A 230,686-nucleotide genomic window follows, 5' to 3' on the forward strand; every position below is an offset into this window, starting at 1 on the left:
CCATTGCTTTGGCGTTTGTCGGTTTGCTTGAGTCTTTGCTGACTGCACAGATTATTGATGAAATGACGGATACAGACAGTGATAAAAATAAAGAGAGCCGCGGACAGGGAATCGCAAATATCGTCACTGGATTTTTTGGCGGTATGGCGGGCTGCGCTATGATCGGACAATCTGTTATTAATACAAAAGCGGGCGGTCGCGGGCGGTTATCAGCCTTTATTGCCGGTGCTTTTCTTATGTTTTTAATTGCCGTTTTGAGTCAGGTTGTTGTAAAAATTCCGATGGCTGCGTTAGTGGCTGTTATGGTTATGGTGTCTGTCGGCACATTTGATTGGTCTTCTTTAAAAGGCTTGAAAAAAGCGCCGATCACAGATTCAATTGTAATGGTTGTGACGGTGATTACGGTTGTCGTGACGGATGACTTATCGAAAGGCGTATTCGTCGGTGTTCTGTTAAGTGCCGTTTTCTTTGTAGCCAAAATCTCGAAGCTGAAAATCGTTTCTCATGCAGAGGATCAAAAGCTGAGAACGTATCAAGTCAAGGGACAGATCTTTTTTGCGTCAGTGACTGATCTTACAAATGCGTTTATCTTTGATGAGGATATCGAACGAGTTGTCATTGACTTGACCGATGCTCACGTATGGGATGATTCAGGAGCGGCTGCGCTTGATAAAATTGTCGCAAAGTTTAAAGAGCAAGGAATTGAAGCTGAGTTAAAAGGGCTGAACAATGCAAGTAAAGCCCTTATGAAACAGATGGCATAAAAGTGTGAAAGTCCAGATTGATGAGATCTGGGCTTTTTTATATAACATATGGTTGAACTGCATTGATATAATAGAGAGAAAGAAATTTTTAATAGGGGACTTGTATATGATGCTTCAGAAGCTGAACCGTGTATTGGGGAAAGTCATGCCGCTTTTGACACCGACTAGTGTTGTGCTTGGCGTCCTGCTGTCTCAGTTTTTAAATGGATATGAAAGCGCGGTGCCTTGGATATTTGCGTTTATTACGTTTGCGGGCAGCTTGAGTGCGAACTTTCAATCTTTGAGACACGCCTTGGCGCACCCTCTTCCTATGATTCTTGCATTATTTGTTCTTCATATTTTTATGCCGCTTTTCGCCTGGGGCAGCGGACATCTCATATTTCAAGGCGATCCATTAACGATCACCGGTTTGACATTAGCTGTTGTCATTCCTACAGGGATTACGAGCTTGATTTGGGCTGCTATGTACAAAGGGAATGTCGGTTTGACGCTTTCTATCATATTGATTGATACCGTGCTGTCGCCGTTAATCGTTCCGCTGAGTCTTTCTGTACTGGCCGGTGCCCAGGTTCACATGGATGTCTGGGGAATGATGAAGGGTCTGGTTGTGATGGTGGTGATTCCTTCATTCCTGGGCATGCTGTTTAATCAGATGTCATCTCCAGAAAGAACCGCAGCATTGAGCAGTACGCTATCACCCTTTTCAAAGCTGTGCCTGATGGCCGTGATTGCGATTAACAGCTCTGTGATAGCTCCTTATTTCAAAGCGATTGATTTAAGATTTTTAGGGATTGCTGTTACTGTTTTTTGTATCGCGTTAACCGGGTATGCTGCCGCGTGGCTTATCGGAAAAATGATGAAAAGGCGGCAGGAGGAAATTGTCTCTCTTATTTTTACGGGTGGCATGAGGAATATCAGTGCCGGCGCTGTTCTTGCCGTCACTTTCTTTCCGTCCCAGGTAGCCGTTCCGGTTGTGATTGGCATGCTGTTTCAGCAAATCCTGGCTGCTTTGTTCGGCTATATGCTGAACCGATTCGAATTAAAACCCGTCTTGCAGAAGGCATGAAAAAAACCGCTCATATGATAGAGCGGTTTTTTCCGTATAGCCATTCAAGGGCATTGATAAATTGTTTACAGAAATACTTGCGGTGGTGCACCGCCCCTTTCTCAATGACGAGACACAGCTGATCTTGAGTGAACCCTTTTTCTTTTAGGCTCTCGTATACATATTTTGTTTTTTGCAGCATCGTCTGCTGAATCGATTGTTTTCCAGCGCCTTCTTCACTGCCGACAGACATATAAATACGCGTTGAACCGGGCCTTACAGCGGCAGTATCTATGGTTTCTGCTGCGTTCTCGTACCAGTATGAACTTGAAAGAGATCCTATATTTCCAAATAATGATGGATGTCTCAGAAAGGCGAACATCGAGATGAGGCCGCCTAATGAGGCGCCGATTATACCTCTGGATTGTGCTCTTCTGGAGACATTCCAATTTTCTTCCACAAACGGAATGAGCCGGTTTGTTATTTCAGATAGATAGTCAGACCCCTTACCGCCGAAGTCTGGAAACTGATCACTGAGTGATGCGGCGGGCCAAGGAGTGTACTCGTCAATTCGATTTTTAGGCTCTATACCGATCAGCACGAGCTCAGGCACCCTGTTTTGATGGAACCTGCCTTCTATCAGTTCTAGTTGATCTTGAAACAAAGAACCGCCATCCTGTACGTAAACAGAAGGAAATGCCCTGCTGTCCGTACTGTAGGAAGGGGGAAGATACAGCTTGAACATCCTGTCGCCCGCCTTATGCTCTGATAAAGATCCGTTCAAACGTTCTCCCCCTTTTTTTGTTTGAAAAGCAGGTATAAGAAATACGGAACACCGAGTATCGCCAAAATAATGCCGGCTGGCACTTCTGCGGGCTGGAAAAACAGTTTCCCGGCAAAATCCGCGCTCAATACAAGCAGCATGCCGATCAAGCCGCTCAAAGGCAAAATATAGCGGTGTTCGATACCGGCCAATCTCCGGGAAATATGGGGCGCGATTAAGCCGACAAATGCCATGCTTCCCGCCACAGAGACACAGGCGCTGATGATGGCGACACAGGCGACGAGCAGAATGGTTTTTTCTTTATTTGATGATATGCCAAGGCTTCTGACCGTGTCTTCGTCAAAGCGGATGGTATCAAGCAAACGAGACTTGGCCAAAAGAATAGGAATAAACAGCAGCATCCACGGAAGAACAGCTGTGATATATGTCCAGTTTGCCGACCAGATGCTTCCGTTTTTCCATACCATGGCCATTTCATAATCTTGCGGGTCCATTTTTAAGGATAAAAACAAAGACAAGGCGCTGAAGCCTGAATTAATCGCGATTCCTACCAGAATAATTCTGCCTGAATCTAAATTGCCTCTGTTCCAAGCGAATATGTAAATCATGACTGCAGCAGCCAGTCCGCCGATCAGGCCGAAAAACGGCATTCCCATCGCCGCGACGATTGAGGTTACTTCCTTCTGGCCTTGGAACAACAGCATAAACGCCACAATGCCTGCCCCTGCTCCGGCATTGATTCCCAATATTCCCGGGTCTGCAAGGCCGTTTCGTGTGATGGCCTGAATGACAGCTCCTGCTATGCCAAGTCCGAGTCCGATAATGGCTGCCATGACAATCCGCGGAAGTCTTAAGTCAAACAGCAAAACTTCATACTGCGGATTGGGATTGATCTGAAAGAGAGTGGAGAGCAGCTCTGTCGGACGAACAGAAAATGATCCGCTGGTCATGCTGAAATAGCTGACAAGGAGAATCAATATGATTAACACTGCATATTTTTTAGCCATTTTGCTCTCCTCCTTTTCGTTTGATCAAATAAAGGAAGAAAGGAACGCCGATAATAGAAGTCACAACCTCAATCGGTGTTTCAAATGGGTAATTGATAAATCTGCTGGCGAGATCGCACAGCGTTAAAAAGATTCCGCCCAAAATGCAGGAACAAGGAATCAGTCTGTTATAATCCGAGCCGACGAGAAATCTCGTGATATGCGGAACGACTAAACCGACAAACGCAATTTTTCCGGCAAGCGCTACGGCACTTCCGGTTAAAATGATGACAGAGAGCATTGCCATGATTTTGATCGTTTTTTTCTTTTGGCCCAAACTCTTAGAAATATCGTCGCCTAGTGAAACAGCGGTCACCTTTTTGCTGAGAGAGACAGCTATGACGATACCAGCAAGAAAAAATGGAACGGCAAGCTTCAGAAATTCGGGGCTCATTTGATGAAGTCTGGCGCTGTACCAGAAACTCAAATCCTGTGAAATCTGAAAATAGATCGATATGGCAGCTGCTAAACTATTTAGCAGCATGCTTGTGACAGTGCCAATGATGGCTAGCTGTACAGGCGTAAACCCGTTAGGCAGCATTGTTGCCAGACCGAATACCAATGCAGCTCCAAATGCGGAGCCGATAAAAGAGTAAATGATCATTTCAAGCGAAGATGATTGCGGAAGCAGAACCATACAAAGCGTGATGATAAAGGCGGAACCATCTGAAACACCCATAATTGAGGGCGATGCCAAATAATTGCGTGTGATGCCTTGCATGAGCGCTCCAGATACAGCAAGGGCTGCCCCAATGAGCAGAGCGCCGGCAGCCCTTGGAATCCGGGAGTGCCATATGATTTGATGGTCTGTGTTTCCCGGATCAAAATGAAAAAGTGATGCAAAGACCATATCAGCATTAAGCTGCTTTGCGCCATAGAGGACGGAAAGCAGCAATGATAATGCAATAGCAAATGGAGAAGTAATCAAAATGATACGTGTCCACTGTTTTGAATACATACAAAAACCTACTCTAATTTAGTCTTGTGTTAATTTTTCAGATGCCGCTTTCAGGAAGCGGACTTTGCTCCAAGCCGTACCGCCTTGTGCGAGAGGATCAACTGAATTGACGTACACATGATCTTCTTTGACTGCTGTGAGGCTTTTCCAGATTGGATTTTTCTCTAAATCTTTTAATGCATCAGGTTGATCCGCATTTTCATTATCAGAAAATTGGACGAAAATGTGGTCAGGGTTCATTTCACTGAGTTTTTCTAATGAAATCAGCTCTTGCGCTTTTGCGGCTTTGACTTCATTCGGCGCTTTAAGGCCTAAGTCGCCATAAAGAGTTGAGTTGAAGTACACTTGTTCAGGATAAATGTAAATATTTCCTTGTCTGATTCTGATGACAAGCGCTTTTGAATTTTTTGCTTGTTTATCGATTTTCGTTTTTGTTTCTTTTAGATCTTGTTCATAGTCGGCAATGATTTTTTTGGCTTTTTTCTCTTTTCCGGTCAGCTGGGCAAGCAGCATCATGTTTTCCTTCCAGTTTGATGAGATGTGAGAAACCGGAATGGTCGTGCCGGCCGTGCTTATTTTTTGCAGGGTTTTCTCAGGGAACTTTGTAGATGCCAAGATCACATCTGGCTGCATCTCAAGAATTTTTTCAATGTTTGGTTCCATTTTTTCCCCTGTCGGTGTTGCTTTATCAGTGATGTCCTTAAACATTTCAGGGAATTTTCCTGAAAATGAGATTGCACCCTGCGGATGGACGTCAAGCAGTTTAGCGTCTTCCATGGATTCAACGCTACCCGTAATGGCAATCTTATCTGTCGGTACGTTTACTTCGTACGTTTTATCCAAATACTCGATTTTCTTTTTCTCGGACTTTGTGCCGCTCGCTTTGCTGGCAGAGGATTCTTCCTTGCTGCCGCAAGCTGCCGCCGTCAGGGCGAGAAGCAAGATTAATAAGGTAAGAGATAGCTTTTTCATCTATAGTGCCTCCTGTTCAATTGATAACTATTATCAATTGGAATTATAGAGAATGAACAGACATAACACCATGGACAAATTCCATATTTATCATGGACTATCGCCGGATAGCATAGATATGGTTTGCTGAACAATCCGCTCGTGCCCGCAAGCCGAGTATTCATTCCATGGGTCTGAAGAGAGCTGATACACACGTCCGTTCCGTACTGCGCTTAGGTTTTGCCATATTTCTGACTGTTGTAATTGCTGATAATAGGCAATGGTTTCTGGCTCTTTAAAAAGAAAGAGCATGATACAGTCAGCTTGGCAATTTGTGATGTCTTCTAATGAAATCGCTTGTTCTGAAGGCGTGTCAGCCGATTCAGCCGATTGGAACCCTAAATCTTCAAAGAAGACTTCGCGGACGCTGCGATTATGTGCCATATAAAAGCTCTGCTTGTGCAGACGAAGAAAGAGAAAGCGAAACTCTTGAGTGTGCAGCAATGTCTTTTTAGCGGCAGCGGTCTGCTTGTCATAGGCTGCGAGCCACTTTTCAGCTTCCGATTCTTCATTTAAAAACGAGGCGGTTTGCAGAAAGTGAGCTCTCCAGTTTTCTTCTGAAGGAAGGTAACATACTTCTGCAATGCTGTTCAGGCGCTTTTGTTCTTCTGAAGAGACAGAATCCATGCTGAAAATGATATCGGGTTTAGCTTGGGACAAGGTATGCAGGTTTTCCTCCCATTTTTCATTAAACCGGTATGCGTTGAGCTGAACTGGAATATCTGCTGAGTAATGCTGATAATAGTAAGCCGTCCATTTTGGATGGAGTGCGGCTGCAAACGGTATATGATGGAGAGGAATGAGCTGCCCCATTGTTCCCTTTCCATAGGCGGCTATTTTTTTCCGGCGTTTTTTCATATAGCTTGTTGGAGAACAGCCTGTGTGTTTTTTAAAGATTCTGCTGAAATAAAATTCATCTTGATAGCCGGTTTGATGGGCGATTTCCTTCAGTTTACAGTTGGATCTTGCCATGAGTCGCTTCGCTCGAGTGATTCGCGTTTTTGTGATAAATTCTGTTACGCTCTGACCTGTCCACTTTTTAAAGGTTTCGCTGTAATGCTTGGGGCTGATTCCCGCCATTTGTGAGAGCTGGCCTAGTGTAATTTTTCTATCGGCATGAGTTTCGATGTATTGTTTTGTTTTTTCGAGCGCTGTCTGTGTATCGCTTTGATCAGAGACATTGGCTGTGAATAGGTCATAAATCAGGCTCTGAACCTCGATCACACATTTCAATTGAGAAAGCTGTGATGAGTCTGTCCATATTTCAGCAAGTTCTTGAAGCCGGGCTGAAAGGTTTTCAATATGTGAAACATTCACAAGGTTTAGAGTGGATAAATCAGTTTCAGTGCATGGTTTTAAGAGATCTTGCTGGGTTTCCGCTGTATAGCAGTGAAGCCTGATCAGACAAACATCTATATTTCTGTCTTCTGCTGGTGTAATACCGAATGTCTCATGAGGCGGACAAACATACAGTGTCTTTTTTTGGAGAGGCGCGGTTCTCGTTCCGATAGAAATATGTCCATCTCCTTTTAAATGAAAGATCAGCACGAATGAGTCAACCAATTGCTGTTCTGAGAAGAGATCACTCGTTTTCTTCATATATTCAATTTGTACAGGATGATAAATCATTATTGAGTTTTGCAAGGAGAAGACCACCTTTTCAGAAACGCTCGCTTAATTGATAATCATTTTCAATAAGATTGTACCAAATAAATGAAAGTTTTCCTATATAAAGCGTGTTGTTTTTGTATATAAAAACCCTTGCCGCAAGAGCGGGCAAGGGAAAATGATCAAGCTTTTGTTGGGTAAGAGAATGTTACACGTGTAACATACCCTTCTTACGTCTTAATAAATGAGATATTGTTTTCTTGTTTTATTGAATTGCTTCAGCTGTTTTTGATAGGTGTCAATGATTTCATCAATTGAAGCACCGTTCACGATTTTCGTTCGAACCCAGCCGTTGCCAGCCAATTTATCAAATGAGCCAGACGCTAGGAACTTAAACTCATCAGGATAGAGGTCATGTATCATTTTAATAAGCGACAGTCCTGTTTTAACAGCTTCAAATTTCTCTCTGTCCGTAATAAAGAGCTGTACGCCGTGGCAAAGTGTTCCTTGATGTTTAGAGAACGTCGGAGTAAAGGAGGCAGCTCTAAATGTAACGCCAGGCAGACCAAGACTGTTCATTTTTTCTGCAAGCTCAGTGCTTTTGATAAAGGGAGCTCCGATCAACTCGAATGGTTTAGTCGTTCCCCGCCCTTCAGATACATTTGTTCCTTCAATTAACCCTGTTGCAGGGTACACAAATGTGCTCTCTGCGGTTGGCATGTTAGGCGACGGGAGAACGAATGGCAGTCTGGTTTCATCAAAGTCCATAGAGCGTTTCCAGTGCTTCATTTTCACGACTGACACATCAGCACCAATATTAAATTCCTTGTTGAATAGTAAAGCCAATTCTCCAATGGTCATCCCGTGCTTTAATGGAATGGGATAGAGTCCGACAAAGGATGCGTACTCGGGCTCCAGCACCGGTCCTTCAACCTTTTTTCCGCCTTGGGGATTCGGGCGGTCCAGCACGATAAAAGGAATTCCGTTTTCTTTTGCGGCTTCCATTGCATAGGCCATTGTATAAATGTACGTATAGTAACGAGTCCCGACGTCCTGGATGTCAAATATAAGAACATCGACATGTTTCAGCATATCAGGAGTGGGTTTTTTCGTTTTTCCGTAAAGACTGTATACGGGAACCCCGGTTTTTTCGTCAATGTAAGAGCCTACTTCGTCTCCTGCTTGAGCGTCGCCGCGAACGCCGTGCTCAGGCCCGAATAAAGCTGTCAGCTGAATATCGGGGTCTTCGTAAAGAATATCTACGCTGCTTTTAAGGGATGCACTCACACCTGTTGGGTTGGTGATCAGGCCGACTCTTTTTCCCTTTAGCTGCTTTTTGTGTTGGGACAAGAGGATATCAATGCCGGTCTGGACTTTAGGTTTTTTTGCTGTTTGTTTTGCCGATTCAGGTGTAGCAGTGGCAGCCGTCATTGTTCCGAACATCATAAGCCCTGCGAGAAGAACCAATACCGTTTTTTTCATATGTTCCTCCTTATTAAAGCGGTTTTCCCGTTTTGATGTTTACTCCATAGCCATATGGATAAAGGATGTCTCCTGGTTTTGTGACGGAAGGAATGTCGACTGGCAGCGTGCCCTTTGGCTTTGATTGTCCGAAGATCGCTTTAACCCCGGCCGGAATATTCGGCTGAAGATAACGGCCGTTTGCATATCCTTTAAAACCATAGACGGCAATCAAGGCTCTGGCTTCTTCGAAATTGGCGGCATCATATGGATTCCGCAGACTCATTAAGACAAATTGCTTTTTGTGCTGCAGTGCGGCATTCATGACAGCTCTCGGAAAAGCGGTGGCCCATTTGCTTGAATCTGTTACCGTGTCGTCGATGACACCGTCGTTGACGACAGGGTCATTTTTTACAACGTAAGAGCCTGTAATGATATAATCAGCTTCTTTTACTTGTTTTTCATACTCAGCATTAAATACCTTTTCTGCAAAGTTGATTTTGGTAAGAGAAACAGATTTGATTTTTTTTCGCTGCATTAAATCGTGAATGGTTTTTTCAATGGATGCTGATTGTTCCTCGTAAGGTACGGCAATTAAGATTCGGCTGCCTTTTTTGGGTTTGAACGGCAAGGTATGCTGATCATTTTTTAATACTGTCACTGCCTTTTCAGCAATTTTTTGCTCTGTCTTCGTATGGTGTTTGCTTCCCACTGTTTTGAGCGCTTTCTTCACCTTTTTATCTATACTGCTGTCATTCTGAGCGGGGTAAATACCGCGTTTTATTTTCAGGGAAATGATTCTTTCCACCGATTTGTTGATTTGCTGTAAGGGAATGTCCCCTTTCTCGACAGCTTCTTTTAAGGAGCCAATTATGCTTGCAAATTTATGTTCATTTTTCAGAGATGTAACTGAGGCAGGCATTAACGCAATATCAACACCGGCCTTTATGGCCATGACGACCGCCTCTTCCTGGCCGAAATGATCTGCTATGGCTTTCATATTGAGAGCATCAGTGACGATTACACCGCCAAACCCCATTTCCTCCCGAAGCAGCCCGGTCATTACTTTCTTTGAAAGTGTAGCGGGAACCATAATATCTGATTCGTCAAGCTTGCTTTTATATGTGGTATCGTCAAAGGCTGGAAATTGAACATGAGCTGTCATCACCATGTCTGCTCCTGCATCAATCGCTTTTTGAAAAGGATAGAGTTCAACCTCACGAAGCCGTTCCTGGCTATGAGAAACGAGCGGCAGTCCATAATGGCTGTCAACGTCAGTGTCGCCATGTCCCGGGAAATGCTTAAGAGCAGAGGCGATATGTTGCCGTTGCAAACCTTTCATAGAATATAGACCGAGTCGTGCTGTCAGTTCACGATCAGAACTGAATGATCTTACACCGATCACAGGATTATCAGGGTTATTATTAATATCTAAGACTGGGCTGAAATCTGTATTGATGCCTAAGACAGAAAGCTCTTTTCCAATCATGCTGCCGGTCTGATATGCATTGATTCTGCTTCTTGTTGCGCCAAGCGCCATATTGCCTGGGAAATGAGTGCCCTCCCCTAATCTCGTCACGATCCCGCCTTCTTGATCAATGCTGAGTAAGAGCGGAATCTTAGGGCCGGCCTTTTGATATGCGTCTGTCAGCCGTACCGTTTGCTCAGTTGTTTCTACATTTTCTGCAAATAGTATGACGCCGCCGAATTGATATTTCTTGATGAGGCCAGCGACTTCCTCATTCATTTCTGTGAAGGCTTTCGGAGAAGTCTCACCTTCCTTTTGCCAGTTTCTGAAATCCGGCATCAGCATCTGGCCAAGTTTTTCATCTAACGTCATATGATCAACGATCTGTTTGGCGTCAGCTGAGCCGCGGGGTTTCGCTTTAGCTGTCTGATTGACGCCGAGAACACATGAAAGAAAAAGGACGGTGGAAAGGATCAGCGAAATGACAGGTTTCATAACAACTTCCTCCTATCGTCAATTATTTCATTGCTTCATAAATCGCGGTGATGACGCTTCCGTACCTGCCTGTTGAAAATTGATCACCCTCAAACACGTTAGGATTTTCCGCTGGATCAGCGACTGGTGAATGCTTTTTATTTGTTAACAAAGCAATGCCTAAATTGTATGCCGGATCAATGATGGTAACCGTTCCTGTCCAGCCAGTATGTCCGTACGCATTTTCGCTTGCATAAGGGCCAAACATCCATTCCATGCTTTTACTGCCGTTTCGCCGCCATCCAAGGCCGAATGTCGGATCTGTTGCTGATGGCGCCGTAAATAGGTCAGCTGTTTTCTGATTGAATAATGAAACGTTTCGGTACGTTCCTTTGTTTAACATGACTTGAAGCAGAATCGCCATATCATCAGCGTTTGAAAACAGTCCGGCGTGGCCTGAAACGCCTTCCATCGAATAGAATGCTTTTTCGTCATGTACTTCTCCTTGCAGCGTGTCTGTGCGGATATGAGGAAAATGGATAACACCGTCTCGTGTATTGCCCATACGTTCAGTGGCTGCAAACTGTTTTGCTGTAAAGCCTTTTTGCAGCGGATTGTACAACGTATGCTTCAGCCCCAGCGGTTTGTAGAGCTCTTGTTCCGTATAGACATCAAGCGGTTTGCCGGTGAGTTTTTCGACAATACAGCCGAGAAGCATGTATCCAATGTCACTGTATATGTGTTTTGTTCCTGTTTCATAATCCAGCGGGATTTTCATCAAGTATTCAATGGTTTTCTCCCGCTCTTGCGAATAATACATGCCGGCTTTTTCCGGGTTATAAAAGTAGAAACTGGATGGCAGCCCAGATTGGTGCTGCAGGACATCAATGACACGAATGTTATCTTTTCCTTTGATGCGATCTGTAGGCTGATCCTTGAAATCAGGTAAATAAGCGGATACCTTTTTATAAACGTCGAGTTTGCCTTGGCTGACTAAGCGCTGTAAAGCAAAATTGGTCGCATACATTTTTGTATTTGATGCCAAGTCAAACATCGTGCGGGTTTTCATTTTTGCCGGACGGCGCAAGAGTTCAGCCCCGTCGTATTTTTTACTGTAGCCGTACGCTTCTTTTTTGATCATACGGCCGTCCTTCACGACGACTAGAACGGCGCCGGGGAATCCTGCTGCAATGTCCCGTTCAATCATCTGATCAACCTTCCTTAGTTTCTTCGACGAAAACTGTGCAGTTTCTGGATTTATTGTTTTCGGCTTAACCTGGTTGTCTGCTTGATGAAGGGCGGTGTGTGCGAAGGCTTCGTTCGGCGTCAGAATGGACACGGTTAAAATAGCGCTGAGTAATGCTAATGTCTTCGTTCTCACAAGCTTGCTCCTTTCCGTGTTTCTATGCCGTTACTATTCCTAAATTGTCATCATTTAATCGAACTGGGCAGCCATTTCATCTTTATATCCGAAAGCGTAGGTCAATAAAAAGCCTGCCGCATAGGAAATAAAGAGACCAATGATATATAAGATGATTTGTGAAGGCAGAACCAGAAAGGAGAGCGGCAATCCGGAGACGCCGAGTGCAATTGTGGCTACCTGAAAATAAGCTTGAAAAGCTCCGCCGATCCCCGCCCCTAAACATGCTGTCAAAAACGGACGGCCAAGCGGCAGCGTTACACCGAATATAAGCGGTTCACCGATGCCGAGCAGTCCTGAAGGAAGACCTCCTGTTATCGCTTTTCTCAGCGTTTTTTTCTTTGTTTTAACGAAGATGGCGAAGGCTGCGCCCACTTGTCCCGCGCCTCCCATGGCAAGGATAGGGAGAAGCGGGTCATCACCGATGGAATTGATGAGTTCCATGTGCACCGGCGTCAGGCCTTGATGTAGCCCCGTTACAACGAGAGGCAGGAAGGTCGCGCCCAGAATAAAGCCTGCAGCGATTCCGCCGATGTCTAAGATGGACAGAAGACCGGATGTGATGACATCTGAAATGAAACCGCCTAAAGGCATGAAAACGACATACGTCAATATTCCAGTGATCAAAAGTGAAACTGTTGGCGTTACGATAATATCGAGTGATTGAGGAATAAAGCGGCGGACGAATTGTTCGGTGTAAGCAATGAATATAGCTGCGAATAGAACGCCTATGAGGCCTCCCCTGCCGGGAAGAAGCTGTTCTCCGAATAAACTGATCTTTGCGATTTCCGGGTTAATGATCAGAATCCCTGCCAGAGCGCCGAGAGCGGGCGTTCCGCCAAATTCTTTTGACGCGTTAATGCCGACGAGAATACCGAGATAAGTGAACAGGCCTGATCCGATGACTGTCAATACAATTGCTGTTTGTGATTCTGCAGAGAGCCAGCCGGCTTGGGTTACCGCTTTGGTAATCCCGGTAATTAAACCTGAAGCGACGAGTGCGGGAATGAGAGGTATGAAGATGCTGGCTATTTTTCGTAAAAAAAGCTTAAACGGGGTGGCGTTCTTGCGATTGATCTCGGTTTTCTTTTTGGACGCGGCCTCTTTTAGATTGAAATCTTCTTCTGATGATACCAGCTTCGAAAAAGCGGCGGTGACATGATTAACGACACCAGTGCCGAGGATAATCTGCAGGGTTTCAGCTTCGACGACTCCAAGGACGCCATCAAGCTCTCTTAACGCCTTACTATCCGTTTTGCTGACATCGTAAGGCGTAATGCGCAAGCGGGTCATGCAATGCGTATAGGAAGAAATATTGGATTTCCCCCCGCATAGCTCAAGGATTTTTTCCGCCAGAATATTGTATTGTTTTTCTTTGCTCATACAAACCCCTCCCTTTCAAGATGCCTTATGTCTTTCTCATAGATTTGATTGCTTCTCTCGTTTTATCAATGTAGCTGACCGTTTCTTCATACTGCTCGGCCGCCATGCTTAAAAACAAAACATCAATCATAAAGAGCTGGGCGAGACGAGAGGAAGTCGCTGCGCTTCGAATCAGGGCCTCGTTGGAATGGGCTGTATATAATGAAACGTCGGCTAATACGGAGACGGAAGTTTGACTATATTGTGTGAGGCTGATGATTGTGACGCCTTTTTTCTTTGCCATCGAAAGCAGCTCGATGATTTCCTGTGTTTCACCTGAAAACGAAATGGCAAATACAATGTCTTTTTTATCTGCATTTGCGATTAAAGATGCCACGAGATGAGTGTCCGTGAAAGCAGTCGCCTGTTTATGAATTCGAAGCCATTTTTGCTGGGCGTCCTTGGCGACAATGCCCGAGGCGCCAAGGCCGATGAAATGTACAGTGTTCGCTTGAAGCAGCAGAGAAACAGCGCGCTCAAGCTCTTGATAATCCACGAGATCTGAGGTGTCTTGAATTGCTTGAATGGCATTGCCGGCTGCTTTTTCAGAGATGGAAGGCAGTGATTCATGAGGGGCGATGTCCCGGTAGCCTTGAACAGCAGGTTTTGCCAGATCACCCGCTACCCTCATTTTTAAATCCTGAAATCCTTTTAGTCCCAGTGACTTGCAGAGCCTGATGACGGCAGCGTCACTTGAATTAGCTAAGGCGCTGATTTCGCTGACTGTGCTTTCTATCGCTTTGTGGGGATGGGCTAATATGTAGTCTGCAAGTTTACGCTCTGATTGTGGCAGCTTGTGTTTCATCGATTGAATAATAGCTAAACCGCCTGTCGCCATTACTGTCTCTCCTTATCATGAATAGTAGTTTTCAATTGCTTTGTCTATAAAACCGTTCGCTTCATCAAGCAATGTCTTCGCTTTGTCTTGATCTGTGCTGGTTTTGAGCATAACGATTGCTGTTTTGACATGAAGATTCGCCTGTTCAAGTGTGTATTGCGCTTTCTCATAAGAAACGTCTGTGAGGCTTTGGATGATGCTGATGGCGCGTTCTTTTAATTTTTTGTTGCTGACATTGACATCCACCATCAAGTTTTCGTAGACCTTGCCGATTTTGACCATTACAGCGGTCGATATCATGTTTAGAATCATTTTATGAGCGGTTGCGGCTTTCATACGTGTCGAGCCTGTAATGACTTCTGGTCCGACCACGACCTCAATGCTGTGATCAGCGTGTTTGCTGATGGTGGAGTGTCTGTTACAGGTAAGGGAGATGGTGTTTGCTCCGATTTTGCGGGCGTATTTCAGCGCACCCGCTGCATAAGGCGTACGGCCGCTTGCTGCAATCGCAATCACTGTATCGGCTGAGGTGAGATGGATGGATCGTAAATCCTCGGCCCCTGCTTCTTCATGATCTTCAATCCCCTCAGCCGCCTGCAAAAATGCGTTGGGACCGCCAGCCATTAATCCGATTACCTGATCAGGACTGACGCTGTAGGTCGGAGGACATTCAACTGCGTCCATCACACCGAGTCGGCCGCTAGTGCCTGCACCTGCGTAAATGAGCCGTCCGCCATTTTGAAAGGATTCATACGCGCATTCGACCGCTGCTTCGATATCGGGGAGGACATGCTGAACGGCGGCAGCGACTTTGATATCTTCATTGTTAATCATTTTTAAGATATCGAGGGTATTTGCTTTGTGTATTTCCATTGTTTGGCTATTGCGTGATTCCGTTGTAAGGCTGTGAAGATTCAATTGTTCTGACATGAGGATGCCCCCTGTATAAAAAATAAATATATCTCAATATTCAGTATATTCATTTCTGTTATGATATTTCAACTATCATTTTTAATTTTTGAAACTTTATTTCAAAAGGGGTTATAAAAAATAATGAAGTATCAGCTGTTCGCCGAGCGGCCCGATTTTTCGGCGTCCTTTATCAAGAAATCCAGTTTTCATATAAAGCTGCTTTGCACGGGTGTTCAGGTGATTGACGGCTAAAATGATTTCATCGCACCATGGGAAATACCCGTTAACAAAGGAGGGTAGCTGGAGCATGGCTTTTTTCGCATAGCCTTGTCCGTGGTGAGCGGAGTTTAATGATAAGGAACTGAGCAATAAAGCAAATGGATTGTTGGAATAGGGAGCAATGATTCCTTTTGACGTATGTAGAATGAAAAAGCCTATTGGCAGATCACCTTTTAAGATGACAACAGGATAGCGCTCCTGTATGCTTAGGGCCTGAGTCAGCACCTCTTTAGGGAGAGCGGTAAAGCGTTTGTCATCATTGTGTAAAGTAAATGCGTAAAGCTCAGGTAAATGCTCAGGCTTATAGAAGGATAAAGAGATATCTTGCGTCATGATGAGCCTCCTTACAATATATCGTCTAGCTGGTTTTCAGAAATTACACGGTACCCCGCTTGTTTTAATAGAGCGGCGGTTACTCCATTTCCAGCGATTTTTTTGCCTGAAAATGAGCCATTATAGATGAAATTGCTACCGCATGATGGGCTGTTTTCTTTCAATATGACGGCAGAGGCGTTAATTTTTTTTGCATAGGCCAATGTTTGGGCCGCGCCCTTCATATATAAATCTGTTACATCTTCTCCTGAAGACGTTATGATTTTCGCGCATCCATTAAGAACATCCTCACCAGTGCCTCCGATGATTTCTGCTGGTTCCCGGGGAGTGGAGAAGCCGCCGAGAAGTTCAGGGCAAGCCATCACTGCTTGTTTTTCTTCAATCAGTTTTCGAATTTTCTCTGATGCGGCATGCGAACCGTTGTATCTGCATTCAATGCCCCCGAGGCAAGAGCTGACTAGTATCATATTGGTTTCTCCTCTCTTGATTCGATCTATATCTATCTTAAGATAAATGATAAATGTTGGGAGGCTTTTTCAGTTAAAAAAGGGGTTAAAAAGTTTGAAAATAAAAAATTTAAATTTCCTCTTTACAAAAGGGGGGGAACCTGTATATAATAACTTTTGTCAGCTCGACGAGAACACAAACGGCCCGTTGGTCAAGCGGTTAAGACACCGCCCTTTCACGGCGGTAACACGGGTTCGAATCCCGTACGGGTCACCATTTGGAGGATTAGCTCAGCTGGGAGAGCATCTGCCTTACAAGCAGAGGGTCGGCGGTTCGAGCCCGTCATCCTCCACCATCTTGCCGGTGTAGCTCAATTGGTAGAGCAACTGACTTGTAATCAGTAGGTTGGGGGTTCAAGTCCTCTTGCCGGCACTGTTTTTCCTAAAAATATGGAGGGGTAGCGAAGTGGCTAAACGCGGCGGACTGTAAATCCGCTCCCTCAGGGTTCGGCAGTTCGAATCTGCCCCCCTCCACCATTATTGGGCTATAGCCAAGCGGTAAGGCAACGGACTTTGACTCCGTCATGCGTTGGTTCGAATCCAGCTAGCCCAGTCACAGACACCTTTGACCAAAAGGTGTCTTTTTTCTTTTTGAAAAATCCTTCCAACTTCTAACTGTTCAGTCTGTGTAATAATTTTAAAAATATGTTAAGGTAGTTTATTCACGAATTGCCATCTACACCCTGCCAAAAATTTGTTAAACTTATTTTATAAAAAAATTGAAACCTTTAGAAACGAAGCTCGTATACATACAGACCGGTGAAGGCAGAGGTTAGATAAATATGGAAATGATGATTAAAAAGAGAATTAAGCAAGTCAAAAAAGGCGATCAAAATGCATTTGCGGACATCGTAGATATTTACAAGGATAAAATTTATCAGCTTTGCTACCGTATGCTTGGCAATGTGCATGAGGCGGAAGATATCGCACAAGAGGCTTTCATCAGAGCGTATGTCAATATCGACAGTTTTGATATCAACCGGAAATTTTCAACTTGGCTTTATCGAATTGCGACCAACTTGACCATTGACCGCATTCGCAAAAAGAAGCCGGATTATTACCTCGATGCAGAAGTGGCGGGTACAGAAGGCTTGACGATGTATTCCCAAATCGCCGCAGATGGAGTTTTGCCTGAAGATGCAGTCGTATCGCTGGAGCTTTCACACACGATTCAGCAGAAAATTTTAAAGCTTCCTGACAAATATAGAACTGTCATCGTGTTGAAGTATATTGATGAACTCTCATTAATTGAAATCGGCGAGATTCTGAACATTCCTGTGGGAACGGTAAAAACACGGATTCACAGAGGCAGAGAGGCTCTTAGAAAACAATTAAGGGATCTTTAAGTGGGGTGATGAAATGAGCTGTCCTGAACAAATTGTGCAGCTTATGCATATGCATCTTGATGGAGATATCCTTCCGAAAGATGAACATGTATTAAAAGAACACCTGGAGGCATGCGAGGAATGCAGAAAGCATTTTTATGAGATGGAAAAATCCATCGCGCTCGTCCGGAGCACATCGCATGTCGAAGCCCCCGCCGATTTTACCGCTAACGTCATGGCGAAATTGCCTAAGGAGAAGAAAAGAGCTTCTGTGAAAAGATGGTTCAGATCCCATCCGGTTATCGCGGCTGCTGCGGTATTCATCATTTTGATGGGCGGAGGGTTGTTAAACAGCTGGCACAATGACCATAACTTCAGCGTGTCGAAGCAGCCGAATCTGGTCGTGCACAACAACACTGTGATCGTGCCTGAAGGTGAGACGATCAAAGGTGATGTCACCGTCAAAAACGGCAAGCTAATTATTAAAGGGAAAATAGATGGGGATGTAACCGTTGTAAACGGAGAAAAGTATATGGCCTCTGCTGGACAAGTCACCGGTCAAATAGAGGAGATTAATCAATTATTCGACTGGACATGGTATAAAATGAAGTCTGCGGGGAAAAGTGTATTCAATGCATTAGACCCGAACGGAGAAGAGTAAAGCGTGTGGTGCGCTTTACTCTTTTTTAAGGTTCTCAAACGGCTGGCATATTTCACTTGCCAAAACGAAATGTGGTATAATGGGCTCGCTATGTAAAGTACATATGCGTAACACATGAAACTTCAAAATACGAAATGACTGAATTCTTGGAGGACGAGGAAATGGCTTTTGAGGATATCCCTTTTTTGCAGTACCTCGGCAATGCCGTTGATATTCTCCTTGTTTGGTATGTGATATATAAACTGATTATGGTGATACGCGGCACGAAGGCGGTTCAGCTCTTAAAAGGAATCGTTGTAATCGTGCTTGTCCGTATGGCCAGTCAATATTTGGGCCTCGGCACGCTTCAGTGGCTGATGGACCAAGCGATAACATGGGGATTTTTAGCAATTATTATTATCTTTCAGCCTGAGCTGAGAAGAGCGCTTGAACAGCTTGGACGGGGCCGTTTCTTCTCGAGGAGCGGCACGCCTGTTGAGGAAGCGCAGCAGAAAACAATTGAGGCTATAACGAAAGCCATCAATTATATGGCGAAACGCCGGATCGGCGCCCTTTTAACCATTGAGCGGGATACGGGTATGGGGGATTATATTGAAACGGGCATTCCTTTAAATGCAAAGGTCAGCTCTGAGCTCTTAATCAATATTTTTATCCCGAATACACCGCTTCATGACGGAGCGGTCATTATGAAAAATAATGAAATTGCCGCTGCCGCCTGTTATCTGCCGCTTTCTGAAAGCCCGTTCATTTCAAAAGAACTGGGAACGCGGCACAGGGCTGCTGTCGGAATCAGTGAAGTTACAGACAGTTTGACGATTATCGTGTCTGAAGAGACCGGTGGCGTCAGTGTGGCGAGGAATGGCGACCTTCACAGAGAGCTGACGGAAGAAGCGCTGAAAGAAATGCTTGAAGCAGAGTTTAAGAAGAACACCAGAGAGACTTCTTCTAACCGCTGGTATTGGAGGGGCAAGAAAAATGGATAAATTCTTAAACAACCGCTGGGCTGTGAAAGTCATTGCGCTGCTTTTCGCGCTCTTGCTTTATGTAGCGGTTAATAGCAACCAAGCACCAACTCCGAAAAAACCCGGTGAATCATTTTTTCCGACATCTACAACTGATGAAGCAACACTGACTGATATACCGGTTAAAGCGTATTACGATGATGAAAATTATGTCGTAACGGGCGTTCCGCAAACGGTGAATGTCACGATAAAAGGCTCGACAAGCGCCGTGAAGAAGGCGAGACAGACAAAGAATTTTGAAATATACGCGGATATGGAGAAGCTGAAAACCGGCACACATAAGGTCGAGCTTAAGGCCAAAAACGTGTCGGATGGGCTGACGATATCCATTAACCCATCCGTAACGACCGTCACCATTCAAGAACGCACGTCAGAAAGCTTTCCTGTTGAAGTGGAGTACTACAACAAAAGCAAGATGAAAAAAGGCTATTCTCCGGAGCAGCCGATTGTCAGTCCTAAAAATGTACAGATTACCGGTTCTAAAGCCGTGATTGATAATATTTCTCTTGTGAAAGCTTCGGTAAACCTGGAAAATGCAGATGAAACGATTGAAAAGGAAGCGAAAGTGACTGTCTATGATAAAGACGGGAACGCGCTTCCTGTCGATGTGGAGCCCTCGGTCATCAAAATTACCGTTCCGGTGACAAGTCCGAGTAAAAAAGTGCCCTTTAAAATCGAGCGGACAGGAAGCCTTCCTGACGGGGTCAGCATAGCGAATATCGAATCAAGCCCCAGTGAGGTGACGGTTTACGGCTCGCAGGATGTCTTGGATTCTCTTGAATTTATAGACGGCGTCAGCTTAGATTTAAGCAAAATCAAAAAGGATACCGATATCGAGGCTGATATTCCGCTTCCTGACGGCGTCAAAAAAATCTCGCCGTCAAAGGTGACGTTGCATATAGAAGTAGATAGCGAAGCGGATCACACATTTGAGAATGTCCCTATTAAGACTGTAGGGCTGAGCAGCTCACAGAATATAGAATTTCTGGATCCAAAGTCACAAACGATAGACGTGACGGCCAAAGGCTCTCCCGGCAACATAAAAAAACTGCAGAAATCAGACATAGAATTATATGTGAATGTATCTGATTTAGATGACGGAGAGCACAGTGTGAAGCTTGAAGTAAACGGGCCTCAAAATGTAACCTGGTCCTTGGGACAGAAAAACGCAAAAATCAAGCTTACGTCGAAAAAAACGAATACGACAACAAAAGATAACAGCAATACGACGTCAGGGAACCAGGATGACACTGATGACAAGACGAATGACAAAGAGAATAATCAGCGAGAAGATACAACGAACAGCGATAAAAACAGTGATGATCAAAAACAAGACGAAAACCAAGATCAAAATCAGGATCAGAATGAAGATGAATCAAATACAGGTTCACAATCTTCATCAGAATAAAAAAGGAGCGATTATAAAATGGGCAAGTATTTTGGAACAGATGGTGTAAGAGGTGTTGCCAACAGCGAGCTTACGCCTGAGCTGGCCTTTAAAGTCGGACGTTTCGGCGGGTATGTGCTGACAAAAGATAAACAACGTCCAAAAGTGCTGATAGGCCGCGATACACGCATCTCCGGCCATATGCTGGAGGGAGCCCTTGTCGCCGGACTTTTATCAATTGGCGCAGAAGTGATGCGTCTGGGAGTCATTTCTACCCCTGGTGTTTCCTATTTAACGAAAGCGATGGATGCAGAGGCTGGCGTCATGATTTCTGCTTCTCATAATCCAGTGCAGGATAACGGAATCAAGTTCTTTGGAGGAGACGGATTTAAGCTTTCTGATGAACAGGAGGCTGAAATCGAGCGTCTGATGGATGAACCGGAGGATAAGCTGCCAAGACCAGTTGGCGCCGATTTGGGACTTGTAAACGACTATTTTGAAGGCGGCCAAAAATACCTGCAATTCTTAAAACAGACTGCTGACGAAGATTTTACAGGCATTCATGTTGCGCTGGATTGCGCACACGGAGCGACGTCATCACTGGCGACACACTTGTTTGCCGATTTAGACGCCGATGTGTCGACAATGGGAACTTCTCCGAACGGATTAAATATCAATGACGGAGTCGGATCGACCCATCCTGAAGCGCTCAGTGCGTTTGTAAAAGAGAAAAATGCTGATATCGGCCTTGCGTTCGACGGCGACGGCGACCGCCTGATCGCAGTCGACGAAAAAGGAAATATCGTTGACGGCGACCAAATCATGTACATATGCTCAAAATACCTGAAATCAGAGGGCCGCTTAAAGGACGATACGGTTGTTTCCACTGTCATGAGCAACCTCGGTTTCTATAAAGCGCTTGAAAAAGAAGGGATAAAAAGCGTTCAGACGGCTGTGGGTGACCGCTACGTGGTTGAGGCGATGAAAAAAGAGGGCTACAATGTCGGCGGAGAACAGTCCGGCCACTTAATTTTCCTTGATTACAACACAACAGGGGACGGATTATTGTCCGCTATTATGCTGATGAATACATTAAAAGCGACAGGCAAGTCGCTTTCAGAGCTTGCGGCTGAAATGCAGAAGTTTCCGCAGCTTTTAGTCAATGTGAGAGTAACTGATAAATATAAAGTCGAAGAAAATGAAAGAGTAAAAGCTGTTATTTCTGAGGTTGAAAAAGAAATGAACGGCGACGGCCGGATTTTAGTGCGCCCATCTGGCACTGAACCGCTCGTTCGTGTCATGGCTGAAGCGAAGACGAAAGAACTGTGTGATGACTATGTTAATCGCATTGTTGAAGTCGTCCGGTCAGAAATGGGATTAGAGTAACGAAATCTTTAAACAGAGAGCGAACAAGACAAGTGCGACTCACATATGATAATTGTGAGACAGGCGGCAAAGTTGTTTAAAAAACAATTGACCATTCTTGGCACATGCTGTAAAATCAAGCTTGTCTTGTTCTTGTTTTCTCGAGGCAGGAAAGACGGGATTTTGTTTCACTTATAATTATAGCGCCCGAACTAAGCGCCCGAAAAAAGGCTTAGTTGACGAGGATGGAGGTTATCGATTTTTCGGCGGATGCCTCCCGGCTGAGTATACAGATCACAGCCGTAAGGATTTCTTCAAACCAAGGAGGCGACTCCTTGCACAAAGGGAAATCACATGATCTTCCATAAAACATGTAGGAGGGGACGATTGAAAGTCCCCTTGAAAAATGACTTTCTTCGTCTCCTTTTACAATCTTAGGAGGAAGAAATTATGTGTGGAATCGTAGGTTATATCGGTCAGCTTGATGCGAAGGAAATTTTGCTGAAAGGGTTAGAGAAGCTTGAGTACCGCGGCTATGACTCTGCGGGTATCGCAGTTGCCAACGAACAGGGGATCCATGTGTTTAAAGAAAAAGGACGCATTGCCGATCTTCGTGAGGTTGTGGATGCCAATGTTGGAGCCAAAGCAGGAATTGGCCATACTCGCTGGGCAACACACGGCGAACCAAGCTATCTAAACGCTCACCCGCATCAAAGCGCACTGGGCCGCTTTACACTTGTTCATAACGGCGTGATCGAAAACTACGTTCAGCTAAAACAGGACTTTTTACAAGATGTAGAGCTCAAAAGTGACACCGATACAGAGGTAGTCGTTCAAGTAATCGAGCAATTTGTCAACGGAGGACTTGATACAGAAGAAGCGTTCCGCAAAACACTTACACTGTTAAAAGGCTCTTATGCAATTGCTTTATTCGATAACGACAACAGAGAAACGATTTTTGTAGCGAAAAACAAAAGCCCTCTATTAGTTGGACTTGGAGATACATTTAACGTCGTGGCGTCTGATGCGATGGCAATGCTTCAAGTCACAAACGAATATGTAGAGCTGATGGATAAAGAAATGGTTATCGTCACTGATGATCAAGTTGTCATCAAAAACCTTGATGGCGACGTTATTTCACGTGCGTCTTATATCGCTGAGCTGGATGCCAGTGATATCGAAAAAGGCACGTACCCTCACTACATGTTGAAAGAAACGGATGAGCAGCCAGTTGTTATGCGCAAAATCATCCAAACGTATCAAGATGAAAACGGCAAACTGTCTGTCCCTGGCGATATCGCTGAGGCTGTAGCGGAAGCGGACCGCATCTATATCATTGGCTGCGGAACGAGCTACCATGCAGGACTTGTCGGTAAACAATATATTGAAATGTGGGCAAACGTGCCGGTTGAAGTGCATGTAGCGAGTGAATTCTCTTACAACATGCCGCTTCTGTCTAAGAAACCGCTCTTTATTTTCCTTTCTCAAAGCGGAGAAACAGCTGACAGCCGCGCGGTTCTTGTTCAAGTCAAAGCACTCGGACACAAAGCGCTGACGATCACAAACGTACCGGGATCAACGCTTTCCCGTGAAGCTGACTACACATTGCTGCTTCATGCAGGCCCTGAAATTGCTGTTGCTTCAACGAAAGCATACACTGCACAGATCGCTGTTCTTGCGGTTCTTGCATCTGTAGCTGCTGATAAAAATGGCATTGATATCGGATTTGACCTCGTCAAAGAACTCGGAATCGCGGCAAACGCAATGGAAGCCCTTTGCGACCAGAAAGACGAAATGGAAATGATCGCCCGTGAATATCTGACTGTATCCAGAAACGCTTTCTTCATCGGACGCGGACTCGACTACTTCGTATGTGTCGAAGGCGCACTGAAGCTGAAAGAGATTTCTTACATCCAGGCAGAAGGCTTTGCCGGCGGAGAACTGAAGCACGGCACGATTGCCTTGATCGAACAAGGTACACCAGTATTCGCACTGGCAACACAAGAGCACGTAAATCTAAGCATCCGCGGAAACGTCAAAGAAGTTGCCGCTCGCGGAGCCAACACATGCATCATCTCACTGAAAGGCCTAGACGATGCGGATGACAGATTCGTACTACCGGAAGTAAACCCAGCGCTTGCTCCGTTGGTATCTGTTGTTCCATTGCAGCTGATCGCTTACTATGCTGCACTGCATCGCGGCTGTGATGTTGATAAACCGCGTAACCTTGCGAAGAGTGTTACTGTGGAGTAATAAATGTTTAACCCCTTTGGATAAGTGTTAAGTGATAATAAAGTCGTTTAAAAGATAATAAAGTTGTTTAAAATAAAGTCGGTGCTAAAGGTTGATTAGTATCGGCTTTTATTTTTTGCTGTAAAATAAAACTAAGTAATTTTAACTGCAGGTATTTTACAATATAGTGAAAATTAGGAGGGGAATATATGACACAGTTTGATCCAAATTGGAGTTCATACTCTGAAAAGCACCACCTCGTGCCGAATACTTATTTAAAAGCTTGGAAACATAACAAATCTTTGGTCTATTACATAGATAAACAAAAAAGTAAGATTGATTTTGCTAGTGAAGATTATATTAAAAATACAAGTCGGATTTTTCGAATTAATAATTTTTACTCTAGAAGAGTAGGTGCCTTATTTCAAAGTCAATCAGATTGTGATAAATATTTTACACCCTTAAAATCTTACAAGTACACGGTGAAAATAAATGGAATTGGAGTAGTAGATTCTACTGAATTAAATAAAAAATTTTATGAGTATGAAAATTGGGCTATATATGATGATACAAATAATTTAATTTCAGAATTTGATAAATATGCTTTAAAAAAGGAGATTCAAGCTATACATATTAGAGACTTAGAGGAAGCTTGGAATCGAATGTATGAGAATAATTGGCCCGATGTGCGAAGTGAAATTGTAGCAGAAGTAAATAAAAACTTTGGCGCTGATAAAATATCAAGTGTGAGACGTGAAGAGTTCATTCGTTTTATGGTATCTATTGAATGGAGAACTGAACCTGCACATCCAGTACTAGAAGAAGCATTTAATAACCTCATCAATTTACTTGATTTGTCAATAGTTTTAGATGAACCACTGCTAGATAGTGAAAAGATGTATCCTTTCATTGATACGCATAGAGAAGAATTTAAGCATAATTTATTATTAAGTATGTACTATAAATTTTTTAACAATAAAGGTCCAATATATGAAGAATTTAAGCATATTTACGATACGATGGACATACATTTGTTAATCCCCGAAAGCGGATACGAGTTTATTACATCTGATAATCCAGTATGTCGTTTTACAAATAGCAGGAACGAACTCGAATATATTTTTCCTATAACTCCTCAATTAGCTTGTACTGTACTTAAAAGTAAATCAGTAGACAAAGAGCATTATTTTGTACGTAATCTAAATAAGGATGAAGTATTATTGTATAATGATCAAATTAAGAATAATTGTAGTAAAGGTTATATACTTCACCAACCTCATTTAAATATGTATTTTAAATAAAATTAGAAATATTTTACAATTAAACACTCTTTCGCTTATAATTATATAAGCGAAAGAGTGTTTTCTGTTCAATTCATTAATTATGCAAATTGATATCTGAGTTGAAACTTAAGAAGGTGGTAAGGTGGCGAAGCGTAAAAATAATTGGACTGAAGCTAAAATGAAAGCTCTCCCTGCCCTCTACCCTCTTTAACTAAAGAAGAAGAATGGCTTAAGCTGATAGAAGAAAATAACGAATTCAGTATTACTGATCTTAGAAAAAGAAATAAGAGTCTTTACGATTGGCTTTACAGGAATCATCAGAAATGGTTAAAGAAAAATTCACCTAAAAAACTTAGATCTTCACCTGTAAACCAAATGGTGAACTGGCATAAAAGAGATCTAGAATTGTTAAATGAAGTAACAGAAGTGGTAAAATATTTATATGAACAAGAAAAACCCCTATTGTAAATAAGTCTAGAGTGGGTAAAACGGTAGGTAAGCTTTCCTTAATTGAGAAAAATTTAAATAAACTTCCCAAAACTAAGCTATTTCTAGAAAGTCACGTAGAGTCTAGAGAGGATTATCAAATTAGACTTCTTAAATGGGCGTGTAAAGAAGTTTATAAACAGGATAGAGAATTTGTGAGAAGATGGAGAGTTATAGGTCACGCTGGAATACGAGACAATATTAGTGAGAGAGTTGAAAAAAGCTTTACAAAAAGAAATAGAGATATAAAACAAACTTTAAAGATCTAGGGGGTATAAGGTTTGATTAAAGTTAGAATGTATCCAGCGAAAAATGGGGACTGTTTTTTGATTTCATTAGGTGAACAGAACAAAAAACACATACTTATAGATTGCGGATATACGGAAACATACGAAAGGTTTCTTAAGCCAGATTTAATTAAAATAAATGAAGCTGGAGAAAAGCTTAATTTAATGATTATCACTCATATTGATGCAGATCATATTTTAGGGGCTATTAGATTTATTGAAGATAATAATAAGAATCAATTTATATCTATAGATGAGGTTTGGCATAATAGCTATAGACACTTACAAGAAAATGAAAAGGGAGATTTTAAATTATCTAAGCAAGAAGAAGATATACTAAAAGGTCAAATTTCTTTAGGTAAGTCGTACATTGAACGTGATTCACAAGAGGGAATCGATCATACGGAAATCAGTATGAAACAAGGCTCTACATTAGGAGCGCTACTGTTAAAGGGAAACTATAGATGGAACTCAAGTTTTATGGGAAAAGCAGTAACATTAGAAAATAAGGAAAAAGTTGAAATAGAGAATGTGGCTATAAGAATTCTCTCGCCTAACAAAAGTAAGTTAAGCAAGTTAGAGAAAAAATGGATAAAAGAATTAAGGGGTAAAAAATGGAATTTTAAAATTAATGAGAATGAACTATTTGACGACGCCTATGAATTTATGTTGTTAATGGATAAAGAAGTGATTATTGATCATTCTGAGGTTTCTAGAAAGGGTGAAGAAAGAGATAAAATAAAAATTGAAGAGGCTGTAAAAGCAAGAACCCCAATAGATACCTCAGAGATAAATGGCTCCTCAATAGGTATCCTACTACAATTCAATGAAAAAAAGATGCTGTTCCTAGGTGATGCTCACCCCGATATTATTTGTGATGGTCTAAAAAACTCAAAAGAATTTGATTTTGATTTGGTAAAAGTACCTCACCACGGCAGTAAAAAAAATATGACTACTGAATTAGCAAATCTGTTAAAATCTAAAATATTTTTAGTTTCAACAAACGGTGTTAAGCATCAACATCCGGACATTGAATCTATTGCTAAGATTATATCTTTAAACCCATTAGAGCAGAAGAGAATTTACTTTAATTATGAAACAGATTTATTAAGACAAATTGATAGAGATCAAATATTACAAAAATATAATTGTGAATTAATTATGGGGTCAGGCGAAGTACCGGTAGACGTGAAGCTATAGGGGGGAGTAACTATGGATTTTGGCTATAGATTAGCTGTGCCTAAAATTAAATGTAAGGAAGTTATTTCTAGTGGGATTTTAGTTACCAAAAACAAGGTTATTACTGCTATGCACGCAATCAATCCTTATCTGTTGAAAGAAACACAAGTAATAGAAGTTATATTTACAAATGAAAGAGGTGACGAGCATACATTATTAGCAAGGCCTTTGATTCCAAAAAAAGATGAGTGGGAATATTTTCAAATAATAGCTTTAGAATTAGAAGAGAATATTGAGGATATTAGTATATTAGAGTGTGCTGATTATAAGTTTAACAGTCCTACAGAATGTTGTACATATGGCTATCCAGCAGTTAGTGAAACGAAAGGAACTTCAATTGATTTAGAAATTAGGGACGAGCTTAAAGGGTTTACAAAATTTTATAGTAGCTGGAATTTAGATGTCAAAGTGAAAGGCGACCTTATTAAGGATTACAAAGGCTGTTCTGGGGGACCTTTGTTATACAAAGATGTAGTAGTTGGGGTAATGCTAGCACAAAGTAGGGAAAATGGTGAGGCTAGTAGATTAAACGCAGTAAGTTTATACATCTATAATGATTATTTAAAAAGTATTGAAATTCCAATTAAACAAAAAGTATATAATCTTACCTATGAAGATTATTTGCTTTCTAAAAAAGAAGATTTACATAGTCAGCTAGAAAATAATTTAAGAAGGAACGTGGAAGAAGCCGCTATAAATCCATTGGGATTCCCTATCAAGATACAGGGAACAGGAAATACTTCAGTTACATATGATTTCACTCAATTATTAGAAGGTAACGATTCAGCATTAATACTATCTAAGCCTGGTGGAGGTAAAACGTATCTGTTAGGGATGTTAATGTTAGAGATAATTGATAGTCCAATTTTATCTACAGGGAAAATTCCTATTATGCTAAAGGCGAAGGATTGGTATAGAGAATATGAAAATGTAGTTGATGGGATAAAGGGGGAGCTAAGGTACAGTGTGCCTAGTATCACTGAAGAGAAAATTCTTCGAGAATTGAAAGAAGGCAATCTTATATTATTTATAGATGGATTAGATGAAGTGATAAATAATAAAGATTTGTTAATCAAAGATATAAAACGCCTTAATCAATTTAGAAACCTAAAGATTATCATTACTTGCCGAGAACAAAATTATCATAACGAGTTTTATAATTTATTTAGTGAGTACAAACTTCAACCTTTAACAGATGAGCAGATAATAGAGTACGCTACAGCTGTGTTCAATGAGGAAATTACTTATCCGTTTGTACATTATTTAAAGTCAAGTCTAAAAGATCTTGTAGAAAACCCATTGTTCTTATATATGACAGTACAAATTATGAAAAATGTGACCAATAAAAAAATCCCCAAAAATAAATCAGAGCTTTACGATATTTTTATTGAGTACTTTATGCAACAACGATTGTTACAAAACATAGTAGTTGAAGAAATACACTTTGATCTACAGGTTAAAAAAGATATATTAGCTGAATATGCTTACCGCACTTTCAGAAATGTAAGCCAACCTATTAGTTTTCGAGAAGTTGCTAGTAACTATATACCTTCTGAAGATTTATCCTTATTGAAAAAAGAATTAGTGAAAACAGGAGTTTTAATTGAAGAACAAAGTCGTTTAGATTTCTTTCATCCATCTATAGAGGAATATTTTGCAGCATTAAAAGTTTCTAAAATGAGTAATGAGGAAATTGTTAATTATACTCAAAATTATCACTCAAATGAAGGGTATATAGAAATATTTAAATTTGTTTCAGGGTTACTAAGGAACTCAAAGTGTCAAAATGTTCTTTTAGATAAGTTAGAAGAAATAAATCTATACCTATATAGAAAATGTTTAGAATCGAGATTTAATTTTAAAAATACCTTGGAAGAAATGTGGACACAACAATATTTAAAAGATTATTTCAAGCAATTAAGAAAAAGTTATCTAAATATAATAGACAATTTCTTTAAAGATATAAAGAAAGAGTTTTATCCTTGGCGTGAAGCATCAACACAAGAGTTTATAAACCTGATAGATGATGAGGAAGTTACAATCGTAGGCGCTTTGAATACAGATACCTTATCACTAAGTGTAGAGTTTTCTTACGGTAAAAAAGAAGATAATGTAATAATTAGAGAAAATATTACTCCTCCTAGTTTTACAAATCAGGACAGTGAAGGAAACGTAGTGAATATTCCTGTACGTACTTTTAATACCAGAAATCATTGGTATTTTAATTTAGAAGCTACAGACTTAGGGCTAGACTCTTCTAGAGAGGTTGCAATGTATGTTATAAAAAAACAGTTAAAAGAAATGATAGATAAACAAGAACTCTTTGAATACGAAGCACCAGAGAGTTTAGTGCCATCTATAGAGTATGTATTGAAAAAGTTACCACCTCAATATTTTTCAATTAATAATAATGGTGTAAGGGAACCGGTAAGTTTATATAAACATTCTGCTGAAACTATAATTAACGTATTATTATTTGGAGACAACATAGCAACATTTGCAAAATTACAAGGAGAATACAAAACCCCGAAGAGTAGAGAAGTTTTTTCACTTATTTATATGTTGATTGAACTTACTAAAAAGCAAACAAAATTCCATCAATATTTACTACCTACAGAAGATTTAGATCGTGATTTTTCTAAGATAGATAAGGAAAAGCATTGGGTTTGGAATTTTTGGAGTAAAGAGCGATTAGTAGAAAGATTAAGCAAGTTTTTTGAGTTTAAACAAATTGCATATAGAACACTAGTGGAGAATTGCTTCTCAAATGTGAGCGAGCATATGTCATTCTATTCAATGGGACCTGTCAGGTTTCATATTGGGTTGAAGACAGATGAAAAAACTCTTGGTGGTATCAACTATATATGGGAACCAGTTGAATCTATTACAGATGCTAAACCTCTTATTGAAAATAAAGAAGAAGAACATTGGGATTACGAAAGCTTTGTTGCTGAAGAAGCTAAATTGGATAAAGCTCTCAGAAGATTAAATCGAAAATTTATAAATGGAACGCTTCGCTCAAGTAGTGTATTAATGCATTATATTATTGATGATCAAAAATTGAGAAAGGATGTTTATAAACAAGTTTTAAGAGATTTAGAATATGTACTTGGAAAACTAAACTAAAATTAAACAACTTTAAGGATCCTTTCTATGCTCTAGGTATAGAAAGGATCTTATTTTTTGAACTAAAATTAAACAACTTTATTATTAGTAAATAGGGGTGTTTTTATGTCCAAAAGAGAAAGAACGTCTACAGTGGAAAAATAGATTAAAGAAGTTGATGGTACAGGACCCGACTATCGATCGGCCATGGCTATAGATTTAAGATGTTTCCTCATTAGGTCGGTCAATCAGGTTAAAAGGCATTAAGACTTTTGCCTAACTGAGTTTTCTGATGTTAATACAGATATAAGAGAGCAGTTCCCATTAAGATACGCTTTTGATAGCAGTTGGAATAAAGCATGCAAGAAATCTGAAAACCTGAGAGCCTATTGGAATGATAACGTGTTTTTTTATTGTCAATTAATAAAGGCAAAGAATTCTTGAAGTCGTACGCACAAGCATTAGGTTTTAAAGTTCATTCTTTTTTTATTGAGTACATTCCGGTTTAAGTTGAAATGATTCAGTAAAGGACACGCCACAAATAAAAGGTAGCGTATGATTCCCATTTTTTCCATGGTAACGATATTTCTAAGATTTCATCTTTCGTAGGTTTTCGGTTCATATTACGTAATAATTTAATCGAATTCATAAGTCCCACATCATCGATTGGAAAAGCTGTCTGGAACCTAAGACAGCGCATCAGAACATAATTGGCTGTCCAAGGGCCGATTCCTCGTATTTTAATTAAGTTTTTTTCAGCATCTTTAACGTTCATTTTCATGAATTTTTCCCTCGATAATTCTCCACTTTCCATTAATCTGGCAATTCCAATGATATATTCACTTTTTTTTACCGTCATTTTAATATCTGCTAGGTCGGTAGTTGTTAACCGTGCAATTCGTTCGTACGGTGGGAACACCCAATACTTTTTACCATTCCATTCGATAGAATCGCCAAATCCTTCTACAAATTGCTTCTTTAAGGAGTACGCGAAGGCTAAGTTAATTTGTTGCCCTAAAACGCCCCAACATAAAGCCTCAAATAAATCGGGAATGCCGATAACGCGTAATCCATAAAATTTTCGGGCAGGCATTTTAAGTAATGGATCTGCTTTTGCCATTTCATAAAATGGTGTTAAATCGTTATCCAGATCAAACCATTCATGAATATATTTTACAATCTCTTCCCGTTTCCACTTTTCAATAGGTCTAGAATCGTTTAGGAATTGAACAACCATTTGTTTATTATTGATTACGCTTATCTGTACTAAGGAGCGAATTTCCCCTATGGCAATAACCTTTGTAATGATATCGTTCTCTATTTCATACATGCATTCATTTTTTTCCCTAGTTAGATAGCCTAGGTTAACATTCATGTCGAAATCTTCAGGTAATGTAATGACAATAACGTCATTGACTTCATGCCATGTCACTTATTCATTCTCCTTATCTTAAATAATTATAAGAAAACTCACACTGATTGAAATTTTACTTTATCACATAATAAGCTTTACTCATTTTGTTATCTTGCTATTACATTCTAACCACCTTATTTTTTTCTATTTATGAGGTTATAGTGTAGTTATCAAGAATGCTAAACGGGAGTAGATAAAAATGGCCCAAGATATAAAAAACACGTGTCGAATATTTAAATTGGAATTAAATTTAAAATGAATTAGATGAGTAGGGAGTATATTGTAAGGAGAGGTGAGATAAATGCCGGATAGTATCAATAACGGACATAAAGAGAGCCATGACCATAGAATTTCGAATGATGTAGAAATAATAAAAGATGAACAGTGGCAAGCAATTATAAATAATGATGCAGCGTACAATAATCAATTTTTATATGCTGTAAAGTCGACAGGGATATTCTGTAAACCATCCTGTAAATCTCGCGTTCCGAAAAAAGAGAATGTATGCATCTTTCCAAACGCAGAACAAGCTCTCCGCGCAAATTTTCGCCCTTGTAAACGTTGCAAGCCCACTAATGAAAATCTGCCTGATAGCGAGTGGGTTGATTTCATTACTGAATACATTGATAAAAATTTCACAGAAAAATTAACTCTAGAATCGTTAGCAAATATTTGTCATGGGAGTCCGTATCATATGCATCGAACATTTAAAAAGATTAAAGGCATAACGCTGGTTGAGTATATACAACAAGTTAGAGTACACGCGGCCAAAAAGTATTTGATTCAAACAAATAAAGCGATTGGGGATATCGCCATATGTGTGGGTATGGCCAACGCGTCTTATTTTATTACCTTATTTAAAAAGAAAACTGGACAGACACCAGCACAATTTCGTCAAATGAGTAAAGTGGAGGAAACGTACAATGGAAACAAAGAGTAAACCAACCCTTTATTGGTCTTTACTAATGTTTAAGGATTGGAATTTGTATATTGCTTCAACGTCAAAGGGGCTTGTGTTTGTAGGTTCACAGAACAAACCATTCGAGGAATTGTTCGAATGGGCTAAGAAACGCTTTCCAGGAAGTCCTCTTGTTGAAGATGATGAAAAGCTTGATCCCTATGTCGTTGAAATTACTCAGTATCTAGAAGGAAACCGGAAAAACTTTACTGTTCCAATTGAGTACGTGGGTACGACATTTCAGCTAGCAGTCTGGAATGCACTTTGTGAGATCCCTTATGGACAAACGAGATCCTATTCCGACATTGCAAATCATATAAATAAACCCGCAGCTGTTCGAGCTGTAGGCGCCGCTATTGGGGCTAATCCGGCATTAATTACTGTACCGTGCCATCGTGTAATAGGAAAGAATGGCTCATTAACTGGCTATCGGGGTGGATTTGAAATGAAGACACTGCTCCTCGATCTGGAAAAGCAAGCTTCATCTAGCAGTGGTTAATAAAATGAGTTTTAATGTAAGAACAGTTACTATGCTTTTTAAAACCAGGAGTTATGTAAATGTCTTAGTTCATTTAAACCAGCGATGCAGGAGCTACCATTATTTCATGGGTTAATAGAATGGTAGATATAATGAGCCTTGGTTAAATGTTCAGGATGTATCTTCAGAGGGAAGGAAGGGTTTGATACGTCATTCTCTGTATTCCAACAGCTTGACAACTTTTAAAATTTAGCATATCTTATATGTAACTTAATAATCGGCGCAGATGTTGATTTTCGTTTGTTAAAATAATTAGGACTTTAGCATCCTTTTAATATTTATTTTTAATCTTGACTGGATGAAAAAGTATCTAATAAACAAAGAAGAGAAACATAAATCGTTTGATTTTATAATTAAAGGACGAAATAAAGGTTTTAACGATGACTTCTTTAGAGGAAGTTAAAACATAGCATAAAGTAAAATGACCCATAATAAGGTAGCTCTTCAAAAAACTTCGCAGAAGTTAGTTGAAGTGAAGCCGACAAATTTCAAGATTCAATGATCTAGCATAATCATTGAAATTTTGAAGTTGTCGGCTTTTTTGTTGGGAAAAAATGGAGATAGATAAAAATTGTATTAAATAATAGAAAAAAATGATCTGATTTAAAGGTCTTTTGAACAATAACGAGATCTAAAAAAGGGAGAAGTTAGAATGTTAGTTTCGCTGAGCTTATCATCATTATTAACATTATTTTTTATTACACTTATTGCTTCTGGGATAAGTGGACTATTGTTTTTACATCCACGCGTACCCTCGAGTTATGTCCGCATTCATATTGGTATTTTGGCTTTACCGCCTTTGGTTTCCTTAGTGAATTTTGCCAAAAAGAGTGTGGAAGGAAATGTTGGCCCTTGGCACTTCGATTCCTTAGCTTGGTTAATGACTTTCTTTGTTTTGACAATTGGTTTAATCATTCAGCGTTTTTCTGTACGTTACTTAATGGGAGACCGATCTTATCGAAAATATTTTACGCTTTTTACTTTCACTACAGGTGCTGCTTCAATTGCATGGTTAAGTGGTGATCTCCGCTTGATGGTTCTATTTTGGGGAGCCACTCTTGTCGGTTTAACCCTGCTTATAAGGCTGAACAGTGCTTGGCAAGTGGCCAGTGAAGCAGCCAAGGTTTCTGGTCGCTTATTTTTGGTAAGTTGGTTTTCTTTGTGTTTCGCGATGGTTTGGCTTTTTCAAGTTACAGGTCAATGGCAGTTATCATTGGTTTTAACAAATGAAAGCTTATCTCAATTTGGGGCATGGGAGAGAACAGGGATTAATCTATTGATTGTATTAGCAGTGATGATTCCTGCGGCTCAATGGCCATTCCAAAGATGGTTAATTGAGTCTATTGTTGCTCCAACTCCTGTTTCTGCGATTATGCATGCAGGTTTAGTAAATGCAGGCGGGATCATACTGGCTCGATTTTCTCCTTTATTTAATGGAGGTATAGCTTCGATTATTTTACTTATGCTTGCTAGCATCTCAGTATTGATTGGAACTGGCATTAGTTTAGTCCAGGTTGATTATAAACGCCAGCTAGTAGGCTCCACGATTGCACAAATGGGGTTCATGCTCATTCAGTGCGCATTAGGAGCCTATATCGCAGCCATTATTCATCTTATTTTACATGGTTTATTCAAAGCTACGTTGTTTTTACAGGCTGGTTCGGCAGTACGGCGTCATGAAGTATCAACTCGCGCTAATAAAGGAACATCCTATTTATGGATCATGGCTGGTCGGGTTTTATCCTTAGGTATAGGCGTTGCTTTTTGGCTCGCTGCTCCTGGAGAGGGGTATCAATTCATTAGTGCGCTGATCTTAGGGTGGTCATTGTCCGTTTCTTGGACTCAGCTTGTAGCTTTTGGAGAGGGAAGATTGGGTCGAATTGCCGGCTTAACATGTTTAGGCGGAGCAGCCTTTGTTTATTTTATCATTCATAACCTCTTCTATAAGTGGCTGCATACAAGCGTTTTTCAAAGTGTTCAACCTCCAATGTCAGCTGTCATCATTGTCGTATGTCTCTTACTATTTGGCAGTGCTTTAGGTACTTGGGTTGCTCGTCATCGTTCTTCCGTTTTCTCCGCGGTGATCTATCTTTGGTTAGTGCGTTTAGGTGAAGCAAAACCAAAGTCAGTAGAGAGTCACCCAGACTACCTTAAACAATATTTATCATAAGGAGCTAATCAGAGATGGGCATTACATCCGTATTAACGAAAGAAAATGTAAAAAACAAAGATACAGATATTGATGTTCAAGAAAGTGATATTCACGTTTTAATTACATCTGCCAGCCGAGTCATTGCGCCACTCTGGCCTATTTCTACATTTGCTGCACGTAATCCGTGGATGGGACTTGAAAACCAACCTTTTGATCAGGTTGCAAGCTGGCTGAAAAATACTCGTGATGTTGATATATACCCTAGTGTGTCTATGATCCGTTCAGCAAAGAATAAAGGCGAGATTGATGAAGACTTTTTGGAAATGGGGCTACAGCGTTGGCTTGATTCACATTCTTTTAACATCCCACGGGACGTGGCAGAGCGATTTTGTCATGCTGGATTAAAATTAGAACCACTGCCTTCCAACCTTTTATCATCACATAAGCTGGAGCAATTGGTGAATGAATGCAGTGGACTGGATCATATCGAGAATGTTTTTATGCAACCAATCAGTTCGTATATCGAGAATCAGGATGGTGATAGGTTAGTCAATATACTGGATCACCATGTTATTAAGTGGTCTAAATTATATCTTGATGACTCTCAAGCAGGTTGGACAATGCCAAATCGTGAGGAAGGTTTCTATCGTGCCTGGCATCATCTCATTCAATATGATCCAGCACTTAGTAAAAAGCAGCGTGAAAGATTAAAAGGCTGGCCGCAAGAGGCACACTTGGCTCTACAAGAAGCGTTATTTGCGCTAGAAATCCCCGAATCAGAAATCCAGCGTTATCTTGAAGGTCATTTACTTTCCTTACCTGGATGGGCAGGGATGATGCTATGGCGCTCTCAACAATCGAGCCATGAACATGCACTCCTAACAGAATATTTAGCAGTTCGAATATCAATGGAGTGGGCCCTTATAAAGCCATATTTACCTTTCACTAATAAACGATCTGAGAAAAACGTTTCGATTCCTCCCCTTTTAGCAGCTTGGATTCACTGGGGGGGACTTACATTAGAGGAATGGTCACAGATGTCGGCCGATGAACAAAACGAATATTTATCATTTGCCTACAGCTTTGATGAGAAACTTCGCAGGAAACTTTGGTTAGAAGCTTGGGAACAAACATACACTGATCGATTAAGTCAGAAGATCATCTCGAAGCAACGTGAAACCAACGGTAAAAAATCTGCATTAGCTCAATTAGCATTCTGCATCGATGTCCGATCAGAACCTTTTCGTCGTCAACTGGAAAAAGAAGGGCCGTTTGAAACGATTGGTATGGCTGGTTTCTTCGGGGTGCCAATTGCAACTTGTGAACTTGGCAGTAAACACAGTCATGCCTCCTTGCCGATCATACAAAAACCACAACATAAAGTTAAAGAGTTTGTAGATGAAGATGTACTCGAAAAATACAACCAACGAACGCAAGCGTTTCATTCTTTAAGCCATACATTTAAAACGATGAAGCAGAATGTGCTTTCGAACTTACTACTGCCTGAGCTAAGCGGACCTTGGCTTACTCTGCAAATGGCAGCCCGTAGCTTTGTGCCAAGAAAGGCGGGTCGTTTCATTCGTCATCTCCGTGAGGCTTGGTTGCGCAAACCTGATACAAAACTCTCGCTTCATCATGATGCTACAGAGGCAGAAATACCTTTGGGTTTTACTGATGAAGAAAAAGTAAACTATGCTCGCCAAGCATTAAAAATGATGGGGTTAACAGAGAATATCGCCCCATTGGTCGTGATTTGCGGACATGGCAGCCAAAGCACCAATAATCCTTATGCCGCTGCTCTTGATTGTGGTGCCTGCGGTGGAGCGGCCGGTGGATTCAATGCAAGAGTTTTAGCTGCTTTATGTAATCTTTCAGAGGTAAGAGAAGCTCTATTAACTGAAGGAATGAAAATCCCTGAGGATACGGTTTTTGCTGCTGCTGAACATAATACAACGGTGGATGAATTACACTGGCTTTATGTACCAGAGCTTTCCGAAGCTGCACAGGAAGCATTTGACCATATTGAAGCTATTATGCCGAAAGTGAGACATAACGTTAATGCAGAACGTCTGGCTCAATTACCGAATGTCCAATCGAAACTTAAAAACCCGAAGGCTGAGGCACACCGATTTGCGGAAGATTGGAGTGAGATACGTCCGGAATGGGGACTGGCTCGTAATGCCGCTTTTATTATCGGCCAACGTGAACTCACTCAGGATTGTGATTTGGAAGGAAGAGCCTTTCTTCATAATTATGATTGGAAGCAGGATGAAAACGGTGAACTCCTAGCAAATATTATCGCAGGACCTGGAACTGTGGCCCAATGGATTAATTTACAATATTACGCATCAACAGTAGCACCTCATTATTATGGCAGCGGAAATAAAGCAACTCAAACCGTGACTGCAGGTCTCGGAGTTATGCAGGGGAATGCAAGTGACTTGTTAGCCGGACTGCCTTGGCAATCCGTCATGCAATCAGATCATGAGGCTTATCATTCTCCTCTTCGTTTGTTGATTGTCATTCAAGCACCTAGACAGCATGTAGAACGGTTATTAGATAATGACCCAGTATTTCAGCAGAAAGTTCAAAATGGATGGGTTCGACTGGCTAGTATTGATCCAGAAGGATGTTGGGAAAGCTGGTAATTATAATTCTAAACAGTTATCAAATGGATTTGTTACTCAATATAAAAATGATAAACATGTAGAAGAGGTGTGCTATATGAATGTAAATCAAAATAAAAAAGTATTATTTTTGACGGACATGGAAAACGGTTTGGAGCCTATTTTACAAGAAGTGACTAACACTCCAGCAGAAAATATGCTGACTATACAAAGCTATGGTGCCGCTATCTCACATCCTTATGGAGAAATCATGAGGTCTGTTATTTTTGCGATTTACCAGGAAGATGTTGAGGAGGTTTTTGTAGTAGGAACCAAAGATAAGCGGACTTCAACAGGTTATGGACTCACTCAACTTGAAACAATGAAAGATAAAATACAAACATTGGATTATCTCTTTCAACATTGCAAGCCTGAATTTTTAGGCGGTACGGTCGATGAGTGGCTAAATGAAAATAACAGCGGCACGATTGAAAAAAGTGTTGATATCATACGCCAACATCCACTTGTGCCGTCATATGTTAAAGTTAGAGGTTTAATCGTTGATCAAAAGGATGGGGAGTCCTCAATTGTGGAGGTTCCTTCTAGTAAAACAGGTCAAGCCTTACCTGATCATTGCTTGTCATGATGGAGTGAAGTGGTCAGCTTCTACACCCAAATATGGGAGAAAGCAGTTCTAAGGAGAATGTAATGGGCGCCAATATAACTGATTTTGTCACGAAAACAATAGAGGAAATGAGCTCGTTTGATCGTGAAAATATGGAATGTTTGAAAAAAGTAATAAGAAAAGCAATTCATTTTTATCATTTAAAATCTTATGAAGAAGTTGAGGAAACCCATTTAGGGAGCATTCGTATTTTGCATGTACACTCTATGATGGAAGAAAATATGTTATCCAAAATGATAGTGGTCTTAAGAAACGGTAAAACTGATTTGGATATTGAAGGTGTATATGAAGGACATGTTGTAAGAGAATATTAATGAGACGAACTAACAAATAGAATATGCTGCTAATTATTTTGCCAGGAGATGTTTTATATATGAAGAAATCGAAGGGTTCTTATGAATCAGAGATCAGTAAGTCAATTACGCAATGGGAAAAGGATTATCTTGGGCGCGGGTCTGTGTCTGTTAAGACTGATATATTGCGGGATATGATCATTGTTAATTTAAAGGGAATTTTAACACCTGCTGAATATACAGTTTGTGGAACAAAAGAGGGCATGTTATCTATTAAACAAACTCGTTCGGAGTTAGTTGAATCAGGGATAGAAGGTCTTAAGAATATCATCCTAACGATAACTGGAGAAGAAGTGAAAAGTTTTCATACAGATTTAAGCTCTCGGACAGGTGAGCGAGTGATGGTATTTAAATTAAGTAATGATCTGGAGAAAAAATTATAATCTAGAGAGTGAAAATGTTTTATTAAACACTGTCTTGTTATTCCTGAAGATTCAATGGTTCATTTCGGAAAGATCTAACATCCGCTTTTGTTACGAGCGGATGTTTTTTTTACAGTCTACACTTGAACAGTATTACATTCAATTTAACTGAAAGTCATGAAAAACATTCTTACATATCCAAACACAAGCATTCGCGGAAACGTCAAGGAAGTTGCTGTTCGTGAGCAAACACATGAAGCGAATATATATGGTGTTATGGATAGATTAAGATATGGTCCTTGTTGGAGAAATAAAAAAGCAGAAGTAGGGCAAAGTATATATAAAGCAACGCTTTCTAATGGTCAATCTAGCAGATGGGAGGAAAATTAAGTTCTGTAATACCTCCAACGGAACTGAAATAAGTCTTCAGATTTTTAATTCTAAAACAGTCAGTCATCAAAAATAAAAAAACGAATTGACATATCGGAATATAACGATATAATAATCAATATGGAACCAATTGAAGTATTCAAAGCCTTATCAAATGAATCAAGGCTGCAAATTTTGCAATGGCTGAAGGAACCTGATCGTCATTTTGCACCCCATGAAGGGATTGATATGAATACAATCGGGGTATGTGTCAGTCAAATAACAGACAAATTGAAAATGACGCAATCAACGGCTTCCCAATATCTCACCATCCTTTTAAGAGCCGGCCTGATTAAGGCTGAACGAATCGGAAAGTACACGTATTACAAAAGAGATGAAGAAGCCATTGGGAAACTTGCTGACTTTCTTAAAACAGAGATATAAAAATAAACATCAATAGATGTTTATTTTTACACCATACATATCGACATATTACGATGTGTTTATTTTTTGATCTAACATATCGTTAATTCGTGATATGTAGTTATATTAATGATTAAGGAGTGAACGTTTATGTCTAACACTTGGAAAATTTACATTTTAGCCATTGTCAGCTTTTTAGTCGGAACTTCAGAGTACATCATTTCCGGAATTTTGGACCACATTGCTGATACACTCGGGATAACCTTGGCTGCCGCGGGCCAGCTCATTACAATCTTTTCACTTGTATATGCTCTTTCTACACCCGTACTTATGGCATTGACAGCAAGTATGGATAGACGCAGGTTGATGATGTATGCTCTCGGTTTGTTTGTGTTCGGCAATATTTTGGCCTTTGTCCTGCCTGGTTATGGATGGTTTATTTCAGCGCGGATCATTATGGCGATGGGAGCAGGTGTTGTTGTTGTCACCGCATTAACGATTGCCGCTAAGATTGCGCCGGAAGGGAAGCAGGGCAGTGCCATCGCTACGGTCGTTATGGGATTTACCGCTTCTTTAATCATTGGTGTTCCGCTTGGAAGATTGATAGCAACAGCATTAGGCTGGAAGTCTGTATTTGGTGCAATTGCTTTGTTGGGAATGATCGCAATGGCCGTTATATTCTTTACTCTTCCGCATACTGAAGGAGATAAGCCCGTACCTTTGCTTCAACAGCTTGCCCTTTTCAAAAAACGGAAAGTGGCGATGGGATTATCAATCACTTTCTTCTGGCTCGGGGGATATTCTGTTGCTTATACCTATTTGTCACCTTATCTCTTGAACATTTCAGGAATAAGCGGCAATCTGCTTAGCGGTGTTTTGCTTATATTTGGGATTGCCAGTTTGGTTGGATCAAAGTTTGGGGGATATAGTACCGATAAATGGGGAGTGCCCTTTACACTCGTTGGCGGGATGACATTGCATATCGTCACACTGATTCTGCTGTCACTTGTCACCCATTCCTATGTCGGAGTGTTGGTGATTCTGATATTATGGTCGTTTGCCGCATGGTCTACCGGTCCGACACAGCAATTTCACCTGGCTACAATAGAACCGGAAATGTCAGGTGTTTTGCTTAGCATGAATCAGTCAATGATGCAATTCGCCATGGCAGTCGGCGCAGGAATAGGCGGGGTTTTTGTAGAAAACGTATCATTGGCCTCGATTACTTGGATTGGTGCATTAGGGGTTATGATTGCAATTATTGCATCATTGATGAGTTTTCATTCACAACCGAAACAGGCGCTAAAGGATATCAATCAATAACACACTGGCTTGTTTTACTTCTTAAAATTCAATAGGTTCATATCGAAAGATCTAACATCCGCTCGTCAATACTAGCGGGTGTTTTTTTATAAGCTGTTCAAAGTCCGTCCATATGCCTTCCAAGGGCAGACATCGTTCTGTATGTGTCGAAGGCGCACTGAAGCTGAAAGAGATTTCTTAAGGCTTTGCCGGCGGTGAGCTGAAGCACGGCACGATTGCCTTGGTCGAACAAGGTACATCAGTATTCTCACTGGCAACACAAGAGCATGTAAACCTAAGCATCCGCGGAAACGGCAAGGAAGTTGCCACTCGCGGAGAAACACTTTATCATCTCACTGAAAGGTCTAGACGATGGCGGATGACAGATTCGTATTGTGGAAGTAACCCAGCGCTTGCTTTGTTGGTTTCTGTTGTTCCACTGCGGCTGATTGCTTACTATGATGCGCTGCATCGCGGATTTGATGTTGATAAGCCGCGTAACCTTGCGAAGAGTAAATTTAAAAATAAAAGAATGGAGAATAAAGTCTATAAATGACTTACTTACTGCATTTGCACCAAATAAATACTGCTCGAATGTACAATATAGAGAATTTATTAGAAATCATGAAGAAGTCATAGTATCAGCGAGATATGCAAAAAAACGACTTTTTATAATGAAGAAGAGGTCTTTATTTCTCACCCATTATTTAATAAAGGACTGTGGAACAAGCAAATAGTCGTAGTTACAGTTCATTTAACTACGACTATTTTAATTTGTGTAAATTTGGTATATTGGTAATAATTTAGTATGGTATACTGCTATTATATGAGATCAAATATACCTAAAGGAGAGTACTAAGATGAAATTCACAAAGTTATCCATTGAAAATTTTAGAAATTTCGAGAGTGCTACTATCAATATAGATAATAAAAATGTGATTTTCGGTATGAATGATATTGGTAAGACAAACTTTTTGTATGCGTTAAGGTTCTTATTTGATCCGGAACTGCGCAGAAATGGTTTTGGGCCTTCGGATTATAACAATCATAATGTAGACAAAAACATATCAATAACTATAACAATTGATCTTAGTGACTTTAATCAAAGTGAAGATACAAAAAAACTTGTTGCCGCAATACACGGTGCACACACCTCGCCTCCCTTAGAAGAGGATTTGTTTTATATCCAACTAAAATCCGAGTTTAATAAAAAAGAGGAATATGGAAATATTGTTCTGTTTTGGGGTAGCGATTACGAAAATTTAGTTGAGATTCCGTCTAGAGGTAATGTTAGTGCTTTGGATAAAGCATTTAAAGTTTTTTACGTTAATCCTTTAGTAAACTTGGACCGCTTATTCAATAAGAACAAGAAACTCTTCTTTGAACAATCAGAAGGACAAAGTGCCGATCAAGATATAATCGATACGATAAAAGGTTTAACTTGTAATGTGAATGATGAAATCGGAAAATTGACTACGATTAAAAAATTCCAAGAAGAAATAACTAAAGAATATAAAACATTAAGAAGAGAAAATGTTAGCGTCGAGTTAAAATCTGAAATGGCGATTAAAGGATTTTTCTCAGATGTAATCCCTTATATCAAGAAAGATGATGACAATGATCGTTATTATCCGACTTCTGGCGATGGTCGGAGGAAGATGCTCTCCTATTCAATTTTTAATTATTTAGCCAAGAATAAATATGAGGACAAGATTATTATATTTTTAATTGAGGAACCTGAGATAAGTTTACATAGATCTATGCAAATATCTCTTTCTAAAAAGCTATTTGAAAACGACACTTATAATTACTTCTTTCTTTCTACGCATTCTCCAGAAATGCTCTATGAAATGAATAATACGAGGCTTATTAGAGTTCATTCTCCAGAGAAAATTAATTGTTGCTCGTATCTATATAACGTAGAGGAACCGTATACAAGTGTTAAGAGAAAGCTAAATAGATCCTTAGCATCCGCATTATTTGCGGAAAGAGTATTATTAGTTGAGGGACCGTCAGAATTAACATTATTTGAAAAGGTACTCTCTATGGTGAAGCCTGATTATGAACTAGAAGGTGGATTTATACTACAAGTTGGCGGTATCTATTTTAAACACTACACAAACGCGCTGAAAGAATTAAATATACATTATATAGTTAAAACTGATAACGATTTAAAGAGGAAGAAAAATACGAAAGGAGAATATGAACTAATAGGTCTGAATAGATGCTTATCTCTAATTGATGAGACGAAGTTAGAAAATGAATTTATTGATATACCAGAAGGAATGCCTGATAAAGAAGAAAAGATTTTTATCAAAGAAGAAGTTCAACGAAAAAAAGTAGAATTATACTGTAAACATAGTGACATCATAGAAACTCTAAAACAAAATAGCATTTACTTGTCTAGGATAGATTTAGAGAATGACCTATATAAAGTAATAGAAGATAAGATGAAACAAGTATTTGGTGAAAACCCTGTTAAGCAGTTACAGGATAGCAAATTGTTTAATATGGTAGATTTAGTTATAGAGCTAGATAAACAAGAGTGTGAGGATATATATAATGATGAAAATTTTTATTGTCTCGTAGAATTAACCAATTCTACTAAGCAAGAAGGTGAAGATAATGTTATCTGATAAGGAAATTAGAGAACAAATTTTAAAGGACAATGGAAATGTAATTGTCTCTGCTGGAGCAGGTTCAGGTAAAACCACGTTACTTGTTAAAAAAATTCTTGAAGAGGGAAAGGCAAAAAATACCCACTATGGTATAGCTGCAATTACGTTCACTAATAAATCTGCTGCTGACATAAAAGAAAAGTTAGGGAGTTATGATCGGTTTAAAAACTTTGTAGGTACTGCTGACTCTTTTGTTGAATCTGAAGTGATAAGACCCTTTATTGTAGATGCATTCGGGAAACATTATTCTGACAATTTTAAGGTAGATTATTATCGAAACAAATTTAGATCTGCAAAAAAGGGTTTAGAGATCTTAAGAAATAAGAATGTTTTAGGCACCTTTGAAAGAGATAGGGATCAGGATAATCATTTTAATAAAATGAACTTTAAATTTCAAGTAGCGGTATTAATATTAGAAAACTCTTTAGCTGCTCGTCAATATATAAAAGCTAAATATCGTAGATTGTATGTTGATGAGTATCAAGATACAGATTTAGATATGAATAAGTTTTACCTGTATTTGAAGGATAAACTAGGGATTAAATTATTTTTTGTGGGTGATTTAAAGCAATCAATATATAAATGGAGAGGTGCCGAACCGGAAAATTTTAGCAATTTACTTTCGGATGATAGTGATTTTAATAAGTATGAACTAACTGTAAATTTTAGATGTGCTCAAGATATCCAAAATTATTCAAAGTTATTTATTGAAAACGAGGTTATTGAAGAAAAAGACGAAATTACTAGTGTTTTAGGAATTTATTCTGATTTTGACTTGCCAGATGTAGTTAACAATATAATGTATAACAAATTGTTAAAGAAAAAGACTTTCGCTATATTAGTACGTAATAATAACCAGGCAAAACAATATAAAGAGGAATTAACGGCATTGGGTAAAGATTTTACATATATACCGCCCAACCCACTTGATGTTACCACTCCAAATGTTGTTTTCTTAAGAGAGCTCGTTAAATATATAAAAAATGAGAATTACTCATTATACGAACTGCAGAATAATATTTATAGGGAATTAAGTAAGGATGAGCGTACCACACTAAAGACAATGGTTGAAAAACTTGAGACCTGTAAAGATAAGGACTCTATCGATGATTGCTTAATAGAGATATATGGACTTCTTGGAATGGGAATCTATGAAGGAGAACTCGATAACTTTTCAAGCGTATTACTTACGGACAAATACGATTCTGCCTTTGACACTCGAGAGAAGTCCTATTATATAATGACTATACATTCTGCAAAGGGATTAGAATTTGATAATGTTTTATATGCTGCGGGGGATCTAAATCTCTGGGAAGATGACTTCTCTAATTTACATTATGTAGCAATTACCCGGGCGATAGAAAAGTTATTTGTCATTATTGATAGTAGAGAGTACGAGAGGGAAGTAAATAAGTTAATTAGAGAAAAAGAAATAGAAAAAATAATGAATGTGATTCAAATATAGAAAGCAACCTTATTTAAGGTTGCTTTTTTAATAGATAGTAGTATAATTCTTCGCTTATAAGGCCCGAATAAATGGTGAAAGCGAGGTTATTACTATGACTCAACCACAGAAATCTATATAAAGGTGTAACTTTTTATATTGTAATAGCTAGATTTACTGCATTGACGGGAAATTGATGCAATACCTGTTTTGGTTGAGGCCTTAAAAGAGGAAGGCTCTTTGCGTAATATCTCGGCGGCCGTTTTAGGTGAGTTTGGGGAAGATGCGGGTGAAGCAGCGGAGGAGCTGTCATGTTTATTAAAAAGTCATGCCGAAGATACAAGGATGGCTGCGCCCATTTCACTTATGAGAATCGGGAAGGCCAGTCTGCCCTTTGTCATCAAAATCGCGCTCAAGAAAGTGAAGGGCAATCATGTTTTTGGGCTTCTTGGTGTATTGCATGGATCGATCCTTCTTACATTGAACCGAAGATGTATGAATGCCTAAAACGCGAGCATGAACACCCTTCAGGAATGGTTGCACCGTTTGCGGCTGAAGAGGCATTAGGAAAGCTGATTGCTTTTCAGCTTAAAGATAAGGAGAATTGAAAGGATGAACGCTAAACAAATAATAAAAGAATGGACAATTCATTTACCCTGGTTAAATCAATCACAGAATGATTTGACATTCCTGTGAGTAGTATGTACGACAAACGGTTGAATATTATAAACCGATCCTTCCTATAAGCAGGAAGGTTTTTTAATATGAAATATTCTATTAGTAGGTAAATGCGTCAAATGTCAAAACGAAACCTTTCCAAAGTTAATCAGAAATTTATTTTTATACCGTATCCTTTCAGTATCACGTGAAAGGAGCATCATATGAAAACGTTACGGAAAGTCGTAAAAATCTTTTTTGGCGGCATAGGTGCATTGATTTTGCTTGGGGCTGTTTCCGTTTTTATCTACCACCGTTACCAACTAAATAAGGAAGCAGCACTTCTTAAAGAAAAAGGCACAGTAGTCGATGTTGACGGTAAGAGAATGAATGTTTATCAAGAGGGAAGCGGGAAGGATACGTTTGTGTTTATGTCCGGTTCGGGGGTTGCTGCGCCTGCTTATGAGATGAAGGGGTTGTACAGCAAGTTTTCAAAAGAAAACAAGATTGCTGTAGTGGATCGTGCGGGCTATGGTTACAGCGATGTGTATGATGATGACAGAGATATTGATACAATATTGAAACAGACGAGAAAAGCGCTACTGCAAAGCGGGAATAAGCCTCCTTATATTTTAATGCCTCATTCCATATCAGGAATTGAAGCGATGTATTGGGCGCAGAAATATCCTAAGGAAATCAAGGCCATTATTGCGATGGACATTGGATTGCCTCAGCAGTATGTCACGTATAAATTGAGCGGGATTGACAGACTGAAAGTAAGGGGGTTCCATCTGTTAACGTCGATCGGTTTTCATCGGTTTATGCCGTCTGCTGCCTATAATCCGGAGGTGATTCGGCAGTCGTTTTTAACTGATCATGAAAAAGAAATCTATAAAGCCATTTCATTTAAGCAATTTTTCAATGCTGATATGGCGCATGAGCTGTTACAGTCTTACCAAAACGGCAGGAAATCTGTGAATCTGCCGGTACCAAAAGAAACACCAATTTTATTTTTAGATGCCATTGCTGATCAATATAAAGACTCAAAATATACAAAACAGCAACGTAAAGATTATAAAGAACTTGCAGACCAATTAGAAGTATCAGAAGTGAGAGAGTTAAGGGGCACACACAGCATATATTTATACCAGCCTGATCAGATCTATCAGCTTTCTATGAAGTTTCTCAAACAAAAACTGAAATGAAAGGTTCGCTAAGATGAGGGGTTATCATATTTTAATCGTGGAAGACGATGTCATGATTGGTGATCTGCTGCAGAAGATTTTGCAGCGTGAGGGATACGATGTCAGCTGGAAAACGGACGGAGCGGATGTGCTTTCGGTCATTCAGAAGGCTGATTTGGTCATTATGGATATCATGCTGCCGGGTGAGGACGGGTATCAAATGTCTAAAAAAATAAAAGATGTAGGGTTAAATATTCCTATCATTTTTCTGTCCGCCCGCAATGATATGGACAGCAAGCTTCAAGGATTAAAAATCGGCGAGGATTATATGGTAAAGCCTTTTGATCCGAGAGAGCTGCTGCTGAGAATGAAAAATATGCTTGAGCATCATTATGGCACCTTTACGAGAATTAAACATTTGCATATTGATGCAGACACCAAAAAGGTATTCAATGGAGATTTGCATCATGAAGTGCTATTTACCGCGATTGAGCGGAAAATATTCTTCTATCTGTACGAAAACAAAAACAGTATCTTAACGAAGGAACATTTCTTTGCCTATCTATGGCAGCTTGAAGACAGAAACCCGAATATCGTGAATGTGCACATTAAAAAAATCAGAGCGAAAATTAATGATGTAGCGGGTGAGATCATTGAAAATATCTATGGAGAAGGGTATCGGCTGAATACCGTTGTGAAGAAATGAAGCTAAAGACAAAATATCAGTTGTTATTATGTACGGCCGTCATTAGTGTTCCGGTACTGTTGCTGGCGGTTAGCATTTTGATGTCGGTGATTTATGACAGCATGTTTAAACCGATCAATCATGGCATGCCTTTTCACAGGTCTTTTGCATATCCGGCAATGCTGGCCGTATTTTTATTATCACTTTTTTTGTTAGCTTTTTTATTTTCAAAATCAATTCATTCTCTGCTGCGTAAAATCAATCTATTGAATCAAATCATTCGGCATTTAGCGAGCGATAAAAAGATCCCCAATAAACTGGAAGTTAAAAACGATGATGAAATTGGCGAATTGATCAAATCGGTCAACTTGTTAATTGAACGGACAACGTACCGGGAACTGGAACTAAGCCAGCGAGAGGACATGAAAAAGGAGCTGATGCAAAAACTAAGGCATGATATTAATACACCTTTAACAGCTCTCAGGCTGCAGTTATTTTATTTGGAGAGCCAGTGCCAGGATCAAACTGCATTTGAATCTTTGTACCAGCAAATTGAATATATTGCGGAATTAACGAATGACTTTAATCTATTTTCCACTGAAACGTTAGAGAGTTCATATATTATAAATGAAGAAGTACGAATAAACGATCTATTAGAAACAGCGGTGAAAAAGTGGGATTATTTATACAGTGTGAATGGGATTGAATTGCACTATAAGCCAACAGATCAAGATGTGATATGGATAAGCAACGGTTTATGGATGCAGAGACTGTTCGATAACATTTTTCAAAATACGCTAAAGCATTCGAAAGCTGAAAAGCTGGAAGTCAAGATAGAAAACGGCGCTGTTTTGATTCGCGATGATGGCATTGGATTTGACAGAGAACAAGACAGTGACGGGCTTGGGCTGAAGATTATTGAGGATGTATGCCGGCTGCTTCGTATTACCTATGTGCTGCAGACAAATGAAAATGGTACTGCGTTTTTGTTTTCAAAAAAGTGATCCTGCTATGTTTTTCTTTCTATCAGAGAATTATATATAATAGGAAGCAGAAAAGGGGTGAACAGCATATGTTTAAAAAAATCATCAAAACAATCAAGTACCTCTCAAGCAGCTCGAGTGATCGCCATCGGAGACACCGGCACTACAGCAGCAGCCGGCGCCGCCATTACCGCAGCTACAGCAGCAGCTCTGGCAGAAGAAGACATTACGATCGTTATGGCGGCAGTCACCGCTACAAGCGCCGTAGCTACAGCAGCAGTTAATTCAAAAAAGTTCTTGTTCCGCATTGGGACAAGGGTTTTTTTATGTCACTGATTGAATCGCGCGGTTCAGGTCTTCGCGAATAGAAGCGGTGTGCTGATATTCTTCCTCAATGCCCAATAATTTTTTCAGCAGCAGGGTTACTTCTTTTGTCAGCGTTAATTCCTCCAGCCAAGTGGCGTTTTTCTTCTTTTTCCCTTTATATTGAGAGTACAGCAGGAACAACAGGGTTTCACCGAGGTCGAAGAAATCATCCCGTTTTCTGAGCTTTAATTCCTCATCTTCTTCACGAGATAACTGTTTAGCAAGGCCGAAATCGATGAGGCATACGTTACCGTGATTCATCATAATGTTTGGCGTTCTGATGTCACTGTGAAAAATAAGACGTTCATGCAGGTATTCTACAATGTCCAGCAGCTGAGACATCAGCTGTAATGCCATCAGCTCTGTAAACGGCTGTTTTTGAAAAAATAACAATTCCTCTATATTATCGCCCTCGATCATCTGCATGACATAGTAGGCTTGTCCGTCTATGATGAAGTCTTCTATATAGGCCGGGATTTGCGGGTGGCTGATGCGTTTGAGCAGACCAATTTCCTGCTGAAATCGGACTCTTTCCTTTTGTTTTTTGGCTTTTGTCGGACGGAGCTGTTTTAAAACGTACGGTGTTTGCGTAAGGACATCGGTGCACACATAAACCAAGCCGTAGCCGCCCATGCCGAGGCATTCTTCGATTTTGTATTGGTTGTTCAGTATGACGCCGTCCTTCAGAGGGCGGTCAAATAATAGCTTTTTTAACTGTTTTAATGCCATTCACGCTGCACTTCCCTTAGTTGTACTGATTATAGTTTATCAAAACAATTGCATCTTGGGCTAAGTCTATTCTAATGGAAGCTTAGCATAAAAAAAGAGCCGGATCATGGAACCTGCCAGCTCAGTAGATTAAAACTGCTTTGTGACATCGTATTGATAATCTATTTTTGCCTTTACATTACTCATCGTTGATTTCGCAGTCGCTAATGTATTGTATTTAAAACTCCATACCTTTGCCGCACTGAGTTGGTCTGTTAAGGATATATCATATGATCCCGAAGTTGAGCTATTCACAAGAGCACGGCGCCATTCGCTGTTTTCACTCGTCATGATGATATGTCGTGTATTTCCCTGGCTTGGTGTTTGAGTAGCGGTTGTTTGGACTCTTGTTACAGTGGCATCACGAGGAATTCCTGATTGGTTTGTTAAGTCAAGCTTGATGACGCTGGAGTCAGAACCTGAGGGGCTAAGGCTTGTATTTCCTTTATTTTCAGCCACGCCGCTGAATTGGAACGTTCCGCTGCCGGATTTGATCCGGTCTTCAATTGAAAGTGTGAAATACATGTTTCCAGTATAGGTGCCGCGGGACACTTTTACATAGAATGTATCAGTGGTGTTTTGGGCGTCGGCATTTGCATAAATAAAAGAAGAAAATGTATTAGGATTAATGACTTCTGTGCCTTGCGAAACAGGTACTCTGTTCTTATCGTAAATTTCGACCTTCATCCCTGTGTACGCACTCTGGTATGTACTTCTTACGTATACTTTTTCTCCCTTATTGGCTGTAAATGTGAAATAGGCTTCATCTTGTCCGGCTTCCAGTATCGTTGTGTCTATATTCTTATATTTCCAATATCCGATTGGGGCTGCTGTATCAAATGAATTGTTCCCTGTAATGGCAGTGATTCCGGCTGCGGAAGCAGAATAAGTACAAGTAAATAGAACTGACAGCATGATAGCGAATTGAATGATCCATTTTTTAGTCATGAGAAAACCTCCTTTTTTTTCCATCATACATAATAAAGTTTAAAGTGTAAATAAATGTTTTAAGAGGTTAATATATACAAGGGATTTGCCGATAAATAGAGAAGAGAGAATTATTCAGGAGGGAATCGAATGCGTCTGAATCGTCAATATATCCGCACCCAGCTAATGGCACAGAATATCACGAAAAAGGTTTCGGCTGATAAAGGCAGGAGTACATCTGCAGAGGTGCTGGAAAAGGCATACAGCCGGCTTGAGACACGGCCCTCTGAGAAGGGAATCGATCAGCTCAATTACTCAAAAACCAGTGTAGCGGGGAACAACGGGACTTTCAGCAAAGTGTTTCAATTAGCAAATGACCGAACAGTGACAGACACAGGGGAAGAAACTGTGATTCGATCCAATAATCCTTATGAATCTGAGAGCGATATCCGAATCAAAATTCTAAATGAAAAGTACAGCCGAATGAATGCGATAAACAAAACGAAGTCCGATCCTTTAGGTTATATAAAGGATAAGTATCAAAATTCGAAGTCTCCTTATTTCAGAAGTGATCTGTCAGCTGCAGAAAGACAGGCTGCTTACGATAATGAAACAGAATGGCTATTCAAAGGAAAGGCGCAAAACTATAATCTCCAGGATGCAGCGTTTCGCAATCTTACGTTTAATGGGGAAGCGGAATCGGAGAATGCAAAGGTGTTCCAGCGAAGCCAGGTTAACCAACAGCTTCAAGTGCTCCTGAATCGGAACCATATTCAAATCCCGGCGGGTACAGAACTTACGTTTACCATTACACCCATCGATTATAAGGTAAAGGTGAGCGGAACAGACGACAAGGAGCTCATCGGTCAAATTGAGCGATTGCTGCAATCTGGAGACAACAGCAAAGAGCTGTTTGTACATATCATGAAAAGCCAGGCCCGTGATTCATCACAATATTCCGAAGCGGCGTATCAAAAGTATCAAGCAGTTCGTGAGATGTACGAAGTCACAGGCTACCATTTGAAGGATTTAGAAGTTGTCGACGACCGATACATCACACCTGACGGACGAGATCTATTAGAGGTTTATAAAGAAAAACTTGAGAATGATCCTATGCAAAAACAAACTGCTTCCTATGCTATATCTCACTATGGTTCACAGCTCAGTAAAATGGCGGAAATCGGGTATGATGCTATCCCAGATTTCATACTGTCAATTGGCTACATCAATGGGTCTTTGAGAGATCTGGGGCAAAGCAAGGGCTATGGGACAGGTGATACGGAGTGGCTAGAAACATTAAAACGCCAAACTGGCGTAAATTATTAGGTAAGCTGTTCATCGTGAACAGCTTATTTTTTTATGCCCATTTCATGAAAGCAGCTGTATCATATATCGTTTTCATATTGTTCTGATTTCATTATATTCATATAAAAGATTTTAATTGAAGTGATAGATCAAACCCATTGAATGAAAGTGTTTACCCGAAAAAAACAATTGTATTTTCCAGAGAAATTTATTATGATGAAATAAGTAATTTTGGAGATTATCTAACAATTTTATGATTGAATTTTCTGATATTTGTAGCTTCATACGAAATGAAGAACGTTTTGAAGGCTGATCGGCCTTTATGCTATTTCGGTTGAGCTGTATTCGTTTTTAAGAGGAGGAAGCGGAGTGGAAAATAAAGAATTGAAGAGGGGCTTGAGTGCCCGTCATATTCAGATGATTGCCTTGGGCGGTACGATCGGTGTTGGTTTATTTATGGGTTCTGCCAGCACGATTTCATGGACTGGCCCGTCTGTCCTTCTGGCTTATGCGATTTGCGGAATTTTTATCTTTTTTATCATGCGTGCAATGGGTGAAATGCTGTATGTGGAACCAAGTACCGGTTCTTTTGCAACATTTGGCCATCAATACATTCATCCCCTTGCTGGTTATATGACGGCGTGGAGCAACTGGTTCCAGTGGGTGATCGTCGGCATGTCAGAAATTATCGCAGTCGGTTCTTATATGAAATATTGGTTCCCGGATTTGCCTGCTTGGATACCTGGTATCGTAGCTATGGCAATTCTTGGTGCAGCGAACTTAATTTCTGTTAAGTCGTTTGGTGAGTTTGAATTTTGGTTTGCGATGATTAAAATTGTGACGATTATCTTAATGATTATTGCGGGATTAGGAATTATTTTCTTCGGCTTTGGCAATGGCGGAGATGCTATCGGTTTGTCTAACCTATGGTCTCACGGCGGCTTCTTTGCGGGCGGTTTCTCAGGATTTTTCTTTGCACTGTCTCTGGTTATAGCGGCTTATCAAGGGGTTGAGCTGATCGGGATTACTGCCGGAGAAGCAAAGGATCCGCAAAACACGCTGCGCAACGCGATTCAAAGCATTATCTGGCGCATTTTGATTTTCTATATTGGTGCTATTTTTGTGATCGTGACGGTATATCCTTGGGATGAGCTGAATGCACTTGGAAGCCCGTTTGTGTCTACGTTTTCTAAAGTTGGAATTACGGCAGCGGCCGGCATTATTAACTTTGTCGTTATCACGGCGGCGATGTCAGGCTGCAACAGCGGGATTTTCAGCGCGGGACGTATGCTTTATACATTAGGTGTCAATGGACAGGCACCGAAATTCTTTGCAAAGATTTCTCGAAATGGTGTGCCGCTGTATGGCACAATCGCAGTGCTGATCGGATTAGCTGTCGGCGTTGTGCTGAACTATGTTGCGCCGCCGAAGATCTTCGTATATGTATACAGCGCAAGCGTGCTGCCGGGGATGATCCCTTGGTTTATCATTTTGATCAGCCACCTCGGGTTCAGAAAAGCGAAGGGCGCTGCGTTAGATAAACATCCGTTCAAAATGCCGTTTGCACCTTTCACAAATTATTTGACGATTGCTTTCTTGCTGATGGTTCTTGTCGGCATGTGGTTTAATAATGATACTCGGATATCTTTAATTGTAGGGGTTATTTTCTTAGCTCTTGTGGTCATCAGTTATTATGCTTTTGGAATTGGCAAGCGCGTGCAGGCGGATGTTACGAAAAGAAATCAAGCAGCTGAATAAACAGGAAAAAGAGACATTGACTGATGTCTCTTTTTTCATTTTTTGCGTATGGATTTTTCTCATTTCAGCAACCTATAGGATAAAGAACGCAAAGGAAAGGTGCTTATATTATGGATGTTACACTCGGTTATTTGCGGGAGTCACTTTCAAATCATCTTGAAAATGAAGTCTGTCTGCGGATTTGCAAGAAGATGCTGGCGAAGCGGTATGCCAATGAAGAGGAGTTTGTAAAGGATTTGGATGACGATGAGATGTCATATTTGAATCAGGTGCTGGAAAAGGAGATTAAGTATGCCCAAGACGAACAGGATCAAAAACGGGCCAAGGAATTAAATGAGGTGTATGAATTACTGCTTTGAGAAAGGCGGGAATGAAATTGGGTGCGATTGAACGAAGCGGATATACGTTTCAGCCGGAGTTTAGTGTCGTCCGGCAAAATGGGGCGATCCACGTGTATCGTCATGGAGAATTTGTTGAAGAAATTGAATTCGAGTTTAACGGTGACTACCCGGATCATGATTTAATTGAAGAGCTTGTGAATCATTATTGCTTTGAGCATGACATTTAAGAGCCCTGTGCGTTTGCAGGGCTCATTCATTTATGAAGTGATCAGGCCATATTTTTTTAGAAGATCAATTGTGATGTTTTTGGCTGTTGTACCGGAGTCATCAACATTGGTGACAAACGTATAGGAGCCGTGCTTTGTTTTGATGAATCCGACAAACCACCCTAATCCCATGTCTGTCAGGCGAGTTCCGGTTTTGCCGTAAAGCGTATAATGATCTCCTTCTTCTTGAATCATCATGCGTTTGACGGTTTTCATGACTGTTTTGTCAAACGGGAGCTTCTCTTTGTAAAGCTTCTCCATAAAGGCTTCTTGTTCCAACGGAGAAATTGTCAGAGAGCTTTGCAGCCAAAACTGGTCGATTCCGCCGCTGATATCTTCGTTTCCGTATGACAGGGTATGAAGCCAGGTTTTCATTCTTTCCTCGCCGATGTCCCTCGCTAATGCCTGGTAATACCAGATGGCAGATTCCCGCATGGCTGAGCCAAGCGTATGGTCGCGGTTCCATGATTCGAATTCGCGTTTGACGCCATCCCAGCGTTTGACATCATATTCATCCCGGACAGCTTTCACTTGCAAGCCGATTAAGGCGTTGGTCACTTTAAAGGTAGATTGCGGAGTTTGTCTTTTGTTGGCCCGTTTTTTGTTGTAGACAAATGTCTGATCCTTTTCTATATCATGAAGGATGAAGGTTCCGTCAGTATCCTTGAACTCTTTATCCACATTCATTCGGCTGACATTCAGGTGCTTTTTTGTTTCATTGGCGGGCGCTTTTGCATGGAGGGACAAACCTCCTGTACCGGCAATGACCAGCACAAGAAAAGCATATATCCATTTCTTCATTTTGATCTCCCCTTTGTTTTGATCATCTACCTTTTCTCCATTTCTGTGTTTCTACCTTTAAAAGTAATGAAAAATTGCTTGGAAGCAAATACTGTCATTGGGTTTATCTTCGTGAGATAAAGTGAAAACAGAAGTAAAAAAGGAAGGCAGGGTTGCGGGATGAATGAGCAGATTCCACATGACAAAAGCCTCGATAACAGTGTGGCTTTGATGCGGGAAGGATATTTGTTTATCAAGAATAGAAAAGAACATTACCATTCGGATTTGCTTCAGGCACGCTTGCTTGGAAAAACATTTATTTGTATGAGCGGGGCGGAGGCTGCGAAGGTATTTTATGATACTGAACGGTTTCAGCGGCAGGGTGCTCTCCCGAAACGAGTGCAGAAATCGCTGTTTGGCGTCAATGCGATCCAGACAATGGATGGCGACGCTCATATCCATCGAAAGCTGCTTTTTCTGTCATTGATGACACCTCCGCATCAAAAACGGCTCGCTGATCTGATGACAGAGCAGTGGGAAGCGGCTGTAACAAGATGGGAAATGGCGGATCAGGTGGTGTTGTTTGATGAAGCAAAAGAAATCTTATGCCGGGTGGCCTGCTATTGGGCGGGTGTTCCGCTGAAGGAAACGGAAGTGAAAGAGAGAGCGGACGATTTCATTGATATGGTAGACGCGTTTGGTGCAGTGGGGCCGCGGCATTGGAAGGGAAGAAGGGCAAGACCTCGGACGGAAGAGTGGATTGAAAAAATGATTGAAGATGTCCGCGGCGGCAGGCTGAAAACAGAACATGGATCAGCGCTGCATGAAATGGCTTTTTATACGCAAGAGAATGGGAGCAGGCTTGATGCCCGCATGGCAGCCATCGAGCTCATTAATGTGCTGCGTCCGATTATAGCGATTGCTTACTTTATCTCGTTTTCAGCGTTGGCGCTGCATGAACACCCAAAGTATAAGGAATGGCTTCGTTCTGGAGGCAGTCAGGAAAGAGAAATGTTTGTGCAGGAGGTGCGCAGATTTTATCCGTTCGGACCGTTTTTAGGAGCCGTTGTCAAAAAGGATTTTACATGGAATGACTGTGAGTTTAAGAAGGGGACATCAGTGCTGCTTGATGTGTATGGAACGAATCATGATCCCCGTATGTGGGACAATCCTGATGAATTCCGGCCTGAGCGTTTTAAAGAGCGGGAGGAAAATCCGTTTGATTTCATCCCTCAAGGCGGGGGCAACGCGGAAAAGGGCCATCGCTGTCCGGGGGAAGGGATTACCATTGAAGTGATGAAAGCGAGCCTGGATTTTCTCGTGAATCAGGTTGAATATGACGTGCCAAAACAATCGCTGCATTACAGTCTTGCCAGAATGCCGTCATTGCCTGAAAGCGGATTTGTGATGAGCGGCATTAGACGGAAAAGGTAAATATAAAAGCTCTCTTCCTTTTCGAAGAGAGCTTTTTTGATTACTTCTTTTTTTCATCGTAGTATTGAACAGGGTACATGGAGCCTTCGGATACCATTTTGTTGTCCTCAATGTCATGCGGGTGCGGGTGACCGGCTTTATCGACTGGGAACGTTTCCATATCTGGTTGTTTTGTTATCTTCATTTTCATGCTGTGAATGAATTCTCTTGCCTTTTGGCGGTTTGACGGGTCTTTTAATAGATAAGAAGTGATGCCGACAGTTGAAACAGCGAGACCGGAAAGTAACAGCTTTTGTTTCATGGTAATAACTCCTTTCTATTTTAAAAGTAATGTTTCCTGTATCATTCCCGTTTTGCTTAAGGCTAAACCTCTGTGTATGTTATCAACAGTACATTTTATTTTAGGTGAAGCTAGTTACTTCATTCCTATATTGGAAGGCACTATACATTGATTTTATATTATTTTAGTTAAAATTCGATAAATATTGACAAAGTGAAGTAATCAGAATAATAATATAACTTAGCAACAGAATGTCATCATACATGAAAGGTGTTTACGATATGAATCAGTTACATCGAAGAATGGGGACGTTTGCCCTTATGATGGTCGGGCTCGGGTCGATGATCGGGTCAGGCTGGTTATTTGGGGCGTGGCGCGCTGCCCAAATTGCGGGGCCGGCTGCCATTATATCATGGGTTATCGGCATGATCGTTATTTTATTTATTGCTCTTTCTTATAGTGAATTAGGTTCTATGTTCCCTGAGGCAGGGGGAATGGTAAAATATACGCAATATTCACACGGTTCGTTTATCGGATTTATTGCAGGCTGGGCCAACTGGATTGCGATTGTATCCGTTATTCCTGTTGAAGCTGTGGCCTCCGTTCAATATATGAGTTCATGGCCATGGGAATGGGCGAAATGGACAAGCGGTTTGGTGAAAAACGGAACGCTGACAGGAGAAGGATTGGTGTTTGCTTCTGTTTTGCTTCTGATTTATTTTCTGCTGAACTACTGGACAGTCAATTTGTTTTCGAAAGCGAATTCATTAATTACAATTTTTAAAATCATTATTCCAGGCCTGACAATTGGCGCTTTGCTGTTTGTCGGATTTCATGGAGAAAACTTTACAGCGGGCCAGAGCATTGCACCGAATGGCTGGGCAAGTGTTCTGACTGCGGTTGCGACTTCCGGTATCGTGTTTGCGTTTAACGGATTTCAAAGCCCGATCAATATGGCGGGAGAAGCCAAAAATCCCGGGAAATCGATTCCGATTGCAGTTGTCGGTTCTCTGTTAGTTGCGACAGTCATTTATGTGCTGCTGCAGATTGCTTTCATCGGAGCGGTGAATCCGTCTGATATCGCTCACGGCTGGAGCCATCTTAATTTTAATTCTCCTTTTGCTGATTTGGCGATTGCATTAAATATTAACTGGCTTGTCATCGTATTATATGCGGATGCTTTTGTGTCACCTTCCGGAACTGGTATTACGTATACGGCGACGACTTCCCGCATGATTTACGGAATGGAGAAGAACAAATACATGCCGAGCGTGTTTGGCAAGCTTCATCCGATTTACGGCGTTCCGCGCCAAGCGATGTTTTTTAACTTGATTGTTTCGTTTATCTTTTTGTTCCTGTTCAGAGGGTGGGGTGTTTTAGCGGAAATTATTTCTGTAGCCACATTAATTTCTTATATTACAGGCCCGGTTACAGTGATGACATTGAGACGGACAGGGAAGGATTTGTACAGGCCTCTTCGTTTAAAAGGCTTAAGCGTAATTGCACCGCATGGATTTATCTTTGCGTCGCTCGTGCTGTATTGGGCGCGCTGGCCGTTAACAGGGCAGGTTCTGTTTATTATTTTGATCGGACTTCCGATTTATTTCTATTATCAGGCTAAGGCGAAATGGAAAGGATTTGGCCAAAACGTTAAAGCTGGCATATGGATGGTGTTTTACCTGCTTGTCATGATGATGATTTCCTATTTGGGCAGTGACAAATTCGGCGGTCTGAACGTCATTACGTATGGCTGGGATATGGCCTTGATTGCCTTTGTATCACTCGGTTTCTATGTGTGGGCGCTGAAGAGCGGATTCAAGACAGAGTATTTGAAAGATGCGAAGGAAATTAATAGTCAGCTGGCAGGCGCACAGTCTGAAGCTGCTGCGGGAAAAGAATAAATGGAGAAAAACCTTGTGCTGAGAGCACAAGGTTTTTTATAGTCAACTTGTTATGGTGAACGCGGAATATTACACCCATGTAAATGTGATCAAGGTCTATTCTACTCATTGTTAAGTTATTGTAAATTTGACAGGTGACTCATTTACAATCATATGAACTTGAAACATAATCGTAGAGAGTTTGCTGAAAGATGTCGTAAACAGGGGTGAAAGCGTTGGGGATTGATGTACAAACATTACTGTTCGAATTTCTGGGAGGCCTTGGTATTTTCCTGATTGGGATCAAGTTCATGGGAGACGGACTTCAGAAATCGGCTGGAGATAGACTAAGAAATATTTTAGACCGCTTTACAAGCAATCCGCTAATGGGCGTGTTAGCGGGTTTAATTGTGACGGTTTTGATACAAAGCAGCTCTGGAACGACGGTTATTACCGTTGGACTTGTGAGCGCAGGTTTTATGACACTGCGGCAGGCGATTGGGGTCATTATGGGCGCCAATATTGGTACAACGGTTACCGCTTTTATTATCGGAATCGATATAGGAGCCTATGCGTTGCCAATTATTGCTGTCGGCGGATTTTTATTGTTTTTCTTTAAGCATAAAAATGTGCAAAATGTAGGCCAGATTGTGTTTGGGTTTGGGGCCTTGTTTTATGGATTGGAGTTAATGAGCGGCGGCATGAAACCGCTTCGTTCCCTCGAGGCCTTTCATGATTTAACAGTCAATATGAGTTCAAATCCGGTTCTCGGTGTCGTCATCGGCACTTTGTTTACGGTTCTCGTACAAAGCTCCAGTGCCACTATCGGTATTCTGCAAGGTTTATTTGCAGATGGTCTGATTGATATTAACGGCGCGCTGCCAGTGTTATTCGGGGACAATATCGGGACGACGATCACCGCGGTGCTTGCGTCTCTTGGAGCTTCTGTTGCAGCGAGACGTGCTGCGGCTACTCATGTACTGTTCAACCTAATCGGGACAACGATTTTCTTGATTTTGCTCAAGCCGTTTACAGCTTTGATCTTATGGCTCCAGGCTTCAATGGGACTTGATCCTAAAATGACGATTGCATTTGCTCACGGAATCTTTAATACGTCAAATACGATCATACAGCTACCTTTTGTCGGGCTATTGGCTTTGATTGTGACAAAATTGATTCCGGGCAAGGATTCAATGATGGAATACAAGTCGCATCTTGATCCGATTTTTATTGAGCAGTCTCCATCTATTGCTCTCGGACAAGCGAAGGAAGAAGTGCTGCAAATGGGGAACTTTGCGGTTCAAGGGCTGGAAGTCACAAAACAATTCTTAGTGACAAAACAGACAAAATACGCGGCAAATGCTTATCAGTTAGAGGATGCGGTCAACAATCTCGACCGGAAAATTACCGATTATTTGATTGAGCTTTCATCGAGCTCCCTCTCAGATCATGAATCTGAGGAGCATCATATGCTGATGGATACTGTCAGAGATATTGAAAGAATCGGCGATCATTTTGAAAATGTAATTGAATTGATTGAGTATCAGCAGGCACACCGTGTCGTTATTACCGAATCAGCCATGACGGATTTAACGGACATGATGGATTTGACAATTTCCACTGTGAAGGCATCAATGGAGGCTCTGCACCATAATGATGAACAAACTGCTGCTCATGTCATTGAAAAAGAAGATGAAATTGACAAGATGGAACGAAAGCTTCGCAAAAAGCATATTATCCGTCTAAATGAAGGACTGTGTACAGGACAAGCGGGTATCGTATTTGTTGATATGATCAGTAACCTGGAGCGTATTGGCGATCATGCGGTGAATATTGCGCAGGCTGTACTTGAAGGGAAATGATGAGAAAAAGCTTTGAATCCTAGGATTCAAAGCTTTTTTTGTAGTCTTTTTTCACATGATGAAATACATCCGGATAGTTGGTAAACACGCCGGTAACTCCCCAGTTGAGCAGGCGGCGCATATCTGCTTCTGTATTGACTGTGTAAGGATGCAAAAGCAGACCGTGGCTGCGAATCATGCGGACATTTTCTGCATTCAATGCTTTATAATCCGGACCCGCGCCGACAGCGTAGGTTTTGATTTCCTCCAGATCAGCATCTGTCATGGAAGCCATTTGTTTTGCTTCCAACAATTGAACAGTCGGCAGGTTAGGCTGTAATTGACGAATTTTTAACAGGCTTTCTTTGCTGAACGATTGGATGATGACTTGGCCGCGTTTTGAATGCTTGCTTAACAGTTTATGCTTCTGTAAGGAAGCGATCAGTTTTTCCTCCATGCCTGGATAGGTGTCAGGCGATTTTGTTTCGATGTAATAGTTAGCATGTTTGCCAAAACGATTTAATACCTCTTCTAATGTAGGAACTTTAAGGCCGGCGTACTGCGGCTTTGCTTTTGCCGGATAAGCTTCATTAAACCAAGAGCCGGCATCAAGTTTCTTAATCTCCGCGAGCGTATGATCCTTCACCCAGCCCGTGCCGTTTGTGGTGCGGTCCAGTTTTTCATCGTGCATAACAATGAGTTGCCCGTCTTTTGTCATCTGTAAATCCAACTCAATATAATCGGCTTTCATTTTCTGAGCGGTTTCGTAAGATAGGATCGTGTGCTCAGGCACATATCCGGAAGCCCCTCTGTGCGCGACTGTCAGGATCCGGTCAGGAGACAGCAGGTTTCCTTTTGAGGCTGCCGAAACAGGTGTAACCATAAACGACAGCAAACCAAAAGATAGCAGAACCAAAGCTAGTAATCTATTTTTTCGCATCTTTTCTTCCTCCTTATGAACAAGCAGTAACAGCTTTTATGTTAGATAACGGATGTAAATGGCGTGTTGGGAAAATATTAATCTTTTATAATCTTTTCTTAAGCATGCTCCGCTCGTTTTCCCGTATTCCATGTTAAGGCCAAGAACACGATAGCCAGTATACAAGATGAGATCAGCATGATGAAGCCGCCGTTCCAATCAAATCTGTCAACGACAAGTCCCATAATGGCGTTTGCGAAAGCAGATCCGCCGATGTATCCGAAAAACCCGGTCAATCCAGCCGCAGTTCCGGCTGCTTTCTTCGGTGCGAGGTCAATGGCTTGCAGACCGATGAGCATCACAGGACCATAAATTAAAAAGCCGATGCTGATCAGAGCAATGTTGTCTACCAGCGGATGGCCGGCCGGATTCAGCCAGTACACCAATACGGCAATGAAAACACCCGCCATAAACAGAACGCCTGCCGGTGCACGGCGGCTCTTGAAGAAGCGGTCGCTGATCCAGCCGCACAGGATCGTTCCTGGTATGCCGGCGTATTCGTAAAGAAAATACGACCACCGGGAGTCTTCCGGAGAGAACCCTTTGGCTTCTGTTAAGTAAGTAGGCGCCCAGTCCACTACGCCGTATCGCACAAAGTAAACAAATACGTTTGCAAATGCGATGTACCAAAGAAACTTATTATTAAGTACATATTGAAAAAGGATTTCTTTTGTCGTTAATTCTTTTTCTTGATCTTTGAAAGCGTGTTTTGGATAGTCATTCCGGTACTCTTCAATTGGCGGAAGCCCGCAAGATTGAGGGGTATCCCGCACCAAAAGGACAATTAAAAATGAAATCAGTATTGCAATAATGGCAGGGAAGAAAAACACGCTTTTCCAAGTGACAAACATAGCAATTCCAAGAGTGACAAGCGGAGCCAGAATTCCGCCGCCAATATTGTGAGCGACATTCCAAATCGACATCTTCGTGCCGCGTTCACTTATAGAAAACCAATGGGCCATTGTTCTTCCGCATGGAGGCCAGCCCATCCCTTGGAACCATCCATTGATAAACATAAAAATAAACATGATGGTGACGCTTGAAGTTACCCAAGGCATAGAAACAAAAAGAATATTAACGATTGCAGATAAAAATAGGCCTGTCGCGAGAAAATATCTCGGGTTGCAGCGATCGGACACCATGCCCATAATAAATTTACTGAAGCCGTACGCAATGGATACCGCGGCCAGCACCAATCCAAGCTCGGTTTTTGAAAACCCCTGTTCCTGCAGATAAGGAATGGCAAAGGCGAAGTTTTTCCGCAGCAGGTAATAACCTGCGTAGCCGATAAAAATACCTATGAATACTTGCAGCCTTAGCCGTTTATAAGCCGCATCCGTCTTTGACTCATCCAGTCTCTCAATGTGAGGAGCCGGTTTAAATAGGTGAAACATCAAATCATCCCCTTTGCTGTTTGTGTTGGATGTGTGACGTGCCTCCTTTCTGACAAACAAAAAGAGCCAGAAAACACCCCTTGTCAAAAGGGGTGGGATTCCTGGCTCTCCTCATCTCCATCCAAGCTATTAACTTATCATGATAGCGCTTTCTTAAATTATCATAGTCTGGAGTGAATGTAAACGGGTAATTTTAAATGGAGTGAAAAAAGCAAATATTATCCTTTTAGTCATTGGGGTTATGTTTTTTTACAAGTAGCATAAAAATCTGGGAGGAGGCTGTTGCCAGGTGGATGAATTAGATATCGCATTCGGCATTTTACCGTTAGCGGTTATTGTGTTATCGGTCGCCGGGACTTATGTTTGTAAAAACGTGTATATGATGCCGTTGATTAGTCTGATCATTTCTCTCGTGCTTACGTTTACGATTTTCAATCAATCATTTTTGGGATGGGTCGTTGTCTATAGTTTGTTTTCGCTGATTTTATCGTATATTACATTGATGGTGGTGAGGAAGAGGAAGGCATCTAGAAAATGAAATTTCGCCCCGCTTTTTGATATATCGTTGACTATGGCAACTATAAGTGATTATAATTGCTTTAATCAACGATATAGAAAGTGGGGATGAGTTTGAAAATCAATGAATCAGCTGCGGGATTAAAATTCAGAAAGTTCAATCGATTTTACACGAATGTTCTTGGCTTCCTTAACGAACACATTTATGACAGCCCGTTTTCCTTAACGGAGACACGGATTCTATTTGAGATTTACAATACGCCGAATTGTACGGCGAAAGATCTTCAGGATAAGCTGGTACTTGACCGGGGATATGTCAGCAGAATGCTAAAACAGTTTGAAAAAGAAGATTTGATTTATAAAGAGAAGAGCAAAGCTGATGCCCGCCACCATTATATATATGTGACGGAAACGGGGAAAACCATTTATAAAAAGCTTGAGAAGAAAGCAAATGAACAGGTTGAGCTGATGTTGAAGGAAATCGATGACGAAAAGCAGCACAAGCTTGCGACAGCTATGGAGGAGATTGAAGCCATATTGTCTCAGTCGCTCTCATCCAAGACATCGGGTATTTCAATCAGAGATTATTATCTATCGGATGACATTCACCTTCTCATCGAAAAGCAAAGGCAATTTTATGCAGAAGCTCATGGCTGGGATAATACATTTTTAGCTTATCTCCATGAGACATTTGACGCGGAAATTGAAAAGATATGGATCGCGGAAAGCGGCGGAAAATTTGCAGGCTGTGTCGGATTGGTCAAACAAGATAAAAAGACGGTGCAGCTGAGATGGTTCTTGGTTGATGCCGCTTTTCGGGGCAGAGGGCTGGGCACACAACTGCTTGAGCATCTCGTTACATATAGCAGAGAGATGAAGTTTGAACGGATTTATCTTTGGACAGTGAGCAGTATGGCTGAAGCCCGTCCGCTTTACGAGAAATTTGGATTCAGACTGAGTGAAGTGAAAGAAGAAACGTCATTATGGGGACAGCATCTGACAGAAGAGCGGTGGGATTTAGAACTGTCATGAAAAGACTCCACTATGCTTGGATCATTGTTTTTATCACCTTTTTGATTTTACTGGCCGTACAAGGTGTGCGCCTGTCGTTTGGTGCGTTTGTCGAGCCTTGGGAGCGGGAGTTTTCGCTGGATAGGGGCACCATCTCGCTGATTTCAACGCTGAGCTTTGTCGTTTACGGGATATCCCAGCCTGTGATCGGGCGGCTTGTGGACAGATGGGGCGCGCGGGCGGTTTTATCATGGAGCACGTTACTGACCGGGATCAGCATTTTCTCGACATGTTTTATCACTTCACCGTGGCAGCTCTTTCTGCTTTACGGGTTGGGGGTGTCACTCGGAGTTGGCGGAGCGTCGAATGTAGCAACAAGTGTGCTGGTGGTGAATTGGTTCAGCAAAAAGCGCGGCCTTGCCTTTGGAATCATGGAAGCGGGCTTTGGAGCGGGGCAAATGCTGCTGGTTCCCGGATCGCTTATGCTGATCCATTGGTTTAGCTGGAAGCTGACGGTTGTGGCATTGGGGTTGCTGTTAATGGTCGTTGTCCTTCCGGCAGCCCTTTTATTGTTGCGAAATCATCCTTCAGAGAAAAATGAAGAGCCGATCGGCGGGGCTGCTGAGGAGGAGGTAGAAACAGGATCAAAAACCAAAGCAGGCTCAGTAACTGCGATGTTTCGTATGAGGCAGTTTTGGCTGTTGATCCTTCCGTTTTTAATCTGCGGCTTTACGACCGTCGGGCTGATGGATACCCATTTGATTCCCTTTTCTCATGATCACGGTTTTTCTACAACTGTTACGAGCGCCGCTGTCAGCCTGCTGGCCGGTTTTAATATCGCTGGTATCTTACTGTCCGGAATCGTAGCGGATCGGTGGAGCAGCCGGAAAATCCTGTGTTTTTTATATGCGGTGCGAGCGCTGTCGATTGTGATTCTGATTTACAGCCACGAACCCTACCTGCTATTAGCCTTTGCGATTCTGTTTGGATTAGTGGACTTTGCAACGGTAGCGCCGACGCAAATGCTTGCCACCCAGTACTTTCAAAATTACTCGATCGGCCTCATGATCGGCTGGCTGTCACTTGCCCATCAAATCGGCTCTGCCCTCGGAGCATATGTGCCCGGCGTCATTTATACCGTAACAGGTGAGTATACGCTGGCTTTTTATGTATCGATTGGAATGCTTGTGCTTGCAAGCGTGATGAACGTGATGCTGAGGGAGCCTGCGGCGATGAATCATGACAGTGCGGCTGTGACGGAGAAGGTGTAAGTGAGAAAAAGCATCTCTGGCTAGGATTATTCAGAGATGCTTTTTTTGTATTTTTGTTCTAATACGAAGTCGATCATACTGACAATGCGGGTGTTTTCGGATTTTTGTTTGAAGCGCTCAGAAATTTGAACTTTTCTTGAAAATGGAAAAACAATAGACACCCAAAAAAGGCCGATCAAGGCAAAAAACATTTGTACAGATAGTTCTATTAATTCATTAAAACGAGTGCTGAAAAAATAAATATATAAAGTTACGAATGTCACGAAACAAACGATTTTGACGGTGTGTTTGAATGTAAGCTGGGGCTCGCTAAAGAATACTTTTAGCTGATTCAGCATGATAGAATCCTGTTTGATTAGAAAAGCCAGGATTTCTTTATCATCTTTTTTACCTTCTAAAATGAACTTCGCGGCTGTTTCAGTTTCTTTATATGTTTGTAGGTCTATATTCAATACATACATCTCCTAAGTATAACAATTGCGTATTTCTTTTCTTAGTCAGGGTAAAACAAAACTACATGATTTTGTTGTTATATCTTTCAGTTAGAATAAAATCTATAATTCCTTTCATTCGCAGATATTCGGCTCTCTGTGCAAAGTATAGAACAGTATGTAGTTGTCCTTTTCTAGATATATTTAAAAGCTTTATCAAATCAATTAGGATTTTTAAGAAAATAATTAATAAAAGAAAGATAAAAATGTTTGGTATATCAATGTAATTGATTTGTCCTGAAAATAAAGTAGTTGCATAGATGACAATTATACTTCCGCAAAACATCAAGCTCACATAATGTGAAAGAGCAAATGGACGAGAAGAAAAATATGCTTTTAATTGGTATAGCATAGCATTATCTTTTGTATGTAAGTAGTCCAAAAGCTCTTTTTCATTTTTACTAATTGTAAGAACATGATTCAATACAGCATGAAAAGTATTCATTGAATCTTCATTATCAGAGGCACTTGGTTTATTGGACTGTATATTTTGTTGATCAATTTTATATTTTTTATAAAGTATTGTATTAATTAACTTGTTTTTCTCATAGAATTCAGATTGTTGAATTAGCGATGTTTCCCCTTTGCTATTATTTTCTCTTTTTATGACTTTAGTATAAGCCATAAAGATACAAATGACTGTAAAAATAGAAAATGCTGCTGGTGAAATATCAGATAGAATAGGATTGGTGAAAACTTGTTTTGCTTGGACGAAAAAGAAAGAGGCTAATGTCATAGCTATAAACATACATAAAACCGCCAATTTCACCAGAAATTGAAGCGGAAGGTAAGGTTCAGAATAATAGTGCTTCAACTGGTTGAGTGTAAGAGAATCCTAGCGAAAAAGATAATCTATAATCTCCTGTTGATTTTGCATCTGATCGATATCGTGAGCGATGCTTTTCGTTTTTTCAAAAATAATTTGATCATTTTTCATTATGTATAAACCTCCAAATCATAATAAACTAAAAAACTGCATGAGCATATTTTAACTTATGTTCATGCAGTTTTGTATTGATGTCATCACAGGAAGAGGAACTGCTCTATAAGGCAGGACTTACCGATGTTGCCCCATTTTTCAGCGCTTATGCCATTGGCGGCTGGTTTGCGGGGAAAGCGGATTGACACCATTTGAAGGAGAGTGAGATGATTGATGAAAAAATGGAGGAGAGATGGAAATGCAGCCAGAAGATATTGTCCGAAGCGGTCCGAATCAATACATATGCAAACAAGGAATTGTAAAAGAACTGCCGATATTTGTGAAGGAATGGAAGCATCCTGTTGTTGTAACGGGCATTAAGTCGTATGAGGCATTTCAAACGTATGCTGCGATTCCGTCGGAGTGGAGAGTGATTCAGCATAAAGGGTACAGCTCGCCTGAAGCAATAAGGCAGATTGCGGAACAAGCGGCATCTGCTGATCTCATTATTGGGATTGGCGGCGGAACAGTGTTAGACACCGCAAAAGCTGTCGCAGATCGTTTGGATATTGAAGTCATAACTGTTCCGACAATCCCGGGAACTTGCGCGGCAAGCACGCCGCTGAGTGTGATCTATGATCAAGAAGGCAACTTTATCCGAGTCGATTATCATAAACGTTCCAGCTATTTGACACTCGTTGATCCGTTATTGCTGCTTTCTTCTCCGATTGAGTATGTTAAAAGCGGAATTGGCGACACGCTTGCGAAATGGTATGAAGCGGAAGCGATTATCAGAAATAAGAAGGAGCCTGTTTCATTAATGGTCCAAGCGGGGCTTAGGCAGTCTGTCTATATTCGTGATCTTTTGCTGCAAGAAAGCCTTAAGGCTGTTGAAAGCCTTGAGAAAGGGGAAGCCTCGGCTTCTTTCACAGCTGTAGCAGAAACCATTATTACTTTGGCGGGGACTGTAGGCGGTTATGCCGGACGCTTCGGCAGGATGGCGGGTGCCCATGCGGTTCACAACGGTCTGAGTTTTATACCGGAAACCCATCATGTACTGCACGGACAAAAGGTGGCGTACGGTATACTGATTCAGCTTGCGCTTGAGAAGAGAAATGAGGAAATTGAAGAACTGATTCCGTTTTATCAGCAGCTTGGCTTCCCGGTGAAACTGAGTGATTTAGGCATCTATAAGAATCAAGAGCATGCGAAGAAAGTTGTTGCGGCTCACGCGTGCAAGCCGGAAGAATCGTTATGTTTAATGGGTTCTTATTGTGAAGCGGATGTTGTGGCGGCAATCAATGTATTGGAATCATAAGCTAAAATAAGGGTTTTCTTATTTTAGCTTTTTTATTGCGAAATTTATTTTTTGAATATTTCAGTTATAATGGTTTTTGAACAGATAGGAGGGGCAAAGATGTATCAATCAAAGAAGGTTTTATTGTTAGGCTCAGGTGAACTGGGGAAAGAGGTTGTGATTGAAGCCCAGCGTCTTGGGGTAGAGACGGTGGCGGTAGACAGCTACGAGCATGCTCCGGCGATGCAGGTGGCGCATAAAAGCTATGTCATTGACATGCTGGATCGTGAGCAGATCAGACACATTATTGAGAAAGAAAAACCTGATTTGATTGTGCCTGAGGTTGAGGCGATCGCGACGGATGAATTGCTGAAGCTTGAAGAGGAAGGATTTCACGTGATCCCAAATGCGCGTGCGGCGAAGCTGACGATGGATCGGGAAGGCATCAGGCGGCTTGCGGCAGAAACACTCGGGCTTGCTACGGCAGGCTATGAATTTGCGAATACATATGAAGAATTTGTACAGGCTGCAGCTCATATCGGCTTCCCTTGTGTCGTCAAACCGTTGATGAGTTCTTCGGGAAAAGGCCAAAGCGTATGCCGCTCAGAAGCGGACTTGGAGAGCTGCTGGGAGACGGCGATGGAAGGCGGACGAGTGAAGAACGGACGCGTGATCGTCGAGGAGTTTATCCCGTTCGAATCAGAAATTACACTCTTAACTGTGCGTGCAGTGAACGGTACGGTATTTTGTGCGCCGATTGGCCATGTGCAAAAGGATGGAGACTATATCGAATCATGGCAGCCGCATCATATGACAGAGCAGCAAATTGAAGAGGCGAAGCATATTGCGAAAGCCATTACGGATGAGCTTGGCGGGTACGGTCTGTTTGGCGTTGAGCTTTTTCTTGCGAAAGACAAGGTGTATTTCAGTGAGGTGTCTCCTCGACCGCATGATACAGGTCTTGTGACGCTGGTGACGCAAAATTTGTCAGAATTCGCGCTGCATGTACGGGCGATTCTCGGCTTTCCGATTACAGAAATCACACAGCTTTCTCCAGGCGCCAGCCGGCCCCTCAAAGCACCGGAAGAGTCAGCGGATTACTCTGTTGAAGGTTTGGAAAACGCGCTGGCAGTGCCAAAGACACAAGTGCGCGTGTTTGGAAAGCCGATAACGAAGGTCGGACGCCGTATGGCGGTTGCGCTTTCTGCGGCTGACACCGTTGAAAAAGCGCGAGAAAACGTGAAGAAAGCGCTGGATCAACTATCAATTCAATAGAAATGAAATGGGCGGGCCTTGTCTTGATACATGGCCCGTTTTTTTTATCATCATATCCAAAAATTTTATCATAAGAATCGGATTCCTGATTATAATGTAAAAGTCTTCCAACGAAAGGCTGGTTGACATAAAAGGAGGGGGATGACTAAAATGAGAGTAGTCTCAAGATTCAGAAAAAAATGCATTGCAGGTTTTACGATTTTGTGTTTGGGAACGGCAGCGGCGGTATCTTTCGGAACGCCGGCAAAAGCGGCAGAGAACCCGCAAACCTCTGTCTCCAATACTGGAAAAGAAGCTGAAGTCAGCAATAACCAGACATCGAAAGCGGAATTGGTTTCTGATCCTTATGAAGGAACCGGAAAAACAAGCAAAACATTACAGGGTCTCATAGAATCAGAAAAAAACATTAAATCCTTAAAGCCTTCAAGTGTCATCGGATCTGATGAACGCGTCAGAATCTCAGGCACTACGTCATTTCCTTACAGAGCAACGGTTCAGCTATCTATCAAATATCCCAATACCTCAAGCACTTATGGGTGCACAGGCTTTTTAGTAAATCCAAATACTGTGGTAACGGCAGGACATTGTGTGTACAGCCAGGATCACGGGTGGGCTTCTTCAATAACTGCTGCGCCGGGCCGCAATGGTTCATCGTATCCATACGGCACTTATTCCGGCACGATGTTTTACTCCGTTAAAGGATGGACGGAAAGCAAAGATACCAATTATGATTACGGTGCAATAAAACTAAATGGTTCTCCTGGCAACACGGTTGGCTGGTATGGTTATAGAACAACAAACAGCAGCAGCCCCGTCGGCCTCTCTACATCAGTTACAGGATATCCGTGTGACAAGACTTTCGGCACCATGTGGTCTGATACAAAGCCGATTCGCTCTGCGGAAACGTATAAGCTGACCTATACAACTGATACGTACGGCTGCCAAAGCGGCTCGCCTGTTTACCGCAATTATAGTGATACGGGGCAGACGGCCATTGCAATTCATACCAACGGAGGATCGTCATATAACTTGGGAACAAGGGTGACGAATGATGTATTCAATAATATTCAATATTGGGCAAATCAATAAATACGGAAAACTGGCCGTTTTCATTTCTATTTTATTTTTATGCGGATGCAGCTCTCAGGCGCATTCAGATTCTGCTTCGAAAGAAACAACGATCCCTGTGACCCTTCATGTGGAAGACGATGCCGGGTTACCGATGGAAGGCGTTCAAGTGACAATTGTCAAAGCGCCGGCATCAGATCAGAAGCCGAATACAGAGATCGGTGAGATTCTCGGTTTAACAGACAAAAACGGAGACATCACATGGGATACCGGCAAAAAGGGTGACTATTCCATCGCTTTGACGAAGAATGAAACGTCTGTGACGCATCAAGTGTCATTAACAAAGGACAAAAAAGATAAGGTTATTCCATTAATCTTTAAAGAGTAGACGGTTTTCCTTCAAGTTTAGGAAGAGCGTCTTTTTTTATTAATCTTCGTATACGATCAAACTATATACTGGAAAATTGTTATATGAGATAATAAGAATGGGTATTTTTTCTTACAAGAAAGGGCAGACTCCTTTCTCTATTTATAAATGAAAGTCGGAGGAAAAAGAAAAAGATGAAACAGGATTCAATGCAGCTTGCCGCGGCTGAAGGCGGTACATGCTTTTACCAGGCTTATGATGAAAGCCTTTCTTTGTGGCCGATTGATTCGGAAGCTTTCTATGTTTCTACTCGTTTCGGAAAAACACATATCATGGCAAGTGGGCCAAAGGACGCACCTTCGCTTGTACTGCTTCACGGAGGGCTGTTCAGCTCTGTCATGTGGTATCCGAATATCGCCGAGTGGAGCGGTCAATATCGTACATATGCAGTCGATATAATAGGAGACAAAAATAAAAGTATACCATCAGCCTCTCTGGATACGAGAGCTGATTGCGTTCATTGGCTGAAAGATGTTTTTGATTCACTTGGACTTCAGACCGCACATCTGGCCGGATTTTCCCTTGGCGGGCTTCATACAGTAAATTTTCTGCTTGATATGCCTGAAAGAGTGGAGAGGGCAGTGGTCATCAGCCCTGCTGAAGCGTTTATATCATTTCATCCGGATGTCTATAAATATGCCGCAGGCCTTAGTGAGCCGAACGGGGCTGATGCTTACATCAAGTGGCTGACGGCCGGCCGCTATCAGCTTCATCCCAAGCTGCAAAAGCAGATCAAGGCTGGAGTCAAGTGGCAGGATGAGAAAAGAAGCCTGACACCGAAAGAAAATGGCTTTCCTTACGTGTTCACAGACGCAGAGTTAAAGTCAATCACGGTTCCGATACTGCTGATGTTCGGCGAGCATGAAGTGATGTACCATCAGCAAATGGCTTTAGAAAGAGCTTCTGTATTAGTCGCGGGGATTCAGACGGAAATGGTCAAGAACGCGGGACACCTGTTACCTCTGGAGCAGCCGGACTATGTCAATAAACGTGTAATGTCATTTTTAGGCGAAAATGAAATGAGTACATAAATTGAAAAGACTGGCATTCATTGTTCAAAAGGTAACAAATGTTGTATAATAATAGAATTTGAGTGCTGCTTTTTTTCTGGCAGTCTATGTTATCATGTTTAATAGAGAGATTTTTCCTGTAACGCTGATTCGATATACAACGTCGTGTTGATATAAGGTTTTTTTCAATTGGAGGTTTGGTTACACTGTGAATTATATACCCAGTATGATTACGATAGGAAACTTTATTTGCGGGCTTTTGGCGGTTCATTCTTTAATATTTCACAACATCCATTCAGCAGTGATTTTCATTTTTACCGGCATGTTTCTCGATTTCTTCGATGGAATGGCTGCTCGTAAGCTGAATGCTGTATCTGATATGGGGAAAGAACTGGATTCATTTGCGGATCTGGTTACATTTGGTGTGGCGCCATCCATGCTCGCCTACAGTGTCGCTTTATATGCTCTGCCCTTTATTGGGATACTATGCGCGCTGGCTTACAGTATTTGCGGAATGCTTCGGCTCTCTAAATTTAATGTTGAACAAAGCAAGCTTCCGACGTTTATCGGAATGCCGATTCCATTTGCGGCAATGTGTCTCGTCATTTTATGCTTTGTGAATAACCCGATTCTGCTGGCGCTCGGCACATGCGGACTGTCTTATCTCATGGTGAGCAAAGTGAAATTTCCTCATTTTAAAAAACACGCAGCAGAAGCAGAAAATCTGGAGTCCGAAAGATGGAATTAGTGCAGCAGCTAATAGCGGATTATGGTTATCTCGCTATTTTTTTGATGCTTGTTCTTGGGATTATAGGATTGCCGATACCCGACGAAGTCATGATGACAATCGTCGGTTATTTTACGCATATTGATGTGCTGAATTATGAGCTTGCCATTTTTATCAGCTTTGTTGGAGCCCTGTTAGGCATGATGATCAGCTACATAATCGGCAGAAAGGCCGGGCGTCCGTTTATCGATAAGTATGGCAAATGGGTCGGTTTGAAGGAAAAAAGAATGCTGAAAGTAGAAAAATGGATGAAAAAATACGGACCGTATTCTCTTATATTAGGTTATTTTATTCCAGGCGTCCGGCATGTGACGTGTTACTTTTCGGGAATCGGCAAAATGGAGCTGAAAACGTATATTGCATATGCAGCGATCGGCGCCTTTTTGTGGTGCTTTGTTTTTATTACAATCGGAAGGGTGATAGGGATTATTCATGTTTAATACGGCTGTAAAGATTCTGTACCGATCATTGATAGAACTGACGAATCATCGATTATCATCCTGCCTGATCAAAGGATTTTGTGAATCGAAAATCAGTAAGCCGGTCATTCCGCTCTTCTCTAAACACTTTCAGATTAACTGGAATGATGTAGACGGAACGGCCGCTGATTACGGTTCGCTTTCCGAATTGTTTATTCGGAATATTAATTTGGAGCGGCGCCCTGTTTCAAATGAGGCGCATGCTGTGGTCAGCCCCGTTGACGGTGTCGTTCAGACGATAGGGACAATCAATCATAATCAAACCTTTACGGTAAAGGGAAAAGACTATTCATTCGCTGAATTGACCGGCTGTAAAAGCGCTGATCATCAATACAACGGTGGATATTTCGTTGTGCTGTATTTAAGCCCGCGGCATTACCACCGCTTTCATTCGCCGATCAGCTGCACATATCAAAAGCTGGCAGAACTCGGAAACCGTTCATACCCGGTGAATCAGTTTGGGTTAAAATACGGAAAAGATGTACTGTCGAAAAATTACCGAGTTGTTTATGGGTTGAATAGCGGCAATCGAAACGTGCTGATGATTCCTGTCGGCGCGATGAATATTAACTCAATCGTGCAGACCAGCACTAGTGATCAATTGAAGATTGGCGAGGAGCTGGGGTACTTTTCATTTGGTTCAACCGTCATTTTGATCTTTGAAAAAGACGCGTTTCAGCCTTCCGCTGATCTAACAGAAGGCCAAGAAGTTCTAGTCGGACAATTGATAGGTTATGGAGAGTAAGGAAGAGGAGCTCGCAAATGAAAGCGGCGCCTCTTTTTTTGAAGAAAGGTGAGAGTGATGGAAAAACAAATCGTCAGCTGGATCACACATTATCAGCAAACCGGAGATGGAGCGGCTCTTCACAAGGTGCAGGAAGCGTGCTGGCCGATTGTTGAAATAGTTCTGCAAGAGGCGGCAAGTAATGCAGAGCAAGTGAACGATTTGCGCCACAAAGGATTGGAGCGGTTTCCATTCATCATCAGCAAATACCAAACGGATGTGCAGCTTCCGGTTGAGATGTTTTTGAGAAATACATACCGGTTTTATTTTCATCAGGCGATGAAAGGCTCTTAACGGCTTCTATCAGTAGAAGCTTTTTTTTATAACTGAAAAGGAAACTTTTTCTATATCTATCTCGTAACTACTAGGGAACCTAACAGAAAAGGGGAGATAGATTTGAAACGTAAGTTAATAAAAATGACTTTGCCGCTGCTGATCGTCTGTCTGGCGTTTTCTTCTTTTGCGGTGCCCGCCCGTGCTGCTTCTGAAGAAAAACATTGGGATCGCTGGATTGAACGGAATGCCCATCCACTGGATTCTTCCAATGCTTCAAACAAAGATCTGCGATTTCTGAAGAAAGTGCTGAAAGGAAAACGAATCGTTCAGTTAGGAGAAACCACACATGGTTCAGGTGAGATGAACGCAACAAAGGTCCGCATGATCAAATACCTCCACGAAGAACTGGGATATGATGTACTGGCCTTTGAGTCTGGCTTTCCCGAAGCAAATGCATCCTACCTTCACATGGATCAATTAACCCCGAAGAGCATAATGAAAAATTCCATTTACCCCGTATGGCACACAGAAGATGTGATTGAACTGTTTGATTATATGAAAGAGCAAAAAGAGAAAGGCGATCCGCTTATTCTCACTGGATTTGATATTCAAAGCCTCAAAAATTCATTCGACAGTGCTGCGAATCAATGGGTAAAGGCGGTGGACCCTGAAAAAGCCGAGCTGCTTTCCCAATCAGAACATGATTTTTTCAGCTTAGTGTCAAACAGCAAAACGCTGGAAGAATTTACGCAAAAGAAGGATGCGCTTGTGAAAAACTACCGGGAGCTGATCAAGTTCGCTGAAACACATGCTTCAACGCTAAAAGCGCATCTTCCGAAAGAGCCGAAAGCTTATGAGATCTTTGTGCATTCCCTTCAGCTGAGAATTGACGTAATGGAAACATACATGCTGGAAGAAATGAAAGAAAAGCTATTGGAGTATCCGGAGAATGTGGAGGATTTTTCATTCTTTATGAGAGACCGCATGATGGCTGAACAATTTCAGTGGGTTGCGGAAACGCTTTATCCAAAAGAGAAGATCATTGTCTGGGGTCACAATTACCATCTTCGCAAACAGAATACCAAAATGATAAAGGACTGGGTACAGCTAAACGGACCTAACATGGGTGATTATTTGCCTGAGCGGCTGAAAAAACAGACCTATACCATTGGAATCTATGCGTACTCTGGAGCCAGTCTGGATAGCTCCGATAATAAGACCGTTAATCCAGTAACAAGTCCGCCGCCGGCTGGAAGTCTCGAAGACTTGCTGAAAGCTGCGAACCATCCATCGGTCTTTGTTGATTTTCTTCATACCAAAAAAAGCAAAGGAACTTCATGGATGTATACGCCGCGTACAGCGCTGTATTGGGGTTTCATGGAGGAGCAAATGATATTGAAGGAACAATATGACGGTGTGATTTGGCTGGAGCATATAACGCCTTCTGTTATTATAAAGTGAGAAAAGAAGATCCCCTGTGTAAACACACAGGGGATTTTTAATATCGCAAACATAATCAAAACATGTAAGGCGGGATCTATTATTCTGAAACAGAAAGGAGATTAAATTGTCCCATGTATTATGAAAAAGCTGTTCAGCAAACCATTGATTGGCTTGAATCCCATTTGCATGAGCCGATATCTGGCAAGGATATTGTAAACGTTTCAGGCTTTTCTAAACGAAGAGCTTTTAGATGAGCCTGTTAATTTATCGTTTGAGGAAGAATTATAAGTGTAGTTATCTGAAAAATACATGGTGTATTTATTAGTAAATGAATGGAAAATACTATAGTTTTTCCGCGAACCCACTCGCTGCCTGGGTTTGTAAGAGTTTGGATATTTTTATCAGTCTGGGCGGATGTGTTCATCTTTGAGATGTTTTCCTGTATGATATAGTAAGAGTGTGCATAACAACTAACTATATCATTGAACAGGGTGTTTATATCATGGAAAAACAATACAGAGTATTACTTTACTATAAATATGTTCCGATTGAAGAGCCGGAGGTGTTTAGAGAGCAGCATCTGGCTTTTTGTAAGGAGCTTGGTTTGTTAGGCCGTATTCTTGTGTCAGCTGAAGGGATTAACGGTACGGTATCAGGTACATTTGAGCAGACTGAACAATATATGCAAGCGATGAAAGCTGATCCACGATTTGCGGATATGGTGTTCAAGATTGATGAAGAAGAAAATCATGCGTTCAAGAAAATGTTCGTCCGTCATAAAAAAGAGCTTGTGACGCTTCGCCTTGAGGATGATGTGGATCCGAACGAAACAACAGGAAAGCATTTGAAGCCTAAAGAATTCTTAGAAAAGATGCAGGATCCTGATACAGTCGTCCTCGATGCGCGTAATGATTATGAGTATGATCTCGGCCATTTTAGAGGAGCTGTCCGTCCTGATATCGAAGCGTTCCGTGAATTGCCAGAGTGGATCGAAGAAAATAAAGAGATGCTGGAAGGCAAAAAGATTTTGACATACTGCACGGGCGGCGTGCGCTGTGAAAAATTCTCAGGCTGGCTGATGAAGCAAGGCTTTGAAGATGTATCACAGCTTGACGGCGGAATCGTCACATACGGAAAAGATCCTGAGGTGCAAGGAAAGCTTTGGGACGGCCAATGCTACGTATTCGATGAAAGAATCAGCGTGCCGGTCAACCGTGTCGAGCATGTCATTGTCGGAAAAGACTACTTTACGGGTGAACCGTGTGAACGGTATGTCAACTGTGCAAATCCATCATGCAATAAGAAAATCATATGTACACCGGAAAATGAGTACAAATATATGCGCAGCTGCAGCCACGAATGCCGCACGAACCCAAGAAACTTATATGCACAAGAACACAATATGACGGCGGAAGAAGTTAGCGCCAGACTTGCAGCGATTGAAAAAGAAGAGCACGCTGCTGCTGAATAATATGGAAAGAACACCTCTCATGCAGAGGTGTTCTTTTTTTACATGCTTTCCGTTTGTCCGTTTGCGGCGGCCCATTCTTTTTGGCGGAAGGCCTTTTCCCATTTAGAAACCACGATGCAGGCGACCGCGTGTCCCGGCACATTCACACCAGTTCGGGCCATATCCATGATGCGGTCCACGCCTGCAATAATCGCGACGCCTTCGGCAGGCAGCCCCACAGCGTTTGCAGTCGCCAAAAGAACGACAAGGGAGCCCGACGGAACAGCGGCGATGCCTTTGCTGGTCATGACAAGCACAAGCATCATGAGAAGCTGCTGTGACAGCGTCATGTCTACATTGAAGGCCTGCGCCAAGAAAATGCAGGAAACCGATAAGTATAGGCTTGATCCGTCACAATTCAGCGATAAGCCGGAGGGAACGACAAATGATACCACTCGTTTCGGACAGCCGTATTTCTCCATTCGATCCATAAGCTGAGGAAGAATGGTTTCGGTGCTGGTTGTGGAAAACGCAATCAGAAACAGATCCCATATCATTTTCAGTACTTCAAAATACTTAAAGTGAAAAATGAGACCAACAAGCGGAAAGAGGACAAAGAGGATCAGAAACAGACCAAGAAAAACAGTACCGACTAATTTAAACATGGGGAGGAGGAGTTCGATGCCATATTGGCCTACAGAGGCGGCCATCAAGGCAAGCACGCCGATAGGAGCGGTCACCATGACGATTTGCGTCAGTTTAAACATAATCTGAGCGACTGATTCAAAGAAATTCATCACTGGTTCAGAGGCTTTGCCGATACCAGCGGCGGCAACACCGAATAAAATCGCAAAGAAAATGACAGCGAGTAAATCATTTCTGGCCATGACATCAATAATGTTTGTCGGGATAATATCGAGGATCATTTGTTTGATATCCACGACTTTCTCTGTATAGCCGGAAAGCTCATGAATATCTTTTTTCGCTAGGTGAGAAAGATCCAGCCCGACACCTGGTTTTAAGACATTTGCCAATAAAAGTCCCAGGCCCAGCACCAAAGTGGTGATCACTTCAAACCAGATTATGGTCTTTACGCCGAGGCTGCCCATCTTTTTCATACTGCCGCTTCCAGCAGCTCCGATGACAATGGTAGAAAATACAATCGGCACGACAATCATTTTAATCAGGCGGATAAACCCGTCACCGACAGGCCTGAGCGCCATTCCGAAATCAGGAAAAAAGTGGCCGATCACAGCGCCGATAGCCAATGCGATTAAAATTTGAAACGCGATAAATTTTTTCAAATGAATCCCCCTTTAGAATGATATGATGAGGCTTATTCATACCATTCGTGAATCAAATGCAAACCCCTTTTTTAAAAATTTATTTTGACAGCGCTTTCATTATGTTGGCTAAAAAGTCCCCCGCATCAGGGGGACTTTTTTACTTCATGTTCATACGGTTCATCTCTTCCTCAGATACATTGGTGAAAATAATAGGCGTTATGGCGGAAGCGGCATGCTGCTTAATGTCATTCAAATCAAAGGTTAGAAGCAGTTCGCCTTGTTTGACGGTTTGGCCGCTCGTGACATGAGCTTCAAAGCCTTTACCGTTCAGCTTCACCGTATCAATGCCGACATGAATCAATATTTCCGTGCCGCCAGCGCTTGTAAAGCCAATGGCGTGCTTTGTCGGAAATATGGATACAATCTCGCCGTCAGCGGGGGCAACGACTTTTCCTTCTGTGGGATCAATCGCAAAACCCTCACCCATCATTTTTTCTGAAAACACTGGATCAGGCACGTCGGATAGGGAGAGTATTTCTCCCTGTACCGGATAGATAAAAGACTCTTCGGCAGGAGGCTCCTGCTGGGTCGGGGCTTCAGCATCAAGCGTCGCGGCGGCAGCCGGGATGCCTCCAGCCATAATTGTTTTGATATCGTCTTTTAAAGCATCTGACTTTGTGCCGAAAATCGCTTGGAAGTTGTTGTTCACTTCTAGCACACCTACCGCCCCAAGCTGTTTTAGTTCGTCCTTGTCCACTTGGCTTGGCTGATGAACGGTGACACGCAGCCTTGTAATACATGCGTCGAGGTTGGCGATATTTTGCTGGCCGCCCAGCGCCTGCAATACGTGGAAGGCGAGCTGCTCTTTTGAAACAGGAGATTTGGCTTCACTTTGGTCACCTTCATCTGCTTCACGGCCGGGTGTTTTCAGATTCCATTTCAAAATCGCATAACGGAACAAATAGTAATAAATGAAGGCGAAGACGATCCCGACAGGAATGACGACCCAGCCGTTTGTCGAAAGCCCATAATTCAGCACATAGTCAATTCCTCCGCCCGAGAAGGTGTAGCCGTGACGGACATGGAGTAGATCACACACGACAAAGATGACACCGGCAAGAATAGAGTTTATTAAATAAAGCACAGGCGCGACGAACAAGAAAGCAAATTCAACTGGCTCGGTAATTCCAGTGAGCATAGACGTAAGCGCTGCTGAAATCATGACACCGGAAATCATTTTCTTTTTTTCGGGCCGCGCGGTATGGATGATGGCAAGCGCGATTGCCGGCAGACAGAAAATCATGTAAGGGAAATCCCCCATCATAAAACGTCCCGCAGTCGGGTCTCCTGCGAAGAACCTTGTCAGATCGCCGGTTACGGTATTGCCTGTTGATGGATCTGTGTATTCGCCCATCATAAAATAGAAAGGTGTATAAAAAATATGATGCAGTCCAAAAGGAATCAGTAAGCGATAGATTGTTGCATAAAAGAACAGGCCGACCGTTGAATCGGCAATTAAGCTGCTGGCGGCGTTTATTCCGTTCTGAATTAGCGGCCAAACAAATGAGAAAATAACGCCGATGACCAATGAACTGACCGAAGTAATAATCGGGACAAATCGTTTTCCTGAGAAAAATCCAAGGACGGGGTGTAGCTCTATTGATGAAAAACGCTTGTACAAATATGCGGCAAGCAGCCCGATGATAATGCCGCCGAATACCCCCATATCAATCAGATGCTCGGCCCCTTCATAAGGAGGCTGAAGGCCGAGTAATTTTCCCATGTTATCCAGGGTGACGGTTAAAATCAAGTATCCGATGACAGCGGCAAGTCCGGCCACTCCTTCGCCGCCAGCTAAACCAATCGCGACACCCACGGCGAAAATCAGCGGCAGGTTATCGAATACAACGCCGCCCGCATCCTTTATAATAGGAATGTTCAGTAAATCCTTGTCACCGAAACGGAGCAGCAGACCGGCTGCCGGGAGGACGGCAACCGGAGTCATCAAAGCGCGGCCAAGCTGTTGCAGAATTTGAAATGCCTTTTTAAACATAACAGTCTCCTTCTATTTGTTTGATAAGTATGATAAGTTCTTCAGTTTTTGAGCTGCTTTTGGATCAGCGATAACGGTAACGTGATTGTGTTGTTGAAGAATCGAGGCTGGTACCTCCGGTGTCACAGGGCCTTCAGCCATTTTTTGAATCGCGTCCGCTTTTTCCTCGCCATTTGCTAATAACACAATGTGTTTGCTGAATTCCATGATCGTTTTGATGCCCATTGAAACGGCAAGTCTCGGCACAAGGACAGGATCGCCGCCGAAAAATCTGGCATTTGCCTGTATCGTGCTTTCAGACAGCCTGACGATTCGTGTCCGCTCCTCAAAATCAGAGCCGGGTTCATTAAAACCAATATGGCCATTCGAGCCGATGCCAAGGATTTGCACATCAATGCCTCCCGCCTGGCGGATAAGCTCCTCATACACTTTGCACTCAGCCTCAAGCTGCGGGTTGTCTCCTTGCGGGATATGAATATGGTCAGGCTGAACATTGATATGCTGAAAAAGATGCTCGTGCATAAATTTGTTATAACTTTGTGGATGAGATGGAGAGAGGCCCGCGTATTCATCTAAATTAAATGTTATAACCTTTGAAAAATCAATTTCGCCTGCCTGATAGTCTGAAATCAGTTGCTTGTACAAGCCGACCGGCGTGCTTCCTGTTGCTAGGCCGAGAACGGCATCTTTCTTAGCCTGCACACATTCCTTAATAATGACAGCGCTTAACTTACAGAGATCTTCATAATGATCAGCAACGATGATCTTCATCTGACACCCCCTCAATGGAATAGACAAGCATCATATTTGTTATGATCAATTTATGATATTTGTCATTACGAATTTAGCACCGTTATCATAAAATTGTCAACGTTATTTTCTGAAAATTTGTTACAAAAGAGAATACAAATCTTTCAAAATAGGAAAGCAGATGGTATTATGGTTTCATTCAAAAAAGATCGGTTTACATACAGAATGGGGAGGATGAAATGGCAGCTTTATATTCTGTTATCAAATTTAAAATCATTGAATTAATCAAGTCGGGCAAGTATCAGGCGAATGATCAGCTGCCGACAGAGAGTGAGTTTTGCGAACAATATGATGTCAGCAGAACAACTGTAAGGCTGGCTTTGCAGCAGCTTGAGCTTGAAGGATATATTCAGAGAATCCAGGGAAAAGGAACTTTTGTATCGGCAGCTAAAATCCAAACGCCGATTCCGCATAAGATTACGAGTTTTGCAGAACAAATGAGGGGGCTGCGTTCTGAGTCAAAAGTGCTTGAACTTGTGGTGATCCCTGCTGACCATTCCATAGCCGAGCTGCTGAAAATGAAAGAGAATGAGCCTGTCAACAAGCTTGTCAGAGTCAGATACGCCGAGGGTGAACCTTTGCAATACCATACCTCATATATACCTTGGAAAGCGGCACCGGGATTGGTGCAGGAAGAGTGCACCGGATCTCTGTTTGAATTATTAAGAACAAAATACAATATCGAAATCAGCAGGGGTACGGAATCGATAGAGCCGATTTTAACGGATGAAACGATCAGCGGACACCTGTTAACCAATGTTGGAGCGCCTGCGTTTTTATCGGAATCCCTCACCTATGATAAAAATGAAGAAGTAGTAGAATATGCTCAAATTATTACAAGAGGAGACCGAACGAAATTCACCGTAGAACAGTCATATCAATCGTAAAGCAATGGGAGATAAAGAACGTTTTATTGTTTTAGGAATGTGATGAGGAGGAATGGTTCTATGTTTCTATTGATGAATGAAAAAGTGGTGTGGGGGTCTGTCATTGCAGCTGTCATACTCTCTATGGTCTTTTATCCATTTCTTCCGGCAGATATGCCAATTCATTATGATGCAACGAACAGCCCGGATTCGACGGTCAATAAGCTGGCTGGAACAGCGATCTTGCCGGCCTTGATGATTGTTTTTGCATTGGCGCGGAAGGTCAACTGGCAGTTAGGGATCGCGGTTTATATTCTGCTGATTTGTCATGCTGTCATTTTGTTTTTAGCAGTTTAACGAAAACAGCCGGAAAAATCTCTGGCTGTTTTTTCTTTAACTTCACCTTCATCTTACACGAAATGTAGTGTATAATAGCCGGAGACGATAGAGAATATTCTGACATTTATAATTGAGCCCTCTTATATCATATGAGAACGGAAAACCGCCTGTAAAAAAGAATGGCATTACCGATCTGCAGCTCAAAATTAACAGAAAATTTAAACAAATTTATCTGGAAAGGTGTGCTAATCAGTGAACAAGCTTATTGAACGAGAGAAAATCACATCAAAGAAGGAAAAACCAGACCCATCATCCTTAGGGTTCGGCAAATATTTTACAGATTATATGTTTGTGATGGATTATGAGGAGGAAAAGGGCTGGCATCATCCTAGACTTACCCCCTATGCACCGATTATGCTCGATCCGTCTTCTTCTGTTTTTCATTACGGCCAGGCTGTCTTTGAAGGCTTGAAGGCATACAGAACTGAAGATGGCAGGGTGCTGCTGTTCAGGCCGGAGCAAAATATCAAAAGGCTGAACAGATCATGTCAGCGAATGAGTATGCCTCCTCTAGACGAAGAGCTGGTGCTGGAGGCACTGACGCAATTGGTCGAGCTGGAAAAAGAGTGGGTCCCAAGGGAAAAGGGAACGTCGCTGTATATTCGTCCGTTTGTTATTGCCACCGAACCGAGTCTCGGTGTAAAGGCGTCAAAAAACTATACATTTATGATCGTGCTTTCGCCTGTCGGCTCTTACTATGGCGATCAGCTGCAGCCGATTAACATCTATGTGGAAGATGAGTTTGTGCGGGCAGTCAATGGCGGAGTCGGAAATGCCAAGACGTCAGGAAATTACGCGGCTAGCCTTCAGGCGCAGCAGAAGGCGAATGAATTAGGCTATGATCAGGTGCTGTGGCTGGATGCCATTGAAAAGAAATACGCGGAAGAGGTAGGGAGCATGAATATCTTTTTCGTCATAAATGGAGAGGTTGTGACTCCTGCATTAAGCGGAAGCATTTTGAGCGGGATTACACGAGCTTCTGCTATTGAGCTGATCCGAAGCTGGGGCATCCCGGTCCGGGAAGAAAAGATATCGATCGATGATATTTATGCAGCCTCCGCACGAGGGGAATTGACAGAGGTATTCGGCACAGGTACGGCTGCAGTTGTTACGCCTGTCGGCGAACTCAATATCCATGGAAGAACGGTGATTGTGAACGACAGGCAAATAGGAGAAATTTCAAAAAAGCTGTATCAAACGATAACCGACATTCAGCTTGGAAAAGTGAAAGATCCGTTTCATTGGACAGTGGAAGTATGAGGATAGAAAAAGAACCTGCCTTGGGGCAGGTTCTTTTATTTTGAATGGGTCATATCGGCGGCCGGACGGCTTTTGCGGTTTTTCGCGTAATACACCGCATAGCAGATGGCCATAAACGGCACACCGCAATATAACGCGATTCTTTGATTTGGATCAAAGGCAATGCCAATTACGGATGCCAGACATAAAAGAAATGCGGCAATCGGCACAAATGGGTACCAAGGCGTTCGGTATTTCAAATCCGTGACCTTGTTTCCCGCTTCCAGATAACGTTTTCTGAACATGAATTGAGAAGCGGCGATGCCCATCCAAACGACAACGACGGCAAAGCCGGAAATCGACACGAGTATAACGTACACCGTGTCTGGCGCAAATACGCTGGACAGTAGTGACAGGATGCCGCCGATCATGCTGAACACCAGCGCGTTTAACGGAATTCCCTTTGGTGTCAGCTTTGCAAATGTTGGGTGAAGCGTCTGTTCTTTTGACAGTGACCAAAGCATACGGGACGATGCGTAAAGTCCGGAATTAGCGGCTGACAGGATGGCTGTCAGAATGACAAAGTTCATGATGTCAGCTGCGTACGGTACACCGACTCTGTCAAAGACTGCAACAAATGGGCTTTTGATAACGCCCGCTTCTTGAATCGGAATCAGCCCTGAGAGTACAAAAATGGTTCCGATAAAGAAAAGTGAGAGACGCCAGACCGTTGTTTTAATCGCTTTTGGTATGGTCTTGTCGGGATCGACGCTTTCTCCCGCGGCAATTCCGATCAGCTCAGTTCCTGAGAAGGCAAAGTTGACAGACAGCATGGTCATGAAAATGGGGACAAATCCATTCGGAAAGAGCCCGCCTTCCGCTGTGAAGTTTGACAGCATCGGAGCAGCGCCCCCGTCTTTGATCGGGATGATGCCGAACATTGCGGAGCCGCCTAAAAGAATAAATAATACGATGGCTAATACTTTAATGCTGGAAAACCAAAACTCTGATTCAGCGAAAAACTTGACCGAAAACGCGTTCAGCAGGAAAATCAACAAAGCAAAAACGGCGCTCCACATCCAAACAGACGTATCGGGGAACCAGCGCTGCATCAACAGGCCTGCCGCTGTGAATTCAGATCCCAATGCAACGGCCCATGTGAGCCAGTACAGCCAAGCGACCGTAAAACCTGTGCCCGGTCCTATGTATGTTGCTGCATAGGTATGAAACGCGCCTGTCACTGGCATGGCTACAGACAATTCGCCAAGGCACAGCATAACCAAATAGACAATTCCCGCGCCGACTAAGTACGCAAGTATGGTTCCGGCAGGGCCTGCCTGCTGAATGGTATAGCCTGAGCTTAAGAACAGACCAGTTCCAATGACGCCTCCTAATGAAAGCATGAAGAGGTGTCTGCTTTTCATACTTCTCTGAAAGTTTGTCTCATTCTTGTTGTGAGCGGGTTTCATCTTTTTCCAACTTTCTATACGGCGATTTGATGTCTTCCTAATAAAAAATCTCATGTCAGCGGGGGACACGAGATTCCGGCAAGCCGGCTTTTAAGTTAGAATATACAAACTATTCCGATAAGTCAAGTGGTTTTTAAAGTCCGGGCCCAGCCGGCGATTTCTTTAATATCCTCCGGTTTTGTCCGGCAGCAGCCGCCGATCAGCTTTGCTCCGTTTTCAAACCAGATGCGCGCGCTTTGTCCGTAAGGCTCGCCGCATGCTGCGCCGTTCCACGTTTTGGTGTCCGGATCATACTGTTCGCCTGAATTCGGATAGACGATAATCGGTTTAGATGTGTTCTTCTTTAACTCAGCTATTAATGAAGAGATATACTGAAGCGGAGTGCAGTTGATGCCGACCGCCGCCGCTTGGCTGTGCTGATCAAGCCATGACGCGCAGTCAGCGGCAGGGGTTCCGTCACTGATATGCAGACCGTCTTTTGCGCTGAAGCTGAACCACGCATATGTGTCAGGAAATTCCTTCAACAGGCTGACAATTGCTTTTGCCTCAGTGAGACATGGAATCGTTTCACATGCCAAGACATCCGCACCGGCATCAATCAGGGCTTTCATGCGGGGGCGGTGAAATTCAGCCAGCTCTTCCTCAGAGATTCCGTAGTTTCCTCGATACTCGGAGCCATCCGCAAGATAGGCGCCATACGGGCCGACAGAGGCCGCAACGATCGGTTTTTGCCGATTCAAACGGTTTTCTTTCTGTGCCCAAAATTCATCACGGGCTTCGGTCGCGATGCTGACGGACATCTGGATAAGCCGGCGGGCTTCCGCTTCGCTGAGCCCGCGTGCGGCAAAGCCTTCAAACGTAGACTGATAGCTGGCGGTGATCGCACAGTTGGCGCCTGCAGCGAAGTAATCGGCATGAACTTGTTTGATCAGCTCCGGCTGCTCCATCAGGATTTTTGCCGACCAGAGACTGTCATTCAAGTCGCAGCCTTTGCGTTCAAGCTCGGTTGCCATCGCGCCGTCTAACACGATAAGCGGGTATGTATCTAATAGATGCTGAATTGGATTCATAGGCTGTTCGGATCCTTCTTTCTGATTTTTTGAAATGATATGAAAATGGTATAGGACGTCTTAACGTTTGTCAATCAACCGAAAGACAAAGGTGTTCAGATTCCATTGATCTGAACACCTTCTGCATGCATTACGATATTTGTTTGTTATGAGGATCAGCAGAAGTTTCTGAAAGCTCCCAGCATTCAATCCGCTCATGATCTTTTATGACATCTTTATAAAAAACAGGGTCTTTGCCCGCTTTTTTCTGCCGGGTATAGTCCTGGAGAGCCGCAAAAACCACCTTCGATAATAAGAAAATGGCGATTAAGTTGACGACGACCATCAAGCCCATAAACAAATCGGCCAAATCCCATACAAGCTGCACCTTGGCCACACAGCCAAACACGATCATTGCAAGCACGCCGATGCGATAGACGAATATCAGTTTTTTGCTTTTGTTCAAAAAGCCGATATTGGTTTCGCCGTAATAATAGTTGCCGATCAAGGCACAGAATCCGAATAAGAGGATCAGGATGGCGAGAAAGCCTGATGCCCATGGCCCGATATGGGAGCTGAGAGAGGCTTGAGTTAAGGCGATTCCGCTCAGTCCCGGGGTATGATAGGCGTCTGAAAACAGGATGATAAAGGCCGTGCTTGTACAAATGACTAGCGTATCAGTAAGCACACCAAATGCCTGGATCAGCCCTTGTTTTACAGGATGGCTTGTCGTCGCGGTGGCAGCGGCATTCGGTGCGCTTCCCATTCCCGCTTCGTTTGAAAAAATCCCCCGTCTGACACCCTGCATTAAAGCCGCTCCCAAAGCGCCGCCGGCCGCCTGGTCAAATCCAAACGCGTTTTTGACAATTAGCGCAAAAACGGCAGGTAGCTGGGTGATGTTTGTGAGAATCACGAAAAAAGCGACTCCGATATACAGGACAGCCAAAACAACAACAATATATTCAGCCAGTTTTGCGATGCGTTTGACTCCGCCAAAGATAATTGTTCCAAACACAGCAATTAAAATGAGTCCAAGTGTCAGGCGGTTTGTGCCGAACGCGTTTTCAAACGCGAGACTGACCGTATTTGATTGAACCGAGTTAAAGACAATACCGAACGACAGCGTGATTAAAACGGCGAACAAGGCGCCCATCCATCTTTTGTTCAGTCCTTTTTCCATATAATAAGCAGGACCGCCGCGGAAGCCGTTTGCATCTTTCACCTTATAAATTTGAGCCAGTGTACTTTCGACAAAGCTTGACGCTGACCCGATAATGGCAATAATCCACATCCAGAAAATCGCACCGGGCCCGCCCAGCGCAATCGCAATGGCAATACCCGTAATGTTTCCGGTGCCGACACGGGCTGCCATGCTGATACAAAACGCTTGAAACGGAGAGATGCTGTTTTTAGAGCGGGATGCAGCGCCTTCCTTTAACACCCTGACCATTTCCTTCAGCATGCGAACCTGTAAAAATTTAAGCCTGAACGTAAAATAGATTCCCAGAGAAAGAAGCAATACAATTAATAGCTTTGACCACAAAAAATCATTTGCGAAACCGACGATATGTTCCAGGAATTGCTGCATACAATCACCTCGTTTTTTATTTTAAAAAATGCTGAGTTCCCACTCCTGTGCGATGTGCTTCAGCAGCATGCCGCCAGTCAGGCTGTTGCCGTATTCATCAATGGCAGGCCCGTAAATGCCGATACCGCATCCGTTTTGGAAAGGCTGCTCTCTTCTGGCGCTTGGGGGAACCAGCGCCATGATGCCGCCAGAGACACCGCTTTTGGCCGGCACCCCGACAAATGCCGCATATTTGCCGGAGGCGTTGTACATGCCGCATGTCAGCATTAAAGCCTTGGCGAGCTTTGCTACATCTTTCGGGATCACCTGCTGGCGGTGAATCGGGTGATAACCGTCATGAGCAAGGATCAGGCCGATCAATGCAATGTCTTCTGTCGTGCCTTCCATGGCGCATTGCTTCAGGTACACCTCGAGCGTTTCTTCCACATCGGCTTCTAAAAAGTTTGTCTCTTTTAAGTAGTAGGCCAGTGCCCTGTTGCGGTGGGCCGTTTCCCATTCAGACCGGAAAACTTCCTCATGTATTCTGGGCCGTTTCCCTATTAATGTTTCAATGACAGAGTACAGATACTCCAGCCTATCGCGGGCTGTCTCTCCCGGAAGAAGCGAGGCAATTGTAATGGCGCCCGCGTTAATCATGGGGTTAAACGGTTTTCCGGGCTTGTGCATTTCGAGACGGATGATGGAATTAAAGGCGTCACCTGTCGGCTCGACATCGACACGGTCAAGCACATAGGGAATGCCGCGGCTTATACACGCAGCGATAAAGCTGATGACTTTTGAAATGCTTTGCAGGGTAAAAGGGACGTTCCAATCGCCGGCATGTATCATTGCTCCATTAGGCTCCAATATACAAATGCCGAGCTGTGAGTCATTGACATTTCCTAACGCGGGGATATAATTTGCGCTTTGTCCATTGGCGGCAAAGGGGCGGTAATGTTCTACCCATTCATACAGCTGCGACGCCAGATTCTTTTCTTCCGGGCGTTCTTTTATCAGTTCTTTCATCAAATTCCTCCTATCTGTTTTAGCTATTTGGGACTGAGGCGGAGTATAATCGAAGACAGACGAGGCGTTAAACGCTTTCATGAGTGCGGAAAGGTATCATAACTGTATAATAGAGACTACAGAATCATACAAAATACGACAAAAAATTTTCGAAAATAAGCCGTTGGTTTTATAAAAAGCTTACATACTGGGTCGAAAGAAATTTGCAGGTTTTTTGTCCTTTCCTCAAAATAAAAATGAGGATGTGATCATAATTAAACTGGAACGTTTTTTTGAGAAAGACGCATATATACTGGCGCTCATGCTGATTACTGTGCCGCTTGCAGGTGAACTGAAATTTTATCCCCTCAATGAAGAGTTCCGAATCAGCTTCGGCGCGCCGGCTTTTTTCTTTTTCTTAGTGCTGCTGCGGCATGTGTCCGCTGTATTGCCGGGGTTTTTGACTGGAACATCGGTTTTCGTATTTCGTGTCTTATTGGAATTATGGGACGGAAGACACGCTGGACTGATTCCAATCCTGTATGATCAAGCGTCAGGCTTTTTCTTTTACATGACGTTTGCATGTCTGTTTTACGTGTTGCGGGCGAACCGCTATCGTGATCGGCCGGTTATGCTCGGTTTTTACGGATTTATGATTGAAATTGCTTCCGATAGCGTCGAGCTGGTCGTTCAGTTTCTTATTTTTCATACAGTGGTGACGCCTGAAAAAATAACGGATATCGCGGTCGTTGCGATTTCTCATACATTTATTGTGATCAGCTTTTTTAACGTGCTGAAACTGTATGAAACGCAGTCCAGAGAAAAGCAGACAAGGCGGCAAAATGAGCACATGCTGATGATCGTGTCGAATTTATATGAAGAAACAGTGCATTTAAAAAAGACGCTGAAAACGACAGAGCATGTGACAAACGAATCCTATCAGCTCTACCGGGAAGTAAAGGGCAAGGACGATCAGCTCGGCGGCAGGATCTTAAGGCTGGCCGGGGAAATTCATGAAGTGAAAAAGGACAACCAGAGGATATTCGCCGGGCTTTCGAAACTGATTTCCAATGAAAGTTTTAAAGATTATATGAATGCCTCGGATCTTTTCCGGCTTGTTATTCGAATGAATGAAAAGTACGCTGAATCATTAGGCAAACAGATCAATTTTCATTGTTCAATAGAGGGGGAGCACGATGATTATCATGTATTTATCGTTCTTTCTATCATTAATAATTTGACGGCAAACGCGGTGGAGGCAATGGGGGATGAGGGAACGGTCAGCCTGAGGCTCCGAAAGCCAGATGAGAGTATGATAGTATTTCAGGTGGAAGACAATGGTCCCGGCATTTCGGAGAAAATAGGAGATATTGTGTTTGATCCGGGCTTTACCTCAACGTATGACGAGTTTGGCACGCCTTCAACCGGAATTGGGCTTTCCTACGTCAAGGAAATCGTGACAGAGCTTGAGGGAAACATTAAGTTTCACAACCAGCAGCAAGGAGTGGTCTTTACCATCAGGCTGCCTGCCAGGCATTTGATTCAGAAAGGATGAACAGATAATATGCGTTTTTTTATCGCTGATGATGACCGTGCGGTACGGTCAATTTTAAGGCAGATCATAGAGGATGAGGATCTTGGAGAGGCTGCGGGTGAAGCGGAAGACGGAAGCCAAGTGGAAGGGCATATATTGCAATTTAAGCAGATTGATATTTTGTTAATCGATTTATTAATGCCCGGGCGGGACGGAATTGAGACCATACGCCGAATCAAGGACTATTATTCTGGGAAAATCGTGATGATCTCACAAGTGGAAGCTAAAGAAATGGTCGGAGAAGCGTATTCTCTCGGCATTGAATATTTTATTCATAAACCGATAAACCGTATTGAAATTGTAACTGTTCTGCAAAAGGTGAAGGAACGGATCCAGCTTGAAAACTCGATCGGAGATATCCAAAACTCTTTAAGCCGGCTGGTCAACCGAACCGAACGAAAAGCACGGTCTCAGTATAAAAATGACAACAGCTTAAAAGAAGCGGGAACATTCTTGCTATCCGAGCTCGGCATGATGGGTGAAGGCGGCGCTCATGATATGATGGCGGTCCTTCAGTATTTAGCTGAGCATGAACAATCTGAGCCTTACGAAAAAAATATCCCTTCGTTAAAACAAATTTTCACACAAGTAGCGGAACGAAAGCTTGGGGCTGCGGCATCACAAACGGAAATCAATCGTGAAATGAAAGCCTCGGAACAACGAATCCGCAGGGCCATTATTCATTCGCTGGACCATTTTGCCTCATTGGGCACAACTGATTTTTCGAACCCTAAATTCGAAACCTACGCATCAAAATTCTTTGATTTCCCGGTCGTCAGCCAAAAAATGAAAGAAATTCAATCCAAAGATGCGAAACCCCTCGCCCCTGCCAGAGTGAATATGAAAAAATTTATCCACGTATTTTTTTTAGAAGCGAAGCTTTTGAACGAAACGATGAAAGAAAGAAGTATGTGAAAAAACAGCCGGATACCAACGGCTGTTTTTTTATGCGGAAAACGCGGCTTTCTGACTTTTTTATGAAGAGTCAGAAAATAAAGTTATTGACTTATTGTTTATTTGTCTTACAATAAAACAAAAGGATATACGGGAAGGAGAGGATATGCAGCCACACAATTTTAAAGCGCTTTCATATGAGCTGTTTACACAAATGACAGGAGGTTTTGTACATGAGCCGTATAAGAAAAGCACCTGAAGGGATTTTAGGTTTTCCGGTTGCGCCTTTTAATACACAAGGAAAGCTGGAGGAAGAAGCTCTGTTTCAAAATATCGAGTTTTTGCTGGAAGAAGGCTTGGAAGCGATTTTTATCGCCTGTGGGTCAGGGGAGTTTCAATCCCTTAGCCAGAAAGAATACGAAAACATGGTTGAAGTCGCGGTTTCGGCTGCGGGAGGAAAGGTCCCGGTCTATACGGGCGTGGGCGGCAATCTCAGCACCGCGCTTGATTGGGCACGCATATCGGAGAAAAAAGGCGCTGACGGCTATTTGATCCTTCCTCCGTATTTGGTGCATGGCGAACAGGAGGGGCTGTATCAGTACGCCAAAACGATTATTGAAAGCACAGACTTGAATGCCATTTTATATCAGCGCGACAATGCCGTATTTTCTCTTGAACAGATCAAGCGGCTGACGGAGCTTGAACAGCTTGTTGGTGTGAAAGACGGAGTGGGGAACATGGATTTGAATATCAACCTCGCCTATACAATCGGTGACCGCTTGGGATGGCTTAACGGAATGCCGATGGCTGAAGTGACGATGCCGTCCTACCTGCCAATCGGTTTTCACTCTTATTCTTCAGCCATTTCGAATTATATTCCGCATATTTCCCGGATGTTCTATGAAGCTTTGAAAAACGGAAACAACGATGCAGTGAAGGAACTCTATCAGCATGTCATTCTGCCGATCAACGATATTCGGAAGCAGCGGAAAGGGTACGCGGTATCCTTGATCAAAGCCGGCATGGAGATTATGGGGATGAATGTTAGAAATACAGCCAGACCGCCTGTCGGGCCGGTTGAAAAAGAACATTATCAGCAATTAGAAGCCATTTTAAAGCAAGCGGCGGATCGTTTCCCGAAGAAGGCCGCGACGGTTTGACGAACATAAAAACCTGAAAGGGGCAATGGGCATGACTGTAATCACGGAAAAAAACACATATCTCAATTTTATTAATGGAGAGTGGGTCAAATCTCAATCAGGCGATATGATCAAGTCGGAAAATCCTGCCGATGTGAACGACATCGTCGGCTATGTGCAGAGTTCAACGGCTGATGATGTGGACCTGGCCGTCGCCGCCGCTCATGAGGCAAAAACGGGATGGAGAAAGCTGACGGGTGCAGAACGGGGCCAATTGCTGTACAAAACTGCCGATATTATGGAACAGCGCTTAGAGGACATCGCCGCATGTGCGACGCGTGAAATGGGAAAAACCCTGCCGGAAGCAAAAGGAGAAACCGCTCGCGGCATTGCGATTCTTCGCTATTACGCCGGCGAGGGCATGCGCAAAACAGGCGATGTCATCCCGTCTACTGACAAAGACGCACTGATGTTTACAACCCGTGTCCCGCTCGGTGTCGTCGGTGTGATTTCGCCGTGGAACTTCCCGGTCGCGATCCCGATTTGGAAAATGGCGCCGGCATTGGTGTACGGCAATACTGTTGTCATCAAACCGGCAACAGAAACTGCCGTTACATGTGCGAAGATCATCGCTTGTTTTGAAGAAGCGGGGCTTCCGGCGGGAGTCATCAATTTGGTGACTGGCCAAGGGTCAGTTGTCGGCCAAGGCATTGCCGAACATGACGGGGTCAATGCCATTACGTTCACGGGATCGAATCAGGTTGGGAAAATCATCGGGCAAGCCGCTTTAGCGAGAGGCGCCAAATATCAGCTTGAAATGGGCGGGAAAAACCCGGTGATCATAGCGGATGATGCTGATCTTGAAGCGGCAGCGGAAGCCGTGGTGACAGGCGCTTTCCGTTCAACGGGCCAGAAGTGCACCGCAACGAGCCGTGTCATTGTCCAAAGCGGAATTTATGACCGCTTTAAAGAAAAATTGGTGCAGCGCACAAAGGAGATTACGATTGGAGACAGCTTGAACGAAAACGTCTGGATGGGACCGATCGCAAGTAAAAATCAGCTTGATAATTGCCTATCGTATATTGAAAAAGGCAAACAAGAAGGCGCTTCCCTTTTGATTGGAGGAGAAAAGCTGGAGGATGGAAAGTATCAAAACGGATATTATGTGCAGCCTGCCATTTTTGACAACGTGACATCTGACATGGCGATTGCCCAGGAGGAAATTTTCGGGCCGGTCATCGCTCTGTTAAAGGTGGATACGATGGGGGAGGCTTTAGACCTCGCCAATGATGTGAAGTTCGGATTAAGTGCATCTATTTTTACGCAAAACATCGGCCGTATGCTTTCATTCGTTGATGAGATTGAAGCCGGGCTTGTTCGGGTCAATGCAGAAAGCGCCGGGGTTGAGCTTCAGGCGCCATTTGGCGGCATGAAGCAATCAAGCTCTCACTCCCGCGAACAGGGTGAGGCTGCGAAGGACTTTTTCACGGCGATCAAAACCGTGTTTGTGAAGCAATAAAGGTGCTGGAAAGAGGCGCTTGTCTCTTTCCAAGCCTTATCACCAGCCAGCATATGATTCTCTACTTTGACAAAGGAGAAGATATTATGAAAAAAGACCATGCGAATGTTTCGCCGGCGGGCAAAAAAACCTCTGTACGCTGGTTCATCGTGTTTATGCTGTTTCTTGTGACGTCTATTAACTACGCAGATCGTGCGACGCTTTCGATTACGGGAGATTCCGTCCAGCATGACCTTGGACTGGACTCGGTCGCTATGGGGTATGTGTTTTCTGCTTTCGGCTGGGCTTATGTCATCGGGCAGCTTCCCGGAGGCTGGCTGCTGGATCGGTTTGGCTCAAAGACGGTTATTGCGTTAAGCATCTTTTTCTGGTCATTTTTCACGCTGCTGCAAGGGGCGATTGGCTTTTTTACCGCTGGCACAGCGATTATCCTGCTGTTTGCGCTGCGCTTTTTAGTCGGGCTATCTGAGGCACCTTCATTTCCCGGAAACGGCAGAGTGGTTGCTTCCTGGTTCCCAAGCTCCGAACGCGGTACAGCGTCAGCCTTTTTTAACTCAGCTCAATACTTCGCAATCGTCATTTTTTCTCCTTTAATGGGCTGGCTCACCCACTCTTTTGGCTGGCATTCCGTCTTCGTAGTGATGGGGGCCGCGGGAATTCTTCTGGCTTTTATCTGGTTAAAAACGGTATATGAACCGAAAAAACATCCGAAGGTTAACAAAGCCGAGCTTGCGTACATTGAAGAAGGCGGCGGGCTGATTTCAATGGATGACAGTCAAAGCAAGCAGGAAAAAGAATCAAAATGGCCGTATATCAAACAGTTATTAACCAACCGCATGCTGATTGGCGTGTACATCGCTCAATATTGCATTACAACTCTCACCTATTTTTTTCTCACATGGTTTCCGGTATATTTGGTTCAGGCCCGCGGAATGTCCATTCTTGAAGCGGGGTTTGTGGCTTCCCTCCCGGCGCTGTGCGGATTTGCGGGCGGCGTGCTTGGAGGCATCGTGTCTGATTTTTTACTGAAAAAAGGCCATTCTCTCACCTTTGCGAGAAAAGGACCGATCATTGTCGGCATGCTGCTGTCTTGCAGCATGATTATCTGCAACTATACAGATTCAGCGTGGCTCGTCGTTGTGATCATGTCACTCGCGTTCTTCGGAAAAGGCTTTGGCGCATTGGGCTGGGCTGTCGTGTCGGACACGTCGCCAAAAGAGTGTGCGGGATTAAGCGGCGGTTTGTTCAATACATTCGGAAACATCGCCTCGATTACGACTCCGATTATTATCGGCTACATCGTGAATGCCACAGGATCTTTTAATGGCGCGCTCGTTTTTGTCGGCGCTAATGCGATTGCAGCAGTTCTCAGCTATTTGCTGCTGGTCGGGCCGATCAAACGGGTCGTATTAAAGAAACAACAGCAAGACCCCGATCAATCATTGCCTGTCTAATATTTATGAAAGCGCTTTATAAGGAGGAGAAAACATGAGTTCATCCATACAAGAACAGGTTCAAAAAGAAAAAAGATCGAATATTCCATCAATTACTGAAATGAGAGTAATTCCAGTCGCGGGGCATGACAGTATGCTGCTGAATTTAAGTGGCGCCCACAGCCCGTTTTTTACCCGGAATCTTGTCGTCTTAACAGACAGCAGCGGGAATCAGGGTGTGGGCGAGGTGCCGGGCGGAGAAGCTATTCGCCGCACGCTGGAGCTTGCAGAGCCGCTTGTTGTCGGTAAATCGATCGGCGCGTACCAGTCGATTTTGCAAACAGTCAGAAAGCAGTTTGCGGACCAGGACAGGGGAGGCCGCGGAATCCAGACGTTTGATTTGCGCACTACAGTCCATGCCGTTACGGCGCTGGAAGCGGCTTTGTTAGATTTGCTTGGAAAGTTTCTTCAGGAACCAGTCGCGGCCTTGTTGGGCGAAGGACAGCAGCGGGATGAGGTCAAGATGCTCGGTTACCTATTTTACATCGGTGACCGAAGGCGGACGACATTGCCGTATCAAAGCAATCAGCAGTCAGATTGCGATTGGTTCCGCCTCCGCCATGAGGAAGCGCTGACGCCTGAGGCCATTGTACGTCTTGCCGAATCCGCACAGGAGCGCTACGGCTTTCAGGATTTCAAGCTGAAAGGCGGGGTGCTGTCAGGAGAGGATGAAATCGAAGCTGTCACTGCATTATCAAAACGCTTTCCAGAGGCAAGAATCACCCTTGATCCGAACGGGGCGTGGTCATTAGAGGAAGCCATTGCATTATGCAAAGGAAAGCATGATGTGCTCGCGTATGCAGAAGATCCGTGCGGGGCGGAATATGGTTATTCCGCACGTGAAGTGATGGCTGAGTTCCGCCGCGCGACAGGCCTGCCGACCGCGACAAACATGATAGCGACTGACTGGCGGGAAATGGGGCACGCGCTTCAGCTGCATGCGGTCGATATTCCGCTGGCTGATCCTCATTTCTGGACGATGCAGGGATCGGTGCGGGTTGCGCAGATGTGCCATGATTGGGGGCTGACGTGGGGCTCGCATTCTAATAATCATTTTGATATCTCCCTTGCCATGTTTACCCATGTCGCGGCCGCTGCTCCGGGACGCATCACGGCGATTGATACCCATTGGATCTGGCAGGACGGGCAGCGTTTAACCAAACAGCCTTTAGAAATTGTTGATGGCTGTGTGAAGGTGCCTGATAAGCCTGGGCTTGGCATCGACATTGATATGGAACAAGTGGAAAAAGCGCATGATCTCTATCGAAAAATGAAGTTAGGCGCACGGAATGATGCAATCCCTATGCAGTTTCTGATCAGCAATTGGGAGTTTGACCACAAGCGCCCGTGTCTCGTGCGATAAGTTTTATTCTAAATATTGTCATAACGAATATTTTGTCTTACAATTGAACAACTGAAGGGAGAGTTGTTCGTGTACGAAGGTTTAGAAGATCTGAAGGTGGATACAGTCAATCGGAAAACATTAGCTAAGCAAGTCATTGAACGGATTGTCCATTTACTATCAAGCGGACAATTAAAGGCCGGAGACAAATTGCCCACAGAAATGGAGCTAATGGATATCTTACATGTCAGCAGACCGGTGCTTCGCGAGGCGCTTAGCTCACTAGAGACGCTGGGTGTTATCACGAGAAAAACCCGCGGCGGCACGTATTTCAACGACAAAATTGGGATGCAGCCTTTTTCCGTCATGCTTGCTTTGGCGACAGATAATCTTCCGGCTATTATTGAAGCGCGGATGGCGTTAGAGCTCGGGCTGGTGACGATCGCCGCAGAAAAAATAAATGAAGATGAGCTCGAGCGTTTACAGAAAACAATCGACGACATCGCCAGCAGCACTGACAACAATTATGGAGAAGCCGATAAAGAATTCCATCGAATTATAGCGTTAAGTGCCAATAATCCCGTTGTCGAAGGCATGATTCAATCCCTGCTGATCACTCATGCGAAAATCGACAGCCAGATTCCGTATAGGGAGAGGGATGTAACGGTCGAATACCACAAAAAAATCTATGACGCTCTTGCCAAAAGAGACCCTTACCAGGCTCATTACCATATGTATGAGCATTTGAAATTTGTCCGTGACAAAATTTTGAAGGGTATGGATGATCAATAATTGTTGAAACAGCCGCAGTTGAAACGTAAGGTCTGCGGCTTTTCTTGAACCGATTTAGAAAACGCTTACTAAGATATGAGGAGTGATTTTCTTATGGCAATGAACCTCAGGCAAAACCAAACGCCTCTTTACATCAAAGTGAATGTTACAGATAACACGGCGATTATCGTCAATGACGGAGGACTGCCAAAGGGCACTGTGTTTTCATGCGGGCTCGTACTTGAAGAGGATGTCCCTCAAGGACATAAGGTCGCCTTAACTGATCTCAATCAAGGGGATGAGATTGTGCGTTACGGAGAGGTGATCGGATTTGCCGATGAGACGATCAAACGAGGGAGCTGGATTCGGGAAGCCTTGGTAAGAATGCCTGCTCCTCCGGCTTTAGATGATCTCCCTCTCGCAAACAAAGTGCCCGAACCGCTGTCGCCTCTTGAAGGTTATACGTTTGAAGGATATCGAAATGCTGACGGCAGTGCGGGGACGAAAAACATTCTCGGTATCACCACAAGTGTTCAGTGTGTCGTCGGTGTGCTGGATTTTGCGGTAAAACGGATAAAAGAAGAGCTTCTCCCTAAATATCCAAATGTCGATGATGTCGTGCCGCTTCATCATCAATATGGATGCGGCGTGGCCATCAATGCCCCAGACGCTGTTATTCCCATCCGCACAATTCAAAATCTGGCAAAGCATCCGAACTTCGGCGGGGAAGTGATGGTGGTCGGATTAGGATGTGAAAAGCTCCTCCCGGCACGGATTGCACCTGAGAAAAAAGATCATATCATTTCACTTCAAGATCATCGAGGCTTTGCGAATATGATTCATTCGATCATGGAAATGGCGGAGGAGCGGTTGATCAGACTCAACAGCAGAGTCCGTGTAACCTGCCCTGTTTCTGACCTGGTAATTGGCTTGCAATGCGGCGGCAGTGATGCCTTTTCCGGCGTGACGGCGAATCCGGCAGTGGGATATGCGGCTGATTTATTGGTTCGGGCAGGCGCAACGGTCTTGTTTTCTGAAGTGACTGAGGTGCGGGATGCGATTCACTTATTAACGCCCCGGGCTGTCAGCGAAGAGGTCGGACGTTCGCTGATCGATGAGATGAAGTGGTATGACAGCTATCTGAGGCGGGGGGAAGCAGACAGAAGCGCCAATCCGTCACCTGGCAATAAAAAAGGCGGTTTATCCAATGTGGTGGAAAAAGCGTTAGGATCGGTAGCAAAGTCAGGCACAAGCCCCATTTCCGGTGTGCTCGGGCCTGGGGAGAAGGCGGAGAAAAAGGGTTTGCTGTTTGCAGCGACGCCGGCAAGCGACTTTGTGTGCGGAACCCTTCAGCTGGCGGCAGGCATGAATCTGCAGGTCTTTACGACAGGCAGAGGAACACCGTATGGATTGGCTGCTGCGCCGGTGCTGAAAGTATCTACACGCCATTCATTAACAGAGCATTGGGCGGATTTAATCGATATCAATGCCGGGCGAATCGCTACCGGAGAGGCCAGTATCGAAGAAGTCGGCTGGGAGATTTTTCGGATGATCTTAGATGTAGCGAGCGGCAGAAAACAAACATGGGCGGACCATTGGGGCCTTCACAATGATTTGTGTTTGTTTAATCCCGCGCCTGTGACTTGATTCATTTTTTATAGTAGATTAACACTGGAATATGATGTAAAATGGAGACCAACGTACAATGAACGGAGGGGTTCCGACATGGCATTCATTAGATTCCGATTGACACGAATTCAATAATGAACGACTCTCGCCTGGACGCGGGGAATCGGGATGAATCTGCCTATGTATGTACCCTTATATGGTCATGAAAAGAGGGTGGCGATGCTGCCCTCTTTTTTTGTTCCTTAAAAACATCCCTTCTCTCTAACGACAGGCGGAATATGAGAAAGGGGAAAAGAGATGACAAACCCTATCGAAAGGCAGCTTATCACTGAAATTGTCGCACTTGCGCGCAATCAAGGTTTGACGGTTCACTCTGATAATGCTCAACTGAATGAAACGGGAATGGATTTTCATGTTGTATTTGCTGAGGATGATTCAGGTATGCCATGGGTGCTGCGAAAACCGCGACGAAGCGATGTTGTTGGAAGAGCAGCTTCAGAAGGCAGAACGCTTGCCTTTCTCCGCGCGAATCTTACAGCTGATGTGCCTGATTGGAAAATTCATACGCCGGAATTGATCGCTTACCCGAAGCTTAGCGGAACGCCTGCTGCTTGGATCGATTTGGAACAGAAACAGTATGTATGGAATATGAATCATCAGCCGCCGTCAGACGGTTTTATTCATACACTTGCCGAAATACTGGCAGAATTACATGGCATGAATCAAACATCTGCCGGCCTATCCAGAATAGAAGTGGTGAAGCCAGAAGATTTTAGGCAAATGACAGCTGAATCTATGGATGATGTAAAGAATAAGCTTGGCGTATCTAAGCAGCTTTGGGAAAGATGGCAAACGTGGATCAATGATGATGCATACTGGCCCGGTTTTTCCGTGCTGATACACGGCGATCTCCATCCGGCGCATATTCTTATTGATCAAACCGAACACATCACAGGCCTTCTGGATTGGACAGAAGCGAAAGTCGCCGATCCAGCCAAGGATTTTGTCTTTTACCACATGATTTTTGGAGAAAAAGAAACAGCCCGTTTGCTTGAATGCTATGATCAGGCAGGCGGCCGTGTATGGTCAAAAATGCAGGATCACATCTCAGAGATGCAGGCGGCGTATCCGCTGGAAATTGCCAAGTTCGCTCTTCAGACACAGCAGGAGGAGCACATAAATATGGCTCTGGAAGCACTTGGCCAATCTAAATTGGATTAAGAATTGACTTCCTTGAATTGACGGAGTATTATAAATTTTAAAAAAGAAAGAACGGATTAACAATTGTGAGGAAGAGCAAGTAAGCATCAGTGAGCGGGGTTCAGAGAGTCGGTGGCAGGTGTGAACCGATCCTCCCCTGATGCCGAATGGGCTTCTGAATTGCTTTGCTGAATAGATAGTAGGCAATGCCGGGATTCTCTCCCCGTTACCAAGAGAGGAGTATCGAAACTGACGTTTTCTGTACTGATGAGCGAATGGCTTTTTAGCTGTTAATAAAGGTGGTACCGCGAGACCCTCGTCCTTTGATAGGATGGGGGTTTTTGTGTTTCTTAAAGGAGGTGACGGCCGATGGAAGAAGGCTGGTGGTCCATGTTTGATCAATGGGAAAGGAGGAATTCAAATGGTAATCGCAACTGATGATCTGGAGATTGCTTGTCCGCATTGTGAAAGAGCCGGTGAAATAGAAGGCAAACCTTGTCCGGCATGCAGCGGAAAGGGGGTCATTCTTACTGCACAAGGGAATACGCTTTTGGATTTTATCCAAAAACATATGAACAAGTAAAGGGGAAAAACTGAACTGAGATGAGCAGAGCGGCTGCAGGAGAAAGCTGAAAACCAGGAAAAAAGAATAAATTTTGTAAAACACACATGTTTTTCAATTACAATAAGCGTAATGACATGTGTGTTTTTTTGACTATGAAAAAGGTTAGGTGAGAGGATGCAGCGCATATTGCTTGTGGAGGACGACCATTCAATCAGTGAAATGGTGGATCATTATTTAACAAAAGAAGGCTTTGACATCGTGCATGCATTCGACGGTGAAGAGGGCATTTGGAGGTTTCAAGAGCAGGCGTACGATTTGATTCTGCTTGATATCATGCTCCCGAAGCTGAACGGCATGGATTTTCTGAAAATCATCCGGGAAAAAAGCAACGTTCCTGTTTTAATGATTTCAGCAAAAGACGGAGATGTTGATAAAGCACTAGGGTTGGGATTCGGGGCGGATGATTATATCGCCAAACCGTTTTCGATGATTGAATTGACAGCCAGAGTCAAAGCAGCGATACGGAGGGCGACGCAATATTCGTCGAATGAACCGGCTGAACATCAGGTGATTCGTGTTCACCAGCTGACGATCGATATAGACAATGTGTCCGTTCTGAAAAACGGCGAACCGCTTCAGCTGACGTCAACTGAATGGCAGCTGCTGACACTATTTGCATCAAATCCTAAGAAGGTATTTACGAAAGAACAAATCTATCGTTCCGTATGGAATGAGGAGTACTTTGGCGACCAAAATATCATTAATGTACATATGAGAAGGCTGAGAGAAAAGATTGAAGATGATCCATCGTCTCCTCAATATATCAAAACATTATGGGGCATCGGCTATAAATGGGGAGAGTTTTAGAATGACAGTATTAACGATTTCCGCTGTCATCGCTTTGGCGTGTCTAAATGTCATTCAATATATGATGAGAAAGAACCGGGACAGGAATTTGACGTATACGGCAGAAAAGCTTGGCGCCATGCTTGACAATGAATCGGCCGATCAGGTTTTACTGCATACAGATGACCGTGCGCTCAGGGACCTGCTCGTCAACATCAATCTGCTTGCCGAGGGTCATCAGCATATCAACGCCCGGTTTGCAAAAACAGAGCATTCCATGAGACGGATGCTGACCAATATGTCGCACGATCTCAAAACACCTCTGACGGTCATTCTCGGTTATATCGAAGCCATCCAAAGTGACCGGGATATGCCGGACAAAGAGCGGGAAAGGCTGCTTGAGAAGCTCCACCAAAAAACAAATGAACTCATCCAAATGATCCACTCTTTTTTTGATTTAGCCAAATTGGAATCTGAAGATAAACAAATCCCGATCTCAAAAATACATATCAACGAAGTATGCAAACGAAATATCCTGCATTACTATGATGCCGTTCAGGCAAAAGGTTTTAACACGGAGATTGATATACCGGATACGCCGGTATACGCGCATGCAAATGAAGAGGCGCTGGACCGTATCCTGCAAAATGTATTATCCAACGCGATTCAATATGGCGCGGATGGCAAGTTAATCGGATTATCACTTTCTTATGATGAGACAAGCATTGCCATCTCCGTATGGGACCGCGGAAAAGGAATCAGTGAAACAGACCAGCAGCGGGTATTTGAGAGGCTGTACACACTTGAAGAATCAAGAAACAAAGCATTCCAAGGGAGCGGTCTCGGTTTAACGATCACGAAAAGGCTTGTGGAAAAAATGGGGGGCTCCATCTCTCTTCATAGCAACCCGTATGAACGGACAGCGTTTACGATTACATTAAAACGAATGACCTATTAACAATTGTAAGAATTTCTTAAGAATGAAGAAATAAAAAAGACAGGGCCTGCCGTTACAATAGGAAACAGGAACAAGGGGAAAGGAGCAACAACGTTGACTTACATTGTGCAAACAACCGGACTGACCAAAACGTTTCAAGGCAAAGAAGTCGTATCAGATGTCAGCATGCATATCAAAAAAGGTGAAATTTACGGCTTTCTCGGCCCGAACGGAGCGGGGAAAACAACCATCATGAAAATGCTGACAAGTCTTGTTAAACCGACAAGCGGTGAAATCAATATCCTCGGAAACCATTTTACCCATACGTCATATGAGGTGCTCGGCAAGATCGGCAGCATGATTGAATATCCGATTTTCTATGAAAATCTGACGGCTATCGAAAATTTAGAGCTGCATTGTGCATATATGGGATATCACAATAAAAAAGCCATTCAAGAAGTGCTCGATATGGTGAATTTAAAACAGATCGACAAGAAACCCGTCAAAACATTTTCGCTTGGAATGAAGCAGCGGCTCGGCATAGCGCGGGCCATCCTCACCAAACCTGAACTGCTTATATTGGATGAGCCGGTAAACGGCCTTGATCCTGTCGGCATTAAAAAGATCAGAAACTTATTTCAAGTATTAAGCAAGGAGTATGGAATGACACTGCTGATCTCCAGCCATATGCTGAGTGAAATCGAACAAATAGCGGACACAATCGGCGTCATTCGTGACGGCAGGCTGCTGGAAGAGGTGTCGATGGAAGATGTCAGAGGACAAAACACAGAATACATTGAACTCGTTACGACGAATCAGACAAAAGCCTGCTTTGTGCTTGAGAAAGAACTTCACATTGCCAACTTTAAAATCTTAAATGACAAAACCATCCGAATTTATGACGCTCAATTAACACAGGGTGCCATATCAAAAGCACTGATTTTAAATGATGTAGACATCGAATCAATGAATAAAAAGTATACGTCACTGGAGGACTACTTCATCAGCCTGATCAATGGCAATCACATCAGTGCGTAAAGGAGACGGGATCGTTGCTCAAATTGATCAGAATCGAATTAAGGAAGATGAAGATGGGATGGTATGTAAGAGGAGTCATCATTGCTAACCTGATTATCCTTGGCTTTATGTGGCTGGTCAGTTACACAGAAAAAGCGGAGGGCACCGAGTCGTTCCAAAGCATGGATGAAGCATTTGTCGTCATTGGCACTTTTGTCAGAGCGGTGTTTATCGTTTTTGGCGCCGTGCTGATCGCCAAATTAGTCATTTCGGAATATAAAAACAAAACGATTCGAGTGATGTTCACGTACCCGATCAGCCGGAAAAAGCTGCTCGCTGCCAAGCTTAGCATCTCAGGCGGGCTGACGTTTATCACCATTTTGGTCTCAAATGCGTTCGTAGCAGCCGCTTACTATATGCTGAACTCGATCTACCATGTCATTCCGGGAGAATTGAGCGCCGATGTCATGTCTCAGCATTCGGTAAAAATGGCGGTTTTCGCTTTTGGCGCCGCTGGAACCAGTTTAGTTCCCATCTTTTTTGGGATGCGTAAGCACTCTGTCCCGGCAACCATCATTTCATCTGTCGTGATTGTCATGCTGATGAGTTCAACAAGCCCGGGCCTGTCCCTTTCTTCCATTGTATATCTTCCATTATCTTTTGCGGCTGTCGGTTTGTTTTTTTCATACATGGCGGTCAGGAAAGCAGACAAACAAGATGCCTGAATACGGAGTTGAGACAACATGTTGAATGTAATGAAACTTGAATTGAAAAAAATAAAATTAGGCTGGTATTACAGAGGCGCCGTTATTGCAAATCTATGCATCCTCGGATTTATGTGTTTGATTGCTTCAGAAGAAAAAAAACTCCCGCAGCCAGAGGTGATGACTGATGCGGTATCCACGTTATTTCTGCTTGGAACGTTTGTAAGGTCTGTATTTGTTGTTTTTGCCAGTGTGCTGATTGCCAAATTGATTATCAGCGAGTACAAAAATAAAACTATAACCGTCATGTTTACATATCCCATCAGCCGGAAAAAACTGATTGCTGCCAAGCTGCTGATTACAGGCGGACTGACGTTTATCACCATTATGGTGTCTGAAATTATGCTTGCATTCATCTTTGCGCAAATCAATCAATATTATCAACTTACACCTGCGATGTTATCAGTCCAGACTATCGGACAAGAGATCGGCAGTATGGCGATATATGCTGCTTCGGCTGCGTGCTTGAGTTTCATTCCTTTATGGTTTGGGATGAGGAAACGCTCTGTTCCGGCTGCCATCATTTCTTCGGTTATATTGACGATTCTGATCAGTCAGCAAAGCCCCGAGTTTTCGTTGGCAACGATTATCTATATTCCGCTTTCTTTAGGTGCGATCGGCATCTTGATAGCGATTTGGTCTGTCCGAAACATAGACCGGGAAGACGTTTTATAAAAGGCCGATGCTGTCAGCACCGGCCTTTTGATTATGAATCTGTTCTTGTTTCAAGATAATGCTTTTTGCCAATTTCTTTGCTCATCATATAGAAATGGAAGCAATATTCCCCGATGGCCATGGCGATTGCTCCAAATAGAGCCGCCAGCGCAATTTCTCCGCCAGTCATTCCCATAGAAAGCGGCATGCCCATCAGCCAAATCACGAGAAATGCCAAACCGAAATCAGCCAAAGTGGCGATCATATTGTTCCACCGGGGCAAGACATAAAGGTCTCCAAGCAAATAAGAAATGACCCCTAACACAACTGTCATCAGCAGCGTATCACCAAACGTGAAACCAAAGCCAAGACCCAGCACTAAATACAAGACAATAATCGTCATAATACCTTTAATCGCGAGCGCTTTCACATGTGTCATGATAAGGTTCCTCCTTCTATTGTCTGATTTGTTATGTATGATTCCTCAAATACGGAAAGTTAAACATTATTTTGTGTTTTTCATAAAGCATATTGGCGGCGGTTGCAAATAGGGGACTGGCCGGTCCGTAGAAGCAAGGCTTTTATCGGAAGTTCCCTAAGCTCACCCGCCCGTTTTTTATCGCACTGATATTTGGCCTCTGTAGCAATTCCGAGAATAAATTTTAAAACTTCTCCTGTCCCTCCGTCATCACTCTTTGGGTATTGCAATATGATGAAAGGAGAAAAGGGGAGGTGACGTGATGGCGGTTGTGAGAGCAACAAGTGCTGATGTCAACTTGATGGCACGGCTGCTCAGAGCGGAAGCGGAAGGTGAAGGTAAGCAGGGGATGCTGCTTGTCGGCAATGTTGGGATTAATCGGCTGAGGGCCAATTGCTCTGATTTTAAAGGCCTCCGCACCATCAGGCAGATGATTTTTCAGCCGCATGCGTTTGAAGCGGTGACCCATGGATACTTTTATCAAAGACCTCGGGAAAGCGAGCGGGCCTTGGCGCGCCGGACGATAAACGGGGAGAGGTTCTGGCCGGCAAAATTCAGCCTATGGTATTTCAAGCCGGGAGGAAACTGCCCGTCAACCTGGTATAACCAGCCGTTTGTAGCCAGATACAAGTCACATTGTTTTTATCAGCCGACGGCCGAAACATGTGAAAACGTATATAACACTTTTTAGGGCAGGACGCCGTTCGCATTTGAACGGTGTTTTTTCTTTATTGGAAAATATTTCTGTGAGATAATCGTAGAAAAGAACTACAGGAGATGACAAAATGGCGACAATTGACCTGCAAAAGAAGAGCATAAAAATCGTACTGGAGAAAAAGCAGTTAACCAAGGTGACGGCTCGTGTCGGACTGGTGCTGGATATTACCGGTTCAATGAGAACGCTGTACAAAAACGGGACGGTTCAAAAAGTGGTGGAGCGGATTTTGGCTGTGGCTGATCAATTTGATGATAACGGCCTGCTGGATGTATGGGTTTATGATAATGAATTCTCACGGTTAAAGCCAGTCTCTGAAATCGATTTTTCAGGCTATGTTGATCGCGAAATTTTAAATAATGAGCTCTTGCATAAATTCGGGAGAAATGATGAGCCGCCGGTCATGAAGGATGTGTTACATAAATATGTTGTGGAAGAACCGAGTTCATATCCCGCTTTTATCGTTTTTATTAATGATGGCGGGTGTAAAAAAACGATCAAACCCATTATTGAAGCGGCCTCTGATAAACCGGTGTTTTGGCAGTTTGTCGGCATCGGTAACGGCAACTTCGATTTTCTTAATAAACTGGATACGCTAGAAGGACGTGTTGTTGATAACGCAAACTTCCTGCATATCGAAGACATTGAACGCATCTCTGATGATGAGCTATATGATGCATTGCTTACTGAATTTCCATTTTGGCTGAAAGAAGTGAAGGAAAAAGGAATTTTAATAGAACAAGAGCCTGCTGCTGCAAAACAGGAAAGAAAGGGCTTTTTCAGCAGATTGTTTTCTAAATAACAGACAGCCTTCCCGAACACTGAGTGATTATGCAAAATCGCTCGGTGTTTTTGTTTTTTTAAGATCATGTGAAGAAAAATAGGTAAAAAGGGCGGCTTGCAAACGACAGAATTTGCAGAAAATACGCCGTTTTGCCAGCTATCGGCATGTTTCGGCGAAAGGGCTGTGAAGGAAGTCCTGTTTCCCATGTTCAGTGCTTACAAACCGTTCACACTTCTTCACAGCTAATTAACAATAGTTTCCTATAATGAAAGCGATCAATGAGAAGAGAGGGGATCTGGAATGGCATATGACAGTCGTTTTGACGAATGGGTAAAGAAATTGAAAGACGAAAGCTTTCAGAACAATACGTTTGACCGCCGCAGATTTATTCAGGGGGCTGGAAAAATTGCGGGGCTTTCTCTTGGGTTAACCATTGCTCAGTCAGTCGGAGCATTTGAAGTAAATGCTGCACCTAAGTTCTCTAGTTATCCGTTTACGCTCGGCGTTGCTTCAGGAGATCCGCTTTCTGACAGCGTTGTACTCTGGACGCGTTTGGCGCCAGATCCGCTGAACGGCGGGGGGATGCCGAACCAGGCTGTGCCTGTCAAATGGGAAGTGGCAAAGGATGAGCACTTCCGCAAGATCGTAAGAAAGGGCACTGAAATGGCCAAACCGAGCCTCGCTCATTCTGTTCACGTGGAAGCGGACGGGCTTGAGCCGAACAAAGTGTACTATTACCGATTCAAAACCGGACATGAGCTAAGTCCTGTCGGAAAAACAAAAACACTGCCCGCCCCTGGCGCCAATGTGCCGAAAATGACCTTTGCCTTCGCTTCCTGCCAGCAATATGAGCATGGCTATTATACAGCCTACAAGCATATGGCGAAGGAAAAGCTGGACCTTGTCTTCCATCTTGGTGATTACATATATGAGTACGGGCCAAATGAATATGTATCGAAAACAGGCAATGTCCGTACACACAACAGCGCAGAAATCATTACGCTGCAGGACTATCGAAACCGCCATGCCCAATACCGTTCAGACGCTAATTTAAAAGCGGCGCATGCGGCGTTTCCGTGGGTTGTCACGTGGGACGACCATGAAGTTGAAAATAACTATGCCAATAAAATCCCGGAAAAAGGGCAGTCGGTTGATGCGTTTGTACTGCGCCGTGCGGCGGCGTATCAGGCTTATTATGAGCATATGCCGCTCCGCATCTCCTCTCTGCCAAATGGTCCGGATATGCAGCTGTACCGCCACTTTACGTACGGAAATCTGGCATCATTTAATGTGCTGGATACACGCCAATACAGAGATGACCAAGCCAATAACGATGGCAATAAGCCGCCATCTGATGAATCGCTCAATCCGAATCGGACCCTGTTAGGAAAAGAACAGGAGCAGTGGCTTTTCAACAATTTGAACAGCTCGACTGCATATTGGAATGTGCTGGCACAGCAAATCTTCTTTGCAAAGTGGAATTTCGGGACAAGCTCAAGCCCGATCTACAGCATGGATTCATGGGACGGTTATCCGGCTCAGCGCGAACGGGTCGTCAATTACATTAAAAGCAAAAATTTAAATAATGTTGTCGTGCTGACAGGAGATGTACACGCAAGCTGGGCATCGAATCTGCATGTCGATTTTAATAAAACAAGCTCGAAAATTTTCGGGGCTGAATTTGTAGGCACCTCCATCACATCCGGAGGAAACGGAGCGGATAAGCGGGCGGATACCGATCAAATTTTAAAGGAAAATCCACATATCAAGTTCTTTAACGATTACCGCGGATATGTCCGCTGTACAGTGACGCCTCACCAGTGGAAAGCTGATTATCGGGTAATGCCATTTGTGACAGAGCCGGGAGCAGCCATTTCCACACGGGCTTCATTCGTCTATCAAAAAGACCAAACCGGATTGAGAAAGGTATCCTCGACAATGGTTCAAGGCGGAGTGAAACAATCCAATGAAGTCGAAGAGGATCGTTTCTTTGAGCACAACAAAGCCCATGAAAAACAAATGATCAAAAAGCGGGCAAAAATTACGCATTAAGGAGTGATACATGATGTTTTCAAATATTGGAATACCCGGCTTGATTCTGATCTTTGTCATTGCCCTCATTATCTTTGGCCCTTCAAAGCTTCCTGAAATCGGGCGAGCCGCCGGTCGGACTTTGCTGGAATTCAAAAGCGCCACAAAATCACTTGTGTCTGGTGATGAAAAAGAAGAAAAATCAGCTGAGCTGTCAGCGGTTAAGCAGGACAAAAACGCAGGCTGAGTGCTGATGAGGCAGACGCATGGTCTGCCTCTTTTTCTCATGAAAGGGAGGGCTTTTTTATATGGATAAAAAAGAAACTCATCTGATCGGACATTTAGAAGAGCTTCGCCGTCGGATTATTTTCACACTTGCGGCTTTTCTTCTGTTTTTAATTACGGCTTTTTTGTTTGTGGAGGATATTTATGATTGGCTGATCAGAGATTTTGACGGAAAATTAGCTGTTCTCGGACCGAGTGAAATTCTCTGGGTATATATGATGCTTGCCGGCATTTGTGCGATTGCCGCCTCCATCCCCGTTGCCGCCTATCAGCTTTGGCGTTTTGTAGCGCCGGCGCTGACAAATACGGAGCGAAAAGTGACACTGATGTACATACCGGGATTATTCGCCCTGTTTCTGGCCGGCATCTCGTTCGGATATTTTGTGTTATTTCCGATTGTTCTCGGCTTTTTGACCCATTTATCTGCCGGACATTTTGAAACGATGTTTACCGCTGACCGCTATTTCAGGTTTATGGTGAATTTGAGCCTGCCGTTTGGTTTTCTGTTTGAAATGCCGCTCGTGGTGATGTTTTTGACGAGGTTAGGCATCTTAAATCCATACCGGCTGGCCAAAGCGAGAAAGCTGTCCTATTTTCTGCTGATCGTGGTGTCCATATTGATTACCCCGCCAGACTTTATCTCTGATTTTCTCGTCATGATTCCGCTGCTTGTCCTGTTTGAAGTGAGCGTCACACTATCAGCGTTTGTATACAAAAAGAGACTGACCAGTGAAGCGGCCGCCGCTTAGTGAAGCGCGCCGCCGGGTGACTTCGTATCCTGATCATATTGTGCGGCCGTAACAGCGGCGATCCTCAATGCTTTGACGATCATGTCCAGGCTGAGGCTCGGCGCTGTTTTGTCGATTGTTTGCTCCGGAATGTACGGAATGTGGATAAACCCGCCGTGAATGTGCGGAGACGTACGGTGAATGTGATCCATTAACCCGTAGAACAGATAGTTGCATACAAATGTGCCGGCCGTATAGGAAACAGCTGCCGGAATGCCGTTTTCCTTCATTTGAGATGTGATGCGTTTAATCGGAAGTCCTGTCCAGTAAGCGGCAGGCCCGCCGGGAACAATCTCCTCATCAATCGGCTGGTTTCCTTCATTATCCGGGATACGCGCGTCTGCAAGATTGATCGCGACCCGTTCCGGTGTTACCTGCATCCGGCCTCCGGCTTGCCCGACGCAGATCACGATGTCCGGCTGATGCTTATGAATCGATTGCCGCAAAGTGTCCAGAGTGGTTCTGAACACAGTTGGGATTTGTTCCGAAGCAATGATCACCTGATCCGTTTCAAAGCCATTCAGCCGTTTCACCGCTTCCCACGATGGATTGACAGTTTCCTGATCAAAAGGGTCAAAACCTGTGAAAAGCACTTTTTTTCTCATGGTTACCATCTCCTTTTCTATTATTCTATTGTTTATTTCTGGATTTTTCATCAAAATAATAAAAAGGAGTGAATCAGAATGGAACATTTGCCGCAGCAGTACCGACATCTGTTTCCAACCGTGCAGAGCCGCATCATGCTTGCCAGCTGCTCACAGAGCGCGTTGGCAGAGCCGGTGTCAAAGGCGATACAAGATTATCATGACAGCTTGCTGCATAGGGGGACGAACTGGAATGAAGCGATTGACAAGACAGAGCGCGCCAGAAACGAGTTTGCGAGGCTGATAGGGGCTGAGCCAGATGAGATTGCGATTGTGCCGTCAGTTTCTGATGCGCTGATTTCCGTGGCATCATCCTTGTCTGCTGTTAAAAAGAAACATGTTGTATACACGGAGATGGATTTTCCGGCTGTGTCTCATATTTGGCAGGCGCAATCTGATTATAATGTATCTGTGATTCCTTCAATAGACCGTGAGCAGCCGCTCGAACAATATGAAACATCTATCACGGAAGAGACGGTACTGACCTGTGCTCCGCACGTTCATTACCGTGACGGCTGCATTCAGGATATAAAAGCCATCGCTGCCATCACCAAGAGAAAGGGGTCGATGTTATTTGTGGATGCTTATCAATCTGCAGGGCATATTCCCATTGATGTGAAGGAATGGGGCATTGATATGCTGGCGGCAGGCACCAGAAAGTATATGCTCGGCATACCGGGCATGGCGTTTCTTTATGTGAGAAAAGAGCTGGCGGACGAGCTGAAGCCAAAAGCATCTGCTTGGTTCGGGCGGGAAAACGGGTTTGGGGTGTCGTCTTATGCAGAAGGCGCGAGGCGTTTTCAAACAGGAACCCCTGCTTTTATTAGCGTGTATGCAGCAGCTGCGGCTTTATCGCTGTTAAATCAGATCGGAATGTCCCGTATCCGCGATCATATAAAAGCCGTGATTGCCGATGCGTGTCAATATGCTGCTGAAAAAGGGCTGAAGCTTGCGGGGGCGCCATCGGGCATGGTTTCCATTCGGGATGAACGGGCATCGGAAACGGCGGCGTTACTAAAAAAGAAAAATGTGATTTGCGCTCCGCGGGACAATGTCATCCGTCTCGCTCCTCACTTTTACAATACGAAGAGCGAACTGCGTTATGCGATTGATGAAATGGCGGCGATGTTATCCGCACGTTAAAAGCGATCACCTAAAAATGGATGTTCACCTCCTTCGGCGCCGCTCGCGTCTTGCCCGATATAGGCATAAAAAACCCCCTGACCTCAAGATCAGGGGGGGTTCTTATTGATGATCAACCTTTACTCGCTTCAAAAAGAAAGCGGCAATTAAACCGATAATCGCAACAATCATCGCAAAGACAAACGCATGCTGAACGCCTGCTGTCAACGCTTGCGGAATGACTGCTGGATCGGCTGGATTTTTTACGCTGCTCATGTAGTCATGCTGACCGGCAGCCATGATGCTGACCGCAACCGCTGTCCCGATCGCGCCCGCCATTTGCTGAAGTGTGTTCATAATGGCAGTGCCGTCCGGATAAAACTCACGCGGAAGCTGGTTTAAACCGTTTGTCTGGGCAGGCATCATAATCATGGAGATCCCGATCATCAAGCAGGTATGCAGCACGATAATCAGCACTGCCGTTGAAGCTGTCGTGAGATTTGAGAAGAGCCACAGAACAATAGTCACAATCAAAAATCCCGGAATAACAAGCCACTTAGGTCCGTATTTATCAAACAGACGGCCTGTGACAGGTGACATAAATCCGTTTAAAATACCGCCCGGCAAGAGAATAAGTCCTGAGGCAAATGCAGTTAGGACTAAGCCGCCTTGTAAGTACATCGGCAGAAGCAGCATGGATGACAGGATGACCATCATGCAAATAAAGACCATAATAACGCCCAAAATAAACATCGGGTATCTGAACGCACGCAGGTTCATCATCGGCTGCTTCATCGTAAGCTGACGGATTGAAAATAGAATAAGGGCGATAACACCGACAATAAGTGAAACGATCACAGTCGGGCTGGACCATCCGCCAGAACCTTCACCCGCGTTGCTGAATCCAAACACAATGCCGCCGAAACCGATCGTCGACAGAATAATAGACAGGACATCAATTTTCGGTTTTGTGATGTCAGACACATTTTGCATGTACAGGATACCGAAAATGAGCGCAAGCACAAGGAACGGAAGTGAGATCCAGAAAATCCAGTGCCAGTTAAGGTGCTCAAGAACCAATCCGGAAAATGTAGGGCCGATTGCCGGCGCAAACATAATGACAAGTCCGATTGTCCCCATAGCCGCTCCCCGTTTATGAGGCGGAAAAATCACCAAAATCGTATTAAACATGAGCGGTAAAAGGAGTCCCGTTCCAAGTGCCTGAACGATTCTCGCCGCTAATAAAAATGAAAAGCTAGGCGCAAGTGCCGCAATCAGGGTGCCTATGATTGAAAAGATCAGTGACACAGTAAAAAGCTGTCTTGTTGTAAACCACTGCAATAGCAGACCTGAAACAGGAACAAGAATACCGAGCACAAGCAAATAGCCTGTTGTTAGCCATTGAACGGTTGCCGCTGTAATGTGTAACTCCTTCATAAGATCAGTTAACGCAATATTCAGCGCTGTTTCACTGAACATGCCGATAAAACCGGCCGTCAGCAAAGATATCATAATGGGCATCACTTTATATTGCTGAGATGCTTTAGCTGCTGTTTCCAAATGTATTTCTCCTCTCATTCATCTGAATGTATTCATTCAGCTTGTAGTAGTATGTCTCTTTATTTATTTCTTCAACAGTGCTGGAATGCGGCTGGAGATATGAAGAAGCGGTGTGCTGTCTTTTGCTGTTAATGATAAAAGAATGCCGCCTTCAATCATGGCGTTAATGACGATGCCTGCTTCCTTGGCATGGCTCTCACTGTAACCTGATAGCTGCAATTTTTCCTCAAACACAAAGGACCACGCTTTGTAGGCTTCATCACAGGCTTTTCGCAAAGACTCGCTTTTCAATGATGTCTCTGCTGCAAGCAAGCCGACGGGCAGGCCTTCAATGTCCTCTGTGCATGAGAATTGACAGGAGAGCTCCTTCAAAAAGGCTTGAATGCCTTCCGCGGGATCAGGGCTCACGTCCAGGCAGTCTGTGATTTTTTGGCGGATGTATTCCTTCATTTCATTCACGGCTTCAATTGCCAGCTGTTCTTTACCGCCGGGAAAGTGGTAGTAAAGAGAGCCTTTAGGTGCACCGCTTTCTTTAATAATCTGGTTCAGTCCCGTTCCGTAATACCCCTGCAGCTGAAAAAGCCGGGTAGCTGCAGAAAGGATTTTCTCACGAGCATCTCCATAGCTCATAACATTCCCACCTTACTGAATTGCGATCATAAAATATAGTGACTGGTCTATTATCATGATTCACCCATCGAATGTCAAGATAAAGAAACTCGAATAAGAAAATAAAATAAGCATATAAAAAAGCTGAGAGATAACCTGACGTACATTTTGACTGAATAAATGAAATATTCAATGATTAAAAGGCGTAAAGACGTTACCTTCCAAAGGAGAGAAAAACATGAAAACACAACGATTCCTCTTACTGATCCTTTTTACCGCACTATTGCTTGTTTTTACCGGATGCTCACAATCTCCTGAAGCAAAAGAATCCCCAAAAGAAAAAACGCAGACACAAAAAGTTTCTTCAGCTTCTGCTTCCAAAAAGAATGACCTTCCAACTATTAAAATACTGGCGACAGGAGGGACGATTGCCGGAGCCAATAAATCAAAAACCTCTACAACTGAATATAAAGCAGGTGTCGTTGGCGTTGAGTCTCTGATCGAAGCGGTGCCAGAGATGAAGGACATTGCGAATGTCAGCGGCGAGCAGGTGGTTAATGTCGGAAGCACAAACATTGATAACAAAACATTGCTGAAGCTCGGAAAAAGAGTCAGCAAACTGCTTTCTTCAAAAGATGTCGACGGTATTGTTGTGACCCACGGAACAGATACATTAGAAGAAACGGCTTATTTTCTGAATCTCACTGTAAAAAGTGATAAACCGATTGTTGTTGTCGGTTCGATGAGGCCGTCCACAGCCATCAGTGCTGATGGCCCGTCCAACTTGTACAACGCAGTTAAAGTGGCCGGCGCACAAGAGGCAAAAGGGAAAGGGACGCTCGTCGTTCTCAATGACCGCATTGCTTCAGCACGGTATGTTACAAAAACCAACACAACCGCAACAGATACCTTTAAATCAGAAGAAATGGGATACATCGGAACGATTGCCGATGACATTTATTTTCATAATGAAATCACACGCAAGCATACAAAGGATTCGGAGTTCTCCATTTCCAGCCTTGATAAACTGCCGCAAGTAGACATTCTGTACGGCTACCAAAATGACGGAAGCTATCTGTTTGATGCGGCTGTAAAGGCTGGCGCAAAAGGCATAGTCTTCGCGGGATCAGGCAACGGATCTTTATCTGACGCAGCCGAAAAGGGGGCAGTCAGAGCGGTCAAAAAAGGCGTCACAGTGGTTCGCTCAACCCGTACGGGAAATGGTGTCGTCACATCGAACGGCGACTATGTGAAAAACGACCTTTTGGCATCAAACTCCTTAAATCCGCAAAAAGCCCGGATATTGTTAATGCTCGCGCTCACCAAAACAGATGATCCTAGGAAAATCCAAGACTATTTTAATGAATATTAAAGAAAAGAAGGCGGAAAAGCCTTCTTTTTGTGCGTTTTCGGGATCGAAATAGCTGAAATGTTCTCTCAACCTTAAAATTTCTTTAAAAATAAGTCAAATTTACCCTTTACTTAATTAATTTGGCAAAGTATTATAATTTAAGAATTTGTTACAAAAAAAGGAGGAAATTATGAAACTTTTAAGAGGTAAGATCATTGCACTTGTAACAATTGTTGTGCTGTCAGTTACATCCATGTTTGCGATGCAGCCGTCAGCGAAAGCCGCTGAACATAATCCGGTGGTAATGGTTCATGGAATTGGCGGAGCTTCTTTTAACTTTGCCGGTATTAAAACTTATTTGGTATCACAGGGCTGGTCACGGGACAAGCTGTATGCTGTAGATTTTTGGGACAAGACAGGCAATAACTTAAACAACGGTCCAGTATTATCGCGTTTTGTGAAAAAGGTATTAGATGAAACCGGTGCGAAAAAAGTGGATATTGTCGCTCACAGCATGGGCGGCGCTAACACGCTTTACTACATAAAAAATCTGGATGGCGGTAATAAAATTGAAAACGTCGTAACACTTGGCGGCGCGAATCGTCTTGTGACAGGCAAGGCGCTTCCGGGTACTGATCCCAACCAAAAGATCTTGTACACATCCGTTTACAGTAGTGCTGATATGATTGTTATGAATTACTTATCAAAATTAGATGGGGCTAAAAATGTTCAAATTCATGGTGTCGGACATATCGGCCTTCTGTACAGCAGCCAAGTCAACAGCCTGATTAAAGAAGGGCTTAACGGCGGCGGACAAAATACGAACTAATGAGAAACATAACCTTGAAGAATCCTATTCTTCAAGGTTATTCTGCTTTCAGCACAATTGTTTTTGCAGCCATATCATGAACGGCTTGTTTTTTCTTCGTAAATGCGGCTGTTAAATAGATCAGGCGGGAAAACACATGCACCCATGCTATCATGTAACGGACAATAGCCTGAGGGAGGGAGATTTTCTCGTGTGTTTCGTCTCTTACAATTTGCAGCCCGATGATTTTTTTGCCCAGCGTACCCTTCCAATTTGTCAGCGGCATCAGCAAAGGATACACAAGCAGCATCAAAATGGCGACAGCGATGACGCCAGCGGACCCGTCGCCAAACATACATCCTGATGCTAAAATCACTGCGGCCGCAATGACCACGTCAAGCACAAGAGCGCAGGCGCGCAGCATAAAACCAGCTAGTTCCAACATAAACACTTCCTTAAAAATTTTACATAAACACCTAATGATTGTAAAAAAGAAGGGCCTAAAGCGGGAATAGGTTATAAGTCTTAAATCACAAAAGTTGATGAAAAAGTCATAGGTAAATTTACATCATGAACCAGGCTGTCACATTACCAAATTCTTTTTTAGCCCGAAACCAAGCCCTCAGAAGTTATTTTTGTTAAAATAGAAAAGTTACAACAGAATTCGGAGGGTTTATTGTGGGAAAAGTGAAAAGAAATGCCCCTTGCCCATGCGGCAGCGGTAAGAAATATAAAAAATGCTGCGGAAATAAAGTTGTCGACTTCCCGACAGAATTAGCGGCAAAAGAAGCAAAACAAATTCAGGAAGACTTAGTGGAGTATGCCTTCACAGTACATAGAGAAAGCATTTCGGGTTTCATCAACCAGCATGATTTTCTTTCTACTATGGACAGGCAGACAAAGGACATCAGTGTATTTAATTTGGGAATCTGGGGAATCTTCTTCCACCCGCTCGCTGGTGACAAAACGATCTTTGAAGAGTACCTTCAGAAAAAAGGCGATTCGATCACCCGCCCGAAAACACGTGAGATCGTTGAATCCTGGAAGAGCATGACGCCTGCTTTATTGCTGCTGAAGGATATGAAAGAAGCAGTCATTCATTTTGAAGATGTCATTACGAAAAAGCAATTCGACGTGGAAATGGACGTCACGAATCAAGACCTCCCGCCAGTAGGAAGCTTGATTCTCGGCTATCCGATCCACGAAGCCGAAAAAGCGGAATTCTTCATGCAGTTCACAATCTTCCCAGTGAAGAGAACGGAAGAGCTGATCAGCAAGGTGAAGACATATGCGGATGCTGCTGTGAAAAACGGCAAAACGCCGGAGGACTTCATGAAGCAGGAGTTCAACAACGTACTTTTCGCACTGTTAGCGGAAAAAGATGAACAGCCGCAGCAAGCGGAGGCTGTTCAAGAAAGCAGCGTTGAGTGGGCAAACGACATGGAGAAAGAAACAGCCGCGGCGATTGAAAAAGGCATGAGCGGAGATGAATATCCGGATGAACTGATTCCGGCAGTCATTGACATTTGGAAATCGTTTTGCGAGAAAAAGTCACCTGTCATCAGAAAGCCGGAAGCTTTTGCGGCGGCAGTTGAATATTACGTGAATGCAATCTCTCTTAACGGCGCTACCGTTTCCCAAGCTAAACTGGCGAAAAAATACGGCGTAAGCGCATCAACGATTTCAAGCCGCTACAAAGAAATTGAAAGCACGCTCCAGGATGAAGCGGATCGCTTTGCACAATCATTAACATCGTAATGACGAACAAAAAACCTTGAAAAGCCAAGCTTTTCAAGGTTTTTTATTTTTGGAACGGAATTTTGATTTCTAATCGGAAGACAGGATGGCGATATGTAAAATCAAGCTTGCCAAAAGCTTGATTCACCAGCTTTTGGATCACATAAGTGCCCATTCCTTCATGAGTGCCGCTCTTCGTCGTATGGCCGTATGACTGAAACAGTGTATCGAGCACTTTCGGTTCCATGCCGGGTGTTGTATTTTCACAAATCAGCACATAAAGCCCGCTTCGCAGTGATGTCTCCAGCTTGATCTCCGCTTTCTCAGGGGCCTCTGCGGCGCTGTCGAGCGCATTTTCTAATAGGTTGCCGGCCAGGCTGACCTGATCAGCGGGAGAGAAAGGGAGGGAAGAAAGCGGCGTATGCAAATGCAGTGAAACGTTCACATTCGAAGCTTTTGCTTTTTCCAGAAAGTCATACAGCACCCCTGCAAGGTACGCATTCTCTCCTTTTAAAAAACGGTCATATTGACTGTACTGGTCTTCCCAATGGTTTATGTATGTTTGTGTGTCCGGCTCTGACTGCGCCGAGCTGAGCGCTGTGATATGCTTCATTGTATCGTGATTCCGGCTCCTGACATCCATCAGCATTCGATTGGCGTGCTGTTCAGCCTGAGTCAGCCAATCGATTTGTTCATATAGCTTTGTCAGCGAGCGGCACAGCCCGATGCGAAGCCATTCACCTGCCGCGAATATCATCATTACAAGCAGCACCGCCAATCCAGAAGCGACGATCAGCAAAAACACCGCCGACAGAATGTGAATCACGGCGATACATAAATAGAGCTGAAGGGGACAGCGATCCTGCATAGGCTTCGTTTTCCATATGTATAAAACCGATGCCGCCGCCCCTAAAGCAGCGGCGAGCCAAGAAACGGATGTGCTGTGTGAAAGAATGGACGCCGACTGATAAAATATGAAACTGAATAAAAACAAATAAAGACATTGAAACAGAGTCATTACAACCTGCGCTCCTCAAAAATAATAGTTTTGAAAATAATCAAGCTGCTGCTTGGTGATCATCGCTTTTTTAGATGTTCCCTCAAACGAAACCGTAAACGAATGCTTCGTATAAGCGGAAAAGTTAATGTAATGAATGTTGATAATAAAGGAGCGGTGCGAACGAAGAAAATCCTTCTCCGGCAGATCGCCTTTAATATCGTTCAATGTTTGATACGTTTGCACTTCTTCAGATGTTGTCACAATCGTCGTTGACCGTCCTGTGCGTTCGGCAAAAATAATATCCTTCTTTTGCAGCACATGCATTTTAGATTTTTGTTTAATCAAAATCCGCCCGTTCAAGCTCGTTTCCGTTTTCTTTTTGAAATAACGTTCGAAGGAGGAGCTGAGACGATCGGCGTGGTACGGCTTCATAATATAGTCGTGGACGTTCAGATCAAAAGCGTGAACCGCATAGCCGCTATTGCCGGTGACGAAAATCACATCCACATCCAGCGAATGAGATCTGATTAAATCCGCCAGCTCGTAGCCTGACATGTGAGGCATCTCAATATCGGCAAGCAGAAGATCGATGTCCTCGTTCTTCACCCGGCTGTAAGCTTCCTCAGCCGAATCGGTGGCAAAAACAATTTCGACATCCTGCATTCTGGACACGATTGCTTCCAGCTTCTCTAAATCTACTCGATAATCATCGACTAGTCCGACTTTTACCATTATCATTCCCCTAGTTAGATAGAATCATCTTTATTTTATCCCATTTCGCGACATAAAAAGAACTCTTCGCGACAACTTTATCCAACAAATCAAACTTTTTGTATATAGTCATTACTAGAAATAACAAAAAGGGAGATTGTGACATGATTACACTGACGGATTGCAGCCGCAGGTTTACAGATAAGAAAAAAGTAGTCAAAGCTGTGCGTGATGTAAGCTTAACAATTCAAAAAGGAGAAGTCGTCGGCATTCTCGGAGAAAACGGAGCCGGCAAAACAACGTTGCTGAGAATGGTCGCGACCCTGCTTGAACCGACACAGGGTACGATCACAGTGGACGGCTTTGACACGGCCAAGCAGCCGGCCGAGGTCAAGAAACGAATCGGTGTCTTATTCGGAGGAGAAACAGGACTCTATGACCGGATGACGGCAAAAGAAAATTTACAGTACTTTGGCCGGCTGTACGGGCTGAACCGCCATGAAATCAAAGCGAGAATTGAGGATTTATCAAAACGGTTCGGCATGCGTGATTATATGGACCGAAGAGTGGGCGGGTTTTCAAAAGGAATGAGGCAGAAGGTCGCCATTGCCAGGGCGCTGATTCACGATCCGGATATCATTTTATTTGACGAGCCGACGACAGGACTAGATATTACGTCAAGCAACATCTTCCGTGAATTTATTCAGCAGCTGAAAAGAGAACACAAAACCATCCTGTTCTCCAGCCACATTATGGAGGAGGTTCAGGCGCTCTGTGACAGTGTCATTATGATGCACAGCGGAGAGGTCATTTACAGAGGAGCACTTGAAACACTATACGAGAGTGAACGCAGTGACGATTTGAACTACATCTTTATGTCTAAGCTGGTCAGGGGGATTTCATAAATGGTAGGACAGATTTATAAAAAAGAGATGACCGACGCTTTACGGGACAGAAAAACAATTTTACTGACGATCTTAGTTCCGATAATTACGATGCTGGGCCTTGTGTTTTTCTACGAAAGCATGCTTTCGGACAAAGGGGAGCAGTACACGATCGCTGTCGGCCACTCCCTGCCTTCAGAGCTGGAAAACAAGCTGAATGCGATTGAGGAAATCAGTGTAAAGACATTCGCAAAACCTGAACAGGCGGTCGATGACGGGAAAGCGGATGTGTATCTGAACATCCCGAAAGAGTTTGATTCTTATATCACCAGTATGACAACTTTTAAGGTTGACGTTTACGGCAGCTCGGTCGATCAAGGGTCATCAAATGCTATGCAGCTTGTGCAATCTGCCTTAGAGCAGTACAAAAATGAAATTGTTCAAAAACGTTTAACGAGTAAACATATTGACCATTCGGTGATCCAGCCGTTCTCAGTTCAACAAAAAGAAGCAGATGAAGAGCAAGGCGTTTCTGCGATCATGCTTTCTGCCATTCTTCCGATGCTGCTTCTAACATCAATCGTTTCCGGTGCCATGCCAATCGCTCTTGACATTATTGCTGGAGAAAAGGACCGGAAATCCATAGAAGCGCTGCTGCTGACACCGGTCAGCAGAAACAAAGTGTTAATCGGCAAGTGGCTTGCGGTTTCTACCTTCGGAATAGCCTCTGGCGTATTATCACTGATCTTTCTGATTCTGTGCACCGTCTTATTTACGGAAAAGTTAAGAACAGCCTTTCAGCTGGGAGATCACTTATGGGGCATTATCGGAGCCTCAGCCTTGATCATCATGCTTTCTGCCATGCTGATCGCCGCAATGGAGCTTTTGATCAGCATCATTTCCGGCACGGTAAAAGAAGCGCAGAGCTATATGTCTCTTGTCGTCTTTCTGCCTATATTCCCGATGTTTTTCATCTTCAATAAGGCGCCGAATCAAATCGATCTATCTTACTTTTTCATCCCGTTCCTAAATCTGCACGCCTTATTTAAACAGCTATTATTCGGGATGATAAATCCGGCTGCCATTCTATATACGTGCGGAACCATCGTCGTGCTCATCGCCATTTTCTTTTTACTGGCCAGAGCCTGCTTCTTAAAAGACAAATGGGTTCTGCCAAAATAAACTTGCAAAAGGAGAAATACACTTTCTCCTTTTTGTGTATGCTGAAAAAAGAAGGAAAATAGAAAAAGGATATCTAATACAAAAAGTGGAACCTGCGCTATTTTTCATCAAATCATTTCGGAAGGAGAAGGGACAATGGATCAAACACGTGCACTTGGGAAAACGAATTTACAGGTGAAACGGATCGGATTCGGCGCAAATGCGGTCGGCGGGCATAATCTGTTTCCGAATCTGAATGATGAAACTGGCAAGGACTTGGTTCGCACGGCTTTGGACGGCGGCGTGAACTTTATCGATACCGCCTTTATATATGGATTAGGGCGATCCGAAGAATTAATCGGTGAGGTCGTTCAGGAACGCGGTGTCCGGGATCAGCTCATGATCGCCTCTAAAGGAGCCCATAAAGAAGGAAACGGCCGCATTGAATTAGACAACAGCCGGGACTTTCTTCGCGGCGAGGTGGAAAAGAGCCTGAATCGGCTGAAGACAGATTACATCGATCTATATTATGTTCATTTTCCGGATGGCAAGACACCTCTTGCAGAAGTCGCGGGCACGCTGAAGGAACTGAAGGATGAAGGGAAAATCAAAGCGATTGGAGCCTCGAATCTCAATTATCAGCAATTGCAGGAATTTAATGCGGACGGCTACTTGGAGGTCTTTCAGTCAGAATACTCTTTAATTCAGCGTGATGCTGAGAAGGAGCTGCTCCCATACTGTGAAAAACACGGGATTTCTTTTATTCCGTATTTCCCGCTCGCATCCGGGCTGCTGACCGGAAAGTTTACAAAAGATGATGCCTTTGACGACAATCGAAAGAACAACCCGCAATTCCAGGGAGAAACCTTTATTCAAAACCTGAAAAAAGTAGACAAGCTCAAAGCGGTAGCTGAAGAAAAGAAAGCAGAGACGGCCCATGTCGCCTTGGCGTGGCTGTTAACGAGACCGGCTGTAGACGCCATCATTCCAGGTGCTAAGCGCCCGGAACAGCTGAAGGATAACCTAAAAACCTTAGATGTTGAACTGACGGATGATGAAGCAGATTTCATCAGCGGGATTTTTAAATGAAAAAGGAAATAGCCCTGGGGCTATTTCCTTTTGATGTTTATTCTTTAATGAATGCTTCAACTAATTCTGCTGCTCTGTAATCGTCCATATCAAGCTGCCACTGGTCGATGTCATTTTTCTTCATTTTCACTTCAACCGTTTTTTCACTTGAAGCCGGGCCAAGCTTTTTGAACTCTTCTGGATAGACTTGAAGCGCATATTTTACAGCATCTTCATAGCTCGCACCTGAATTCTTGCTGTAGTAGTCTTTCATTCTGTCCTCGATGCGGTCTGAGAGAGAAGAAGCGTCGACTGGTTTAATTGTAGCTTCTACAATGGCTTCATCTTTTGAGATGGAAGTTGTTTTCGCTTGAATCGATGAGTTTTTGCTTAATCCTGCTTTAATGCCGTTCACGATATTATCAAGCGCTTTGCTGTCCGCATATGTGCTTGAAAGGCCTGAAGCTGAGAGGTAGCCGTCTTTTGCGGACTCGTTAAAGTCGTTCACAATTTCATTTTTGTTCGCACCGGTGGTTTTTTCGAAATCTTTGTTATCTTTACCGAAAAGAAGGACATCTATATATGCCGATAAAGCTTTCGCAGAGTCTTGGAGCTGATCTGCTGTCGCAAGGATTTTTTTGTCTTTTCCGTCAATATTGAATGTAACTGATTTTGGCTTCTTATCACCGTAAGATTCCGGCGTGTAATTCAGCTCGTATTTTTCGCCTTTATCTACAACGAAGAAAAGATTTCCTTCAACGGATTTGTCAGTGTTAATCGTGCTACCCTGCAGCTTTTCGTTATAGTCTTCAGGATCTGTGTCAGACATTTTGGTATCACCCTGATACAAAGTGAAATCCATATGGTCTACATTAAGCGGTTCTTTCCCTGTGTTTTTCACAGCGACATTTACCTTTAACACGAGCTGATCATCTGAAGTTGACTTATCATACTGAGACGGAAGTGTATAAGAGACATCTTTGATCTTAACTTGAGCTATATCTGCGCTTTTTTCTGTTTCTGAACTTTTCTTCTCCGCGCTTGTTTTACTTCCGGAACAAGCAGCTGTAAACAGCATCAGCAGGAGAACAAGGAAAACAGCGTACGTTTTTTTCTGAAACATTCATTTTTCCTCCTCAAATGGTTTTGGGAAAGGGGAGTCTTTTGTCTTTGAGAATTGAATCTTTTTGAATGGATTGACATCATCCATCCAAAAAAATCGGTTCTTTTCTCACGGTTTTATCCATATTTCTGGAAACTCCGTCCTTCTTTGCGATTGATGACCTATAAAAAGTTGCAACGGAATTAATTTTAAGATTATTAGCTTTTATATTGAATAGGTTCATCATACTATTTTTGGTGAAAAATGTTCTGGTAAAACTGGAAAACACAGAAATTTGTGTATATTAGACTATTACTTTGTGATCAGTCGAAGGGTGACATTCGAACGAAGAAGGGGGCCGCCTTGGTGAAAAAAGAGGAATTGAAACAAAAAGCACTGGAAATCGGCCGTGTGCCGACACACTTAAAGCTGGAAATTGAAGATTATGGTGATGAACGGAAAAGGTCGTATTTTTGCTGGATAGATCCACAGGATGAACACAAAGGGATCATCGTAGAGCTTGGACCGGACGGACAGCTGGAAGGGCTTTCTCGAGATGTTGAGCCTGAAAGCAGTGAGAAGCTGTCCGAAGACCAAATAGAGGCTATCTTGATTCAGTTCGTGAACTCTCATTGTCCTGAAGCTCCGTCTGCGTTTGTCCGTGAAGAAAATGATGAGGCATTTGATGACAAAGTAAGGTTTTCATATGTTCAAATGGAAGACGGACTGCCGCTTCCTATGAGCGGTTTTATGGCTGATGTCTCCTTATCAGGGGAGGTGGTGTATTTTCGGTATTACGGAAAAGCGTGCAATATAATCAAGCCGGAACAGGTCGCAGATGAAAAAGAAGCAATGGCTTATTTCAAGAAAGATGTAGTTGTCACTCTCCTATTTGAGATCCTTCATCGCTCTGTCTACAAAAACGGAGACGATCAGCCGCATTTGGTGTATGAGTTTGAAAACGCGGGCATTGCTGTACCTGCAGATGTAAGTGAAGAGAAAGAAATATTTGATGATGATTACGTGGAGTCAGAAAGCTTTCCCCTTCCCTTATTCGAAGACATTCACGAAAATGCAGACCCTGGCAGCATGATCGGCTTGAGCAGCGGACTGGTAAAAGTAAGGGAAGCAGATATAGGAAATGGAAGAATCGGGATCGTCTGGCGGAATCCGGATGTTCCTGTGTATCAACCGGCGGATAAAAGCATGGACAGCTGGTTTAGAGGACGGGTTCACCAAGTGCTGAAAACCATCCATAACAAAGAAACCGGAAAACTCGAAGGTGTTATGTCGTTTATAGACGAAAAAGGGCCGAATACCGTAAGCGAGGAAGAGTGCGAAAAAATCGCCATTCGTTTTCTGTTCGCGTTATTCCCGAATGCTGATCAATATTTTAAGATCAAATACGATAAACAGGGTGAAGAAGGTTCGTCAGCCGGCTTTACGTTTGACGTGCACTGTAACGGAGTTCCGCTTCGGTTTGGGCAGGTCAGAATCTGCGTCAGCCGCCAGACTGGGCGCATTACCGTTTATATGGGACCGGACATTGACCCTGAAGTGCTCAAAGCTGTTGACCCAGTTCCACCCATTTCACCGGAACAAGCCAAGTCTATCTTTTGGCGCCATTTTAAAGTGGAGCTTGGCTGGGAGAGAGAATACGGAGAAGATGAAGAAAACAGCTATCGTCTCGTCTACAAGCCGGTATATCCGAGATTGATTGATGCCCATACTGGTGAGGCTGTCATAAGTGCATTGTAAAACAGCCAAAAGTCACACATTTTCGGCGTGTGTACTGGCTGATGCATGAAAAAAGTAATAGAGAGAATGTGGAAATCCAGTTTCCTTAATAGAAAAGGACCTTTCTTCACTTTAAAAGAAGAAGGGTCTTTTTATATAATAAACAAGGTTCTCTTTGTCGTAGACTCTTTGAAAGGATGACTTCATTGGTAAACAAACAGCTGAAAAAGAAGGCGCAAGAGATCGGAAATGTACCGCCGCACTATGAGCTTGAGATAGAAGATTATGCTCAAAAACAAAAGAAGAAGGGGCATGCATACTTCATTTGGAAGGACCCTGAAGATCCGGAAAAGCAAATTATCGTAGAACTCGCGAGCGACGGCGCTTTGCTCACATTTTCAACAGCCGCCGGCCTCGAGCAGGACAAAAAGCTCCCAGATGCCGAGCTGAAGCTGACAGCTCTTCAGTTTGCCGCAGCCCACCATCCGGCCACATTTATGAAATTTCATTTACAAGCCAAGGAAGAACGAGGGCATCACATCCGGTTTGTTTATACAAAAAAACAGCTGGGCCTCTCGCTCCCCAATTCAGGATTTTTAATAGATATCACACGCAGCGGACAGATTGTCCATTTTTTATATTACGGAGAAGGGAACAAAGCCGACATCCCAAAGGAATTCGTAGAGAAAGAGAAGGTCATTTCCCATTACGTCAATACAATGTCTTTACGGCTTATGTATGACGTCATTGATGATGAACAATTGCCCAGACTCGTCTATGAACCGATTTTGCCGGGTTACAACTATCCAGCGGATGTAGACGAAATTGTGCCTGACCAGCACATATCGGATGAAAGAACGGAAAACGGGGCGCTTCTCCCGCCACTTGAAAAAAAAGAAGAAACCGATATATATGAAATGCTGGGACTTACTTCTGATATGAAAAAAGTCGGAGAAAGGGACTTCGGAGATGAACTTGGAAGCACTTGGCGCAAAGGCACTGCACCCGAGCGGAAGGATTTAAGCATAGGAAGCTATTTTGCAACGAGAAATAAAAATACAATCAAAATGAAGACTGATAAAAAAACAGGGAAATTAAAAGCAGCTATTTCCTTCATGGAACATCAAGTTTCCGGCCAATACTCAACGGAAGAATGCCAAGAGACAGCGCTTCAGTTTTTGTACGCGCTCTATCCAAGAGCAGATGAGTTTTTCAGAGTGAACCCAATCCGAATCGATGTAAGAGGCAGGGTCCGCAATCATTTTTCTGTCTGGTATAAAGGAATACCGCTGCGGTTCGGTGCTGCCCGCATCATCGTCAACCCGGAAACCGGAAAAATTGACGCTTTTATGGCTCCGGATATAGACCCAGAGCTATTAGAAACAATCAACCATAAACCGGATGTTTCAGCCGACGAAGCGAGAGAAGCATTTTTATCTGCGTTTGATGTGAGGCTGGAGTGGCAGCCTGATTTTTCAGCAGGCAGCCAACAGCATTATAAGCTTGTGTATAAGCCGATTTATCCTCCATATATTGACGCGCATAAAAGAAAAAAGAAGAGGCTGTGAGGGTGTCTAGTCAGGTATCATTTGCAAGTGGGGGTAATCTTTGAACCGTTCCCAATCCCCGCCCCACTCAAATCCGAGTTTTTTAGCGATGGTGACGACCTCCAGCCAATCTGATTTCCCGTTTTGATTGCCGTCGTAATCCATATCCCATAAGATGCTGCCATCCTTTTTCTGAAGAGCGAAATCAATCGCCAAACCATAATTATGATACGATTCCCCTCCTTTTGCGTAGGTGACAATATTCCCTTTTTTTGTGCGTCCTTGCTTATATAATTCGTCTTGTTCCTTGAAGGATCTGAATCCTTCAGTAATCACGATCGAGATGCCTTTATTTGATGCGGCAGCCTTGAGGGTGTCGGCATTCTGCTTCACAATCGGATCAAGAGCGGAAGGAACAGGCCTGTCCTGCAGAGCGGTTTGAGAGTGCCATGCGTGCCGCACATATGAAAAACAAAGGTCCGCCACAAACAGGAGGCATAAGATGAAAGATGTTTTTGCTATTAATTTCATACCGTTCTCACTTTCTCATGAGTTGCTGAATGTTATGTTTTAAGCCATTGACTCTCTCTAAAAGAGACTAGCTATGATAAAATATAACATAAATAGTAGCAGGAGGAAGGAGGCAGATCATTGAGAGCAAAGATTCCATCTGAAGAAGTGGCGGTAAAACTAAACGAATGGTATAAACACATTCGTGCGTTTGAAGCAGATCAAGCAGAAACATTAAAGCAGGAGATCGAGTACGAATTAGAAGACATGGAAGAAAATCAGGATTTACTATTATATTTTTCTTTGATGGAATTTCGGCATCGGATCATGCTGGACAAGCTGATGCCGGTGAAAGACAGCGACACCGAGCCTCCGTTCTCTGACATGCTGAATGAAATTGAAAGCAATCAGCAAAAACTGACGGGCTTATTAGAATATTATTTTTACTATTTCAGAGGGATGTACGAATTTAAGCAGAAAAATTTCATTTTAGCCATTGATCATTATAAGCACGCCGAGGAAAAGCTGGAGTATGTGGAAGATGAGATTGAAAAAGCTGAATTTCTTTTTAAGGTCGCAGAAGTGTACTATCACATCAAACAAACGTATTTTTCGATGAATTATGCAAGCCAGGCGCTTGATATCTATACGAAATACGAACTGTACGGCCGCCGCCGCGTGCAGTGTGAATTTATCATTGCCGGAAATTTGACGGATGTCTATCATCACGAAAAGGCGCTCAAGCACCTGTGCAGCGCTTTGGATTATGCCAGTCAGCTTGAGGAAGCATACATGATTGCTGCGGCTCATTATAACGTAGGCCACTGTAAGTACAGCTTGGGAGATCTTAGCGAAGCGGAGGGCTATTTTAAGAAGGCCGCCGCCATTTTTGAAAAGCACAAATTTCAGCAGACCGTTCAAGCTGTATTTTCACTGACACATATCTACTGTAAAGAAGGAAAATACGACAAAGCAATAGAGACGTATCAACACGGGGTTACAAGCGCGGCAGAATGGGCAGATGACATGTACTTAACAAAATTCCGCCTTATTCATGAGCTTTATCTTGGCAGCGGCGACAGGAAGGTGCTCGAAGAATGTTTTGACCTTTTGGAATCCCGCCAGCTTTTCGCTGATGCAGAAGAGCTGATGCAGGACGCGGCAGAACGCTTCAATCAGCAGCAAAATTATGAGTCCGCCGCTTTCTTTTACCGCAGGCTGATGGACATAAAAAAGACACTTGCCGAGCAGCGCTTCCAATAAGAGATGGCAGAGAACCGATAAGGTTCTCTGCTTTTTTTATGCTGTTTTCAACCCGGTAAAACAGGGTATTTTCCAGTACACAAAGGAAAATCAGAGGAGGAAATCATTTATGTATAAAGATTTAATCGGGAAAACAGCCATCGTAACAGGCTCTTCAAAAGGAATCGGGAGAGCCATTGCGGAACGCTTTGGACAGGAGAAAATGAATGTGGTTGTGAATTATCACAGCGACCCGTCAGGAGCCGATGAAACAGTGGACATCATTAAGCAAAACGGAGGAAAAGCCGTCGTAGTCGAAGCGGATGTGTCAAAGGAAGAAGGGATTCAGGCGCTAATGGATGCCGCTTTGGAGCACTTTGGCACGCTTGATGTAATGGTGAACAATTCAGGCTTCAACGGTGCAGAAGCCATGCCGCATGAGATGAGCCTTGAAGATTGGCAAAGAGTCATTGATGTAAACGTAACGGGAACCTTTATGGGGGCAAAAGCCGCGCTCAATCACATGATGAAGAACAATATCAAAGGAAACGTGCTCAATATCTCAAGTGTTCATCAGCAGATTCCGCGCCCAGTCAATATTCAATACTCAACTTCTAAAGGCGGCATCAAGATGATGACGGAAACGCTGGCGCTTAACTATGCAGACAAGGGAATTCGCGTCAACGCAATAGCACCGGGCACCATCGCCACAGAGTCCAACGTTGACACGAAAAAAGAAGAAAACAGACAAAAGCAATTGAAAAAAATTCCGATGAGAGCCTTTGGACAACCGGAAGAAGTGGCGGCTGCAGCGGCTTGGCTCGTATCGGGAGAAGCGAGTTATGTGACCGGTACAACACTGTTTGTCGACGGCGGAATGACACTCTATCCGTCTCAGCTCGAGTAGAAAGAAAAACAGGGGGAGTGCGGGATGAAAAAAGACTGGTGGAAGGATGCAGTCGTTTATCAAATATATCCAAGAAGTTTTCAGGACAGTAATGGAGATGGGATCGGGGATTTGCGGGGAATAATTTCCCGGCTGGACTACATAAAGGAGCTTGGGGCAGATGTAATTTGGATATGTCCCATCTATCCTTCTCCAAATGTTGATTACGGTTATGATGTAACTGACCATAAGACGATTATGGATTCTTACGGCACGATGGAGGATTTTCATGATCTGCTTGACGAGGTGCATCAGCGCGGCTTAAAGCTTGTCATGGATTTTGTCCTAAACCACACTTCAGTCGAGCATCCGTGGTTTAAAGAAGCGGAGCTGGACAAAAACAGCAAGTACCGCAGCTATTACTTATGGCGCCCCGGCACAAAGAACGGCCCGCCAACGGACTGGGTGTCAGACTACGGGCGTCCAGTTTGGCAATATGAGGAGCACACTGGCGAATATTATTTGCACATGAACGCCGTCAAACAAGCTGACTTAAACTGGGAAAATCCTGACGTTCGCCAAGCCGTATATGACATGATGAAGTTTTGGCTCGATAAAGGGGTCGACGGCTTGCGCATAGACCAGCTTCATCTGATCTCAAAGAAAGAGTTCCTTCCTTCATATGAGGACTACGTCAATCAGCGCGCAGAACCGAAACCCTTCCAGCCGAACGGCGAACGTATCCATGACTATTTAAAAGAGATGACAGATGAAGTATTTTCACAATACGATGTCATGTCGGTCGGCGAGGTTGGCTCTGTCACACCGGAGGAAGGCTTGACGTATACGGGAACTGATAAGCATGAACTGAATATGATTTTTCACTTTCAGCATATGGAGCTTGACCAGCAGCCGGGAAAAGCACATTGGGATCTGAAGCCCCTGGAGCTATCTGATTTAAAATCCGTATTATCAAAGTGGCAGAAGACGCTTGAACATAAAGGCTGGAATACACTGTTTTGGTGCAACCACGACCAGCCGCGGATTGTTTCCCGTTTCGGAGATGAAGGGAGATATCGCAAAGAGTCCGCAAAAATGCTTGCCACTGTCCTTTATTTTATGAAAGGCACGCCGTATATTTATCAAGGAGAAGAAATCGGCATGACAAACGCGCCGTTTATGAGAATTGAGGACTACAAAGATATCCAAACGATCAATATGTATCATAAACGGGTGTTTGAAAACGGCTATGATCCTGAAGAAGTGATGGCTTCTATCTTGGCCAAAAGCCGGGATCATGCCCGGACGCCGATGCAATGGAGCAGCGGGAAGAATGCCGGATTCACGGACGGAACGCCATGGCTGAAGGTCAATCCGAACTATACATCCGTCAATGCCGAGAAAGCGGAGGCAGACTCCGATTCCATTTTAGCCTATTACAAAAAGGTGATCAGCCTGAGAAAGCAGTATGCAGATCTCATAAAAGGAAGCTACGATCTTTTGCTCCCAGATGATCCGCAGCTGTTTGTATACGTTAGGGGGAATGGCAACCAGCAGCTTTTGGTGGTAAATAATTTTTCAAAAGAGCAGGCTGTATTCCACTGGCCGGAGCTTTGCAGCAAGGACCAGGCGTCCCTTCTTCTCAGCAATTATAAAAACAGTGATATTGCTGATGAAATGGTGTTTCAGCCTTACGAGAGCAGAGTATATCTTTTGAATGACAGAGAATAAGAAGTCAACCCGGCGCAGTTTGCCGGGTTTTTCAGTACATATATTTGCGCTGCAAACGGAAATAATAAAAACATAACGCTGACATAAAATTAATCTTGCAAAACGTAATGACTTCGGTTTATTATTATATAGGATTACAAAATCGTTATCATTTTGATTTAAAGTCATTGTGAAAAAGAGGGGATATTCGTTATGTTTAAAAAATGGAGCGGTTTGTTTGTGATTGCAGCGTGCTTCTTATTGGTCGCGGCATGCGGCAACTCATCAACAAAAGGGTCAGCGGATTCAAAGAGTGATAAACTGCACATTGTCACGACGTTCTACCCGATGTATGAATTTACGAAACAAATTGTGAAAGATAAGGGCGATGTGGATCTATTAATTCCATCTTCAGTCGAACCGCACGACTGGGAGCCGACGCCGAAGGATATTGCAAGCATTCAGGACGCAGATTTGTTCGTTTATAATAGCAAATACATGGAAACCTGGGTTCCTTCAACCGAAAAAAGCATGGGCCAAGATCACGCGGTTTTCGTAAATGCGAGCAAAGGCATTGATTTAATGGAGGGCTCTGAAGAAGAACACGAACATGAGCATGAACACGAACACGGAGATCACGAAGAGCATGAACACAGTCATGAAATGGACCCTCATGTATGGCTCAGCCCTGTTTTAGCGCAAAAGGAAGTTGAAAATATTACTGCGCAAATCGTGAAGCAAGACCCAGATAACAAAGAATACTATGAGAAAAATAGTAAAGAATATATTGCAAAACTGCAGGATCTTGATAAACTATATCGTACAACCGTAAAAAAAGCGGCGAAAAAAGAATTTATCACACAGCACACAGCTTTTGGCTATTTGGCAAAAGAATACGGCCTGACTCAGGTTCCGATTGCGGGGCTTTCTCCTGAACAAGAGCCGAGTGCAGCTGACTTAGCAAAACTGAAAACGTATGCCAAAGAGCATGACGTGAAAATCATATATTTTGAAGAAGTTGCATCCTCCAAGGTTGCAGATACGCTAGCCAGTGAAATCGGCGCGAAAACAGAAGTGCTGAATACGCTGGAAGGCTTAAGCAAAGAAGAACAGGATAAAGGTGTAGGGTACATCGACATCATGAAACAAAACCTCGATGCCCTGAAAGATTCACTATTGGATAAATAAAAAGATAGTGTGCGCCGGAGGGTGCACACTATTTCTTTGTGAGAAAGGAAGATTGACATGAATCTCGTCTCATTGAAAGATATCGTGTTTGGCTATTCCCACACGCCTGTGTTGGATAAAGTATCTCTTGATATTGAAAGCGGCGAGTTTGTCGGCATTACAGGTCCAAACGGCGCTTCTAAATCAACGCTGATAAAAGTGATGCTCGGCATGCTGAAACCGTGGGAAGGCACAGTAACAATCAGTAAAAAGAATGCAGACGGCAAACGTCTGACTATAGGGTATGTCCCGCAGCAAATTTCTTCATTTAATGCAGGTTTTCCGAGCACCGTGCTTGAGCTTGTCCAATCCGGCCGGTACACAAAAGGGAAATGGTTTAAACGTTTGAATGAAGAAGATCATATCGAAGTAGAAAAAGCCCTGAAAATGGTGGAAATGTGGGAGCTTCGCCATCGGAAAATCGGTGACTTGTCGGGCGGCCAGAAACAGAAAATCTGTATTGCCAGAATGCTTGCCAGCAATCCCGATCTCCTAATGCTGGACGAACCGACCACAGCGGTTGATTATGACAGCAGAAAAGGGTTTTACGAATTCATGCACCACTTGGTGAAAAATCACAATCGCACAGTTGTGATGGTCACTCATGAACAAAATGAAGTACAGCAGTTTTTAGATAAAGTGATTCGATTAGAGAGAGGAGAAAAAGGCGGATGGAAATGTTTGACTTGGAATTCATGCGACGAGCTTTTCTAGCAGGCGGCATGATCGCCATCATGGCCCCGATTCTAGGGGTATACCTTGTGCTTAGAAGGCAGGCCTTAATGGCTGACACACTCTCGCATATTTCACTGTCGGGTGTGGCCATCGGCTTTTTCCTCAGCACCAATATTACCGCGGCGAGCATAGTCGTTGTGACCGTCGGCGCGGTCGGAATTGAATACATGCGGCGGGCATATCGGACATACTCGGAAGTATCGATTGCCATTTTAATGGCGGCGGGTCTGTCCTTCGCGATGTTTTTAATCAGCCTTTCGAAAGGCGCGGCCACTATGAGCATTGACCAGTACTTATTCGGGTCGCTCGTGACGGTTAACCAGCAGCAGGTCTATATTATCGGCATCATTACATTGTTGATCCTGCTCTATTTTATCGTATTAAAAAGGCCGCTCTACCTGCTGACATTTGATGAAGCAACAGCCAAAACGTCCGGAATCAATACAAACATTCTGTCGATGTCATTCAGTATTGTCACTGGTCTTGCGATCTCAGTTATTATTCCGATTATCGGCGTACTGCTCGTATCGGCACTGCTCGTATTGCCGGCAGCTTTCGCCATTAGAATCGCCAAAGGCTTTAATATGGTATTTATGTCAGCCATCCTCATTTCCTTATTCAGTGTATTTATGGGGCTGACATCATCTTATCAGCTCGGCACACCGCCAGGGCCTTCCATTACCCTGCTGTTAATTGTTCTGCTCTTGATCGGATTTGCAGTTCAAGGGATATGGACGTTTATCAAAAAAGAAACCCAGCGTAAAAAAGGACGCAGGTAAAAATAAAAAGCAGTTTTTCCATCAGGAAAAACTGCTTTTTTTATAGAAATAACTCTGCAAGACGCTCATATGATTCTTTTTTCGCCTCAAAGTCAAACACATTGCAAAGAACCATCATTTCATTTGTTTCATAGCGGTCAGCCAGCTCTAGAAGCTGCTGTTTTACAGTGCTTGGAGAACCGATGACCATGCGTTTTCTGTTTTCTCGTATTTGGTTTTTATCTGATTCGGTATAGTGGTATGCTTTCGCTTCCTCAATGCTTGGCACCCTGCTGTCCAAGCCTTTCCCGACGCGAAGAAGCCACAAATCTTGGCTTAACGCGAGCTCCTCTGCCTCTTCATCTGTTTTTGCGCAAATGACAAAGATCGTAAACAGTGCGGCTGGGGATGTGAAATGGGCTGATGGCTGAAAGTTTTCACGATAAACGCGAAACGCGCTTTCCCCTCGTTCGGGGTTGATAAAATGTCCAAATACATATCCGATTCCCTGATGGGCCGCTCGCCTTGCGCTGTTTTCCCCCAATCCAAGCACCCAAAGCTCCGGCACTGTATCAATAAGAGGCGCTGCTTTGATCCCGGCATACGGATGCCCGGCGGGAAGCGAATCGGTCAGAAAATAAGAGACATCCTGAAGCTGTCTGTTAAAATCGGTTAAGCTTTTTTTGATGCCGTCGGTTAAGGCGAGCCGGGTTTTCGTCGTTCCGCCCGGCGAACGCCCGAGGCCGAGGTCAATCCGGTTCGGATACAAGGCCTCAAGCTGGCGAAAGGTTTCGGCCACCTTAAACGGGCTGTACTGAGGCAGAAGCACACCGCCAGACCCGACACGAATCTTGTTGGTGTGAGCCGCGATGCGTGCGATCATAATTTCCGGTGCCGTGCTTGCCAGTCCTTTCGTGCTGTGGTGTTCGGCAAACCAATAACGCTTATAGCCCCACTCTTCACTTCGTCCAGCCAGCTCAACCGAATGCTGAAGGGCTGTCACGGGGCTTTCTCCTTTAGAAACAGGTGCCTGATCAAGTATGCTTAAATGAATCAAAAGGCCGCTTCCTTTCCGTTGCTTTTTAGAATGTGATACAAGAATAGGCAAAATGACTCGCTCACGTCAAATGGTTTGTTTAAGATCCGTCATTCATATGATTTGCTAAAGATATATCAAATATGGGAGATTTTTTTCGAGGATTTTCGTCAATTATTCTAAACTTTTACGAAACTTTGATATAATAAAAAACGTATATATTAATAATTTACGGCATTCAAGTTACGTTTGTACGTAAAAATAAATGTGACTATATTCACATTTCGATGATTAGGAGTGAATCGTGTGGCAATTTCTTTAGAAAAAGGTCAGCGAATTGATTTAACAAAAGGAAAAGCGGGCCTGTCAAAATTGATGGTCGGTCTCGGCTGGGACCCTGTTTCATCAGGCGGCGGCTTTTTTGGAAAGCTGCTCGGCGGAGGCGGACCAAATATTGACTGTGACGCATCAGTGCTGATGCTGGAAAACGGCAAGTTCACTGATAAGAAAAATGTCATTTATTTTGGAAACCTGAAAAGCCGCTGCGGCAGTGTCAAGCACACAGGTGACAACCTGACAGGCGACGGAGCGGGCGATGATGAGCAGATTTTAATTGATTTGGCGAAAGTGCCTGCCAACATTAATAAGCTTGTATTTGTTGTGAATATTTATGATTGCGTAAGAAGAAAACAGGATTTCGGCATGATTCAAAATGCTTTTATCCGTGTTGTTGATCAATCGAATCATGAAGAAATGCTCAAATACAACTTGAAAGACAATTATGCCGGCAGAACAAGCCTGATTACGGCTGAAATCTACCGCCAGGACGGCGAGTGGAAATTCGCGGCGGTCGGCGAAGGCACAAACGATACAAGATTAGAAGATATTGTCAACCGATACGTATAAAAGAAAAAGGAGTGGATGAAACATGGCAATTTCATTGGCAAAAGGACAAAAAGTAGATTTAACAAAAACGAATCCGGGTCTTTCAAAGGTTGTTGTCGGTTTGGGCTGGGATACGAATAAGTATGACGGCGGACATGACTTTGATCTTGACTCAAGTGTGTTTCTTTTAGACGCGTCTGGTAAATGCGCATCTCAAAATGATTTTATTTTCTATAACCAGCTTGAAGGCGGAAACGGTTCAGTCGTTCATTCAGGCGATAACCTGACAGGCCTTGGCGAGGGTGATGACGAGAATGTAAAAGTCAATCTCAGCGCCGTACCTGCCAATATCGACAAAATCTCATTTGTTATCACGATTCACGAAGCGGAAGCGCGCAGCCAAAACTTTGGACAAGTGTCAAATGCGTTTGTGCGCATTGTCAATGAAGAAACAAATGAAGAGCTTATTCGTTACGATCTTGCGGAAGATTTCTCTATTGAAACGGCAATTATCGCTGGAGAGCTTTACAGACACAACGGCGAATGGAAATTCTCCGCTATCGGCTCAGGCTACCAAGGCGGTCTTGCCCGCATCGCAACAGATTACGGCTTGCAAGTCGGTTAAGACATATTACGAAGAGCAGAAAGGAGAGAGGCAGTATGGCCATTCAATTAGCAAAAGGACAGCGTGTGGATTTAACGAAAACAAATCCGGGACTCACAAAAGCGGTGATTGGTTTAGGCTGGGATACAAATAAGTACTCAGGCGGACACGATTTTGACCTGGATGCTTCAGCCTTTTTAGTGGATGCGCATGATAACTGCGTGAATGATCTCGATTTCGTCTTCTATAATAACCTTGAGCATCCGAGCGGCGGTGTCATCCATACGGGTGACAACCGCACCGGAGAAGGCGACGGAGATGATGAGCAGATCATCGTTGATTTTTCAAAAATCCCTGCTCACATTGAGAAAATCGGCATCACAGTTACCATTCATGACGCGGAAGCACGCAGCCAAAACTTTGGACAAGTGTCAAACGCGTTTGTACGCGTTGCAGATGAAGAGACTCAAAATGAGCTTCTTCGCTTCGATTTGGGGGAAGATTTCTCCATTGAAACAGCCGTTGTCGTATGTGAGCTGTACAGACACGGAAACGAGTGGAAGTTCAATGCGATCGGCAGCGGTTTTTCCGGCGGCCTTGCTTCATTATGCCGGAACTACGGTTTGCAGGTGTAAGCGAGTGACAAATAAAGCAGTCACCGTTTTGAATTAATAGGAGGAAAAAACTTGGAATTTTTACATCACATCATGTCTACGTATGCTTCATTTTTCGATTGGGAAATGTGGGGGGAAGTTCTGACTGATCCGGTTTCTTGGGGTCTGATCGGTTCCCTTGTTGTGCTGGAAGGCCTTTTATCGGCCGATAACGCGTTAGTTCTTGCGGTAATGGTGAAACACCTTCCGGAAAAACAGCGTAAAAAAGCGTTAACGTATGGTTTATTCGGAGCGTATATTTTCCGATTTATTTTCATTGGACTCGGTATGCTTCTCATAAAATTCTGGTGGATCAAGGTGCTTGGCGCGCTTTACCTGGCTTGGCTCGTCATTAAGCACTTCTGGATCGGCGAAAAAGAAGAGGAAGCAGACGGTATTAAGAAAAACTCTTGGATGGTCCGTACATTCGGTATCTTCTGGGCAACTGTTATTTCAGTTGAACTGATGGACCTTGCCTTTTCTGTGGACAGCATCTTGGCCGCGTTTGCGGTATCTGAAAAAGTATGGGTTCTTTTGATCGGCGGTATGCTGGGTATTTTAATGATGCGTACAGTCGCAAAAGTATTCCTTGTGCTGATCGATAAAATCCCTGAGCTTGAAAACACAGCATTCGTGTTAATCGGAATTATCGCGCTGAAAATGGCAGGGAGCGCTTTCCATTATGAAATGCCGCATTCTGTATTCTTCATTATCATTATCGCTGCATTTGCGGTAACATTTATCATTCACTATATCAACAAACAAAAGCAGGTGCGCGAACAAACAGCTGCGTCAAAAGAAGAATAAAACAAAACAAGGAGGGAGTTTCATGTCCTTCCTTTTTTGTTACAGAAAAGAGGGTGACTGGTTTGCGGTATTTCCACTATTTATCAGCGCGTCAAGAAGAGCATGTATTTTATCAAGTGCCGAAACAGGTCACGAAAGAGACGCCGAAAAAGTGGCTTGAACAAGCGCTGGGAGCCCTATTATATATGCCTGCAACCCGCCACGACATAGCCGCTATGATTACTGAACAAAAGTACGAGGATCTAACGTCCGTTGTTTTCTGCTTAGAGGATGCGATTGGGGATCATGAAGTCGAGCAGGCTGAACATAATCTCAACGTTCAGCTTGAGCGCATAGAACAGGCGATTCAGCAAAACAAAATAGAACCGGATAATCTTCCGCTCATGTTTGTAAGGGTGCGTTCTCCGAAGCAGCTGCAGGAGCTGGCGGGCCGCTTGAAGCGCTTTCTTCATTTGTTAACCGGTTTTGTGTTTCCGAAATGTTCAGGAGTGAACGCCCGTGACTATGCGGAAACGCTGGAAAACATTTCTCGCGATAGGAGAGCGCCGATTTATGGAATGCCGATTTTAGAAACGCCTGATTTGCTTTCAAAAGAGACGCGGACAGAGGCTTTCGGAGAGCTGAGTGCGGTACTGCATCAATATCAGGACTTGATTTTAAACGTGCGAATCGGTGCGACTGATTTGTGCGGGTTATACGGCATCCGGAGAAAGCCGGGGCAAACCATCTATGATATTCGCCTGATTGCAGATTTTATGGCAGATGTCATCAATTATTTCGGCCGGACGTTTGTTGTTTCTGGACCGGTCTGGGAATATTTTCAGGCAGCGCAAAAGCCTCACCTTCTATCAGGACACCAGCCTGCTGAGCTGAATGAGCATGTCAAAGGTTTGGTGAAGGAAACAGAGCTTGATATCGCTAACGGGATTCACGGAAAAACAGTCATTCACCCGTCTCAGCTTAAAGCGGTAAACAGCCTGTATGTTGTATCAAAGGAAGACTATATGGATGCGTTAAGCATTATTCATCACGGAAACGGTTCAATCGGTGTGATGAAAAGCCATTTTTCCAACAAAATGAATGAAATGAAGCCCCATATGAAATGGGCTGAGAACATCATAATAAAATCAGAAATCTATGGGGTGTATCATGAAAACCGATCTTTCTCCGATTTGCTCAACGAACAGCAAAACACTTCAAATATTGGACAATATGGCGGTTGATCTGTCAGTCACTGACAATCCGCTTTCTATTCCGGAGCAAGTCTTATTTGAAATGGCGGCGCGTGTAAACAAAAAAAGGGGTTTTTTATTTGTCAGCAAAGTGCTGGGAAAGCATATTCCAGTTCATCCGCTGAAGCCGCTTTTGGCGTCAGGGCTGCTTGCTTTGGAGTACGCTGAACGAAAAACGGGGCGTGAGCTGAAGGAGAAGGCTGACATTCTGAACGGGTTTCTTTCAGGAACGGACAGCGGCCTTCGTAATGCTTATCGAACATTGCAAAAGCAGCGCGTGGCACTAGAGGAGGCGCCGCTTGTGATCGGGTTTGCGGAAACGGCGACAGCACTTGGACACGCGGTTTATGACTGTATTGAGAATGCGGCGTATGTCCATACAACACGTGAACAAATACGAAACAACGAGCCTTCCATTACATTTGTCGAGGAGCACTCCCATGCGACCGACCAGCTGTGCTATGCGGAACCTCATATGATCAACAACAATTGCCCGGTGATTCTCGTGGATGATGAAATCACAACAGGAAAAACCGCATTGCATATCATTCGGGATATACAATCGAAATTTCCCCGCAAAGAATACGCTGTTTTGTCTTTATTGGATTGGCGGACTGAGGAACACAAACAAGCTTATGCTGAAGCGGAACGGGAATTAGGGGTTACCATATCAACAACAGCTTTACTGTCTGGGCGCATTTCCTTTAAGGGAGAGCTTTTGTCAGAGTCTACCTATGATTACAAACCGAAGCCGCAGGAATCAGCAATAAACAGAACAGACATCGACTTGTCCGGCTTCTTTGCATCCTTACCCTATCAGCCGGCCACATTCGCAGACGAGCATTTTTATGTGAAGGAAACAGGGCGATTTGGCTTAAAGGCGAGTGACAGGCAGGCCGTTCACGAGGCCTGCCGCCTAGCTGCGCAGCATGTGGAACAATATCGGAAGGGGAGAAGAACGCTTGTGCTCGGAACGGGAGAGCTGATGTACATCCCTATGAACATCGCAGCGCATCTTCACGGCTCTATTTCTTATCACTCTACTACCCGCAGTCCGATTCACCCTGTTGCCAAAGAGGGCTATGCTGTGCAGAACGGATATTCATTTATGAATCCCGAAGATGAGGGGGTTCGCCATTTTATCTATAACCTCCCCGCCGGAGCGTATGACGAAGTCTTTTTCTGTCTTGAAAAGACCGTTTCGGATGAGGCGTTACAGCCGATTTTTCATATATTCAAAGAAAAAGAAGTGCCGCATATCCACATTGTAACCCTTTCAGGAAAGGCGTGATCTGAATTGACAGAGATAATTGACCGGATTGGAAGCTATCCGAAGGAGGATGTCACCTTTCTATTAAAAGATTTGTCCGCCGTTTCGATTGAAAAAAGCACGGAAGAACGGGAACGGTCGATTCAAAGCGGCACCCATTACTCTGAGATGCTGCCGATCGAATATAAGCCGACAGATGAGTATATGAAACTGTTTTATGCCTCGCTTGAAGACAGTAAACAGAAGGTTGCGTTGGCGGCCGGAGCTGTGGCGGAGCAGCTTTTCGCCAAACACGGCAACGATACGGTTTTGTGCAGCCTGGCAAGGGCGGGCACGCCGATCGGTGTATTGATTAAACGGTACATCAAAATGAAGTATCACATCTCAGTTCCGCACTACAGCATATCGATTATTCGGGACAGGGGAATTGATGAAAACGCCTTGCAGCATATGCTGGAGCATCATCCAGACGGAAAGATCGCCTTTATCGACGGCTGGACAGGCAAAGGCGCTATTACAAAAGAACTGAACCGATCCATCCAACAGTTTAACCAGCGCTGGAATACGAGACTTTCCTCAGAAATTGCGGTGCTTGCCGATCCGGGTGATTGCGCGGACATCTACGGAACGAAGGAGGATTTTCTGATTCCGAGTGCCTGCTTGAACTCTACAGTATCTGGTCTTGTCAGCCGCACGGTCTTAAATGAAAAATGGATCGGGCCGGATGATTTTCACGGGGCGAAATATTACCGTGAGCTGAGCGAAGAGGATGTTTCTGTATTCTATATTGAAACGATAGCCGAGCAATTTCCGTCTATTTTTAAAGAAGCAGAACGCCTGGCGATTGGCTTGGAGCGCGCACGTATGAAACCGGATTGGAGCGGCTTGGTTTCCATTGAGACGATCCGAGAGCAATTTGGCATCAGCAATACGAACCTGATCAAACCGGGAGTCGGAGAAACGACCCGTGTGCTTCTTCGCAGAGTGCCTTGGAAAATACTAATTCAGCCTGGCGCTGAAGAAACGCTGAAACATATTCTTTTACTGGCAAAGGATCGGGGAGTGCCTGTAGAAGAATACGAGAACATGTCTTACAGCTGCTGCGGGCTGATTCGTCCGGCGGAGAAAAGCCTATGAACGCGTTTGCCAGCGATTTAGACAGAACATTAATTTATTCAAGGCGCATGATCGGCACGCCCGATAAGGAAGCCGGGATTGAGCTGATTGAAACCTTAAATGGGCGGGAGCTTTCTTATATTTCCTCAGCCGTAAAAGAACATATAAATCAGATTCAGAAGGATCACTATTTTATTCCCGTCACCACGCGTACAAACGAACAGTATAAGAGAATCCTATGTTTCCAGCAGGACATTGTGCCGGAATATGCGGTGACAACAAATGGCGGATGCATCTTAAAGGACGGCGAGCCTCTGAAAGAGTGGGACGAGCTGATGAAAGAGGAGCTGGCGTCGTGTCTGCCGATCGAGGCCATGCTGAGGGAAATTGCAGGTCTCTCGTTATCAGATGCGGTAAAAAGAACCCGAATTGCCCATCACTATTTTGTGTATCTCATTTTACATGAGGAAAAAATACCGTACATCGATATATCCGCTGTGAAAAAGTGGGGAGCCGATAAGGGCTGGCAAGTATCCCTGCAGGGGCGAAAGCTTTACTTTATTCCCAATCCGCTTAATAAGTGGAAAGCGGTCGAATACCTGAAATCCAGGCTCTCTCTTGATGAAATCTATACGGCTGGAGATTCTCTGCTTGACCTTGAACTGATCCGGGAAGCCGATTTTGGCATCGCACCCGCGCACGGCGAGGTATTAAGTCACGATCCGAAACTTCGCAAAACGGCTGCAAGCGGCATGCTGGCGGGAGAAGAAATCACAGCGTTAGTTTTATCGCAAATATCCAAATTAAAACACGTATAAAACACAAAAAAAAACCAGAAAGGAGGATATGATGAGACAAGAAGAGTTAACCATCCATAAAGCTGTTCCGGCTCATGGCGATTGGAAAAGTATGCTGTTTCAGCCATTGCCGGAGCGGGATCACTATGAGAATGAACAAGGTCTTTCTTTTTCGCGGCTTGCCGGGCAAATACTGGGCACGCCCATTGATGAGACCGACTACTTTAACGAGCTGTATGATCTTTCTGTAAACGATCATATTTATGTCCTGAGCGAAACGCTTGATAAAACAATTGCACCTGAAACTTTTCAGGCGCTTCAGCATATTCATTCCATCAATCAGCAGGAAAAAGGCCTTTCGGTCAGCCGCTTTGTCGCCTTTCTGGACGGGGAACAGCTGATTGCGAAGCATTCCAATCCCATGTTGCACCGCCATTTAAGAAAAGCACTGATGACGCTGTTACATACCTTTGCCGAAAATCATGAGCAGGGACTGAATCACCCTGATTTTCGCAGAGTGCTTCTTGATGTTTCAAAGTTTTCCTTGAACCACCTGAATCCTTGGCTGGAAAAAGCCGATATAGAGCGGGAGATGCCGAAGGTGGTCTGGTATGGAGACGCGACGAAAAGTCAGCTGTATTTCTTATATTACTTGATGCTTGTCGGCTGTGATGTCCTATTGTTCCATCCCGCGGGAACCGATCAGCTGACGCTCGTTGATCCTAAGCAGGAGCTAAGCTTCACGGAAAAGCTTCCGGATGTCTCAGACCTTCAGCCATTCCCGAAAGAAAAACCTGACCGTAAATCAACGGTGGCGTATCGATCGACAAAGGAATTTGAGCATGTGCTGAATCACGAGGAATCCATGCTGTACAAGCCTTGGCAGTTCAGAGATCACACACCGGTTTCCGTGACGCTGAAAACGACCTATGATGAATTGTTTTTAATTGCAAAAGAACGTGCGTTTATTCGCCCGAATTTCAAAGCCGATAAACATTCAATCGACATTCCGAATGTGTTTGCCAAAATTATGGGCGTGTCGAAGGACAATAAAGAATATTGGAACAGACTTCATACAATGGCGGATTATCCGGAAACAGAAATGGTTCGAAGCTTTCCGCTTACAGAAGAAATCAGATCGAACTATCAATTTCATTACAGCCACGCGCTTGATCATGAAGGAAACATTGATCCGGAAAAGCTGATCGCAAGCAATGTATGGCAGTACAAACAGCTTCCGGCAGGCATTCAGACCGCGATCGCCAAAACGATCTCGAGAATGTGCAGACACCCGCGGCTGAAGGCATTGCATCAGGAACAGGTCAAGGATGTTCAGATCTACTTGTTTAAACAAACAACAAACCTTCCTGCTAACCTGCTGAAATTGATTCAAATGTTCGACTATGCGCAGACCGTTCCGAAACTGGTGCTGTATCATACGGAAATGAACGGTGAGCTCACACGCTCAGACGCCGCAGCCCTGCTGTTTTTGAATGAAATCGGCATTGATATCGTCATTTATAATCCTCCCGGACATCAAGACATTGAGCATTATATCGAAGAGGATCAGTATGATATTCACTGGCTGGACGACATGGTGTTTCAGCAGGACTATAAAGAGCCCTCGCTCGTGAAAAGGCTGTTCAGAACGATTACCCAAAAGTAAGGAGAGAAGAAAAGCATGACAACAGAAAATCAAAATCCGCTTGTTCTCGATAAAAACGAAGAAATTTCTCAGCAAAAGGCAGACGATATCCGCCTGCAGCTCCGCCAGGAACCAGAGGTGCAGCGCCTCGCCCAGCAAATTGACGTGAAAAACCAAATGGAGCTGCTGGAGTACGGAAAGGAGCCGGCTGTTGAAATTTCCAAGTTCTCTGACCGCATCTTGGGGATGATGAAAACAACAAGCGTGACAGATTCAGGCACGATGCTGACTCAGCTTGGAAAAATCATGGACCGCTTTGACAAAAATGATTTTGACGAACCCAAGGGACTGATGGCCAAAATCTTCAAACGCGGCGGCAGCATGATTGAGAAAATCTTTAAAAAGTATCAGACGCTTGGCGGAGAAATTGAAAAAATCAACGTTGAGATTTCTAAATATAAAGATGAGATGACAAAAACAAACTACACGCTCGATGAAATGTATGAAAACAATATCAACTACTACATGGAGCTTGAAAAATACGTTGTTGCCGGACAAATGAAGCTGGAAGAGATGCAGTCAATCCTTCCTTCCTATGAAGAAAAAGCGGCAAGCGGAAACCAGCTTGCGCAAATGCAGCTTGATACGCTGCGCAACGGCATTCAGGCGCTTGAGGAACGCGTGTATGATCTTGATATGGCGCGAATGGTGGCGCTTCAAACCGCACCGCAGATCCGTCTCCTTCAGCGCGGTAATGCTAAGCTGATCGGCAAGATCAACTCTGCTTTTATTATCACGATTCCGATTTTCAAAAATGGCATTATTCAGGCCGTTACAGTGAAACGCCAAAAGCTTGTGGCTGACTCTATGAGCGAGCTTGACCGCCGGACAAACGAGATGCTGAAACGCAATGCGGAGAACATCTCGAATCAGAGTGTTGAAATTGCCAGAATGGCCGGCAGACCGAGCATTGATATAGAAACGATCGAATCCTCTTGGAACACGATTGTCAGCGGCATGCAGGAAACAAAACAAATCGAAGAAGAAAACAAACGCCTCCGGGAAGAGGGCGCAAGACGAATTGCCCAGCTGCAGGATAATATTAAAAAAGCAGCATTACAGCAATAAAAAGACCCCCGCTTGTGAATCATAAGCGGGGTTTTTGATTGACATCAATTAGGTAATGACAATGTGTAAAGACAGGTGTAAACTTAAACGGTAATCATTTTGCATATCAGAGGTGTTGGCTATGGGAAAACAACAGCCTATATCCCAGCGTAAGCTGCTGGGTGTCGCCGGTTTAGGGTGGCTGTTTGATGCAATGGATGTCGGAATATTATCGTTTATTATCGCCGCGCTCCACGTGGAGTGGAATCTTTCGCCCGAGGAAATGAAATGGATCGGAAGCGTTAATTCCATCGGCATGGCTGTGGGTGCGTTTTTATTTGGATTGCTGGCTGATCGAATCGGCCGTAAAAAAGTATTTATCATTACCCTTTTATGCTTTTCAATCGGAAGCGGGATATCAGCCTTCGTCACAAGCTTATCGGCATTTCTCATTCTCCGTTTTGTGATTGGGATGGGACTTGGCGGCGAACTGCCTGTCGCTTCAACACTTGTTTCGGAAGCGGTTGTGCCTGAAAAGCGGGGCCGGGTCATTGTGCTTCTCGAAAGCTTTTGGGCTGTGGGCTGGCTGGCAGCGGCGCTTATTTCCTATTTTGTCATTCCAAGCTTCGGCTGGCAGGCGGCTTTGCTTTTAACCGCACTGTCGGCGTTTTATGCGCTGTACTTGCGGACAGGATTGCCTGATTCGCCGAAGTACGAATCGCTTTCTATGAAAAAGAAATCGGTGTGGGAGAACGTTAAAAGCGTTTGGGCGAAACAGTATGTACGGCCGACGGTGATGCTGTCGATCGTCTGGTTCTGCGTTGTCTTTTCTTATTATGGCATGTTTTTATGGCTGCCGAGTGTGATGCTGTTAAAAGGATTCAGTATGATTCAAAGCTTTGAATATGTTCTGCTGATGACGCTTGCTCAGCTTCCGGGCTATTTTTCGGCTGCGTGGCTGATCGAAAAGGCGGGCCGGAAATGGATACTGGTCATTTATTTGATCGGAACAGCGGGAAGCGCGTATTTCTTCGGAACGGCAGATTCCTTAGGTCTGCTGCTGACGGCTGGAATGCTGTTATCCTTTTTTAATCTGGGCGCGTGGGGCGTGCTGTATGCCTATACACCGGAGCAATACCCAACAGCGATTCGCGCGACAGGCTCAGGAACCACAGCGGCGTTTGGAAGAATTGGCGGCATTTTCGGCCCGCTGCTCGTCGGAACACTCGCCGCCCGCCATATTTCGTTTTCGGTGATTTTTTCAATCTTTTGCATTGCCATTTTACTGGCGGTCGTGTGTATTTTGATTATGGGGACAGAAACGAAACAAACTGAGCTTGAATAAACAAAAGCACCTCATCATGAGGTGCTTTTTACATGGGAATCGGCAGCTTGCGGTTTGTTTTTTCTGCTTGTTTGATAAAGGGCCATAGACAGGACAAATAAAATCGCTGTAAACGCCGTAACAGCTCCAAAATGATGCGTGTATTGATATAAAAGTCCGGCAAGGCATGTGCCGACAGTGGTTCCTGCATACATAGCCGCATTGGAAAGAGATGCAATTGTTCCGCGTGCGTTCGGTGAAATGGATTGGAATATCCCCATCATTAACGGGAAAATGATCCCTGCTGTAAAGAAAGTCAGAAAAAAGCTGGTTTCTACAATAAATAAGGTAGGGAAGAAAGGAAGAGAAAAATAGAGCACGCCCATCAGCAGCATGCCGCTCATTAATGTCTTACACGTTCCGAGCTTTGATGCAATTTTGTTTCCTATAAGGCTTCCAAGCATATTTCCCAGCCCCAGTACAAGCATAGCGGCCCCGATTTGGGCTACGGTTAAATGATAATCTGCAGAAAGCCAGGTGCCGAGAAAGCTGAACGAGGCGAAATTTCCTGTTTGAAAGAGAAAATAGGCAAGCAGGATCATTGATGTCTTTGGCAGTGAAAACAGTTCACGATAAGGGCTGAATATAGATGAACGGTGTGCTGCCGATTTTGCAGGACGAATATCTGGCATGGCCGCCGCCAAAATGAACAGGAGAACCAGCGAGCCTGCTGACAGTACAAAAAAGGGTGTGTGCCAAGTAAAGGAAGCCAAAAATCCGCCGATCGGAAGCCCGAGCATTTGTGAAGCAGCTAATCCTGCTGTTGCAATCCCCATGCTTTTTAACACTTTAGAGGGATGGACGATGACAGGGATGGATGCCCAAATCTGAGGCGTCACAAATGCAGCGCTGACACCGGCGGCAAAACGAAATGCGCACATGGCGGCAAAGGAGGGGGCAATACCGCATAAAAACGTGGAAAGGATAAAGCCTGCAAGTCCCGACAGCATCACTTTTTTCCGATTAAGGCGGTCAGAAATTGGACCGGCTGCCAAAGCAAACAGCGCATAACCGAGCGCATAAGCACTGACCATCCAGCCTGACAAATCAGTGGAGACATGGAATTGGTCCTGCAAAAGCGGGAGAAGCGGTGATAGCAAAAAGGTATCTGTGCCGATGACAAACATTACACTGAAAAAAAGCCAAATAAGTTTCACTGTTAACACTCCTATAGTTTTATAATTATGAAACTATGAAACGGATATGTATATAGAAAACCCTTCTTAGAGGGTCTCCAGAAAGCCAGGCAGGTATGTTTGAAAGGTGTCTTCACGCAGCCTGACATATTTCGTCCGTGAATCTTTTCGCGTTGCAGTCAATCCCGCTTCACGCAGCGTTTTGAAATGATAAGATGCTGTGGTTTTGATTATATTGCATTTTTCACCTACTTCACCGCAGCTGAGTTCTTTTCCGCTGTAATAAAGCGTACGAATAATTGCAAGCCTGGATTCATCAGACAGTGCTTTGAATATGTGAGCTCTGATATGGTCTTCTGATTGTTTCATAGTCATGAAACTATAATACATACATAGAGATGAAAAAGCAACTTATTTTTCCAGTAAAGGAGCTTGAAGTCATAAGAGGAAGAGGGAATTTCGATTCAATAAAAGCGTTTTCAATCTAAAAAGGCTTAATTTTACCCGTAAAATACAATAATAAAGGAGGATTACAGAGTATTTAGAAGCATAAATAAGATCTTGAGGTCACAGGGATGTTTATCATGAAATGGTACAGAATAAAAGAGAATATGCGGTTTGTGTGTGTTGTTACATAAGTGTTACGGTAATAAAGATTGCTTAATATGGAGGGAAAATATGAGTGTAGATGAGAAACCGATTAAGATAAAAGTCGAAAAAGTCTCTAAGATTTTTGGGAAACAAACCAAGAAAGCAGTTCAAATGCTTGCCGACGGAAAAAATAAAAAAGAGATCCTGAAAGCAACCGGATCAACCGTTGGGGTTAACCAAGCAGATTTTGATGTATATGATGGTGAGATATTTGTCATCATGGGTCTATCAGGGAGCGGTAAATCAACTTTAGTACGGCTGTTAAACCGGCTTATTGAACCGACTGCCGGAAACATTTACATTGATGGTGACATGATAACAAATATGTCTAAAGACCAGCTCCGGGAAGTCCGCCGGAAAAAAATCAGTATGGTCTTCCAAAAGTTCGCTTTGTTCCCGCACAGAACGATACTTGAAAACACAGAATACGGACTGGAGCTTCAAGGTGTAGACAAACAGGAGCGCCAGCAAAAAGCGCTTGAGTCGCTTAAACTTGTCGGACTTGAAGGATTTGAACACCAATACCCTGACCAGCTTTCGGGCGGGATGCAGCAGCGTGTCGGCCTTGCTCGCGCTTTGACGAATAATCCGGACATCCTACTTATGGACGAAGCGTTTAGTGCGCTTGATCCATTAATCCGTAAAGACATGCAGGATGAGCTTTTGGATCTGCATGATAATGTCGGAAAAACGATTATTTTTATTACGCACGACCTGGATGAAGCGCTTCGCATCGGCGACAGAATCGCGCTGATGAAGGACGGAAACATCGTTCAAATCGGCACGCCGGAAGAAATCCTCATGAATCCATCCAACGAATATGTTGAGAAATTCGTTGAGGACGTTGATTTGTCTAAAGTATTAACTGCCGGCCACATTATGAAGCGCGCTGAAACGGTGCGGATTGATAAAGGGCCGCGCGTTGCATTAACACTGATGAAAAACCTAGGGATTTCATCTATTTATGCAGTCGATAAACAAAAACAATTGTTAGGTGTCATTTATGCGGCTGATGCGAAAAAAGCAGCCGAGTCTGATTTATCCCTTCAGGATATCTTGAATAAGGAATTTACGACTGTACCAGAGAATACGTATCTGACTGAGATTTTTGACGTTGTTTCTGATGCGAATATTCCAATTGCGGTTGTGGATGAAAAGCAAAGAATGAAAGGGATTGTCGTAAGAGGCGCGCTGATTGGCGCACTTGCGGGCAATAACGATTATATCAATGTTGAAGGCACTGCTGAGCAAACACAAGATCCTTCTGTACGGGAGGTGAAGTAAGATGGATAGACTGCCTAGAATACCTTTAGCAGACATCATTGACCGTTTTGTTGACTGGATTACGATAACGTTTGGCGGATTCCTCGATGGAATCGCAAATGGCTTGGCCATTTTTGTAAACGGGATTGTAACCGGGCTTGGATTTATTCCTTCTATTTTGTTAACGATTATTTTCGCAGCTCTTGCATGGTGGATCAGTACGAGAGGAATTGCGCTGTTTACTTTAATTGGCTTTCTCGTTATTGACTATTTAGGATATTGGGACCCAATGCTGCAAACGTTAGCGTTGGTTGTCACGTCCGTCATTATTTCGATTGTGGTCGGTGTGCCGATCGGAATTTGGGCATCTCAGAAAGAAACGGTTCGCCGTATCGTAACGCCTATCCTTGATTTAATGCAGACAATGCCTGCTTTCGTATATCTTTTGCCGGCAATTTTCTTCTTTAATATCGGTGTTGTGCCGGGTGTGGTTGCGTCTGTTATCTTCGCAATGCCGCCGACAATCCGTATGACGGTTCTCGGTATTAAACAAGTGCCTGCGGATCTGATTGAAGCAACTGAAGCGTTTGGTTCTACAACAGCTCAGCGTTTGATTAAGGTTCAGCTTCCACTTGCAACAAAAACCATTCTTGCCGGGATCAACCAAAGTATCATGCTTGCATTATCAATGGTTGTTATCGCAGCAATGGTCGGTGCGCCTGGACTAGGTTCAGAAGTATACAGCGCCGTTACACAGCTGAAAACAGGGGTCGGTGTAGAAGCAGGTATCGCTATCGTTATCGTTGCGATTACGCTCGACCGTATTACACAAAATATTAAAGTGAAGAAGAAAAGCAGGGGGAATGCCTGATGTTTAAAAAAATCATCGGTATCGGTGTTTCCGCCATGCTGGCACTCTCACTTGCGGCTTGCGGATCAGAAAACGACGAAAATGCGTCCGCGGCTGAACAGGTGAACAAGACGATCATCGGGATTGACCCCGGTTCAGGTATTATGAGCCTGACTGATCAAGCGTTGAAGGATTATAACCTGAACGACTGGACACTGATTTCATCGTCAAGCGCTGCTATGACTGCTACGCTCAAAAAGTCATACGACCGGAAGAAACCAATTATTATCACAGGATGGACTCCGCACTGGATGTTCTCCAGATATAAATTAAAATATCTTGATGATCCGAAAAAAACTTACGGCAGTGCTGAGGAGATTCATACGATCACCAGAAAAGGCTTCAGCAAAGAACAGCCGAATGCCGTTAAGCTTCTGAGCCAGTTTAAATGGACGCAAGACGACATGGGTGAAGTGATGATCAAGGTGGAAGAAGGCGAGAAACCTTCCAAAGCCGCTGCTGATTATGTGAAGAAGCACAAGGATCAAATCGCGGAGTGGACCAAAGGCGTGCAAAAGGTGAAGGGAGACAAAATCAACCTTGCCTATGTGGCGTGGGACAGTGAGATTGCAAGTACAAACGTTATGGGCAAAGTCTTAGAAGACTTGGGCTATGACGTGAAACTCACTCAGGTAGAAGCTGGTCCGATGTGGACGGCGATTGCGACGGGAAGCGCGGACGCATCTCTTTCCGCATGGCTGCCGAATACCCATAAACCATACGCTGTCAAATATAAAGGCAAATATGATGATGTAGGCGTCAGTATAACTGGCGTGAAGATGGGTCTTGTTGTGCCTCAATATATGAAAAACGTCAACTCAATTGAAGATCTGAAGAAATAATGAAGAAAGCAGCCTGTTCGCAGGCTGCTTTTTTGATTTAAGAAGCATTGGCTGATGCGAGTGTATCGGCTTTTTGGAACGTTTTTAACACAGCGTTTGCTAAAATGTGAATCCCGGTAAACATCGCGTTTCTGTCAAAGGTCATATGCGGGTGATGGAGTCCTGGCTGAAGTCCGCAGCCGAGGCCAAGCATGGTCGTTTTAAGGTTCGACACTTTCACGGCATAAAAATGAAAGTCTTCACCGCCGGTTGTGACAAGCGGTTCATCGAGCTGATCAGCTCCAATAACGTCTGTGATCGCTTCAGCCATAATGCCTTCAGCTTCTTTATTTTGCGTTGCCGCTGGAAGGCTGTGTTCCTTGTGAAGTTCAATTTTCGCATCGAATGCCGCGGCAGCCGCTTCGCAGGCTCTTTCTGTTTCTGCGATCAGCGTCTCCATGGCTTCATTTGTTTGCGCCCGCAGGTCAAGGCTGAAGGTCGCTTTTCCGGGAATGATGTTGGAGCTGTCGCCGCCGGCTTGAAGCTTTGTCATTTTGACTGTGTGCGGAATTTTCGGATCGATGTGAATCAGTCCCAGCTTATGGACGAGGAATGCCGCGATTTCGATGCTGTTTTTGCCAAGGTGCGGCCGTGCGCCATGAGCTTCCTCTCCGATGATTGTGCCTTCGATGTGCTGGCTTGACCCGTGCAGAATGGATGGGGTGCAGCGTCCGTTTTGGGTTTCCTGAATTGGACGGACGTGGACACCATACAAATAGTCGACGTCATCAAGCACGCCTTCTTCTATCATTTTTAGAGCGCCGCCGCCTTTTTCTTCTGCGGGCTGAAAGATAAAACGGATCGTTCCGCTCGGAAGCTGCGGCTGTTTTTTCAGCAGCATTAACGTACCTAAAGCCATTGTCATATGCGAATCATGTCCGCAGGAATGATTGGCGCGAAATGTGCCGTTGACCTCCTGCCATAATGCATCAATGTCAGCACGGACAGCTACAACAGGCGAGCCCGAACCCATTTCACCGACAACTCCGGTGCAATCTGAAAACGTGCGCGTGCGGCACCCTGCATCTTCGAGTTTTTGTTTAAGAAATGCAGTTGTCTCATATTCTTTCCAGCTGACTTCTGGATTGGCGTGAAGATGTTCAAAGATGTCCATTACGGTTTGTTTCATTTCTTCTGAGAGTTTTTGCATGGGAGAAAAACCTCCTTCTTTCCTTTTTTTATATTGAAACAGGTAGATAGGCTGTTTATAATATAGCACATATTTATATTTTTCAGAATAATAGGTATTTTCTAAAAAGAGGGGATGGATCGAAATATGAGTATGCCAGCAGCCGAAACACAGCCGAAGAAAAAACGTACCGCCTTTAACATGCCTGACGCCTATGTCCTCTTATTTATCATCGCTTTCATGTGCGCCGTTGCTTCGTATATTGTGCCGGCGGGAGAATTTGACCGTGTGACGAAGGGAGAGGTTACCACTGCGGTGCCGGGAAGCTACCATTCAATTGAACAGTCTCCGGTCAGCCTGATCAGCTTTTTCACTTCTCTTCAGGATGGGATGGTCGGCTCAGCCCCTATTATTTTTCTGATTTTATTCACAGGCGGCACGATCGCTATTTTAGAAAAAACAGGTGCCATCAACGGACTGATTTACAATGTCATCAGCAAGTTCCGCACAAAGCAATTATTATTTATTTGTATTGTCGGTGCGTTGTTTTCTGTTCTTGGAACGACCGGAATTGTCGTGAACTCAGTGATCGGATTTATCCCCATCGGCCTTATTGTCGCACGCTCCTTAAAATGGGACGCGGTCGCGGGTGCAGCTGTTATTTATATAGGCTGCTATGCCGGGTTTAACTCTACCGTTTTATCACCGTCCCCGCTTGGCTTATCGCAATCGATTGCGGAGCTGCCTCTGTTTTCGGGGATCGGTCTTCGTGTGGTCATATACATATGCTTTTTGCTGTCTTCTATCATTTATATCTATTGGTATACAAGGAAATTAAAGAAATCAAAGGATGCCAGCGTGCTAGGAACAAACTGGTTCCCGGCGGCAGGATTGAGCGATGCGAATCAAGAAGAAGATAAGTCTGTCCCCTTTACCATTCGCCATAAGCTGATTTTGGGAGTCGCGGGTTTGTCACTGATCGGATTTTTGTACGGCGCATTGAAGCTTGGCTGGTCAGATTCCCAAATGGCTGCGACATTTATTTTTATTTCGGTCCTTGCCGGATTCATTGGAGGACTTGCGGCAAACGATATTGCCAAAACCTTTATTACCGGCTGTCAGAGTCTTGTATACGGTGCGCTGATTGTCGGGATGGCGCGGAGCATTTCTGTCATTCTTGAAAATGGAAAGCTGCTGGATACAGTCGTCAATGCTTTGGCTTCGGTGTTGGACGGATTCAGTCCGATGGCCGGCGCAATCGGCATGTATATCGCCAGTGCTTTGCTTCATTTTCTCATCTCTTCAGGATCGGGCGAAGCGGTTGTGTTCATTCCGATTTTGGCGCCGCTCGCTGATTTGATGGGAATCACGAGACAGGTCGCGGTGGAAGCGGTTATGCTTGGAGAAGGGGTTGTCAACTGTGTGAACCCGACGTCCGGCGTTTTGATGGCAGTGCTTGCCGCCAGCGGAATTCCGTACGTCAAGTGGCTTCGGTTTATGCTGCCGCTCGCTCTGATTTGGTTCTTAATCGGGCTTGTGTTTATTTGTATCGGTGTCTTGATCAATTGGGGGCCGTATTAAACATTGCTGCCCGCCGGCTTGTACGGCGGGCTTTTCATTTATTCGTTGCAGAAGCGCAGGCTGTTATTGTAACATGTAAGCCATAAGCCATTCGTAAAAGTGCGGGAGGAAGGTCATGAATAATCTGCATAACAGACTTTCAGGCGTGAATGGGAAAAATAAGAGAGTAAAAGAAAAAGAACAAAAAATCTGGTCGGAGATCGGCATGTTAGCCGGGGCGATTGCGCTGCTGGATGTGATCATCCGCGGCATTATGTTTGAATTTCCGTTTAAAGAATGGGTCGCGAGCCTTGTGTTTTTGTTCATTATCATCTTATATTACTGCATCAGGGCATCTGCTTCTGGAATGCTGATGCCGAGAATAGACACCGAGAAAGAACTGCATAAACGGGTGAAGCAGCAGTTCATAGAATCAATAGCTGTCGCCTTTGCGGTAGTGGTGCTTACGATGTATGACAGGGGGATTCCCCATACATTCTTCGCTTGGCTGAAAATGTTTCTCTTATTTATCGTCTGCGGCGGCGTTCTGTTTCTGCTACGATTCGGGATCGTGAAGCTGTCTTACAGAAGATCGGTAAAAAAGGAGTCTAAGAAGAAATCATCATAGAGGATGGTTTCTTTTTTTGTTCATAAATCAGACAAATCTTTTCTCTTGCAAAAGTTTGTGAAATGTTGCACAATATAAATGTGAAATACTTCACAAACAGTCATCGAAGAAAAACATACCCTGGAAGGATGATTAATGATGAATAAACATGTAAATAAAGTAGCTTTAATCGGAGCGGGTTTTGTTGGAAGCAGTTATGCATTTGCGTTAATTAACCAAGGGATCACAGATGAACTTGTGGTCATTGATTTAAATAAAGAAAAAGCAATGGGCGATGTAATGGATTTAAACCACGGAAAGGCGTTTGCGCCGCATCCGGTCAAAACATCTTTCGGAACATATGAAGACTGCAAGGATGCTGATATTGTCTGCATTTGCGCCGGTGCAAACCAAAAGCCTGGTGAGACACGCCTTGAATTAGTAGAAAAGAACTTAAAGATCTTCAAAGGAATTGTCAGTGAAGTCATGGCGAGCGGATTTGACGGCATTTTCTTAATCGCGACAAATCCGGTTGATATCCTGACTTATGCAACATGGAAATTCAGCGGCCTGCCAAAAGAGCGAGTGATCGGAAGCGGCACAACACTTGATTCTGCGAGATTCCGTTACATGCTGAGCGAATACTTTGGCGCAGCGCCTCAAAACGTGCACGCGCATATTATCGGTGAACACGGCGATACTGAGCTTCCTGTCTGGAGCCACGCAAATGTCGGCGGTGTACCTGTCGGTGAACTCGTTGAGAAAAACGATGCGTACAAACAAGAGGAGCTAGACCAGATCGTAGATGACGTGAAAAACGCCGCTTACCATATCATTGAGAAAAAAGGTGCGACTTATTATGGTGTTGCGATGAGCCTTGCCCGCATTACAAAAGCCATTCTTCATAATGAAAACAGCATTTTAACTGTCAGCACCTATTTGGAGGGACAATACGGCGCAGATGACGTATACATCGGCGTTCCGGCTGTCGTAAACCGCGGAGGTATCGCAGACATCACTGAGCTGAACTTAAATGAGAAAGAAAAAGAACAGTTCCTTCACAGCGCAGACGTCCTTAAAAATATTTTAAAACCTCATTTTGCAGAACAAAAGGTCAACTAATCGCAACTATAGAGTAAAGGGCTGATTGTCAATGTGGGAGCAGTTGTATGATCCGTTTGGAAACGAGTATGTGAGCGCATTTGTGGCGCTCACTCCGATTCTCTTTTTTCTCTTAGCTTTAACCGTTTTTAAGATGAAAGGCATTCTTGCAGCATTTCTTACCCTAGCCGTCAGCTTTTTGGTTGCCGTTTTGGCATTTCATATGCCGGTTGAAAAAGCTGTTTCTTCTGTTTTATTAGGCATCGGAAGCGGTTTGTGGCCGATCGGCTACATTGTCCTGATGGCAGTGTGGCTCTATAAAATCGCTGTGAAAACCGGGAAGTTTACCATTATTCGTTCCAGCATTGCCGGCATCTCGCCTGACCAAAGATTACAGCTATTATTAATCGGTTTTTGTTTTAACGCATTTTTGGAAGGTGCGGCCGGCTTTGGTGTTCCGATTGCAATCAGTGCGGCGCTGCTCGTCGAACTTGGCTTTAAACCGTTAAAGGCGGCGGCGCTCTGCTTAATTGCGAACGCTGCCTCTGGAGCCTTCGGCGCGATCGGGATACCGGTGATTACAGGCGCGCAAATTGGAGACTTGTCTGCTCTTGAGCTGTCACGGGCATTGGTCTGGACACTGCCGATCATTACATTTCTGATTCCGTTTTTACTCGTGTTCATATTAGACCGGATGAAGGGTATCAAACAAACCTGGCCTGCCTTGCTGGTTGTCAGCGGACTGTATACAGCGGTTCAGACGCTGACAATGGCTGTGCTCGGACCGGAATTAGCTAACATTTTGGCGGCGCTGTTCAGTATGGGCGGGCTTGCGCTCTTCCTGCGTAAGTGGCAGCCGAAACAGATTTATCGTGAGCAGGGAGCCGGAGAAGCTAGTGAGAAAAAAAGATACAGCGCGGCAGACATTGCCAAGGCATGGTCACCTTTCTACATTTTAACCGCGGCGATCACCATCTGGAGCCTTCCTGCCTTCAAAGCGCTTTTCCAAGAAGGCGGACTGTTATATCAAACAACGCTTCTTTTGAAAATGCCTTTTCTGCATCAGCAAATTATGAAGATGCCGCCAATTGCCCCATCTGCCATGCCGTTAGATGCAGTCTTTAAAGTCGATCTGCTGTCAGCGACCGGTACAGCGATTTTAGCGGCGGTCATTGTTACGGGACTGTTCAGCAAAAATTTCTCTTATCGGGATGGTTTCAGTTGCTTGAAGGAGACGGGGAAGGAACTGTGGATGCCAATTGTCACGATCTGCTTTGTGATGGCGTTTGCCAATCTGGCCAACTTCGCGGGGCTTAGCTCTTCCATCGGGCTGGCACTGGCGAAAACAGGCGATTTGTTCCCGTTTGTCAGTCCTGTTCTCGGCTGGATCGGCGTGTTCATCACTGGCTCAGTTGTCAGCAATAATGCGCTGTTCGGTCACCTGCAGGTCGTCACCGGTGCGCAGATCGGGGCCGGTTCTGATTTGTTGTTAGCCGCAAATACGGCGGGCGGGGTAATGGCGAAGCTCGTTTCTCCGCAATCTATCGCCATTGCCGCTGCCGCGGTCGGCCAGACAGGGAAGGAATCAAAGCTGTTTAAACGGACAGTAGCGTACAGCCTGATTCTGTTATTGATCATCTGCATATGGACATTTATTCTAGCAAGATTAGGTGTTTAATAGAAAAAAGCAGTACACCCAGGGTGTACTGCTTTTTCATTAATTTGCTTTCTTCGTCATTTCCTCAGTTGTTTTGACTCTTGTTTTTCCCATAAACAAAACGGTAATCGCCGCGAGAACAATTGGAATCAAAGCAAGTAAAAAGACATATGTGATGCTTGAGGACATGGCGTCGATGATCCGGTTCAGAATCGCAGCAGGGATCTGTGATCGTGTGCCGGCTTGGAAAATCGCCTGTGGATCACCGATATTCTGTGGCGCGCCTGAGCCGGCGGAGCCTTTCATCCCGCTGAAGGCGTCGCTTAGCTGGTTTGTGAACACGTTTGTCTGAACCGTGCCGAAAATCGTGACACCGAGCGTCATGCCGAATGATCGTAAAAATGAATTGGTGGAGTTGGCCGTTCCCCGAAAACGAGGTTCTAAATCATTCATGGATGCTGCTGGGAGCAGCGAGAAGTTAAAGCCTACGCCGAAGCCTGAAATCATCATAAAGACAGTCAGCCATACGCGCGCTGTGTCCGGCGTCATATTGGAAAGCAGCAGCATGCCGATAAAGAAAGATGTCACGGAAATCAGCATGAGATTGCGGAAGCTTGCCTTCGTTTGGAAGATTCCGCCGATCATACTTCCGATCACTGATCCGATCATCATCGGTGTCAGAATAAAGCCTGCGCTCGTCGCTGAGCTGCCGTATACTGCCTGTACGAAAATCGGAATAAACACTGCTAAAATAATGAATGTTCCGCCATAAAGAAAAGCGAGAATCTGCGCTGTGGCAAACAAGCGGTTCTTAAACATCCAGAAGGAGATAATCGGTTCTTCCGCTTTTCTCTCCACAATAAAAAAGGCAATAAAGAAAACCGCGAAAATGATAAACAGGCCAATGATTTGTATCGAATTCCAGTCGTATGTTTTGCCGCCGAGCTCAAGTGCGAACATCAGGCACACAATGGATACGACTAAAGTAATCGCGCCGCCCCAATCAATTTTCTGCTTTTTATGCTCCAGCGATTCTTTGTAATAGCGGATGATGAAAAACAATGACAGTGCGCCGATAGGGACGTTGATGTAAAACACCCAGTGCCAGCTGATAGCGTCTGTGATAATAGCGCCTAACAGCGGGCCGAGAACACTTGATAATCCAAATACAGCGCCGAACATGCCCGACATTTTTCCGCGCTTTTCCGGCGGAAATAAATCAAAGATGATCGTAAAGGCAATCGGCAGGAGCGCTCCGCCGCCAATCCCCTGAATGGCCCGGTAGATGATTAGCTGGTTCATGGTTTGTGCAATTCCGCATAATGCCGAACCGATTAAGAAAAAAATAAGTCCAAACAGGAAAAAACGTTTTCGGCCGTACATATCGGAAAGCTTGCCGTAAATCGGCATCCCCGCCATGACTGCCACCATATAGGATGCAGTCACCCAAGCGAATTTATCAAAGCTTCCGAGATCCGCTACAATGCTGCCCATCGCGGTGGCCACAATTGTATTGTCCATCGCGGACATTAAAATGCCCAGCAAAAGACCAAGAACCACAAATTTAGTGGAAGGATTTTTTGCGGCTGTTGTATCCATTTATTCTACCTCCTCTACCTTTTTTAAGTAAGGTTTGATATCATGATAATAGTTTGATTATTAATTATCTCGATTATCAAGATAAATTTGATTTTATAGGGAGGACTGTCAGTTGTCAACAAGAAATTCCAGAAGTGAGTTGGAAAAGACCGCTATTCAGATTTTTCGGAAATTGGGCACTAGAACCATTCTGTTTCATCAGGCGGCTGCTCAAGCTCTCGGTCTGTTTCCTACCGATTTGAAATCAGCTGACATATTAAATGAAGCAGGACCAATGACGGCCGGTGAACTGGGGAAAAAAACGGGACTCAGCACCGGTTCCGTTACGGCGCTTGTTGACCGGCTGGAAAAAGCGGGGTATGTGGCTCGTGAAAGGGACCCGAACGACCGTAGAAGAGTGATTATCGTGCCTCTTACCGCTTCTAAACAGCATGTGAAGGATTTGTTCCGTTCACTGTCAGAGTCCACGATGGATCTGTGCCGCGAGTATACGGAGGAGGAATTGGAACTGATTTTCGGTTTTATCGGCAAAGCCTCCGATATTATGGAGGAAGAGCTTGACCGGTTGAAACAATAGGTGATTTTTGTGCATAGCTTGGCCCGTTCCCGAATAAATTGTACAAGTTGAGTAAGAGAGGGGAGTACGGGCCGGTGAACACTTTTTTGAGTTATATTGTGCTGGGGCTGTCCTTGTCTGCGCCTGTGGGACCTGTCAATGCGGCGCAAATCGATAAAGGCATTAAAAATGGATTTTGGCATGCGTGGATTTTTGGTTTAGGCGCCATGACTGCTGACGGACTGTATATGATTTTCATCTATTTCGGACTGTCACAGTTTCTGACCGCTCCATTCGTAAAAACGTTTTTGTGGCTCTTCGGCTTTTTTGTACTGACCTATACCGGTATTGAAACGCTAAAGAATATCAGGGAAGCGATGGATGTACGCAGCTCGAAGGGGAAGCCGTCCTACAGAAAAACATTTGCATCGGGTTTTCTCATTTCACTGTCCAATCCACTGAGTATCCTGTTTTGGCTTGGGATTTACGGGAGCATTCTTGCGAAAACGGCTGAGACTTACAATATGAATCAGCTACTCATTTATAGTTCCGGCATTATGATCGGTATCTTAATCTGGGATTTTTGCATGGCCATTGCAGCCAGCACTTTCAGAAACCTGCTTAATGAAAAGCTGTTAAGGGGCTTGACCGCAATCGCGGGCATATCTCTTCTTGTATTCGGGTTTTACTTCGGTTATCAGGGCATCAAAGAGTTATTGGGCTGATGCATGAAAGGACAGTCACCTGCCGCCTTCCATTTTAATATAGTATCCAGATGATACTGGAGGTGGATCAATGGTGAAAGGGATTTACACCAAAAGTTTTCTGGAACGGAATCAAGCTGAGTTCCCGGAATGGCAAAGAATCGCTTTTGAGCTATTGGCAGAAACTGTGGCGGATGACGCGGATACGTTTCCGTGCATTCCCGGACGCCAGGCGTTTCTGACTGATCAGCTTCGCATTGCTTTTGCCGGAGATCCGCGGGAAAACCGTACAGCGGAGGAACTGGCACCACTGCTTGCGGAGTACGGCAAAATATCGCGGGACACAGGAAAATACGCATCTCTCGTTGTGTTGTTTGATACACCGGAAGTTTTGGCTGAGCACTATTCGATTGAAGCGTATGAAGAGCTGTTTTGGAGCTTTTTAAATAGACTGAGCGAACAAGATGAAAAAGAGTGGCCGGCAGATATGCCGGCCGATCCAGAGCATTATAAGTGGGAGTTTTGTTTTAACGGCGAGCCGTATTTTATTCTGTGTGCAACGCCGGCTCATGATGCGAGGAGAAGCCGAAGCTTCCCTTATTTTATGATCACGTTTCAGCCGAGATGGGTGTTTGAAAATCTAAATGATTCAACCGCATTTGGCCGAAACATGAGCAGGCTGATCCGATCCCGTTTACAGGCTTACGATCAAGCTCCGATTCATCCGCATTTAGGCTGGTACGGAGGAAAGGATAATCGGGAATGGAAACAGTATTTTCTCCGAGATGATGAAAAACACGTATCAAAATGCCCGTTTTCATATTTAAAGAACATGTTTAACAAAATGAAATAGTTCACGAGCTGGCAGGGCGGTCTTTATGTCCCTGCTTTTTTTGATAAATCAAGGTGACAACGGCAATGACAGCTAGAAATCCCAAGCTGACAAAAAATCCGGGTCGGCTCGATTTTTCAAACAGCGTGCCGGACACAGCCGCCGCAATCAGAATTGTCGCCAAATAAATTTGCGTTTTCGCCATGGCTGCCGGATCGGTCAGCTTTTTGCTGGAGAACAGGATAAACAGCCAAGTGTATAAAAGCATCAGCCCGGCCGCTGTTGTCATGTGCTCGTAAATATTTTTAGGCAGCACTAGAGACAGTACGATAGACACGATAAGCCCCGCAAATGTTAATCCTAACGCGGGCCAGCATATTTTTTTGCCTTCTTTTAGAGTAAAGCATTTCGGCGCGTCGCCGTCATCGGCCATCGTACAAAGCAATGTTGTCACAGCAAAGAGTGAAGCGACAAGGGTCGAGAAGCCCGCGATAATAAAAATGCCGTTGAAAATATCAAGAATCACTTCGAGATGAAATCCTTTTAAAGACGTAATAAATGGGCTGTCCTGTTCTGTAAACTTGTGTAAAGGAACTAATAGCAAAGCGAGCCCGATTGAAATGATATAAATAATCGCCAGCGTTGCCAGCATCAGCTTGCCTGACTTTGAGGCTTCCTCCGGCTTCTTTAAATGAACCGTCATGAGCCCCATAACTTCAATTCCGCCAAACGCGTAAAATGCATAAATAAGGCCTGTCCACAGCCCCATAGCTCCGAATGGGAAAAATTCTTTTGTCTCATTCGGAATCTGCACCTCCGGCTTTCCGCCTGACAATATGCCGCACAAAGCCAGAATGGCAATAACGATAAACATGAAGATAGCGGCAGTTTTGATAACAGCCAGCACGTTTTCTGTTTTTTCAAAAACAGAAAGTCCGGTAAAAATAATGAGAAGCCCAAGTACAGCGTAGATGGAGGCAAATACCCACAGCGGCACTTGGGGAAACCAATGCTTCGTAAATAACGAAATGGCTGTCAGCTGGCTTCCGGTAATCAGCATTTCAGATGACCAGTACACCCAGCCGTTGCTGAAGCCGGCCCACCTTCCGAATGCTTTTCTCGCATATGAACAGAATGAGCCCTTTTCAGGGTGTTTTGCCGATAGTTTGGCAAGCTGTTCGAATACAAAATACGTGCCGATCGCCGCAATGAGAAATGATAATAGAACGGAAAATCCGCTTTTTACAATTGCGATGCTGGAACCGAGAAAAAATCCTGTTCCGATTGTGCATCCAATCCCGATTAATGAAAGCTGCCACCAAGCCAGATTTCCTTTTTCTTGGTCTTTTTTTGTTTGACTCATTTACATTCAACCCCTTTTATCTAAGGTTAGATTGCAACCCGCGCAAGGCTTATATGCATCGGATTTTTGCCTCTTTTTACATGGAGGCGATGGCAAACGTTCATACTAATAAAAAAAAGGAGCGAAGCGGATGACAAAGCAATATATCGTTCAGCCGAAGAAAGGGCTCGGCCTGAAGCTGAAAAAGGGCCAGATTTTGAAGGTGGTTGATGTAGAGGGGCAGCAGGTTGCTGATTTTGTGGCGTACCATGCAAAGGATTTTTATGAGCATCTTGACCAGGGAGCGACCATTGATGCCAATCATTCCATTCATGTGAAGGTCAACGATCATATTTACTCTAATTTGTATAAACCGATGCTGACGCTCATTGAGGATACGGTCGGCAAGCATGACCTGCTTCTGCCCGCCTGCCGTCCTGACATGAACAGGCTGTTATACGGAAAACAAAAGAACGAGTTCCAGGATACGTGTTATGACAATATGAACCGGGCGCTTGAGCAGTTCGGCGTGCCGAAGCCGCATATGCATTATCCGTTTGCGATTTTTATGAATACTGTTTTAGATGAAAAGGGGAACCTGTCTGTGGAAACGCCCCTGTCAAATGCCGGGGATTACGTCAGACTCAGGGCGGAGATGGATTTGATTGTCGCGTTTTCTTCCTGTCCGATTGAAAAAGGAAAGTGCAATGGCGACAGTGTGACGTCCATACGGGTTGAAGTCAGCTGATCTCACTTATTCACTATGAAATAAGACCTGTGCTATAGTTAATATGGATACATAACAGTCATGATTCATTTTCATCGATTTAGGGAAATGATTCAGTAAATAAGCAATAATGTACAGGAGGAATGATTGGGATGAGCATGCAGGAAAAGATTATGCGTGAATTACATGTGAAGCCCTCAATTGATCCAAAGCAAGAAATTGAGGACAGAGTCAATTTTTTAAAACAATATGTAAAGAAAACCGGCGCTAAAGGACTTGTGCTTGGCATTAGCGGCGGCCAAGATTCCACACTTGCGGGAAGACTGGCTCAGCTTGCAGTGGAAAGCATTCGCGAGGAGGGCGGAGACGCTCAATTTATCGCGGTCCGTCTTCCGCACGGCACACAGCAGGATGAAGATGATGCCCAGCTCGCTCTGAAGTTTATCAAGCCGGATAAATCATGGAAGTTTGACATTCAATCAACAGTCAGCGCTTTTGCAGATCAATATCAGCAAGAGACAGGCGATAAGCTGACAGACTTTAATAAAGGAAACGTAAAAGCGAGAACGAGAATGATTGCTCAATACGCGATCGGCGGCCAAGAAGGCCTTCTTGTGATTGGAACAGACCATGCGGCCGAAGCCGTGACTGGTTTCTTTACGAAGTACGGTGACGGAGGCGCAGATCTTCTGCCGCTGACAGGCTTAACAAAGCGTCAGGGAAGAAGCCTGCTGAAAGAGCTGGGTGCACCAGAACGCTTATACTTAAAAGAACCGACTGCTGATCTGCTGGATGAAAAGCCGCAGCAGTCCGATGAAACTGAGCTAGGCATTTCCTATGATGAAATTGACGATTATCTCGAAGGAAAAGAAGTATCGGCGAAAGCGTCAGAAGCGCTGGAGAAACGCTACAGCATGACGGAGCATAAGCGCCAGGTCCCAGCTTCTATGTTTGATGACTGGTGGAAATAACATGATAAAAAGCCCACTCTCGTAGTGGGCTTTTTATTTATTGATTCCTTTACATGTACATATTTTCAAAACGTCTTTTATTTGATGCGGATATGGTTCAGCTTCACCATTAATCTGTCAGTGAACCTTCGCAGGCTGCCTCTCGAATCAGGCTCAAGCGGCAGATTTGCTTGGGAAGCAATCGTTTCTGCGACCTGCTGAATAGACATTTGGTCTGTATGGAGATGTTCTGTGAAGAGGCTATCAGACAGGCTGTTGAGGCAGCGGTCGATTTGCTTTGCGGCCCAGGAGTTTTTCCCTTCCGCTCTGGTGCGCAGGCGTTTCAGCAATGTTTCCTTTGAAGCCAGCAGGGTAAAGTGATGAATTATCCGGCCGTCCTGTCTCAGCCTGCCAATAATGTCATCGAAGTATTGATCGTTCGTAATGGTCATAGGCACAATGATGATGCCCTGATATGTATCTGACAAATAGGAAAGCATGCTGTAATTGAATTCCCGCCACAGCCGGTAGCTTTGAAAGTCGTCTTCAGCGATATCCGGCGGTATCATTGAACGCATCGCGAACCCCATCTTTTCAGGATCATATACGTAAGACGGTTTCAGCCTTCTATGCAGTTCAAACGCCGTTTGTGTTTTTCCGGAACCGAACGCCCCGTTTATCCACACGATCATCGTGATTTCCCCCTTTTTGTTTATGATACATAAAAAGACCCTTCGATCGAAGAGTCAGCGGGAAAAAACAGCCGTATATTCGCGGAGCGATTCTTTTATATGCGTGAAGGCATGTTCTCCAAAATACTCAAGAGAAACAAAACCATCATATTGTCTGTTTATCAGTTCTTTTAAAAATGCTTTTTGATCGAGATCTCCTTGAAAAATCGGAGTGGGTTCGCTTAGATACCAGTTATTAAAATTCCAGCGATAGTTTTTCAAATGGATATGGCTGATCGTATGAAAGGTTTTTTCTAAAGCCGGCAGCTGGTCAATTCGGTTCACGTGCAGATTTGACCCGTCAAAAATCGTTCGGAGTCTCGGATGGGCGACATCCTTCAAAAATGTTAAAGCAGCTTCAGGTGTATCGGCATACGTATCGTAATGAATTTCCAGACCGATATTTACCTCATAGCCGTCTGCCATTTGCGCAGCCTGCTGAAATTGCTCAACCGCACGCAGCCATTTTTCTGGCGACGTTCTGTTTGACGCCTGATTCCCGGCAAATACGCGAATGAGCGGGCTGTGAAGCTGTCTCGCCGCCCGAAGCCCTTTTCTCACTGCTTCTTTTGTCTCTTCTTCTCCTTGTGTCACAAAATCGGTGTATAAGCTGACCGCGGGCACCTTCAAATTATGTTGCTGCAGCAGTGTATAAAGGCCGTCCAGCGGCCCGAAGTCCTGTTCATACTGTTCGATGTGGCCGTACCACAAATCAATCCCGTCAAAGGACTGCTCCTTCGCAAAGGAAATGATGTCCATTATATTTTGCTTTTTTAATCCGGTTGTACAAAAGCTTAATTTCATCTCAATCCCTCCCGTCATCTTTTTCCCTGATGAAAAACGGATAAACGCAGATAGAGGAAGGGCGTTTTTAATCATTTAATGCTTTTTTGCGTCGAAGTATTAAATTATGTCTGAAAATGTTGTACAATGAATTTCATCCGACCAAGAAGGTTGAACGCAAAAAAGAAACGGAGCCGGCTGCTCAAAAACGACGTTTCGTCCATTGCGTTTTCTCATGTTTTATTGTAGGAAAGCTTGAACGGTTGACGATGAAATAGAGAAAGCTCGAGCCGGTACCTATATAAATATTCGCAAAATCAGCATATAATGAAGATAAACTTTCATTCCTTAGGAGGATTTCGCCGAAGATGAACGCTAAACGAGCCATCCCAGTAAGAGAAAGAAATATCGTCCTGATTGGATTCATGGGTGTAGGAAAAACGACAATCGGCCAATTGGTCGCTAAGAAATTATATAGAGATTTTATCGATATTGACCAAGAAATCGAAAAGGATTTCAACATGTCGATCCCTGAGATGTTTGAAAAAAAAGGTGAAGACTTTTTCCGGAAAACAGAAAAAGAATATATCCTGAATTTATGCCATCATACAAGATTTAAAATTGTCTCACTTGGCGGAGGCTCTTTTAAACAAGAGGAAATCAGAAAGTGCTGTCTCGAACATTGTCTGGTGCTTCACCTCGATCTGTCTTGGGAGAACTGGAAGCAGCGCGCGAATTTGCTGATCGAAAGCCGCCCGGTGCTGCATAATCGGTCAATGGACGAAATGGAGCAGCTGTTTAACGAGAGAAAAGTCATTTATGATAAGCACAATTCAAAAGTGGAAACAGACAATCTTGCTCCCGAAGAGATTGCAGATTACATTGTGGAGACGCTAAAAATCGGCTGGGATCTTTATCAGCCAATGTAAAAGCCGTGCGGGATGCACGGCTTTTTTTTATCGCTTTACGCCTTGGATGAATATCGCTTTTAAGCAAAAGGATTCAGGCTTTCCGTTTTGATTCAATTCGAGGCAAAAGGTGTCTCGGGCCTTCGTCAGACGCTGTCCCTTTCTGAAAGTGTACATTCACAGCAGCTTTTTCTTCCGCAAAAGATGAAGCAACGTCAACCATTTCTTGCGTCGCATCAATGCCGATGCATTCTTGGACATAAGGGGCAAATGCCAGCACCGTATGGCCCGCTCCCGCTCCGCATCAAGCACTTGCTGCTCTGCACAGCATTCCGCAAATTTGATCAGCATCGTTAAATCTTCCCCATCAGCAAATACCTTCTCATCACGATACATCACAGCGTTTTTCGAAAACGGAGTTTCGTTTGGCCAAATGAACCAGCTCTTTCATCTTTGTTTGTTATGATATGGATGATGTTAGCAATTTCTGTTATGATCATTTTTATATCTTGGACGAAGCGGCGGAGCACCTTCATATCGCCCAGCCTTCTCTCAGCCAGCAAATCAAGAAGCTGGAGACGGAGCTGGGGCTTACTCTTTTTCACAGGTCACACGGCTCTGTTACGCTGACACCGCACGGCCGCCGTTTCATTGAAAAGGCTGAGGACATCATTCGATTAAGGGACGACTTGCTGGTGAAGATGCAGGCAAGGACTGGGGCACAAGCTTTCGATCGGGATTCCCGCTGTAACAGGGAGATATATCTTTCCTCCGCTTCTGAAGCAGTTTTGGCGCATTATCCCCATGTGAGGTTCAGCTTATCGTAAAAGACCCGGCTGCCTTAGAGGAGATAACGGCAAAGGGAGAGGTTATCCTTGCCGATTGAGGATGTGAGGCTCTCCATTGAACCCTTGCTAACTGAGCCGATCGTTCTTGCCGTATCAAAGGAAAAACAAAGGTGGATGCCGCTCGAAATGACTGCACTGATTGATAAAGCACTGGAAGGTGAGGGAAGCCGTGCGTGCCGCTTGAGATGGCAAAGCAGGTTCCTTTTATTTTGCTGAAGGAGGGCTACGGTTTTCGCCGGATGGTACTTAACCTATGTGCGGAAAGCGGCTTTAAGCCAAACGCCGCGTTTAAAACGAGCACATCAAAATCGCGCAATCCCTTGTCGCAAACGGTTTGGGGTAACCCTGGCGCCAAATATGGTCAAAAGGGACAAAGATTCGGGTGTCATCTTTTTATCGCTTCAATCCGCGCCTTCACGCACTCTTGTTTTTGTAATTTTAAAGAACCGCTATGTCAGTCTGACCGCTCAGGCCTTTATGGAACTAAGCCGGGGAGCGGTTAAACAAACGTTTGACCAAGAAGAGTGAGTATGGTGTTCAAGGATAGTATTCATCACAAGAACGAATTCACATCGAAGGATTGAATCAGAAATTAGATGTTAAAAAATTTAGAAAATAGGTTCAAAACGTGATAGTATAGAATAAACTAAATCTTATTAAACAAAGGAGAATAATCGGAAATGCAACTATTCGATATGCCGCTCGACCAATTGCAAACGTATAAGCCTGACAAAACTGCCCAAAAAGATTTTTCTGAGTTTTGGAAGTCCTCTTTGAATGAACTTGCCGAAGTTCAAGCAGTTCCTGACTTACAGCCGGTTGATTATCCTGCTGATGGAGTGAAGGTATACCGCCTTACATATAAAAGTTTTGGAAATGCCAGCATTGCCGGATGGTATGCGGTGCCTGACAAAGAAGGCCCGCACCCGGCGATTGTCAAATATCACGGCTACAATACAAGCTATGACGGAGACATTCATGAAATGGTCAATTGGGCGCTGCACGGATACGCTGCGTTCGGCATGCTTGTCCGCGGCCAGCAGGGCAGCGAGGACACCAGTATTTCTCCGCACGGACACGCATTGGGCTGGATGACGAAAGGAATTCTTGATAAAGATACATACTACTACCGGGGAGTTTATTTGGACGCCGTCCGCGCGCTTGAAGTCATCAGCAGCTTTGATGAAGTCGACGAAACGAGAATCGGCGTGACAGGCGGAAGCCAGGGCGGAGGCATAACCATTGCGGCCGCTGCTCTGTCAGATATTCCGAAAGCCGCTGTTGCTGATTATCCTTATTTAAGCAATTTCGAGCGAGCCATCGATGTGGCGCTTGAACAGCCGTATCTCGAAATCAATTCCTTTTTCAGAAGAAATGGCAGCCCGGAAACAGAAGAGCGGGCCATGAATACACTAACGTATTTCGATATTATGAATCTGGCTTACAGGGTGAAGGTGCCTGTACTGATGTCGATCGGGCTGATTGATAAGATTACGCCGCCTTCTACTGTGTTTGCGGCCTATAACCATCTGGAGACAGAAAAAGAGCTGAAGGTGTACCGCTACTTTGGGCATGAGTATATCCCTGCCTTTCAAACGGAAAAGCTTGCCTTCTTTAAGCAACATCTTAAAGGCTGACAGACGCGAAGAGCCGCCGCATCATCGGGCGGTTTTTTTCTGCAGACAGCCGGAATGAGAAAAGACGGGAGACGAATATATATGAAACAAAGAATCATTGATGAACTAAAACGAATTGAGCAAGAGTACAGCGTTAAAATCGTGTATGCCGTTGAATCAGGGAGTCGTGCTTGGGGATTCCCGTCGCAAGACAGCGATTATGATGTCCGCTTTATTTATGTGCCGAAAAAGGAATGGTATTTTTCAATTGAGCAGGAGAGGGATGTCATTGAAGAGCCGATCCACGATTTGTTGGACATCAGCGGCTGGGAACTGAGAAAAACGCTGCGTCTATTCAAAAAATCAAACCCTCCGCTGCTTGAGTGGCTGTCCTCGGACATTGTGTATTACGAAGCCTTTACGACCGCAGAGCAGCTGAGAAAGCTGCGAAGCACAGCGTTTAAGCCTGAAGCCAGTGTGTATCACTATATCAATATGGCAAAAAGAAATGTCAAGGATTACCTGCAAGGGCAAGAGGTGAAAATCAAAAAGTATTTTTACGTGCTGCGGCCGATACTGGCGTGTAAGTGGATTGAAAAGCACGGAACCATTCCACCGATGGATTTTACTGTTTTGATGAATGAATTGATTACGGAACCCGAACTGAGAGCAGAGATGGAAACCTTGCTTGAGCGCAAAAGAAAAGGTGAAGAACTGGATCTTGAAGCAAGAATTCATGTGATTCACCAGTTCATTGAAACAGAGATTGAAAGGATTATGGAGGCGGCGAAAACGCTGAAAATCATCAAAAAAGATATCACGCCTGAGCTGAATCGGTTGCTTTTGAATACTGTTGAAGAAGTGTGGAATGATGGAGGAAGCTGATGTTTCATGTCGCTTCCTCTCTCCATATTTCGACAGGAAGTCCCCCGACTTTCTAACTATCTGATTGTGAGAAACCCACAAAAATAATCAGAATCTTTGTATTTTGAGAATATTGTGAACGGAGGTTTTGTCCATTTACAATAAACTCATACAAATACTTCTTAGATTGCGGGGTGTTGAGGTTGGAAGTGATCACAAGAGATTTTTTCTTGTTTTTATCCAAAAGCGGCTTTCTCAATAAGATGGCGAGAAACTGGGGAAGCCGGGTAGCAGCGGGTAAAATTATCGGCGGGAATGATTTTAACAGTTCAATCCCGACAATTCGACAGCTTAACAGCCAAGGCTTGTCAGTTACTGTCGATCATTTAGGCGAGTTTGTGAACAGCGCCGAGGTCGCAAGGGAACGCACGGAAGAATGCATCCAAACCATTGAGACCATTGCGGATCAGCAGCTGAACTCACACGTTTCTTTAAAGATGACGTCTTTAGGTCTCGATATAGATATGGATCTGGTGTATGAAAATATGACGAAAATCGTCCAGACGGCCGAGAAGCATAAAGTCATGGTCACCATAGACATGGAAGACGAGGTCAGATGCCAGAAAACGCTTGATATATTCAAGGATTTCAGAAGGAAATATGAGTATGTAAGCACGGTGTTGCAGGCCTATCTGTACCGCACGGAAAACGATATTGACGATTTGGATTCTTTGAAACCGTTCCTTCGTCTTGTAAAAGGAGCATATAAGGAATCAGAAAAAGTGGCTTTTCCGGAAAAAAGCGATGTCGATGAGAACTATAAAAAAATCATCCGAAAGCAGCTCTTAAATGGTCACTACACAGCGATTGCGACACATGACGATAAAATGATCGATTATACAAAGCAGCTTGCCAGGGAAAACGGCATTTCCAATGACATGTTTGAATTTCAGATGCTGTACGGCATGCGGTCGCAAACCCAGCTCAGCCTCGTAAAAGAAGGTTATAACATGAGAGTCTACCTGCCTTACGGAGAGGATTGGTACGGCTACTTTATGAGACGCCTGGCAGAACGTCCGTCAAATATTGCATTTGCTTTCAAAGGAATGACGAAGAAGTAAAAAAGGAGAGATTACAATGACAACACCTTACAAACATGAACCATTCACAAATTTCCAAGACCAAAACAACGTAGAAGCGTTTAAAAAAGCGCTTGCGACAGTAAACGAATATTTAGGAAAAGACTATCCGCTTATCATCAACGGTGAAAGAGTGGAAACAGAAGCGAAGATCGTTTCCATTAACCCGGCTAATAAAGAAGAGGTTGTCGGCAGAGTCTCAAAAGCTTCTCAAGAGCACGCTGAGCAAGCCATTGAAGCGGCGGCTAAAGCCTTTGAAGAGTGGAGATACACGTCTCCGGAAGAAAGAGCGGCTGTCCTGTTCCGCGCGGCTGCCAAAGTCCGCAACAGAAAGCATGAATTCTCCGCTTTGCTCGTGAAAGAAGCAGGGAAGCCTTGGAACGAGGCAGATGCTGATACTGCTGAAGCGATTGACTTCATGGAATATTATGCACGCCAAATGATTGAACTGGCAAAAGGCAAACCGGTCAACAGCCGTGAAGGCGAGAAAAACCAATATGTATACACGCCGACTGGTGTAACAGTCGTTATTCCGCCTTGGAACTTCTTGTTCGCGATTATGGCGGGAACAACAGTAGCGCCGATCGTTACCGGTAACACAGTTGTTCTTAAACCTGCGAGCGCAACGCCTGTCATTGCTGCGAAATTCGTTGAGGTTCTTGAAGAATCCGGCCTGCCAAAAGGCGTTGTCAACTTTGTTCCTGGAAGCGGAGCGGAAGTCGGTGACTACCTTGTTGACCATCCAAAAACAAGCCTTATCACGTTTACGGGATCAAGAGAAGTCGGTACGAGAATCTTCGAACGCGCCGCAAAGGTTCAGCCAGGCCAGCAGCACTTAAAACGTGTTATCGCTGAAATGGGCGGTAAGGATACGGTGGTTGTCGATGAGGATGCGGACATTGAATTGGCGGCTCAATCCATCTTTACATCTGCATTCGGCTTTGCGGGCCAAAAATGTTCTGCAGGTTCACGTGCTGTTGTTCATGAAAAAGTGTATGATCAAGTATTAGAGCGCGTTATTGAAATCACAGAGTCTAAAGTAACGGCAAGCCCTGACAGCGCAGATGTTTACATGGGACCTGTTATTGACCAGGGTTCTTATGATAAAATTATGAGCTATATCGAGATCGGAAAAGAGGAAGGCCGATTAGTAAGCGGCGGTACTGGTGACGATTCAAAAGGATTCTTCATCAAACCGACGATCTTCGCTGACCTTGATCCGAAAGCAAGACTCATGCAGGAAGAAATTTTCGGGCCTGTTGTCGCTTTCTCTAAAGTATCAAGCTTTGATGAAGCATTAGAAGTGGCGAACAATACTGAGTACGGTTTAACGGGAGCGGTAATCACAAACAACCGCAAGCACATTGAGCGTGCAAAACAAGAATTCCATGTTGGAAATCTGTACTTTAACCGCAACTGTACAGGAGCCATCGTTGGCTACCATCCATTCGGCGGCTTCAAAATGTCCGGCACAGATTCAAAAGCCGGCGGTCCGGATTACCTGGCACTGCACATGCAGGCAAAAACAATCAGTGAAATGTTCTAAAGCGGGACTAAATGGGCATCCTCCCTGCGGGGGTGTCCATTTCATCCATATACTGGTAAAAAAGAGGAGGAAGTGCTATAGAAAACACACAGCTGATTATTTCAATTTGTATTTATATGGCGGGGATGCTGCTGATCGGCTACTTTGCCTACAAACGTACGTCAAACCTGACGGATTACATGCTGGGAGGACGTTCCTTAGGTCCGGCTGTAACCGCTCTCAGTGCGGGAGCTGCCGATATGAGCGGCTGGCTGCTGATGGGGCTTCCGGGCGCCATGTTTTCAACTGGACTAAGCGGCGTTTGGATTGTGTTCGGTCTTTGCCTTGGTGCATGGGCGAACTGGCTCTACGTCGCACCGCGGCTGAGAACATATACTGAAAAAGCGGGGAATTCAATTACGATTCCCGGATTCCTTGAGAATCGTTTCGGAGATCAAACAAAGCTCCTTAGATTGTTTTCGGGAATTGTCATTTTAGTCTTTTTCACATTTTATGTATCGTCCGGAATGGTGTCCGGCGGCGTCTTGTTCAACAGCATCCTGGGAATGAATTATCACACCGGCTTGTGGGTGGTGACAGGTGTTGTTGTGGCGTATACCCTGTTTGGGGGCTTTCTGGCTGTCAGCTGGACAGATTTTGTTCAAGGGATCATTATGTTTGCAGCGCTTATTCTCGTTCCTATCGTTACGTTTTTCCACACCGGAGGAATAGGTGAAACAACTGCTGAGATCCGCTCTGTGGACCCTGATATGTTTAATATTTTTAAAGGAACCAGTGTTCTTGGCATCATTTCACTGTTTGCTTGGGGCTTGGGCTACTTTGGCCAGCCGCATATCATTGTGCGTTTTATGGCGATTACATCTGTCAAAGAGATAAAAAGAGCACGCAGAATCGGAATGGGATGGATGATTCTTTCGGCAGTCGGCGCAGTGCTGACAGGTTTGGGCGGGATCGCTTATTACCATCAGCGGGGCATGTCATTGAAGGACCCGGAGACCATATTTATCCAATTAGGAAATATTTTATTCCACCCAATTATTACAGGCTTTCTAATTTCTGCGATTTTAGCGGCCATTATGAGTACAATTTCTTCCCAGCTGCTTGTTACGTCAAGCTCCTTGGTAGAGGATTTGTATAAGTCGATGTTCCGGCGCTCAGCTTCTGATAAAGAACTGGTGTTTTTGGGCCGTCTGGCTGTGCTGGCTGTTTCAATTGTCGCGTTAGTTCTGGCTTGGGAGAAAAACAATACCATCCTTGGGTTGGTCAGCTACGCGTGGGCGGGCTTCGGTGCATCATTCGGGCCGGTTGTACTGCTCAGTCTGTTTTGGAAACGAATGACCAAATGGGGGGCACTCGCCGGCATGATTGTGGGAGCAGCAACTGTAATCATTTGGGCGAATGCCGGTCTTTCGGACTTTCTGTATGAAATCATACCTGGTTTTGCTGCGAGTCTATTATCTGTCTATATCGTCAGCGTATTGACGCAGGCTCCGTCACAAGATGTTACAGACCAGTTTAAAGACTACCAAGATACGATGTCGCAATAAAGATCGAAAGGAGGAGGAAGGGGATATCCCTTTTTCCTCTTTTCTCCTTTTAAGACTGCTGTTTTTTCTTTTGGAAACAAACGTATTTTTTTCTATACAAAAAGACCCCGTATGGATATGATTAAAGTAAAAAAAGTATAGGAGAAAAAGGTATGGAAGAGCTTTTAGAGAGAGTTTTTTCATTTTCAGATGTTGATAAGCTGATTGACTTTATCAGCTATGAGCTGCAAAAACCAGTGATACTGGAAAGCGCGGATTTCTTTTTGTTAGCCTACAATTCTTACTATATTAACCATTTTGATTCTGCAAACCAGCAGACTATTTTTTCAAAAAAATGTCCGGTTCAGATTTTTGAGAGGTTTTTGAAGGACGGGATCATTGAAAAGCTGAAAACAGAACCTGAGCCTTTTCGCGTCAATAAAATTGAGAGCATTGGGTTAAATCAGAGGGTAGTCGTGAGTGCAAAGCATAAAGGGGAAGTCATGGGCTACATCTGGATTCAAGAACTGGATCGTGATCTGACAGACGAAGAGCTCGACTTTTTGTACGAGACCTCCTTCCATGTCGGAAAAATTATTTATAAAGCGAACAAGCTGAAACAGGAAAAGGAAGAAAGAGCTGAGGACCTCATCAAACGGGCTATCTATCAGCAATTTATTTCTGAAAAGGAGCTCAGGCGGGAAGCTGAGAGAATCAACACCGTGCTGCCTTCTGTGTTTTCAGTTGTCATCCTGCACGCCGCGAATGGGGATGGGGAAGCGGTGGAAGATTTAAAGGAAAATATCAGGTCTTACCTGAATTTGCGGGATAAAGTCAGTCATGTCTTAACGATAGAATCAAATATTGTCATCGTCGTAGCGAGTTTTTCCCAAAAAAGCTCCGCCTCCTCAGCAGCTGTTGAATTCATTAACAAGCTGTTAACACATTTTCACTTTCAAAAAATTCCTACCCCTATCTATATCGGTATCGGAAACGAATATGACCACATCTTAAAGCTCGGCAAAAGCTATACAGAAGCATTGGAAGTCATTAAAGCCGCAGAAATAACCGGCAACCAGGAAAACATTCCATATGAATATGAGAAGCTCGGTATTTATCGTTATTTAGAAAGCATTGAACAGAAAAATGACTTTTTGGAATACGAGAATAAGGATTTAGCTTTACTAAAAGCAAAAGACCAAGAAAGCAGCACCGAGCTGCTGAAGACGCTGGAAATTTATCTCCTCAACAACTGCAAAACAAAACCAGCCGCGGAACAGCTGTTTATTCACCAAAACACATTAAATTACCGCATCAAGCAGATTCTTGAGATGACATCCATCGATTTAAGCGATTTCAGAACGCGATGCCAGCTCTATCTTGATTTGATGCTGATGAAAAAGAAATAAAAAAGAAACCAGTACTTGTACTGGTTTCGTCTTCAATTAAAATCCTCTGTAAACATACGGATCATCAGGTTTTTTAATGGTGTTCCAGTCTGTCACTTTCACGACAGGAAGGGTGGATTTGAATGGCTGATAATATTCTGAGGCAAGAGTGCCCTTAATTTGAACCCATTCATCATCCTTGATGTTTATGTCCTTCGGAAACTCCACAAGCATCCCGTACACGCCGGAATCAGCGATACAGTGAATAATGCCAAACCGCAATACGAACAGCTGGTTTTTGTTAATCGCGTTTCCTTTATACGCAAATCCATGAAATTCAATCGTCCGTCCGAGAAATTCGCCTGGATAGTTATAAATGGTTTCCATGCCTTTTAAGAAATCATCATCGGTCAGAGAAATCTCTTTTTTGCCAGAATATTTTTTATACAGCTGTTTCATCTGCTTGTCATAGCTGTCTTGTGCATAATAAAGGCTGGCATCAGGCCGCAGATACTGGGTTTGAGAGTAGTGGTCTCCGCTTTCCATGGCCTTAAACGAGAACCCTTTTGTTTTGACGATAGATGAGTCAAGCGTCGCAATCGGAAAAAAGATGCCTGACACCAAAGGGAAAAGAAAAACAAGGTAAATAAAATACCGCTGATAAAATGGTTTGTTTTGTTCATGGTCATGCTCGTGATCATGGCCGCAGCCGCAATCATCGTCATGATGATGCCCGCCTTTTTCAGGCGATTTGACAAACAAATACGCTTGAACAGCTGTCAAAATGGCCAGCAGGAAGATCGCAATAAAGGACAGATAGGAATATTTCATATTGATATATTTTGTTAGATTTCCTGAGGTATGCAGATGATAAAAGAAAAATGTAAATCCCATCAGCACCAATAGACGAAACATCCAATCACCCCTTTACAAGTAGTGATCCCGCTAAGACGATCACGACAATATACGTAATCAGCAGGAAAACAAATCGTTTTTTGAAGGCCGCGAGCATCATCAAGAGATTCTTAATATCAACCATCGCACCGAAGACGAGAAAGGCGATGAGCGAGCCTAAAGAAAATGTGCTGCTGAAGGAAGACGCAATAAATGCATCCACTTCTGAACAAAGCGACAAGACAAACGCCAGACCCATCATCACGAGGGAAGAAGATACATCATTCTGGCCGATCGCAAGCAGAGTGGATGTTTTGACGTACGTCTGCATCGCGGCTGCGATAAAGGCGCCGATAATTAAATATTTCCCCACGGAGAAAAATTCATCAATGGCGTGACGCAAGGTCCCTCCCAGCTTTTGCAGCAGGGTGTGGTGATGATGATGGTGATGCCCGGCTTCATCGGGCTTTAACAGCTGGTTATCCTTAAATTGATAGGATAAGATGATGCCAATAATCACCGAGACAGCCAGCGCCAGCCCGCCCCGGTAAAAGACAACGCTCCATCTATTCCCGAACGCAATATACGTAGAAAACAAAACAATGGGATTGATGATAGGAGCGGTCAGCATAAAAGCAACACCCGCATGCAGGGGAACCCCTTTTAGCAGAAGCCGCCTCGTAATCGGGATAATGCCACATTCGCAGGCGGGAAATAAGATGCCGGCAAGCGCACCAAATAAGACTGCGAGAAACCGGTTTTTCGGCATGATCCTTGCAATCATTTCTTCAGAAACAAACATTTGAATGATTCCGGACAGAATGACGCCAATCAGAATAAACGGAATGGCTTCTATTAAAATACTGATAAAAATAGAATTCAGCTGAAGAAAAGACGATTGTGCTGTCACAATAAAACCTCCGCTCATGGTAAGCTGCCTCTGATTATATCACGAAAAAAGGCACTGATTGTTTGACGGAAGAGGAGGAAGGATCGTTTCACCTTGTTTAGGATTCTAAGAAATCCAGTGACGTAGTGAACTGGGGGAATTATTACTCAGGGCCGACGAAATGGTTGAACACGGACTCTAGAAATATGATATACTTTGTATTGATATTCATTCTCAATTAAACAATATAACGTTAATGATAGATTTGGAACGGGAGGCAGGACGGATGGCTGGAAATCAAGAGGTATTTGACGTCACGATTATAGGCGGGGGGCCGATCGGGCTGTTTACGGCTTTTTACTGCGGCATGCGGGAGCTGAAAACGAAAGTGATCGAGTTTTTGCCGCGGCTCGGGGGAAAGGTGTCTTTATTTTTCCCTGAGAAGATGATTCGCGATATTGGCGGGATACCGGGGATTGCCGGGGAGAAGCTGATCGAACAGCTGAAGGAGCAGGCGGCGACGTTTGACCCTGATATTGTGCTGAATCAGCGAGTGACCGGATTTGAGCGTCTGGCTGACGGAACCATGGTGCTGACTAGCTCTGAGGGGGAGAAGCACTATACAAGAACCGTTATTTTGGCTGTCGGCATGGGCACGCTGGAGGTCAATGAGTTTGACAGCCAGGATGCAAGCCGGTATGCAGGAAAAAATCTTCATTATAAAGTGGAGAAGCTTGATGCGTTTAAAGGCAAACGGGTCGTGATTTCTGGCGGGGGAGATACTGCGGTCGATTGGGCTAATGAGCTGGAACCGATTGCGGCGTCTGTTACTGTCGTGCACCGCAGAGAGGAATTCGGCGGAATGGAAAGCAGCGTGACGAAAATGAAGCAGTCATCTGTGCGGGTGCTTACTCCTTATCGGCTTGAACATCTTAGCGGCACAGATGAACGCATCGAAAGCGTCACCGTTTGTCATGCGGCGTCTGGACATCCCGAGGAAATCGAGCTTGATGAGCTCATTATTAATCACGGGTTTAAAATTGATCTCGGCCCGATGAAGGATTGGGGTCTCGAGATTGAAGAAGGCCGGATTAAAGCTGACAGACATATGCGGACAAATCTTCCGGGCGTGTTTGTTGCGGGGGACGCGGCTTATTATGAAAGCAAGCTCAGATTGATTGCCGGCGGTTTTACAGAAGGCCCGACTGCCGTCAACAGTGCGAAATCTTATCTGGACCCTCAGGCGGAAAATATGGCGATGTATTCCACCCACCACAAAAAATTGGTTCATAAATAAAAAAGCCCTTTGGAAAAGGGCTGTTCATCAGCTGTGGAGGAGCTTTTTCTCCACTTGCTCATTTTGTATAAACGCAAATAATTGCTTATGGTCTTGTACGGCAGTAAACCCGTATGCAGCGGCGGGCGTGTCGTCGCCTATACAGATGACAGGGGGGCGGCTTGCGGACGGTTCTGTTGAAATGCCGATTTCTTCTCCTGCGCTGACCAATTGCTGAGCGGACTGCTTGCTGGGGCAAATGATCATGTGCAGAGGAGACTCACTGATCGTACGCTCGGTCATGCGGGTGAATCGCTCATCTATGACGTTTTCATGGGTGATATAGCACAAACAGGACTCTGATTTCAGCATTTCTTCTACTGAATGACGGCTGCCGACAATCAGCTTTTTAGGTGAATTGTGATGGTGCTCGGATATGATGAAGCCACGTTTTGCAAGCTCTGCCTTTCCTGCTTCTGACGCTGCACTCAGGCGTGCGGTCAGCTGGCGAATGTCGATTCGTTTGGATGCGAGGACTTGAAAAAATTCGCAAACCGCACGGCGTGATGTGAAGAAAATATCCTCGAAGGTGCTGATCTGTTCTAGAATATCTGCGTTGACAGGCATTTTTTCAGTCCTCCATTTCGGCCATTCGATGACATCGGCTCCATATTCGCGCAGCTTGTCTGCCAGTGTATGCTTATCTTCGTTATGTGTGACTACCATCATATGCTGCCCGATGAATGGTTTGCTCTCAAACCAGCTGTGTGTTTGAACGTTTACAATATCACCGATGACGATAATGGCGGGGTTTGTGATTTGCTGTTCCTGTATGTTTTGATGGATATCCTGCAGCGTTCCTTTTACGCTCCGCTGGCGGCCCCACGTTCCCCATTGAATCACGATGACAGGGACAGAAGGAGATTTTCCGTACGCGATGAGCTGCTGGCAAATAAATGACAGGTTTTTCACACCCATGTAAAACACAAGCGTTTGAACGCTTCGGGCAAGCCCCTCCCAGTCAAGGTTCGGCGTGCCTTTTAATGATTTATCATGTGCGGTAATCATGGCGAAGGACGAAGCGAAATCCCGATGCGTGACGGGGATTCCCGCATACAGCGGCGCGGCGATTCCCGAGGTGATGCCCGGCACCATTTCATAGCAGATGCCATGCTGGTGGAGCGCGTCTGCTTCCTCGCCGACTCTGCCAAACACACTGGGATCTCCGCCCTTCAAACGGACAACGGTTAATCCGTCCGACGCTTTTTCAATCAGCAGGGCATTGATCTCTGCCTGTTTCATAAAATGGCGGTCCGGCAGTTTTCCGCAATAAATGAACTGGCAGTCAGGTGATGCGTATTCGAGCAGCTTTGGGTTTGCGAGCCGGTCATACAAAATGACATCCGCTTCCTCCAGCGCTTGTTTTCCTTTTATGGTGATGAGCCCTGGATCTCCAGGTCCGGCGCCCACAAAATATACGATTCCGTTTTTCATGATCATGTCATCCTTCCGTCACTGTAAAAAATGAAGGATCACTTTGAAAGTGATCCGGTCTTTGATCAATATTGGAGATAAACGTATTCTCCTTCGATCAGCGTTTCGTATGTTTTGACACAGCCGTGATCCGGCTCTTGAACGATTCCGTCTTCCAAGGAGATTTTCCAGTCGTGCATCGGACAGAAGACATATTCGCCGCTGACGATACCTTCTGCAAGGACGCCGCCCTTATGGGGACAGCGGTTTTCAATGGCGCGGATGCTCCCGTTTGAAAGCTTAAAGACCGCAAGCTCCTTATCTTCAATATACACTGTTTTTCCTAATTGTTCAGGCAATTCTTCGATTTTTCCGATACATACTTTTGTGACGTCTTTGTTCACCATGTCCATTCCTCCTCAATGTTTGTTTCTGTCATTATGATGTGGTCACGACATTTTCAAATAATTCTTTAGAGGTTTGTTTATCTTCCAGGAAGTCCTTCCACGGATCTTTGTGGACAGAGAGCGTTTCATTCATTCGGTCGTTCAGCTCCTGCCGTTTTTCCGGATCGTTTAGAACATCTTGGACATGGGATAAACCGACGCGCTCCAGCCATGCGGACGTGCGTTCTAAGTAGTTTGCCGTTTCCCGGTAGTACTGAAGGTAAGCGCCTGCGTATTCCAGGACTTCTTCATTTGTTTTCACCTTCATCAGCAAGTCGCCGGCACGCAAATGGGTTCCGCCGTTTCCGCCGACGTAAAGCTCCCAGCCACCGTCGATGCCGACCACGCCAAGGTCTTTAATGCCGGACTCCGCACAGTTCCGCGGGCAGGCAGATACGGCCATTTTCACTTTATGAGGCGTGTTGAGTCCTTCAAATGTTTTCTCAAGGTCGATGCCTAGGGCCATGGAGTCTTGTGTGCCAAAGCGGCAGAATTGTTCGCCTACACATGTTTTTACCGTGCGGAGTGTTTTTCCGTACGCGTAGCCTGACGGCATATCAAGATCGGCCCATACCTTTGGCAGGTCTTCTTTTTTCACGCCGATCAAGTCAATTCGCTGGCCGCCTGTCATTTTGACGAGCGGGATCTCGTATTTATCGACGACATCAGCGATTTTGCGAAGATCCTGAGAGTTGGTTACACCGCCGTACATCCGCGGTACGACAGAGTAGGTACCGTCTTTTTGAATATTGGCGTGCATCCGTTCATTAACAAAGCGGGATGTTCTGTCATCCTCATATTTTGACGGATTGATCATGCCTAAGTAGTAGTTAAGAGCCGGACGGCATTTGGAACAGCCTTCTGGCGTTTTCCAGCCGAGCACGTTCATGACTTCTCTTGTATGTGACAGCCCTTTGGCTTTGATTTCTTCGACTACCTCATCTCTCGACAATGAGGTGCAGCCGCAAATCGCTTCTTTTTGGGCTGATGCGTCAAAGTCTGATCCCAGCGTATACTGAAGGATATCTTCTACGAGCGGCTTACAGCCTCCGCATGAGCGGGACGCGCCGGTGCAAGCTTTGATTTCATCTGTTGATGAACAGCCCTGTTCCTGAATGGCTTGAATAATTGCTCCTTTTGACACACCGTTACAGCCGCAGATGATTTCATCATTGCTCATGGCAGCGGTCAGACTTGTGCCCGCTTCTTGGTTGAGAGGCTGTAAAATTGAGATTTTAGAGGTTTCAGAGATATCTGCTTCTTTTTGAATCATCGAAAACAGGCGGTTGCCCTCACTGCTGTCGCCGAATAAAACAGCTCCGACAATCTGATTGCCTCGCAGCACGACTTTTTTATAAATGCCATCCTGTTCATCAAAGACCTTAATCGCTTTTTTCTCGTCTGATTCGTGAAAGTCACCGGCAGAAAAGACCTCAACTCCTGATACTTTCAGTTGAGTGGAGAGAACGGAGCCTTCATAAGGTTTCGTTTCAACACCGCAGATATGGTTAGCGAGCACTTTCGCCTGTTCATAGAGCGGCGCCACGAGTCCGTATGCGATTCCTCGGTGCTCGGCACATTCACCGACCGCATAAATGTGCGGGATTTCGGTTTGCATATAATCGTTGACAATGATGCCGCGGTTGACTGGAATGCCGCTTTCGGCCCCAAGCGCTGTATTCGGGCGGATGCCGACGGCCATGACGACTAAATCGGCTTCAACGCTTGTGCCGTCTTTGAATCTGATCCCTTCGACCCGGTCATCTCCGAGAATTTCTTCTGTTTGCTTTTCAAGCAGAAAGGTCATTCCTTGTTTTTCTAATTCGTTTTGCAGCAGGCGTCCGGCCGTTGCGTCAAGCTGGCGTTCCATCAGGAAGGGAGCGAGATGGATAACGGAGACTTCCATACCGAGATTCAGCAGGCCGCGGGCAGCTTCCAAGCCAAGCAAGCCCCCGCCGATGACGGCTGCTTTTTTATATTGTTTTGACGCGGCGAGCATCGTGTCTGTATCCTTTATGTCCCGGAAAGCTGTGACACCTTTTTTGTCTGCGCCCGGAATCGGCAGGATAAAAGGGACAGAACCTGTAGCCAGGATCAGTTCATCATAAGGCTGTATTCGGCCTGCATCGGTGATGACGGTTTTGCTTTCTATGTCCACTTTGATGACTGTTTCATTGGTATACAATTGTATATTGTTTTCTTCGTACCAGTTCCAATCGTTTAACGTAATATCTTTGATATCTGTATCGCCTTGCAGCACTTTTGACAAAAGGATTCGGTTGTAGTTGGGATGCGGTTCGGAACCAAAAATTGTAATTCGGAATTCGTCTTTTGAAACACTCAGTATTTCTTCAATGGCCCTTACCCCGGCCATTCCATTACCAACAAGAACTAGCTGTTTTCTCCCCATCAGATGATCCGCTCCTTATCAATGTTTTTTCCAGCGTAGCACAGCAAAAAGAAATATTTAAGATGCATGTTATAAAATGTAACAAAATATACGAAAATTTCTAAAATTTTTATGAAAAATTTAAATAGGTCTGACTCGGACGGCGCATACCTTAAAACCGGGCATTTTACACGCTGGATCTAGGCTGTCACCAATCAAGTCATTTACGTTTTGGGCATCCGCCCAGTGGATGGGAACAAATACTGTGTCTTTTCTGATGTGTTCTGACCATTTGCTGCGGACGGTGATGCTTCCGCGAGGAGATTCTATGTTCACGAGAACACGGTCCTCGATATTGTAGGCCGCTGCTGTTTTCGGATGGATTTCCATAAATGATTCAAAATCTCTTGCGGCCAAAGAGGCGCTTTTTCTCGTTTGGACACCTGTTAAATAATGAGACATGACCCTGCCGGTCGTTAAAAACAACGGATATTCGGCAGTCGGCTTTTCTTTAGGAACAACGGGTTCGTTTGGGATCACACTTAATGCCGCTTTTTGATCCGGATGTGCAAATGAGTCCTCAAACAAGCGCCGGGTTCCGGGGTGATCAGGTTCAGGACACGGCCAGTGAATGCCGCCTTCTTGTCTGAGCCTGTCGTATGTGATGCCGGAATAATCGGCGATTCCGCCGCGGCTTGCTTCTCTCAATTCGTTAAAGATGTCCTCCGCAGACGTGTAGGGAAAATAACGGCCTTTTCCAAGAGCGGACGCGATCTCGCAAATGATCTGCCAATCATGCTTTGCTTCCCCCGGGCAGGGGCGGCTCGCTTCCCTTAATGTCACGCGGCCTTCAACGTTGGTCATCGTGCCTTCGTCTTCTAAGTAAGAGGATGCGGGCAAAATGACATCAGCAAATTTCGCTGTTTCAGATATAAACAAGTCGATTGCAACAAAGAATGTCAGTTTTGACAGCGCCTGTTTGACAAGGTTGGCATTTGGGCTGGAGACTGCTGGATTGGAACACATTAGAAACAGTCCTTTAATGTCTCCATCGTTGATTTTTTCCATCATTTCATAGGCTGAGACGCCTTTTCGCGGGAGCTCATCCGGATTGACTCCCCACACTTTTGCAATATAAGCCCGATGGTCTTCGTTTTCGATGGAACGGTAGCCGGGAAGCTGATCTGCTTTTTGGCCATGCTCTCGGGCGCCTTGCCCATTACCCTGTCCGGTGATCGCTCCGTAGCCCGAGTAAGGCTTGCCGATTTTTCCTGTGATCAGCACCACATTTAAGAAGCCTCTCACAGCCGCGGTACCATCGGTTTGCTGTTCAATGCCGCGGGCTGTAAACAGCATGCCGGACGTTTCCATGGCAAACTTCATAGCAGCCTTTCGCATTTGCTCTAAAGGAACATTTGTCTGCTCGGCGATGTCTTCCAGATTTAAAGCACCGATATGCTGTTTGAGCTCATCAAATCCGTTCGTGCGTGTGCGAATAAAGTCTTCATTTATGAGCTGTTCGTCTATAATGATTTTGACTAAACCGTTGGCAAGGGCGGCGTCTGTCCCGGGTTTGATTTTTAGATGAAGGTCGGCTATTTTTGTCGTCGCTGTTTCCCGGGGGTCAATGGCAATGAGATAAGCCCCGTTTTCTTTCGCTTGTTCAAAATACGGCATGATGGTCGGCTGGCATTCTGCGATATTGGTGCCGGCCAAAATGATCACTCGGGAGTGGGGGATTTCCGATAATGGATTCGTCAAGCCTCTGTCTGCTCCGAATGTTTGGTTGGCTCCGGTTGCTGCGGCGGACATACAGAGCCGGCCGTTGTAATCGATGTATTTTGTCTGTAAGCCGACTCGTGCGAACTTTCCTAACAGATACGCCTCTTCATTCGTAATCGAGGCGCTTCCGTAGACAGCCATCGCATCATGGCCGTGTTTGGCTTGGATCAGGGTGACTTGCTCCTTTATATAGTTCAGTGCTTCATCCCAGGAAACAGGCACAAATTCACCGTTTTTTTTGAGCAGCGGCCGGGTGATACGGGAGGCGTGCAGGGCATGCTGATGGGCATTCATCCCTTTCATGCATAAACGGCCTAGTGTCGTAGGATTGTGGATGCCGATGGCTGTATATCTTTTCCGTGTAACGATGGTTTGTTCCACAAGCTGCATTTTGCATTGCATGCTGCAAAATGGACATTGGGTGTCGTATGTTTTTTCTGATTGGACGTCTTGCTGTTTTTCGCGGAAATATCTAAGCAGTCGTTCAGTCAAAATGCCTCATCCTTTCTTCATTGCGCCAGACTGTACAGGCTGATTTTGCAGCAATGACAGGTCTGTTTGGAGGTTTTCCAGCAGCTGTGTCCGCAAATCCTGTTCAAATAATACCTCTCTGATATGAATGATGCCGAGGCGGTCAATCCACTGATGAACCGCTTCTGCGTAGTGAGCCGTTTCGCGATAATATTGAAGAAGGCCTTTCATCATAATGGCAGTATTTTCTTCGCTATCTGTCACACAAAACAGCATTCCGGAACGGGCATGTGCTCCCCGGATGCCGCCAGTGTAAATGTCCCAGCCCTCTTGTGTTTGAATGGCGCCGATATCCTGTATAGCTGCCGTTGTGCAGTCTTTTTCACACGACAAGCTGATCGATATGTGATCGGGCATGGGAAGCATGTCAGCATGTCTTTCGATATGGCTTGCTAGCTTTTGAATAGATTGATCTTCTCCGCACGTACATGCTAAGATACTTCGCAGTGTGCGGCGGTGCTGATGAGAGAAAGCCGGCATGTTCAGTTCTTTTTTGATGTTTGCAAGGTCATTTGGATGGAATCCGGAAAGCTTCAGCCTCTGGCCGTGAGTAATTGAAACATAGGGGATACCGTATGTCTCAATGATGTTTGCGATGTTTCTGAGTTCCTTCGCATTTGTCAGCCCGCCGTACATTTGCGGAATGAGGGTGCATGTATCCTGGGCCGATGCTTTAGGGGACTGGATATAGCCGGGCTGCAGCAATTCCATATAATAGTGAAGCGCCGGAATACAAACATTGCAGCCGTTTTTCGTTTTCCAGCCAAGCTGATTCATTACCTCAGCAGGATCAGTGAAATGACAGAGGTGCAGTTCGGCGATGACTTCGTCTTCCGTCAAATCAGTGCAGCCGCAAAACGAAGGCTGGCCGGCTGGTTCTGTATATTCGCTGCTGGCCATGTATTTCAGAAGGTCTTCAACGAGCGGCCTGCAGCCTCCGCAAGAGCCGGATGCTTTTGTGCACTGCTTGACTTCTTCGACCGTTTTTAAGCCTTTCGTGTGCACCGCTTTTTCAATCAGACCTTTTGTCACTGAGTTGCATTGGCAAATGGTTTCAGTGAGAGGCATGGTTGCAAATGAAATGCCCGTTTGATCCGGTTCGATCAGCTGCTGTTTGACAATGGAAATGTCTCTTTGCTTGAGAAGGCTGTCGAGAAGCCGCTGTTTATCGCGTGTGTCTCCGAATAAAATAACGCCAGCCAGTTTGTCGTTCTCAAAGAGCGCTTTTTTGTAGCAACCCGCATGTTCATCATGAAGCTTCATGCTCGTCGTGCCTGCGTCTTCGTGCACCTTTCCTGCCGACCACACATCAATTCCAGCTATTTTTAAGGCTGCCGATTGGGCAGAGCCATGATATCCTTCACATGGAACGCCGCAGATGTGCTGTGCGAGGACTTTTCCTTGTTCATAAAGAGGGGCGACCAATCCGTATACCATTCCGTTATGCTCGGCGCATTCCCCGACGGCATACACATTCGGTTTGCTCGTCTGCATGAATTGATTGACGATGAAGCCGCGGTTTGCGGCGAGTCCGGCTGATGCAGCCAATTGGATATTGGGTCTTACACCAGCCGCCATTACAATCAAGTCTGCTTTTATCGAAGAACTGTCGCTGAATCGGATACCATCTGCCCGTGAGTCTCCTGTAATGGCTGCTGTGTCTTTCTCTAAAAGAAAGGTTAAGCCTTTTCGTTCCAGTTCAGACCGCAGCAGACGAGACGCTGTTTGATCGAGCTGTTTTTGCATGATGTTGGGGGAGTGGTGAACGACGCTGACATCCATGCCCAGGTGCCGCAGGCCGACAGCCGCTTCAAGGCCTAATAAGCCGGCGCCGATGACCGCTGCCTTTTGATAATGTTCAGCCATGCTGATAATAGCTTGACAGTCTTCTATTGTCCGAAAGCCGTAAACACCTTCTTTGTCTGTCCCGGGTATGGGGAGAATATGAGGGGAGGAGCCTGTTGCCAGGATCAATTTGTCGTAGGACAGGCTGCGTTTTTGATCTGTAGTGACTTGCTGCAAATCTGTGTTGATTTGCACGACCGTTTCTCCAGTGTAAAGTGTTATGCCTTGCTTGGCGTACCATTCACTGCTGTTCAGCACAATGTCATCGAGCGCTGCCTCCCCCTGTAAAACAGAGGATAAGAGAATGCGATTATAGTTGGGATGCGGTTCGCTGCCGAAAATGACAATCTCAAACATGTTACGATGAAGCTTCAATATTTCTTCAATACAGCGAATTCCGGCCATTCCGTTCCCTGCTACGATTAATCTTTGTTTCTTCATTTGCCAGACCTCCTTTGCCTCAGCTTGTAAGTTTTTCTCCTACCAAAAATTATGGCACAATGCTCAGTTAACGCATTAAACGTGTCACATTAGCTTACACATGTCTTTTCCGAAAAAATATGGTCATATATTCTTGATTCAGAAAAATGAAATTTTTAATGGGTCAAGAAAGGGGAATGTTATGAAGCTGTCGGAACTGAAAACAAGCGGTCACCCAACCACTTTGCTCTGCTCGTTTTTATACTTTGATGTAAGTTTTATGATATGGGTTATGCTTGGAGCGCTCGGTGTTTATATTTCTCAGGATTTTGGCCTGTCTCCCTTTGAAAAAGGACTTGTCGTGGCTGTGCCGATCTTATCGGGGTCTGTGTTTCGGATCATATTAGGCGTGTTAACGGACAGAATCGGTCCAAAAAAAACAGCTGTCATCGGGATGCTGGTGACAATGATCCCGCTGCTTTGGGGGACATTTGGAGGCCGGTCGCTGACTGAACTTTATGCGATCGGCATTCTGCTTGGCGTGGCAGGCGCGAGCTTTGCTGTTGCGCTTCCTATGGCAAGCCGGTGGTATCCGCCTCATTTGCAGGGACTTGCAATGGGGATAGCGGGTGCGGGTAATAGCGGCACCTTGTTTGCGACACTGTTTGGCCCCCGGCTTGCAGAGCAGTTTGGCTGGCACAGTGTGATGGGAATTGCGCTTCTTCCTCTGATCATCGTCTTTGTTCTATTTGTTTTCATGGCGAAGAATTCCCCTGAACAACCGGCACCGCAGCCGCTCAAAAACTATTGGCAGGTGTTCGGACAAAAGGAAACGTGGTTTTTCTGTCTGCTGTACAGCGTCACGTTTGGAGGTTTTGTGGGGCTGTCCAGCTTTTTGGCGATATTCTTCGTCGATCAATATCAGCTGTCAAAAATTCATGCAGGAGATTTCGTCACATTATGTGTAGCAGCTGGCAGTTTTTTTCGGCCTGTAGGGGGCTGGATTTCAGATCGTGTCGGGGGCACGAAGGTTCTTTCTGTTTTGTTTGTCATTGTGGCCCTTTGCATGGCCGGAGTCAGCAGTCTGCCGTCTCTTTCAATGGTTATCATCCTTTTATTTGTCGGAATGATGGGACTTGGAATGGGCAACGGAGCAGTGTTTCAGCTCGTCCCGCAGCGCTTCCGGAAAGAAATCGGAATGGTGACGGGAATCGTCGGCGCAGCAGGAGGCATCGGAGGTTTCTTTCTGCCAAACATTTTAGGGTCATTAAAACAGATGACAGGCACATATGCCATCGGATTTATCACATTTTCCTGTATCGCATTACTGGCGTTTGTGCTTGTGATTGCCGCAGGATATTACTGGAGAAAAAGCTGGAGCGCGGAAAGCAGTCCGGCGGATGTTTGATGTTTGAATGGGCGACACGCGATTGTGCGTGTCTTTTTTTGCTGTTTTCAACTTTCTCTTGATTTTAACTCGTGAACCGATCAGAATAAATAGTAATTATTACGATTTAAATTGGAAGGAGTTTTCTGATTGGAACAGCACATTCTGCTCCCGGGAAAAACGGAGCGTCTTCACTATTTTGGGTCAGTCAGTCCCATGAAAGGGCAAAAGCCTGTGGAAAAGGAGAACATGAAGGATCTTCAGAATATCAGAAAAGACTATTTTTTTGATATTCAGCAAGTAGGTGTCACCAATGTGTCTCACCCGGTTACTGTTGTCTCAGCGATGAAGCCTTTTCAGCAAACGACAGCAGCGAACTTTACCATGACCGCCAGCCTGCAGCGGAATCAGAAGGGCATCAATATGAGCAGGTTAACAGAGCAGCTTCAACGCTATCATCAAAACGGCTGGGTTCTCTCTTTTTCTTCCCTTCAGCAATTTACGAAAGAGCTTGCAGAAAACATGGATCAAATCTCGGCTTGCGTCGAAGTGCGGTTTCCGTGGTATTTCGAAAGAAAGAGTCCAATGCTGGAGAAAGCGGGGCTGATGCATGCTGAGATGCTGATGTCTGTCACCTACCACGAAGATCAGCCGTTTAAACAGCGGGCCGGTATCTCAGCGAAAGTAACGACTCTTTGTCCTTGCTCTAAGGAAATCAGTGAATACAGTGCCCACAATCAGAGAGGAACGGTCAGCATTTTGGCCGATATTCATCCGGCGGCACTGCTCCCAGTCGATGTCAAAGCCGATTTGCTTCACGTTGCAGAATCAAATGCAAGCGCGAGACTGCACCCAGTGCTAAAGCGTCCGGATGAAAAGGCCGTAACGGAAACCGCATATGAAAATCCCAGATTTGTTGAGGATCTGGCCCGTCTCATTGCCGCAGACTTGTATGAGCTTGAATGGGTGTCGGCCTTTGATATTGAATGCCGCAACGAAGAATCAATTCATCTGCACGATGCCTATGCGAAGCTTAGGTTTTCAAAACAGGAGGAATGACTATGAAACTTTCATTCTTATTTATTTCTGTTTTTGCGTCGGTAATTCTGCTGTCAGCTTGTTCTTCTCATGCGGAAGAGAAAGAAAGCTAAAAACGAGTCCATATCATTTGATATGGGCTTTTTACTTTTTAAATCATAATTAGGATGAATAGAGAGATTTTTCAAAAAATAATACTATTGATACATGTCTTTAGTGGTATAATATTTAATAAATGTAAAGAAAAGGAGGTAAATCGTTGTCTGTCCCTGATTTAATCCCATATCATTTTGTTACCACAGACATAAATCACTGGTATGTTGTAATAAAACAAGGCCGAATAGAGAAAGCAAAGCAAATGAAAAGAAAAGTAGAGAATGAATTTAATAAGATGGAGAAAAACGAGAAGGTTGCAGTTTACCTTCAGCTCTTAAAATTGAGGCATGAGATTATGCTTTCTTATTTAGAGCCTGACTCTGTTAAAGATATTGACAGCGTTTTTGAGGGCCTTAAAGAGACAAGAGAAAACCTTGCTCCGGAATCTCTTACGAATACAATTGAATTTTATTTTCATTTTTTCACCGGTATGTATCATTTCCGGACAAGAGATTTAGTCAATGCTTTAACATATTATCGAGAAGCCGAGAGATATCTTGATTTATTAGATGAAAACGCAAATACAGATAAGGCAGAGTTCTATTTCAAAGTGTCAGAGGTCTATTACTACATGAAAGAGACTCATTTCTCCATGAATTATGCTCAACGGGCATACGCTATTTTTAAACGGCAGAAAGACGATAAGGGCAATCTTACATATGGAAAAGAAATGGTTCACTGCCAGTTTGTTATCTTTGGTAACTGGCTTGATAAAATGTGTTATGAAGAAGCCTTAGAAACAGCAGAAAAAGCGTTAAAAGATGCTGTTAAAATAGGTGAGCAGCATTTAATTGGTTCTGCTCATTTTAATGTAGGATTATGTTATAATCATCTTGAAGAACTTGACAATGCAGAAAAACATTTTCAAATTGCCTATGAAATTCACAAGGCCCAGAAACATATCTATGAGTCAAAAGCGGTCTTTAATTTAGCTTATGTTAAGGCAAAACAAAATGACCTTCAGGCTGCATTAAAATTGTACGAAGAAGGAAAAAAGATTGCAGAACGTCATAACAATCAAGAGGTAGCAGAAAAACTGAAACTCGTTAAAGGGCTTTATTTATCATTTGATTTGCAGACACTCAGAGAAGTGTTCGAGTTCTTCAGGGAAAAAAATCTGTATGGTGACATGGAAGAATACGCAGTTGCTGTTGCTGATTTTCTGACCAACAAAGAAAAAAGACATGATGCGGTCGATTTTTATCAATTGGCAATTGAAGCACGCAAACAAATTCAAAGGGGGAAACATTTAAATGAAAAAATGTAAAATTGCAATTTGTTTAGCGCTTTTATTTGGCATTGTTGGTGTTTCTGGCGCTTCGTATGCTTTTAATGAGCAGTCCACTTATAAAGTCGCAGATAGAGCAGCGACTTAATTGAATATTATGAATCAACCCCCATTTTGGATAATCTCTATCAAAATGGGGTTTATTAATTTCTATGTTCGATGCTCATCCAAGTCGTGTATTGATTTAATAAAGTTTCGAATATTCATGGATGTGAATGAAAGTTCTTTGAATGAAACTCTTCAACTGAATGTAAGATGCAAGCATGGGTTCTTTATCAATAAACCCTCAGCAACAATAAAGTGGGACCAATTATCACATTATGATGGATGGAGTACTAAAAAGAGATTGAGCAAATGACAAAAACATTAAAATTAGAGGATTGGCCTGTAGCATAATTTTATTATGAAGCTTGTATACTTTGTGTAATGCCAATTGTTCCCCAGTCGATAAAAAGATTCCCCATATCCATCTAACTCTTATTCTATAACAAAGATCGATAGAGTTTGTTTTATCTAAACTTCAACATAATTTGGTCGTTTTGAGATGGTTTGTTTGGATGGATCTCCAACGACATGGATATACAAAAACATACCTGACCACACAAAAGTTGTGATCAGCTGATAGAAAGCAGTTGACAAAAAGGGAAAAAGAACATACGATTTAAATCGTAATAATTACGTTTTGTGTAGAGAGGAGTTACTCCTATGTATAAATGGCTTATCATTGGCGGCGGAATTCAAGGCTCGACCTTGGCTGTGCATCTGGTGAAAAGCGGAAAGGTGCCTATACAGGATTTTGTGGTCATTGATCCTCATGAACAGCCTCTTGAGTGCTGGAAACGAAATACGGGCCGCATTCGGATGAACTATTTACGCTCTCCATCGGTTCATCACATGGATACCGAGCCGTTCAGCCTGCAAACGTATGCGGATAAAAGCCAGTGGCCGGAGGTATTCTTCGGAAGGTATAAGCGCCCCTCTTTATCGCTTTTTAATCAGCATTGTGAAACGGTATTGGATGAGATACATATTGATCGGGCGTGGAAGAGAGGTATGGTGACAGACTTGAGAAGGAGAAACGGATTGTGGGAAGTGAGGACAGATGCCTCCGAAACAATCATGAGCGAAAGAGTTGTACTAGCCATGAGTTTTTCACAACAGCCTTGCTGGCCGGAGTGGGCAAAGCCATTTCAGAATGAAGGCATTTACCATGTGTTTGACAGGAATGTGGAATGGTTAAGACAGGAAGGTGGTAAAGCGGCAGTTGTGGGCGGAGGGATCACGGCGGCTCATTACGCCATCAAGCTCTCAGATGAAGGGTACGACGTAACGATGCTCGTGAGGCATCCGTTCCGCACCTATGATTTTGACAGTGATCCGGGCTGGCTTGGCCCGAAATATATGAAAAGATTCAGCAAAACGTCAGACTATCAAAAGAGAAGACAATGGATCACAAACGCCAGACATCGCGGCTCCTTCCCGAAGGACATCTCAAGAAAGCTTGCTGTCTATAGAGAAGAGGGCAGGATAAAGGTCATTCAGGATGAAGTGATATCATGTCAAAAAACAGCTGACGGCCGGCTGTACATACAGCTGAAGAAAAATGAATCGTCATACACTTTCGAACATATCGCGCTGGCAACAGGCTTTGCTTCTGACATCAGCCGATTCGAGTGGGTTCAAAAAGCAGCGCAAGCAGAGCAATTGCCTTTTGCCGGCTGTGGCTTTCCGATTGTCGGCAAGGATTTGCAATGGGGGAACGGGTTATACGTGATGGGTGCTTTTGCTGAACTTGAAATCGGGCCGACAGCGAGAAATATTTCTGGGGCGCGAAAAGCGGCATTCACTATTACACAAACGGTGAAGTAAATGATTTAAATCGTAATGATTCTATTTTGAGAGGATGAGATCACATGAAAAAAATTCCGGTTACAGTACTAAGCGGTTATCTTGGCGCGGGAAAAACAACACTGCTCAATAGCATTTTGCAGAATCGTGAAGGCTTAAAAATAGCCGTTATTGTAAATGACATGAGCGAGGTAAACATTGACGCTGGGTTGGTTAAGCAGGAAGGCGGGCTTTCCAGAACAGATGAAAAGCTAGTGGAAATGTCAAACGGCTGCATTTGCTGCACACTTCGCGAGGATTTGTTAGTCGAAGTGGAGAAGCTGGCAAAAGAGGGACGGTTTGATTATATCGTAATCGAATCGACGGGAATCAGCGAACCGATCCCGGTGGCCCAGACATTTTCTTATATTGACGAAGAGCTCGGAATCGATCTCACAAAGTTTTGTGAGTTAGATACGATGGTGACAGTGGTCGATGCGAATCGTTTTTGGCATGACTATCAGTCGGGTGACAGCCTTCTGGACCGCAAAGAAGCACTCGGGGAAGAGGATGAAAGAGAAATTGCCGACCTGTTAATCGATCAAATTGAGTTTTGCGATGTTCTGATCTTAAATAAATGTGATTTAGTCAGCGAGCAAGAGCTTGAACAGCTTGAGAAAGTCCTTCGCACCCTGCAGCCAAGGGCTAAATTCATTCGCGCTGTCAAAGGGAACGTCAAGCCGCAGGAGATTTTACATACAGGGCTATTTAACTTCGAGGAAGCGAGCGGATCTGCCGGCTGGATAAGAGAGCTGACAGCAGGCCATGTAGCCCATACCCCGGAAACCGAGGAATATGGCATTTCTTCATTTGTTTATAAAAGACGACTGCCGTTTCATTCAACGCGCTTTTATCACTGGATGGATCAAATGCCTAAAAATGTTGTCCGCGCCAAAGGCATCGTCTGGTGCGCATCGCATAACAGCCTCGCTCTTCTGATGTCTCAAGCCGGCCCGTCCGTAACGATTGAGCCGGTATCCTATTGGGTGGCGGCGATGCCGAAGCTTGAACAGGAGCAAATCAAACAGCAGGAGCCGGAAATATTAGAGGATTGGGACCCAGAGTTTGGCGACCGTCTGACGCAGCTGGTGTTTATCGGAACAGACTTGGACGAAGGAGCCATTACAAAGGAGCTTGATCAATGTTTGCTGACTGAATATGAGTTTGATTCCGATTGGTCGCTGTTTGAAGATCCATTTAAATGGAAGCTGAATCAATAGGAAAAAGCCGTCTCCTGCGGAGCGGCTTTTTTTAATGAAACGTTTGTTTAAAGATAATGCGCGTATTTCTTCTCAAGGATATTCTGAAACGCCGCCGCAACGGAGCAGATGGCCCAATAAATGAGTGCGGTCAGAATATACATGGTCATGTAATCAAACTCTCGGCCCCCGATAATTTTCGCATGCTGGAGCAATTCCGGCACCGTAATCATCGCGGCGAGCGAGGATGCCTTGATCAAATCAAGCAAAACATTGGCGAGCGGAGGCAGCGCAATGCGGATCGATTGCGGCAAAATGATCCCCCTCATCGTCTGCCAATATGAAAGACCCAGCGAGGATGCAGCTTCCCACTGTCCTTTTTCAACGGATGAAATGGCTGAACGGTTAATTTCCGCAATATAAGCAGCGCTGTTGAGGCTAAAGCCGATCAAGGCGGCTGTAACGGCAGAAAATTCAATGCCGATATAAGGGAAACCAAAATAAAGGATAAACAAGATTACCAAAATCGGAACGCCGCGCATAAAAGAAATGTAAAGACGCGCCGGCCATCTCAGCAGGGCAATCTTAGACATTCTGGCGAGCGATATAAACAGCCCGATCACCGTTCCGGCAAACATGCTGACAAAAGAAATAAGCAACGTGTATCCAATACCCTTTATAACATAAGGAAACGATTCTATCGCCAGCTGCGTGTTGAAAATATATTCCCACTGAATGCTGTACATCATGGCGTCTGATTAAAGGTCAACGTCTTGAACGTCGACATCCAGTTTCTTTGATACATCCGCTTTATTGAAGAATTGTTTCGACAGCTTGGTCAAAGTGCCGTCATTGCTCATCTTTTTCAGCGTCTCGTTCATTTGTTTCTGAAGCTCCGTATTGCTTTTTTTCATGACAAGCGCCTGTTTATTCGGCATGTACTTGATGTCAGGATGGATCGTGATGTTAAGATCCGGAAATGCCGCCAGTGCCAGTGTCTGCAGGTAATAGTCGTTTAAGATGACATCAGTGCGGCCGTTGGCAACATCTTTTAAATACTGCTCGTTGGTCGCGTTATCATAAATAACTTCTTGGGCGCCGTATTTTCTGGCAACGTCCATATAGACAGTTGTCGCTGCGCCAGCCGCTTTTTTCCCTTTTAAATCTTTCAGCGTTTTGATCCCTGATAAATTATCTTTTCGGACAATGGCTGTGCCGTATGAATATTTATAAGGAGAAGAAAACGCGAACTTCTTCTCGCGGTCCTTTGTCACATCTATATCATTGGCGGCAGCGTCAACCTGGCCGCTGTTCACCGCTGTCAGCATCCCGTCGATACCCATTTCCTTGAACTCGACTTTCAGCCCGAGACGCTTAGCCGCTTCTCGAACAACTTCAACCTCATAGCCTGTCAGTTGATCCTTACCTGAATCGGTATCATGATAGGACGTAGGATAAAGTGTGCCGGACGTAGCAACGACGATTTTTCCTTTTTCTTTGATCTGCTCCCAGCCTGTATCCTTGGAACCGGCTTCATCTTTGCCGGAACAGGCTGCCAATATAAGAAAGAAAGCCATTGTTAAGCTAAAGATAACGGCTTTTGATTGCTTAAATGATTTCACCTATGTTTCCCCCAATCTGTTAATCAACTAAAAAGATAGCATTGAACATAGGGGGTTGCAATATGTTGATGGCGTTTTCAAAAAGTTCGAATTGTGTATACAAATGAGACTGTGAGTTAAAAATCAGCAAAGAGGTTGAAGCTCCCCGGATTCAGGAGGTAAGAGATGCTAATATCAGAATTACGGCAACAGGTATTTGCGGCTCTGATCTTCATTTGGATAAAACGGGATTCCGGCTGCGCCTGATATCATTACGCACAAATTAAGTCTTGCTGATGCCCCTAGAGCGTATGATATATTCGATAAGAAAGAAGACAGCAACATCAAAGTCAAATTGAAACCATAATGGGGGAGTTACATGAACATCTACAAACCGGCCGGATTTTGGATCAGACTAGGAGCTTCATTACTGGATTACATTATTGTCTCGGTGCCCCTTTTGCTGATTTATTGGCTAATCACAGGAAAAGACCCGAACGACAGCATGATCATCAGCATGGTCGTTTTGCTGTACTCTATTTTGCTGCCGGTATTTTGGCAAGGGTATCTCATCGGAAAAAGGATTTGCGGAATCAGAATCGTAAAAAAAGACGGGTCACAGGTTGGCCTGGTAACCATGATTATGCGAGTCATCATTGCCGCCCTGGTTTACGGCATAACCTTCGGGCTCGGTTTAATTGTCAGCCTGTTTATGATCGGGCTGAGAGAAGACAAACGGACGCTGCATGATTTTATCGCAGGAACATACGTTACTTACGCAGCACCGGGAGAAGAAGAACTTTATACGGACGAACAGATCAGAAAGAGCGAATAATGGTTCGCTCTTTTTATTTTGTATACATAAAAAACAGAATGAAGCAAAATATATAAAAAAAGATAGGAGGAATAAACTGGATGAGAAAAGTGAAAGTCAATATCATCGGAATACTCATTGCCGCGGCTGTTATTTCTTTAACTGGCACAGCTGAAGCGGCGGAAAAACAACAGCAACAGCCGCCTGCTAATGTTACACTGACTGAACAGCAAAAGAAAGAAATTGAACAGCTGGAAGCAGATATATTAAAAAAACGCAAGGATGTCATCTCTAAGTATGTAGAATACGGCGTTCTGCCTAAAGAAAAAGGAGATCACATCAAAAATCACATGGTCCAACACTTTGAAATGATGAAACAAAACGGCTTTGTTCCGAAACGCCATTCTCATCAGCATAAATTTGAAAAGAGACATTAGGCTTTAAGCATCCAATTGAGATTGGATGCTTTTTTGATTAAAGGTATTATCCATTATGATATGGAAGTTTTTTATAAAATTGTATCGTTTAAAAAGAATATATCGTAATATAAGATATAAAGAGAGGTGTGAATAATGGAACTGGATTTCATAAATAAATTAAATCAGCAATGGACCGACATCTACTATTCATTACACTACAAGCAAAAAGATAACATTTCTCATCAGGCGATACGACTCATGCAGCATATTGAAAAGCAAGGTGAGGCAACAATAGGAGCTTTAGCGGAGTATTTATCTGTCTCTCATAATACAGCATCTGAACATACAAAACGGTTGATTCAAAAGGGATTGGCAGCTAAACGTCGAAGTCAGCAAGACGAACGTAAGGTTTTGGTAGTTTTAACAAAGGAAGGACGCTCTGTTCTTGAACAGCATACTCAGCTGGACAAAGAGAAATTAAAAGAAATAATCGAACGAATAAGCTCATCGGAAAAGGAATTGATTCAACAAGCATTTGAAATTTTAAGCAAGGAAGCTAAACAATGGCGGTAATCAGTAAAGTAATCATCTCAGCACTGATTATTGGATTCGTTACTGAAATATCAAAAAGACATCCAACCTATGGAGGGATTATTGCAGCTTTGCCCTTAGTCAGCTTGTTAAGCCTGTTTTGGATGAAAGTGCAGGGCGAAAATACAGCACAATTGAGTCAATTTGCGTCTGGTGTGCTTAAGGGCATACCTGCTACGGTTTGTTTGCTCGCGATAATGGCGTTTCTATTGAAAACGAATGTTCCATTCTGGTTAGCGCTATCCTTTGGAGTCCTAGGATGGATCGCTTTTTTGCTACTGCAAAAGATTTTTCTGAATATATTCATTTAACGCGAGAGGAGAAGCTATGTATTTAAAAAAGGTCACACTCCTTAGAGAAAAGATCCCGTCCTTTGACAGATACCCATTCACTATCCCTGCTGTAAGTCAATTACACGAAATTTCATTTACCAAAGAAGTGACTTTTTTTGTCGGAGAAAACGGCTCGGGGAAATCAACTTTACTTGAAGCAATTGCGGATAAGTGTGAATTTAATACAGCGGGCGGCAGCCGTAATAATATCTATGAATTGCAGGAGTCAGACTCTCATTTGGGAGATTACATACGATTATCATGGCTTCCTAAGATCACAAATGGTTTTTTCTTAAGAGCAGAATCGTTTTATCAGCTTTCTCTTCACCTTGATGAAGTGGAACGAGATGCTCCGCAGCCATATCTCTCCTATGGCGGAAGGCCGCTGCACAAGCAATCGCATGGTGAGTCTTTTATGTCGCTGTTCCATCATCGTTTTAAAGGAAAAGCCATTTATCTTTTAGATGAGCCTGAAGCCGCACTTTCTCCCGCACGGCAGTTAGCTTTTTTGAGAGTCATACACGATTTAGTGAAGGGCGGAAATGTACAGTTCATCATTGCTACTCACTCCCCAATTTTGCTAGGTTATCCGAATGCTGACATTTTCAGCTTTGACGGGGGCAGTATACATCATACAGAATACGAAAGCACTGAACACGTCCAGTTAACCAGGTATTTTCTTGAACAAAGAGAGAAAATATTAGCTGAGCTGTTCCGAGATTAACATCGTGTTGCTATGAAACGCGTTTCATAGCCTATGATAGGTTTATCAAATACTTCAGGAGTGATTAACACAATGATCCATCAACATCCAGAATCTTTTCCGAAACATTTTTTATGGGGCTCGGCTTCAGCAGCTTACCAGGTTGAAGGAGCATGGAACGAAGATGGCAAAGGCCCTTCTGTATGGGACGTGTTTACGAAAATCCCCGGCAAAACGTTTAAGGGCACCAATGGTGATGTTGCAGTTGACCATTATCACCGTTATAAGGAAGATGTCGCTCTGATGGCTGAGATGGGGCTGAAAGCATATCGATTCTCTGTCAGCTGGCCGCGTATTTTTCCAAAAGGAAAAGGAGAAATCAATGAAGCCGGCCTGGCATTTTACGATAACCTGATTGATGAATTGCTTTCTCATAACATTGAACCGGTTTTGACTTTATATCACTGGGATTTGCCTCAGGCGCTTATGGACGAGTATGGCGGATTTGAGTCGAGAAACATCATAGAGGATTTTAATCATTACTGCATGACTCTTTATAAACGCTTTGGACAGAAAGTGAAATATTGGGTAACGTTGAATGAACAAAACTACAATTTTAATCACGGCTTTCTTACAGCCATGCATCCGCCTGGCGTGAAGGACAGAAAACGATTTTACGAAGCAAATCATATTGCGTTTCTGGCAAATGCGAAAGCTATTGAGTCCTTCAGAAAATATGTGCCCGAAGGCAAAATAGGACCAAGCTTTGCTTATTCTCCCGCATATCCTTTAACCAGTCACCCAGAGGATATCACAGCTTTTGAAAATGCTGAAGAATTTATGAATAATTGGTGGCTGGACATGTATTGCTGGGGAACCTACCCGCAAATTCCTTTCCGCTATTTAGAAAAACAGGGATGGGCGCCGACAATCGAACCGGGTGATATGGAGCTGCTTGCCAAAGGGAAGCCGGATTTTGTAGGTGTCAACTATTATCAAACGATTACTTACGAACGAAATCCGCTTGACGGCGTTTCAGAAGGGAAAATGAATACGACGGGCCAAAAAGGGACCAATCAGGAAACAGGGATGCCGGGACTATTTAAAACTAAGAAAAACCCGAACCTCACAACGAGCAACTGGGATTGGACGATTGATCCGGTAGGATTGCGTATCGGGCTCCGCCGCATTACGACACGTTATCAGCTTCCTGTGTTTATTACAGAAAACGGTTTAGGAGAATTCGATAAAGTTGAAAACGGCACTATACATGATGATTATAGAATTGATTATTTGCGATCGCATCTTGAGCAATGCAGACAGGCCATTAGTGATGGAGTCGATTTGATCGGATATTGCAGCTGGTCATTTACTGATCTGTTAAGCTGGCTGAACGGTTATCAAAAAAGATACGGGTTTGTTTATGTGAATTGTGACGAAGAGAATGAATATGACTTAAAACGATTGAAGAAAAAAAGCTTTTATTGGTATCAGGACGTTATTAAGAAAAATGGAGAAAATATATAAAGAGTCCCTGAGAGTATTCCTCTCAGGGCTTTTCATTAGACGGAAACAGCATCAATGATGTAAGTGTCAGCATGCAGATCTGACAGCTCAGCCGGTACAGTGTAGCATGTGAATTGATAGTTCCCATTAGGCAGGTCAAAGGAGAGCCTTTTGGACATGATGCTTTCAATTTCAATTCCGTCTTTTGTGACGTGAAAAGGAACAGTCACTTTTTTTTCATAGGATGCTACTGTTTCTGAACTGTTAAGGCGCAAAAGTATATATACCTTTGAATTTCGCTGTGCCTCAAACGAAATGGCTTCGTCCGCTTCCGCATATCCTTTTTCAATCGCTTCATCTGTCCAATCGATGACAGGCGGTGCGGAACCCTTTTGAAATACAGTAAATTGATGATATGAAATCGTCAGTTCTTGCGGCTTCCATGATTTGATCAATGTGCTGTTCCTCCTCTTTTAACTGTTTACTGAATCGTAAATAAAACCTTTGTGCCATCAGGGTAATCGGTCAGCTGATGCCCGACCCAGGAGCCTGCGCCGCGATTGTCAGCGGGAGAAATATATTCTACAGAAGCCCCTTCACCGCCTTCTTTGCACATGGCCATTGGCCATTCATCTCGGTCATACCCTGTTTTGGTAGGTACGTCTTTCAATGATTGTTCGCGGCGTTCCTCAGCTCCGTCTCTGTCTACAGTGCACACATCTGAATGCCCCTCACTTATTGCGTCCTTGATATGATTTGCTGTCTCAGGATAACGCTCAGAAGGGAAGGCTATTGTTTCGTCATATTCTTCTGTTTGAGACGTTTTTTGTTCGTCTGAGAAAAAGTCTCCCTTAATCAGGCCAACAGCTGCAGCTGCTATGACAACTATTACGAGAAGTAAAGTTTTTATAATGTCCATTCGTGATGATCACCTCCCGCGTCAGCAACTTTTAAAACTGCTCCAAGAGTAATGCAGAAAGGGCTTGGTGTAAAGATTAACAAATTTTGTTTTGCCCTAGGTTTATTGCAGGAATCGTCATTTTAGCAGATCGAAATATTCATTTTTAAAAAAATAACGTTATCAAATTGAAATATTAATACGAGATTATAAGCTGTTTTCAGGTTGATTAATCATTTTAAATTGGCTTATGATACCGGTAAGCTCTTCAGCTAAATGGGATAACGTTTCCGAGGCTGCAGTAATCTCTTCCATTGCAGCAAATTGCTCTTCTGTTAAAGCTGCTGCCTGCCGGGTATTTTCTGTTGATTCTTTAATGTCTGTTGTATTGGCGGCAAAGGATTCATTTATTTTTTGCGTGCTTGCTGAGATGTTGGTAACAGATGCTGATAAATCGCTGATTTCCGCAGTAATTTCATCTGTTGCGGCTGCAATTTCTTTAAATGCGTCTCTGGTGCGGTGGATCATGTTTACACCTTCAGCAGCTTCTGTTTTCACATGTTCAACAGACTGCGCAGATACAGTCATATCATTTTTTATCTCAGCGATTAATTTGGAAATCTGTCCGACAGACCGTTGAGATTCCTCTGCTAATTTGCGAACTTCATCAGCAACAACGGCAAAGCCTTTGCCGTGTTCTCCGGCTCGGGCAGCTTCAATTGCCGCATTAAGGGCAAGCAGGTTTGTCTGATCGGCAATTTGGGTGATGACAGATAAGATTTGTTCAATTTGTTTAGAGCGGCCGTCCAGCTGCTGAATGATCTCACCGCTTTTTTCAATCGAATGGTGAATGGTATCCATTTGTGCCTGAACATTTGAAATTTCTTTTTGGCCAATGTCTGCTTTAGATTGCGCAAGCTGTCCTTTCTGAGCAATGGCAACAGTATTTGAAGAAATTTGCCGTATGTCAGCCGTTGTTTGCTCCAGTGATTTTTCACTGTTTTCAATTCGTGTGATTTGATGCTTGGCTCCGTTTGCAATATGCTGAACAGCTTCTGTGATCTTTTCGGAGGCTTGATTGGTTTCTTCTGCTCCGGCTGAAAGCTGCTGAGAGGCTGATGCAAGCTGAAGGGCGGATTGCTGTACCGTTTGGATTGTCTGATTCAGCTTCATTCTCATCTTATTATAGTAGACACTCAGTTCTGCTAACTCATCAGCGGACTTGTCTGAAACTTCTATTGTCATATCTCCGTTTCCGGCGCTTTCAAAGGCGTATTTTAATACGTTCAGCCGCCGGTTGATTCTTCTGGTGAAAAGCAAAACAAGGATGACAGATATAATAATAACTACAGCAAGAACGATAGCGAATTGAGTGAACAGCGATTGGGTAAGCGATGCTAAAATGCTTTGATTGGCTCCTGTATACAGCATACCGATAATGTTGCCTTCCTTATCTTTTAAGGGCATATATGCTGTTTGATAAGAGGAGCCCGCCACATCTGCTTGTCCGTAGAATTGCTTCCCGTTTTTTAAAACAGCGTCAGTGACTTCAGCAGAAGCTTGAGTGCCGACAGCTCTTTCGCCGTCTTTCATTACGTTGGTTGCCACCCGTGTATCTCCTTGAAAAATCGTTACGGTGTCACCTGTTTTTTTGCCAAGCAGATCAACAATGTCTTCATTTCCGTTTATTTGTGTCTCGCCTTTATACAGCTTATCGTTTTTCACCTCCCAGTTCCCTAAAATCACGTCGTCAATATACGTGCTGCTTAAAGCAAGATCGCCTTTCGCCTTGTCAGTGGCCATTTTTTTCATGCTGCTTGTAATGTCCTTAAGCATCACGGCGCCGACTGATAGAGAAAACAATAGAATAACCGCGAAGACCAAGCCGAGAATTTTAGTTCCAAGCTTCAGTTTTATTTGCTTTTTCAATATAATTCCTCCCTTTGTATATTTGTAGGTCATATTACTTATCGGGTTTTTGGATATAAAGTTTTATTTTAGAGAAATATCAAAAACCGGCCTGATCTCCAGGCCGGTTATGTGACGCTATTCAAGGTTTGCGTGGTAAGTGAACATGGTTTCAGAATCGAGTCCTTTTTTCTCCATGAGTTTTAAAATGACTGCATCATAGAATAGCAGCAATGTTTGCTCAAATAATGATCCCATTGGCTGTATGGTTTGATAGCTTCTGTTTGACCGGTCTTTAGGAGAACCGGGCATTTTGACGATGAGATCCGATTGTTTTCCAATGCTCGAATCCGGATTGATGGTTAAAGCGGCAACGACTCCGTGTAAGCTTTTTGCTTTAGCTGCTGTATTGATCAGGCTCTTTGTCTCGCCTGATCCTGAGCCGATAATGACGAGGTCTCCTTTGCGGAGCGGCGGAGTGAGAACCTCACCGACAATATGAGCGTTGAAGCCCATGTGCATCAGTCTCATCGCGAAGGATTTTGCCATCAGGCCAGAACGGCCCGCGCCCGCAGTGAAAATTTGGTTGGACGAGAGAATGTGATCGGCAAGCTGATCAGCTTCTTCATTAGAAATATAAGCCGCTGAACGGTGTAACTCATTGAGAATTTCCGTTACGTATTCAGTCGTTTTCATATGAATTATCCTTGGGATATAAGCTGTTTCATTTTTGAAGCTGTCTCTGCTTTATCAGCTGCGCTTGTAATTCCGCCCCCAACAATGACAAGGTCGGGGTTTTGTTTGATCACTTCTGGCAGTGTATCAAGTTTGATGCCGCCCGCAATTGCGGTTTTTGCGTTTTTTACTGTATTTTTGATTGTCGTTAATTCTTCGAAAGAGTTTTTGCCCTCTGCTTGAAGATCATATCCAGTGTGGACGCAGATGTAATCAACACCGAGTGCGTCAATTTCTTTCGCACGGGATTCAATATCTTTCACGTTAATCATGTCCACTAAGATTTTCTTCTTCTGTTTTTTGGCTTCTTCTACTGCACCTTTAATCGTTGCATCGTCTGTAGCCCCTAACACGGTGATGATATCAGCTCCTGCTTCCGACGCTTTCATAATTTCGTATCCGCCGGCATCCATGATTTTCAGGTCTGCCAGGACCTTCAATTGCGGAAATGTTTCTTTTATTTCTTTAACGGCTCTAAGGCCTTCATTAATGACAACCGGTGTTCCGATCTCAACCACGTCGATATATTGTTCCACTTCTTTGACAAGCTCGATGGCTTCGGGGATATTTACCAGGTCTAATGCCAGCTGTAATTCCATTGTTGATCCACTCCCTTATTCGAATTATTTCTCATTCTATAGATTCCTTCTTTAGCTGAGAAGTAGGCACTTTGAAGTCAACTAGTTACTTGAAGGATACTGTGAGAAGAGGCAATCAGATTTCTTTCGCTTGTTTTTGTGAGTGAGTATAATAAAAAGAGCCTGCTAAAAAGTAAGTAAGTGATGATACGTATCTAGCATATAAAAAGTATACTAAGGGGGATTTCTTTTGAGCCGGATGGACGACAAAAGGTTTAATTGTGAGAAGGAATTGACGCTAGCGGTGATCGGCGGTAAATGGAAAATGCTTATTTTGTGGCATTTAGGAAAAGAAGGCACAAAACGTTTTAATGAATTAAAAGCTTTGATTCCTGATATTACGCAGAAGATCCTCGTGAATCAGCTGAGAGAGCTTGAGCAGGATATGATCGTTCACAGGGAAGTGTATCCGGTTGTCCCGCCGAAGGTTGAATATTCCTTGACCCCGCAAGGAGAAAGCCTGATGCCTATTCTTGATGCCATGTATGAATGGGGGAAAGGCTATATGGAATTGATTGATATCGACAAAAATGTCATTAAGGAATCGTTGTAAGGCGCTCTCGGTTAAGGGTGTCTTTTTTTTTGCCTGTTTTTTGGTTTTTGGGCGGTAAACATATGGGATGTAAAGATTGTAAATGGCTTCCAACAGTAAATGGGCTGTAGCGAAGTGGCTCAATTTAAAAATTTTTATTTTTCTGTAAATAATGTTTAGTGGAAATTTTTGCGGTATCCCGCAAAAATACCCCTGTAAAAGAACTGGAATCTTTTCGGTATCCCGCATGGAACTTTTCACCCATTTTTCGGTGATAAAAACAATTTTTTCATTTAAAGTGAACGTTAGAAAGGTTAAAAATATTGAAAACAATGAAGAATTAGGCAAAAATGTTTCTCTTTGGTGAAAAAGAAACTGCAGTCTTTATCTGCCTGTGCCGGCCGCCCGCAATAAAGGCTTACGGCACCCGCTTTTAAGAGCGGTAGTTGTTTTTTATTTGGATGCAACGCTTTTGAGATGTAGTACTTTCGGCTTTTTGATCAGTTAGTCCATTAGATTCAAAAGTTGTCAATGGATACGAAAGAGAAATCATCCTGCACATGTTACAAATTATTGAAGATTAGGGGAGGTAAGATAATATGGAAATAACTTTTTATCCTTTAACTGATGCACAAAAACGAATTTGGTATACAGAAAAATTTTATCCTCACACGAGTATTTCAAATCTTGCGGGTATTGGTAAGCTGGTTTCAACTGAAAGAATTGACTGGAAGCTTGTGGAGCAAGCGATCCAAGAGTTTGTCCGCAGAAATGACGCAATGCGTCTTCGTTTGCGTCTCGATGAAAACGGAGAGCCCGTTCAATATATAAGCGAGTATAAGCCTGTTGATATAAAACATACTGACACCACTGGAGATCAGCATGCGATAGAATCCATTTCACAATGGGGCCGGGAGGAAACGAAAAAACCTCTGCCTCTGTACGATTGTGACTTATTCCGGTTTTCCTTGTTTACCATCAAAGAAAATGAAGTATGGTTTTATGCAAATGTTCATCATGTGATTTCTGACGGGATCTCCATGAACATTCTCGGAAACGCCATTATGCATATTTACTTGGAATTAGCAGGCGGCTCAGAAACAAAAAGAGGAATCTCGCATTCATTTATCGATCATGTTTTGTCTGAACAGGACTATGCTCAATCAAAGCGGTTTGAAAAAGATAAAGCGTTCTGGAACAAGCAATTCGAGACGGTGCCTGAACTCGTTTCCCTGAAACGGAATGCTCCTGCAGGCGGAAGTTTAGATGCTGAGAGATTTTCTCAAGATGTGCCTGAGGCGCTGCATCAGCAGATTTTATCCTTTTGTGAGGAGCACAAGGTCAGCGTTTTATCGGTATTTCAATCGGTGCTTGCCGCCTACTTGTACAGAGTCAGCGGGCAGAATGATGTGGTAACTGGTACATTTATGGGCAACCGGACAAATGCGAAAGAGAAGCAGATGCTCGGCATGTTTGTTTCTACGGTTCCGCTTCGGGCAAACATTGACGGCGGACAGGCGTTTTTTGATTTTGTTAAAGACCGGATGAAGGATTTAATGAAGACCCTTCGGCATCAAAAGTACCCGTATAATCTTCTCATCAATGATCTTCGTGAAACAAATAGCTCTGTGACAAAGCTGTTTACCGTTTCTCTTGAATATCAGGTGATGCAGTGGCAGAAAGAAGAGAATCTAGCCTTTTTGACTGAGCCCATTTTCAGCGGAAGCGGATTAAATGATGTTTCGATTCATGTGAAGGATCGATGGGATACTGGGAAACTTACAATTGACTTTGACTTCCGTACTGACTTCATGACACGTGAAGAAATTAAAATTGTTTGTGAACGCATGATGACATTGCTTGAGAACGCACTTACGCACCCGGATCATACGATTGATGAATTGACGCTGATTTCTGAGGCGGAGAAAGAACGGCTGCTATTGCGGGCTGGCGGTGAACCGGTTAATTACCGCAAGAACATGACGATTCCGGCGCTATTCCAAGAAAAGGCGGAATCGCTTGCTGATCAGCCTGCGGTTGTGTTTGAAGATCGTGCATTGTCTTATCGAACGTTACATGAACAATCCGCACGCATTGCCAATGTGCTGAAAGAGAAGGGGGTCCGTGCAGACAGCCCGGTTGCCGTTTTGCTCGAACGCTCTGAACGGATGATCACGGCTATCATGGGGATTTTAAAAGCCGGCGGAGCCTATGTGCCGATTGACCCCGAGTTTCCGGCAGAGCGCATCCAATTTATTTTGGAGGACTGCGGTGCGGACTTCGTCTTGACTGAATCGAAGGTTGCGTCCCCAGATGCATCTGCTGAGCTTATTGACTTTGATCAGGCGATTGCAAGCGGTGCAGATGCTATTTCGGATGTCAATGTGAATGCTAATGATCTTGCCTACATTATTTATACGTCGGGAACAACCGGACGTCCAAAAGGAGTGATGATCGAGCATCGCCAGGTTCATCATTTGGTTGAATCTCTGCAGCAGACCATTTATCAGAGTGAGAGCCAGACCCTGCGGATGGCATTGCTTGCGCCGTTCCACTTTGATGCGTCAGTGAAACAGATTTTCGCGTCGCTTCTTTTGGGACAGACTCTTTATATTGTACCGAAGAAAACGGTGACGAATGGCGCTGCTCTTGCGGAGTATTACCGCAGACACGGAATTGAGGCGACGGACGGAACACCGGCCCATCTGCAAATGCTGATAGCTGCGGGAGATTTGACTGGTCTTAAGCTCAAACACCTGCTGATTGGCGGGGAAGGTCTTTCTTCTGTTGTGGCGGACAAGCTTCTGACATTGTTTCAAGAAGCGGGTGCCGTTCCTCGTTTGACCAATGTGTACGGGCCGACTGAAACGTGTGTGGATGCATCTGTTCATCCGGTTCACCCGGACAGTACAGTTCAATCAGCGTATGTGCCAATCGGGAAAGCACTTGGGAATAACCGCTTGTATATTTTGGATCAAAAAGGCCGTCTGCAGCCGGAAGGCGTGGCGGGTGAGCTTTATATCGCGGGTGACGGTGTTGGACGAGGCTATTTAAACCTCTCGGAATTGACAGCTGAGAAATTTTCACAAGACCCGTTTGTGCCCGGTGACAGCATGTATCGTACCGGAGATGTGGTGCGCTGGCTTCCGGATGGAACGATCGAATATTTAGGAAGAGAAGATGATCAGGTCAAAGTTCGCGGATACCGCATTGAGCTTGGAGAAATTGAAACCGTGCTTCAGCAGGCGCCTGATGTTGCCAAAGCTGTCGTCTTGGCGAAGCCTGATACCCAAGGAAATCTTGAGGTTTGTGCGTATGTTGTGCAAAAAGCGGGAAGCGAATTTGCTCCTGCGCGTTTGCGGGAACACGCGGCAAAACACCTTCCTGACTACATGGTGCCGAACTACATCACAGAAATCACAGAAATTCCGCTCACGCCAAGCGGAAAAGTGGACCGCCGCAAGCTGTTTGCGCTTGAGGTAAAAGCGGTAAGGGGAACAGCGTATACCGCACCTCGAAACGAAATGGAAAAAACAATCGCCGAGATTTGGCAGGAAGTGCTGAGCGTTGAGAAAGCCGGGGTCTTTGACAATTTCTTTGAAACGGGTGGTCATTCATTGAAGGCAATGACGCTTTTAACAAAGATTCATAAGGAAACGGGCGCTGACATCCCGCTGCAATATGTGTTTGAGCATCCGACCATCGCCGCTCTTGCTGAGGCGGCCGAGCGTAAAGAAGGCCGGACGTTTGCGGCGATTGAGCCGGCTGAAAAACAGGAGCATTACCCGCTTTCTCTGGCGCAGCAGCGGACGTACATTGTCAGCCAATTCGAGGATGCGGGAGTCGGATATAACATGCCGGCGGCAGCTATTTTAGAGGGACCTTTAGACATTCAAAAACTGGAACAAGCATTTGGCGGGTTAATCAGCCGCCACGAGTCGCTGAGGACATCATTTGTGCTTGAAGGCAGCATACCGAGACAAAAAATTCATGACAGCGTCCAGTTCAACATCGAGATGATTGAAAGAAGCGGCCGCTCAAATGAGGAGGTTATGACTTCTTTTGTCCGCCGGTTTGACTTATCGAAAGCGCCGCTGTTGAGAGTCGGATTGATGGAGCTTGAAGAAAACCGTCATATGCTTCTGTTTGATATGCACCATTTGATTTCTGACGGTGTTTCCATCGGCATTATTTTGGAGGAACTGGCACAGATTTACCGCGGTGAACAGCTTCCTGAGCTTCGTCTTCAGTATAAAGATTACGCCGTCTGGCAAAGCGCGCAGGCTGCTGAAGGATACCAAAAGGATCGGGCGTATTGGAAGGAAGCCTTTGCGGGTGAGCTTCCCGTGCTTCAGCTTCTATCCGATTATCCGAGACCGCCTGTCCAAAGCTTTGAAGGAGACCGGGTTTCCATCAAGCTGGATGCAGAGTTAAAGAATCGCCTGTATCGTTTAGCTGAAAAAAATGGCGCCACACTTTATATGGTCATGCTGTCAGCCTACTATACGCTCCTGTCTAAATATACGGGGCAGGATGACATCATTGTCGGCACTCCGTCAGCGGGCAGACATCATTCTGATACAGAGGGCATTGTCGGAATGTTCGTTAATACGCTCGCTATTCGCAGCGAAGTGAAGCAGGATGAGACTTTTAACAGCCTGCTCACACGTGTGCGCCAGCAGGTTCTGGATGCCTTTTCTCATCAGGATTATCCATTTGAATGGCTTGTTGAAGACCTGAACATCCCGCGTGATGTAAGCAGACATCCGTTGTTTGACACGATGTTCAGTCTCCAAAACGCGGCGGCGGGCATTCCGGCTGTCGGTGATTTGACATTGTCGATTCATGAAACCAACTTCAACATTGCCAAATTTGATGTAACGGTTCAGGCAAGAGAAACGGACCGAGGCATTGATCTTGATTTAGACTACAGCACAAAACTGTTTAAACGAAGCACGGCAGACAGGCTGCTCACGCATTTTGCGCGCCTGCTTGAAGATGTAGTTGCTGAGCCTGAGAAACAGATTTCTGAGTACAACCTTCTTTCTGAAGAGGAAGCCGCCTCACAAGTTCAGCAGTTTAACCCGGAAAGAACGCCTTATCCGAAAGACAAAACGATTGTTCAGCTGTTTGAGGAGCAGGCTGCCAAAACGCCGGATCGCCCGGCACTTCAATATGAAGGGCAATCGCTCACATATCGAGAGCTGAATGAACGGGCCAACCGCTTAGCGCGCGGCATTCTTTCAATGGGAGCAGGCGAAAGCAGGACAGCGGCCGTCCTATGTGAACGGTCAATGGACATGATTGTGTCCATCCTTGCGGTATTAAAATCCGGTTCGGCTTATGTACCGATTGATCCGGAACACCCGATTCAACGGATGCAGCATTTCTTCCAAGACAGCGGAGCGAAAGTGCTTCTCACCCAGTCGGAATTAAAGGCGTTAGCGGAAAAAGCTGAATTCAAGGGTGTCATCGTGCTCGCTGATGAGGATCAAAGCTATCACGGCGATGCGCAAAATCTCGCTCTGCCGTTTGATTCTGCGGCCATGGCCAACCTGACGTATACATCCGGAACGACAGGAACGCCAAAGGGAAATATTGTGACACATGCCAATATTCTGCGTACGGTTAAGCAGACGAATTATCTGAGCATTACGGAACAGGATACGATACTCGGACTCTCAAATTATGTATTTGACGCATTTATGTTTGACGTATTCGGCTCTCTTTTAAACGGCGCCAAGCTTGTGCTCGTTCCGAAAGAAACTGTTCTGGACATGGCTCGTCTTTCTCGCGTTATTGAGCGGGAGAATATCACCATTCTCATGATCACGACAGCTCTGTTCCATCTTCTTGTGGACTTGAATCCGAGATCCTTGTCGACTTTGCGCAAGATTATGTTCGGGGGAGAACGGGCTTCTGTAGATCATGTGAAAAAAGCGCTGCAGACTGTTGGAAAAGGCAAGCTGCTTCACATGTACGGCCCATCTGAAAGCACGGTTTTCGCAACGTATCATCCGGTTGATGAATTGGATGAGCATACGATGTCCGTTCCGATTGGAAGACCGGTCAGCAATACGGAAGTGTACATTCTTGACCGCGAAGGACATGTTCAGCCTGCCGGCATCGCGGGAGAACTGTGTGTCAGCGGGGAAGGCCTCGTAAAAGGTTATTACAACCGCCCTGAACTGACTGAGGAGAAATTTGTGCCGCATCCGTTTAAAAAAGGCGAACGCATGTATAAAACGGGTGACTTGGCAAGATGGCTGCCGAATGGCGATATTGAATTTATCGGACGGATAGACCACCAGGTGAAAATCCGCGGACAGCGCATTGAGCTCGGAGAAATTGAACACCAGCTGCAAAGCCACGATCGTGTTCAGGAGAGCGTTGTGCTTGCTGTCGATCAAGGTGCGGGAGACAAACTGCTTTGCGCGTACTTTGTCGGGCAGGGTGAAATTACAGCGCAAGAGCTGAGAGAGCATACGGCAAAGGATCTGCCGGCGTACATGATCCCTGCGGTATTTATCCAAATGGACGAGCTGCCTCTGACCGGTAACGGAAAAATCGACCGGCGGGCGCTTCCGCTTCCTGACGGCAACATCTCAAATGGTGTTTCATATATTGCGCCGCGCAATGAAATAGAACAAAAAGTTGCAGACATTTGGGCACAGGTGCTTCAGGTTGAAAAGATCGGCATCTATGACCAATTCTTTGAAATCGGCGGACACTCGTTAGCAGGGATGAAGATGCTTGCCTTGATTCATCAGGAACTGGGCGCTGAGCTTTCTCTCAAGGATCTTTTCCAATCACCGACCGTTGAAAGCTTAGCACAGGTTATTGCCGCCGCAGAAAAAGGAACAGCGGTCAGCATAAGACCGGCAAAGACACAAGAGACGTATCCAGTTTCTTCTCCGCAAAAACGGATGTACGTGCTTCACCAGCTTGAAGGAGCGAACACAAGCTACAACATGCCATCGGTTCTGCGCCTGAAGGGTCATCTGGATGTTGAAAGGCTCAAATGTGTAATGAATGAGTTAATGGAGCGTCATGAAGCCTTTAGAACAACCTTTGAAATAAAAGACGGAGAAACGGTGCAGCGAATCTGGGATGAAGCGGCGTTTGATATGGCATATTTCGAAGCGCCAGAAGAAGAGACCGAGCGGATCGTTTCTGAGTTTATCCGTCCGTTCACACTTGACCGGCTGCCGCTGTTCAGAATGGGGCTGATCAAGCTGTCAGAAGCTGAGCATCTGCTGCTGTTTGACATGCACCATATTATTTCTGACGGAGCGTCTGTCGGCGTGCTGATTGATGAACTCTCGAAGCTGTACGACGGAGAAACCCTTGAGCCGCTTCATATTCAATATAAGGATTATGCCGTGTGGCAGCAGCAGTTTATTCAGTCCGATCTGTACCGGAAGCAAGAGGAGCATTGGCTGAAGGAGCTTGACGGAGAGCTGCCTGTGCTGACTCTTCCGACTGATTACAGCCGTCCTGCGGTTCAAACGTTTGAAGGAGACCGGATTGTGTTTGCATTGGACGCAGGAAAAGCGGATGCTCTTCGCAAGCTTGCAAAGGAAACGGATTCCACTCTGTATATGGTTCTTCTGGCGTCTTACAGCGCGTTTTTATCAAAATTGAGCGGCCAAAACGATATCATTGTGGGTTCACCGGTAGCCGGACGTTCTCAAGCGGACATCAGCCGCGTCATCGGAATGTTTGTCAATACACTGGCGATGCGCACATATCCGAAGGGTGATAAGACGTTTGCGGATTATCTTGGTGAAGTGAAAGAAACGGCACTTAGCGCATTTGAAGCGCAGGATTACCCGCTTGAGGACCTGATCGGAAAAGTTGATGTTCACCGTGACACAAGCAGAAATCCTTTATTTGATGCAGTATTTTCTATGCAAAATGCGAGCATCACAGATTTAACAATGAAAGGAGTCGAGCTTGAACCGCATCCATTTGAACGGAAAACGGCCAAGTTTGATATCACGCTGACAGCTGACGAAACCGGCGGAGGGCTCGCATTTGTTCTTGAATACAATACGGCGCTGTTTACACCGGAAACGATTGAACGATGGAAGCAATACTGGATTCAGCTTTTAGGGGCAGTAACAGAAAATCCGAATCAGCCGCTTTCCAGCCTGTCGCTCGTCAACGAGGCAGAAAAACAAACGCTCTTGGAGGCATGGAAAGGAAAAACACTGCCTGTGCCGACAGACAAAACGGTTCATCAGCTGTTTGAAGAAACCGTTCAGCGCCATAAAGACCGCCCGGCTGTCACGTATAACGGGCAGTCATGGACGTACGGCGAGCTGAATGCGAAGGCGAACCGTCTGGCGCGGATTTTGATCGACTGCGGCATCAGCGCGGATGAGCGCGTCGGCATTCTGACGAAGCCGTCGCTTGAAATGTCCGCCGCGGTGCTTGGTGTCCTGAAGGCGGGAGCGGCATTTGTGCCGATTGACCCTGACTATCCGGATCAGCGGATTGAATATATCCTACAGGACAGCGGTGCGAAGCTTCTCTTGAAACAGGAAGGCATCACAGTGCCGGACAGCTATACGGGCGAGGTCATTCTTCTGGACGGCAACCGGACGATCCTGAGTCTGCCGCTTGATGAAAACGATGAGGAAAATCCGCAGACCGACACAACCGCGGATCACCTTGCTTATATGATTTACACGTCAGGAACGACCGGACAGCCGAAGGGTGTTATGATCGAGCACCATGCGCTAGTCAACCTGTGCTTCTGGCATCATGACGCGTTCGGCATGACAGCGGAGGACCGCAGTGCGAAGTACGCGGGCTTCGGGTTCGATGCTTCCATTTGGGAGATGTTCCCGACCTGGACGATCGGCGCTGAGCTTCACGTTATTGATGAAACGATTCGCCTTGATATCACCCGCCTGAATGACTATTTCGAAACAAACGGTGTGACGATCACCTTCCTGCCAACGCAGCTGGCGGAACAGTTCATGGAGCTAGAGAACACGTCACTCCGCGTGCTCTTGACCGGAGGGGACAAGCTGAAGCGTGCGGTCAGACAGCCGTACAAACTCATCAACAACTACGGGCCAACCGAAAACACCGTCGTTGCGACAAGCACAGAGATCAATCCGGAGGAAGGCTCGCTTTCTATCGGGCGCGCGATCGCCAATACGAGAGTGTACATTCTCAGCGAAAGCCATCAGGTTCAGCCGGAGGGCGTGGCCGGAGAGCTATGTGTGGCGGGGCGCGGACTGGCGCGCGGCTATCTGAACAGGGAAGATGAAACCGCGAAGCGGTTTGTCTCAGATCCGTTTGTGCCGGGTGAACGCATGTACAAAACGGGCGACTTGGTGAAATGGACGGGCGGCGGCATCGAATACATCGGCCGGATCGACCAGCAGGTCAAGGTCCGCGGCTACCGAATCGAGCTGTCAGAAATTGAAGTGCAGCTGGCCCAGCTTTCTCAGGTTCAGGACGCGGCAGTGACAGCTGTGAAGGATAAAGCGGGCAATACCGCAATTGCCGCATATGTCACACCGGAAACTGTCGACACAGAAGCGCTGAAGTCAGCGCTCAAGGAAACCCTGCCGGACTACATGATCCCGGCGTTCTGGGTGACGTTGAACGAGCTTCCGGTTACCGCAAACGGCAAAGTAGACCGCAAAGCGCTGCCGGAGCCGGATATTGAAACAGGAAACGGAGAATACAAAGCGCCGTCCACTGACATGGAAGAGCTGCTTGCCGGCATTTGGCAGGACGTGCTCGGTATTTCTGAAGTCGGTGTCAGCGACAATTTCTTCTCGCTCGGCGGAGATTCCATTAAAGGCATCCAGATGGCGAGCCGCTTGAACCAGCACGGCTGGAAGCTGGAAATGAAGGATCTCTTCCAGCACCCGACGATCGAAGAACTGACACAATATGTGGAGCGTGCCGAAGGCAAACAGGCAGACCAAGGCCCTGTGGAGGGCGAAGTTATCCTGACGCCGATTCAGCGCTGGTTCTTTGAAAAGAACTTCACGAACAAACATCACTGGAACCAGTCGGTTATGCTTCATGCCGCGAAGGGCTTTGATCCTGAACGGGTTGAAAAGACATTGCGGGCACTGATTGAGCATCATGACGCGCTTCGCATGGTCTACCGCGAGGAACAAGGGGAGATCGTTCAATTTAACAAAGGGCTTGATGCCGTCTCTGTTCACTTAGAGATCACCAAACTGGAGGGGCAGGCTATAGATCATGAAGACCGCATAGAGAGAGAAGCGGAGCGTCTGCAAAGCAGCATCAATTTGAAGGAAGGCGGATTGTTAAAAGCAGGTTTGTTCCAAGCAGAAGACGGAGACCACTTGCTGCTTGTGATTCACCACTTAGTGGTTGACGGTGTATCGTGGCGGATTTTACTGGAGGATTTCGCCGCGGTTTATACACAGCTGGAGCAAGGGAACGAGCCGGTTCTTCCGCAGAAAACCCATTCGTTTGCGGAGTATGCAGAGAGATTACAAGACTTCGCAAATTCCAAGGCCTTTCTGAAAGAAAAAGAGTATTGGAAACAGCTTGAAGAACAGACTGTCCCGGTGAAGCTTCCGAAAGACCGCGAATCTAGTGATCAGCGAATGAAACATACAAAGACAATCGGATTCTCGCTGACTGCTGAAGAGACAGAACAGCTTACCACTAAAGTGCATGAGGCTTATCATACAGAAATGAATGATATTTTGCTGACGGCATTTGGATTAGCGATGAAGGAGTGGACAGGTCAGGAGCAAGTGAGTGTTCATTTAGAGGGGCATGGACGTGAAGATATCGTAGAAGACCTGACCATTTCCCGGACAGTCGGCTGGTTTACGAGTATGTTCCCGATGGTGCTGGATATGAAGCATGCGGATGATCTGGCTTATCAGCTGAAACAAATGAAAGAAGACATCAGACATATCCCGACCAAGGGAGTGGGCTACGGCATTTTGCGCTATTTGACGGCGCCGGAGCATAAAGAAGATGTGGCGTTCTCCATTCAGCCGGATATCAGCTTTAACTATTTAGGACAGTTCGACGAAATGTCGGATGCAGGTTTATTCACGAGATCAGAGCTGCCATCAGGACAGTCATTAAGCCCGGACACGGAAAAACCGAACGCGCTTGATGTTGTCGGATATATTGAAAATGGAAAACTGACGATGTCACTGGCCTATCATTCTCTCGAATTTCATGAAAAAACGATACAGACATTCAGTGACAGCTTTAAGGCCCATCTTCTTAGAATCATTGAACATTGCCTATCTCAAGATGGCACGGAACTAACGCCGAGTGACCTTGGCGACGACGATTTGACGCTGGATGAGCTTGATAAATTAATGGAAATTTTCTAATAGAGGTGGCATATGAGCAAAAAATCAATTCAAAAGGTGTACGCACTTACACCGATGCAGGAAGGAATGCTGTATCATGCGATGCTTGATCCGCATTCTTCCTCTTACTTCACACAATTAGAGCTTGGCATTCAAGGTGTTTTTGATCTTGAAATCTTTGAGAAAAGCGTCAATGAACTGATCCGGTCATACGATATTCTCCGTACGGTATTTGTACACCAGCAGTTGCAAAAGCCGCGTCAGGTTGTGTTAGCGGAACGCAAGACAAAGGTGCACTATGAAGATATCAGTCATGCAGACGAGGATCGCCAGAAAGACCACATTGAGCGTTACAAACAAGACGTTCAGCGCCAAGGCTTTAACCTGGCAAAAGACATTTTGTTCAAGGTGGCAGTTTTCCGCCTTGATGCAGATCAGCTGTATCTTGTCTGGAGCAATCACCATATTATGATGGACGGCTGGAGCATGGGCGTGCTGATGAAAAGCCTGTTCCAAAACTACGAAGCGCTCAGAGCAGGCCGCGCACCTGCAAATGGGCAGGGCAAGCCATATTCCGACTATATTAAGTGGCTTGGAAAACAGGATAATGAAGAAGCGGAAGGCTACTGGAGCGAACGCTTGGCGGATTTTGAACAGCCAAGCATGCTCCCGGGCCGCTTGCCGGAGAAGAAAGACGAGTATGTGAACAGAGAATACTCATTTACATGGGATGAGGAACTGGTTGCACGCATTCAGCAAACGGCGAACCGCCATCAAGTGACGGGGCCTAACCTGTTTCAGGCGATCTGGGGAATCGTCCTCAGCAAATATAACTTTACGAATGATGTTGTCTTCGGCACGGTCGTATCGGGACGGCCGTCTGAAATCAACGGAATCGAAACAATGGCGGGGCTCTTCATCAATACCATTCCTGTGCGTGTAAAGGTTGATCGGCAGTCTACATTCGCTGATATTTTCACAGCTGTTCAGCAGCATGCGGTGGAGGCGGAGCGCTACGATTACGTGCCGCTTTACGAGATTCAAAAACGTTCAGCCTTGGACAGCAGTCTTTTGAACCATCTTGTCGCTTTTGAAAATTATCCGCTTGATCAAGAGCTTGAAAACGGCAGCATGGAAGACAGGCTCGGGTTCTCTATCAAGGTTGAGAGCGCATTTGAACAAACAAGCTTTGATTTCAACCTCATTGTTTACCCGGGTAAAACCTGGACCGTCAAAATCAAATATAACGGCGCTGCATTTGATTCTGCTTTTATTGAACGGACAGCAGGACATCTCACCCGCATGATGACAGCCGCTGTCGAGCGGCCGGACGCCTTTGTGCGTGAGCATGGGCTTGTGGGAGAAGAAGAGCAGCGGCAAATTATGGAGACCTTTAACAGCACTTCAACAGAACTCCCTGAAGGAATGGCTGTTCATCAAGTATTTGAAGAACAAGCAAAGCGGACACCTGCAAGTACTGCCCTCGTATATGAAGGAGCCGAGCTGACATACCGCGAGCTGAACGAAGCGGCGAACCGTCTGGCGAGAAAGCTTATCGGGCAAGGTCTTCAAAAGGGTGAAACAGCAGCCATTATGAATGACCGTTCGGCAGAGACTGTTGCCGCCATACTGGCTGTTTTAAAAGCCGGCGCCGCATATGTGCCGCTTGATCCCGCACTTCCGGAGGATCGGCTCCGTTTCATGGCGGAGGACAGCTCGATTCGGATCGCTTTAGCTGGAGAGGCCTATACAAAACAGGCAAATCAGCTGCAAGTGCCGGTTCTCCCGCTGGAAGGCGTCTTTGAAGAGAATGAAACGGCTGACAATCTGAATCTGCCCGCCGATCCGACTGATCTGGCTTACATCATGTACACGTCAGGTTCGACCGGAAACCCGAAAGGCGTCATGATCGAACACAAAAGCATTCTGCGTCTCGTCAAAAATGCAGGATACGTTCCTGTTCATGAAGAAGACCGCATGGCGCAAACGGGAGCTGTCAGCTTTGATGCCGGCACATTTGAGGTCTTTGGCGCGCTGCTGAACGGCGCGGCGCTTTATCCGGTGAAAAAAGAGACACTGCTTGACGCGACACGGTTTTCAGCGTTCCTGCGTGAGCAGAGAATTACGACGATGTGGCTGACATCGCCATTATTCAACCAGCTTGCTGCAAAGGATGCCGGCATGTTTGGCACACTGCGTCATTTAATCATCGGCGGAGACGCGCTCGTGCCGCATATTGTAAGTAAAGTGAAACAGGCATCGCCGTCGCTTTCTCTGTGGAACGGGTACGGCCCGACAGAAAATACGACATTTTCTACAAGCTTTTTGATTGATCGCGAGTACAGCGGTTCAATTCCAATCGGGAAGCCAATCGGAAATTCCACTGCATACATCATGGATGAGCAGCAGCGTCTGCAGCCGATCGGAGTGCCCGGTGAACTGTGTGTCGGGGGAAGCGGCGTGGCACGGGGCTACGTTAACCTCCCAGAGCTGACGGAGAAGCAATTTCTCGAAGATCCGTTCAGACCGGGTGAAAAAATGTATCGAACTGGCGACTTGGCGAAATGGCTTCCGGACGGGAATATCGAGTTTTTAGGAAGAATTGATAACCAGGTGAAGGTGCGCGGGTTCCGGATTGAGCTTGGGGAGATCGAAAACAAATTGAACATGGCCGAACATGTGACAGAGGCTGCCGTGATCATTCGCAAGAACAAAGCGGATGAAAATGAAATTTGCGCGTACTTTACGGCGGATCGCGAAGTGTCTGTGAGCGGGCTGAGAAAAACGCTGTCACAATCATTGCCGGACTATATGGTTCCTGCCCATTTGATCCAGATGGACAGCCTGCCGCTTACACCAAACGGAAAAATCAATAAAAAAGAACTACCTGCGCCTCAATCAGACGCTGTGCAGTCTGAATATGCAGCACCCAAAACAGAGAGTGAAACGAAATTAGCCGAGATTTGGGAAGGGATACTTGGCGTTAAAGCAGGCGTTACAGATAACTTCTTTATGATCGGCGGACATTCTCTGAAAGCGATGATGCTGACGGCGAAAATTCAAGAGCATTTCCACAAGGAAGTACCGATTAAAGTGCTTTTTGAAAAGCCGACCATTCAAGAACTGGCACTGTATTTGGAAGAGAGCGAAAGCAAGGAGGAGCAGACGTTTGAACCGATCAGGCAAGCACCTTATCAGCAGCATTATCCTGTATCCCCGGCCCAGCGGAGAATGTACATCCTCAATCAGCTTGGACAAGCAAGCACAAGCTACAACGTCCCTGCTGTACTTTTGCTGGAGGGAGAAGTAAACAAAGACCGGCTTGAACATGCGATTCAGCAATTAATTGATCGGCACGAAATTCTCCGTACGTCGTTTGACATGATAGACGGAGAAGTCGTACAGACCGTTCATAAAAACATAACGTTCCAGCTGGAGGCTGCCAAGGGACGGGAAGAAGACGCGGAGGAGCTGATCAAATCGTTTGTTCAGCCGTTTGAGTTAAACCGCGCGCCGCTCGTCCGTTCGAAGCTTGTCCAGCTTGAAGAAGAACGCCATCTGCTGCTCATTGATATGCATCATATCATTACGGACGGCAGCTCGACTGGCATTCTCATCGGCGATCTCGCCAAAATCTATCAAGGCGCAGATCTGGAGCTCCCGCAGATTCACTATAAGGATTACGCTGTCTGGCAAAAAGAACATGCGGATCATCAAAAAGATGAAGCATACTGGCTGGATACGTTTAAAGGCGAGCTGCCGGTTCTTGACCTTCCGGCGGATTTCCCGCGGCCTGCAGAACGGAGCTTTTCCGGGGAGCGCGTCATGTTCGGGCTTGATAAACAAATCACGGCTCAAATCAAATCGCTGCTGTCAGAAACAGACACAACAATGTACATGTTCCTTTTAGCCGCATTTCATGTATTGCTCTCTAAGTATGCGTCACAGGATGACATCATCGTCGGCTCACCGACTGCGGGCAGAACACATCCTGATTTGCAAGGTGTGCCGGGTATGTTTGTCAACACGGTGGCATTACGGACAGCGCCTGCGGGGGACAAAACCTTTGCGCAATTCCTAGACGAAGTCAAAACAGTCAGTCTTCAAGCATTCGAGCACCAAAGCTATCCGCTTGAGGAATTGATTGAAAAGCTGCCGCTCACAAGGGACACAAGCCGTAGCCCGCTGTTCAGCGTTATGTTCAACATGCAGAACATGGAGATTCCTTCTTTGAAATTAGGAGATTTGAAGATTTCTTCCTATTCTATGCTTCATCACGTGGCGAAATTTGATCTGTCCTTGGAAGCTGTCGAACGTGAAGAAGAAATCGGTTTAAGCTTTGACTACGCAACTGCCTTATTTAAGGACGAGACAATCCGCTGCTGGAGCAGCCACTTTGTCAATTTGATCAAAGCAGCTGCGGTTAACCCGAACGTACGGCTGTCTGATTTGGAGATTCTTTCACCGGCTGAAACGGCAGCTTTGCTTGAAGAGAAAAAACAAACCACTCATTCTGGCGAAGACACGTTTGTATCACTTTTCGAAAAACAGGTGCAGCAAACACCTGATGATCCGGCTGTCATTTCTGGCGGAAACCAGCTGACCTATCGTGAGCTTGATGAACAGGCGAACCAGCTGGCGCATCATTTGCGCGCGCACGGGGCAGGAAGTGAAGACATCGTAGCCGTTGTCATGGATCGTTCAGCTGACCTAATGACAGCTGTTCTTGGGATCATGAAGGCGGGAGCCGCTTTCCTTCCGATTGATCCGGATACGCCTGAGGAACGAATCCGCTATTCATTAGAAGACAGCGGTGCGAGATTTACAGTCGTGAATGAAAGAAATATGACTGCCATAGGGCAATATCAAGGAACCACGATCAATATCGATCAAGCGGATTGGCGGAATGAAAACAAGGAGCGTCCGGAATTGATGTCTGGGCCTCAGAATCTTGCATATATCATTTACACATCCGGCACGACCGGGAAGCCGAAGGGTGTGCAGATTGAGCATCGCAATCTGACAAACTATGTTTCTTGGTTTAGCAAAGAGGCGGGCCTGACAAAAACGGATAAGTCTGTCTTGCTTTCGTCTTACGCATTCGACTTGGGTTATACAAGCATTTTCCCTGTGCTCCAAGCAGGCGGTGAGCTTCACATTGTGCCGAAAGAGACATATACGGCGCCCGATCAGATTGGCCGTTATATCAAGGAGCACGGCATCACGTATATCAAGCTGACACCGTCCCTGTTCCATACGATGGTGAACACGGCCAGCTTTACAAAGGAGCCGCATTTTGAATCCCTGCGCTTGATTGTGTTGGGAGGAGAAAAGATCATCCCTGCTGATGTTCTAGCGTTCAGCAAAGTATATCGGCATACCGAATTTATCAATCACTACGGTCCGACCGAAGCAACAATCGGCGCCATTGCCGGACGGATTGACCTGACTGAACCTGGCACATTCGCGAAACGGCCGACAATCGGACGGCCGATTGCCAATACCGGCGCACTTGTCTTAAATGAGTCATTGAAGCTTGTGCCTCGGGGAGCGAGCGGTCAGTTATATATCACAGGACAGGGGCTTGCCAGAGGATATCTCAGCCGTCCTCAGCTCACATCCGAGAAATTCGTTGAAAACCCGTATGCGCCGGGGAGCCTGATGTATAAAACCGGAGATGTCGTCCGGAGACTGGCTGACGGTACGGTTGAATTTATCGGCCGGGCTGATGATCAGGTGAAAATCCGCGGCTACCGCATAGAGCCGAAAGAAATTGAAACGGTCATGCTTAGCCTCAGCGACATTCGAGAAGCGGTAGTGCTTGCGGTTTCTGAGGGCGGGCTTCAAGAGCTTTGTGCGTATTATACGGCGGATCAAGCCATTGAAAAAGCAGAGCTCCGGAAACAGCTTTCACAAATACTGCCGTCTCATATGATCCCTGCCTTCTTCGTGCAGGTAGATGTCATCCCACTCACGGCAAACGGGAAGACCGACAGAAACGCATTGCCGAAGCCGAACGCAGCGCAATCCGGATATGAGGCGTCAGCTGCTCCGGAAACAGCACTTGAAGAAAGCCTTTGCCGCATCTGGCAGAAAACACTCGGCATTGAAGCGATCGGAATCGATGACAATTTCTTCGATTTAGGCGGCCATTCACTAAAAGGAATGATGCTCATCGCCAATATACAGGCGGAATTGGAGAAAACCGTGCCGCTTAAAGCGCTGTTCGAGCAGCCGACTGTACGCCAGCTGGCGGCTTACATGGAGGAATCGGCAGCATCAGGCGGCTATCACATGTTAAAGCCGGCTGACAAACAAGATGTGTATCCATTGTCATCCGCACAGAAACGGATGTACGTGCTCAATCAGCTTGACCGGCAGACGATCAGCTATAATATGCCATCGGTTCTTCTGATGGAAGGCGAGCTTCACATTTCGCGCCTGAGAGAATCACTTAACCAGCTCGTAAACCGTCATGAATCATTGCGCACGTCATTTACGGAAGCAGACGGAGAGCCTGTCCAGCGCATTGTTGAGGAGGCATCAATTGATCTTCATGTGTTTGATGCAGAAGAGGGCGAGGCGGAACGGAAGATTAAGGAATTTATCAGGCCATTCGACTTAAGCAACGCTCCGCTCATTCGCGCGGCATTACTCCGAATTGCAGACCAAAAACATCTGCTTCTATTGGATATGCATCACATTATCGCGGATGGTGTATCAAGAGGTATTTTCGTTAAAGAATTGGCATTGCTTTATAAAGGCGAACAGCTTCCAGAGCCGAAGCTTCATTACAAGGATTTCGCTGTTTGGCAAAATGAAGCCGGACAGAAAGAACGGATGAAGGAGCATGAGCAATACTGGCTATCAGTTCTCTCAGGCGAACTGCCGGAGCTTGACCTTCCGCTTGATTACACCCGACCGCCTGTTCAAAGCTTTGAAGGGGATACTGTCCGTTTCCGCGCGGGAAGCGGGACGGCAAAGGCGATTGAAAACCTGCTCGCAGAAACGGGAACGACTTTGCATATGGTGCTTCACACCGTCTTCCATGTCTTACTAAGCAAAATCTCCGGACAGCGGGATATCGTGATCGGCTCGGTTACAGCAGGCCGCACGAATGCCGACGTGCAAAACATGCCGGGGATGTTCGTCAATACGCTTGCACTGAGAATGGAAGCAGGAGAAAAGCAGACATTTGCAGAGCTTCTGGAGCAAGCAAAGGAGACGAATCTGTCAGCGCTTGAGCATCAGGAGTATCCGTTTGAAAGTCTGGTCAACCAGTTAGACCTTCCTCGGGATATGAGCCGAAATCCATTGTTTAATGTGATGGTTACGACAGAAAACCCTGATAAAGAACAGCTTGAGCTGCAAGATCTCACGATTTCACCTTATGAGGCCCATCAGGGAACATCGAAGTTTGATCTGACATTAGGCGGTTTCACTGACGAAAACGGCATCGGTCTGCAGCTGGAATATGCGACGGATCTATTCTCAAGAGAAACAGCTGAGAAATGGAGCGAATATGTCCTCCGCTTATTGCAGGCTGTAGCAGAAAATCCAAACCAGCCGCTTTCCAGCCTGTCGCTCGTCAACGAGACAGAAAAACAAACGCTTCTGGAGGCATGGAAAGGAAAAACGCTGCCTGTGCCGACAGACAAAACGGTTCATCAGCTGTTTGAAGAAACCGTTCAGCGCCATAAAGACCGCCCGGCTGTCACGTATAACGGGCAGTCATGGACGTACGGCGAGCTGAATGCGAAGGCGAACCGTCTGTCGCGGATTTTGATCGACTGCGGCATCAGCGCGGATGAGCGCGTCGGCATTCTGACGAAGCCGTCGCTTGAAATGTCCGCCGCGGTGCTTGGTGTCCTGAAGGCGGGAGCGGCATTTGTGCCGATTGACCCTGACTATCCGGATCAGCGGATTGAATATATCCTACAGGACAGCGGTGCGAAGCTTCTCTTGAAACAGGAAGGCATCACAGTGCCGGACAGCTATACGGGCGAGGTCATTCTTCTTGACGGCAACCGGACGATCCTGAGTCTGCCGCTTGATGAAAACGATGAGGAAAATCCGCAGACCGACACAACCGCGGATCACCTTGCTTATATGATTTACACGTCAGGAACGACCGGACAGCCGAAGGGTGTTATGATCGAGCACCATGCGCTAGTCAACCTGTGCTTCTGGCATCATGACGCGTTCGGCATGACAGCGGAGGACCGCAGTGCGAAGTACGCGGGCTTCGGGTTCGACGCTTCCATTTGGGAGATGTTCCCGACCTGGACGATCGGCGCTGAGCTTCACGTCATTGATGATGCGATTCGCCTTGATATCACCCGCCTGAATGACTATTTCGAAACAAACGGCGTGACGATCACCTTCCTGCCAACGCAGCTGGCGGAACAGTTCATGGAGCTTGAGAACACGTCACTCCGCGTGCTCTTGACTGGAGGGGACAAGCTGAAGCGTGCGGTCAAACAGCCGTACAAACTCATCAACAACTACGGGCCAACCGAAAACACCGTCGTTGCGACAAGCACAGAGATCAATCCGGAGGAAGGCTCGCTTTCTATCGGGCGCGCGATCGCCAATACGAGAGTGTACATTCTCAGCGAAAGCCATCAGGTTCAGCCGGAGGGCGTGGCCGGAGAGCTTTGTGTGGCGGGACGCGGACTGGCGCGCGGCTATCTGAACAGGGAAGACGAAACCGCGAAGCGGTTTGTCGCCGATCCGTTCGTGCCGGGTGAACGCATGTACAAAACAGGCGATTTGGTGAAATGGACGGGCGGCGGCATCGAATACATCGGCCGGATCGACCAGCAGGTCAAGGTCCGCGGCTACCGAATCGAGCTGTCAGAAATTGAAGTGCAGCTGGCCCAGCTTTCTGAGGTGCAGGATGCGGCAGTGACAGCTGTAAAAGATAAAGGCGGCAATACAGCGATCGCGGCGTATGTCACACCGGAAACAGCTGACATAGAAGCGCTGAAATCAGCACTGAAGGAAACCCTGCCGGACTACATGATCCCGGCGTTCTGGGTGACGTTGAACGAGCTTCCGGTTACCGCAAACGGCAAAGTAGACCGCAAAGCACTGCCGGAGCCGGATATTGAAACAGGAAACGGAGAATACAAAGCGCCGTCCACTGACATGGAGGAGCTGCTTGCCGGCATTTGGCAGGACGTGCTCGGTATTTCTGAAGTCGGTGTCAGCGACAATTTCTTCTCGCTCGGCGGAGATTCCATTAAAGGCATCCAGATGGCGAGCCGCTTGAACCAGCACGGCTGGAAGCTGGAAATGAAGGATCTCTTCCAGCACCCGACGATCGAAGAACTGACACAATATGTGGAGCGTGCCGAAGGCAAACAGGCAGACCAAGGCCCGGTGGAGGGCGAAGTTATCCTGACGCCGATTCAGCGCTGGTTCTTTGAAAAGAACTTTACGAACAAACATCACTGGAACCAGTCGGTTATGCTTCATGCCGCGAAGGGCTTTGATCCTGAACGGATTGAAAAGACATTGCGGGCACTGATTGAGCATCATGACGCGCTCCGTATGGTCTACCGTGAAGAAAATGGCGACATCATTCAAGCGTATAAACGGATAGACGAGTGCGAGGTCAGCTTTGAAATCGTTGATCTGTACGGCTCAGATGAAGATATGCTGAAAAGCCAGATTAAGGTTCTTGCTGACAGTCTGCAAAGCAGTCTCGACCTGCAAAACGGACCGCTTCTGAAAGGGGAGCTATACCGCACGGAAGCAGGGGATCACCTGCTCATCGCTGTACACCATCTCGTGGTCGACGGCGTATCTTGGCGGATCTTGCTTGAAGACTTTGCATCAGGCTACATGCAGGCGGAGAAAGAAGAGCAAATCGTCTTCCCGCAAAAAACAAACTCCTTCAAGGATTGGGCAGAAGAATTGGCGGCATTCAGCCAATCAGCACACCTTTTGCAGCAGGCTGAATACTGGGCGCAAATTGACGCTGAAGAGGTTTCTGCTGTTCCGAAGGATGATGAAACAGAGGAGCGGATTGTCAAACATACCTCATCCATCATCTGTGAATTAAATGAGGAAGACACTAAACACCTCTTAACAGATGTTCATCAGCCATATGGAACCGAGATCAATGATATTCTTCTCAGCGCGCTCGGATTAACGATTAAAGAATGGACAGATGGTGTCAAAATCGGCATCAATCTTGAGGGGCACGGACGGGAAGACATCATCCCGAATGTGAACATCTCCAGAACGGTTGGCTGGTTTACGGCACAATATCCTGTTGTGCTCGACATGTCTGAAACAGATGTCTCAGCGGTCATCAAAGCAGTCAAAGAAAACCTGCGCCGCGTTCCGGACAAAGGCGTCGGATACGGCATTCTCCGCTACTTTACAGAACAAGCGCGAGCGCAAGGCTTCACACCGGAAATCAGCTTTAACTATTTAGGCCAATTCGACAGTGAAGTGAAAACGGATTTCTTTGAACCGTCCGCTTTCGATATGGGACGCCAAGTGAGCGAAGAATCAGAAGCCCTGTACGCTTTAAGCTTCAGCGGCATGATCCGTAACGGACGTTTTGTTCTTTCTTGCTCCTACAATGAGAAGGAATATGAAAGAGCAACGGTCGAAGCACAAATGGAACGGTTTAAAGAAAATCTCCTCCTGATCATCCGCCATTGTACGGAAAAAGAGGACAAGGAATTCACACCGAGCGACTTCAGTGCGGGAGACCTTGAAATGGATGAGATGGGCGATATCTTTGACATGCTTGAGGAGAATTTGAAATAAAAATGCAAGGGAATTACAGAAGGCGGGAGCGAAACATATGAGTCAATTTAGCAAAGATCAGGTTCAAGATATGTATTACCTATCGCCGATGCAGGAGGGGATGCTGTTTCATAGCATCCTGAATCCCGGCCAGAGCTTTTACCTTGAACAAATTACGATGAAAGTAAAGGGCGACTTTAATATCAAATGCCTTGAAGAGAGCATGAATGTCATCATGGACCGGTACGATGTATTTCGTACCGTGTTCATTCACGAGAAAGTAAAAAGGCCTGTTCAAGTCGTATTAAAAAAACGTCAATTTCATATAGAAGAAATCGATCTGACACATTTATCCGAAAGAGAGCAAACGGATAAAATCAATGAATACAAAGCACAGGATAAGATCAAAGGCTTTGATTTAACGCGTGATATTCCGATGCGAGCAGCCATCTTCAAAAAAGCTGACAACAGCTTTGAATGGGTGTGGAGCTACCACCACATTATTTTGGACGGATGGTGCTTTGGCATCGTCGTGCAGGATCTGTTTAAGGTATACAACGCCCTGCGTGAACAAAAGCCGTACAGTCTGCCGCCTGTCAAACCGTATAAGGAATACATCAAGTGGCTTGAAAAGCAGGATAAACAAGCATCGCTCCGCTACTGGCGCGAGTACTTGGAAGACTTTGAAGGACAGACGACGTTTGCGGAGCAAAGAAAGAAACAAAAGGAAGGATACGAGCCGAAAGAACTGCTCTTCTCACTGCCGGAGGCGGAAACAAAAGCCTTTACAGAGCTTGCGAAATCTCAGCACACCACTTTGAGTACCGCTTTGCAGGCAGTCTGGAGCGTACTGCTCAGCCGTTATCAGCGGTCTGACGATTTGACCTTCGGTACAGTCGTTTCCGGGCGTCCCGCGGAAATCAAAGGCGTTGAACATATGGTCGGCCTGTTTATCAACGTTGTTCCTAGAAGAGTGAAATTGGCTGAAAACATGACCTTCAACGGTTTGCTCAAGCAGCTTCAGGAACAGTCACTTGAGTCAGAACCGCATCAATATGTGCCGCTTTATGATATCCAAAGCCAGGCCAACCAGCCGAAATTGATTGACCACATCATCGTGTTTGAAAATTATCCGCTTCAGGATGCAAGCAATGAAGAAAGCGGTCAAAACGGATTCGATATGGAGGATGTTCATGTATTTGAGAAGTCGAATTATGATCTCAATTTGATGGCCTCCCCGGGTGACGAAATGCTGATCAAGCTTGCCTATAATGAGAATGTGTTTGATGAAGCGTTTATGCTGCGCTTAAAATCCCAGCTTCTCACAGCGATTCAGCAGCTCATTCAGCATCCGGATCAGCCTGTCAACACCATTGATTTCATTGACGAAAAAGAAAAAGAGTACTTGCTTAACGGCTTAAATCCGACACCTCAAACGTGTGAGCCAAAACCTCTGACAGATTGGTTCAAGGAGGCGGTGGACGTCAATCCAAGTGCACCGGCGCTCACATTTGCAGGCCGAACGCTGTCCTATCACGAATTAGACGAGGAAACGAACCGCCTCGCACGCCGTTTGCAAAAGCAAGGTGCTGGCAAAGGCTCTGTTGTTGCATTGTACACAAAGCGCTCACTGGAACTGGTGATTGGGATTCTCGGTGTGTTAAAGGCGGGAGCGGCTTATGTACCGGTTGACCCTAAGCTGCCGAATGACCGAATTTCATATATGCTGACCGACAGCGGGGCGGCATGTCTGCTTACACATCAGGAGATGAAAGAGCAAGCGAATCAGCTACCGTTTACAGGCCAAACACTCATCATTGATGATCCCATCCGTTTTGAAGAAGACGCAAGCGATCCTGAAACCGTGATTGCACCT

General features: G+C 44.5%; 194 protein-coding genes, 5 tRNA genes, 12 pseudogenes and 1 other annotated feature (2 of these 212 only partly in view). Of the genes and pseudogenes, 147 read left to right on the forward strand and 64 right to left on the reverse strand.

The features are described 5' to 3' along the window. Positions 1 to 764: the 3' portion of a SulP family inorganic anion transporter gene (locus NSU16_RS01020; RefSeq protein ID WP_339191865.1), read on the forward strand. 670 nt of this gene lie to the left of the window's left edge; 764 of the gene's 1,434 nt are visible here — the last part of the coding sequence; the start codon falls outside the window, past its left edge; the stop codon is at positions 762 to 764. Between the two features lie 145 nt (positions 765 to 909). Beyond that, on the forward strand, positions 910 to 1,830 hold the full coding sequence (locus NSU16_RS01025; RefSeq protein ID WP_268444521.1) for a bile acid:sodium symporter family protein: 921 nt from the start codon (positions 910 to 912) through the stop codon (positions 1,828 to 1,830). Between the two features lie 10 nt (positions 1,831 to 1,840). Here NSU16_RS01025 and NSU16_RS01030 read toward each other — a convergent pair whose 3' ends face one another. From NSU16_RS01030 to NSU16_RS01090, 13 genes are all read right to left on the reverse strand, one after another. Continuing rightward, positions 1,841 to 2,593 carry an alpha/beta hydrolase-fold protein gene (locus NSU16_RS01030; RefSeq protein ID WP_339191866.1) on the reverse strand — a complete coding sequence of 251 codons (753 nt, stop codon included), beginning with the start codon at positions 2,591 to 2,593 and terminating at the stop codon, positions 1,841 to 1,843. Next, positions 2,590 to 3,600 (reverse strand): iron ABC transporter permease FeuC, encoded by a 1,011-nt coding sequence (feuC, locus tag NSU16_RS01035; RefSeq protein WP_168746791.1) that lies wholly within the window; start codon positions 3,598 to 3,600, stop codon positions 2,590 to 2,592. Before feuC ends, NSU16_RS01030 begins: the two co-directional genes overlap by 4 nt. Further along, entirely contained in the window at positions 3,593 to 4,597 is a 1,005-nt protein-coding gene (locus NSU16_RS01040) for an iron ABC transporter permease (protein WP_168746792.1), read from the reverse strand. The genes feuC and NSU16_RS01040 overlap by 8 nt, the downstream gene beginning before the upstream one ends. An 18-nt stretch (positions 4,598 to 4,615) precedes the next feature. After that, the gene (gene feuA, locus NSU16_RS01045) at positions 4,616 to 5,569 is read right to left on the reverse strand and encodes an iron ABC transporter substrate-binding protein FeuA (protein WP_339191867.1); all 954 of its coding nucleotides are present in this window, start codon (positions 5,567 to 5,569) and stop codon (positions 4,616 to 4,618) included. 90 nt (positions 5,570 to 5,659) lie between these two features. After that, positions 5,660 to 7,252, reverse strand: a complete 1,593-nt coding sequence (locus NSU16_RS01050; protein ID WP_339191868.1) for an AraC family transcriptional regulator — start codon at positions 7,250 to 7,252, stop codon at positions 5,660 to 5,662. Positions 7,253 to 7,453: 201 nt separating this feature from the next. After that, a complete protein-coding gene (locus NSU16_RS01055) occupies positions 7,454 to 8,698 on the reverse strand; it encodes an exo-beta-N-acetylmuramidase NamZ domain-containing protein (protein WP_010332804.1) in 1,245 nt (414 codons plus the stop codon). A 13-nt stretch (positions 8,699 to 8,711) separates the two neighbouring features. After that, the gene (locus tag NSU16_RS01060; protein ID WP_339191869.1) at positions 8,712 to 10,640 is read right to left on the reverse strand and encodes a glycoside hydrolase family 3 N-terminal domain-containing protein; all 1,929 of its coding nucleotides are present in this window, start codon (positions 10,638 to 10,640) and stop codon (positions 8,712 to 8,714) included. Between the two features lie 22 nt (positions 10,641 to 10,662). After that, complete coding sequence (pbp4b, locus tag NSU16_RS01065; protein WP_010332806.1) at positions 10,663 to 12,000, reverse strand: penicillin binding protein PBP4B; 1,338 nt, start codon at positions 11,998 to 12,000, stop codon at positions 10,663 to 10,665. Between the two features lie 54 nt (positions 12,001 to 12,054). Then, a complete protein-coding gene (locus NSU16_RS01070; protein ID WP_229149521.1) occupies positions 12,055 to 13,422 on the reverse strand; it encodes a PTS transporter subunit EIIC in 1,368 nt (455 codons plus the stop codon). Between the two features lie 25 nt (positions 13,423 to 13,447). Then, a complete protein-coding gene (locus tag NSU16_RS01075) occupies positions 13,448 to 14,299 on the reverse strand; it encodes a MurR/RpiR family transcriptional regulator (protein WP_168746798.1) in 852 nt (283 codons plus the stop codon). A 15-nt stretch (positions 14,300 to 14,314) separates the two neighbouring features. After that, a complete protein-coding gene (gene murQ, locus NSU16_RS01080; protein ID WP_326219999.1) occupies positions 14,315 to 15,229 on the reverse strand; it encodes an N-acetylmuramic acid 6-phosphate etherase in 915 nt (304 codons plus the stop codon). A 111-nt stretch (positions 15,230 to 15,340) separates the two neighbouring features. Further along, positions 15,341 to 15,823, reverse strand: coding sequence for a GNAT family N-acetyltransferase (locus NSU16_RS01085; protein ID WP_339191870.1), 483 nt, complete (start codon positions 15,821 to 15,823; stop codon positions 15,341 to 15,343). Positions 15,824 to 15,834: 11 nt separating this feature from the next. Further along, positions 15,835 to 16,290 (reverse strand): DUF523 domain-containing protein, encoded by a 456-nt coding sequence (locus tag NSU16_RS01090; RefSeq protein WP_168746801.1) that lies wholly within the window; start codon positions 16,288 to 16,290, stop codon positions 15,835 to 15,837. 181 nt (positions 16,291 to 16,471) lie between these two features. Between NSU16_RS01090 and NSU16_RS01095 the strand changes: the two genes are divergently transcribed. The 16 genes and pseudogenes from NSU16_RS01095 (at position 16,472) to NSU16_RS01170 (ending at position 30,988) form a co-directional block, all read left to right on the forward strand. Beyond that, positions 16,472 to 16,546: transfer RNA gene (locus NSU16_RS01095), tRNA-Glu, on the forward strand. 3 nt (positions 16,547 to 16,549) lie between these two features. Beyond that, positions 16,550 to 16,625 (forward strand) — tRNA-Val (locus tag NSU16_RS01100). 4 nt (positions 16,626 to 16,629) lie between these two features. After that, positions 16,630 to 16,702, forward strand: a tRNA-Thr gene (locus NSU16_RS01105). A gap of 19 nt (positions 16,703 to 16,721) precedes the next feature. Next, positions 16,722 to 16,806, forward strand: a tRNA-Tyr gene (locus tag NSU16_RS01110). A 4-nt stretch (positions 16,807 to 16,810) separates the two neighbouring features. Continuing rightward, positions 16,811 to 16,882: transfer RNA gene (locus tag NSU16_RS01115), tRNA-Gln, on the forward strand. Between the two features lie 229 nt (positions 16,883 to 17,111). Continuing rightward, on the forward strand, positions 17,112 to 17,675 hold the full coding sequence (sigW, locus tag NSU16_RS01120) for an RNA polymerase sigma factor SigW (RefSeq protein ID WP_010332813.1): 564 nt from the start codon (positions 17,112 to 17,114) through the stop codon (positions 17,673 to 17,675). 13 nt (positions 17,676 to 17,688) lie between these two features. Continuing rightward, positions 17,689 to 18,315 carry an anti-sigma-W factor RsiW gene (gene rsiW, locus NSU16_RS01125; protein WP_339191871.1) on the forward strand — a complete coding sequence of 209 codons (627 nt, stop codon included), beginning with the start codon at positions 17,689 to 17,691 and terminating at the stop codon, positions 18,313 to 18,315. A 161-nt stretch (positions 18,316 to 18,476) separates the two neighbouring features. Continuing rightward, positions 18,477 to 19,298: a diadenylate cyclase CdaA gene (gene cdaA, locus NSU16_RS01130; RefSeq protein ID WP_010332815.1), complete on the forward strand. Its 822-nt coding sequence runs from the start codon at positions 18,477 to 18,479 to the stop codon at positions 19,296 to 19,298. Further along, positions 19,291 to 20,745 carry a YbbR-like domain-containing protein gene (locus NSU16_RS01135; RefSeq protein ID WP_339179363.1) on the forward strand — a complete coding sequence of 485 codons (1,455 nt, stop codon included), beginning with the start codon at positions 19,291 to 19,293 and terminating at the stop codon, positions 20,743 to 20,745. The genes cdaA and NSU16_RS01135 overlap by 8 nt, the downstream gene beginning before the upstream one ends. Before the next feature lie 18 nt (positions 20,746 to 20,763). After that, a complete protein-coding gene (gene glmM, locus NSU16_RS01140; protein WP_339191872.1) occupies positions 20,764 to 22,110 on the forward strand; it encodes a phosphoglucosamine mutase in 1,347 nt (448 codons plus the stop codon). Between the two features lie 429 nt (positions 22,111 to 22,539). Next, positions 22,540 to 24,342, forward strand: a complete 1,803-nt coding sequence (glmS, locus tag NSU16_RS01145) for a glutamine--fructose-6-phosphate transaminase (isomerizing) (protein ID WP_010332818.1) — start codon at positions 22,540 to 22,542, stop codon at positions 24,340 to 24,342. Between the two features lie 188 nt (positions 24,343 to 24,530). Next, positions 24,531 to 25,622, forward strand: coding sequence for a DUF4238 domain-containing protein (locus tag NSU16_RS01150; protein ID WP_339191873.1), 1,092 nt, complete (start codon positions 24,531 to 24,533; stop codon positions 25,620 to 25,622). A 461-nt stretch (positions 25,623 to 26,083) separates the two neighbouring features. Continuing rightward, entirely contained in the window at positions 26,084 to 26,359 is a 276-nt protein-coding gene (locus NSU16_RS01155) for a hypothetical protein (protein WP_339191874.1), read from the forward strand. Between the two features lie 12 nt (positions 26,360 to 26,371). After that, entirely contained in the window at positions 26,372 to 27,577 is a 1,206-nt protein-coding gene (locus NSU16_RS01160; protein WP_339191875.1) for an MBL fold metallo-hydrolase, read from the forward strand. Positions 27,578 to 27,589: 12 nt separating this feature from the next. After that, positions 27,590 to 30,742 carry a trypsin-like serine protease gene (locus tag NSU16_RS01165; RefSeq protein WP_339191877.1) on the forward strand — a complete coding sequence of 1,051 codons (3,153 nt, stop codon included), beginning with the start codon at positions 27,590 to 27,592 and terminating at the stop codon, positions 30,740 to 30,742. Between the two features lie 105 nt (positions 30,743 to 30,847). Further along, positions 30,848 to 30,988, forward strand: a pseudogene (locus NSU16_RS01170) (hypothetical protein). 253 nt (positions 30,989 to 31,241) lie between these two features. Here NSU16_RS01170 and NSU16_RS01175 read toward each other — a convergent pair. Next, positions 31,242 to 32,153, reverse strand: a complete 912-nt coding sequence (locus NSU16_RS01175) for a DNA-3-methyladenine glycosylase (protein WP_339191878.1) — start codon at positions 32,151 to 32,153, stop codon at positions 31,242 to 31,244. 283 nt (positions 32,154 to 32,436) lie between these two features. On the opposite strand from NSU16_RS01175, the gene NSU16_RS01180 reads away from it, so the two are divergent. From NSU16_RS01180 to NSU16_RS01260, 17 genes and pseudogenes are all read left to right on the forward strand, one after another. Then, positions 32,437 to 33,075, forward strand: coding sequence for a bifunctional transcriptional activator/DNA repair enzyme AdaA (locus tag NSU16_RS01180; RefSeq protein ID WP_286059148.1), 639 nt, complete (start codon positions 32,437 to 32,439; stop codon positions 33,073 to 33,075). Then, positions 33,059 to 33,592, forward strand: coding sequence for a methylated-DNA--[protein]-cysteine S-methyltransferase (gene adaB / locus NSU16_RS01185; protein WP_339191879.1), 534 nt, complete (start codon positions 33,059 to 33,061; stop codon positions 33,590 to 33,592). Before NSU16_RS01180 ends, adaB begins: the two co-directional genes overlap by 17 nt. Before the next feature lie 691 nt (positions 33,593 to 34,283). Then, positions 34,284 to 35,801, forward strand: coding sequence for an NADH dehydrogenase subunit 5 (locus NSU16_RS01190; protein WP_339191880.1), 1,518 nt, complete (start codon positions 34,284 to 34,286; stop codon positions 35,799 to 35,801). A gap of 14 nt (positions 35,802 to 35,815) precedes the next feature. After that, positions 35,816 to 38,431, forward strand: a complete 2,616-nt coding sequence (locus tag NSU16_RS01195; protein WP_339191881.1) for a YbcC family protein — start codon at positions 35,816 to 35,818, stop codon at positions 38,429 to 38,431. A gap of 76 nt (positions 38,432 to 38,507) precedes the next feature. Next, a complete protein-coding gene (locus NSU16_RS01200; protein WP_339192620.1) occupies positions 38,508 to 39,035 on the forward strand; it encodes a carbonic anhydrase in 528 nt (175 codons plus the stop codon). Positions 39,036 to 39,097: 62 nt separating this feature from the next. Next, positions 39,098 to 39,388, forward strand: coding sequence for a DUF6407 family protein (locus NSU16_RS01205; RefSeq protein WP_326194494.1), 291 nt, complete (start codon positions 39,098 to 39,100; stop codon positions 39,386 to 39,388). 59 nt (positions 39,389 to 39,447) lie between these two features. Continuing rightward, positions 39,448 to 39,810, forward strand: coding sequence for a DUF2294 domain-containing protein (locus tag NSU16_RS01210; RefSeq protein ID WP_010332827.1), 363 nt, complete (start codon positions 39,448 to 39,450; stop codon positions 39,808 to 39,810). A gap of 156 nt (positions 39,811 to 39,966) precedes the next feature. Beyond that, positions 39,967 to 40,179 (forward strand): hypothetical protein, encoded by a 213-nt coding sequence (locus tag NSU16_RS01215; RefSeq protein WP_339191882.1) that lies wholly within the window; start codon positions 39,967 to 39,969, stop codon positions 40,177 to 40,179. Between the two features lie 120 nt (positions 40,180 to 40,299). Then, positions 40,300 to 40,602, forward strand: a complete 303-nt coding sequence (locus NSU16_RS01220) for a metalloregulator ArsR/SmtB family transcription factor (protein ID WP_003234907.1) — start codon at positions 40,300 to 40,302, stop codon at positions 40,600 to 40,602. Between the two features lie 129 nt (positions 40,603 to 40,731). After that, positions 40,732 to 41,904, forward strand: a complete 1,173-nt coding sequence (locus tag NSU16_RS01225) for an MFS transporter (protein ID WP_339191883.1) — start codon at positions 40,732 to 40,734, stop codon at positions 41,902 to 41,904. 139 nt (positions 41,905 to 42,043) lie between these two features. Further along, positions 42,044 to 42,439 (forward strand): annotated as a pseudogene (locus NSU16_RS01230) (glutamine--fructose-6-phosphate aminotransferase); the annotation flags it as partial. Between the two features lie 304 nt (positions 42,440 to 42,743). Next, positions 42,744 to 44,519 carry an AAA family ATPase gene (locus NSU16_RS01235; protein ID WP_339191884.1) on the forward strand — a complete coding sequence of 592 codons (1,776 nt, stop codon included), beginning with the start codon at positions 42,744 to 42,746 and terminating at the stop codon, positions 44,517 to 44,519. Next, complete coding sequence (locus NSU16_RS01240) at positions 44,509 to 46,026, forward strand: ATP-dependent helicase (protein ID WP_339191885.1); 1,518 nt, start codon at positions 44,509 to 44,511, stop codon at positions 46,024 to 46,026. The genes NSU16_RS01235 and NSU16_RS01240 overlap by 11 nt, the downstream gene beginning before the upstream one ends. 174 nt (positions 46,027 to 46,200) lie before the next feature. Further along, positions 46,201 to 46,613: pseudogene (locus tag NSU16_RS01245) on the forward strand (HEAT repeat domain-containing protein); the annotation flags it as partial. Between the two features lie 273 nt (positions 46,614 to 46,886). Then, positions 46,887 to 47,867: an alpha/beta hydrolase gene (locus NSU16_RS01250; RefSeq protein ID WP_339191886.1), complete on the forward strand. Its 981-nt coding sequence runs from the start codon at positions 46,887 to 46,889 to the stop codon at positions 47,865 to 47,867. A gap of 13 nt (positions 47,868 to 47,880) precedes the next feature. Continuing rightward, entirely contained in the window at positions 47,881 to 48,552 is a 672-nt protein-coding gene (locus NSU16_RS01255; RefSeq protein ID WP_286059139.1) for a response regulator transcription factor, read from the forward strand. Then, on the forward strand, positions 48,549 to 49,535 hold the full coding sequence (locus NSU16_RS01260) for a HAMP domain-containing sensor histidine kinase (RefSeq protein ID WP_339191887.1): 987 nt from the start codon (positions 48,549 to 48,551) through the stop codon (positions 49,533 to 49,535). The genes NSU16_RS01255 and NSU16_RS01260 overlap by 4 nt, the downstream gene beginning before the upstream one ends. A 104-nt stretch (positions 49,536 to 49,639) precedes the next feature. Here NSU16_RS01260 and NSU16_RS01265 read toward each other — a convergent pair whose 3' ends face one another. The 3 genes from NSU16_RS01265 to NSU16_RS01275 form a co-directional block, all read right to left on the reverse strand. Then, positions 49,640 to 49,822 (reverse strand): hypothetical protein, encoded by a 183-nt coding sequence (locus NSU16_RS01265; RefSeq protein WP_339191888.1) that lies wholly within the window; start codon positions 49,820 to 49,822, stop codon positions 49,640 to 49,642. Positions 49,823 to 49,838: 16 nt separating this feature from the next. Continuing rightward, on the reverse strand, positions 49,839 to 50,609 hold the full coding sequence (locus NSU16_RS01270) for a protein kinase (protein WP_229149559.1): 771 nt from the start codon (positions 50,607 to 50,609) through the stop codon (positions 49,839 to 49,841). A gap of 129 nt (positions 50,610 to 50,738) precedes the next feature. Further along, positions 50,739 to 51,596: a hypothetical protein gene (locus tag NSU16_RS01275; protein ID WP_339191889.1), complete on the reverse strand. Its 858-nt coding sequence runs from the start codon at positions 51,594 to 51,596 to the stop codon at positions 50,739 to 50,741. Between the two features lie 129 nt (positions 51,597 to 51,725). On the opposite strand from NSU16_RS01275, the gene NSU16_RS01280 reads away from it, so the two are divergent. The 4 genes from NSU16_RS01280 (at position 51,726) to NSU16_RS01295 (ending at position 55,206) form a co-directional block, all read left to right on the forward strand. Continuing rightward, positions 51,726 to 52,901, forward strand: coding sequence for a DUF4885 family protein (locus NSU16_RS01280; RefSeq protein WP_339191890.1), 1,176 nt, complete (start codon positions 51,726 to 51,728; stop codon positions 52,899 to 52,901). A gap of 348 nt (positions 52,902 to 53,249) precedes the next feature. Further along, positions 53,250 to 54,638, forward strand: a complete 1,389-nt coding sequence (locus NSU16_RS01285) for an amino acid permease (protein ID WP_010332840.1) — start codon at positions 53,250 to 53,252, stop codon at positions 54,636 to 54,638. A 110-nt stretch (positions 54,639 to 54,748) separates the two neighbouring features. Continuing rightward, positions 54,749 to 54,997 (forward strand): sigma-G-dependent sporulation-specific acid-soluble spore protein CsgA, encoded by a 249-nt coding sequence (locus tag NSU16_RS01290; protein WP_010332841.1) that lies wholly within the window; start codon positions 54,749 to 54,751, stop codon positions 54,995 to 54,997. 17 nt (positions 54,998 to 55,014) lie between these two features. Continuing rightward, positions 55,015 to 55,206, forward strand: a complete 192-nt coding sequence (locus NSU16_RS01295; RefSeq protein WP_168746818.1) for a YbxH family protein — start codon at positions 55,015 to 55,017, stop codon at positions 55,204 to 55,206. A 30-nt stretch (positions 55,207 to 55,236) separates the two neighbouring features. On the opposite strand, the gene blaOXA is transcribed toward NSU16_RS01295, so the two are convergent. Continuing rightward, positions 55,237 to 56,046: a class D beta-lactamase gene (gene blaOXA / locus NSU16_RS01300; RefSeq protein ID WP_339191891.1), complete on the reverse strand. Its 810-nt coding sequence runs from the start codon at positions 56,044 to 56,046 to the stop codon at positions 55,237 to 55,239. Between the two features lie 159 nt (positions 56,047 to 56,205). On the opposite strand from blaOXA, the gene NSU16_RS01305 reads away from it, so the two are divergent. Further along, positions 56,206 to 57,459, forward strand: coding sequence for a cytochrome P450 (locus tag NSU16_RS01305; protein ID WP_339191892.1), 1,254 nt, complete (start codon positions 56,206 to 56,208; stop codon positions 57,457 to 57,459). Positions 57,460 to 57,499: 40 nt separating this feature from the next. Here the strand turns inward: NSU16_RS01305 and NSU16_RS01310 are convergent, their stop codons facing one another. Then, positions 57,500 to 57,760, reverse strand: a complete 261-nt coding sequence (locus NSU16_RS01310; RefSeq protein WP_024120051.1) for a hypothetical protein — start codon at positions 57,758 to 57,760, stop codon at positions 57,500 to 57,502. Positions 57,761 to 58,020: 260 nt separating this feature from the next. Between NSU16_RS01310 and NSU16_RS01315 the strand changes: the two genes are divergently transcribed. Beyond that, complete coding sequence (locus NSU16_RS01315) at positions 58,021 to 59,640, forward strand: APC family permease (RefSeq protein ID WP_339191893.1); 1,620 nt, start codon at positions 58,021 to 58,023, stop codon at positions 59,638 to 59,640. A 215-nt stretch (positions 59,641 to 59,855) separates the two neighbouring features. Continuing rightward, a complete protein-coding gene (locus NSU16_RS01320) occupies positions 59,856 to 61,481 on the forward strand; it encodes a Na/Pi cotransporter family protein (RefSeq protein WP_268448845.1) in 1,626 nt (541 codons plus the stop codon). Between the two features lie 19 nt (positions 61,482 to 61,500). On the opposite strand, the gene NSU16_RS01325 is transcribed toward NSU16_RS01320, so the two are convergent. After that, entirely contained in the window at positions 61,501 to 62,400 is a 900-nt protein-coding gene (locus NSU16_RS01325; protein WP_339191894.1) for a glycerophosphodiester phosphodiesterase, read from the reverse strand. Between the two features lie 98 nt (positions 62,401 to 62,498). Continuing rightward, on the reverse strand, positions 62,499 to 63,833 hold the full coding sequence (gene glpT, locus NSU16_RS01330) for a glycerol-3-phosphate transporter (protein WP_168746825.1): 1,335 nt from the start codon (positions 63,831 to 63,833) through the stop codon (positions 62,499 to 62,501). 289 nt (positions 63,834 to 64,122) lie between these two features. Between glpT and NSU16_RS01335 the strand changes: the two genes are divergently transcribed. The 3 genes from NSU16_RS01335 to NSU16_RS01345 all read left to right on the forward strand — a co-directional run bounded on the left by NSU16_RS01335 (position 64,123) and on the right by NSU16_RS01345 (position 66,631). Then, entirely contained in the window at positions 64,123 to 64,371 is a 249-nt protein-coding gene (locus NSU16_RS01335) for a YbeF family protein (protein WP_168746826.1), read from the forward strand. Positions 64,372 to 64,463: 92 nt separating this feature from the next. Further along, the gene (locus tag NSU16_RS01340; RefSeq protein WP_168746827.1) at positions 64,464 to 65,381 is read left to right on the forward strand and encodes a helix-turn-helix domain-containing GNAT family N-acetyltransferase; all 918 of its coding nucleotides are present in this window, start codon (positions 64,464 to 64,466) and stop codon (positions 65,379 to 65,381) included. Then, entirely contained in the window at positions 65,378 to 66,631 is a 1,254-nt protein-coding gene (locus NSU16_RS01345; protein ID WP_339192621.1) for an MFS transporter, read from the forward strand. Before NSU16_RS01340 ends, NSU16_RS01345 begins: the two co-directional genes overlap by 4 nt. 26 nt (positions 66,632 to 66,657) lie before the next feature. Here the strand turns inward: NSU16_RS01345 and NSU16_RS01350 are convergent, their stop codons facing one another. Together NSU16_RS01350 and NSU16_RS01355 are read right to left on the reverse strand one after the other, a co-directional pair. Beyond that, on the reverse strand, positions 66,658 to 67,083 hold the full coding sequence (locus NSU16_RS01350) for a hypothetical protein (protein ID WP_339191895.1): 426 nt from the start codon (positions 67,081 to 67,083) through the stop codon (positions 66,658 to 66,660). Between the two features lie 61 nt (positions 67,084 to 67,144). Beyond that, positions 67,145 to 68,059, reverse strand: a pseudogene (locus NSU16_RS01355) (hypothetical protein). Positions 68,060 to 68,300: 241 nt separating this feature from the next. On the opposite strand from NSU16_RS01355, the gene NSU16_RS01360 reads away from it, so the two are divergent. The 12 genes and pseudogenes from NSU16_RS01360 to NSU16_RS01415 all read left to right on the forward strand — a co-directional run bounded on the left by NSU16_RS01360 (position 68,301) and on the right by NSU16_RS01415 (position 78,358). Continuing rightward, positions 68,301 to 69,359: an iron-containing alcohol dehydrogenase family protein gene (locus NSU16_RS01360; RefSeq protein ID WP_339191896.1), complete on the forward strand. Its 1,059-nt coding sequence runs from the start codon at positions 68,301 to 68,303 to the stop codon at positions 69,357 to 69,359. A gap of 99 nt (positions 69,360 to 69,458) precedes the next feature. After that, positions 69,459 to 70,613 (forward strand): phosphoribosylglycinamide formyltransferase 2, encoded by a 1,155-nt coding sequence (gene purT, locus NSU16_RS01365; RefSeq protein ID WP_339191897.1) that lies wholly within the window; start codon positions 69,459 to 69,461, stop codon positions 70,611 to 70,613. A 150-nt stretch (positions 70,614 to 70,763) separates the two neighbouring features. Continuing rightward, complete coding sequence (locus NSU16_RS01370; protein WP_268448861.1) at positions 70,764 to 71,702, forward strand: serine protease; 939 nt, start codon at positions 70,764 to 70,766, stop codon at positions 71,700 to 71,702. After that, positions 71,665 to 72,069, forward strand: coding sequence for a DUF2606 family protein (locus NSU16_RS01375; protein WP_339192622.1), 405 nt, complete (start codon positions 71,665 to 71,667; stop codon positions 72,067 to 72,069). The genes NSU16_RS01370 and NSU16_RS01375 overlap by 38 nt, the downstream gene beginning before the upstream one ends. Before the next feature lie 173 nt (positions 72,070 to 72,242). Continuing rightward, entirely contained in the window at positions 72,243 to 73,139 is an 897-nt protein-coding gene (locus NSU16_RS01380) for an alpha/beta hydrolase (RefSeq protein ID WP_268448867.1), read from the forward strand. A gap of 187 nt (positions 73,140 to 73,326) precedes the next feature. After that, positions 73,327 to 73,866: a CDP-diacylglycerol--serine O-phosphatidyltransferase gene (gene pssA / locus NSU16_RS01385; RefSeq protein ID WP_010332863.1), complete on the forward strand. Its 540-nt coding sequence runs from the start codon at positions 73,327 to 73,329 to the stop codon at positions 73,864 to 73,866. Further along, entirely contained in the window at positions 73,857 to 74,345 is a 489-nt protein-coding gene (locus NSU16_RS01390) for a DedA family protein (RefSeq protein ID WP_010332864.1), read from the forward strand. The genes pssA and NSU16_RS01390 overlap by 10 nt, the downstream gene beginning before the upstream one ends. After that, on the forward strand, positions 74,338 to 75,129 hold the full coding sequence (locus NSU16_RS01395; protein WP_010332865.1) for a phosphatidylserine decarboxylase: 792 nt from the start codon (positions 74,338 to 74,340) through the stop codon (positions 75,127 to 75,129). The genes NSU16_RS01390 and NSU16_RS01395 overlap by 8 nt, the downstream gene beginning before the upstream one ends. 57 nt (positions 75,130 to 75,186) lie before the next feature. Continuing rightward, positions 75,187 to 75,462: a hypothetical protein gene (locus tag NSU16_RS01400; protein WP_339191898.1), complete on the forward strand. Its 276-nt coding sequence runs from the start codon at positions 75,187 to 75,189 to the stop codon at positions 75,460 to 75,462. A 102-nt stretch (positions 75,463 to 75,564) separates the two neighbouring features. After that, entirely contained in the window at positions 75,565 to 76,905 is a 1,341-nt protein-coding gene (locus NSU16_RS01405) for an erythromycin esterase family protein (RefSeq protein ID WP_326196096.1), read from the forward strand. A 113-nt stretch (positions 76,906 to 77,018) separates the two neighbouring features. Further along, positions 77,019 to 77,123: pseudogene (locus NSU16_RS01410) on the forward strand (AraC family transcriptional regulator); the annotation flags it as partial. Between the two features lie 266 nt (positions 77,124 to 77,389). Continuing rightward, positions 77,390 to 78,358, forward strand: a complete 969-nt coding sequence (locus NSU16_RS01415) for a rhodanese-related sulfurtransferase (protein ID WP_339191900.1) — start codon at positions 77,390 to 77,392, stop codon at positions 78,356 to 78,358. 38 nt (positions 78,359 to 78,396) lie between these two features. Here NSU16_RS01415 and gltP read toward each other — a convergent pair whose 3' ends face one another. The 3 genes from gltP to nagB all read right to left on the reverse strand — a co-directional run bounded on the left by gltP (position 78,397) and on the right by nagB (position 82,447). Further along, positions 78,397 to 79,641, reverse strand: a complete 1,245-nt coding sequence (gene gltP / locus NSU16_RS01420) for a glutamate-aspartate/proton symporter GltP (protein ID WP_101860214.1) — start codon at positions 79,639 to 79,641, stop codon at positions 78,397 to 78,399. A 139-nt stretch (positions 79,642 to 79,780) separates the two neighbouring features. After that, positions 79,781 to 81,676: a glucose-specific PTS transporter subunit IIBC gene (gene ptsG, locus NSU16_RS01425; protein ID WP_339191901.1), complete on the reverse strand. Its 1,896-nt coding sequence runs from the start codon at positions 81,674 to 81,676 to the stop codon at positions 79,781 to 79,783. Between the two features lie 12 nt (positions 81,677 to 81,688). Beyond that, positions 81,689 to 82,447 carry a glucosamine-6-phosphate deaminase gene (gene nagB / locus NSU16_RS01430; protein ID WP_229149612.1) on the reverse strand — a complete coding sequence of 253 codons (759 nt, stop codon included), beginning with the start codon at positions 82,445 to 82,447 and terminating at the stop codon, positions 81,689 to 81,691. 218 nt (positions 82,448 to 82,665) lie between these two features. Here nagB and gamR point away from each other — a divergent pair, with 218 nt between their 5' ends. The 3 genes from gamR to NSU16_RS01445 all read left to right on the forward strand — a co-directional run bounded on the left by gamR (position 82,666) and on the right by NSU16_RS01445 (position 85,011). After that, a complete protein-coding gene (gene gamR / locus NSU16_RS01435) occupies positions 82,666 to 83,373 on the forward strand; it encodes a transcriptional regulator GamR (RefSeq protein ID WP_010332873.1) in 708 nt (235 codons plus the stop codon). A 60-nt stretch (positions 83,374 to 83,433) separates the two neighbouring features. Further along, a complete protein-coding gene (locus tag NSU16_RS01440; RefSeq protein ID WP_168746841.1) occupies positions 83,434 to 83,709 on the forward strand; it encodes a DUF1648 domain-containing protein in 276 nt (91 codons plus the stop codon). A 234-nt stretch (positions 83,710 to 83,943) separates the two neighbouring features. Further along, positions 83,944 to 85,011: a branched-chain amino acid aminotransferase gene (locus tag NSU16_RS01445; protein WP_168746842.1), complete on the forward strand. Its 1,068-nt coding sequence runs from the start codon at positions 83,944 to 83,946 to the stop codon at positions 85,009 to 85,011. Between the two features lie 35 nt (positions 85,012 to 85,046). On the opposite strand, the gene mmuP is transcribed toward NSU16_RS01445, so the two are convergent. From mmuP to NSU16_RS01465, 4 genes are all read right to left on the reverse strand, one after another. Continuing rightward, on the reverse strand, positions 85,047 to 86,459 hold the full coding sequence (gene mmuP / locus NSU16_RS01450; RefSeq protein WP_268448892.1) for an S-methylmethionine permease: 1,413 nt from the start codon (positions 86,457 to 86,459) through the stop codon (positions 85,047 to 85,049). A 122-nt stretch (positions 86,460 to 86,581) separates the two neighbouring features. Next, a complete protein-coding gene (gene mmuM / locus NSU16_RS01455) occupies positions 86,582 to 87,529 on the reverse strand; it encodes a homocysteine S-methyltransferase (protein WP_339191902.1) in 948 nt (315 codons plus the stop codon). A gap of 130 nt (positions 87,530 to 87,659) precedes the next feature. Continuing rightward, positions 87,660 to 89,096, reverse strand: a complete 1,437-nt coding sequence (locus tag NSU16_RS01460) for an alanine/glycine:cation symporter family protein (protein ID WP_024120080.1) — start codon at positions 89,094 to 89,096, stop codon at positions 87,660 to 87,662. Positions 89,097 to 89,117: 21 nt separating this feature from the next. Then, positions 89,118 to 90,101 carry a glutaminase gene (locus NSU16_RS01465; protein ID WP_286059114.1) on the reverse strand — a complete coding sequence of 328 codons (984 nt, stop codon included), beginning with the start codon at positions 90,099 to 90,101 and terminating at the stop codon, positions 89,118 to 89,120. A 301-nt stretch (positions 90,102 to 90,402) separates the two neighbouring features. Between NSU16_RS01465 and NSU16_RS01470 the strand changes: the two genes are divergently transcribed. The 15 genes from NSU16_RS01470 to NSU16_RS01540 all read left to right on the forward strand — a co-directional run bounded on the left by NSU16_RS01470 (position 90,403) and on the right by NSU16_RS01540 (position 106,465). Then, positions 90,403 to 91,635, forward strand: a complete 1,233-nt coding sequence (locus NSU16_RS01470; protein ID WP_339191903.1) for a sensor histidine kinase — start codon at positions 90,403 to 90,405, stop codon at positions 91,633 to 91,635. A 9-nt stretch (positions 91,636 to 91,644) separates the two neighbouring features. Then, a complete protein-coding gene (locus tag NSU16_RS01475) occupies positions 91,645 to 92,589 on the forward strand; it encodes a DNA-binding domain-containing protein (RefSeq protein ID WP_010332880.1) in 945 nt (314 codons plus the stop codon). Between the two features lie 212 nt (positions 92,590 to 92,801). Further along, positions 92,802 to 93,728: a 5-dehydro-4-deoxyglucarate dehydratase gene (gene kdgD / locus NSU16_RS01480; protein ID WP_059292043.1), complete on the forward strand. Its 927-nt coding sequence runs from the start codon at positions 92,802 to 92,804 to the stop codon at positions 93,726 to 93,728. Between the two features lie 31 nt (positions 93,729 to 93,759). Continuing rightward, the gene (gene gucD / locus NSU16_RS01485) at positions 93,760 to 95,226 is read left to right on the forward strand and encodes an alpha-ketoglutaric semialdehyde dehydrogenase GucD (protein WP_339191904.1); all 1,467 of its coding nucleotides are present in this window, start codon (positions 93,760 to 93,762) and stop codon (positions 95,224 to 95,226) included. Between the two features lie 86 nt (positions 95,227 to 95,312). Next, positions 95,313 to 96,680, forward strand: a complete 1,368-nt coding sequence (gene gudP / locus NSU16_RS01490) for a glucarate transporter GudP (protein WP_268448908.1) — start codon at positions 95,313 to 95,315, stop codon at positions 96,678 to 96,680. A 34-nt stretch (positions 96,681 to 96,714) separates the two neighbouring features. Beyond that, entirely contained in the window at positions 96,715 to 98,082 is a 1,368-nt protein-coding gene (gene gudD, locus NSU16_RS01495) for a glucarate dehydratase (RefSeq protein ID WP_339191905.1), read from the forward strand. Positions 98,083 to 98,151: 69 nt separating this feature from the next. Continuing rightward, on the forward strand, positions 98,152 to 98,853 hold the full coding sequence (locus tag NSU16_RS01500; RefSeq protein WP_010332886.1) for a FadR/GntR family transcriptional regulator: 702 nt from the start codon (positions 98,152 to 98,154) through the stop codon (positions 98,851 to 98,853). A gap of 93 nt (positions 98,854 to 98,946) precedes the next feature. After that, a complete protein-coding gene (garD, locus tag NSU16_RS01505) occupies positions 98,947 to 100,479 on the forward strand; it encodes a galactarate dehydratase (protein WP_339191906.1) in 1,533 nt (510 codons plus the stop codon). A 279-nt stretch (positions 100,480 to 100,758) separates the two neighbouring features. Next, on the forward strand, positions 100,759 to 101,682 hold the full coding sequence (gene mphK, locus NSU16_RS01510) for a macrolide 2'-phosphotransferase MphK (RefSeq protein ID WP_339191907.1): 924 nt from the start codon (positions 100,759 to 100,761) through the stop codon (positions 101,680 to 101,682). A 56-nt stretch (positions 101,683 to 101,738) separates the two neighbouring features. Next, positions 101,739 to 101,988, forward strand: a binding site (T-box leader). Between the two features lie 94 nt (positions 101,989 to 102,082). After that, complete coding sequence (locus NSU16_RS01515; RefSeq protein ID WP_010332889.1) at positions 102,083 to 102,244, forward strand: tryptophan RNA-binding attenuator protein inhibitory protein; 162 nt, start codon at positions 102,083 to 102,085, stop codon at positions 102,242 to 102,244. Positions 102,245 to 102,412: 168 nt separating this feature from the next. Continuing rightward, positions 102,413 to 103,093, forward strand: a complete 681-nt coding sequence (locus tag NSU16_RS01520) for a response regulator transcription factor (protein WP_339192623.1) — start codon at positions 102,413 to 102,415, stop codon at positions 103,091 to 103,093. A gap of 1 nt (position 103,094) precedes the next feature. Continuing rightward, positions 103,095 to 104,030 (forward strand): HAMP domain-containing histidine kinase, encoded by a 936-nt coding sequence (locus NSU16_RS01525; protein WP_339191908.1) that lies wholly within the window; start codon positions 103,095 to 103,097, stop codon positions 104,028 to 104,030. Between the two features lie 93 nt (positions 104,031 to 104,123). Next, entirely contained in the window at positions 104,124 to 105,047 is a 924-nt protein-coding gene (locus NSU16_RS01530; RefSeq protein ID WP_010332892.1) for an ABC transporter ATP-binding protein, read from the forward strand. A gap of 14 nt (positions 105,048 to 105,061) precedes the next feature. After that, positions 105,062 to 105,751, forward strand: a complete 690-nt coding sequence (locus NSU16_RS01535; protein WP_339191909.1) for an ABC transporter permease — start codon at positions 105,062 to 105,064, stop codon at positions 105,749 to 105,751. 18 nt (positions 105,752 to 105,769) lie between these two features. After that, a complete protein-coding gene (locus tag NSU16_RS01540) occupies positions 105,770 to 106,465 on the forward strand; it encodes an ABC transporter permease (RefSeq protein WP_339191910.1) in 696 nt (231 codons plus the stop codon). Here NSU16_RS01540 and NSU16_RS01545 read toward each other — a convergent pair. Further along, a pseudogene (locus NSU16_RS01545) lies at positions 106,463 to 106,525 on the reverse strand (hypothetical protein); the annotation flags it as partial. The gene NSU16_RS01540 and the pseudogene NSU16_RS01545 overlap by 3 nt on opposite strands. After that, complete coding sequence (locus tag NSU16_RS01550) at positions 106,497 to 106,883, reverse strand: YndM family protein (protein ID WP_010332895.1); 387 nt, start codon at positions 106,881 to 106,883, stop codon at positions 106,497 to 106,499. The gene NSU16_RS01550 and the pseudogene NSU16_RS01545, both read right to left, overlap by 29 nt. Before the next feature lie 301 nt (positions 106,884 to 107,184). Between NSU16_RS01550 and NSU16_RS01555 the strand changes: the two genes are divergently transcribed. From NSU16_RS01555 to tatC, 6 genes are all read left to right on the forward strand, one after another. Next, positions 107,185 to 107,613: a cell wall hydrolase gene (locus NSU16_RS01555; protein WP_010332896.1), complete on the forward strand. Its 429-nt coding sequence runs from the start codon at positions 107,185 to 107,187 to the stop codon at positions 107,611 to 107,613. Positions 107,614 to 107,707: 94 nt separating this feature from the next. Beyond that, positions 107,708 to 108,439, forward strand: coding sequence for a VWA domain-containing protein (locus NSU16_RS01560; RefSeq protein ID WP_339191911.1), 732 nt, complete (start codon positions 107,708 to 107,710; stop codon positions 108,437 to 108,439). Between the two features lie 78 nt (positions 108,440 to 108,517). After that, on the forward strand, positions 108,518 to 108,667 hold the full coding sequence (locus tag NSU16_RS01565; protein ID WP_326226620.1) for a hypothetical protein: 150 nt from the start codon (positions 108,518 to 108,520) through the stop codon (positions 108,665 to 108,667). A gap of 54 nt (positions 108,668 to 108,721) precedes the next feature. After that, positions 108,722 to 110,473, forward strand: a complete 1,752-nt coding sequence (phoD, locus tag NSU16_RS01570; RefSeq protein WP_339191912.1) for an alkaline phosphatase PhoD — start codon at positions 108,722 to 108,724, stop codon at positions 110,471 to 110,473. A gap of 13 nt (positions 110,474 to 110,486) precedes the next feature. Next, positions 110,487 to 110,699 carry a sec-independent protein translocase protein TatAD gene (tatAD, locus tag NSU16_RS01575; RefSeq protein WP_010332899.1) on the forward strand — a complete coding sequence of 71 codons (213 nt, stop codon included), beginning with the start codon at positions 110,487 to 110,489 and terminating at the stop codon, positions 110,697 to 110,699. A 61-nt stretch (positions 110,700 to 110,760) separates the two neighbouring features. Next, entirely contained in the window at positions 110,761 to 111,486 is a 726-nt protein-coding gene (gene tatC / locus NSU16_RS01580; protein WP_010332900.1) for a twin-arginine translocase subunit TatC, read from the forward strand. Here the strand turns inward: tatC and pcp are convergent. Then, entirely contained in the window at positions 111,483 to 112,130 is a 648-nt protein-coding gene (gene pcp, locus NSU16_RS01585; protein WP_339191913.1) for a pyroglutamyl-peptidase I, read from the reverse strand. The two genes, tatC and pcp, sit on opposite strands and share 4 nt — an antisense overlap. A gap of 78 nt (positions 112,131 to 112,208) precedes the next feature. Between pcp and NSU16_RS01590 the strand changes: the two genes are divergently transcribed. Beyond that, entirely contained in the window at positions 112,209 to 113,312 is a 1,104-nt protein-coding gene (locus NSU16_RS01590) for an aminotransferase class V-fold PLP-dependent enzyme (RefSeq protein WP_339191914.1), read from the forward strand. 102 nt (positions 113,313 to 113,414) lie between these two features. Here the strand turns inward: NSU16_RS01590 and lmr(B) are convergent, their stop codons facing one another. Beyond that, a complete protein-coding gene (gene lmr(B) / locus NSU16_RS01595) occupies positions 113,415 to 114,857 on the reverse strand; it encodes a lincomycin efflux MFS transporter Lmr(B) (RefSeq protein ID WP_103672238.1) in 1,443 nt (480 codons plus the stop codon). Positions 114,858 to 114,914: 57 nt separating this feature from the next. Then, on the reverse strand, positions 114,915 to 115,481 hold the full coding sequence (locus NSU16_RS01600; protein ID WP_339191915.1) for a TetR/AcrR family transcriptional regulator: 567 nt from the start codon (positions 115,479 to 115,481) through the stop codon (positions 114,915 to 114,917). Between the two features lie 217 nt (positions 115,482 to 115,698). On the opposite strand from NSU16_RS01600, the gene NSU16_RS01605 reads away from it, so the two are divergent. Beyond that, a complete protein-coding gene (locus NSU16_RS01605) occupies positions 115,699 to 116,832 on the forward strand; it encodes a type II asparaginase (protein WP_168746860.1) in 1,134 nt (377 codons plus the stop codon). 169 nt (positions 116,833 to 117,001) lie between these two features. Further along, positions 117,002 to 117,640: a triacylglycerol lipase gene (locus tag NSU16_RS01610; protein WP_010332906.1), complete on the forward strand. Its 639-nt coding sequence runs from the start codon at positions 117,002 to 117,004 to the stop codon at positions 117,638 to 117,640. A gap of 37 nt (positions 117,641 to 117,677) precedes the next feature. On the opposite strand, the gene NSU16_RS01615 is transcribed toward NSU16_RS01610, so the two are convergent. Beyond that, a complete protein-coding gene (locus NSU16_RS01615) occupies positions 117,678 to 118,061 on the reverse strand; it encodes an RDD family protein (RefSeq protein ID WP_339192625.1) in 384 nt (127 codons plus the stop codon). 236 nt (positions 118,062 to 118,297) lie between these two features. On the opposite strand from NSU16_RS01615, the gene NSU16_RS01620 reads away from it, so the two are divergent. Next, positions 118,298 to 119,377 (forward strand): helix-turn-helix domain-containing protein, encoded by a 1,080-nt coding sequence (locus tag NSU16_RS01620; protein WP_010332908.1) that lies wholly within the window; start codon positions 118,298 to 118,300, stop codon positions 119,375 to 119,377. Between the two features lie 43 nt (positions 119,378 to 119,420). On the opposite strand, the gene NSU16_RS01625 is transcribed toward NSU16_RS01620, so the two are convergent. Together NSU16_RS01625 and NSU16_RS01630 are read right to left on the reverse strand one after the other, a co-directional pair. After that, the gene (locus NSU16_RS01625) at positions 119,421 to 120,374 is read right to left on the reverse strand and encodes a GHKL domain-containing protein (protein ID WP_339191916.1); all 954 of its coding nucleotides are present in this window, start codon (positions 120,372 to 120,374) and stop codon (positions 119,421 to 119,423) included. Between the two features lie 15 nt (positions 120,375 to 120,389). Next, entirely contained in the window at positions 120,390 to 121,088 is a 699-nt protein-coding gene (locus tag NSU16_RS01630) for a LytTR family DNA-binding domain-containing protein (RefSeq protein WP_339191917.1), read from the reverse strand. Between the two features lie 143 nt (positions 121,089 to 121,231). Between NSU16_RS01630 and natA the strand changes: the two genes are divergently transcribed. The 3 genes from natA (at position 121,232) to NSU16_RS01645 (ending at position 124,201) form a co-directional block, all read left to right on the forward strand. Then, complete coding sequence (gene natA / locus NSU16_RS01635) at positions 121,232 to 121,972, forward strand: sodium ABC transporter ATP-binding protein NatA (protein ID WP_010332911.1); 741 nt, start codon at positions 121,232 to 121,234, stop codon at positions 121,970 to 121,972. Then, positions 121,973 to 123,133, forward strand: a complete 1,161-nt coding sequence (locus NSU16_RS01640; RefSeq protein WP_268448947.1) for an ABC transporter permease — start codon at positions 121,973 to 121,975, stop codon at positions 123,131 to 123,133. A gap of 135 nt (positions 123,134 to 123,268) precedes the next feature. Beyond that, positions 123,269 to 124,201 (forward strand): aldo/keto reductase, encoded by a 933-nt coding sequence (locus NSU16_RS01645; protein WP_268448949.1) that lies wholly within the window; start codon positions 123,269 to 123,271, stop codon positions 124,199 to 124,201. 37 nt (positions 124,202 to 124,238) lie between these two features. Here NSU16_RS01645 and NSU16_RS01650 read toward each other — a convergent pair whose 3' ends face one another. Then, complete coding sequence (locus tag NSU16_RS01650; protein ID WP_339191918.1) at positions 124,239 to 125,303, reverse strand: DUF4352 domain-containing protein; 1,065 nt, start codon at positions 125,301 to 125,303, stop codon at positions 124,239 to 124,241. Positions 125,304 to 125,329: 26 nt separating this feature from the next. Beyond that, positions 125,330 to 125,461, reverse strand: a pseudogene (locus NSU16_RS01655) (hypothetical protein); the annotation flags it as partial. 160 nt (positions 125,462 to 125,621) lie between these two features. On the opposite strand from NSU16_RS01655, the gene NSU16_RS01660 reads away from it, so the two are divergent. Beyond that, on the forward strand, positions 125,622 to 127,040 hold the full coding sequence (locus tag NSU16_RS01660) for a YcdB/YcdC domain-containing protein (protein ID WP_339192626.1): 1,419 nt from the start codon (positions 125,622 to 125,624) through the stop codon (positions 127,038 to 127,040). A gap of 185 nt (positions 127,041 to 127,225) precedes the next feature. Further along, positions 127,226 to 128,587: a YcdB/YcdC domain-containing protein gene (locus NSU16_RS01665; protein WP_339191919.1), complete on the forward strand. Its 1,362-nt coding sequence runs from the start codon at positions 127,226 to 127,228 to the stop codon at positions 128,585 to 128,587. 6 nt (positions 128,588 to 128,593) lie between these two features. Here the strand turns inward: NSU16_RS01665 and NSU16_RS01670 are convergent, their stop codons facing one another. Then, positions 128,594 to 129,097 (reverse strand): M15 family metallopeptidase, encoded by a 504-nt coding sequence (locus NSU16_RS01670; RefSeq protein ID WP_168746869.1) that lies wholly within the window; start codon positions 129,095 to 129,097, stop codon positions 128,594 to 128,596. A gap of 120 nt (positions 129,098 to 129,217) precedes the next feature. Between NSU16_RS01670 and NSU16_RS01675 the strand changes: the two genes are divergently transcribed. The 6 genes from NSU16_RS01675 to znuB all read left to right on the forward strand — a co-directional run bounded on the left by NSU16_RS01675 (position 129,218) and on the right by znuB (position 135,655). After that, positions 129,218 to 130,339 (forward strand): Rap family tetratricopeptide repeat protein, encoded by a 1,122-nt coding sequence (locus tag NSU16_RS01675; RefSeq protein WP_339191920.1) that lies wholly within the window; start codon positions 129,218 to 129,220, stop codon positions 130,337 to 130,339. Positions 130,340 to 130,448: 109 nt separating this feature from the next. Beyond that, complete coding sequence (locus NSU16_RS01680) at positions 130,449 to 131,225, forward strand: SDR family oxidoreductase (protein WP_268506241.1); 777 nt, start codon at positions 130,449 to 130,451, stop codon at positions 131,223 to 131,225. A gap of 24 nt (positions 131,226 to 131,249) precedes the next feature. Beyond that, complete coding sequence (locus NSU16_RS01685) at positions 131,250 to 132,935, forward strand: alpha-glucosidase (RefSeq protein ID WP_339191921.1); 1,686 nt, start codon at positions 131,250 to 131,252, stop codon at positions 132,933 to 132,935. Between the two features lie 192 nt (positions 132,936 to 133,127). Then, positions 133,128 to 134,102 carry a metal ABC transporter substrate-binding protein gene (locus NSU16_RS01690; RefSeq protein WP_339191922.1) on the forward strand — a complete coding sequence of 325 codons (975 nt, stop codon included), beginning with the start codon at positions 133,128 to 133,130 and terminating at the stop codon, positions 134,100 to 134,102. 57 nt (positions 134,103 to 134,159) lie between these two features. Continuing rightward, positions 134,160 to 134,855: a zinc ABC transporter ATP-binding protein ZnuC gene (gene znuC, locus NSU16_RS01695; RefSeq protein ID WP_010332922.1), complete on the forward strand. Its 696-nt coding sequence runs from the start codon at positions 134,160 to 134,162 to the stop codon at positions 134,853 to 134,855. Continuing rightward, complete coding sequence (znuB, locus tag NSU16_RS01700; protein WP_010332923.1) at positions 134,813 to 135,655, forward strand: zinc ABC transporter permease ZnuB; 843 nt, start codon at positions 134,813 to 134,815, stop codon at positions 135,653 to 135,655. Before znuC ends, znuB begins: the two co-directional genes overlap by 43 nt. A 40-nt stretch (positions 135,656 to 135,695) precedes the next feature. On the opposite strand, the gene NSU16_RS01705 is transcribed toward znuB, so the two are convergent. Continuing rightward, the gene (locus NSU16_RS01705; protein ID WP_010332924.1) at positions 135,696 to 136,691 is read right to left on the reverse strand and encodes an LLM class flavin-dependent oxidoreductase; all 996 of its coding nucleotides are present in this window, start codon (positions 136,689 to 136,691) and stop codon (positions 135,696 to 135,698) included. Positions 136,692 to 136,976: 285 nt separating this feature from the next. Here NSU16_RS01705 and NSU16_RS01710 point away from each other — a divergent pair, with 285 nt between their 5' ends. The 11 genes from NSU16_RS01710 to niaP all read left to right on the forward strand — a co-directional run bounded on the left by NSU16_RS01710 (position 136,977) and on the right by niaP (position 148,131). Further along, positions 136,977 to 137,576, forward strand: a complete 600-nt coding sequence (locus NSU16_RS01710; RefSeq protein ID WP_010332925.1) for a TerD family protein — start codon at positions 136,977 to 136,979, stop codon at positions 137,574 to 137,576. A gap of 22 nt (positions 137,577 to 137,598) precedes the next feature. Beyond that, positions 137,599 to 138,180, forward strand: coding sequence for a TerD family protein (locus NSU16_RS01715; protein WP_010332926.1), 582 nt, complete (start codon positions 137,599 to 137,601; stop codon positions 138,178 to 138,180). A gap of 35 nt (positions 138,181 to 138,215) precedes the next feature. Beyond that, positions 138,216 to 138,794 (forward strand): TerD family protein, encoded by a 579-nt coding sequence (locus NSU16_RS01720; RefSeq protein ID WP_010332927.1) that lies wholly within the window; start codon positions 138,216 to 138,218, stop codon positions 138,792 to 138,794. A 51-nt stretch (positions 138,795 to 138,845) separates the two neighbouring features. Further along, the gene (locus NSU16_RS01725) at positions 138,846 to 139,619 is read left to right on the forward strand and encodes a TerC family protein (RefSeq protein ID WP_010332928.1); all 774 of its coding nucleotides are present in this window, start codon (positions 138,846 to 138,848) and stop codon (positions 139,617 to 139,619) included. Between the two features lie 62 nt (positions 139,620 to 139,681). Next, a complete protein-coding gene (locus NSU16_RS01730; protein WP_339192628.1) occupies positions 139,682 to 140,842 on the forward strand; it encodes an HpcH/HpaI aldolase/citrate lyase family protein in 1,161 nt (386 codons plus the stop codon). Further along, the gene (locus NSU16_RS01735) at positions 140,832 to 142,142 is read left to right on the forward strand and encodes a phosphoribosyltransferase family protein (RefSeq protein ID WP_339192629.1); all 1,311 of its coding nucleotides are present in this window, start codon (positions 140,832 to 140,834) and stop codon (positions 142,140 to 142,142) included. The genes NSU16_RS01730 and NSU16_RS01735 overlap by 11 nt, the downstream gene beginning before the upstream one ends. Positions 142,143 to 142,148: 6 nt before the next feature. Then, on the forward strand, positions 142,149 to 143,258 hold the full coding sequence (locus NSU16_RS01740; protein ID WP_326203806.1) for a cysteine protease StiP family protein: 1,110 nt from the start codon (positions 142,149 to 142,151) through the stop codon (positions 143,256 to 143,258). After that, entirely contained in the window at positions 143,255 to 144,055 is an 801-nt protein-coding gene (locus NSU16_RS01745; protein ID WP_326191203.1) for an HAD family hydrolase, read from the forward strand. Before NSU16_RS01740 ends, NSU16_RS01745 begins: the two co-directional genes overlap by 4 nt. A gap of 31 nt (positions 144,056 to 144,086) precedes the next feature. After that, a complete protein-coding gene (locus NSU16_RS01750; protein WP_010332933.1) occupies positions 144,087 to 145,700 on the forward strand; it encodes a YceG family protein in 1,614 nt (537 codons plus the stop codon). 15 nt (positions 145,701 to 145,715) lie between these two features. Beyond that, entirely contained in the window at positions 145,716 to 146,807 is a 1,092-nt protein-coding gene (locus NSU16_RS01755) for a toxic anion resistance protein (protein WP_010332934.1), read from the forward strand. A gap of 121 nt (positions 146,808 to 146,928) precedes the next feature. Further along, positions 146,929 to 148,131, forward strand: coding sequence for a niacin permease NiaP (gene niaP / locus NSU16_RS01760; protein ID WP_010332935.1), 1,203 nt, complete (start codon positions 146,929 to 146,931; stop codon positions 148,129 to 148,131). A 14-nt stretch (positions 148,132 to 148,145) separates the two neighbouring features. Here niaP and NSU16_RS01765 read toward each other — a convergent pair whose 3' ends face one another. After that, positions 148,146 to 149,327 carry an MFS transporter gene (locus NSU16_RS01765; RefSeq protein ID WP_339191923.1) on the reverse strand — a complete coding sequence of 394 codons (1,182 nt, stop codon included), beginning with the start codon at positions 149,325 to 149,327 and terminating at the stop codon, positions 148,146 to 148,148. A gap of 66 nt (positions 149,328 to 149,393) precedes the next feature. Continuing rightward, on the reverse strand, positions 149,394 to 149,696 hold the full coding sequence (locus NSU16_RS01770; protein WP_339191924.1) for a metalloregulator ArsR/SmtB family transcription factor: 303 nt from the start codon (positions 149,694 to 149,696) through the stop codon (positions 149,394 to 149,396). Between the two features lie 288 nt (positions 149,697 to 149,984). Here NSU16_RS01770 and opuAA point away from each other — a divergent pair, with 288 nt between their 5' ends. Genes opuAA through NSU16_RS01785 form a run of 3 tightly spaced genes read left to right on the forward strand, consistent with a single transcriptional unit; the run spans position 149,985 to position 152,972 of the window. Further along, positions 149,985 to 151,241 carry a glycine/proline betaine ABC transporter ATP-binding protein OpuAA gene (gene opuAA / locus NSU16_RS01775; RefSeq protein ID WP_010332936.1) on the forward strand — a complete coding sequence of 419 codons (1,257 nt, stop codon included), beginning with the start codon at positions 149,985 to 149,987 and terminating at the stop codon, positions 151,239 to 151,241. A gap of 1 nt (position 151,242) precedes the next feature. Further along, the gene (gene opuAB, locus NSU16_RS01780) at positions 151,243 to 152,091 is read left to right on the forward strand and encodes a glycine/proline betaine ABC transporter permease subunit OpuAB (RefSeq protein ID WP_010332937.1); all 849 of its coding nucleotides are present in this window, start codon (positions 151,243 to 151,245) and stop codon (positions 152,089 to 152,091) included. Continuing rightward, positions 152,091 to 152,972 (forward strand): glycine betaine ABC transporter substrate-binding protein, encoded by an 882-nt coding sequence (locus tag NSU16_RS01785; protein WP_010332939.1) that lies wholly within the window; start codon positions 152,091 to 152,093, stop codon positions 152,970 to 152,972. The genes opuAB and NSU16_RS01785 overlap by 1 nt, the downstream gene beginning before the upstream one ends. Positions 152,973 to 153,009: 37 nt before the next feature. Here NSU16_RS01785 and NSU16_RS01790 read toward each other — a convergent pair whose 3' ends face one another. Continuing rightward, on the reverse strand, positions 153,010 to 154,161 hold the full coding sequence (locus tag NSU16_RS01790) for a M20 peptidase aminoacylase family protein (RefSeq protein ID WP_339191925.1): 1,152 nt from the start codon (positions 154,159 to 154,161) through the stop codon (positions 153,010 to 153,012). Between the two features lie 126 nt (positions 154,162 to 154,287). Here NSU16_RS01790 and NSU16_RS01795 point away from each other — a divergent pair, with 126 nt between their 5' ends. The 4 genes from NSU16_RS01795 (at position 154,288) to NSU16_RS01810 (ending at position 159,086) form a co-directional block, all read left to right on the forward strand. Next, entirely contained in the window at positions 154,288 to 155,721 is a 1,434-nt protein-coding gene (locus NSU16_RS01795; protein ID WP_339191926.1) for a YfcC family protein, read from the forward strand. A 115-nt stretch (positions 155,722 to 155,836) separates the two neighbouring features. Continuing rightward, the gene (locus tag NSU16_RS01800; RefSeq protein WP_010332942.1) at positions 155,837 to 156,328 is read left to right on the forward strand and encodes a DUF6773 family protein; all 492 of its coding nucleotides are present in this window, start codon (positions 155,837 to 155,839) and stop codon (positions 156,326 to 156,328) included. Between the two features lie 135 nt (positions 156,329 to 156,463). After that, positions 156,464 to 157,429: an L-lactate dehydrogenase gene (locus NSU16_RS01805; protein ID WP_010332943.1), complete on the forward strand. Its 966-nt coding sequence runs from the start codon at positions 156,464 to 156,466 to the stop codon at positions 157,427 to 157,429. A gap of 31 nt (positions 157,430 to 157,460) precedes the next feature. Next, entirely contained in the window at positions 157,461 to 159,086 is a 1,626-nt protein-coding gene (locus NSU16_RS01810; protein ID WP_339191927.1) for an L-lactate permease, read from the forward strand. A gap of 39 nt (positions 159,087 to 159,125) precedes the next feature. On the opposite strand, the gene bmr3 is transcribed toward NSU16_RS01810, so the two are convergent. Then, the gene (gene bmr3 / locus NSU16_RS01815; protein WP_268471432.1) at positions 159,126 to 160,664 is read right to left on the reverse strand and encodes a multidrug efflux MFS transporter Bmr3; all 1,539 of its coding nucleotides are present in this window, start codon (positions 160,662 to 160,664) and stop codon (positions 159,126 to 159,128) included. 112 nt (positions 160,665 to 160,776) lie between these two features. Between bmr3 and NSU16_RS01820 the strand changes: the two genes are divergently transcribed. The 3 genes from NSU16_RS01820 to NSU16_RS01830 all read left to right on the forward strand — a co-directional run bounded on the left by NSU16_RS01820 (position 160,777) and on the right by NSU16_RS01830 (position 162,777). Further along, positions 160,777 to 161,241: a MarR family transcriptional regulator gene (locus tag NSU16_RS01820; protein WP_268444227.1), complete on the forward strand. Its 465-nt coding sequence runs from the start codon at positions 160,777 to 160,779 to the stop codon at positions 161,239 to 161,241. 74 nt (positions 161,242 to 161,315) lie between these two features. After that, positions 161,316 to 161,945 (forward strand): LysE family translocator, encoded by a 630-nt coding sequence (locus tag NSU16_RS01825; protein ID WP_229149688.1) that lies wholly within the window; start codon positions 161,316 to 161,318, stop codon positions 161,943 to 161,945. Between the two features lie 70 nt (positions 161,946 to 162,015). Then, positions 162,016 to 162,777: a YqcI/YcgG family protein gene (locus tag NSU16_RS01830; RefSeq protein ID WP_326196125.1), complete on the forward strand. Its 762-nt coding sequence runs from the start codon at positions 162,016 to 162,018 to the stop codon at positions 162,775 to 162,777. Position 162,778: 1 nt separating this feature from the next. On the opposite strand, the gene NSU16_RS01835 is transcribed toward NSU16_RS01830, so the two are convergent. Then, positions 162,779 to 164,119 (reverse strand): amino acid permease, encoded by a 1,341-nt coding sequence (locus NSU16_RS01835; RefSeq protein WP_326196126.1) that lies wholly within the window; start codon positions 164,117 to 164,119, stop codon positions 162,779 to 162,781. 130 nt (positions 164,120 to 164,249) lie between these two features. On the opposite strand from NSU16_RS01835, the gene NSU16_RS01840 reads away from it, so the two are divergent. Both NSU16_RS01840 and nadE read left to right on the forward strand, forming a co-directional pair. Then, positions 164,250 to 164,846 (forward strand): DUF1989 domain-containing protein, encoded by a 597-nt coding sequence (locus NSU16_RS01840; protein WP_268471433.1) that lies wholly within the window; start codon positions 164,250 to 164,252, stop codon positions 164,844 to 164,846. A gap of 131 nt (positions 164,847 to 164,977) precedes the next feature. Beyond that, entirely contained in the window at positions 164,978 to 165,796 is an 819-nt protein-coding gene (nadE, locus tag NSU16_RS01845) for an ammonia-dependent NAD(+) synthetase (RefSeq protein ID WP_010332951.1), read from the forward strand. Positions 165,797 to 165,873: 77 nt separating this feature from the next. Here nadE and tmrB read toward each other — a convergent pair whose 3' ends face one another. Both tmrB and NSU16_RS01855 read right to left on the reverse strand, forming a co-directional pair. Then, positions 165,874 to 166,467, reverse strand: a complete 594-nt coding sequence (tmrB, locus tag NSU16_RS01850) for a tunicamycin resistance ATP-binding TmrB (protein WP_339191929.1) — start codon at positions 166,465 to 166,467, stop codon at positions 165,874 to 165,876. 54 nt (positions 166,468 to 166,521) lie between these two features. Then, positions 166,522 to 167,310, reverse strand: coding sequence for a sugar phosphate isomerase/epimerase family protein (locus tag NSU16_RS01855; RefSeq protein ID WP_339191930.1), 789 nt, complete (start codon positions 167,308 to 167,310; stop codon positions 166,522 to 166,524). 347 nt (positions 167,311 to 167,657) lie between these two features. On the opposite strand from NSU16_RS01855, the gene NSU16_RS01860 reads away from it, so the two are divergent. Further along, positions 167,658 to 168,218 carry a shikimate kinase gene (locus NSU16_RS01860; protein ID WP_127696038.1) on the forward strand — a complete coding sequence of 187 codons (561 nt, stop codon included), beginning with the start codon at positions 167,658 to 167,660 and terminating at the stop codon, positions 168,216 to 168,218. Positions 168,219 to 168,245: 27 nt separating this feature from the next. Here the strand turns inward: NSU16_RS01860 and NSU16_RS01865 are convergent. Further along, positions 168,246 to 168,593, reverse strand: a pseudogene (locus NSU16_RS01865) (class I SAM-dependent methyltransferase). Between the two features lie 71 nt (positions 168,594 to 168,664). Between NSU16_RS01865 and NSU16_RS01870 the strand changes: the two are divergent. The 7 genes and pseudogenes from NSU16_RS01870 (at position 168,665) to putR (ending at position 177,145) form a co-directional block, all read left to right on the forward strand. Beyond that, positions 168,665 to 169,573: pseudogene (locus NSU16_RS01870) on the forward strand (LysR family transcriptional regulator). A gap of 152 nt (positions 169,574 to 169,725) precedes the next feature. Beyond that, positions 169,726 to 170,682 (forward strand): cephalosporin C deacetylase, encoded by a 957-nt coding sequence (gene cah / locus NSU16_RS01875; protein WP_339191931.1) that lies wholly within the window; start codon positions 169,726 to 169,728, stop codon positions 170,680 to 170,682. Positions 170,683 to 170,763: 81 nt separating this feature from the next. Then, positions 170,764 to 171,546: a nucleotidyltransferase domain-containing protein gene (locus NSU16_RS01880; protein WP_024120156.1), complete on the forward strand. Its 783-nt coding sequence runs from the start codon at positions 170,764 to 170,766 to the stop codon at positions 171,544 to 171,546. 188 nt (positions 171,547 to 171,734) lie between these two features. Beyond that, positions 171,735 to 172,646, forward strand: a complete 912-nt coding sequence (putB, locus tag NSU16_RS01885) for a proline dehydrogenase PutB (RefSeq protein WP_081638229.1) — start codon at positions 171,735 to 171,737, stop codon at positions 172,644 to 172,646. 16 nt (positions 172,647 to 172,662) lie between these two features. Next, positions 172,663 to 174,210 (forward strand): L-glutamate gamma-semialdehyde dehydrogenase, encoded by a 1,548-nt coding sequence (gene pruA, locus NSU16_RS01890; protein WP_168746888.1) that lies wholly within the window; start codon positions 172,663 to 172,665, stop codon positions 174,208 to 174,210. 92 nt (positions 174,211 to 174,302) lie between these two features. Beyond that, positions 174,303 to 175,757 (forward strand): sodium/proline symporter PutP, encoded by a 1,455-nt coding sequence (gene putP / locus NSU16_RS01895; RefSeq protein ID WP_339192630.1) that lies wholly within the window; start codon positions 174,303 to 174,305, stop codon positions 175,755 to 175,757. A 152-nt stretch (positions 175,758 to 175,909) separates the two neighbouring features. Further along, positions 175,910 to 177,145 carry a proline utilization transcriptional regulator PutR gene (putR, locus tag NSU16_RS01900; protein WP_229149698.1) on the forward strand — a complete coding sequence of 412 codons (1,236 nt, stop codon included), beginning with the start codon at positions 175,910 to 175,912 and terminating at the stop codon, positions 177,143 to 177,145. A 36-nt stretch (positions 177,146 to 177,181) separates the two neighbouring features. Here putR and NSU16_RS01905 read toward each other — a convergent pair whose 3' ends face one another. Beyond that, on the reverse strand, positions 177,182 to 178,039 hold the full coding sequence (locus NSU16_RS01905) for a TIGR03943 family protein (RefSeq protein ID WP_229149700.1): 858 nt from the start codon (positions 178,037 to 178,039) through the stop codon (positions 177,182 to 177,184). A gap of 4 nt (positions 178,040 to 178,043) precedes the next feature. Next, complete coding sequence (locus tag NSU16_RS01910; protein WP_081720881.1) at positions 178,044 to 178,928, reverse strand: permease; 885 nt, start codon at positions 178,926 to 178,928, stop codon at positions 178,044 to 178,046. Between the two features lie 265 nt (positions 178,929 to 179,193). Between NSU16_RS01910 and NSU16_RS01915 the strand changes: the two genes are divergently transcribed. Next, positions 179,194 to 180,204, forward strand: coding sequence for an NAD(P)/FAD-dependent oxidoreductase (locus NSU16_RS01915; RefSeq protein ID WP_339191932.1), 1,011 nt, complete (start codon positions 179,194 to 179,196; stop codon positions 180,202 to 180,204). 27 nt (positions 180,205 to 180,231) lie between these two features. Here the strand turns inward: NSU16_RS01915 and cobA are convergent, their stop codons facing one another. From cobA to nirB, 5 genes are all read right to left on the reverse strand, one after another. Beyond that, the gene (gene cobA / locus NSU16_RS01920; RefSeq protein ID WP_339191933.1) at positions 180,232 to 181,683 is read right to left on the reverse strand and encodes a uroporphyrinogen-III C-methyltransferase; all 1,452 of its coding nucleotides are present in this window, start codon (positions 181,681 to 181,683) and stop codon (positions 180,232 to 180,234) included. 59 nt (positions 181,684 to 181,742) lie between these two features. After that, positions 181,743 to 182,063 (reverse strand): nitrite reductase small subunit NirD, encoded by a 321-nt coding sequence (gene nirD / locus NSU16_RS01925; protein ID WP_286059074.1) that lies wholly within the window; start codon positions 182,061 to 182,063, stop codon positions 181,743 to 181,745. A 31-nt stretch (positions 182,064 to 182,094) separates the two neighbouring features. Continuing rightward, complete coding sequence (gene nasD / locus NSU16_RS01930) at positions 182,095 to 184,512, reverse strand: NADPH-nitrite reductase (protein WP_339191934.1); 2,418 nt, start codon at positions 184,510 to 184,512, stop codon at positions 182,095 to 182,097. A 120-nt stretch (positions 184,513 to 184,632) separates the two neighbouring features. Next, positions 184,633 to 186,765: a nitrate reductase gene (locus NSU16_RS01935; protein WP_339191935.1), complete on the reverse strand. Its 2,133-nt coding sequence runs from the start codon at positions 186,763 to 186,765 to the stop codon at positions 184,633 to 184,635. Between the two features lie 6 nt (positions 186,766 to 186,771). Continuing rightward, the gene (gene nirB, locus NSU16_RS01940; RefSeq protein ID WP_339191936.1) at positions 186,772 to 189,090 is read right to left on the reverse strand and encodes a nitrite reductase large subunit NirB; all 2,319 of its coding nucleotides are present in this window, start codon (positions 189,088 to 189,090) and stop codon (positions 186,772 to 186,774) included. Positions 189,091 to 189,271: 181 nt separating this feature from the next. Between nirB and NSU16_RS01945 the strand changes: the two genes are divergently transcribed. The 6 genes from NSU16_RS01945 to zinU all read left to right on the forward strand — a co-directional run bounded on the left by NSU16_RS01945 (position 189,272) and on the right by zinU (position 196,045). Further along, the gene (locus NSU16_RS01945) at positions 189,272 to 190,477 is read left to right on the forward strand and encodes a nitrate/nitrite transporter (protein ID WP_326226478.1); all 1,206 of its coding nucleotides are present in this window, start codon (positions 189,272 to 189,274) and stop codon (positions 190,475 to 190,477) included. Between the two features lie 129 nt (positions 190,478 to 190,606). Continuing rightward, positions 190,607 to 191,515, forward strand: a complete 909-nt coding sequence (gene folE2, locus NSU16_RS01950; RefSeq protein WP_010332972.1) for a GTP cyclohydrolase FolE2 — start codon at positions 190,607 to 190,609, stop codon at positions 191,513 to 191,515. A gap of 238 nt (positions 191,516 to 191,753) precedes the next feature. Next, positions 191,754 to 192,917: a tetratricopeptide repeat protein gene (locus NSU16_RS01955; RefSeq protein ID WP_339191937.1), complete on the forward strand. Its 1,164-nt coding sequence runs from the start codon at positions 191,754 to 191,756 to the stop codon at positions 192,915 to 192,917. Further along, positions 192,904 to 193,026 (forward strand): hypothetical protein, encoded by a 123-nt coding sequence (locus NSU16_RS01960; protein ID WP_267496093.1) that lies wholly within the window; start codon positions 192,904 to 192,906, stop codon positions 193,024 to 193,026. Before NSU16_RS01955 ends, NSU16_RS01960 begins: the two co-directional genes overlap by 14 nt. 617 nt (positions 193,027 to 193,643) lie before the next feature. Then, on the forward strand, positions 193,644 to 194,807 hold the full coding sequence (locus NSU16_RS01965) for an FAD/NAD(P)-binding protein (protein WP_339191938.1): 1,164 nt from the start codon (positions 193,644 to 193,646) through the stop codon (positions 194,805 to 194,807). Between the two features lie 44 nt (positions 194,808 to 194,851). Continuing rightward, positions 194,852 to 196,045 (forward strand): zinc metallochaperone ZinU, encoded by a 1,194-nt coding sequence (zinU, locus tag NSU16_RS01970; protein ID WP_326330809.1) that lies wholly within the window; start codon positions 194,852 to 194,854, stop codon positions 196,043 to 196,045. A gap of 47 nt (positions 196,046 to 196,092) precedes the next feature. On the opposite strand, the gene NSU16_RS01975 is transcribed toward zinU, so the two are convergent. Next, on the reverse strand, positions 196,093 to 196,773 hold the full coding sequence (locus NSU16_RS01975; protein WP_026014657.1) for an ABC transporter permease subunit: 681 nt from the start codon (positions 196,771 to 196,773) through the stop codon (positions 196,093 to 196,095). A gap of 9 nt (positions 196,774 to 196,782) precedes the next feature. After that, the gene (locus tag NSU16_RS01980) at positions 196,783 to 197,646 is read right to left on the reverse strand and encodes a transporter substrate-binding domain-containing protein (RefSeq protein ID WP_339191939.1); all 864 of its coding nucleotides are present in this window, start codon (positions 197,644 to 197,646) and stop codon (positions 196,783 to 196,785) included. Between the two features lie 244 nt (positions 197,647 to 197,890). Between NSU16_RS01980 and NSU16_RS01985 the strand changes: the two are divergent. The 7 genes and pseudogenes from NSU16_RS01985 to NSU16_RS02015 all read left to right on the forward strand — a co-directional run. Beyond that, positions 197,891 to 197,992 (forward strand): annotated as a pseudogene (locus NSU16_RS01985) (formaldehyde dehydrogenase); the annotation flags it as partial. 12 nt (positions 197,993 to 198,004) lie between these two features. After that, entirely contained in the window at positions 198,005 to 198,460 is a 456-nt protein-coding gene (locus tag NSU16_RS01990) for an RDD family protein (RefSeq protein WP_010332978.1), read from the forward strand. A gap of 80 nt (positions 198,461 to 198,540) precedes the next feature. Then, a complete protein-coding gene (locus NSU16_RS01995; protein ID WP_339191940.1) occupies positions 198,541 to 198,876 on the forward strand; it encodes a YckD family protein in 336 nt (111 codons plus the stop codon). A gap of 135 nt (positions 198,877 to 199,011) precedes the next feature. Further along, the gene (locus NSU16_RS02000; protein ID WP_024120173.1) at positions 199,012 to 199,431 is read left to right on the forward strand and encodes a MarR family transcriptional regulator; all 420 of its coding nucleotides are present in this window, start codon (positions 199,012 to 199,014) and stop codon (positions 199,429 to 199,431) included. Continuing rightward, positions 199,422 to 199,760: a DUF3147 family protein gene (locus NSU16_RS02005; protein WP_326226486.1), complete on the forward strand. Its 339-nt coding sequence runs from the start codon at positions 199,422 to 199,424 to the stop codon at positions 199,758 to 199,760. The genes NSU16_RS02000 and NSU16_RS02005 overlap by 10 nt, the downstream gene beginning before the upstream one ends. A 16-nt stretch (positions 199,761 to 199,776) precedes the next feature. After that, positions 199,777 to 200,505, forward strand: coding sequence for an AAA family ATPase (locus NSU16_RS02010; RefSeq protein ID WP_326130557.1), 729 nt, complete (start codon positions 199,777 to 199,779; stop codon positions 200,503 to 200,505). Positions 200,506 to 200,577: 72 nt separating this feature from the next. Next, positions 200,578 to 202,011: a family 1 glycosylhydrolase gene (locus NSU16_RS02015; protein WP_339191941.1), complete on the forward strand. Its 1,434-nt coding sequence runs from the start codon at positions 200,578 to 200,580 to the stop codon at positions 202,009 to 202,011. A gap of 35 nt (positions 202,012 to 202,046) precedes the next feature. On the opposite strand, the gene NSU16_RS02020 is transcribed toward NSU16_RS02015, so the two are convergent. The 5 genes from NSU16_RS02020 to hxlA form a co-directional block, all read right to left on the reverse strand. Further along, the gene (locus NSU16_RS02020) at positions 202,047 to 202,445 is read right to left on the reverse strand and encodes a competence protein ComJ (protein ID WP_010332984.1); all 399 of its coding nucleotides are present in this window, start codon (positions 202,443 to 202,445) and stop codon (positions 202,047 to 202,049) included. A gap of 26 nt (positions 202,446 to 202,471) precedes the next feature. Beyond that, positions 202,472 to 202,909, reverse strand: a complete 438-nt coding sequence (gene nucA, locus NSU16_RS02025) for a DNA-entry nuclease (protein WP_010332985.1) — start codon at positions 202,907 to 202,909, stop codon at positions 202,472 to 202,474. 186 nt (positions 202,910 to 203,095) lie between these two features. After that, a complete protein-coding gene (gene tlpC / locus NSU16_RS02030) occupies positions 203,096 to 204,820 on the reverse strand; it encodes a methyl-accepting chemotaxis protein TlpC (protein ID WP_339192631.1) in 1,725 nt (574 codons plus the stop codon). A gap of 114 nt (positions 204,821 to 204,934) precedes the next feature. Beyond that, positions 204,935 to 205,492: a 6-phospho-3-hexuloisomerase gene (hxlB, locus tag NSU16_RS02035; protein WP_010332987.1), complete on the reverse strand. Its 558-nt coding sequence runs from the start codon at positions 205,490 to 205,492 to the stop codon at positions 204,935 to 204,937. A gap of 5 nt (positions 205,493 to 205,497) precedes the next feature. Then, the gene (gene hxlA / locus NSU16_RS02040; RefSeq protein WP_010332988.1) at positions 205,498 to 206,130 is read right to left on the reverse strand and encodes a 3-hexulose-6-phosphate synthase; all 633 of its coding nucleotides are present in this window, start codon (positions 206,128 to 206,130) and stop codon (positions 205,498 to 205,500) included. Between the two features lie 229 nt (positions 206,131 to 206,359). On the opposite strand from hxlA, the gene hxlR reads away from it, so the two are divergent. The 6 genes and pseudogenes from hxlR to srfAC all read left to right on the forward strand — a co-directional run. After that, the gene (gene hxlR / locus NSU16_RS02045) at positions 206,360 to 206,722 is read left to right on the forward strand and encodes a transcriptional activator HxlR (protein WP_003241118.1); all 363 of its coding nucleotides are present in this window, start codon (positions 206,360 to 206,362) and stop codon (positions 206,720 to 206,722) included. Positions 206,723 to 207,300: 578 nt separating this feature from the next. Beyond that, a complete protein-coding gene (gene srfAA, locus NSU16_RS02050) occupies positions 207,301 to 218,064 on the forward strand; it encodes a surfactin non-ribosomal peptide synthetase SrfAA (protein WP_339191942.1) in 10,764 nt (3,587 codons plus the stop codon). Between the two features lie 12 nt (positions 218,065 to 218,076). After that, positions 218,077 to 221,169, forward strand: a pseudogene (gene srfAB / locus NSU16_RS02055) (surfactin non-ribosomal peptide synthetase SrfAB); the annotation flags it as partial. Between the two features lie 43 nt (positions 221,170 to 221,212). Continuing rightward, entirely contained in the window at positions 221,213 to 221,353 is a 141-nt protein-coding gene (comS, locus tag NSU16_RS02060) for a competence protein ComS (protein WP_229150297.1), read from the forward strand. Beyond that, positions 221,299 to 228,831 (forward strand): annotated as a pseudogene (gene srfAB, locus NSU16_RS02065) (surfactin non-ribosomal peptide synthetase SrfAB); the annotation flags it as partial. The gene comS and the pseudogene srfAB (NSU16_RS02065), both read left to right, overlap by 55 nt. 37 nt (positions 228,832 to 228,868) lie before the next feature. Continuing rightward, a protein-coding gene (srfAC, locus tag NSU16_RS02070; RefSeq protein ID WP_339191943.1) for a surfactin non-ribosomal peptide synthetase SrfAC crosses the window boundary here: on the forward strand, positions 228,869 to 230,686 show its 5' portion. The gene runs 2,010 nt beyond the window's last position; only the first 1,818 of its 3,828 coding nucleotides appear in the window; the start codon lies at positions 228,869 to 228,871; the stop codon falls past the right edge of the window.

Source organism: Bacillus sp. FSL K6-1003 (genome assembly GCF_037964945.1).
Lineage (GTDB): Bacteria > Bacillota > Bacilli > Bacillales > Bacillaceae > Bacillus > Bacillus mojavensis.

What these genes read in the sequence shown, in the direction of transcription:
- NSU16_RS01735 (WP_339192629.1), top strand. Translation starts at nt 140,832, where the DNA reads ATGGCGGTTGATCTGTCAGTCACTGACAATCCGCTTTCTATTCCGGAG.
- hxlA (WP_010332988.1), bottom strand. Translation starts at nt 206,130, where the DNA reads ATGGAATTACAGCTGGCATTAGACCTGGTAAATATCCCCGAAGCCATC.
- NSU16_RS01840 (WP_268471433.1), top strand. Translation starts at nt 164,250, where the DNA reads ATGACAAAGCAATATATCGTTCAGCCGAAGAAAGGGCTCGGCCTGAAG.
- NSU16_RS01305 (WP_339191892.1), top strand. Translation starts at nt 56,206, where the DNA reads ATGAATGAGCAGATTCCACATGACAAAAGCCTCGATAACAGTGTGGCT.
- NSU16_RS01680 (WP_268506241.1), top strand. Translation starts at nt 130,449, where the DNA reads ATGTATAAAGATTTAATCGGGAAAACAGCCATCGTAACAGGCTCTTCA.
- NSU16_RS01290 (WP_010332841.1), top strand. Translation starts at nt 54,749, where the DNA reads ATGGATGTTACACTCGGTTATTTGCGGGAGTCACTTTCAAATCATCTT.
- tmrB (WP_339191929.1), bottom strand. Translation starts at nt 166,467, where the DNA reads ATGATCGTGTGGATAAACGGGGCGTTCGGTTCCGGAAAAACACAAACG.
- NSU16_RS01240 (WP_339191885.1), top strand. Translation starts at nt 44,509, where the DNA reads ATGTTATCTGATAAGGAAATTAGAGAACAAATTTTAAAGGACAATGGA.
- NSU16_RS01280 (WP_339191890.1), top strand. Translation starts at nt 51,726, where the DNA reads ATGCGTCTGAATCGTCAATATATCCGCACCCAGCTAATGGCACAGAAT.
- NSU16_RS01625 (WP_339191916.1), bottom strand. Translation starts at nt 120,374, where the DNA reads ATGACTCTGTTTCAATGTCTTTATTTGTTTTTATTCAGTTTCATATTT.
- NSU16_RS01560 (WP_339191911.1), top strand. Translation starts at nt 107,708, where the DNA reads ATGGCGACAATTGACCTGCAAAAGAAGAGCATAAAAATCGTACTGGAG.
- NSU16_RS01180 (WP_286059148.1), top strand. Translation starts at nt 32,437, where the DNA reads ATGCCGGATAGTATCAATAACGGACATAAAGAGAGCCATGACCATAGA.
- znuB (WP_010332923.1), top strand. Translation starts at nt 134,813, where the DNA reads ATGGAAATGTTTGACTTGGAATTCATGCGACGAGCTTTTCTAGCAGGC.
- NSU16_RS01360 (WP_339191896.1), top strand. Translation starts at nt 68,301, where the DNA reads ATGCAGCCAGAAGATATTGTCCGAAGCGGTCCGAATCAATACATATGC.
- NSU16_RS01075 (WP_168746798.1), bottom strand. Translation starts at nt 14,299, where the DNA reads ATGGCGACAGGCGGTTTAGCTATTATTCAATCGATGAAACACAAGCTG.
- NSU16_RS01990 (WP_010332978.1), top strand. Translation starts at nt 198,005, where the DNA reads ATGAACATCTACAAACCGGCCGGATTTTGGATCAGACTAGGAGCTTCA.
- opuAA (WP_010332936.1), top strand. Translation starts at nt 149,985, where the DNA reads ATGAGTGTAGATGAGAAACCGATTAAGATAAAAGTCGAAAAAGTCTCT.
- putR (WP_229149698.1), top strand. Translation starts at nt 175,910, where the DNA reads ATGGAAGAGCTTTTAGAGAGAGTTTTTTCATTTTCAGATGTTGATAAG.
- NSU16_RS01785 (WP_010332939.1), top strand. Translation starts at nt 152,091, where the DNA reads ATGTTTAAAAAAATCATCGGTATCGGTGTTTCCGCCATGCTGGCACTC.
- NSU16_RS01315 (WP_339191893.1), top strand. Translation starts at nt 58,021, where the DNA reads ATGAATCAGTTACATCGAAGAATGGGGACGTTTGCCCTTATGATGGTC.
- NSU16_RS01645 (WP_268448949.1), top strand. Translation starts at nt 123,269, where the DNA reads ATGGATCAAACACGTGCACTTGGGAAAACGAATTTACAGGTGAAACGG.
- NSU16_RS01070 (WP_229149521.1), bottom strand. Translation starts at nt 13,422, where the DNA reads ATGAGCAAAGAAAAACAATACAATATTCTGGCGGAAAAAATCCTTGAG.
- nirB (WP_339191936.1), bottom strand. Translation starts at nt 189,090, where the DNA reads ATGAAGAAACAAAGATTAATCGTAGCAGGGAACGGAATGGCCGGAATT.
- ptsG (WP_339191901.1), bottom strand. Translation starts at nt 81,676, where the DNA reads ATGTTTAAAAAGGCATTTCAAATTCTGCAACAGCTTGGCCGCGCTTTG.
- NSU16_RS01690 (WP_339191922.1), top strand. Translation starts at nt 133,128, where the DNA reads ATGTTTAAAAAATGGAGCGGTTTGTTTGTGATTGCAGCGTGCTTCTTA.
- NSU16_RS01855 (WP_339191930.1), bottom strand. Translation starts at nt 167,310, where the DNA reads ATGAAATTAAGCTTTTGTACAACCGGATTAAAAAAGCAAAATATAATG.
- NSU16_RS01880 (WP_024120156.1), top strand. Translation starts at nt 170,764, where the DNA reads ATGAAACAAAGAATCATTGATGAACTAAAACGAATTGAGCAAGAGTAC.
- NSU16_RS01715 (WP_010332926.1), top strand. Translation starts at nt 137,599, where the DNA reads ATGGCAATTTCATTGGCAAAAGGACAAAAAGTAGATTTAACAAAAACG.
- purT (WP_339191897.1), top strand. Translation starts at nt 69,459, where the DNA reads ATGTATCAATCAAAGAAGGTTTTATTGTTAGGCTCAGGTGAACTGGGG.
- NSU16_RS01210 (WP_010332827.1), top strand. Translation starts at nt 39,448, where the DNA reads ATGAAGAAATCGAAGGGTTCTTATGAATCAGAGATCAGTAAGTCAATT.
- sigW (WP_010332813.1), top strand. Translation starts at nt 17,112, where the DNA reads ATGGAAATGATGATTAAAAAGAGAATTAAGCAAGTCAAAAAAGGCGAT.
- NSU16_RS01215 (WP_339191882.1), top strand. Translation starts at nt 39,967, where the DNA reads ATGAAAAACATTCTTACATATCCAAACACAAGCATTCGCGGAAACGTC.
- zinU (WP_326330809.1), top strand. Translation starts at nt 194,852, where the DNA reads ATGAAAAAAATTCCGGTTACAGTACTAAGCGGTTATCTTGGCGCGGGA.
- NSU16_RS01805 (WP_010332943.1), top strand. Translation starts at nt 156,464, where the DNA reads ATGATGAATAAACATGTAAATAAAGTAGCTTTAATCGGAGCGGGTTTT.
- NSU16_RS01395 (WP_010332865.1), top strand. Translation starts at nt 74,338, where the DNA reads ATGTTTAATACGGCTGTAAAGATTCTGTACCGATCATTGATAGAACTG.
- rsiW (WP_339191871.1), top strand. Translation starts at nt 17,689, where the DNA reads ATGAGCTGTCCTGAACAAATTGTGCAGCTTATGCATATGCATCTTGAT.
- NSU16_RS01415 (WP_339191900.1), top strand. Translation starts at nt 77,390, where the DNA reads ATGGAAAAACAATACAGAGTATTACTTTACTATAAATATGTTCCGATT.
- NSU16_RS01600 (WP_339191915.1), bottom strand. Translation starts at nt 115,481, where the DNA reads ATGAGCTATGGAGATGCTCGTGAGAAAATCCTTTCTGCAGCTACCCGG.
- NSU16_RS01390 (WP_010332864.1), top strand. Translation starts at nt 73,857, where the DNA reads ATGGAATTAGTGCAGCAGCTAATAGCGGATTATGGTTATCTCGCTATT.
- NSU16_RS01640 (WP_268448947.1), top strand. Translation starts at nt 121,973, where the DNA reads ATGGTAGGACAGATTTATAAAAAAGAGATGACCGACGCTTTACGGGAC.
- NSU16_RS01370 (WP_268448861.1), top strand. Translation starts at nt 70,764, where the DNA reads ATGAGAGTAGTCTCAAGATTCAGAAAAAAATGCATTGCAGGTTTTACG.
- tatAD (WP_010332899.1), top strand. Translation starts at nt 110,487, where the DNA reads ATGTTTTCAAATATTGGAATACCCGGCTTGATTCTGATCTTTGTCATT.
- NSU16_RS01195 (WP_339191881.1), top strand. Translation starts at nt 35,816, where the DNA reads ATGGGCATTACATCCGTATTAACGAAAGAAAATGTAAAAAACAAAGAT.
- NSU16_RS01400 (WP_339191898.1), top strand. Translation starts at nt 75,187, where the DNA reads ATGGAAAAACAAATCGTCAGCTGGATCACACATTATCAGCAAACCGGA.
- NSU16_RS01085 (WP_339191870.1), bottom strand. Translation starts at nt 15,823, where the DNA reads ATGACGCAAGATATCTCTTTATCCTTCTATAAGCCTGAGCATTTACCT.
- mmuP (WP_268448892.1), bottom strand. Translation starts at nt 86,459, where the DNA reads ATGAAACCCGCTCACAACAAGAATGAGACAAACTTTCAGAGAAGTATG.
- NSU16_RS01265 (WP_339191888.1), bottom strand. Translation starts at nt 49,822, where the DNA reads ATGCGGAACAAGAACTTTTTTGAATTAACTGCTGCTGTAGCTACGGCG.
- NSU16_RS01750 (WP_010332933.1), top strand. Translation starts at nt 144,087, where the DNA reads ATGAGACAAGAAGAGTTAACCATCCATAAAGCTGTTCCGGCTCATGGC.
- NSU16_RS01555 (WP_010332896.1), top strand. Translation starts at nt 107,185, where the DNA reads ATGGCGGTTGTGAGAGCAACAAGTGCTGATGTCAACTTGATGGCACGG.
- pcp (WP_339191913.1), bottom strand. Translation starts at nt 112,130, where the DNA reads ATGAGAAAAAAAGTGCTTTTCACAGGTTTTGACCCTTTTGATCAGGAA.
- murQ (WP_326219999.1), bottom strand. Translation starts at nt 15,229, where the DNA reads ATGTCAGAACAATTGAATCTTCACAGCCTTACAACGGAATCACGCAAT.
- NSU16_RS01915 (WP_339191932.1), top strand. Translation starts at nt 179,194, where the DNA reads ATGGCTGGAAATCAAGAGGTATTTGACGTCACGATTATAGGCGGGGGG.
- srfAA (WP_339191942.1), top strand. Translation starts at nt 207,301, where the DNA reads ATGGAAATAACTTTTTATCCTTTAACTGATGCACAAAAACGAATTTGG.
- NSU16_RS01200 (WP_339192620.1), top strand. Translation starts at nt 38,508, where the DNA reads ATGAATGTAAATCAAAATAAAAAAGTATTATTTTTGACGGACATGGAA.
- glpT (WP_168746825.1), bottom strand. Translation starts at nt 63,833, where the DNA reads ATGTTTCACCTATTTAAACCGGCTCCTCACATTGAGAGACTGGATGAG.
- NSU16_RS01540 (WP_339191910.1), top strand. Translation starts at nt 105,770, where the DNA reads ATGTTGAATGTAATGAAACTTGAATTGAAAAAAATAAAATTAGGCTGG.
- NSU16_RS01165 (WP_339191877.1), top strand. Translation starts at nt 27,590, where the DNA reads ATGGATTTTGGCTATAGATTAGCTGTGCCTAAAATTAAATGTAAGGAA.
- NSU16_RS01255 (WP_286059139.1), top strand. Translation starts at nt 47,881, where the DNA reads ATGAGGGGTTATCATATTTTAATCGTGGAAGACGATGTCATGATTGGT.
- mphK (WP_339191907.1), top strand. Translation starts at nt 100,759, where the DNA reads ATGACAAACCCTATCGAAAGGCAGCTTATCACTGAAATTGTCGCACTT.
- NSU16_RS01745 (WP_326191203.1), top strand. Translation starts at nt 143,255, where the DNA reads ATGAACGCGTTTGCCAGCGATTTAGACAGAACATTAATTTATTCAAGG.
- NSU16_RS01995 (WP_339191940.1), top strand. Translation starts at nt 198,541, where the DNA reads ATGAGAAAAGTGAAAGTCAATATCATCGGAATACTCATTGCCGCGGCT.
- NSU16_RS01650 (WP_339191918.1), bottom strand. Translation starts at nt 125,303, where the DNA reads ATGTTTCAGAAAAAAACGTACGCTGTTTTCCTTGTTCTCCTGCTGATG.
- NSU16_RS01375 (WP_339192622.1), top strand. Translation starts at nt 71,665, where the DNA reads ATGTATTCAATAATATTCAATATTGGGCAAATCAATAAATACGGAAAA.
- NSU16_RS02015 (WP_339191941.1), top strand. Translation starts at nt 200,578, where the DNA reads ATGATCCATCAACATCCAGAATCTTTTCCGAAACATTTTTTATGGGGC.
- NSU16_RS01150 (WP_339191873.1), top strand. Translation starts at nt 24,531, where the DNA reads ATGACACAGTTTGATCCAAATTGGAGTTCATACTCTGAAAAGCACCAC.
- NSU16_RS01515 (WP_010332889.1), top strand. Translation starts at nt 102,083, where the DNA reads ATGGTAATCGCAACTGATGATCTGGAGATTGCTTGTCCGCATTGTGAA.
- NSU16_RS02000 (WP_024120173.1), top strand. Translation starts at nt 199,012, where the DNA reads ATGGAACTGGATTTCATAAATAAATTAAATCAGCAATGGACCGACATC.
- garD (WP_339191906.1), top strand. Translation starts at nt 98,947, where the DNA reads ATGGCAATGAACCTCAGGCAAAACCAAACGCCTCTTTACATCAAAGTG.
- NSU16_RS01225 (WP_339191883.1), top strand. Translation starts at nt 40,732, where the DNA reads ATGTCTAACACTTGGAAAATTTACATTTTAGCCATTGTCAGCTTTTTA.
- znuC (WP_010332922.1), top strand. Translation starts at nt 134,160, where the DNA reads ATGAATCTCGTCTCATTGAAAGATATCGTGTTTGGCTATTCCCACACG.
- phoD (WP_339191912.1), top strand. Translation starts at nt 108,722, where the DNA reads ATGGCATATGACAGTCGTTTTGACGAATGGGTAAAGAAATTGAAAGAC.
- NSU16_RS01440 (WP_168746841.1), top strand. Translation starts at nt 83,434, where the DNA reads ATGTTTCTATTGATGAATGAAAAAGTGGTGTGGGGGTCTGTCATTGCA.
- pruA (WP_168746888.1), top strand. Translation starts at nt 172,663, where the DNA reads ATGACAACACCTTACAAACATGAACCATTCACAAATTTCCAAGACCAA.
- NSU16_RS01060 (WP_339191869.1), bottom strand. Translation starts at nt 10,640, where the DNA reads ATGAAACCTGTCATTTCGCTGATCCTTTCCACCGTCCTTTTTCTTTCA.
- NSU16_RS01755 (WP_010332934.1), top strand. Translation starts at nt 145,716, where the DNA reads ATGACAACAGAAAATCAAAATCCGCTTGTTCTCGATAAAAACGAAGAA.
- gucD (WP_339191904.1), top strand. Translation starts at nt 93,760, where the DNA reads ATGACTGTAATCACGGAAAAAAACACATATCTCAATTTTATTAATGGA.
- NSU16_RS01975 (WP_026014657.1), bottom strand. Translation starts at nt 196,773, where the DNA reads ATGATGTACAGCATTCAGTGGGAATATATTTTCAACACGCAGCTGGCG.
- bmr3 (WP_268471432.1), bottom strand. Translation starts at nt 160,664, where the DNA reads ATGGATACAACAGCCGCAAAAAATCCTTCCACTAAATTTGTGGTTCTT.
- NSU16_RS01960 (WP_267496093.1), top strand. Translation starts at nt 192,904, where the DNA reads ATGAAAAAATGTAAAATTGCAATTTGTTTAGCGCTTTTATTTGGCATT.
- NSU16_RS01475 (WP_010332880.1), top strand. Translation starts at nt 91,645, where the DNA reads ATGCGTTTTTTTATCGCTGATGATGACCGTGCGGTACGGTCAATTTTA.
- gamR (WP_010332873.1), top strand. Translation starts at nt 82,666, where the DNA reads ATGGCAGCTTTATATTCTGTTATCAAATTTAAAATCATTGAATTAATC.
- NSU16_RS01235 (WP_339191884.1), top strand. Translation starts at nt 42,744, where the DNA reads ATGAAATTCACAAAGTTATCCATTGAAAATTTTAGAAATTTCGAGAGT.
- NSU16_RS01590 (WP_339191914.1), top strand. Translation starts at nt 112,209, where the DNA reads ATGGAACATTTGCCGCAGCAGTACCGACATCTGTTTCCAACCGTGCAG.
- hxlB (WP_010332987.1), bottom strand. Translation starts at nt 205,492, where the DNA reads ATGAAAACGACTGAATACGTAACGGAAATTCTCAATGAGTTACACCGT.
- cdaA (WP_010332815.1), top strand. Translation starts at nt 18,477, where the DNA reads ATGGCTTTTGAGGATATCCCTTTTTTGCAGTACCTCGGCAATGCCGTT.
- NSU16_RS01205 (WP_326194494.1), top strand. Translation starts at nt 39,098, where the DNA reads ATGGGCGCCAATATAACTGATTTTGTCACGAAAACAATAGAGGAAATG.
- glmM (WP_339191872.1), top strand. Translation starts at nt 20,764, where the DNA reads ATGGGCAAGTATTTTGGAACAGATGGTGTAAGAGGTGTTGCCAACAGC.
- NSU16_RS01190 (WP_339191880.1), top strand. Translation starts at nt 34,284, where the DNA reads ATGTTAGTTTCGCTGAGCTTATCATCATTATTAACATTATTTTTTATT.
- NSU16_RS01025 (WP_268444521.1), top strand. Translation starts at nt 910, where the DNA reads ATGCCGCTTTTGACACCGACTAGTGTTGTGCTTGGCGTCCTGCTGTCT.
- nagB (WP_229149612.1), bottom strand. Translation starts at nt 82,447, where the DNA reads ATGAAGATCATCGTTGCTGATCATTATGAAGATCTCTGTAAGTTAAGC.
- NSU16_RS01945 (WP_326226478.1), top strand. Translation starts at nt 189,272, where the DNA reads ATGAAGCTGTCGGAACTGAAAACAAGCGGTCACCCAACCACTTTGCTC.
- NSU16_RS01800 (WP_010332942.1), top strand. Translation starts at nt 155,837, where the DNA reads ATGAATAATCTGCATAACAGACTTTCAGGCGTGAATGGGAAAAATAAG.
- NSU16_RS01905 (WP_229149700.1), bottom strand. Translation starts at nt 178,039, where the DNA reads ATGTTTCGTCTATTGGTGCTGATGGGATTTACATTTTTCTTTTATCAT.
- gudD (WP_339191905.1), top strand. Translation starts at nt 96,715, where the DNA reads ATGAGTTCATCCATACAAGAACAGGTTCAAAAAGAAAAAAGATCGAAT.
- gudP (WP_268448908.1), top strand. Translation starts at nt 95,313, where the DNA reads ATGAAAAAAGACCATGCGAATGTTTCGCCGGCGGGCAAAAAAACCTCT.
- niaP (WP_010332935.1), top strand. Translation starts at nt 146,929, where the DNA reads ATGGGAAAACAACAGCCTATATCCCAGCGTAAGCTGCTGGGTGTCGCC.
- NSU16_RS01275 (WP_339191889.1), bottom strand. Translation starts at nt 51,596, where the DNA reads ATGACTAAAAAATGGATCATTCAATTCGCTATCATGCTGTCAGTTCTA.
- NSU16_RS01550 (WP_010332895.1), bottom strand. Translation starts at nt 106,883, where the DNA reads ATGACACATGTGAAAGCGCTCGCGATTAAAGGTATTATGACGATTATT.
- NSU16_RS01525 (WP_339191908.1), top strand. Translation starts at nt 103,095, where the DNA reads ATGACAGTATTAACGATTTCCGCTGTCATCGCTTTGGCGTGTCTAAAT.
- NSU16_RS01090 (WP_168746801.1), bottom strand. Translation starts at nt 16,290, where the DNA reads ATGATACTAGTCAGCTCTTGCCTCGGGGGCATTGAATGCAGATACAAC.
- NSU16_RS01810 (WP_339191927.1), top strand. Translation starts at nt 157,461, where the DNA reads ATGTGGGAGCAGTTGTATGATCCGTTTGGAAACGAGTATGTGAGCGCA.
- tatC (WP_010332900.1), top strand. Translation starts at nt 110,761, where the DNA reads ATGGATAAAAAAGAAACTCATCTGATCGGACATTTAGAAGAGCTTCGC.
- NSU16_RS01220 (WP_003234907.1), top strand. Translation starts at nt 40,300, where the DNA reads ATGGAACCAATTGAAGTATTCAAAGCCTTATCAAATGAATCAAGGCTG.
- NSU16_RS01345 (WP_339192621.1), top strand. Translation starts at nt 65,378, where the DNA reads ATGAAAAGACTCCACTATGCTTGGATCATTGTTTTTATCACCTTTTTG.
- cah (WP_339191931.1), top strand. Translation starts at nt 169,726, where the DNA reads ATGCAACTATTCGATATGCCGCTCGACCAATTGCAAACGTATAAGCCT.
- natA (WP_010332911.1), top strand. Translation starts at nt 121,232, where the DNA reads ATGATTACACTGACGGATTGCAGCCGCAGGTTTACAGATAAGAAAAAA.
- nadE (WP_010332951.1), top strand. Translation starts at nt 164,978, where the DNA reads ATGAGCATGCAGGAAAAGATTATGCGTGAATTACATGTGAAGCCCTCA.
- NSU16_RS01055 (WP_010332804.1), bottom strand. Translation starts at nt 8,698, where the DNA reads ATGAAAAAAACGGTATTGGTTCTTCTCGCAGGGCTTATGATGTTCGGA.
- NSU16_RS01460 (WP_024120080.1), bottom strand. Translation starts at nt 89,096, where the DNA reads ATGCAGCAATTCCTGGAACATATCGTCGGTTTCGCAAATGATTTTTTG.
- blaOXA (WP_339191891.1), bottom strand. Translation starts at nt 56,046, where the DNA reads ATGAAGAAATGGATATATGCTTTTCTTGTGCTGGTCATTGCCGGTACA.
- NSU16_RS01380 (WP_268448867.1), top strand. Translation starts at nt 72,243, where the DNA reads ATGAAACAGGATTCAATGCAGCTTGCCGCGGCTGAAGGCGGTACATGC.
- NSU16_RS01250 (WP_339191886.1), top strand. Translation starts at nt 46,887, where the DNA reads ATGAAAACGTTACGGAAAGTCGTAAAAATCTTTTTTGGCGGCATAGGT.
- NSU16_RS01720 (WP_010332927.1), top strand. Translation starts at nt 138,216, where the DNA reads ATGGCCATTCAATTAGCAAAAGGACAGCGTGTGGATTTAACGAAAACA.
- NSU16_RS01325 (WP_339191894.1), bottom strand. Translation starts at nt 62,400, where the DNA reads ATGCGAAAAAATAGATTACTAGCTTTGGTTCTGCTATCTTTTGGTTTG.
- glmS (WP_010332818.1), top strand. Translation starts at nt 22,540, where the DNA reads ATGTGTGGAATCGTAGGTTATATCGGTCAGCTTGATGCGAAGGAAATT.
- nirD (WP_286059074.1), bottom strand. Translation starts at nt 182,063, where the DNA reads ATGGTGAACAAAGACGTCACAAAAGTATGTATCGGAAAAATCGAAGAA.
- NSU16_RS01470 (WP_339191903.1), top strand. Translation starts at nt 90,403, where the DNA reads ATGCTGATTACTGTGCCGCTTGCAGGTGAACTGAAATTTTATCCCCTC.
- NSU16_RS01270 (WP_229149559.1), bottom strand. Translation starts at nt 50,609, where the DNA reads ATGGCATTAAAACAGTTAAAAAAGCTATTATTTGACCGCCCTCTGAAG.
- nucA (WP_010332985.1), bottom strand. Translation starts at nt 202,909, where the DNA reads ATGGACATTATAAAAACTTTACTTCTCGTAATAGTTGTCATAGCAGCT.
- NSU16_RS01685 (WP_339191921.1), top strand. Translation starts at nt 131,250, where the DNA reads ATGAAAAAAGACTGGTGGAAGGATGCAGTCGTTTATCAAATATATCCA.
- cobA (WP_339191933.1), bottom strand. Translation starts at nt 181,683, where the DNA reads ATGATCATGAAAAACGGAATCGTATATTTTGTGGGCGCCGGACCTGGA.
- opuAB (WP_010332937.1), top strand. Translation starts at nt 151,243, where the DNA reads ATGGATAGACTGCCTAGAATACCTTTAGCAGACATCATTGACCGTTTT.
- NSU16_RS01795 (WP_339191926.1), top strand. Translation starts at nt 154,288, where the DNA reads ATGAGTATGCCAGCAGCCGAAACACAGCCGAAGAAAAAACGTACCGCC.
- NSU16_RS01790 (WP_339191925.1), bottom strand. Translation starts at nt 154,161, where the DNA reads ATGCAAAAACTCTCAGAAGAAATGAAACAAACCGTAATGGACATCTTT.
- NSU16_RS01610 (WP_010332906.1), top strand. Translation starts at nt 117,002, where the DNA reads ATGAAACTTTTAAGAGGTAAGATCATTGCACTTGTAACAATTGTTGTG.
- NSU16_RS01135 (WP_339179363.1), top strand. Translation starts at nt 19,291, where the DNA reads ATGGATAAATTCTTAAACAACCGCTGGGCTGTGAAAGTCATTGCGCTG.
- NSU16_RS01040 (WP_168746792.1), bottom strand. Translation starts at nt 4,597, where the DNA reads ATGTATTCAAAACAGTGGACACGTATCATTTTGATTACTTCTCCATTT.
- NSU16_RS01605 (WP_168746860.1), top strand. Translation starts at nt 115,699, where the DNA reads ATGAAAACACAACGATTCCTCTTACTGATCCTTTTTACCGCACTATTG.
- NSU16_RS01310 (WP_024120051.1), bottom strand. Translation starts at nt 57,760, where the DNA reads ATGAAACAAAAGCTGTTACTTTCCGGTCTCGCTGTTTCAACTGTCGGC.
- mmuM (WP_339191902.1), bottom strand. Translation starts at nt 87,529, where the DNA reads ATGAATCCAATTCAGCATCTATTAGATACATACCCGCTTATCGTGTTA.
- kdgD (WP_059292043.1), top strand. Translation starts at nt 92,802, where the DNA reads ATGAGCCGTATAAGAAAAGCACCTGAAGGGATTTTAGGTTTTCCGGTT.
- feuC (WP_168746791.1), bottom strand. Translation starts at nt 3,600, where the DNA reads ATGGCTAAAAAATATGCAGTGTTAATCATATTGATTCTCCTTGTCAGC.
- NSU16_RS01630 (WP_339191917.1), bottom strand. Translation starts at nt 121,088, where the DNA reads ATGGTAAAAGTCGGACTAGTCGATGATTATCGAGTAGATTTAGAGAAG.
- NSU16_RS01465 (WP_286059114.1), bottom strand. Translation starts at nt 90,101, where the DNA reads ATGAAAGAACTGATAAAAGAACGCCCGGAAGAAAAGAATCTGGCGTCG.
- NSU16_RS01260 (WP_339191887.1), top strand. Translation starts at nt 48,549, where the DNA reads ATGAAGCTAAAGACAAAATATCAGTTGTTATTATGTACGGCCGTCATT.
- NSU16_RS01965 (WP_339191938.1), top strand. Translation starts at nt 193,644, where the DNA reads ATGTATAAATGGCTTATCATTGGCGGCGGAATTCAAGGCTCGACCTTG.
- NSU16_RS01860 (WP_127696038.1), top strand. Translation starts at nt 167,658, where the DNA reads ATGAACGCTAAACGAGCCATCCCAGTAAGAGAAAGAAATATCGTCCTG.
- NSU16_RS01835 (WP_326196126.1), bottom strand. Translation starts at nt 164,119, where the DNA reads ATGAGTCAAACAAAAAAAGACCAAGAAAAAGGAAATCTGGCTTGGTGG.
- NSU16_RS02010 (WP_326130557.1), top strand. Translation starts at nt 199,777, where the DNA reads ATGTATTTAAAAAAGGTCACACTCCTTAGAGAAAAGATCCCGTCCTTT.
- NSU16_RS01670 (WP_168746869.1), bottom strand. Translation starts at nt 129,097, where the DNA reads ATGAAATTAATAGCAAAAACATCTTTCATCTTATGCCTCCTGTTTGTG.
- adaB (WP_339191879.1), top strand. Translation starts at nt 33,059, where the DNA reads ATGGAAACAAAGAGTAAACCAACCCTTTATTGGTCTTTACTAATGTTT.
- NSU16_RS01830 (WP_326196125.1), top strand. Translation starts at nt 162,016, where the DNA reads ATGGTGAAAGGGATTTACACCAAAAGTTTTCTGGAACGGAATCAAGCT.
- feuA (WP_339191867.1), bottom strand. Translation starts at nt 5,569, where the DNA reads ATGAAAAAGCTATCTCTTACCTTATTAATCTTGCTTCTCGCCCTGACG.
- nasD (WP_339191934.1), bottom strand. Translation starts at nt 184,512, where the DNA reads ATGGGGAGAAAACAGCTAGTTCTTGTTGGTAATGGAATGGCCGGGGTA.
- NSU16_RS01770 (WP_339191924.1), bottom strand. Translation starts at nt 149,696, where the DNA reads ATGTATTATAGTTTCATGACTATGAAACAATCAGAAGACCATATCAGA.
- NSU16_RS02005 (WP_326226486.1), top strand. Translation starts at nt 199,422, where the DNA reads ATGGCGGTAATCAGTAAAGTAATCATCTCAGCACTGATTATTGGATTC.